Annotated in this window: 224 protein-coding genes, 3 tRNA genes, 1 other RNA gene and 1 pseudogene (1 of these 229 only partly in view); 112 read left to right on the top strand and 117 right to left on the bottom strand. The window is 63.9% G+C overall.

Going from position 1 to position 224,151, the window contains the following annotated elements:
• The 6 genes from VB672_RS11280 to VB672_RS11255 all read left to right on the top strand — a co-directional run.
• Nucleotides 1-567, top strand: partial view of an ATP-dependent DNA helicase gene (locus tag VB672_RS11280; RefSeq protein WP_329784285.1) — the 3' portion only. The gene continues 525 nt to the left of window position 1, outside the view; only the last 567 of its 1,092 coding nucleotides appear in the window; its start codon lies beyond the left edge, outside the window; its stop codon occupies nt 565-567.
• A gap of 75 nt (nt 568-642) precedes the next feature.
• Nucleotides 643-816: a DUF1328 domain-containing protein gene (locus VB672_RS11275; RefSeq protein WP_152715814.1), complete on the top strand. Its 174-nt coding sequence runs from the start codon at nt 643-645 to the stop codon at nt 814-816.
• 224 nt (nt 817-1,040) lie between these two features.
• A complete protein-coding gene (locus VB672_RS11270; protein WP_329784284.1) occupies nt 1,041-2,129 on the top strand; it encodes a TRAP transporter substrate-binding protein in 1,089 nt (362 codons plus the stop codon).
• A gap of 171 nt (nt 2,130-2,300) precedes the next feature.
• On the top strand, nt 2,301-2,924 hold the full coding sequence (locus VB672_RS11265) for a hypothetical protein (protein WP_329784283.1): 624 nt from the start codon (nt 2,301-2,303) through the stop codon (nt 2,922-2,924).
• 82 nt (nt 2,925-3,006) lie between these two features.
• Entirely contained in the window at nt 3,007-3,432 is a 426-nt protein-coding gene (gene arsC, locus VB672_RS11260) for an arsenate reductase (glutaredoxin) (protein WP_329784282.1), read from the top strand.
• Nucleotides 3,433-3,504: 72 nt separating this feature from the next.
• Nucleotides 3,505-4,284, top strand: coding sequence for an SDR family oxidoreductase (locus VB672_RS11255; protein WP_329784281.1), 780 nt, complete (start codon nt 3,505-3,507; stop codon nt 4,282-4,284).
• Between the two features lie 18 nt (nt 4,285-4,302).
• Here the strand turns inward: VB672_RS11255 and VB672_RS11250 are convergent, their stop codons facing one another.
• Nucleotides 4,303-5,538, bottom strand: a complete 1,236-nt coding sequence (locus VB672_RS11250) for an MFS transporter (RefSeq protein WP_329784280.1) — start codon at nt 5,536-5,538, stop codon at nt 4,303-4,305.
• A 272-nt stretch (nt 5,539-5,810) separates the two neighbouring features.
• The gene (gene lepA, locus VB672_RS11245; RefSeq protein ID WP_329784279.1) at nt 5,811-7,616 is read right to left on the bottom strand and encodes a translation elongation factor 4; all 1,806 of its coding nucleotides are present in this window, start codon (nt 7,614-7,616) and stop codon (nt 5,811-5,813) included.
• 174 nt (nt 7,617-7,790) lie between these two features.
• Between lepA and VB672_RS11240 the strand changes: the two genes are divergently transcribed.
• Nucleotides 7,791-9,140: an APC family permease gene (locus VB672_RS11240; RefSeq protein WP_329784278.1), complete on the top strand. Its 1,350-nt coding sequence runs from the start codon at nt 7,791-7,793 to the stop codon at nt 9,138-9,140.
• Between the two features lie 75 nt (nt 9,141-9,215).
• Here VB672_RS11240 and VB672_RS11235 read toward each other — a convergent pair whose 3' ends face one another.
• From VB672_RS11235 to hrcA, 3 genes are all read right to left on the bottom strand, one after another.
• A complete protein-coding gene (locus tag VB672_RS11235) occupies nt 9,216-9,623 on the bottom strand; it encodes a hypothetical protein (RefSeq protein ID WP_329784277.1) in 408 nt (135 codons plus the stop codon).
• Nucleotides 9,624-9,799: 176 nt separating this feature from the next.
• Entirely contained in the window at nt 9,800-11,866 is a 2,067-nt protein-coding gene (locus tag VB672_RS11230; protein WP_329784276.1) for a sensor histidine kinase, read from the bottom strand.
• 153 nt (nt 11,867-12,019) lie between these two features.
• Nucleotides 12,020-13,111: a heat-inducible transcriptional repressor HrcA gene (gene hrcA, locus VB672_RS11225; RefSeq protein WP_329784275.1), complete on the bottom strand. Its 1,092-nt coding sequence runs from the start codon at nt 13,109-13,111 to the stop codon at nt 12,020-12,022.
• A 149-nt stretch (nt 13,112-13,260) separates the two neighbouring features.
• Here hrcA and rph point away from each other — a divergent pair, with 149 nt between their 5' ends.
• Both rph and VB672_RS11215 read left to right on the top strand, forming a co-directional pair.
• Nucleotides 13,261-13,974: a ribonuclease PH gene (rph, locus tag VB672_RS11220; RefSeq protein ID WP_329784274.1), complete on the top strand. Its 714-nt coding sequence runs from the start codon at nt 13,261-13,263 to the stop codon at nt 13,972-13,974.
• The gene (locus VB672_RS11215) at nt 13,971-14,612 is read left to right on the top strand and encodes a non-canonical purine NTP pyrophosphatase (protein WP_329784273.1); all 642 of its coding nucleotides are present in this window, start codon (nt 13,971-13,973) and stop codon (nt 14,610-14,612) included. The genes rph and VB672_RS11215 overlap by 4 nt, the downstream gene beginning before the upstream one ends.
• Before the next feature lie 1,028 nt (nt 14,613-15,640).
• On the opposite strand, the gene VB672_RS11210 is transcribed toward VB672_RS11215, so the two are convergent.
• Together VB672_RS11210 and VB672_RS11205 are read right to left on the bottom strand one after the other, a co-directional pair.
• Nucleotides 15,641-16,117: a DUF2852 domain-containing protein gene (locus VB672_RS11210; RefSeq protein ID WP_329784272.1), complete on the bottom strand. Its 477-nt coding sequence runs from the start codon at nt 16,115-16,117 to the stop codon at nt 15,641-15,643.
• Nucleotides 16,118-16,192: 75 nt separating this feature from the next.
• Nucleotides 16,193-16,864, bottom strand: coding sequence for a TetR/AcrR family transcriptional regulator (locus tag VB672_RS11205; RefSeq protein ID WP_329784271.1), 672 nt, complete (start codon nt 16,862-16,864; stop codon nt 16,193-16,195).
• 345 nt (nt 16,865-17,209) lie between these two features.
• Between VB672_RS11205 and hemW the strand changes: the two genes are divergently transcribed.
• Both hemW and VB672_RS11195 read left to right on the top strand, forming a co-directional pair.
• Nucleotides 17,210-18,370 carry a radical SAM family heme chaperone HemW gene (gene hemW, locus VB672_RS11200; protein ID WP_329784270.1) on the top strand — a complete coding sequence of 387 codons (1,161 nt, stop codon included), beginning with the start codon at nt 17,210-17,212 and terminating at the stop codon, nt 18,368-18,370.
• 54 nt (nt 18,371-18,424) lie between these two features.
• Nucleotides 18,425-19,054: a LysE family translocator gene (locus VB672_RS11195; RefSeq protein WP_329784269.1), complete on the top strand. Its 630-nt coding sequence runs from the start codon at nt 18,425-18,427 to the stop codon at nt 19,052-19,054.
• A 1-nt stretch (nt 19,055) separates the two neighbouring features.
• Here VB672_RS11195 and gshB read toward each other — a convergent pair whose 3' ends face one another.
• Nucleotides 19,056-20,000: a glutathione synthase gene (gshB, locus tag VB672_RS11190; RefSeq protein ID WP_329784268.1), complete on the bottom strand. Its 945-nt coding sequence runs from the start codon at nt 19,998-20,000 to the stop codon at nt 19,056-19,058.
• A gap of 177 nt (nt 20,001-20,177) precedes the next feature.
• Here gshB and VB672_RS11185 point away from each other — a divergent pair, with 177 nt between their 5' ends.
• Nucleotides 20,178-21,062: a lipid kinase gene (locus VB672_RS11185; protein ID WP_329784267.1), complete on the top strand. Its 885-nt coding sequence runs from the start codon at nt 20,178-20,180 to the stop codon at nt 21,060-21,062.
• Here VB672_RS11185 and VB672_RS11180 read toward each other — a convergent pair.
• The gene (locus VB672_RS11180; RefSeq protein WP_329784266.1) at nt 21,059-21,268 is read right to left on the bottom strand and encodes a DUF1127 domain-containing protein; all 210 of its coding nucleotides are present in this window, start codon (nt 21,266-21,268) and stop codon (nt 21,059-21,061) included. The two genes, VB672_RS11185 and VB672_RS11180, sit on opposite strands and share 4 nt — an antisense overlap.
• A gap of 103 nt (nt 21,269-21,371) precedes the next feature.
• Here VB672_RS11180 and VB672_RS11175 point away from each other — a divergent pair, with 103 nt between their 5' ends.
• A complete protein-coding gene (locus tag VB672_RS11175; RefSeq protein ID WP_329784265.1) occupies nt 21,372-22,244 on the top strand; it encodes a LysR family transcriptional regulator in 873 nt (290 codons plus the stop codon).
• A gap of 17 nt (nt 22,245-22,261) precedes the next feature.
• Here VB672_RS11175 and VB672_RS11170 read toward each other — a convergent pair whose 3' ends face one another.
• Complete coding sequence (locus tag VB672_RS11170) at nt 22,262-22,639, bottom strand: YraN family protein (RefSeq protein WP_329784264.1); 378 nt, start codon at nt 22,637-22,639, stop codon at nt 22,262-22,264.
• Nucleotides 22,636-23,574: a 16S rRNA (cytidine(1402)-2'-O)-methyltransferase gene (gene rsmI / locus VB672_RS11165; RefSeq protein ID WP_329784263.1), complete on the bottom strand. Its 939-nt coding sequence runs from the start codon at nt 23,572-23,574 to the stop codon at nt 22,636-22,638. The genes VB672_RS11170 and rsmI overlap by 4 nt, the downstream gene beginning before the upstream one ends.
• A 136-nt stretch (nt 23,575-23,710) precedes the next feature.
• On the opposite strand from rsmI, the gene VB672_RS11160 reads away from it, so the two are divergent.
• Nucleotides 23,711-24,994 carry a penicillin-binding protein activator gene (locus VB672_RS11160; RefSeq protein ID WP_329784262.1) on the top strand — a complete coding sequence of 428 codons (1,284 nt, stop codon included), beginning with the start codon at nt 23,711-23,713 and terminating at the stop codon, nt 24,992-24,994.
• A 187-nt stretch (nt 24,995-25,181) separates the two neighbouring features.
• On the opposite strand, the gene VB672_RS11155 is transcribed toward VB672_RS11160, so the two are convergent.
• From VB672_RS11155 to VB672_RS11140, 4 genes are read right to left on the bottom strand one after another with little or no spacing between them, the layout of a single operon-like run.
• Nucleotides 25,182-25,691 (bottom strand): OsmC family protein, encoded by a 510-nt coding sequence (locus VB672_RS11155; RefSeq protein ID WP_329784261.1) that lies wholly within the window; start codon nt 25,689-25,691, stop codon nt 25,182-25,184.
• Nucleotides 25,692-25,709: 18 nt separating this feature from the next.
• On the bottom strand, nt 25,710-26,498 hold the full coding sequence (locus VB672_RS11150) for an ABC transporter ATP-binding protein (RefSeq protein ID WP_329784260.1): 789 nt from the start codon (nt 26,496-26,498) through the stop codon (nt 25,710-25,712).
• A complete protein-coding gene (locus VB672_RS11145) occupies nt 26,498-27,352 on the bottom strand; it encodes an ABC transporter permease (protein ID WP_329784259.1) in 855 nt (284 codons plus the stop codon). The genes VB672_RS11150 and VB672_RS11145 overlap by 1 nt, the downstream gene beginning before the upstream one ends.
• Before the next feature lie 23 nt (nt 27,353-27,375).
• Nucleotides 27,376-28,344 (bottom strand): aliphatic sulfonate ABC transporter substrate-binding protein, encoded by a 969-nt coding sequence (locus VB672_RS11140; RefSeq protein WP_329784258.1) that lies wholly within the window; start codon nt 28,342-28,344, stop codon nt 27,376-27,378.
• A 261-nt stretch (nt 28,345-28,605) separates the two neighbouring features.
• On the opposite strand from VB672_RS11140, the gene VB672_RS11135 reads away from it, so the two are divergent.
• The 3 genes from VB672_RS11135 (at nt 28,606) to VB672_RS11125 (ending at nt 32,681) form a co-directional block, all read left to right on the top strand.
• The gene (locus VB672_RS11135; RefSeq protein WP_329784257.1) at nt 28,606-31,356 is read left to right on the top strand and encodes a [protein-PII] uridylyltransferase; all 2,751 of its coding nucleotides are present in this window, start codon (nt 28,606-28,608) and stop codon (nt 31,354-31,356) included.
• A 65-nt stretch (nt 31,357-31,421) separates the two neighbouring features.
• Complete coding sequence (grpE, locus tag VB672_RS11130; protein ID WP_329784256.1) at nt 31,422-32,045, top strand: nucleotide exchange factor GrpE; 624 nt, start codon at nt 31,422-31,424, stop codon at nt 32,043-32,045.
• Nucleotides 32,046-32,681 carry a trimeric intracellular cation channel family protein gene (locus tag VB672_RS11125; protein WP_329784255.1) on the top strand — a complete coding sequence of 212 codons (636 nt, stop codon included), beginning with the start codon at nt 32,046-32,048 and terminating at the stop codon, nt 32,679-32,681.
• Here the strand turns inward: VB672_RS11125 and VB672_RS11120 are convergent.
• The 11 genes from VB672_RS11120 to dnaK form a co-directional block, all read right to left on the bottom strand.
• Complete coding sequence (locus VB672_RS11120; protein WP_329784254.1) at nt 32,678-33,616, bottom strand: hypothetical protein; 939 nt, start codon at nt 33,614-33,616, stop codon at nt 32,678-32,680. The two genes, VB672_RS11125 and VB672_RS11120, sit on opposite strands and share 4 nt — an antisense overlap.
• Nucleotides 33,617-33,661: 45 nt before the next feature.
• Nucleotides 33,662-34,282 (bottom strand): alpha-ketoglutarate-dependent dioxygenase AlkB family protein, encoded by a 621-nt coding sequence (locus tag VB672_RS11115; RefSeq protein ID WP_329784253.1) that lies wholly within the window; start codon nt 34,280-34,282, stop codon nt 33,662-33,664.
• 24 nt (nt 34,283-34,306) lie between these two features.
• Complete coding sequence (locus VB672_RS11110) at nt 34,307-34,825, bottom strand: GNAT family N-acetyltransferase (RefSeq protein ID WP_329784252.1); 519 nt, start codon at nt 34,823-34,825, stop codon at nt 34,307-34,309.
• Nucleotides 34,822-35,442 (bottom strand): 2,3-bisphosphoglycerate-dependent phosphoglycerate mutase, encoded by a 621-nt coding sequence (locus VB672_RS11105; RefSeq protein WP_329784251.1) that lies wholly within the window; start codon nt 35,440-35,442, stop codon nt 34,822-34,824. The genes VB672_RS11110 and VB672_RS11105 overlap by 4 nt, the downstream gene beginning before the upstream one ends.
• Nucleotides 35,443-35,483: 41 nt before the next feature.
• Nucleotides 35,484-36,290: a 4-hydroxy-tetrahydrodipicolinate reductase gene (dapB, locus tag VB672_RS11100; RefSeq protein WP_329784382.1), complete on the bottom strand. Its 807-nt coding sequence runs from the start codon at nt 36,288-36,290 to the stop codon at nt 35,484-35,486.
• A 244-nt stretch (nt 36,291-36,534) separates the two neighbouring features.
• Entirely contained in the window at nt 36,535-36,837 is a 303-nt protein-coding gene (locus VB672_RS11095) for a DUF1330 domain-containing protein (RefSeq protein WP_329784250.1), read from the bottom strand.
• 4 nt (nt 36,838-36,841) lie between these two features.
• Nucleotides 36,842-37,129 (bottom strand): DUF1330 domain-containing protein, encoded by a 288-nt coding sequence (locus tag VB672_RS11090; RefSeq protein ID WP_329784249.1) that lies wholly within the window; start codon nt 37,127-37,129, stop codon nt 36,842-36,844.
• A 165-nt stretch (nt 37,130-37,294) separates the two neighbouring features.
• A complete protein-coding gene (gene pyrF / locus VB672_RS11085) occupies nt 37,295-38,017 on the bottom strand; it encodes an orotidine-5'-phosphate decarboxylase (RefSeq protein ID WP_329784248.1) in 723 nt (240 codons plus the stop codon).
• Between the two features lie 8 nt (nt 38,018-38,025).
• Nucleotides 38,026-38,649, bottom strand: a complete 624-nt coding sequence (locus tag VB672_RS11080; protein ID WP_329784247.1) for a class I SAM-dependent methyltransferase — start codon at nt 38,647-38,649, stop codon at nt 38,026-38,028.
• A 178-nt stretch (nt 38,650-38,827) separates the two neighbouring features.
• On the bottom strand, nt 38,828-39,973 hold the full coding sequence (gene dnaJ / locus VB672_RS11075; RefSeq protein ID WP_329784246.1) for a molecular chaperone DnaJ: 1,146 nt from the start codon (nt 39,971-39,973) through the stop codon (nt 38,828-38,830).
• Between the two features lie 210 nt (nt 39,974-40,183).
• Nucleotides 40,184-42,103 (bottom strand): molecular chaperone DnaK, encoded by a 1,920-nt coding sequence (gene dnaK, locus VB672_RS11070; RefSeq protein ID WP_329784245.1) that lies wholly within the window; start codon nt 42,101-42,103, stop codon nt 40,184-40,186.
• Nucleotides 42,104-42,442: 339 nt separating this feature from the next.
• Here dnaK and VB672_RS11065 point away from each other — a divergent pair, with 339 nt between their 5' ends.
• Nucleotides 42,443-42,871, top strand: coding sequence for a GFA family protein (locus VB672_RS11065; RefSeq protein ID WP_329784244.1), 429 nt, complete (start codon nt 42,443-42,445; stop codon nt 42,869-42,871).
• 134 nt (nt 42,872-43,005) lie between these two features.
• Nucleotides 43,006-43,434: a hypothetical protein gene (locus tag VB672_RS11060; RefSeq protein ID WP_329784243.1), complete on the top strand. Its 429-nt coding sequence runs from the start codon at nt 43,006-43,008 to the stop codon at nt 43,432-43,434.
• On the opposite strand, the gene VB672_RS11055 is transcribed toward VB672_RS11060, so the two are convergent.
• Nucleotides 43,431-44,345 carry a bifunctional helix-turn-helix domain-containing protein/methylated-DNA--[protein]-cysteine S-methyltransferase gene (locus VB672_RS11055; RefSeq protein WP_329784242.1) on the bottom strand — a complete coding sequence of 305 codons (915 nt, stop codon included), beginning with the start codon at nt 44,343-44,345 and terminating at the stop codon, nt 43,431-43,433. The genes VB672_RS11060 and VB672_RS11055 overlap by 4 nt on opposite strands.
• Nucleotides 44,346-45,193: 848 nt before the next feature.
• Complete coding sequence (locus tag VB672_RS11050) at nt 45,194-45,703, bottom strand: DUF2244 domain-containing protein (RefSeq protein ID WP_329784241.1); 510 nt, start codon at nt 45,701-45,703, stop codon at nt 45,194-45,196.
• 20 nt (nt 45,704-45,723) lie between these two features.
• Between VB672_RS11050 and nth the strand changes: the two genes are divergently transcribed.
• Entirely contained in the window at nt 45,724-46,461 is a 738-nt protein-coding gene (gene nth / locus VB672_RS11045) for an endonuclease III (RefSeq protein WP_329784240.1), read from the top strand.
• 15 nt (nt 46,462-46,476) lie between these two features.
• Here the strand turns inward: nth and VB672_RS11040 are convergent, their stop codons facing one another.
• Both VB672_RS11040 and VB672_RS11035 read right to left on the bottom strand, forming a co-directional pair.
• A complete protein-coding gene (locus tag VB672_RS11040) occupies nt 46,477-46,725 on the bottom strand; it encodes a hypothetical protein (protein ID WP_329784239.1) in 249 nt (82 codons plus the stop codon).
• A gap of 3 nt (nt 46,726-46,728) precedes the next feature.
• The gene (locus VB672_RS11035; RefSeq protein ID WP_329784238.1) at nt 46,729-47,526 is read right to left on the bottom strand and encodes an undecaprenyl-diphosphate phosphatase; all 798 of its coding nucleotides are present in this window, start codon (nt 47,524-47,526) and stop codon (nt 46,729-46,731) included.
• Between the two features lie 178 nt (nt 47,527-47,704).
• Here VB672_RS11035 and VB672_RS11030 point away from each other — a divergent pair, with 178 nt between their 5' ends.
• Nucleotides 47,705-48,397 carry a glutathione S-transferase family protein gene (locus tag VB672_RS11030; RefSeq protein WP_329784237.1) on the top strand — a complete coding sequence of 231 codons (693 nt, stop codon included), beginning with the start codon at nt 47,705-47,707 and terminating at the stop codon, nt 48,395-48,397.
• Nucleotides 48,295-49,539 (top strand): tRNA epoxyqueuosine(34) reductase QueG, encoded by a 1,245-nt coding sequence (gene queG / locus VB672_RS11025; RefSeq protein ID WP_329784236.1) that lies wholly within the window; start codon nt 48,295-48,297, stop codon nt 49,537-49,539. The genes VB672_RS11030 and queG overlap by 103 nt, the downstream gene beginning before the upstream one ends.
• A gap of 4 nt (nt 49,540-49,543) precedes the next feature.
• Here the strand turns inward: queG and VB672_RS11020 are convergent, their stop codons facing one another.
• Complete coding sequence (locus VB672_RS11020; RefSeq protein WP_329784235.1) at nt 49,544-50,449, bottom strand: GNAT family N-acetyltransferase; 906 nt, start codon at nt 50,447-50,449, stop codon at nt 49,544-49,546.
• 203 nt (nt 50,450-50,652) lie between these two features.
• Complete coding sequence (locus VB672_RS11015; RefSeq protein ID WP_329784234.1) at nt 50,653-52,191, bottom strand: YifB family Mg chelatase-like AAA ATPase; 1,539 nt, start codon at nt 52,189-52,191, stop codon at nt 50,653-50,655.
• A 286-nt stretch (nt 52,192-52,477) separates the two neighbouring features.
• On the opposite strand from VB672_RS11015, the gene VB672_RS11010 reads away from it, so the two are divergent.
• Nucleotides 52,478-53,572, top strand: a complete 1,095-nt coding sequence (locus tag VB672_RS11010; protein WP_329784233.1) for a sensor histidine kinase — start codon at nt 52,478-52,480, stop codon at nt 53,570-53,572.
• On the top strand, nt 53,565-54,017 hold the full coding sequence (locus tag VB672_RS11005; RefSeq protein WP_442931987.1) for a response regulator: 453 nt from the start codon (nt 53,565-53,567) through the stop codon (nt 54,015-54,017). The genes VB672_RS11010 and VB672_RS11005 overlap by 8 nt, the downstream gene beginning before the upstream one ends.
• Before the next feature lie 10 nt (nt 54,018-54,027).
• Here the strand turns inward: VB672_RS11005 and mutS are convergent, their stop codons facing one another.
• On the bottom strand, nt 54,028-56,754 hold the full coding sequence (gene mutS, locus VB672_RS11000) for a DNA mismatch repair protein MutS (RefSeq protein ID WP_329784231.1): 2,727 nt from the start codon (nt 56,752-56,754) through the stop codon (nt 54,028-54,030).
• Between the two features lie 149 nt (nt 56,755-56,903).
• On the opposite strand from mutS, the gene VB672_RS10995 reads away from it, so the two are divergent.
• From VB672_RS10995 to hrpB, 3 genes are all read left to right on the top strand, one after another.
• Complete coding sequence (locus VB672_RS10995; protein WP_329784230.1) at nt 56,904-59,195, top strand: NADP-dependent malic enzyme; 2,292 nt, start codon at nt 56,904-56,906, stop codon at nt 59,193-59,195.
• Between the two features lie 192 nt (nt 59,196-59,387).
• The gene (locus VB672_RS10990; protein WP_329784229.1) at nt 59,388-59,999 is read left to right on the top strand and encodes an HAD family hydrolase; all 612 of its coding nucleotides are present in this window, start codon (nt 59,388-59,390) and stop codon (nt 59,997-59,999) included.
• 42 nt (nt 60,000-60,041) lie between these two features.
• Nucleotides 60,042-62,507, top strand: a complete 2,466-nt coding sequence (hrpB, locus tag VB672_RS10985; RefSeq protein ID WP_329784228.1) for an ATP-dependent helicase HrpB — start codon at nt 60,042-60,044, stop codon at nt 62,505-62,507.
• A 14-nt stretch (nt 62,508-62,521) separates the two neighbouring features.
• On the opposite strand, the gene VB672_RS10980 is transcribed toward hrpB, so the two are convergent.
• The 5 genes from VB672_RS10980 to aroA all read right to left on the bottom strand — a co-directional run bounded on the left by VB672_RS10980 (nt 62,522) and on the right by aroA (nt 66,296).
• Nucleotides 62,522-63,028: a GNAT family N-acetyltransferase gene (locus VB672_RS10980; RefSeq protein ID WP_329784227.1), complete on the bottom strand. Its 507-nt coding sequence runs from the start codon at nt 63,026-63,028 to the stop codon at nt 62,522-62,524.
• A gap of 2 nt (nt 63,029-63,030) precedes the next feature.
• Nucleotides 63,031-63,408 (bottom strand): methylglyoxal synthase, encoded by a 378-nt coding sequence (locus VB672_RS10975; RefSeq protein WP_329784226.1) that lies wholly within the window; start codon nt 63,406-63,408, stop codon nt 63,031-63,033.
• 13 nt (nt 63,409-63,421) lie between these two features.
• Nucleotides 63,422-64,225, bottom strand: a complete 804-nt coding sequence (locus tag VB672_RS10970; RefSeq protein WP_329784225.1) for a DUF1194 domain-containing protein — start codon at nt 64,223-64,225, stop codon at nt 63,422-63,424.
• 86 nt (nt 64,226-64,311) lie between these two features.
• The gene (gene cmk, locus VB672_RS10965; RefSeq protein ID WP_329784224.1) at nt 64,312-64,938 is read right to left on the bottom strand and encodes a (d)CMP kinase; all 627 of its coding nucleotides are present in this window, start codon (nt 64,936-64,938) and stop codon (nt 64,312-64,314) included.
• An 8-nt stretch (nt 64,939-64,946) separates the two neighbouring features.
• Nucleotides 64,947-66,296, bottom strand: coding sequence for a 3-phosphoshikimate 1-carboxyvinyltransferase (gene aroA, locus VB672_RS10960; protein WP_329784223.1), 1,350 nt, complete (start codon nt 66,294-66,296; stop codon nt 64,947-64,949).
• 172 nt (nt 66,297-66,468) lie between these two features.
• Between aroA and VB672_RS10955 the strand changes: the two genes are divergently transcribed.
• From VB672_RS10955 to VB672_RS10945, 3 genes are all read left to right on the top strand, one after another.
• Nucleotides 66,469-66,852 carry a TIGR02300 family protein gene (locus tag VB672_RS10955; protein WP_329784222.1) on the top strand — a complete coding sequence of 128 codons (384 nt, stop codon included), beginning with the start codon at nt 66,469-66,471 and terminating at the stop codon, nt 66,850-66,852.
• A gap of 81 nt (nt 66,853-66,933) precedes the next feature.
• Nucleotides 66,934-67,009: transfer RNA gene (locus tag VB672_RS10950), tRNA-Ala, on the top strand.
• Nucleotides 67,010-67,203: 194 nt separating this feature from the next.
• A complete protein-coding gene (locus VB672_RS10945; protein ID WP_329784221.1) occupies nt 67,204-69,411 on the top strand; it encodes a malate synthase G in 2,208 nt (735 codons plus the stop codon).
• 37 nt (nt 69,412-69,448) lie between these two features.
• On the opposite strand, the gene VB672_RS10940 is transcribed toward VB672_RS10945, so the two are convergent.
• Both VB672_RS10940 and pxpB read right to left on the bottom strand, forming a co-directional pair.
• On the bottom strand, nt 69,449-70,483 hold the full coding sequence (locus VB672_RS10940) for a biotin-dependent carboxyltransferase family protein (RefSeq protein ID WP_329784220.1): 1,035 nt from the start codon (nt 70,481-70,483) through the stop codon (nt 69,449-69,451).
• Nucleotides 70,480-71,199: a 5-oxoprolinase subunit PxpB gene (gene pxpB, locus VB672_RS10935; protein ID WP_329784219.1), complete on the bottom strand. Its 720-nt coding sequence runs from the start codon at nt 71,197-71,199 to the stop codon at nt 70,480-70,482. The genes VB672_RS10940 and pxpB overlap by 4 nt, the downstream gene beginning before the upstream one ends.
• Before the next feature lie 226 nt (nt 71,200-71,425).
• On the opposite strand from pxpB, the gene VB672_RS10930 reads away from it, so the two are divergent.
• Nucleotides 71,426-72,211, top strand: coding sequence for a 3-hydroxybutyrate dehydrogenase (locus VB672_RS10930; protein ID WP_329784218.1), 786 nt, complete (start codon nt 71,426-71,428; stop codon nt 72,209-72,211).
• Nucleotides 72,212-72,413: 202 nt separating this feature from the next.
• On the opposite strand, the gene pip is transcribed toward VB672_RS10930, so the two are convergent.
• Nucleotides 72,414-73,358 carry a prolyl aminopeptidase gene (gene pip / locus VB672_RS10925; protein WP_329784217.1) on the bottom strand — a complete coding sequence of 315 codons (945 nt, stop codon included), beginning with the start codon at nt 73,356-73,358 and terminating at the stop codon, nt 72,414-72,416.
• Between the two features lie 166 nt (nt 73,359-73,524).
• Here pip and VB672_RS10920 point away from each other — a divergent pair, with 166 nt between their 5' ends.
• From VB672_RS10920 to VB672_RS10905, 4 genes are all read left to right on the top strand, one after another.
• Nucleotides 73,525-74,598, top strand: a complete 1,074-nt coding sequence (locus tag VB672_RS10920) for an extracellular solute-binding protein (RefSeq protein WP_329784216.1) — start codon at nt 73,525-73,527, stop codon at nt 74,596-74,598.
• Between the two features lie 183 nt (nt 74,599-74,781).
• Nucleotides 74,782-75,867, top strand: a complete 1,086-nt coding sequence (locus tag VB672_RS10915) for an ABC transporter ATP-binding protein (RefSeq protein ID WP_329784215.1) — start codon at nt 74,782-74,784, stop codon at nt 75,865-75,867.
• The gene (locus VB672_RS10910) at nt 75,864-76,733 is read left to right on the top strand and encodes an ABC transporter permease (protein ID WP_329784214.1); all 870 of its coding nucleotides are present in this window, start codon (nt 75,864-75,866) and stop codon (nt 76,731-76,733) included. Before VB672_RS10915 ends, VB672_RS10910 begins: the two co-directional genes overlap by 4 nt.
• A 4-nt stretch (nt 76,734-76,737) precedes the next feature.
• Nucleotides 76,738-77,577: an ABC transporter permease gene (locus VB672_RS10905; protein WP_329784213.1), complete on the top strand. Its 840-nt coding sequence runs from the start codon at nt 76,738-76,740 to the stop codon at nt 77,575-77,577.
• 237 nt (nt 77,578-77,814) lie between these two features.
• Here VB672_RS10905 and VB672_RS10900 read toward each other — a convergent pair whose 3' ends face one another.
• Genes VB672_RS10900 through VB672_RS10875 form a run of 6 tightly spaced genes read right to left on the bottom strand, consistent with a single transcriptional unit; the run spans nt 77,815 to nt 84,146 of the window.
• Nucleotides 77,815-78,882, bottom strand: coding sequence for a dipeptidase (locus VB672_RS10900; RefSeq protein WP_329784212.1), 1,068 nt, complete (start codon nt 78,880-78,882; stop codon nt 77,815-77,817).
• Between the two features lie 36 nt (nt 78,883-78,918).
• Nucleotides 78,919-79,698, bottom strand: a complete 780-nt coding sequence (locus VB672_RS10895) for an ABC transporter ATP-binding protein (RefSeq protein ID WP_329784211.1) — start codon at nt 79,696-79,698, stop codon at nt 78,919-78,921.
• 15 nt (nt 79,699-79,713) lie between these two features.
• Nucleotides 79,714-80,550, bottom strand: a complete 837-nt coding sequence (locus VB672_RS10890) for an ABC transporter ATP-binding protein (RefSeq protein WP_329784210.1) — start codon at nt 80,548-80,550, stop codon at nt 79,714-79,716.
• Entirely contained in the window at nt 80,547-81,479 is a 933-nt protein-coding gene (locus tag VB672_RS10885) for an ABC transporter permease (protein WP_329784209.1), read from the bottom strand. Before VB672_RS10885 ends, VB672_RS10890 begins: the two co-directional genes overlap by 4 nt.
• Complete coding sequence (locus VB672_RS10880; RefSeq protein ID WP_442931986.1) at nt 81,479-82,537, bottom strand: ABC transporter permease; 1,059 nt, start codon at nt 82,535-82,537, stop codon at nt 81,479-81,481. Before VB672_RS10880 ends, VB672_RS10885 begins: the two co-directional genes overlap by 1 nt.
• A gap of 7 nt (nt 82,538-82,544) precedes the next feature.
• A complete protein-coding gene (locus tag VB672_RS10875) occupies nt 82,545-84,146 on the bottom strand; it encodes an ABC transporter substrate-binding protein (RefSeq protein WP_329784208.1) in 1,602 nt (533 codons plus the stop codon).
• 251 nt (nt 84,147-84,397) lie between these two features.
• On the opposite strand from VB672_RS10875, the gene argH reads away from it, so the two are divergent.
• From argH to VB672_RS10860, 3 genes are all read left to right on the top strand, one after another.
• Complete coding sequence (gene argH, locus VB672_RS10870) at nt 84,398-85,762, top strand: argininosuccinate lyase (protein WP_329784380.1); 1,365 nt, start codon at nt 84,398-84,400, stop codon at nt 85,760-85,762.
• Between the two features lie 170 nt (nt 85,763-85,932).
• Nucleotides 85,933-86,367, top strand: coding sequence for an Hsp20 family protein (locus tag VB672_RS10865; RefSeq protein ID WP_213563832.1), 435 nt, complete (start codon nt 85,933-85,935; stop codon nt 86,365-86,367).
• A 25-nt stretch (nt 86,368-86,392) separates the two neighbouring features.
• The gene (locus tag VB672_RS10860) at nt 86,393-86,659 is read left to right on the top strand and encodes a DUF1150 domain-containing protein (protein WP_329784207.1); all 267 of its coding nucleotides are present in this window, start codon (nt 86,393-86,395) and stop codon (nt 86,657-86,659) included.
• A 23-nt stretch (nt 86,660-86,682) separates the two neighbouring features.
• Here the strand turns inward: VB672_RS10860 and VB672_RS10855 are convergent, their stop codons facing one another.
• Nucleotides 86,683-87,438 (bottom strand): alpha/beta hydrolase, encoded by a 756-nt coding sequence (locus VB672_RS10855; protein WP_329784206.1) that lies wholly within the window; start codon nt 87,436-87,438, stop codon nt 86,683-86,685.
• A gap of 100 nt (nt 87,439-87,538) precedes the next feature.
• On the opposite strand from VB672_RS10855, the gene VB672_RS10850 reads away from it, so the two are divergent.
• The 6 genes from VB672_RS10850 to pheT all read left to right on the top strand — a co-directional run bounded on the left by VB672_RS10850 (nt 87,539) and on the right by pheT (nt 94,036).
• Entirely contained in the window at nt 87,539-88,753 is a 1,215-nt protein-coding gene (locus tag VB672_RS10850; protein ID WP_329784205.1) for a glycosyltransferase family 4 protein, read from the top strand.
• A gap of 135 nt (nt 88,754-88,888) precedes the next feature.
• Complete coding sequence (infC, locus tag VB672_RS10845) at nt 88,889-89,410, top strand: translation initiation factor IF-3 (RefSeq protein ID WP_009494552.1); 522 nt, start codon at nt 88,889-88,891, stop codon at nt 89,408-89,410.
• Between the two features lie 217 nt (nt 89,411-89,627).
• On the top strand, nt 89,628-89,828 hold the full coding sequence (rpmI, locus tag VB672_RS10840; protein WP_047187697.1) for a 50S ribosomal protein L35: 201 nt from the start codon (nt 89,628-89,630) through the stop codon (nt 89,826-89,828).
• Nucleotides 89,829-89,871: 43 nt separating this feature from the next.
• Complete coding sequence (rplT, locus tag VB672_RS10835; protein ID WP_036362947.1) at nt 89,872-90,240, top strand: 50S ribosomal protein L20; 369 nt, start codon at nt 89,872-89,874, stop codon at nt 90,238-90,240.
• 180 nt (nt 90,241-90,420) lie between these two features.
• On the top strand, nt 90,421-91,503 hold the full coding sequence (pheS, locus tag VB672_RS10830; protein WP_329784204.1) for a phenylalanine--tRNA ligase subunit alpha: 1,083 nt from the start codon (nt 90,421-90,423) through the stop codon (nt 91,501-91,503).
• Nucleotides 91,504-91,624: 121 nt separating this feature from the next.
• Nucleotides 91,625-94,036, top strand: a complete 2,412-nt coding sequence (gene pheT, locus VB672_RS10825) for a phenylalanine--tRNA ligase subunit beta (RefSeq protein WP_329784203.1) — start codon at nt 91,625-91,627, stop codon at nt 94,034-94,036.
• Nucleotides 94,037-94,159: 123 nt separating this feature from the next.
• Here pheT and VB672_RS10820 read toward each other — a convergent pair whose 3' ends face one another.
• Nucleotides 94,160-94,936 carry a HesA/MoeB/ThiF family protein gene (locus VB672_RS10820; RefSeq protein ID WP_329784202.1) on the bottom strand — a complete coding sequence of 259 codons (777 nt, stop codon included), beginning with the start codon at nt 94,934-94,936 and terminating at the stop codon, nt 94,160-94,162.
• A gap of 153 nt (nt 94,937-95,089) precedes the next feature.
• Here VB672_RS10820 and VB672_RS10815 point away from each other — a divergent pair, with 153 nt between their 5' ends.
• The 10 genes from VB672_RS10815 to VB672_RS10770 all read left to right on the top strand — a co-directional run bounded on the left by VB672_RS10815 (nt 95,090) and on the right by VB672_RS10770 (nt 104,485).
• A complete protein-coding gene (locus VB672_RS10815) occupies nt 95,090-96,094 on the top strand; it encodes a BMP family lipoprotein (protein ID WP_329784201.1) in 1,005 nt (334 codons plus the stop codon).
• Nucleotides 96,095-96,217: 123 nt separating this feature from the next.
• Entirely contained in the window at nt 96,218-97,741 is a 1,524-nt protein-coding gene (locus tag VB672_RS10810; RefSeq protein ID WP_329784200.1) for an ABC transporter ATP-binding protein, read from the top strand.
• The gene (locus VB672_RS10805; RefSeq protein WP_329784199.1) at nt 97,741-98,175 is read left to right on the top strand and encodes a VOC family protein; all 435 of its coding nucleotides are present in this window, start codon (nt 97,741-97,743) and stop codon (nt 98,173-98,175) included. Before VB672_RS10810 ends, VB672_RS10805 begins: the two co-directional genes overlap by 1 nt.
• Entirely contained in the window at nt 98,172-99,275 is a 1,104-nt protein-coding gene (locus VB672_RS10800) for an ABC transporter permease (protein WP_329784198.1), read from the top strand. Before VB672_RS10805 ends, VB672_RS10800 begins: the two co-directional genes overlap by 4 nt.
• Before the next feature lie 3 nt (nt 99,276-99,278).
• Entirely contained in the window at nt 99,279-100,184 is a 906-nt protein-coding gene (locus tag VB672_RS10795; protein ID WP_329784197.1) for an ABC transporter permease, read from the top strand.
• 2 nt (nt 100,185-100,186) lie between these two features.
• The gene (gene cdd / locus VB672_RS10790; RefSeq protein ID WP_329784196.1) at nt 100,187-100,591 is read left to right on the top strand and encodes a cytidine deaminase; all 405 of its coding nucleotides are present in this window, start codon (nt 100,187-100,189) and stop codon (nt 100,589-100,591) included.
• A 56-nt stretch (nt 100,592-100,647) separates the two neighbouring features.
• The gene (locus VB672_RS10785; RefSeq protein ID WP_329784195.1) at nt 100,648-101,469 is read left to right on the top strand and encodes a purine-nucleoside phosphorylase; all 822 of its coding nucleotides are present in this window, start codon (nt 100,648-100,650) and stop codon (nt 101,467-101,469) included.
• Nucleotides 101,462-102,223, top strand: coding sequence for a deoxyribose-phosphate aldolase (gene deoC, locus VB672_RS10780; protein ID WP_329784194.1), 762 nt, complete (start codon nt 101,462-101,464; stop codon nt 102,221-102,223). Before VB672_RS10785 ends, deoC begins: the two co-directional genes overlap by 8 nt.
• 1 nt (nt 102,224) lies before the next feature.
• Complete coding sequence (gene deoA, locus VB672_RS10775; RefSeq protein ID WP_329784193.1) at nt 102,225-103,547, top strand: thymidine phosphorylase; 1,323 nt, start codon at nt 102,225-102,227, stop codon at nt 103,545-103,547.
• Nucleotides 103,544-104,485, top strand: a complete 942-nt coding sequence (locus VB672_RS10770) for a 2-hydroxyacid dehydrogenase (protein WP_329784192.1) — start codon at nt 103,544-103,546, stop codon at nt 104,483-104,485. Before deoA ends, VB672_RS10770 begins: the two co-directional genes overlap by 4 nt.
• Before the next feature lie 61 nt (nt 104,486-104,546).
• Here VB672_RS10770 and VB672_RS10765 read toward each other — a convergent pair whose 3' ends face one another.
• From VB672_RS10765 to VB672_RS10690, 16 genes are all read right to left on the bottom strand, one after another.
• A complete protein-coding gene (locus VB672_RS10765) occupies nt 104,547-105,398 on the bottom strand; it encodes a C40 family peptidase (RefSeq protein ID WP_329784191.1) in 852 nt (283 codons plus the stop codon).
• A complete protein-coding gene (locus VB672_RS10760; protein ID WP_329784190.1) occupies nt 105,395-105,742 on the bottom strand; it encodes a MarR family transcriptional regulator in 348 nt (115 codons plus the stop codon). Before VB672_RS10760 ends, VB672_RS10765 begins: the two co-directional genes overlap by 4 nt.
• A gap of 74 nt (nt 105,743-105,816) precedes the next feature.
• The gene (locus VB672_RS10755; RefSeq protein ID WP_329784189.1) at nt 105,817-107,199 is read right to left on the bottom strand and encodes a leucyl aminopeptidase family protein; all 1,383 of its coding nucleotides are present in this window, start codon (nt 107,197-107,199) and stop codon (nt 105,817-105,819) included.
• A 65-nt stretch (nt 107,200-107,264) separates the two neighbouring features.
• The gene (locus VB672_RS10750) at nt 107,265-108,167 is read right to left on the bottom strand and encodes a 2-dehydro-3-deoxygalactonokinase (RefSeq protein WP_329784188.1); all 903 of its coding nucleotides are present in this window, start codon (nt 108,165-108,167) and stop codon (nt 107,265-107,267) included.
• Between the two features lie 16 nt (nt 108,168-108,183).
• A complete protein-coding gene (gene upp / locus VB672_RS10745; protein WP_114944741.1) occupies nt 108,184-108,813 on the bottom strand; it encodes a uracil phosphoribosyltransferase in 630 nt (209 codons plus the stop codon).
• 36 nt (nt 108,814-108,849) lie between these two features.
• On the bottom strand, nt 108,850-110,103 hold the full coding sequence (locus VB672_RS10740; protein ID WP_329784187.1) for a URC4/urg3 family protein: 1,254 nt from the start codon (nt 110,101-110,103) through the stop codon (nt 108,850-108,852).
• Between the two features lie 142 nt (nt 110,104-110,245).
• On the bottom strand, nt 110,246-111,508 hold the full coding sequence (locus VB672_RS10735; RefSeq protein ID WP_329784186.1) for a GTP cyclohydrolase II: 1,263 nt from the start codon (nt 111,506-111,508) through the stop codon (nt 110,246-110,248).
• Nucleotides 111,509-111,709: 201 nt separating this feature from the next.
• Nucleotides 111,710-112,930: a phosphopentomutase gene (locus VB672_RS10730; RefSeq protein WP_329784185.1), complete on the bottom strand. Its 1,221-nt coding sequence runs from the start codon at nt 112,928-112,930 to the stop codon at nt 111,710-111,712.
• 41 nt (nt 112,931-112,971) lie between these two features.
• On the bottom strand, nt 112,972-113,982 hold the full coding sequence (locus VB672_RS10725) for a cation diffusion facilitator family transporter (protein ID WP_329784184.1): 1,011 nt from the start codon (nt 113,980-113,982) through the stop codon (nt 112,972-112,974).
• Nucleotides 113,983-114,001: 19 nt separating this feature from the next.
• Entirely contained in the window at nt 114,002-115,630 is a 1,629-nt protein-coding gene (locus VB672_RS10720; RefSeq protein ID WP_329784183.1) for an ABC transporter ATP-binding protein, read from the bottom strand.
• Complete coding sequence (locus tag VB672_RS10715; protein ID WP_329784182.1) at nt 115,627-116,790, bottom strand: ABC transporter permease; 1,164 nt, start codon at nt 116,788-116,790, stop codon at nt 115,627-115,629. Before VB672_RS10715 ends, VB672_RS10720 begins: the two co-directional genes overlap by 4 nt.
• 1 nt (nt 116,791) lies before the next feature.
• Nucleotides 116,792-117,901 carry a microcin C ABC transporter permease YejB gene (locus VB672_RS10710; RefSeq protein WP_329784181.1) on the bottom strand — a complete coding sequence of 370 codons (1,110 nt, stop codon included), beginning with the start codon at nt 117,899-117,901 and terminating at the stop codon, nt 116,792-116,794.
• Nucleotides 117,901-118,020 (bottom strand): DUF4260 family protein, encoded by a 120-nt coding sequence (locus tag VB672_RS10705; RefSeq protein WP_329784379.1) that lies wholly within the window; start codon nt 118,018-118,020, stop codon nt 117,901-117,903. The genes VB672_RS10710 and VB672_RS10705 overlap by 1 nt, the downstream gene beginning before the upstream one ends.
• 18 nt (nt 118,021-118,038) lie before the next feature.
• Nucleotides 118,039-119,901, bottom strand: a complete 1,863-nt coding sequence (locus VB672_RS10700; RefSeq protein ID WP_329784180.1) for an extracellular solute-binding protein — start codon at nt 119,899-119,901, stop codon at nt 118,039-118,041.
• Nucleotides 119,898-121,742, bottom strand: coding sequence for an extracellular solute-binding protein (locus tag VB672_RS10695; protein ID WP_329784179.1), 1,845 nt, complete (start codon nt 121,740-121,742; stop codon nt 119,898-119,900). The genes VB672_RS10700 and VB672_RS10695 overlap by 4 nt, the downstream gene beginning before the upstream one ends.
• Nucleotides 121,743-121,896: 154 nt before the next feature.
• Nucleotides 121,897-122,502 carry a c-type cytochrome gene (locus VB672_RS10690; RefSeq protein WP_329784178.1) on the bottom strand — a complete coding sequence of 202 codons (606 nt, stop codon included), beginning with the start codon at nt 122,500-122,502 and terminating at the stop codon, nt 121,897-121,899.
• A 255-nt stretch (nt 122,503-122,757) separates the two neighbouring features.
• Between VB672_RS10690 and VB672_RS10685 the strand changes: the two genes are divergently transcribed.
• The 3 genes from VB672_RS10685 to VB672_RS10675 are packed head-to-tail and all read left to right on the top strand — an operon-like array spanning nt 122,758 to nt 124,897.
• Complete coding sequence (locus VB672_RS10685) at nt 122,758-123,516, top strand: 3-deoxy-manno-octulosonate cytidylyltransferase (protein ID WP_329784177.1); 759 nt, start codon at nt 122,758-122,760, stop codon at nt 123,514-123,516.
• Nucleotides 123,510-124,367: a prephenate dehydratase gene (locus tag VB672_RS10680; protein WP_329784378.1), complete on the top strand. Its 858-nt coding sequence runs from the start codon at nt 123,510-123,512 to the stop codon at nt 124,365-124,367. Before VB672_RS10685 ends, VB672_RS10680 begins: the two co-directional genes overlap by 7 nt.
• Nucleotides 124,364-124,897, top strand: coding sequence for a GNAT family N-acetyltransferase (locus tag VB672_RS10675; RefSeq protein WP_329784176.1), 534 nt, complete (start codon nt 124,364-124,366; stop codon nt 124,895-124,897). Before VB672_RS10680 ends, VB672_RS10675 begins: the two co-directional genes overlap by 4 nt.
• 870 nt (nt 124,898-125,767) lie before the next feature.
• On the opposite strand, the gene nudC is transcribed toward VB672_RS10675, so the two are convergent.
• Entirely contained in the window at nt 125,768-126,670 is a 903-nt protein-coding gene (gene nudC / locus VB672_RS10670; RefSeq protein WP_329784175.1) for an NAD(+) diphosphatase, read from the bottom strand.
• A 3-nt stretch (nt 126,671-126,673) separates the two neighbouring features.
• Nucleotides 126,674-127,084 (bottom strand): HIT family protein, encoded by a 411-nt coding sequence (locus VB672_RS10665; RefSeq protein ID WP_329784174.1) that lies wholly within the window; start codon nt 127,082-127,084, stop codon nt 126,674-126,676.
• Nucleotides 127,085-127,338: 254 nt separating this feature from the next.
• On the opposite strand from VB672_RS10665, the gene ffs reads away from it, so the two are divergent.
• From ffs to VB672_RS10625, 8 genes are all read left to right on the top strand, one after another.
• Nucleotides 127,339-127,435, top strand: an RNA gene (gene ffs / locus VB672_RS10660) — signal recognition particle sRNA small type.
• Nucleotides 127,436-127,464: 29 nt separating this feature from the next.
• On the top strand, nt 127,465-129,297 hold the full coding sequence (locus VB672_RS10655; RefSeq protein WP_329784173.1) for a DNA polymerase III subunit gamma/tau: 1,833 nt from the start codon (nt 127,465-127,467) through the stop codon (nt 129,295-129,297).
• A gap of 15 nt (nt 129,298-129,312) precedes the next feature.
• Nucleotides 129,313-129,633, top strand: a complete 321-nt coding sequence (locus VB672_RS10650; RefSeq protein WP_329784172.1) for a YbaB/EbfC family nucleoid-associated protein — start codon at nt 129,313-129,315, stop codon at nt 129,631-129,633.
• A gap of 7 nt (nt 129,634-129,640) precedes the next feature.
• Nucleotides 129,641-130,246, top strand: a complete 606-nt coding sequence (recR, locus tag VB672_RS10645) for a recombination mediator RecR (RefSeq protein ID WP_329784171.1) — start codon at nt 129,641-129,643, stop codon at nt 130,244-130,246.
• A 190-nt stretch (nt 130,247-130,436) separates the two neighbouring features.
• Nucleotides 130,437-131,279 (top strand): 2,3,4,5-tetrahydropyridine-2,6-dicarboxylate N-succinyltransferase, encoded by an 843-nt coding sequence (gene dapD / locus VB672_RS10640; protein ID WP_329784170.1) that lies wholly within the window; start codon nt 130,437-130,439, stop codon nt 131,277-131,279.
• A gap of 55 nt (nt 131,280-131,334) precedes the next feature.
• The gene (locus VB672_RS10635; protein WP_329784169.1) at nt 131,335-131,796 is read left to right on the top strand and encodes a DUF805 domain-containing protein; all 462 of its coding nucleotides are present in this window, start codon (nt 131,335-131,337) and stop codon (nt 131,794-131,796) included.
• 32 nt (nt 131,797-131,828) lie between these two features.
• Nucleotides 131,829-132,989, top strand: coding sequence for a succinyl-diaminopimelate desuccinylase (gene dapE / locus VB672_RS10630; RefSeq protein WP_442931983.1), 1,161 nt, complete (start codon nt 131,829-131,831; stop codon nt 132,987-132,989).
• Nucleotides 132,990-133,097: 108 nt separating this feature from the next.
• On the top strand, nt 133,098-133,688 hold the full coding sequence (locus VB672_RS10625; RefSeq protein ID WP_329784168.1) for a hypothetical protein: 591 nt from the start codon (nt 133,098-133,100) through the stop codon (nt 133,686-133,688).
• Here the strand turns inward: VB672_RS10625 and truA are convergent.
• Genes truA through def form a run of 4 tightly spaced genes read right to left on the bottom strand, consistent with a single transcriptional unit; the run spans nt 133,680 to nt 136,381 of the window.
• A complete protein-coding gene (gene truA / locus VB672_RS10620; protein WP_329784167.1) occupies nt 133,680-134,429 on the bottom strand; it encodes a tRNA pseudouridine(38-40) synthase TruA in 750 nt (249 codons plus the stop codon). The genes VB672_RS10625 and truA overlap by 9 nt on opposite strands.
• A 1-nt stretch (nt 134,430) precedes the next feature.
• Entirely contained in the window at nt 134,431-134,925 is a 495-nt protein-coding gene (locus VB672_RS10615) for a GNAT family N-acetyltransferase (RefSeq protein ID WP_329784166.1), read from the bottom strand.
• Nucleotides 134,926-134,933: 8 nt separating this feature from the next.
• Nucleotides 134,934-135,866: a methionyl-tRNA formyltransferase gene (gene fmt / locus VB672_RS10610; protein ID WP_329784165.1), complete on the bottom strand. Its 933-nt coding sequence runs from the start codon at nt 135,864-135,866 to the stop codon at nt 134,934-134,936.
• Nucleotides 135,863-136,381 carry a peptide deformylase gene (def, locus tag VB672_RS10605; RefSeq protein ID WP_329784164.1) on the bottom strand — a complete coding sequence of 173 codons (519 nt, stop codon included), beginning with the start codon at nt 136,379-136,381 and terminating at the stop codon, nt 135,863-135,865. The genes fmt and def overlap by 4 nt, the downstream gene beginning before the upstream one ends.
• Nucleotides 136,382-136,468: 87 nt before the next feature.
• Between def and VB672_RS10600 the strand changes: the two genes are divergently transcribed.
• Both VB672_RS10600 and VB672_RS10595 read left to right on the top strand, forming a co-directional pair.
• Complete coding sequence (locus VB672_RS10600) at nt 136,469-137,656, top strand: DNA recombination protein RmuC (RefSeq protein ID WP_329784163.1); 1,188 nt, start codon at nt 136,469-136,471, stop codon at nt 137,654-137,656.
• 109 nt (nt 137,657-137,765) lie between these two features.
• Nucleotides 137,766-138,269, top strand: a complete 504-nt coding sequence (locus VB672_RS10595) for a YciE/YciF ferroxidase family protein (RefSeq protein WP_329784162.1) — start codon at nt 137,766-137,768, stop codon at nt 138,267-138,269.
• A 63-nt stretch (nt 138,270-138,332) separates the two neighbouring features.
• On the opposite strand, the gene VB672_RS10590 is transcribed toward VB672_RS10595, so the two are convergent.
• The 8 genes from VB672_RS10590 to rpmH form a co-directional block, all read right to left on the bottom strand.
• On the bottom strand, nt 138,333-139,064 hold the full coding sequence (locus VB672_RS10590) for a pyrimidine 5'-nucleotidase (protein ID WP_329784161.1): 732 nt from the start codon (nt 139,062-139,064) through the stop codon (nt 138,333-138,335).
• Between the two features lie 83 nt (nt 139,065-139,147).
• A complete protein-coding gene (gene argB, locus VB672_RS10585) occupies nt 139,148-140,053 on the bottom strand; it encodes an acetylglutamate kinase (protein ID WP_329784160.1) in 906 nt (301 codons plus the stop codon).
• 76 nt (nt 140,054-140,129) lie between these two features.
• On the bottom strand, nt 140,130-140,498 hold the full coding sequence (locus VB672_RS10580) for a DUF423 domain-containing protein (protein WP_329784159.1): 369 nt from the start codon (nt 140,496-140,498) through the stop codon (nt 140,130-140,132).
• Nucleotides 140,495-141,160 carry a ribosome biogenesis GTP-binding protein YihA/YsxC gene (gene yihA / locus VB672_RS10575; protein ID WP_329784158.1) on the bottom strand — a complete coding sequence of 222 codons (666 nt, stop codon included), beginning with the start codon at nt 141,158-141,160 and terminating at the stop codon, nt 140,495-140,497. Before yihA ends, VB672_RS10580 begins: the two co-directional genes overlap by 4 nt.
• 71 nt (nt 141,161-141,231) lie before the next feature.
• Complete coding sequence (locus VB672_RS10570; RefSeq protein ID WP_329784157.1) at nt 141,232-142,773, bottom strand: CYTH and CHAD domain-containing protein; 1,542 nt, start codon at nt 142,771-142,773, stop codon at nt 141,232-141,234.
• A 185-nt stretch (nt 142,774-142,958) separates the two neighbouring features.
• The gene (gene yidC / locus VB672_RS10565; RefSeq protein WP_329784156.1) at nt 142,959-144,818 is read right to left on the bottom strand and encodes a membrane protein insertase YidC; all 1,860 of its coding nucleotides are present in this window, start codon (nt 144,816-144,818) and stop codon (nt 142,959-142,961) included.
• A complete protein-coding gene (rnpA, locus tag VB672_RS10560) occupies nt 144,811-145,245 on the bottom strand; it encodes a ribonuclease P protein component (protein ID WP_329784155.1) in 435 nt (144 codons plus the stop codon). Before rnpA ends, yidC begins: the two co-directional genes overlap by 8 nt.
• Before the next feature lie 18 nt (nt 145,246-145,263).
• Nucleotides 145,264-145,398, bottom strand: coding sequence for a 50S ribosomal protein L34 (gene rpmH / locus VB672_RS10555; RefSeq protein ID WP_027314822.1), 135 nt, complete (start codon nt 145,396-145,398; stop codon nt 145,264-145,266).
• A 267-nt stretch (nt 145,399-145,665) separates the two neighbouring features.
• On the opposite strand from rpmH, the gene VB672_RS10550 reads away from it, so the two are divergent.
• The 3 genes from VB672_RS10550 (at nt 145,666) to VB672_RS10540 (ending at nt 148,239) form a co-directional block, all read left to right on the top strand.
• Complete coding sequence (locus VB672_RS10550; protein ID WP_329784154.1) at nt 145,666-146,463, top strand: TVP38/TMEM64 family protein; 798 nt, start codon at nt 145,666-145,668, stop codon at nt 146,461-146,463.
• A 157-nt stretch (nt 146,464-146,620) separates the two neighbouring features.
• Nucleotides 146,621-148,057 (top strand): sensor histidine kinase, encoded by a 1,437-nt coding sequence (locus VB672_RS10545; protein ID WP_329784153.1) that lies wholly within the window; start codon nt 146,621-146,623, stop codon nt 148,055-148,057.
• 105 nt (nt 148,058-148,162) lie between these two features.
• Nucleotides 148,163-148,239 (top strand) — tRNA-Arg (locus VB672_RS10540).
• Nucleotides 148,240-148,330: 91 nt separating this feature from the next.
• Here the strand turns inward: VB672_RS10540 and VB672_RS10535 are convergent.
• Nucleotides 148,331-148,498, bottom strand: a complete 168-nt coding sequence (locus VB672_RS10535) for a hypothetical protein (protein WP_329784152.1) — start codon at nt 148,496-148,498, stop codon at nt 148,331-148,333.
• 145 nt (nt 148,499-148,643) lie between these two features.
• Here VB672_RS10535 and VB672_RS10530 point away from each other — a divergent pair, with 145 nt between their 5' ends.
• Nucleotides 148,644-148,910, top strand: coding sequence for a GlsB/YeaQ/YmgE family stress response membrane protein (locus VB672_RS10530; RefSeq protein WP_329784151.1), 267 nt, complete (start codon nt 148,644-148,646; stop codon nt 148,908-148,910).
• 60 nt (nt 148,911-148,970) lie between these two features.
• On the opposite strand, the gene VB672_RS10525 is transcribed toward VB672_RS10530, so the two are convergent.
• A complete protein-coding gene (locus tag VB672_RS10525) occupies nt 148,971-149,222 on the bottom strand; it encodes a YgaP-like transmembrane domain (RefSeq protein ID WP_329784376.1) in 252 nt (83 codons plus the stop codon).
• Nucleotides 149,223-149,458: 236 nt separating this feature from the next.
• Between VB672_RS10525 and VB672_RS10520 the strand changes: the two genes are divergently transcribed.
• Nucleotides 149,459-149,953, top strand: coding sequence for a YciE/YciF ferroxidase family protein (locus VB672_RS10520; RefSeq protein WP_329784150.1), 495 nt, complete (start codon nt 149,459-149,461; stop codon nt 149,951-149,953).
• 78 nt (nt 149,954-150,031) lie between these two features.
• On the opposite strand, the gene VB672_RS10515 is transcribed toward VB672_RS10520, so the two are convergent.
• The 3 genes from VB672_RS10515 to VB672_RS10505 form a co-directional block, all read right to left on the bottom strand.
• A complete protein-coding gene (locus VB672_RS10515; protein WP_329784149.1) occupies nt 150,032-150,280 on the bottom strand; it encodes a hypothetical protein in 249 nt (82 codons plus the stop codon).
• Nucleotides 150,267-150,911, bottom strand: a complete 645-nt coding sequence (locus tag VB672_RS10510) for an acyl-homoserine-lactone synthase (protein ID WP_329784148.1) — start codon at nt 150,909-150,911, stop codon at nt 150,267-150,269. The genes VB672_RS10515 and VB672_RS10510 overlap by 14 nt, the downstream gene beginning before the upstream one ends.
• Nucleotides 150,912-150,995: 84 nt before the next feature.
• A complete protein-coding gene (locus VB672_RS10505; protein ID WP_329784147.1) occupies nt 150,996-151,727 on the bottom strand; it encodes a LuxR family transcriptional regulator in 732 nt (243 codons plus the stop codon).
• 138 nt (nt 151,728-151,865) lie between these two features.
• On the opposite strand from VB672_RS10505, the gene VB672_RS10500 reads away from it, so the two are divergent.
• The 9 genes from VB672_RS10500 (at nt 151,866) to VB672_RS10460 (ending at nt 157,352) form a co-directional block, all read left to right on the top strand.
• Nucleotides 151,866-152,252 (top strand): helix-turn-helix domain-containing protein, encoded by a 387-nt coding sequence (locus VB672_RS10500; protein ID WP_329784146.1) that lies wholly within the window; start codon nt 151,866-151,868, stop codon nt 152,250-152,252.
• 120 nt (nt 152,253-152,372) lie between these two features.
• Nucleotides 152,373-152,900, top strand: a complete 528-nt coding sequence (locus VB672_RS10495) for a hypothetical protein (protein WP_329784145.1) — start codon at nt 152,373-152,375, stop codon at nt 152,898-152,900.
• Nucleotides 152,901-152,911: 11 nt separating this feature from the next.
• Nucleotides 152,912-153,304, top strand: coding sequence for a phage holin family protein (locus VB672_RS10490; RefSeq protein WP_329784144.1), 393 nt, complete (start codon nt 152,912-152,914; stop codon nt 153,302-153,304).
• Nucleotides 153,301-153,720, top strand: a complete 420-nt coding sequence (locus tag VB672_RS10485) for a DUF3618 domain-containing protein (protein WP_329784143.1) — start codon at nt 153,301-153,303, stop codon at nt 153,718-153,720. Before VB672_RS10490 ends, VB672_RS10485 begins: the two co-directional genes overlap by 4 nt.
• Nucleotides 153,721-153,741: 21 nt before the next feature.
• Nucleotides 153,742-154,461: a hypothetical protein gene (locus VB672_RS10480; RefSeq protein ID WP_329784142.1), complete on the top strand. Its 720-nt coding sequence runs from the start codon at nt 153,742-153,744 to the stop codon at nt 154,459-154,461.
• A 369-nt stretch (nt 154,462-154,830) separates the two neighbouring features.
• Nucleotides 154,831-155,229: a response regulator gene (locus tag VB672_RS10475; RefSeq protein ID WP_329784141.1), complete on the top strand. Its 399-nt coding sequence runs from the start codon at nt 154,831-154,833 to the stop codon at nt 155,227-155,229.
• A gap of 122 nt (nt 155,230-155,351) precedes the next feature.
• Nucleotides 155,352-156,317, top strand: coding sequence for a UV damage endonuclease UvsE (locus tag VB672_RS10470; RefSeq protein WP_329784140.1), 966 nt, complete (start codon nt 155,352-155,354; stop codon nt 156,315-156,317).
• Between the two features lie 76 nt (nt 156,318-156,393).
• Nucleotides 156,394-156,846 (top strand): response regulator, encoded by a 453-nt coding sequence (locus tag VB672_RS10465; protein ID WP_329784139.1) that lies wholly within the window; start codon nt 156,394-156,396, stop codon nt 156,844-156,846.
• Nucleotides 156,847-157,031: 185 nt separating this feature from the next.
• Nucleotides 157,032-157,352: an SWIB/MDM2 domain-containing protein gene (locus tag VB672_RS10460; RefSeq protein WP_329784138.1), complete on the top strand. Its 321-nt coding sequence runs from the start codon at nt 157,032-157,034 to the stop codon at nt 157,350-157,352.
• Between the two features lie 20 nt (nt 157,353-157,372).
• On the opposite strand, the gene VB672_RS10455 is transcribed toward VB672_RS10460, so the two are convergent.
• A complete protein-coding gene (locus VB672_RS10455; protein WP_329784137.1) occupies nt 157,373-157,987 on the bottom strand; it encodes a hypothetical protein in 615 nt (204 codons plus the stop codon).
• 114 nt (nt 157,988-158,101) lie between these two features.
• Between VB672_RS10455 and VB672_RS10450 the strand changes: the two genes are divergently transcribed.
• Both VB672_RS10450 and VB672_RS10445 read left to right on the top strand, forming a co-directional pair.
• Nucleotides 158,102-158,965, top strand: coding sequence for a D-amino-acid transaminase (locus tag VB672_RS10450; RefSeq protein WP_329784136.1), 864 nt, complete (start codon nt 158,102-158,104; stop codon nt 158,963-158,965).
• 53 nt (nt 158,966-159,018) lie between these two features.
• Nucleotides 159,019-159,372 carry a hypothetical protein gene (locus VB672_RS10445; protein WP_329784135.1) on the top strand — a complete coding sequence of 118 codons (354 nt, stop codon included), beginning with the start codon at nt 159,019-159,021 and terminating at the stop codon, nt 159,370-159,372.
• Between the two features lie 21 nt (nt 159,373-159,393).
• On the opposite strand, the gene VB672_RS10440 is transcribed toward VB672_RS10445, so the two are convergent.
• From VB672_RS10440 to VB672_RS10430, 3 genes are all read right to left on the bottom strand, one after another.
• Complete coding sequence (locus tag VB672_RS10440; RefSeq protein WP_329784134.1) at nt 159,394-160,401, bottom strand: hypothetical protein; 1,008 nt, start codon at nt 160,399-160,401, stop codon at nt 159,394-159,396.
• Between the two features lie 158 nt (nt 160,402-160,559).
• Nucleotides 160,560-161,162, bottom strand: a complete 603-nt coding sequence (locus VB672_RS10435; RefSeq protein ID WP_329784133.1) for a DUF1134 domain-containing protein — start codon at nt 161,160-161,162, stop codon at nt 160,560-160,562.
• A gap of 182 nt (nt 161,163-161,344) precedes the next feature.
• Nucleotides 161,345-162,175: a 3'(2'),5'-bisphosphate nucleotidase CysQ family protein gene (locus VB672_RS10430; protein ID WP_329784132.1), complete on the bottom strand. Its 831-nt coding sequence runs from the start codon at nt 162,173-162,175 to the stop codon at nt 161,345-161,347.
• A 172-nt stretch (nt 162,176-162,347) separates the two neighbouring features.
• Here VB672_RS10430 and chpT point away from each other — a divergent pair, with 172 nt between their 5' ends.
• Entirely contained in the window at nt 162,348-162,989 is a 642-nt protein-coding gene (gene chpT / locus VB672_RS10425) for a histidine phosphotransferase ChpT (RefSeq protein ID WP_329784131.1), read from the top strand.
• A 10-nt stretch (nt 162,990-162,999) separates the two neighbouring features.
• On the opposite strand, the gene VB672_RS10420 is transcribed toward chpT, so the two are convergent.
• Nucleotides 163,000-163,437, bottom strand: coding sequence for an EamA family transporter (locus VB672_RS10420; RefSeq protein ID WP_329784130.1), 438 nt, complete (start codon nt 163,435-163,437; stop codon nt 163,000-163,002).
• A 78-nt stretch (nt 163,438-163,515) separates the two neighbouring features.
• Nucleotides 163,516-164,217 carry a response regulator transcription factor CtrA gene (gene ctrA / locus VB672_RS10415; protein WP_329784129.1) on the bottom strand — a complete coding sequence of 234 codons (702 nt, stop codon included), beginning with the start codon at nt 164,215-164,217 and terminating at the stop codon, nt 163,516-163,518.
• Between the two features lie 519 nt (nt 164,218-164,736).
• Here ctrA and fliJ point away from each other — a divergent pair.
• Entirely contained in the window at nt 164,737-165,126 is a 390-nt protein-coding gene (fliJ, locus tag VB672_RS10410) for a flagellar export protein FliJ (RefSeq protein WP_329784128.1), read from the top strand.
• A gap of 54 nt (nt 165,127-165,180) precedes the next feature.
• Here the strand turns inward: fliJ and VB672_RS10405 are convergent, their stop codons facing one another.
• Nucleotides 165,181-165,804, bottom strand: coding sequence for a GNAT family N-acetyltransferase (locus VB672_RS10405; RefSeq protein ID WP_329784127.1), 624 nt, complete (start codon nt 165,802-165,804; stop codon nt 165,181-165,183).
• Between the two features lie 249 nt (nt 165,805-166,053).
• On the opposite strand from VB672_RS10405, the gene VB672_RS10400 reads away from it, so the two are divergent.
• Both VB672_RS10400 and VB672_RS10395 read left to right on the top strand, forming a co-directional pair.
• The gene (locus VB672_RS10400; protein WP_329784126.1) at nt 166,054-167,067 is read left to right on the top strand and encodes a lysylphosphatidylglycerol synthase domain-containing protein; all 1,014 of its coding nucleotides are present in this window, start codon (nt 166,054-166,056) and stop codon (nt 167,065-167,067) included.
• On the top strand, nt 167,064-167,891 hold the full coding sequence (locus VB672_RS10395; RefSeq protein WP_329784125.1) for a class I SAM-dependent methyltransferase: 828 nt from the start codon (nt 167,064-167,066) through the stop codon (nt 167,889-167,891). Before VB672_RS10400 ends, VB672_RS10395 begins: the two co-directional genes overlap by 4 nt.
• Before the next feature lie 11 nt (nt 167,892-167,902).
• On the opposite strand, the pseudogene VB672_RS10390 reads toward VB672_RS10395, so the two are convergent.
• Both VB672_RS10390 and sciP read right to left on the bottom strand, forming a co-directional pair.
• A pseudogene (locus tag VB672_RS10390) lies at nt 167,903-168,133 on the bottom strand (helix-turn-helix domain-containing protein); the annotation flags it as partial.
• A gap of 212 nt (nt 168,134-168,345) precedes the next feature.
• A complete protein-coding gene (gene sciP, locus VB672_RS10385) occupies nt 168,346-168,621 on the bottom strand; it encodes a CtrA inhibitor SciP (protein ID WP_009763782.1) in 276 nt (91 codons plus the stop codon).
• 360 nt (nt 168,622-168,981) lie between these two features.
• Here sciP and mnmA point away from each other — a divergent pair, with 360 nt between their 5' ends.
• The 4 genes from mnmA to VB672_RS10365 all read left to right on the top strand — a co-directional run bounded on the left by mnmA (nt 168,982) and on the right by VB672_RS10365 (nt 171,383).
• Nucleotides 168,982-170,136: a tRNA 2-thiouridine(34) synthase MnmA gene (gene mnmA, locus VB672_RS10380; protein ID WP_329784124.1), complete on the top strand. Its 1,155-nt coding sequence runs from the start codon at nt 168,982-168,984 to the stop codon at nt 170,134-170,136.
• A gap of 22 nt (nt 170,137-170,158) precedes the next feature.
• Nucleotides 170,159-170,800 (top strand): class I SAM-dependent methyltransferase, encoded by a 642-nt coding sequence (locus tag VB672_RS10375; protein ID WP_329784123.1) that lies wholly within the window; start codon nt 170,159-170,161, stop codon nt 170,798-170,800.
• 144 nt (nt 170,801-170,944) lie between these two features.
• Complete coding sequence (locus VB672_RS10370) at nt 170,945-171,163, top strand: hypothetical protein (protein WP_329784122.1); 219 nt, start codon at nt 170,945-170,947, stop codon at nt 171,161-171,163.
• 143 nt (nt 171,164-171,306) lie between these two features.
• Nucleotides 171,307-171,383, top strand: a tRNA-Met gene (locus tag VB672_RS10365).
• A 190-nt stretch (nt 171,384-171,573) separates the two neighbouring features.
• Here the strand turns inward: VB672_RS10365 and VB672_RS10360 are convergent.
• From VB672_RS10360 to VB672_RS10345, 4 genes are all read right to left on the bottom strand, one after another.
• Nucleotides 171,574-173,088: a sensor domain-containing diguanylate cyclase gene (locus tag VB672_RS10360; RefSeq protein ID WP_329784121.1), complete on the bottom strand. Its 1,515-nt coding sequence runs from the start codon at nt 173,086-173,088 to the stop codon at nt 171,574-171,576.
• A gap of 362 nt (nt 173,089-173,450) precedes the next feature.
• Nucleotides 173,451-174,185, bottom strand: coding sequence for a TerC family protein (locus tag VB672_RS10355; protein WP_329784120.1), 735 nt, complete (start codon nt 174,183-174,185; stop codon nt 173,451-173,453).
• A gap of 901 nt (nt 174,186-175,086) precedes the next feature.
• Nucleotides 175,087-175,770, bottom strand: a complete 684-nt coding sequence (locus VB672_RS10350; protein WP_329784119.1) for a 3'-5' exonuclease — start codon at nt 175,768-175,770, stop codon at nt 175,087-175,089.
• Between the two features lie 328 nt (nt 175,771-176,098).
• A complete protein-coding gene (locus tag VB672_RS10345; RefSeq protein ID WP_329784118.1) occupies nt 176,099-176,581 on the bottom strand; it encodes a lytic transglycosylase domain-containing protein in 483 nt (160 codons plus the stop codon).
• Nucleotides 176,582-177,280: 699 nt separating this feature from the next.
• Here VB672_RS10345 and VB672_RS10340 point away from each other — a divergent pair.
• The 11 genes from VB672_RS10340 to VB672_RS10290 all read left to right on the top strand — a co-directional run bounded on the left by VB672_RS10340 (nt 177,281) and on the right by VB672_RS10290 (nt 196,941).
• Complete coding sequence (locus tag VB672_RS10340) at nt 177,281-178,591, top strand: UDP-glucose/GDP-mannose dehydrogenase family protein (protein ID WP_329784117.1); 1,311 nt, start codon at nt 177,281-177,283, stop codon at nt 178,589-178,591.
• Nucleotides 178,563-180,107 carry a glycosyltransferase gene (locus tag VB672_RS10335; RefSeq protein WP_329784116.1) on the top strand — a complete coding sequence of 515 codons (1,545 nt, stop codon included), beginning with the start codon at nt 178,563-178,565 and terminating at the stop codon, nt 180,105-180,107. The genes VB672_RS10340 and VB672_RS10335 overlap by 29 nt, the downstream gene beginning before the upstream one ends.
• 31 nt (nt 180,108-180,138) lie before the next feature.
• On the top strand, nt 180,139-181,347 hold the full coding sequence (locus tag VB672_RS10330) for a PilZ domain-containing protein (protein ID WP_329784115.1): 1,209 nt from the start codon (nt 180,139-180,141) through the stop codon (nt 181,345-181,347).
• 54 nt (nt 181,348-181,401) lie between these two features.
• Nucleotides 181,402-182,820, top strand: coding sequence for a mannose-1-phosphate guanylyltransferase/mannose-6-phosphate isomerase (locus VB672_RS10325; protein WP_329784114.1), 1,419 nt, complete (start codon nt 181,402-181,404; stop codon nt 182,818-182,820).
• Nucleotides 182,798-185,953, top strand: coding sequence for a right-handed parallel beta-helix repeat-containing protein (locus tag VB672_RS10320; RefSeq protein ID WP_329784113.1), 3,156 nt, complete (start codon nt 182,798-182,800; stop codon nt 185,951-185,953). Before VB672_RS10325 ends, VB672_RS10320 begins: the two co-directional genes overlap by 23 nt.
• 7 nt (nt 185,954-185,960) lie before the next feature.
• Complete coding sequence (locus VB672_RS10315; RefSeq protein ID WP_329784112.1) at nt 185,961-187,058, top strand: alginate lyase family protein; 1,098 nt, start codon at nt 185,961-185,963, stop codon at nt 187,056-187,058.
• Complete coding sequence (locus VB672_RS10310) at nt 187,058-189,982, top strand: tetratricopeptide repeat protein (protein WP_329784111.1); 2,925 nt, start codon at nt 187,058-187,060, stop codon at nt 189,980-189,982. The genes VB672_RS10315 and VB672_RS10310 overlap by 1 nt, the downstream gene beginning before the upstream one ends.
• 140 nt (nt 189,983-190,122) lie before the next feature.
• Entirely contained in the window at nt 190,123-192,900 is a 2,778-nt protein-coding gene (locus VB672_RS10305) for a tetratricopeptide repeat protein (RefSeq protein WP_329784110.1), read from the top strand.
• Between the two features lie 217 nt (nt 192,901-193,117).
• Nucleotides 193,118-194,296: a tetratricopeptide repeat protein gene (locus VB672_RS10300; protein ID WP_329784109.1), complete on the top strand. Its 1,179-nt coding sequence runs from the start codon at nt 193,118-193,120 to the stop codon at nt 194,294-194,296.
• Nucleotides 194,297-194,847: 551 nt separating this feature from the next.
• The gene (locus tag VB672_RS10295) at nt 194,848-195,618 is read left to right on the top strand and encodes a LuxR C-terminal-related transcriptional regulator (RefSeq protein ID WP_329784108.1); all 771 of its coding nucleotides are present in this window, start codon (nt 194,848-194,850) and stop codon (nt 195,616-195,618) included.
• A gap of 636 nt (nt 195,619-196,254) precedes the next feature.
• Nucleotides 196,255-196,941 (top strand): response regulator transcription factor, encoded by a 687-nt coding sequence (locus tag VB672_RS10290; RefSeq protein WP_329784107.1) that lies wholly within the window; start codon nt 196,255-196,257, stop codon nt 196,939-196,941.
• Nucleotides 196,942-197,023: 82 nt separating this feature from the next.
• On the opposite strand, the gene VB672_RS10285 is transcribed toward VB672_RS10290, so the two are convergent.
• The 6 genes from VB672_RS10285 to VB672_RS10260 form a co-directional block, all read right to left on the bottom strand.
• Complete coding sequence (locus VB672_RS10285) at nt 197,024-198,664, bottom strand: GMC family oxidoreductase (RefSeq protein WP_329784106.1); 1,641 nt, start codon at nt 198,662-198,664, stop codon at nt 197,024-197,026.
• A gap of 69 nt (nt 198,665-198,733) precedes the next feature.
• Nucleotides 198,734-199,654 (bottom strand): branched-chain amino acid ABC transporter permease, encoded by a 921-nt coding sequence (locus VB672_RS10280; protein WP_442932003.1) that lies wholly within the window; start codon nt 199,652-199,654, stop codon nt 198,734-198,736.
• Nucleotides 199,655-199,712: 58 nt separating this feature from the next.
• Nucleotides 199,713-200,600 (bottom strand): branched-chain amino acid ABC transporter permease, encoded by an 888-nt coding sequence (locus VB672_RS10275; protein WP_329784104.1) that lies wholly within the window; start codon nt 200,598-200,600, stop codon nt 199,713-199,715.
• A gap of 6 nt (nt 200,601-200,606) precedes the next feature.
• Nucleotides 200,607-201,314 (bottom strand): ABC transporter ATP-binding protein, encoded by a 708-nt coding sequence (locus VB672_RS10270; RefSeq protein ID WP_329784103.1) that lies wholly within the window; start codon nt 201,312-201,314, stop codon nt 200,607-200,609.
• Entirely contained in the window at nt 201,307-202,065 is a 759-nt protein-coding gene (locus tag VB672_RS10265; protein WP_329784102.1) for an ABC transporter ATP-binding protein, read from the bottom strand. The genes VB672_RS10270 and VB672_RS10265 overlap by 8 nt, the downstream gene beginning before the upstream one ends.
• Nucleotides 202,066-202,187: 122 nt before the next feature.
• Complete coding sequence (locus VB672_RS10260; protein ID WP_329784101.1) at nt 202,188-203,396, bottom strand: ABC transporter substrate-binding protein; 1,209 nt, start codon at nt 203,394-203,396, stop codon at nt 202,188-202,190.
• 310 nt (nt 203,397-203,706) lie between these two features.
• Here VB672_RS10260 and VB672_RS10255 point away from each other — a divergent pair, with 310 nt between their 5' ends.
• Nucleotides 203,707-205,194: an NAD-dependent succinate-semialdehyde dehydrogenase gene (locus VB672_RS10255; RefSeq protein WP_329784100.1), complete on the top strand. Its 1,488-nt coding sequence runs from the start codon at nt 203,707-203,709 to the stop codon at nt 205,192-205,194.
• Between the two features lie 64 nt (nt 205,195-205,258).
• Here the strand turns inward: VB672_RS10255 and VB672_RS10250 are convergent, their stop codons facing one another.
• Nucleotides 205,259-206,059, bottom strand: coding sequence for an HAD-IIB family hydrolase (locus VB672_RS10250; protein ID WP_442932002.1), 801 nt, complete (start codon nt 206,057-206,059; stop codon nt 205,259-205,261).
• A gap of 214 nt (nt 206,060-206,273) precedes the next feature.
• Between VB672_RS10250 and VB672_RS10245 the strand changes: the two genes are divergently transcribed.
• Nucleotides 206,274-207,527, top strand: coding sequence for a glycerate kinase type-2 family protein (locus VB672_RS10245; RefSeq protein ID WP_329784098.1), 1,254 nt, complete (start codon nt 206,274-206,276; stop codon nt 207,525-207,527).
• 18 nt (nt 207,528-207,545) lie between these two features.
• Here the strand turns inward: VB672_RS10245 and VB672_RS10240 are convergent, their stop codons facing one another.
• Nucleotides 207,546-208,328 carry a sensor histidine kinase gene (locus VB672_RS10240; protein ID WP_329784097.1) on the bottom strand — a complete coding sequence of 261 codons (783 nt, stop codon included), beginning with the start codon at nt 208,326-208,328 and terminating at the stop codon, nt 207,546-207,548.
• Nucleotides 208,329-208,692: 364 nt separating this feature from the next.
• Between VB672_RS10240 and VB672_RS10235 the strand changes: the two genes are divergently transcribed.
• The gene (locus tag VB672_RS10235) at nt 208,693-208,869 is read left to right on the top strand and encodes a CsbD family protein (protein WP_329784096.1); all 177 of its coding nucleotides are present in this window, start codon (nt 208,693-208,695) and stop codon (nt 208,867-208,869) included.
• A gap of 50 nt (nt 208,870-208,919) precedes the next feature.
• Here VB672_RS10235 and VB672_RS10230 read toward each other — a convergent pair whose 3' ends face one another.
• Genes VB672_RS10230 through VB672_RS10220 form a run of 3 tightly spaced genes read right to left on the bottom strand, consistent with a single transcriptional unit; the run spans nt 208,920 to nt 210,894 of the window.
• Nucleotides 208,920-209,150 carry a sulfurtransferase TusA family protein gene (locus VB672_RS10230; protein ID WP_329784095.1) on the bottom strand — a complete coding sequence of 77 codons (231 nt, stop codon included), beginning with the start codon at nt 209,148-209,150 and terminating at the stop codon, nt 208,920-208,922.
• Nucleotides 209,147-209,773, bottom strand: a complete 627-nt coding sequence (mobA, locus tag VB672_RS10225) for a molybdenum cofactor guanylyltransferase MobA (RefSeq protein WP_329784094.1) — start codon at nt 209,771-209,773, stop codon at nt 209,147-209,149. Before mobA ends, VB672_RS10230 begins: the two co-directional genes overlap by 4 nt.
• A gap of 11 nt (nt 209,774-209,784) precedes the next feature.
• Nucleotides 209,785-210,894: an Mrp/NBP35 family ATP-binding protein gene (locus VB672_RS10220; protein WP_329784093.1), complete on the bottom strand. Its 1,110-nt coding sequence runs from the start codon at nt 210,892-210,894 to the stop codon at nt 209,785-209,787.
• Between the two features lie 216 nt (nt 210,895-211,110).
• Between VB672_RS10220 and VB672_RS10215 the strand changes: the two genes are divergently transcribed.
• The 5 genes from VB672_RS10215 (at nt 211,111) to VB672_RS10195 (ending at nt 215,592) form a co-directional block, all read left to right on the top strand.
• Nucleotides 211,111-211,614: a pyridoxamine 5'-phosphate oxidase family protein gene (locus tag VB672_RS10215; RefSeq protein WP_329784092.1), complete on the top strand. Its 504-nt coding sequence runs from the start codon at nt 211,111-211,113 to the stop codon at nt 211,612-211,614.
• A 178-nt stretch (nt 211,615-211,792) separates the two neighbouring features.
• Entirely contained in the window at nt 211,793-213,058 is a 1,266-nt protein-coding gene (locus VB672_RS10210; protein ID WP_329784091.1) for a PQQ-dependent sugar dehydrogenase, read from the top strand.
• A 95-nt stretch (nt 213,059-213,153) separates the two neighbouring features.
• Nucleotides 213,154-213,444, top strand: a complete 291-nt coding sequence (locus tag VB672_RS10205; RefSeq protein WP_329784375.1) for a c-type cytochrome — start codon at nt 213,154-213,156, stop codon at nt 213,442-213,444.
• A 91-nt stretch (nt 213,445-213,535) separates the two neighbouring features.
• Nucleotides 213,536-214,828: a nicotinate phosphoribosyltransferase gene (gene pncB / locus VB672_RS10200; protein WP_329784090.1), complete on the top strand. Its 1,293-nt coding sequence runs from the start codon at nt 213,536-213,538 to the stop codon at nt 214,826-214,828.
• 5 nt (nt 214,829-214,833) lie between these two features.
• Complete coding sequence (locus VB672_RS10195; RefSeq protein WP_329784089.1) at nt 214,834-215,592, top strand: LamB/YcsF family protein; 759 nt, start codon at nt 214,834-214,836, stop codon at nt 215,590-215,592.
• A 201-nt stretch (nt 215,593-215,793) separates the two neighbouring features.
• Here the strand turns inward: VB672_RS10195 and VB672_RS10190 are convergent, their stop codons facing one another.
• Together VB672_RS10190 and VB672_RS10185 are read right to left on the bottom strand one after the other, a co-directional pair.
• Nucleotides 215,794-216,666 (bottom strand): alpha/beta fold hydrolase, encoded by an 873-nt coding sequence (locus VB672_RS10190; protein WP_329784088.1) that lies wholly within the window; start codon nt 216,664-216,666, stop codon nt 215,794-215,796.
• 31 nt (nt 216,667-216,697) lie between these two features.
• Nucleotides 216,698-217,240, bottom strand: coding sequence for a D-Ala-D-Ala carboxypeptidase family metallohydrolase (locus VB672_RS10185; protein WP_329784087.1), 543 nt, complete (start codon nt 217,238-217,240; stop codon nt 216,698-216,700).
• A gap of 336 nt (nt 217,241-217,576) precedes the next feature.
• Between VB672_RS10185 and VB672_RS10180 the strand changes: the two genes are divergently transcribed.
• Nucleotides 217,577-218,014 (top strand): DUF4112 domain-containing protein, encoded by a 438-nt coding sequence (locus VB672_RS10180; protein ID WP_329784086.1) that lies wholly within the window; start codon nt 217,577-217,579, stop codon nt 218,012-218,014.
• Nucleotides 218,014-218,394, top strand: coding sequence for a hypothetical protein (locus VB672_RS10175; protein WP_329784085.1), 381 nt, complete (start codon nt 218,014-218,016; stop codon nt 218,392-218,394). The genes VB672_RS10180 and VB672_RS10175 overlap by 1 nt, the downstream gene beginning before the upstream one ends.
• A gap of 103 nt (nt 218,395-218,497) precedes the next feature.
• Here the strand turns inward: VB672_RS10175 and VB672_RS10170 are convergent, their stop codons facing one another.
• From VB672_RS10170 to VB672_RS10140, 7 genes are all read right to left on the bottom strand, one after another.
• Nucleotides 218,498-219,307 carry an ABC transporter ATP-binding protein gene (locus VB672_RS10170; RefSeq protein ID WP_329784084.1) on the bottom strand — a complete coding sequence of 270 codons (810 nt, stop codon included), beginning with the start codon at nt 219,305-219,307 and terminating at the stop codon, nt 218,498-218,500.
• A complete protein-coding gene (locus tag VB672_RS10165; RefSeq protein ID WP_329784083.1) occupies nt 219,300-220,025 on the bottom strand; it encodes an ABC transporter permease in 726 nt (241 codons plus the stop codon). Before VB672_RS10165 ends, VB672_RS10170 begins: the two co-directional genes overlap by 8 nt.
• A complete protein-coding gene (locus VB672_RS10160) occupies nt 220,025-220,747 on the bottom strand; it encodes an ABC transporter permease (protein ID WP_329784082.1) in 723 nt (240 codons plus the stop codon). The genes VB672_RS10165 and VB672_RS10160 overlap by 1 nt, the downstream gene beginning before the upstream one ends.
• A gap of 136 nt (nt 220,748-220,883) precedes the next feature.
• Nucleotides 220,884-221,729 carry a lysine/arginine/ornithine ABC transporter substrate-binding protein gene (locus tag VB672_RS10155; protein ID WP_329784081.1) on the bottom strand — a complete coding sequence of 282 codons (846 nt, stop codon included), beginning with the start codon at nt 221,727-221,729 and terminating at the stop codon, nt 220,884-220,886.
• A gap of 216 nt (nt 221,730-221,945) precedes the next feature.
• Nucleotides 221,946-222,794 (bottom strand): lysine/arginine/ornithine ABC transporter substrate-binding protein, encoded by an 849-nt coding sequence (locus VB672_RS10150; protein ID WP_329784080.1) that lies wholly within the window; start codon nt 222,792-222,794, stop codon nt 221,946-221,948.
• 126 nt (nt 222,795-222,920) lie between these two features.
• Nucleotides 222,921-223,619, bottom strand: a complete 699-nt coding sequence (locus tag VB672_RS10145) for a fumarylacetoacetate hydrolase family protein (protein WP_329784079.1) — start codon at nt 223,617-223,619, stop codon at nt 222,921-222,923.
• A 182-nt stretch (nt 223,620-223,801) separates the two neighbouring features.
• Nucleotides 223,802-224,151 (bottom strand): DUF4142 domain-containing protein (locus VB672_RS10140; RefSeq protein WP_329784078.1); only part of this gene is annotated, 350 nt, incomplete at its 5' end.

Raw genomic sequence — 224,151 nt, 5'->3', positions numbered from 1 at the left:
CGGGAAGGCGGGCGCCTGGAACCGGGGACGTATGGCGAGAGCCGCATCATCCGCCGTCGCGAGATCGACGCCTCCGCCGTCATGGCGGCCGATCAGGTGTTGGTTGGCCTCAACAAGACCCGGCGCCTCTACAACACGCGCCTGCGCGAGTTGAACGGCTACCGTGACCCCATGCCGGCGGCGGGCGAGAAGCTCGTCTGCCTGCGCAACGACAAGACCAAGGGCCTGCTCAACGGCGGCACCTGGACCATCCAGGCTCTGCGCGGCATCCGCAACGACTTCATCCGCATGGATGTCCTGCCGGACGACGATGCCCGCCGCCGGTCCGTGGAAGTCGCCGTGCACAAGGCTTTCTTCGAGGGCACGGAAGAGGAGGTGCCGTTCGTGCTGCGCAAGGAATCCGACGAGTTCACCTACGGCTACGCGCTGACCGTACACAAGGCGCAGGGCTCGCAATGGGACAACCTCGTGCTCTTCGACGAGTCCTATGCCTTTCGCGAGCATCGCAGCCGCTGGCTCTACACGGCCCTCACCCGGGCGGCCGAAAAGGTCATCGTGGTGATCTGAGTGCCGATGGCCGGAACCGGATCAAGCTTGGGCGCTTATGGCTATAGCTAAGCAATAAGCGACAAGGATACGGACATGCTCAAATGGGCTCTGATCTTCCTGGTGGTCTCCCTGGTGGCGGGAGCGCTGGGCTTCACGGGTGTCGCCTCCGGGGCCAAGACCATCGCCAAGGTTCTGTTCGGCCTGTTCCTCCTTGCCTTCATCCTCCTGATCCTCCTTGCCTGGGGTGCGGGCGAGCTGATTTTCTGAGGCCCTTCTTTCTCTGACGCTGCGCAGATCGGGAATTCGGCTCCGAGCTTCGTCTCGGGGCCGGGAAATGCATGCATTGGATGCATGAAGTCCCTGCTTCGGAGGCCCTCCCTTCTTCCGCCCGCCCCGATATAGGGGCGTCTCAACTATTCGTTTGAGTGCGTCGCGTTGAAACTTTCCGTCTCATGTGCGCCTTGAAACCGAAACGAATGAAAGGGACGCCCATGAAACGTCGTGCATTCCTCCAGTCCGCTGCCCTCGGTGCAGCCGCCGGAGCGGTTGCCAAGCCGGCCATTGCTCAATCCAGTCCGGAGATCCGCTGGCGTCTGACCTCGGCTTTCCCGAAATCCCTCGACACCCTTTTCGGCGGCGGCGAAACCTTCGCCAGGCTCGTCTCAGAGGCCACGGACGGGAAATTCATCATCCAGACCTTCGCACCCGGCGAGATCGTCGGCGCACCCCAGGCGCTCGACGCCATCGGCAGCGGAACGGTGGAGATGGGCCATACCTGCTCCTACTATTACGTGGGCAAGGACCCGACCTTCGCCATCGGCACGACGCTGCCCTTCGGTCTCAATTCCCGCCAGATGAATGCCTGGCTCTATCAGGGCAACGGCAACACCCTGCTCAACGAATTCTACGCCAAGCACAACGTCCATGCTCTGCCCGCGGGCAATACGGGCGTGCAGATGGGCGGCTGGTTCCGCAAGGAGATCAAGACCGTCCAGGACTTGCAGGGCCTCAAGATGCGCATCGCGGGTCTCGCCGGTCAGATCCTGGGCAAGCTCGGCGTTGTGCCGCAGCAGATCGCCGGCGGCGATCTCTACCCGTCGCTGGAGCGCGGCACCATCGATGCCGCGGAATGGGTGGCGCCCTACGACGACGAGAAGCTCGGTCTCAACAAGGTCGCGCCGTACTACTACTACCCGGGCTTCTGGGAAGGCGGTCCGGCGATTCACTTGTTCATCAACCAGGCGAAATGGAACGAGCTGCCGAAGACCTACCAGGCCGCCATCCAAGCGGCGGCGGGCTATGTGAACGTGGACACGCAGGCCAAGTACGACGCCAAAAATCCCGCGGCCCTGCGCAGCCTGATCGGAAACGGCGCCCAGCTGCGGCCCTTCTCGCAGGAGATCATGGATGCGGCCTACAAGGCCGCCAACGAGGTCTATGACGAGATCTCGGCCAAGAACGCCGACTTCAAGAAGATCTACGACAGCTACAGGGCCTTCCGGAACGAGGAATATCTCTGGTTCCAGGTGGCCGAATACGCCTACGACACCTTCATGATCCGCGCCCGCGCCCGCGGCTGATGACGAACAGAAGGCGGGCCATCCGCCCGCCTTTTCTTTTTCTGCGGGCTCGCCACGGGCTCCCTGTCGGGACAATCTTCCATGGGAGCTCAAAAGCGTAGCTGTGGACAGGCAACCGTTGCGCTTTCGATGCGTTGCCCTGGATGTGGGGGTTCGCTACGGCTGGAGGCCATGGTGCGCAGCGTAAAGGAATGGGGAGCATGGCCCCGCAGGGCGATCATCCTGGCAGGATGTGCCGTCGCTTCGGTCGCGCAGGCCGCCAATACCCCTCTCGACACGTCCTCCGCGAACGAAACCGTGCAGGTCCGGTTCGATCCGATGACACGCCAGACCTGGGTGACGGGACGAGCGGCCTCGGATCTCTGCTTTTCGCTCTCTCTGCCGGATGAATGGCGGCGGGCGGACGGCGGGATCAAGGCGGCTTCCTTCGACGGTGAGCTTTCTCTGAGCCTTCGCTCCGCCCGGGAGCTTCGGGACATGCCGCAGCCCGATCTCGTCAGCCGCGATGCCGCGGCCCTGCAGCAGGATTATGAGGGCCTTCTCGGGCGTCCGGCCCAGTCTGTTTCCCTGTCTTCCAAGGCCGGCGCTGCGCGCTGGTCCGCCACCTGGATCGATGCCAATCTGCCTATGGCCTCCCATGCCATCACTGTCGAGACCCTGATCGTGCCGCTCTCGGGCGAATGGGTGCTCGAACTGTCCCTGTCCGGCGTCGAGACCCGCGAGGCCTACAACGCGCTTACACAGCACATGCTGGCACGGTTGAAGGTGCAGGGCAGGGCGGCCTGCCAGGGCTGACCCATCGCATTCGGCGTTCGCCGCTGGCCATTCGTGATGCACATTGGCCAGCACGAGGCCCGCCCCATCGTCAGGACAAGCCATGGACGTGATCATCTACCACAACCCGCAATGCGGGACCTCCCGCAACACCCTGGGAATGATCCGCAATGCGGGGATCGAGCCACATATCATCGAATATGTGAAGACGCCGCCGACGCGCCTGCTCTTGCGCCAGCTGATCGACCGTATGGGGGTGAGCGTCCGCGACCTGATCCGTGAGAAGGGTACACCCTATGAGGAACTCGGCCTCGGTGATCCTTCTCTGGGCGACGATCAGCTGCTCGACGCGATGATGGCGCATCCGATCCTCATCAACAGACCTATCGTGGTCACGCCCATGGGCGTCAGGCTCTGCCGCCCCTCCGAGATCGTGCTCGACATCCTGCCGCCGCAACAGGGCGAATTCGTCAAGGAAGATGGCGAGCCGGTGGTCGATGCCGCCGGGCGCCGCGTCGGTTTGGCATAGATACCAAGGGAACAAGCCGCTGCTTCCTCCGGTTCAGGGACAAGACAGTCCCGTTCGAAGGAAGGCAGCATCATGGAGCTTCAAGGCAGAGTCGCGCTCGTGACAGGCGCAGGATCTGGCATCGGCAAGGCGACGGCCCTGCGATTCGCGCGCGAGGGCGCCATGGTCGGCGTGCTGAGCCACACCGAGGATGAGATCCGGAAGGTTGCCGACGAGATCGAGGCGGCCGGTGGCAAGGCTGTCCCGCTCGTAGCCGACGTGGCGGATGACAATCAGATGCGCAAGGCCGTGGCCGATCTGGTGCAGGCTTTCGGCCGCCTCGACATCGTCTTCGCCAATGCGGGCATCAACGGCGTCTGGGCTCCCATCGACGAACTGCAGCCGCAGGAATGGGACCGTACGATCAACACGAATCTGCGCGGCACATATCTCACGCTCCACTATGCCGTGCCGCACCTGAAGAAGGCCGGAGGCTCCATCGTCATCACGGCCTCCATCAACGGATCGCGGACTTTTACCAGCGCCGGCGCGACCGCCTATTCCGCCACCAAGGCCGCTCAGGTGGCGATGGCGCAGATGCTGGCGGTCGAACTCGCCAAGCACAAGATCCGCGTCAACGTGGTCTGCCCCGGCAAGATCGGCACGGAGATCTCCGACAACACCGACAAACGCAACACAGAGGAAGCGGAGGTTCCCGCCGAATATCCCGCGGGCTCGATCCCGCTCACCGGTCAGGAGCCCGGCACCAGCGAGGAGGTGGCTGAGCTCGTGCTCTTCCTTGCTTCCGATCGCGCGGGGCACATCACCGGAACGCCGGTGTGGATCGACGGCGGGCAGTCGCTGCTGGTGTAAGAGCAGGCCTGCTGGGGCTCAATGCGCCTCCAGCTGCGTGCCCACGGGAACAGATGGCTCGAGAACGAAGGTTTCCTTTTGCTCAGATGAAGGTGCGGCGCGCTGCAGGCTGCGATAGGCGCCCCAGATCGCCATCAGCACCTGGGCGATGATCACGACATAGAGCAGGCCCAGCCGTCCGAACTCCGTCATGGCCATGCCGGAAATGATCGGGCCTATCGTGGCGCCCACCCCCTGCAGGATCAGAAGGCCACCTGCTGCGGCCACGAACTCGCCCGGCTTCACCATGTCGTTCACATGGGCGGTGACGATGCTGTAGGTCGGGATCACGCTGCCGCCGAAAATGGCGACATAAACGAAGACGAGCCACACCGGCACCGTCAGCGGCACGAAATGAATGAGCGCGAGCAGGATCCCGGCCGCCATCGCCGAAGCGCCGATGATCACGTGGCGCCGGTCCATGCGGTCCGAGAGCCAGCCGAGGGGGTAGGTCGTGGCAAAGCCGCCGAGCGTGCCGCAGGCCATGAAGATCGCGATCTCCGCGGTGTCCAAACCGCGCTCCTGCGCCCAGATCGGGCCGAGCGCGAAGAACGAGCTGGTGGTGACGCCGCAGAGAACGGCCGCCACCACGCCGAAGGGCGATTGGCGGTAGAGTTGCATCAGGTTGATCTTCGTGTCGCTGACCGCATGAGCCGGTGCCGTGGCCCGCGACAGCGCAGTCGGTACCAGAGCCAGGCAGATCAGGATGGCGACGAAGCAGAACAGCCGATAGCCGTAAGGATCGCCAGCCGGCAGAAGCAGCTGCCCGCCGATGCCAGCGATCAGACCGGCCATACCGTAGACGCTGAGAACCTGTCCGCGCGTTTGCGCGGAGGCCGACGCGTTGAGCCAGCTTTCGACCACGATGAACAGCCCGGCGAAGCAGAAGCCGGTCAGCGCCCGCGCGGCGATCCAGACGGCCGGACTGATCACGAGGAGGTGGAGGAGTGCGGTCGATGCTGCCACGGCCGCCAGGGCGGCGAAGGTGCGGGTGTGCCCGACCTGCTGGATCACGCGCCCGGCATAAAGGGAGCCGATCACGATGCCGCCCCAGAACGCGGAGCCCACGGCTCCGATCTGGGTCGGTGTGAACTGCTCGATGCTTCCGCGCACGCTCAGCAGCGTTCCTTGCAGGGTATTGCCGATCTGCATGAGAGCATAGCCGAGAAGGAGGGCGAAAAGCGTCGGCAGCGTGGCCCGCAGGGACGAAGACATGGGTTCTCCTGTAAAGTGAGATCCTGTGGCTCGGATGTGCGGCGTGTGAAAAGGTCCGGCCTCGTACCCATGGACGCGCCGAAGCCCGGCGTCCGAAGACCCCGTTCTTCAGCCTGCAATCATGAGAGAGACCAAAGCCCCGCGCTGAGTTGAACTCCGGGGCAAAGGGCAGGTTCCAGGATTTGTTGCTGCAGTGCAAACGGCAAAAATAAGGCCCGGCTCATGACCGAGCTGGGCCTCTCGCATTGTGCTGCAAAGGCTTCGGTGAGACTTCAGGTGTCCATCTTCAGCGCGGCGATGAAGGCTTCCTGCGGAATGTCGACCTTGCCGTACTGACGCATCCGCTTCTTGCCTTCCTTCTGCTTGTCGAGCAGCTTGCGCTTGCGGGAGGCGTCGCCGCCGTAGCACTTGGCGGTCACGTCCTTGCGCAGCGCACGGATGGTTTCGCGCGCGATGATCTTGCCGCCGATGGCCGCCTGGACCGGGATCTGGAACATGTGCGGCGGGATCAGCTCCTTCAGCTTCTCGCACATGGCGCGGCCGCGGCCCTCGGCCCGGTCGCGATGGACCAGCATGGAAAGCGCGTCCACCGGCTCGCCGTTCACCAGCACCGACATCTTCACGAGATCGCCCTCGCGGTAATCGGAGATGTGGTAGTCGAAGGAGGCGTAGCCCTTCGAGACCGATTTCAGGCGGTCGTAGAAGTCGAACACCACCTCGTTGAGCGGCAGGTCGTAGACCACCATGGCGCGCTTGCCGACATAGTTGAGATCGATCTGCACGCCGCGCCGATCCTGGCAGAGCTTGAGGACCGAACCGAGATAATCGTCCGGCGTGAGGATCGTGGCGCGAATCCACGGCTCCTCGATGGACTCGATCTTCATCACGTCCGGCATGTCGGCGGGGTTGTGCAGCTCGATGGTCGACCCGTCGCGCAGCTTGAGGTGATAGACTACGCTCGGAGCGGTGGAGATCAGGTCGAGGTTGAACTCGCGCTCCAGGCGCTCCTGGATGATCTCGAGATGCAGAAGGCCGAGGAAGCCGCAGCGGAAGCCGAAGCCGAGCGCTGCCGAAGTTTCCATCTCGTAGGAGAAGCTGGCATCGTTGAGGCGAAGCTTGCCCATAGCGGCGCGCAGGTTCTCGAAATCGGCCGCGTCGACCGGGAAGAGGCCGCAGAACACAACCGGCTGCACGGGCTTGAAGCCGGGAAGCGCTTCTGCGGTGGGCTTGCGGTCGTCGGTGATCGTGTCGCCGACGCGGGTATCGGCCACTTCCTTGATCGAAGCGGTGAAGAAGCCGACCTCGCCGGGCCCGAGCTGGGCCAGTTCGGTCATCTTGGGATTGAACACGCCGACACGGTCGAGGCCATAGGTAGCGCCGGTGCCCATCATCTTGATGATCTGGCCCTTCTTCATGGTGCCGTCGACGATGCGCACGAGCACCACCACGCCGAGATAAGCGTCATACCAGGAATCGACGAGGAGCGCTTTGAGCGGCGCATCCGGGTCACCCTTGGGCGCCGGCAGCTTCTGGACGATGGCCTCCAGGACGCCCTCGATGTTGATGCCGGTCTTGGCCGAGATCGGCACAGCCTCCGAGGCGTCGATGCCGATCACCTCCTCGATCTGCTCCTTGATCCGGTCCGGATCGGCGGCGGGCAGGTCGATCTTGTTGAGGACCGGCACGATCTCGTGATTGGCGTCGATGGCCTGGTAGACGTTGGCGAGCGTCTGCGCCTCCACGCCCTGGGAGGCGTCAACCACCAGGAGCGAGCCCTCGCAGGCCGCGAGGGAGCGGGAGACCTCGTAGGCGAAGTCCACGTGGCCGGGAGTGTCCATGAGGTTCAGGATATAGGTCTTGCCGTCCTGAGCCTTGTATTCCAGGCGCACGGTCTGAGCCTTGATGGTGATGCCGCGCTCGCGCTCGATATCCATGTTGTCGAGCACCTGTTCCGTCATCTCACGGGCCGAGAGCGCCCCCGTGGTCTGGATCAGGCGGTCGGCGAGCGTCGACTTCCCGTGATCGATATGGGCCACGATGGAGAAGTTGCGGATGTTGTCGAAGGTGCGAGCGGTCATAATTCTGCTGATATAAGAATGTTCAGGCCGCAATAGCAGGGTGGCCCCCCAAAGCCAAGGGAGGCCGGTGTCGCGTGGCGGGGGGCTTTTCGGTCGCCAACGGTCCGGTTTGCCCTATCATCCCCTTGGACAGGACAACAATCCGGGAAAGCCGCCATGGCCGGAACCCCAGCGATGACCGACGATTCAGGCAACCTTGACGGCACGGGCCGCCCAGAACTGCACCGTTCCATTGGCTCCTTCCAGTTGGCGCTCTACGGGCTCGGCAGCATGCTGGGCTCGGGCGTCTACGGGTTGATCGGGCAGGCGGCGGGGCAGGTGGGCAATGCCGTCTGGCTCGCCTTTCTGGTGGCCCTCGTGGCAGCGCTCCTGACGGCGCTCACCTATGCCTCGCTCGGCTCGCGCTACCCTCGCGCCGGAGGCGCCGCCTATGTCGCCGAACGGGCCTACCGCTCGCCTCTCCTGGGCTTCGTTGTAGGATTAGCGGTGGCCTGCTCGTCGCTCACCTCGGTCGCAACCCAGTCCCGGGTCTTTGCCGCCAATCTCGCCTCCCTCACGGGAACGGGCGAGCAGACGGTGACCTGGCTGGCGCTGGGCTTCCTTCTCCTCCTGACCGGACTGGTGCTGCGCGGCATTCGGGAATCCATGTGGGTCAATGTGCTCTGCACCTGCATCGAGGCCGGCGGCCTGCTGCTCGTCGTGGCGGTGGGCATCAGCTATTGGGGGACGGTCGATCTGCTGGAGACGCCGCCGCCGGGAGAAGGCGCAAGCGACGTGATGATCCTGCTCGTGCTGCAGGGCTCTGTGCTCACTTTCTTCGCCTTCATCGGGTTCGAGGATTCGCTGAATGTGGCAGAGGAATGCCACGATCCTCAACGTACCATTCCCATCGGGTTGATCGCCGCCATGAGCATGGCAGCAGTGATCTATATGGGGGTCGCGATCACGGCCGTTTCCGTGCTGCCCTGGCGGGAGCTCGCTGCGGCTCCCGGGCCCCTGACGGCCGTGATGCAAAAGGCCGCTCCCTGGCTACCGCCCATCGTCTATGCATTGATCACCCTGTTCGCCGTCGCCAACACAGCCCTCGTCAACTACGTGACCGCCTCGCGGCTGGCCTACGGCATGGCCCATCAGGGTCTCCTGCCCTCCTGGCTCGGTCGCGTTCATGCAAGCCGGCGCACCCCGCATCTGGCGATCCTCGCCCTGTTCGTGGTCGTGGCGCCCCTGGCCGTGATCGGCACCATCGGCCAGTTGGCCGCCGCTACCGTGCTCCTGCTGCTCCTCGTCTTCGCGCTGCTGAACGGCGCGCTGGTGCTGCTGAAGAACAGGGAAGGGGAGCCGCGCGGGCGTTTCGAGATCCCGCTGATCCTGCCGCTTCTCGGATGCTTCGTCTGTGCGGCTCTCGTGATCGTGCGGGTGATCACCGGCGACTGGCGCGCGCCGGCTCTCGCAGGAGCGCTGCTGGCCGGGATCTTCCTGCTCTATGCGCTGTACCGGCCGAAGAGCGAGAGACGGACCGCCTAGCTCCGCGGAACCCGGTGTCGTAGCCCTGGGGCAGGCGTGGAACCGGGGTCCCGCGCCTGCTGTAGAAAGAGATGATTACCGGGCGCACTCGACGGGAACGCGCTGATCGGTGCCCTGGACCAGGACGGTCCGGCACGGCACGCCATTGATCATCCGGATCTCGTGCGGGGCGGCCGTCGGGAAGGCGGAGGCCGGCGTCCCCGAGACGGGAGCCCCGGCGGCCCGCGGGCCGACGAGAACGCTGCCGGTCGTCGTCGGATCCATGCCGATCATGCCGGCCGAGCTGGCGCATTGGACGGGAATGCGCTGGTTGCTCTCGCGGTCGAGGATGGTCCGGCACGGCACGCCGTTGATGGTCTGGATTTCGTGCGGAGCAGCATTCGGGAAGGGGGAGCCGGGTGTGCCGCTCGTCTGGGCCTGGGCCAAGCCGATGGTGCCGAGCACCATGAGACCGGTGCTGGCGATGAGTGTCAGTGCCTTCACGGTAACCTCCTCTGTCAGGGAAACATGGCCGCTCTCGACGGCCGGAGGTTCAACGCCTCAGGAGAAGATTATTTCCTATCGGGCAGATTCTGAGCACGGGCCGAGGAAAGTTCACCGTCTTGCGCGCTTCCTGACGCGCCGGTGAGACGTGGACGGGCCGCTGACCCAACCGAAGCCTAAGCAGCTTGCTGGTCGGCCGACCCGATGTGGATGCCGATGGTGCAGCAAACGCCCTCCCGCTCGAAGCGGATATCGAGCTCTCCTGCAAGCTCCCGGGTGATGGTCTGCCGCAGGAGGCGCGAGCCGAAGCCCGGAATCGGCTGGGTTTCAAGGGTCGGACCTCCCAGCTCGCGCCAATGGACGGTCAGGATCGCTCCCTCGATCGTCCAATCGACCTGGACCCTGCCTGAGGCTGTCGAGAGCGCTCCGTACTTGGCGGCGTTGGTGGTGAGCTCATGGAAGGCCATGCCCAAGACCACCGCCGACTTAGGCACGAGATGCACGTCCGGACCATCGATCGTGACCCGTGACGAAGTGGTCCGATAAGGCCCAAGCTCGGTCTCCAGCACGGTCCTGAGCGAGGCGCCTTCCCAATGCGTCTCGTTGAGGAGGTTGTGGGTGCGCGAGAGGGCCAGCAGGCGTTCCTGAAAGCGTTCCTGCGCCACCTGGGGCGATGCGCCGGAGCGGTTCGACTGCCATGCCAGCGACTGAACGGTAGCAAGGGTGTTCTTGACCCGGTGGTTCAACTCGTCGATCAGCAATTTCTGACGGCGGTCGGCGGCCCAGCGCTCCGTGATGTCTTCGACCACGCGTACGGCATACAGAAAGCAACCCTCTGCATCGCGCAGGGCCGTGCTCGTCACGCGGGCCCGTCCGCTGCTGCCGTCCTTGCGGATGAACAGGCTTTCGGTGGTGTAGGTGTCCAGCTCGCCTGCGACCTGACGGGAGAAGAGCGCCAGATCCTGATCCACGCTGCCTGGTTGCGTGACATGGCTGAAGTGCTGTCCGATCAACTCCTCGCGGCTATGGCCCGTCAGCTTGCAGCGGGCCTCGTTGACGGAAATGAACCGGCCCTCCCGATCGACTTCCGCGATTCCCACCGCGGCGTTCTCATGGGTGGCGCGCAGGCGCGCCTCGCTTGCCCGCAGGGCGGCCTCGCGTTGCCGAAGCTCCGTCGAGGCCGAAGCGAGTGCGTCGCTGACCCGGTCGATCTCCGCCAATCCGCTTGCCGAGACCCTGATCGGTTCGCCGCGCCCGAGGCGCTGTGCCAGGGTGACCAGCTTCCCGACCGGCGCCGCGATGCTGCGGCCGACCAGCCATGCCATGAAGGTTCCAAGCGTCAGGAGGAGCCCCCCGGCCGTTGTGAGATACAGGGCGGAGCGCCACGGCGCTGCCGTGATCTCCGAGCGTGGCACCGCCACGATGGTCGACCACCCCGAGCCAGGAGAGCGTGACAGGGCCAGCAGGGTCGGAATGCCGTCCAGGGAGACGCTCTCGAAGACGCCTTGCCTGACCTGCGTCCGGACCCGCACCACGTTTTCAGGGGTCGCGGGCTTGCCGACGAAACGATCGGCGTCACGGCTCCTCGCCACCACCGTTCCGTTGCGATCGACGATGGCGCCGATCCAAGATGGAGGAAGGCCCTGATCCGCCAGAACCCGGCTCACCGTTTCGGCCAGCATGTTGATGCTGACGTAAAGCTCGGACCCGTCCCTGGCGGTGACGAGCGTGTCGATGCCGACCGTCGGCTGCTTCGCCACGAAGCCGTTGAACAGGTTGCTGATCCTAATCGTTCCCGGTCTCAGGCCCTGGCGATGATCCCTGCTTTGGATGAGCGGCAGAGGGCTGCCGGGCGGAAGCAGCGTGTTGACGACCTGACCGCGATCGTCCGCAACGGTAATCCAGGTGCCCGGGATACGGATTGCAGCGCGAGACCTCGCATCGAACTCCGCATAGTCTTTCTCGATGAGCTGGGGCGATGTCGACAGCGCCCAGAGCAGGGCCTCGGCCTGGCCGAACTGGCGGTCGACCACGAGCGACAGCGCACGGGAGGTCTCCTGAAGGTGCTTCTCGATCTCCTCGCGGTCGTGGCGATACCCGGCATAGACCGTGATGGCGGCTGTCGCGAGCGCCGGAACGAGCAGGACCAGCGCAAGGAGGATGAGGCGCGACCGCACGGACGGGAGATGCTGCCGGGCGGCCTTCCGTCCGCCCAGTCCCGACACCGAAATGGATTTGCCCACTGTTTGATCGCTCCGGAGCCGAACCTCGTTCCTCAAAATATAAGGCGCGGCCGTTTATTTTTGCCATAACACGCCAAACGGCAAGAGTCCTGCCTGACGTCGCGCGGAGCCACGCCCCGAACCCGATTTGGCACAGCCGGAAACCGTTCGCGCCTATCGTCCCTGTTCCAGGATGCGCGAGATCACCTTGGCGGTGTAGTCGACCATGGGAACGATGCGGGCGTAGTTCAGCCGGGTCGGGCCGATGACGCCCAGGACCCCGACGATTTTCTGGCTGCCGTCGCGGAAGGGGGCGGCGATCATCGAGGAGCCGGAGAGTGAAAAGAGCTTGTTCTCCGAGCCGATGAAGATGCGGACCCCTTCGCCACCCTCGGCCCGGCTCAGCAGGTCGATCACGTCGGTCTGGGTCTCGAGGTCCGAGAAGAGCAGGCGGATCCGCTCCAGATCCTCGGCCGCCTTCAGGTCGTCGAGGAGGTTGGCCTGCCCGCGCACGATGAGCTGGCGGGAATCCGCCGGTCCCACCGTGGTGGCAAGCCCCGCCTCCACGAGCCTTGCCGTCAGTGCGTCGAGCTCGCGCTCCATGTCCTCGCGGCGGCTCTGGATCTCGCCCTTGACGTCGCCGAGCGTCTTGCCCTGGATGCGGGCATTCAGGAAATTCCCGGCCTCCACCAGGGCGCCGGCCGGCAACCCGGCCGGAAGATCGAGGAGGCGGTTTTCCACCGAGCCGTCCTCGGAGACGAGCACCACCAGGGCGCGGCTCGGGTCGAGGCGGACGAATTCGATGTGCTTGAGGCGTGCATTGGACTTGGAGGTCACGACCACGCCGGCGCCGCGCGAGACGCCCGACAGAAGCGCCGAGGCCTCGGCCAGGGCCGTTTCCAGGGTATGGCCGGAGGCGGCCGCCCGCATTTGCGCCTCAATGCGCGAGCGCTCCTCGGAGGTGACGTCGCCGATCTCCATCATGGCGTCGACGAAGAAACGCAGGCCCGTCTCCGTCGGCAGGCGACCGGCGCTGGTATGGGGCGCGAAGATCAGCCCCGCCGCCTCCAGATCCGCCATCACGTTGCGGATCGAGGCCGGGGAGAGCGTCATCGGCAGAATGCGCGAGAGATGGCGCGAGCCCACAGGCTCGCCTGTCATGAGATAGCTCTCGACGATCTGGCGGAAGATTTCGCGGGAACGGTCGTTCAGCTCCGCAATGGCGCGGGTTTCCGACAGATGGGAAAAGGGGCCGGTTGGATGCATCCGAAGGGTTCTACGCTCTCACAATTCCACCCTGCAAGTCAGTATTATGTGCGGATCGGACGTCCTTTAAGCAAGCCTTGCGCTTGCCTAAACCGCCCCGCGGCTCCAAACAGGCGGGGAATCGCACGATCCTTCAGGAGAAACCCGCCATGCGTCCTTCCAACCGCGCCCCCGACGAACTGCGTCCCGTCACCCTGGAGCGAAGCGTCGCGCGCTATGCGGAAGGCTCCTGCCTCGTGACCTTCGGCAACACGAAGGTGATCTGCACGGCCTCGCTCGAGGAAAAAGGACCCCCGTGGCTGCGCGGCACGGGCAAGGGCTGGGTGACGGCGGAATATTCCATGCTGCCCCGCGCCACCCACGAGCGCACCCGCCGCGAGGTCAATTCCGGCAAGCCTTCGGGACGTACCCAGGAGATCCAGCGCCTCATCGGCCGTTCGCTCCGTGCCGTCGTCAACCTGCCGGCCATCGGCGAGAAGCAGATCGTTGTCGATTGCGACGTGATCCAGGCCGACGGCGGCACCCGCACCGCCTCGATTACCGGTGCCTGGGTGGCGCTGCACGAATGCTTCACGTGGATGCAGAACCGCTCGATCATCTCGATCAATCCCCTGCGCGAGCCTGTCGCCGCCATCTCCTGCGGCATCTACCAGGGGCAGCCGGTGCTCGATCTCGACTATGCGGAGGATTCCGCCGCCGAGACCGACGCCAATTTCGTGATCACCGGCTCGGGGGGCATCGTCGAGGTGCAGGGTACGGCCGAGGGCAAGCCCTTCTCCGAGGAGGAGTTCCTGAGCCTTTTGCGGCTCGCCAAGGCCGGTGTGGCGCAACTGGTCGACCTGCAGAAGAAGGCCGTGGCATGAGCATTCATCGTTCCCTGACCGGCAAGGTCGTCGTCGCCACCCACAACGCTGGCAAGCTGCGCGAGATGCAGGAGCTTCTGGCTCCCTTCGGCGTCGAGGCCGTGTCGGCGGGCGAACTCGGCCTGCCGGTTCCCGACGAGACCGGGCACATGTTCGCCGAGAACGCCGCCATCAAGGCCCATGCGGCGGCGATCGCCACCGGCCTGCCGGCGCTCTCAGACGATTCCGGTCTCTGCGTTCACGCGCTCGACGGCGCGCCGGGCCTCTTCACGGCCGACTGGGCCGGCCCCAAGAGGGATTTTGATGCCGCCATGGAACGGGTGGAGCGCGAATTGCTGAAGCGCGAGGCGACGGACCGCAGGGCCCATTTCGTCTCGGCCCTCGTCATCGCTTGGCCCGACGGCCACGAGGAGCTGTTCGAGGGGAGGGTCTTCGGCCAGGTCGTATGGCCGCCACGGGGCGACAAGGGCTTCGGCTACGACCCCATGTTCCAGCCGGACGGCTTCACCGAGACCTTCGGGGAGATCTCCTCGGAGGAGAAGCACGGCATCGACTGGTCGAAGCCAGAGCCCTCTGGCCTCTCCCACCGGGCCCGCGCCTTCGTGAAGCTGGCGGCCGGCTGCCTGCACCGGGTTTAGCGTCTTGCGCGAAAAGGCTCCTCTGAGGCCTCGCCGTCATCGCCTCCCGCATCGAGTGCGGGAACGATCCTGACATTCTCTCCCGTCATCACCGGGCCTGTGCCGGCGATCCAGTTTGTGTGAGGCGTGGCGGCTTCCCGATTGGACGGCCGGGATGAGGGGCGACCTGACACGCACTTCGGCATCCCGGGCTTGGCCCGGGATCCACGCCTTCGCTGCGGTTCCGGAAGACGTGGATGGCTGGGATGGGCCCGGCCATGACGAGGAGGATGTCACGATGGCTGGGAGGGTAGCGCAGACGTGTTGCTCTGCGATGTCCCAGAGCCAGCACCTTGGGGCCCGCAGCTTGCGCTGCGAGCCTTGCGGATGATCGAGGGTGGCGCGAGTGGCGGCCCGGCTCGATGATGGTGGGAGATGGAAGAGCCAGGATGCCTCTTCGCACGCGGTACTTTTAGGCGTTTAGACTTGGCCGGTGACAGCCAAGGGCCTCCCGCCGGCCGGGTTGCGAAACCTGCCGCGGGACCGCTCCTGGCCTCACCCTTGCGACGCCTCGCGAGCGCGCCCCCGTCAGGCCGGGATGACAAACGATATAGCCCAGGTGCAACAGAGTGTCAAGAACAAAGTGAGAACATATCGTTGCGCTCTCACCCACACCCTCGACGTCATCACCGGCCTTGTGCCGGTAATCCCGGTGGAAGAAGCGCGGCGCACCAACAATCGGGATGGCCGGGACAAGCCCGGACATGCCGTGGGAGAGGGCGGCAGGGACAGAGCGACTCCCGGCCGGAAAAACACGGTGCCTTTCTGTATCGTCATGGCCGGGACAGGTCCGGCCATGACGTTGAAGGAATGAGCGGGGGAGTTCAATCACGGCCGGAAAAGCGCGGCGGTTCACACAAATGGGAAAGCCGGTACAAGGCCAGCCATCACGGGGATATGATCGAGGACGAGTTCCTCTCGGCGATGGCGGGGAGCGGTTCGAAAAGAAAGGAGCGCCCCGAAGGGCGCTCCGCTGATCCATGCTCGGTTTAGACGTTCGTGGCGCCGTTGCCCCGGCGCTTGGCCATGTAGGCGTCGAACTCCTCGCGGTCCTTGGCCCGCTTCAACTCCTCGACGAAGTTCCGGAACTCGCGGGCTTCCTCGTCGAGCTTGCGACGCTCCTCTTCGAGGCGCTCGAGTTCGCTGCGGCGGTAATCGTCGAAGGCCGCATTGCCCGTGCTGGCGAAGCCGCCGAAGCCGGCGGGGCCGCGCCCGGAAAAGAGATCATCCCGGGCACGCCCGAAGGTGTCGCGGAAGAAGGACTTGGCCTCGTCGTATTTCGGATATCCACACATTTTCCACACCAGATAAGCCAGCGCGAGCGGCCAGACGAAGATGAAGCCCAGAATGATGCCGACGATCTCCAGACCGCGTCCGGGCTTGCGCCCGCAGCGGCGATGGGTGCCGTCGCCCCAGGGGCCCGGATGTGGGCCCGCATTCCAAGCGGTGGAGGCAGAGTCAGACATTGGAGGTCCCTATGTTAATGCTAACAACATTAACATGCGGATCGATTTTGGCGCTTTCAAGAGAGGCTGCGCCGATTATTTTGCGGAGGCGCCGGAGCGGCCGTTCAGGGCTCCGTGGACCAGCGCGAGCACGCCGGCCCGGAGCAGTTCGTACTTGTCCGGCAGGCCGGGACCCTTCGGCAGCTGGCCTGCCGCGTCCAGGGTCGCGATGCCATGGGAAAGCGCCCAGACCTCGATGGCGATGAAGCGGACATCGACGCTCTGGAAGCCCTCCGGGAACGTCTCGGACAGGGCCTGGACCAGGAAGTCGAAGGCATTGCCGACGGGTTTGCCGCCGCTCTGGATGCTCTTGGCCCAGAACGGGCCGCAGGAAGCCTCGCCCTCGGCGGGTTTGGCGGAGAACATGGCCGTGTAGAAGCCGGGCTCCTGCTCGGCGAAGGCGAGATAGGCTTCGCCCATGCGGGTGAAGCGCTCCAGGGCCGTGCCCTCGCTCTGCAGGGCCCGTCCGAGGCGCTTCGCCAATTCGTCGTAGCCGCGGAAGGCGACCTCGGCCACCAGCGCGTCCCGGCCCCGGAAATGGCGATAGAGCGCCGCCGGCGTGACGCCGACCAGCTTGGCGGCATCCGCCAGGGTGAACCCGCCGATCCCCCGCTCGGCAATGAAGCGCTGCGCTGCCTCGATCAGCGCCTCCTTCAGGTTGCCGTGGTGATAGCCCTGCCGGTCGAACGGGCCGCGCCAATGCCGCATGCTGGATTCCTACTCTTCTGCCTGCCGATCTTAGGGCTCCGCAGGGGCGGAGGCCAGGATGGAAGCCGCTATAGGAGTGAACAACCTTGTGAGCCAAGAGGTTCGGAATGGTTCTTCGTTAATGCAGTCCAAGAGCCGTCATGACCAGCCTTGTGCCGGTGATCTCGATAAGGAAGAGCGCTGCGCTTCACAGGATCGGGATGACCGGGACAAGGCTGGTCATGACGTGGGCTGCCGTGCCACGATCCCGGATAGTGCCGCGCAGCCCTGGGATGACCGCTTGTTCGACACGAACGCGACACCGCTACCCGTGACGTTCCATGCAAGAACTGCCATATACGCCCCATGATCGATCATCCGACGCGCGATGTGGGCTTTGGCGTCTATGTCCATTGGCCCTTCTGCGCCTCCAAGTGCCCCTATTGCGACTTCAACAGCCATGTCCGCCACCAGCCGGTGGATCAGGAGCGGTTCCTGGCGGCCTTTAGGCGCGAGATCGCCCATACTGCTTCGCGCATTCCCGGAAGGACGGTCACCAGCGTCTTCTTCGGCGGCGGCACGCCCTCGCTCATGCGCCCTGAGACCGTGGGCGCGATCCTCGATGCCATCGGCGGGGCCTGGGCCGTCGACCCGCAGGCCGAGGTGACGCTCGAGGCCAATCCCACCAGCGTCGAGGCCGAGCGCTTCCGCGGCTACCGCGCCGCCGGCATCAACCGGGTCTCGCTCGGCGTCCAGGCCCTCAATGATCCCGATCTCAAGCGTCTCGGGCGCATGCATTCCGTCGAGGAGGCCTTGGGCGCGGTCAAGATCGCGGCCTCCATCTTCGAGCGCTATTCCTTCGACCTGATCTATGCCCGCCCAGGCCAGACGCCTGCGGCTTGGGGGGCGGAGCTGGAGCAGGCCATCTCCCATGCGGTCGAGCATCTCTCTCTCTACCAGCTCACCATCGAGCCCGGCACCTGGTTCCAGCGCCTCTACGATGCCGGCAAGATCACGGTGCCCGACGAGGAGACGGGCCGCGCGCTCTACGACATCACGCAGGAGGTGTGCGCGAAGCACGGGCTCCCGGCCTACGAGATCTCGAACCACGCCCGGCCCGGCGCGGAATCCCGCCACAACCTGCTCTACTGGCGCTACGGCGAGTATGCCGGCATCGGCCCCGGCGCCCATGGGCGTCTCGTCACCGGCAACGCCAGGCTGGCCACCGCGACCGAGAAGCACCCGGAGACGTGGCTGGAACGGGTGGAGCGCGAGGGCCACGGCGTCATCGACGAGGAGGTGCTGACCTCCGAGGCCGAGGGCGACGAGTTCCTGCTCATGGGCCTGCGCCTGAAGGAAGGCGTCGATCCGCGCCGCTTCGAGGCGTTCACGGGCAAGACGCTCAATCAGAGGCGCCTGAAAATCCTCGAAGAGGAAGGGTTGGTCCGCCACGACGGCTCGCGCCTCGCCGTGACGCCCAAGGGCTTTCCGGTGCTCAATGCGGTGATTGCGGAACTGGCGGCTTAAGCCGAGCGTCTTGCTCTGGACGGCTCGTCGAGGCAGCCGTTCAGGAGCGCGCCCATGCCGTCACCGGAGAGCTTCGTCGTCTTTCTTGCCGCAGCCCTGCTCATCGCGGTCATGCCGGGTCCGGGGCTGTTCTACGTGACCGCCCGGACCCTGGCTGGCGGGCGCGCGGAAGGGATTGCCTCCTGCTGTGGAACCGTTCTCGGCGGCTCCGTCCATGTGCTGGCCGGAGCATTCGGGGTCTCGGCCCTGGTGATGGCGAGCGCCGAGGCATTCACGGTGCTGAAGCTGGTCGGTGCGGCCTATCTGGTCTGGCTCGGCTTCAAGACGATCCGGGAAGCGAAGGTCGAGACGCTTGCGGGCGCCCCGGCGTCGGGACCGTGGCGGGCCTTTCGTGACGGCGTTCTGGTCGAGGCCCTGAATCCCAAGACTGCCGCCTTCTTCCTGGCCTTCATTCCGCAATTCGTCCGCCTGGATCAGGGCGGCGTCGCGCTTCAGTTCGTTGCTCTCGGGCTGGTCTCGATCGGCTTGAACACGCTGTCGGCCCTTCTTGCCACCCTCATGGCGTCCCGGGTCCGGGACGGCCTCGTGCGCAGGCCCCACGTCTTCCGACGCGTCCGCCAGGCTTCGGGGATGGTCATGTGCGGCCTCGGCGCCCTTCTCACGCTCGCGCGTCGGCCGGCCTGACCTAACCCTTCACCTTGCTTTCGATCACGTCCCAGACCCTCACGGCGAGATCCGGGCCGCCGAGGCGCTTGATGGCCCGGATGCCCGTGGGGGCCGTCACGTTGATCTCGGTGAGGTTGCCGTCGATCACGTCGATGCCCACCAGGATCAGGCCCATGCGCTTGAGATCCGGCCCGATGGTCTCGCAGATCTCGCGCTCGCGCGGCGTCAGGTCCGTGGGCTTCGCCGCGCCGCCGCGCACCATGTTGGACCGGATGTCGTTCGCCGCCGGCACCCGGTTGATGGCGCCTGCCGCCTCGCCGTCGATGAGGATGATGCGCTTGTCGCCTTCCGTGATCTTCGGCAGGAAGCGCTGGATCACCCAGGGCTCGCGGAACAGGTTGGAGAACAGGTCGTAGAGCGAGCCGAAGTTCGGATCCTCCCGGCCGACCTTGAACACGCTGGCACCGCCATGGCCGTAGAGCGGCTTCATCACCACGTCGCCGTGCTCGCGCCGGAACTCCTCGATCTCCTGCTTGTCGCGGGAGATGAGCGTCGGCGGCATCAGGTGCGGGAAATGGGTGACGAAGATCTTTTCCGGCGCGTTGCGCACATGGGTCGGATCGTTGACCACCAGGGTCTTCGGGTGGATGCGCTCGAGGAAATGGGTTGCCGTGATATAGGCCAGATCGAAGGGCGGGTCCTGGCGCATGAGCACCGCATCGACGCTCGACAGATCGACCCGCTCAGGCGTGCCGAGGGTGAAATGGTCGCCGTCCACGTCCCGCGCTTCGATGGTCTCGGCCATGGCGATCACAGCGCCGTCGCGCAGGGAGAGACGGTCGGGGGTATAGTGCAGGACCCGATGACCGCGCCGCTGGGCTTCGAGCAACAGGGCAAAGCCCGTATCGCCGGCGATCTTGATGCTGCGGATGTGATCCATCTGGAACGCAACGGTGAGGGTCATGCGTCAAGCCTCCTTGGCAAGACTCCTTGGGGAAGCAGGGTTATTGGCCTTAAAAACCCGGATGGCAACTCTTCATCCTCGGTGTCGTGAACGAAAGCCGGCGAGGTGTGTTATCCAACGGCCCCGCTTGGGGCCTGCCCCTTGCGGATCCCCTCAAGCTTTTCCATGTAGTCGAGTATGCCCCGCCGCGCCCTTCTGATCGTCAATGCCAAGAGCCGCAGCGGCGCCGCCCAGTGCGACATCGCCATCGAGCGCCTGAGGGATCATGGCATCGAGCCCGTTCATCTGGAATGCGGCCGCCGGGAGGATCTGTCGCCGCTCATCGTCAAGAATGCCAAGGACGTGGATTGCGCCATCGTCGGCGGAGGCGACGGCACCATCAATGCGGCGGCCTTCGGCGTGATCGAGGCCGGGCTGCCCCTCGGCATCCTGCCGATGGGAACGGCGAACGATCTCGCACGCACCCTCGGCATCCCGTTCGATCTCGACGGGGCCGCCGATGTCATTGCGGCCGGGATGACGCGCAGGATCGATCTCGGCCTCGTCAACGGCGAACCCTTCTTCAATGTGGCGAGCCTCGGGCTCTCGGCGGAACTGGCGCAGAAGCTGACGCGCGACATCAAGCGCCGCTGGGGTCGTCTCGGTTATGCGCTGGTCGCGTTGAACGTTCTGGCGCACGCAAAGCCCTTCCGCGCCACCATCATCAGCGAGAGCGAAACCGTGCGCGTGAGAACCCTGCAGATCGCAGTGGGCAATGGGCGTTTCTATGGCGGCGGGAACGCGGTGGAGAAGGATGCCGCCATCGACGACCAGCATCTCGATCTCTACAGCCTGGAGCTGGAGCGCGCCTGGAAGCTCGCCCTCATGGCGCGTTCGTTCCGCTATGGGCAGCATGGTGCCTGGGAGGAGGTGCGGGCGGTCAGGGCCAAGGAGTTCGACATCCGCACCCGCAAGCCGAAGCCCGTCAATGCGGATGGCGAGATCGTGACCCAGACGCCGGCCCATTTCTCGATCCGGCCCGCGGCCGTGACCGTGTTCGCGCCTGAAGAAGCCGGAGCTTAATGCCGGCCGCACCGGACGGCATCTTCCAGGTTTCCAGGGGTGAGGCCGATATCGTGCAGCATGGCCTCGTCCAGCGAGCTGACGTCGTGCAGGGCGCGGCGGATCTCGATCTCGTGCACGAGCGCGGCGAACAGGCTCCTGAGGCGCGAGGGCTTGGCGGACGGCTGCTCGGAGGTCCAATCGCAGGGGGTGGTACGGGCTGTCATGGCTGTCTCCTCAAGTTCATGAAGAGAGGATGCGCCTGCCCCTTGCATAAGTGAAACGAATGTTCATTATATTGAAGATAACGAACCGTTATTGAGGTTGGCCATGGCCCGGAATCTCGATGTCAGCCTTCTCAGGGCATTCGTCGCAGTCGTCGATGCCGGCGGCATGACGGCCGCCACCGGGGTGCTCAACCTCACCCAGGCGGCCGTGAGCCAGCAGATCAAGCGGCTGGAGGAGACGCTCGGCGAGGAGCTCATCACCCGCGACAGGCGCGGCATGAAGCTCACGACGGCCGGCGAGCGCCTGTTCGGACGGGCCAAGCGCATGCTCGCGCTCAACGATGAGATCTGGACCGAGATGACCACGCCGGAATTCGAAGGCGAGGTGCGGCTCGGCATCCCGAGCGACATCGTCACCACGTACCTTCCGACCTTCTTGAAGGATTTCGCGCGGCGCTACCCCCGCGTGCAGATCTCGCTCAACAGCGGCTCCAGCGTGTCTCTTCGCTCGAAGCTCTACGACGGCAAGGTCGATGTGGTGCTCGCCACCGAGATGGCTTGCGATCCCGACGGCGAGAACCTCGTCATGGATCGCCTCGTCTGGGTTGGTGCGCGCGGCGGCGATGCGGCGCGCCAGCGACCGCTGCCCGTTTCCATCGGCTGCTCCGACTGCGCCTTTCGGGCGCCGATCCGGGACGCACTGCAGAAGGCCGGCATCGAATGGCGCTCGGTCTCCGAGGTGACGAACACGTCCGCGCAGGTGGCGACGGTCGCGGCCGACATCGCCGTGATGGCCTGGATGGCCTCCACCGTGCCCAGCGGCTTCGACGTGCTCGGGCCTGAATCAGGTTTGCCGGCGCTGCCGCCCTTCATGGTCAATCTCTATCTGCCGCGCGACGGCGGCAACCATGTGGTGCAGGAACTGGCGCGGCACATCCGCGAGGCGGTCGCCGACCGGCACCGGATGGCGGCTTGAAGCATTCGCACGATGCGCTAGCGCATCTCCAGCTCGAACGCCGAAACGATGTGCTGCGGCCATCGTTTCGGTGCGATGAACACCGCATCGGCGCGCCATGTCTTGTCCGCAGCCCACGCGTTGCGCGTGAGCCACGTGCGCACCGCGCGGGAGAAGCGCTGGCGCTTGCAGGCCGTGATGGCGGACAACGCGTCGTCCATGAGACCCCGCGCCTTCACCTCGACGAACGCGATGGTGTCGCCACGCATCATGATCAGGTCGATCTCGCCGCCGGAAGCCGCGTAGCGGCGCGCGAGCGGGCGATAGCCTTTCATCACGAGGAACAGGAGCGCGATCCACTCGGCGCGATGGCCGCGGAGAAACGTGGCCTGGCGGCGTTCGAGGGCGCTCTTCATGCGTCCTTCTTCGCGAGCGCCAAGGCGCGGGCATAGACCTCGCGCTTGGGCAGGTCGAGCTCCGCCGCCACCAGGGCCGCGGCGTCCTTGATCGAGTGGTTCTTCAGCGCCGCTTCGAGCTTGCCGTCGAGGGCCGCGTCGGCTTCCGCCGCGTGCATGGCCTTCGTGGCTTCCCCGATCAGCACCACGATCTCGCCCTTGGGCGGCCCTTCCTGGGCGAATTGTTCGGCGAGTTCCGGCAGGGTGCCCCGCCGGATCGTCTCGAACATCTTCGTGAGCTCGCGCGCCACCACGGCCTGCCGTTCGCCCAAAACGGCTGCGGCATCGGCCAGCATCTCGGGCAGGCGGTGCGGGCCTTCGAAAAGCATGAGCGTGCCGGGGATCGCGCCGATCTCGGCGAGCCTCGTGCGGCGCGCGGCGCTCTTTGCCGGCAGGAACCCTTCGAAGAAGAAGCGGTCCGTCGGCAGGCCCGAGGCGACGAGCGCGGTGAGCACTGCGGAGGGACCGGGGATCGGGGTAACCGGCAATCCTTCCTCGATGGCGGCCTGCACGAGCTTGTAACCCGGATCCGATACCAGGGGCGTGCCGGCATCCGAGACCAGAGCCAGCGCCTGGCCTTCGCGGATCCGGTGGACCATGCGTTCGCGCACGGCATCGTTGGAATGCTCGTGGTAGGCCACCAGCGGGGTCGTGATGCCGTAATGGGCGAGCAGTGTCTTCGTCACCCGCGTGTCCTCGGCGAGGATCGCGTCTGCGGCGGCGAGCACGTTCAGCGCGCGGAAGGACACGTCCTGCAGGTTGCCGATGGGGGTTGCCACAACATAGAGGCCCGGCGTCAGGGGCTTCGCCTCGGCGGCGAGGCCGAAGGCCGTGAAGGTGGCGATCCGCTCGGTCGGCTCGCGCCGTTTGGTCCGGTTGTCGATTCTCTGGCTCATCGTCGGTCACTGTCGCATGGGGTACGCCGCCACGGAAGCGGGCTTGTCGAGACCATCATCCACCATTGGAAACAATGTTTACCTTTTGCTGTCACGGTTGTTTTTATCGCTTGAGCTGTTTCCAAAGGGGGTGGAGATGGCGCGCTTCATCGATAAAGCACGCGGCCTATCCGGCCGCGCAGCCTGGGTTTTCGTCCTGTCTACATCGCTGGTGCTGTCCGGATGCGTCGGCTCCGGCAGCCGCGCTCCGGCCCGCAAGCCGAGCCGGCCCGCAGCCAGCGCTCCGTCCGAACCGCTCTATGCGGCCGATGTCCCGGCGCCCGGCGCACCGATGCAAAGCGCTCCGCCGGCTTCGGCGATGGCCGGCACCACCATCGGCAACGGCCCTGTCAAGGTCGCCCTGATCCTGCCCATGACCGGAGCCGGGCAGGGCGCCGTGGCGGCGCAGAGCATGCGCAACGCTGCGGAGCTGGCGCTGAGCGAGTTCCAGGGCTCGGATCTCACCCTTCTCGTCAAGGACGACGCCGGCACGCCCGAGGGCGCGCAGGCGGCTGCGCAACAGGCGCTGGCGGAGGGAGCCGAGCTCATCATCGGCCCGCTCTTCGCAGGCTCCGTTCAGGCTGCCGGCCAGGTGGCGCGCCAAAGGGGCAAGACGGTCATCGGCTTCTCGACCGATGCCGGCGTCGCCACGCGGGGTGTCTATCTCCTGAGCTTCCTCGTCCAGGAGGAGGTGGACCGCATCGTCGCCTTCGCGGCCACCCAAGGGCGCCGTTCCATGGCCGCCCTGGTCCCCGAGACCCAGTACGGCCGTGTGGCCGCAGCGCGGCTGCAGCAGGCAGCGGCCCAGCAGGGCATCCGCATCGTGGCGCTCGAGTATTATCCTTCGGGACAGCCTCAAGAGGCCGTGCGGCGCATGGCCGGTGTGATCGGCGGTCCCACGCCTCAGGCCGATGCCCTGTTCATCCCCGACAACGGTGACGGCCTGCCGGCCGTCGCCCAGGCGCTCCAGATGGCGGGCTTCGATCCCTTGCGGGTCAAGCCGCTCGGCACGGGGCTGTGGGACGAACCTCGGGTCTCCGCTCTGCCCGTTCTGCAGGGAGGCTGGTTCGCGGCCCCCGACAAGCGCGGCTTCACGGCCTTCGCCGAGCGCTATCGAGCGCGTTTCAACATCGATCCGATCCGCCTGGCGACCCTGTCCTACGACGCGGTGACCTTGGCAGCCGCGCTCGCGCGGATGCAGGGTGCGCAGGCCTTTACCGACGCCATGCTCACGAACCCGGCGGGCTTCGCCGGAGCCGACGGCGTGTTCCGCTTCAATCCGGACGGCACGAACGCGCGCGCCCTGACCGTGCAGGAAATCCGCGGCGGCACCGCCGTCGCGATCAGCGGCGCTCCGCGAACTCTGGTGGCGGGCAACTGACGGCATTTCAGTATCCTCGCGCTCACCCACAATTTCCCACCATGTCATCACCGGCCTTGTGCCGGTGATCCCGATGGCTTGATACACTGCGCTTTCCCCGATCGAGATAGCCGGGACCGATCCCCGGATCATGCCCGGGGACGGCCATGACGAGCCAATCTCACACCAATCGAGCAAGCAAGCCGTCTTACTTGCGCGTCAGCGTGGCACTCAAGTCCGGCTTGTTGTTGAGGGTCTGGAACACCACGCAGTAGCGCTCCGTGAGCTTGAGCAGCTGATCGACCTTCTCCTGCGGCGCATCCGTATCGACCTCGAAGGAGAGGCGGATGTTCTTGAAGCCGACGGGCGCCGCCTTGTCGACACCAAGCGTGCCGCGGAAATCGAGGTCGCCTTCGGCCTTCACGGCGCCGTGGCGCAGGTCGATCTCGAGGGCGGTCGCGACGGCCTTCAGCGTCACGCCCGCGCAGGCCACGAGCGCTTCGAGCAGCATGTCGCCCGAGCACAGCTCCGCGCCGGAGCCGCCGGTGGCCGGGTGAAGGCCGGCCACGGCGAGCGCGCGGCCGGTCTCGACCTTGCAGGCGATGTGCTGGTCGTCGAGCGTGCCTTGAGCCTTGAGGGTGATCACAGCCTTGTCGGGATCGTTGCGGTATTGATCCTTCAGCGGCGCCTGGAGGGCGCGGAGGGCAGTCGCATCCATGATGATGTCCTTGAGATGTTACCACCACAACGCGGCGGCTTGGCGGTCGCGCTCGCGTTGAGGCTGCTGCTGTGGAGCTTTGAGGGAATGGTCCAGGGCCGTCAAGACGCGGCGCACGGAGGTTTCGAAGGGCAGCCCCGTCTTGTCGCGCGGTCGTGACAGGGTGAGCGGCAGCTCGTCGAAGATGCGGCCGGGCTTCGGCTGCATGACGATGGCCCGGTCGGCTAGCGTCACCGCTTCCTGCACGTCGTGCGTGACGAGCACCACCGTCGGGCGCGTCTCCTCCCACAGGCCGAGCAGATGCTCGTGCAGGCTGGCGCGGGTGAAGGCGTCGAGCGCCGAGAACGGCTCGTCGAGGAGCAGCACCTTCGGGTTGGTCACGAAGGCGCGCGCAATGGAGACGCGCTGCTGCTGTCCGCCCGACAGGTCGCGCGGCCAGCGTGCGGCATGCTCGGACAGGCCGATCTTGTCCAGCGCATGCGCGACGCGGGCTTTCTTCTCGGCGGTGCTGACGCCATCGAGGCCGAAGGCGATGTTGTCGGCCACCGACAGCCAGGGCAGAAGGCGCGGTTCCTGGAACACGATGCCCACGGATGGATGAGGACCCGTGAGCACCTCGTCGTCGAGGCGGATGCGGCCGGCGCTTTCCCGGTCGAGGCCTGCGATGAGGCGCAGCAACGTGGTCTTGCCGCAGCCCGAACCGCCGATCAGCGAGACGATCTCGCCCTCGTGCACGGTGAGATTGATGTCGGACAGCGCGCGCGTGCCGTCGGCATAGGTTTTGGAGAGGTGTTCGAGGTTCAGCATCACAGCCTCTCCCGCACGGTGTCCTGCCAGCGCACGAGCGGCTTGGTGCCCGCCACGAGTAGGCTGTCGGCGGTCTTGCCGAGCAGCGCGAAGGCGATGATCGCCGCGAGGATCTGGTCGGGCTTGCCCATCTGCTGGCCGTCGACGAGCAGATAGCCGAGGCCTTCCGAGGCTCCCATGAACTCCGCCGCGACCACGAACATGAAGCCGAGGCCGAGGCCCGAGCGCAGGGCGATCACCGCTTCTGGCAGCACGGCCGGCAGCAGGATGCGGCGGGCGAGCTGAGCGCGCGAAAGGCGGAACACGTGGCCGACCTCCACGAGCTTGCGGTCGACGGAGAGGATCGCGCCCGCGATGCCGAGATAAACCGGGAAGAATACGCCCACGGCAATCAGCGCCACTTTCGACGCCTCGAAGATGCCGAGCCAGAGAATGAACAGGGGCACCCAGGCAATCGAGGGAATGGCCCGCAGGGCCTGCAGGGTCGGATCGAGCAACTGGCGGATGGTCTGGCTGGAGCCGGAGAGCGCGCCGAGCACGATGCCGGCCACCGCGCCGATGACGAATCCGACGAGGACGCGCCAGAGCGTCATCCAGGTATGGGTCCACAGCTCGCCGGTCTGGGCGAGGCCCCAGAGCGTCGCGAATATCCGGCTCGGCGGCGGGACGAGGCGTCCCTGCGCGAGACCGGTGCGAACGGCGGCTTCCCAGAGAAGCGCAATGGCGATGGGCAAAAAAAAGCCGAGAAGGATACGCCAGTCGAAGGCGCGTCGCTTCTCGGTGAAGGCAGGGGCCGCGAGAGCGGCGGCACCCTCATGGGAGGACCAGGCGTTGCTTGTGGCTTGGCCTGTCACGGCGCTCTCCCGTGATGAAGACATCACCGCGAGGCGGTCGCGAAGCGCCGGTCGATGAGGGAATCGACGGCGGCGCGCACATTGGTGTCGGGGGTGATCACGCCCGCCTGCTGCAGGGCGAGGCCCGCGGCCAGGATCGTATCAGTCTGCGGCTGGCCGATGGCGGAATGGGTCAGCTCCGTGCGCTCGAGCTGGCGCTCGATCACCGCGTCGGAAAGCTTGGTGTAGGTGACGAGGGTCTTCTTCAGCTCGTCCTTGTTAGCGAGCGCGTATTTGCGGGCCTCTTCATAGGCCTTGAGCACGCGCTGCACGAGAGCCGGGTTGTCCTTGGCGAAGGCTTCCGAAACGTTGAGCACGCCCCAGGTATTGGCGCCCGCATTGCGGTAGAAGAGCTGGGCGCCGCTTTCCACTTCGGCGGCCGCCATCAGCGGGTCGAGGCCGGCCCAGGCATCGACGTCGCCGCGCTCCAGGGCGGTGCGACCGTCTGGATGCTGCAGGAGAACGAGCTTCACGTCCTTCTCGGTGAGCTTGGCTTCCTGCAGGGCGCGCACCAGGAAGATGTGCGGATCGGTGCCGCGGGTCACGGCGACGCGCTTGCCCTTCAGGTCCTCGACTTTACTGATGCCCGTGTCCTTGCGGGTGACGAGCGCGGTCCACTCGGGGCGGGAATAGACGTAGATCGACTTGATCGGGTTGCCGTTGATCTTGCCGATCAGCGCGGCGGCGCCGGCCGTGGAGCCGAAATCGATCGAGCCGGCATTGAGGAATTCGAGCGCCTTGTTGGAGCCGAGCGACTGCACCCAGCGCACACTGATGCCGTCCTTCTCCAGTTCCTTCTCAAGGAAGCCCTTGTCCTTCAGGACGAGACTCACCGGGTTGTAGGTGGCGTAGTCGATGCGGATTTCCTTCACCTGCGCGGAGGCGGCCGTGGCGAAGGAGGCAAGGCCCGTGGCGAGGGAGGCGGCGATCAGGAGGCGGCGCGTCAGGCTCATTTTATCGTCCCATGTTCTGCGCATGGGAGCTTGGACCTTTGGGTCTTCACGCGCCCGGCGCTTTAGCTGCACTTGTTTCGCGCCCGCAATCTGCATGCTCAAATCGGCGCGTGTCCGGTTTATAGAACCCGGTGTTTTTTATGTCAAACGCTATCTCTTATAAAGAACAATATACCCGTTGAGACGGATAAGGCCAGTCCACCCTTGGGCGAAGGCCCCATGAAGTGATAAGTCAAACGGTTCCTCGTGCGCGGTTGTTCCATGACCCTTCATAGCCCCAAGAGCGTTCTGAAAAGCCTCGGCAGCCAGCCGATCCGCGATGCGGCGGAGCTTCGCGCCAAGCTCGTCCCCGAGCTGAAGAAGCTGCTCGATCAAGGGCATCAGGAGGCACAGGAGAGGCTTCTGGAAGGCCAGAACGGCCTCGTCTGCGCCCGCCATCTCTGCGAGCGCATGGACGAGTTGGTGCACATCGTCCACGACGCCGTGGTCCAGCATCTTTATCCGGCGGCCAACCCCTCGGCCGGCGAGCGGCTCGCGGTGGCGGCGACGGGCGGCTACGGACGGGGAACCCTGGCGCCGGGCTCCGACGTCGATCTCCTGTTCCTGCTGCCCTACAAGCAGACGGCCTGGGGCGAGAGCGTCGTCGAGGCGATGCTCTACGTGCTGTGGGACCTGAAGCTGAAGGTCGGGCACGCGACCCGCTCGGTGGAGGAATGCCTGCGCGAGGCGCATGCGGACATGACGATCCGCACGTCGCTGCTCGAAGCCCGCTTTCTCTTCGGCGACCGGGAGCTCTTCGACAATCTGGAGAAGCGCTTCGATCAGGAGATCGTCGCGACCACGGCGGCGGAATTCGTGGACGCCAAGCTCAAGGAGCGCGATGCCCGCGTGGCCAAAGCCGGCGCGTCGCGCTACCTGGTCGAGCCGAATGTGAAGGACGGCAAGGGCGGCCTGCGCGATCTCAACACGCTCTTCTGGATCGCCAAATACGTCTATCGGGTGAAGGAGCCCAAGGAGCTGGTGAAGGCGGGGCTGTTCACGCAAGCCGAGTTCAATCTCTTCTCGCGCTGCGAGGAGTTCTTGTGGCGCGTGCGCTGCCACATGCATTTCGCCACTGGCCGCGCCGAGGAGCGTCTGACCTTCGACCTGCAGCGCACCATCGCCGAGCGCATCGGCTTCGCGCCGCGAGGCGGGTTGTCGGCGGTCGAGCGCTTCATGAAAGCCTATTTCCTGATCGCCAAGGACGTGGGCGACCTGACGGCCATCGTCTGCGCCGAGCTCGAGGCCCGCCAGACCAAGCGCCGCCCCATGCTCGACCGGATGTTCGGCCGCTTCCGGCGTCGCAGCGGCGGCGCGCAGGTGAGCGATGGCTTCATCATCGACAACAACCGCCTCAACGTGGAGAACGAGGAGACGTTCGCGCGCGATCCGGTGAACATGATCCGCCTGTTCTGGCTCGCCGACCGGCGCAACCTCGCCATTCATCCCGATGCGACGCGCCTGGCAACCCGCTCGCTCCGGCTCATCGGGCACAATCTTCGCACCGATCCGGAAGCGAACAAGCTGTTCCTGGAGATCATCACGTCCAAGAACGCCCCGGAGGTGGTGCTGCGGCGCATGAACGAGACCGGCGTGCTCGGCCGTTTCATTCCGGATTTCGGCCGCATCGTCGCGATGATGCAGTTCAACATGTACCATCACTACACGGTGGACGAGCACCTGATCCGCTCAGTCGGCGTGCTGACCGAGATCGAGGCGGGGCAGCTCGGCAACGAGCATCCGCTCGCCAACCAGATCTTTCCCACCATCCGCAACCGTCGCGCGCTCTACGTGGCGGTCTTCCTGCACGACATCGCCAAGGGACGGCCGGAGGATCATTCGCAAGCCGGTGCCGTGATCGCCCGCAAGCTCGGGCCGCGCTTCGGCCTCACGGACGCGGAGACCGAGACGGTCGCGTGGCTCGTCGAGCATCACCTTCTCATGTCGAACACGGCCCAGAGCCGCGATCTCTCCGATCCCGCCACCATCAAGAGCTTCGCCGAGGTGGTGCAGACCATGGAGCGCCTGAAGCTCCTGCTCGTGCTCACCATCGCGGACATCAAGGCCGTCGGGCCCGGCACCTGGACCGGCTGGAAAGGCCAGCTCCTGCGCAACCTTTACCAGGAGACGGAGGTGATCCTCGGCGGCGGCGCGGTGGACCTCGCCCGCTCGGAGCGGGTGCGCCTGGCCCAGGAGCAACTGCGGGCGGAGCTGCCGGACTGGTCCGATGCGGAGTTCGAGGCCTTCGCCGCGCGCCATACGCCGGGCTACTGGCTGAAGACCGACGAGACCCGGCGGGCCAAGCAGGCCAGGCTCCTGCGGGAGGCCGAGAAGGGCGGGCGCACGGTGACCACGGCCTATGAAACGGACCAGTTCCGCGGCGTGACCGAGCTCACCATCCTGTCGCCGGACCATCCGCGCTTGCTCGCCATTGTCACTGGCGCCTGCGCGGCGGCGGGGGGCAACATCGTCGATGCGCAGATCTTCACAACCACGGACGGCATGGCGCTCGACACCATCGTGCTCTCCCGCGCCTTCGACCGGGACGAGGACGAGCTGCGCCGGGCCGAGCGGGTCGCCAAGGCCATCGAACGGGCCCTGAAGGGGGAGGTGAGGATCGCCGACCTCGTGGACGGCAAGCGCCCTTCCAAGGAGCGCTCCAAGGCCTTCCACGTGCCGCCGGAGGTGAACATCGACAATTCCCTGTCGAACCGCCAGACGGTGATCGAGATCTCCGGCCTCGACCGGCCGGGCCTGCTCTACGATCTCACCACGGCCCTGGGCAAGCTCAACCTCAACATCGCCTCGGCCCACATCGTCACCTTCGGCGAAAAGGCCGTGGACGTGTTCTACGTAACGGACCTGACGGGCACGAAGATCACCCATGCGGGACGCCAGGCCACGATCACCCGGACCCTGCTCGACGTGTTCAAGACCGAGGAAACCGAGCCTGTCCACCGGCGAAGTGCTTGATTTGTGAGGCCAGGGACCTGATATGTGGCCCGAACCATTCTTTTCCCACCTTTAGTTGACCGACCATGAATCCGAACGACACGGAAAACCAGAACGCGGCCCCGCAGGCCGAGCCCGCCAACGACGTGGCCCCTGAGGCTGCCTCCGCATCCGAGGCCGATCCGATTGCCGTTCTCGAGGCCGAGAAGGCGGATCTGAAGGACAAGCTTCTGCGCCTGATGGCCGACATGGAGAACCTGCGCCGCCGCACCGAGCGCGAGATCGCCGATGCCCGCACCTATGCGGTGGCGAACTTCGCCCGCGACATGCTCAACGTGGCCGACAATGTCCGCCGCGCCATCGAGAGCGTGCCCGAGGAGGCGAGCAAGACCGCCGAGGGCGCCTTCAAGGGCCTCATCGAGGGCATCGACCTCACCGAGCGCGACCTGCTCAAGACTCTCGAGCGCCATGGCGTGAAGAAGCTCGACCCGCAGGGCCAGAAGTTCGATCCGAACGTCCATCAGGCCATGTTCGAGATCCCCAATCCGGAGGTGCCGAACGGCACCGTCCTGCAGGTGGTCCAGTCCGGCTACGTGATCGGCGAGCGCGTCCTGCGCCCGGCCCTGGTCGGCGTCTCCAAGGGCGGCCCGAAGGCCGCCGCCAACGGCAACGGCGCCGAGGCCGCGGACAATCCTTCCGCCGCCTCGTAAGTGGACGTCCTTCAAAGCATTCCTTTCGAGACCATCGGCGTCGCCGTCTTCGCGCTCTCCGGCGCCCTGATGGCGGCGCGCAAGGGCATGGATCCGTTCGGCTTCGCCCTGCTCGCCACGCTCACGGGGGTCGGCGGCGGCACCGTCCGGGACCTGCTCATCGGCACGCGGCCCGTGTTCTGGGTCGGGGACCCGACCGACGTGCTCGTGTGCCTGATCGTGGCGGAAATCGTGTTTGTCCTTGGCCCCAAGCGCGTGGCCCTGATGGAGGGCGGACGGCAGGGCCGGCTTCTCCTCTGGGCCGATGCCTTAGGCTTGGCCCTCTTCGCCGTCTCGGGCACCGGCAAGGCCCTGGCGGCCGGCGTTCCGGCACTCTCGGCCGTCGCGCTCGGCACCATCACGGCCACGTTCGGCGGCATCATCCGCGACATCTTCGCCGGAACGACACCCCTGGTGCTGCGGCAGGAGATCTATGTCACGGCCGCAGCCCTCGGCGCATCGGTCATGGTTGCCCTGCAGGGCATAGGCCTCGATCCGTTCTTGAGCGCCGCGATCGGCTTCGGCGCCGCCTTCTCCTTAAGGGCGCTCGCCCTCCTGCGCGGCTGGTCGCTTCCGGCCTTTCCAAAGCGGGATTAGGGATTCATATCCACCCCGTCGATCACCGTCCGGAAGCGGGGCAGGTTCTGGTCGCGCTGCTCGACCCGGGTGAGTCCGACCATGCGCACGTAGCGGTCGGGCTCGAAGCGAATGGTCTGCATCACCACGATGGGCTGGCCCGATTCCGCCTCCACGGCCTTCGCGACGATCTCGTGCCAGTCCTGGCCTCTGAAGCGGAAGGACTCGGACCGTTCGACCTTGATGTCCTTGAGGATCTGGTTGGAGTTCAGGGCCGCATGCGCGAACTGGCTGCGCCGCTCGGCGGGCGGAACCGGCACGTTCAAGGTCGCGGCCAGGATCACCATCGGCTGCTCCACCGCCTTGATCGTGTCCTGCGGCCCGTCGGTGAACAGGACCGAGTTGCCCGCCATCACCCGCACCGGGCGGAAGCCCGCCTTGTCGCCGAGGCGGAAGGGCAGGGCGGAGATCTGCTCCTCCATGGAGACCGGTCCGCGCAGGGCGATGCTCTTCAGGGCGTTCTGCATCTGTGCATCGCTGTAGCCGTCCTGCCCGCCGCGCACCTGCGCGATCACCAGGGCGGTGAGGTCCTCGTCCTTGACGGCCATCACCCATTTGCGGCCCTGGACCGGCCCCCCCATGGTGCCGCCGATCAGCACGCCCGTCCTGGCCCCGAGCTTCAGGGTCTCGCGCGAGGTTTCGCTCATGCCCTGGCGCTTCAGGGCGTCCTTGGTAAGGCCGTTCACGAGTTGCGCGTAAGCCGCCGGAGGCATTTCCACGAAGTTGATGACCGCGGCCTTCTCCTCGCTCTCGAAGCCGCTGAACCGCTTCGAGATCATCATGTCCTCGGGCGGAACGAGGCCGATCCGCGACGCGGGTGGGAACACGGGCTCGGCCGCGAAGGCGGCCTGAACCGACAGCACGATGCCGAGAGCGGCGGCTGCAAACGCTTTCATGGATGCCCCTTGGAAGAAAACCTGCAGTTGATCATGGCTTTGAGGCTAAATCGGCTTCTCCACCTTGCGCAAGGTGAGATTGAGCCGGCCGCCCTGCGGCAGCAGGTCCGAACTGCCTGCCGTCAGCCGGTCGATGCCATGATAGATCAGCCGCGCGGGACCGCCGAACACGATCGCGTCACCGGAGCGGAGCCTGATCGATTTCGTCGGGTCCTTCCGCTCCAGGCCTCCATAGCGAAAGAGGGCCGTGTCCCCGAGGGAGAGCGACACGACGGGAGCGGCGAAGTCTTCCTCGTCCTTGTCCTGGTGCATGCCCATGCGGGCGGTCGGCTCGTAGAAATTGATCAGGCAGGCGTCGGGCGGGTGAGGGTAGCCGCTCAATTCCTCCCAGACCCTCAGAACCTGGTCGGGCATCGAAGGCCAGGGCTCGCCGGTCTCGGGATGCGCCGGCTGGTAGCGGTAGCCATCGACGTCGGAGACCCAGCCCAGCGGCCCGCAATTGGTCATCCGCACGGAAAACGGCTTTCCCGTGCGCGGCATGCGCGGGGTGTAGAGCGGCGCCTGGCGGGTGATCTCGCGCAGGGCTTGCAGCAGCCGCTCCTGCGCCGGACGGTCGAGATAATCGGGGTAGTAGATGAGGCCGGGGCTAAGGGTGATGGAGGACATGGATCAGTTCAAATCTCGCCGTCCTCAGCTCAGCGCCTTCCAGAACATGCTGGTCGTGCAGGGCCGGCCGTCGGGCGTGAGGGCGTAGTTGGGGATCTCGCCTGCTTTCGTGTAACCGCGCCTCTCGTAGAGCCGTTCGGCATCCGAGCCGGTCGCCGTGTCGAGGGTAAGCAGGGCGAGCTTGCGCTGGGTGGCTTCATTCTCCAAGGCCGTCATCAGGTGGTTGCCCAATCCCTGCCCCCGTGCATCGCGATGCACCAGGAGCTTCCTCACGTCGCCCCGATGGCGCTGGTTGCAGGGGCCATCGAAGGCGAGCTGCACGGTGCCGCGCAGCCTGCCATCCACGTAGGCGCCGAAGAGCAACGTGCTGCCCGCCGCAACGCTCTCGATCACGCTGCCCCACCAGCTGTGAGCTTCCTCGACGGAGAGCGGCCAGCGAATGCCCAGCGAGGCCCCGCCTGCGACGCAATCGGCGAGCGTTTCGGCCAGGGCCGTCCGCTCGCGCTCGGCCGCCTGTGCGTCGAGGAGGCGGATCTCGCTCACCCCTCCAGCACCTGCTTGCTCGCGACGGTGGTGTCCTCGTTGAGGTCGTAGACCAGCGGGATGCCCGTCGCGAGTTCGAGGCTCGGAATGGTCTCGGAGGTGAGGCCGTCGAGCACCATCACGAGGGCGCGCAGGGAATTGCCGTGCGCGGCGACCAGCACGCGCTCGCCGCGCATGACGCGGGGCAGGATCTCGCGGATGTAGTAGGGCAGCACGCGGGCGACCGTGTCCTTCAGGCTCTCGCCGCCGGGAGGCGGAACGTCGTAGGAGCGGCGCCAGATATGGACCTGCTCCTCGCCCCAGCGGGCGCGGGCGTCGTCCTTGTTGAGGCCCGAGAGGTCGCCGTAATCGCGCTCGTTCAGAGCCAGGTTCGCGATCGTCCTGAGATCGGGCTGACCGATCTCCTCCAGGATCAGCTTGCAGGTGGCTTGCGCCCGCGACAGGTCGGACGTGAACGCGACGTCGAACTGAACGCCCATCTCCTTGAGCCGCCGGCCGGCATTGCGCGCCTCCTCGATGCCGAGATCGGTGAGCCCCGGATCCTTCCAGCCGGTGAACAGGTTCTTGAGGTTCCATTCGCTCTGGCCGTGGCGTGCAAGGACGAGAAGGCGGTTCATGTCGTGGCGTCTCCGTTTGGAAAGGGCGGGAAGGGCATGTTTTAGAGCTGATCGAGGCCAAGAACATTGGCCATGGTGTAATAGCCGGGCTTCTTGTCGAAGCCCCAGAGGGCAGCCCTCACGGCGCCGCGGGCGAAGATGCTTCGGTCCTCGGCCCGGTGCGACAGCTCCAGACGCTCACCCTGGCCGGCGAAGATCACGGAATGGTCGCCCACCACCGAGCCGCCGCGCAAGGTGGCAAAGCCGATGTCGCCGGGATGGCGCGCGCCGGTATGGCCGTCGCGGCTGCGCACGGAGCGCTCGTTCAGGGAGATCTGGCGTCCTTCCGCAGCGGCCTCGCCGAGGAGCAGCGCCGTGCCCGAGGGCGCGTCCACCTTCATGCGGTGGTGCATTTCGAGGATCTCGATGTCGAAATCCTCGCCGAGCGTGGCCGCCACCTTGCGCACGAGGCCCGCGAGCAGGTTGACGCCGAGCGACATGTTGCCGGACTGAACGATGCGCGCGTGCCGCGCGGCCGCCTCGAGCTTGGTGAAGTCGGCCTCCTGCAGGCCGGTGGTCCCGATCACATGGACGATGCGCGCCTGGGCGGCGAGCGCCGCGAAGGCCGTGGTGGCGGCCGGCGCCGTGAAGTCGAGGACGCCGTCGGCATGGGCGAAGACGGCGAGCGGATCGTCGGTCACGTCCACGTCGAGCAGGCCGATGCCGGCGAGCAGTCCGGCATCGTGCCCGAGGGCGGGAGAGCCCTGCCGCTCGATGGCGCCCACCAGCGTGCAGCCCTCCGTCTCGGCCACGGTCTTGATTAGCATGCGCCCCATGCGTCCGGCAGCTCCCACCACGACGAGTCGCATCTCGCTCATGCCGCTCTCCTGTTGTTGCGGGCTCAGGGTATAGCCGCTCGGGCTGCGGCTGAGAAGCGCGGAGGATAGGACTCCTCCTGTCATCCCCGGCGAGCCGACGGCGAGGGAAGGGGATCCACCCACATGCTCAGCGCTATGGATTCCCTTTCCCTTCGCTGCGCTCCGGCCGGGAATGACACCTCAGCATCGGGATTGCCATCCCCGGAACAAGTCCGGAGATGACGGGTGAGAGAATCTAACCCGGCTGCGGTCCCTCGTAGCCTTCGATGATGATGATGTCGGCGACCGCGTGGCCGTCGCGCTCGGCCTTTGCCGCCTGGTATTCGGGCGAGTCCCAGCATTCCAGCGCCGCCTCGTAGGTCGGAAATTCGATCACCACGTTGCGGGCGCGGGCCTCGCCCTCGGCAACCCGGTAGGCGCCGCCGCGCACCAGGAAGCGGGCACCGTACTTGGCGAAGGGGATGGCGTTGGCCTTCACGTAGTTCTGGTAGGCGTCTGGGTTCGAGACGTCGACGCGACCGATCCAATAACCCTTCATCGTTTCAGGCTCCTTCAACGAGAACGAATTCCGCCACGCAGGCGCCTTCGCGCTTGGCCTTGGCCGCCTGGTATTCCGGCGAGTGATAGTAGCGCCTGGCCTGCTCGACGGAGTCGAACTCGATCACCACGTTTCGAGCGCGCGCCTCGCCCTCGAGAGCCTCATAGGCGCCGCCGCGCACGAGCGGGCGTCCGCCATACTGGCGGATCGCCTCCGTGGCGCCCTTGGCGTATTCCGCATAGGCTTCGGGGTTCGTGACGGTCACGCGGGCAATGACATAGCCTTTGGGCATGAGGCGCTCCTCTTATGATTCGTGGGACGGATACCCTCCTCCCCCTTGTGGGGAGAAGTTGGAGGTGGGGGTGCCGGCGCCGCACATTCATAGGCTAGCGCTCACACCCCACCCTGGCCATCCCCTCAAGGGGGAGGGAAAAATGCTGAGGTGTCTTCGAGATCTCTATCCTTGAGAGATTTCCCGGACAATCGCTTCCGCCGCGGCGCGAGGATCCGCGGCCTTCACGATGGGGCGGGCCACCACGAGATGATTGGCGCCGAGCCGAATGCCCTCCGCCGGAGTGACGATGCGCTTCTGGTCGCCCGCATCCGCGCCGGCCGGCCGAATGCCGGGCGTAACGATCAGCCGGTCGGGGCCGACGATGGCGCGCACGCGCTCGGCCTCCGGCGCGGCACAGACGATGCCGTCGACGCCGAGTTCGCGCGCCTGTCCGGCGCGGCGGGCGACGAGCTCCGCGGCGGATATGGGCGCATAACCCGCCTCGACGAGGTCGTTGTCGTCATAGGACGTGAGCACGGTCACGGCGAGGATCTTCAGGGAGGATCCCGTCTTGCCGGCGACGGCCGCGCGCATGGTCTGCGGATAGGCGTGGACCGTCAGGAACGTCGCACCGAGACGCGCGACCGAGCGCACGCCTTCCTCCACCGTGTTGCCGATGTCGTGGAGCTTGAGGTCGAGGAAGACCTTCTTGCCCTGTCCGATCAGCTCCCGGGCGAACTCTAAGCCGCCCGCATAGGCGAGCTGATAGCCGATCTTGTAGAAGGTGCCGGCCTCGCTGATGCGCTCGACGAGGGAGCGGGCCTCCTCGACGGAAGCGACGTCGAGTCCGATGATGAGCTTGTCGCGAATGTCTCCTGCGGGAACGGGATTCGTCGGAAGAGACATCGCGGCGCTCATGCGGTGGTGACCTTGTTGTAGACCCAGACGCGGGCGGGGGGCAGGTTGCGCCAGATCCGGTTGGAGGCTTTGGACCTGTAGCTCTGCGAGCGCGCCGGGATCGGCGGCACCACCGCATAGGTGAACTGGATGAAGGGCGCGTTGGGGTGCATCAGCGCCTGCGCGGTCTCCAGAAGCTCCAGGCGCTGGTCCATGGGCTTGGTGAAGAGCGGCAGGCTCGACACGGTGGCGGCCGCCGGCTCCTTCAAGATGTTGGAGAGCGTTTCCTTGAGATCGTAGGCATCGCCCTGGATGATCGTCGCCTTCGGGAAACGGCGCTTCAGGAGCTGGCAGAATTCGGGATTGTATTCGATGAGGACGAGGCGCTCCTGGGCCACGCCGCGCCGGACCAGGGCATCGGTCACCGGGCCCGTGCCGGGGCCGAGCTCGATGACGGGGCCGGGGATGCGGGGATCCACGTAGGACGCCATGGTCCGGGCCAGGATCCTGCCGGAAGGAGTCACGGCCCCGATGACGAGGGGCCGTTCGAGCCAGGAGCGCAGGAAGCGAGCCTCGTCCTGAAAGCGATCCTTCTTGAGGGGGATTTTCCGGGCCGTTGGCCGTTGAAACGACTGAAGCACTAAGCTGTCCCCTCGATCTTGCCGATCACGTTGGCTGTTTAGAACCCAAAGCATCGGACCCAAAAGTGGACGCCACTTTTGGGGTCGATCCGATGCTTCTCATTTTACTGGCGCATCGTCTAGAGCGGAAAACCGGATCCACTTTTCCGCACGATGCGCTGAGAAAACGACCGTCAAGTTAAGTTGATCCACCCAACCCGTCGATAAACTCCCGGAAACGGGAGAAAAAGCCCGAGCTCTCCGGGTGATTTTCCTTGGAGCACTCCTGGTCGAACTCCATCAGGAGCTCGCGCTGGCGCTTGGTGAGCTTCTGCGGAGTTTCCACAACAACCTGGATGTAGAGGTCGCCCACGTCCCGCGAGCGCAGCACCGGCATCCCCTTGCCCTTCAGACGGAACTGCTTGCCGGTCTGGGTGCCCTCGGGCACCTTCACGAGCGCATCGGTGCCGCCCAGGGTCGGTACGCTGAACTCGCCGCCGAGGGCCGCCGTCACCATGGAGATCGGCACGCGGCAGAACAGGTCCGCGCCGTCGCGCTGATAGAACGGATGGGGCTTCAGGGACAGGAAGATGTAGAGATCGCCCGGCGGCCCGCCGCGCAGGCCGGCCTCGCCTTCGCCCGCGAGGCGGATGCGCGTGCCGTCCTCGACGCCCGCCGGGATGTTGACCGAGAGCGTGCGCTCGCGGGTGACGCGGCCGGCGCCGCCGCACTGGCCGCAGGGGTCGTCGATGACCTCGCCGCGCCCGTGGCAGTTGGGGCAGGTGCGCTCGATGGAGAAGAAGCCTTGAGTCGCCCGCACCCGTCCGGCGCCGCCGCAGGTGGGGCACGCCTTGGGCTTGGATCCCGGCTTCGCGCCGCTGCCTGAGCAGGCCTCGCAGGTGATGGAGGTCGGGATCTTGAGCTCGGCGGTCTTGCCGTTGAAGGCCTCGTCGAGGGAGATCTCGAGGTTGTAGCGCATGTCGGCGCCGCGCTCGCGCCCACCCGCGCTCCGGCCTCGGCCGCGTCCGCCGGCATCGCCGAAGAAATTCTCGAAGATGTCCGACATGAAATCGGAGAAATCGCCCCCGAAGCCGGGACCGGCGCCGCCCGGTCCGCCATTGGCGAAGGCCGCATGGCCGAAGCGGTCGTAGGCTGCGCGCTTCTGCCCGTCGGAGAGGGTCTGGTAGGCCTCGTTGATTTCCTTGAACTTGATCTCGGCTTCGTGGTCGCCCGGGTTGCGGTCCGGGTGGTACTGCATCGCGAGCTTGCGGAAGGCGGATTTCATCTCCGCTTCGGTGGCGGTTCGCGAGACGCCGAGAACCTCGTAGTAATCGCGCTTGGACATGTCAGGCGCCCCTGGGAGCGTTCGGCCGCTCCGTCATTCTGCCGGACCGTTTCGCCTGCGCTGCACAGGAAAAGGCTCCGGAAGCCTTTGCCAGCGCATCGTGCGCGAAAGTGGTCGGTTGATCGGTCATTGGTGCTTTCAGATCGTTTCATGAAAACGGCACCCGGTCACGAAACCGGGTGCCGAATTCTTCAGAAGGCGGTCATCGTTTTAGGCGCGCTTCTTCTTGTCGCCTTCGTCGACTTCCTGGAAGTCGGCGTCGATGACGTCGTCCTTCTGGGCGGCTTCGCCCTCAGGCTGCTGATCGCCGCCTTCGCCGGCATTGGCTTGTGCGGCATACATGGCCTCGCCGAGCTTCATGGAGGCCTGCATCAGGTCCGTGGTGCGGGCCTTGATCACCTCGGCGTCCTCGCCGGCAAGGGCCTGGCGCAGCGCGTCGATGGCGGTCGTGATGCCCTGCTTGTCCGACTCCGAGACCTTGTCGCCGTACTCCGTCAAAGACTTCTCGGTGGCGTGGATCAGGCTCTCGCCCTGGTTCTTGGCCTCGACGACCTCGCGGCGCTTCTTGTCTTCTTCGGCGTGAGCCTCGGCGTCCTTGACCATCTTCTCGATGTCGGCGTCGGACAGACCGCCGGAAGCCTGGATGCGGATCTGGTGCTCCTTGCCGGTCGCCTTGTCCTTCGCCGTGACGTTCACGATGCCGTTCGCGTCGATGTCGAAGGTCACCTCGATCTGCGGCACGCCGCGCGGTGCGGGCGGAATGCCCACGAGGTCGAACTGGCCGAGCAGCTTGTTGTCCGCCGCCATTTCGCGCTCGCCCTGGAAGACCCGGATCGTCACCGCGTTCTGGTTGTCTTCCGCGGTGGAGAACACCTGGCTCTTCTTCGTCGGGATCGTCGTGTTGCGGTCGATCAGACGGGTGAACACGCCGCCCAGCGTCTCGATGCCGAGCGACAGCGGGGTCACGTCGAGGAGCAGCACGTCCTTCACGTCGCCCTGGAGCACGCCGGCCTGGATCGCCGCGCCGATGGCCACGACCTCGTCCGGGTTCACGCCCTTGTGGGGCTCCTTGCCGAAGAAGTTCTTCACCACTTCCTGGATCTTCGGCATGCGGGTCATGCCGCCGACGAGAACCACCTCGTCGATGTCGCCCGCCGCGATGCCGGCATCCTTCAGCGCCTTGCGGCAGGGCTCGATGGTCTTCTGCACGAGATCATCCACGAGCTGCTCGAACTTGGCGCGCGAGAGCTTGAGGGCGAGGTGCTTCGGACCGGAAGCATCCGCCGTGATGTAGGGCAGGTTGATCTCGGTCTGCGACGCGGAGGAGAGCTCGATCTTGGCCTTCTCGGCGGCTTCCTTCAGGCGCTGCAGGGCGAGCTTGTCCTTGGTCAGGTCGATGCCCTGCTCCTTCTTGAACTCAGCCGCGAGGTATTCGACGAGGCGCATGTCGAAGTCTTCACCGCCCAGGAAGGTGTCGCCGTTCGTCGACTTCACCTCGAACACGCCGTCGCCGATCTCCAGCACCGACACGTCGAAGGTACCGCCGCCGAGGTCGTAGACCGCGATCATGCCGGTCTGCTTCTTGTCCAGGCCGTAGGCCAGGGCGGCCGCGGTCGGCTCGTTGATGATGCGCAGAACCTCGAGGCCGGCGATCTTGCCGGCGTCCTTGGTGGCCTGGCGCTGGGCGTCGTTGAAGTAGGCCGGAACCGTGATCACGGCCTGGGTGACCGGCTGCCCGAGATAGGACTCGGCGGTCTCCTTCATCTTCTGCAGGGTGAAGGCGGAGATCTGCGAGGGCGAATATTGCTTGCCGTCGGCCTCGACCCAGGCGTCGCCGTTCGGGCCCTTGATGATGTGGTACGGAACGAGGCCCATGTCCTTCTTGGTCATGGGATCGTCGAAGGTGCGGCCGATCAGGCGCTTGATGGCGAAGAAGGTGCGCGACGGGTTCGTGACCGCTTGGCGCTTGGCCGGCTGGCCGACGAGGCGCTCGCCTTCGTCCGTGAAGGCCACGATGGACGGGGTCGTCCGGGCGCCTTCCGCGTTTTCGATGACTTTGGGCGTCGTGCCTTCCATGACAGCGACGCAGGAATTGGTGGTGCCGAGGTCGATACCAATGACCTTACCCATGGCGGGATCCCTCACTTTCAAGCAGACCGCCGAGCCCTAAAAGCAGCCCGGCCCATGGCTTACATGTTGATGACTAAGTGCCGGAGCCGGCTCAACCCGAGCCGTGCCCCATGCTGGCGCTGATATAAGAAGGGGTTTTCCGGGCCGCAAGACAATCCTGAGGGCAAGATTGCCTCATTTCGTCGGAGGCGGGGCCTGTTGCAGGGCTGCAAGGGGAGTTTTCCTAGCTACCGTCGCCAAATCCTTAGCGGAGACATGATATGCCGTTGCGTAAGGGATCGCGACGGCGAGGGCCTCCTCCCTATCTCAGCAAGATATCAGCGCAGCAGGAGAGCGATCATGGAAGCCTCAAAGGGACCCTATTCCCTCACAGGCGGCTGCCAATGCGGCCAAGTGCGATACGAACTCACGCATCCACCGCGCGAAATCTATGTCTGCCACTGCCGGGAATGCCAGAAGCAATCGTCCTCGGCCTTTGGGATCTCGGTCCTGGCCCGTAGCGCCGATGTCCGGCTCCTGACCGGGCGGCTCGGCCATTGGACCCGCTCCACCGACAGCGGCGGGTCGTTGACCTGCTTTTTCTGCCCGGATTGCGGATCGCGCGTGTGGCATGGGGACCGGGAGCGGGAGGACGAGATCAGCATCAAGGGAGGCTCCCTCGACGAGCCGGTCGATCTCACCGATGCCATCCACATCTGGACCTCCCGCAAGCTGAACGGCGTGGTCATTCCGACGGGCAACCGGCAATATCCGAAGGAGCCCGCATAGTCGAAGCGGCTTCGCGCAACCGGCAGCGCTTTTCGAATGTTCGCGATCTTACGTTTACGGTAGAATAAGGGTTTCGCGGCGTTTTTCCGACGCTCCGGTGAGCGTCGTCAGCTAGCCTCGCGGGGATGTGGCCCATGATCCTCAAGCTCGTTCCGTCTGCGCTTCTTCTCTCAATAGGGTTCATTCCCCTGACCCAGGCTCACGACATCTACTCGCATCTCAAGGATTCCTGGGGCAACAGCTGCTGCAATGACGAGGATTGCCGGCCGGCGCCCTATCGGGTGACCCCGGCGGGCGTGCAGATGCTCATCGACGGTCAATGGGTCGAGGTTCCGGGCTACACGATTCAGTACCGGGCCCTGCTCGGCGATTCCGGCCGAACGGGCGGAGGGCATTGGTGCGGGCGCAGCTACCAGAAGGTCGACAACAGCGTCTTCCACGTTACCCAATGCGCGGTGCTGCCGCCGAACAGCGCGGCGCTCCCAAGGCCCGAATTCGACACAACGGGCGTTCCGACCGGCCCAGATCGTCCGGGCCAATCGGTGCAACCTGCTCGCTTCTAAGCGGCTGTCCCGAAGGTCTGCCCCGCTTCCCAGCCCAAGATCGCCTGCTTGCGGGTGAGCCCCCAATGATAGCCGGTGAGCGCTCCCGAACGGCCGAGCACCCGGTGGCAGGGGACCACGAAGGAGACCGGGTTCTTGCCGACCGCCGCGCCCACCGCCCGGCAGGCGGAGGGCTTGCCGATATGGCGGGCGATGTCGGAATAGGTGGTGGCCCTGTCGCGCGGGATGCGCAGCAGGGTCTGCCAGACGCGGACCTCGAAATCGGTGCCGATGAGGACCACCCGCAGGGGCTGCTCCGCCTGCCATTGCGACGGGTTGAAGATGCGCCTGGCCAGTGGCGCGGTGGCGGCCTGATCCTCCAGATAGGTGGCCCTGGGCCAGCGGCGGGTCAGGTCCGCGAGCGCCGCCTGCCGGTCGCCGTCATCCACGAAGCCGAGACCCGCCAGACCCCGGTCGGTGGCGATCAGCACCGCCTCGCCGAACGGCGAGGGGTGAAAGCCGTAGCGCATGGTCAGGCCTGCGCCGCCCGCCTTGTAATCTCCCGGGGTCATGGCCTCGTGGGTCACGAAGAGGTCGTGCAGCCTGGCCGGTCCCGACAGCCCGACCTCGTAGGTGGCGTCGAGCACGCTGGCGGAATCGGCGAGCAGCGCCTTCGCGTTGTCGAGGGTCAGGGCCTGCAGGAAGGCCTTCGGGCTCAGGCCCGCCCAACGGCGGAAGAGATGGTGCACATGGGTGGTGGAGAGCCCCACATGGTCGGCAATGGCCTCCAGGGAGGGCTGGTCGCGCCAGCGCTGCGAGATGAACGCAATGATCCGGCGCACCCGCTCGTAATCGGAATGGGGCTCGTCCGGCACGGTGATCGCGCCCGGTTCGATGGTGATGTCGCGTAAGGTATCGAGCATGGCTGTCATCCTGATTGACGCTCATCCTAGCGAGCCGGGAGGGGAGGTGACACCCGATATCTGTGATGAGGCAACTGTTGAAAGAGGATCAGGGAAACCAGCTCTCGGCAAATTTTCTTACATCGCAGCCATCGACTTCCATATCGACATAATAGTGCTTTCCTGGAGTGATGTATCCCATCTGCTTCTCGGTCGCTCCATCAGAGAGGCCGCATCTCAACGCAGCCGATGAACCAGAATCGATTCATTTGAAGAAATACTGGCTGCCGGTGCCCGGCTTGAGAGAAATTGGCGTGTTTCGTGCAAGAGCCAAGCTGCCACCGGGAAACTCGTAATGGACGAACCGGATCATAACGGTGCTTGGCCCGAACAAGAGAGTCAGGAATCCCAGGGCACATAAGAGAAAGATAAATTGCAAGGATGTGAGATGGCTCATTGGACGGCAGCCCTTCCAACTTTTGGTAATGTCTCAAGTTGTGGCTCGCAATGATATCTCAATTCGAAATTTCGCCCCACCCATCATAGAGGACGAGATTCATAGGTATGTTCCGGTTTTGTTCTTGACAAAGGTGGCAAGCTCAGATATATCATTTCCCATCCCCGCCCGCCGAGGGGCGCGCTCGCGAGGCGTCGCAAGAGTGGGGCGGAGAGCGGTCCCGCCGCAGGTCTCGCAAACCTGTGATCGCGGGTGGCCGACCCTGGCCCAGCCAGGAGGTCCGCTGAAACAAACCGCGTGCGAGGCGCCGTCCGGCTCTCCACTTTCCATCAACATCGAGCCGGGCTGCCCGTCGCACCTCCCTCGATCACCATCCGGCTCGGAGCCTCACGGCTCCGGGCCCCAAGGTGCTGGAGCTTTTTCAATGACCCCGCTTCACGTCCGCCAGCGCACGGCCGAGAGCCTCCGCCAGCGTTTCCCGCTCGGGCGGGGAGAGGTCGCGGGCGATCTCGACGTGCTCGTTGCGGGAAGTCAGCAGGAGATGCTGCATGCCGTATTCGGCGTCGATCTCGCGATCGAGGCGGGTCCAGAGCGGGTTGAACTGCCAGTCCTTCATCTCGCCGCGCGGACTCACCTTGCGAAACAGAAGTCGGATCGGCGTCAGTTCGAGCAGCTCGAACGCCTCGCCCTGGCGGTAGCTGATGCGAAACGCGATGTAGAGGCCGAGGAAATCGAGGCCGAAGAAGCCGGCGACCGGCCAGAAGCCCATGATCACGAAGGGCAGGCTCGCCACCAGGGAGACGAGGCAGACGAGCACTATGACGATCCTGAATCCCTGCGGGCTCAGGGAGCGGTGCGGGCGGATCACGGCTGAGAACACCGGCTGCTCGAACCGGTCGCTCCCGCCAATTGTCGCCTTGCCGCTTGTCATGCCTTGAGTATAACGCAGAAATGTCCGATCTGAAGCCGTCCCCCCGCCGCAGCTCCAAGGCCAAGCCTGCCGTCCCGGCGAAAAAGGCCGGGAAGGTCCTGAGGGCGCGGACCCCGAAGCCCGTCGACAATGCTACGATGATCGAGATCTTCCGGCGCCTGCACGCGGCCAATCCGGAGCCCAAGGGCGAGCTCGATTACATCAACCCCTATACCCTGCTGGTCGCCGTGGCGCTCTCGGCGCAGTCGACCGATGTGGGCGTCAACAAGGCGACCAAGAATCTGTTTCCCGTCGCCGACACGCCGCACAAGATGCTCGCCCTCGGCGAGGAAGGCCTGCGCGAGCACATCAGGACGCTGAACTTCTTCAACACCAAAGCGAAGAACGTGATCGCGGCGGCGCGGCGCCTCGTGGAGGAGTTCGGCGGCGAGGTGCCCAATTCCGTCGAGATCCTGGAGACCCTGCCGGGCGTCGGGCGCAAGACCGCGAGCGTCGTGGTCAACATCGCCTTCGGCGATCCGCGCGTGGCGGTCGACACCCACATCTTCCGCGTCACCAACCGGCTGCCGCTGGCCATCACCAAGACGCCGCTCGAAACGCAGGAGGCGCTCGAAAAGCTGATCCCGGACGAGTTCCGGCTCCACGCCCATCACTGGCTGATTCTGCACGGGCGCTACATCTGCAAGGCCCGCCGGCCCGAATGCTGGCGCTGTCCGGTCAACGACCTGTGCCGCTATCCGGACAAGACGATTGCGTGAGTGAGCCGAACGCGGTCAGCGCCGCAAGCAGCGCGCCGCCGCAGGGGTGCAGGCGATCCCCGGAGTCGAGCAGGCGAGGCCCTGCGCCGTGCGGGAGCAGACCACGCAGCTGTCGGTCCATTCCACGCAGGCAGGATCCGGAGCCCCGCCCTGGGTGACGGGAGACGGTCCGGCGCTCGCTCCCGCGATCACCGCGAGGATCACCATCAGCAGGGCGGCCGTGACGGCAAGGGTCACCGCCAGGGCTTCGTCGCGAGGCAGCATCGCTCAGCCGTAGACGATTAGGCCGGCGAGGCCCGCGGCGCCGACGAGGATGCGCCAATAGGCGAAGGGCGTGAAGCCGTGACGGGAGACGTAGTCCAGGAGCAGCTTCACCACGAGAAGCGCCGCGACGAAGGCAGAGAGGAAGCCCGCCACGATGATCGCCGCGTCGTTGGCGGAGAGGATCTTGTAATTCTTCAGCAGATCGTAGGTGAAGGCGCCCGCCATGGTCGGCATGGCGAGGAAGAAAGAGAACTCCGCCGCCGCGCGCTTCGAGGCGCCCATCAGCATTGCGCCCACGATGGTGGCGCCCGAGCGGGAGACGCCGGGGACCATGGCGGCACATTGGATGAGGCCGATCTTGAAATACATCGCCATGGGGAACCGGGTCGCGTCGGTCTTGGTCGCCTCGAGCGGCAGGCGGTCGATGGCCAGCAGCACGAAGCCCCCGACGATCAGGGTCGTGCACACGATCCAGGGATCGAAGAGCACTTCCTTGATGAAGCCGTGCAGCACCGCGCCGATCACCGCGGCCGGCAGGAAGGCCACGAGCACGCCGACGACGAAGTGGCGCGCCATCGGATCGTGCGGCAGCGCCTTGGCGATGGACCATAGCTTGTTGAAATAGACGGACAGGATCGCCAGGATCGCGCCGAGCTGGATCAGGACCTCGAAGGTCTTGCCCGTGGACTCGAAACCGAGGAAGTGGCCGACGAGGAGCAGATGACCCGTCGAGGAGACCGGAAGAAATTCCGTCAGACCTTCGATGAGGCCGAGAAAGAGCGCCTCGATGATTTGCGACATCGTTGAAAATCCTGAAAACGGCGCCAGATGCGGGAGCACGCCAAGTCTGTCAAGCAAGGTTTGCGCTGCCGGCGTGACCCTTGTGCATCACGGACATGAGATTCACCAATATTCCTTACCAACCCTTAACGAAGCACGGCCTTATTCTCGCCCCCTGTTTCGCGTCACTCATAGATTCATGGCCATCCTGCATTCTTATCCGTTCTGCCCGCAGTCGCGGTTCGCGCGTCTCGTTTTCGCGGAGCTCGGCCTTGAGCCGGAAATGGTCGAGGAGAAACCTTGGGATCGGCGCCTACCCTATCTCGAGATCAACCCGGCCGGGAATCTGCCGCTCTTCGTCGACGACAACGGGCTCGCGGTGGCGGGACCCTTGGGTCTTGCGGAATATCTCGATGAGACGCGGGGCGAGGATCTTCGGGACCGGCGCTTCCTGCCGCGGGATCTCGCGCAGCGGGTCGAGGTCCGCCGCCTGCTCGACTGGTTTCTGGTCAAGTTTCACGGCGAGGTCTCGGACTACCTTGCCACAGAAAAGATCTATAAGCGGTTCATGCCCATCGAGCTGGGAGGCGGGCCGCCGGACATGGGCGCGATTCGCGCGGCCCAGACCAATGTGCGATACCATCTCAAATATATCGGTTTTCTGATTTCCGCGCGGAATTGGCTGGCCGGCGACCAGATGACCTATGCGGATCTGGCGGCGGCGGCCCATCTGTCGGTGGTGGATTATCTCGGCGACGTGCCATGGGACGAGGACGAGACAGCGAAGCATTGGTACGCCAGGATCAAGTCCCGGCCGTCCTTCCGCGCGCTCCTCGCGGACCGGGTGCCGGGGATGGCGCCGGCGGAGCATTACGACGACCTGGATTTCTAGACGGCCACGCGCTCAAGCAAGCCTTCGTCGAGCGCGCCAAGGCGCTCGGCTTCGATGCGGTTCGCATCGCCGGACCTGACGCGATCCCGCTGGCGCCGGAGCGGCTCAAGGCCTGGCTTGAGGCCGGTCATCACGGATCCATGGAGTGGATGGCCGAGACGGCGGAACGCCGTGCCGACCCGAGGATCCTGTGGCCGGATGTGCGCAGCATCATCCTGCTCGGGCTGAACTATGGACCCACGGACGATCCGCTGCCCGAGCTGGCGCGGAAGGATCGCGGCTACATCTCGGTCTATGCCCGCAACCGCGACTATCATGACGTGATCAAGGGCAAGCTCAAGGAGGCGGCAGGCTTTCTCGCGGCGAAAGCCTCGTCCGACGTGAAGGTCTTCGTCGATACGGCGCCGGTAATGGAAAAGCCGCTCGCGGAAGCGGCAGGTCTCGGCTGGCAGGGCAAGCACACGGTCGTCGTCTCGCGCGAGTTCGGCGACTGGCTGTTCCTGGGTGCCATCTTCACGACAGTGGCGTTGCCGGCCGACGAGCCGGAGCGCGACCGTTGCGGCTCCTGCCGCCGCTGCCTCGATATCTGCCCGACGAACGCTTTCCCGGCGCCCTACCAGCTCGATGCGAGGCGCTGCATTTCGTATCTCACCATCGAGCACAAGGGGCATATCCCGGCGGAGCTGCGTGCCGGCATCGGCAATCGGATCTTCGGCTGCGACGATTGCCTTGCCGTCTGTCCGTGGAACAAATTCGCTCAGGCCGGGCGAGAGGCGCGGCTGGTGCAGCGGGAGGATCTGGCGGGGCTGCCGCTGAAGGAGCTGGCCCGCCTCGACGATCCCGCCTTCCGCACCCGGTTTTCCGGCACGCCGATCAAGCGCACCGGGCGCGACCGGTTTGTTCGCAACGTGCTCGTGGCGATCGGCAATTCGGGCGATGCAGCTCTGGCCGGCGAAGCCGTCCGTCTCCTCGACGATGCCTCGCCGCTCGTGCGCGCCATGGCCGTCTGGGCTCTCGGCCGCCTGCTTTCGCCCGAGGCGGTGGCCGGTCACGCCGCAGGACGGTTGGATCGTGAGGACGATCCGGACGTGCGCGAGGAATGGCGGCGCGCCATGGCATCGTCCATCGAAGCTGTGACTTGAACCTTCAGGCCGCGTGGCGGTTCGCGGTCGGGCCGAAATGGTCGATATAGCGCGGGTTGATCGCCGAGACGGGAAGGATGACGAGCACGTCCGTGGTGCCGAATTGCCGGTCGACCACCGCTCCCGTCCCGAAGGTCGCGCCCAGGCGCAGATAGCCCTTGATCAGGGGCGGCAGAGCATGAAGCGCCGCCTTGGGATCGATGGCCTCCTTGGGCAGGATATCCATCGCGGTGAAACGCTCCGGCAGCGCGCGGGCCTGCCATTCGGTCGGCGCCGATGCAAAATGGTGCAGGAAGCTCAGGGGCAGCGCCAGATCCTGCGGCTGCGTCCCCTCGAGGCTCGCGCAGCCCATCATCACGTCGATGCGGTGGTGCAGGACATAAGCCCAGATGCCGTGCCAGAGGAGCTCGACGGTGCGCTTGTTGCGATACTCCTCGAGAACGCAGGAGCGACCCAGCTCCAGGAAGCGCAGGCCGGGGTGAGCCTTGAGCAGGGGGGAGATGTCGTATTCGCCCCGGGTGTAGAAGCCGCCATGCCGGTCGGCCACGTCCTGACGGAGCAGGCGATAGGTGCCCACCACCTTCGGCTTGGCGGGGCGGAAGGCTTTCGGCTTCACGGCATGATCGAGCACGAGGAGGTGGTCGCAGATGGCGTCATACGCATCCACGTCCCGGCGCGAGATAAGAGCCGCGCCATTGGGAGAGGCCGACATCTCCTCGTAGAACACCTTGAAGCGCAGGCGCTGGGCGCGCCGGATCTCCTTGGCGGTGGTCGCCAGGCGCACTTCGAGCGAACCGATACGGCCGAGCACAGGATCGAGGCTGCCATAGTCGCGGACGATCTTGTCCGTGCCTGGAATGAATTTGCCAAAGCCGGGGAGGCGCGAACCCACTGCGGCAGGAATGGGCATCGCCTCATTCAACGGGGACATACTCATTGCAGCCTCTCGGGATCTTGCTCTGGTGCGGAGCTCGCCTTCGAGCCCGTCGCCCAAGCCATGACATAGGGCCCGTTTCAAACTGTTTTGTGACAGAAAACATAGTTATCCCGCGGGAAAATATCGAGAGCGTCGTGGCCTTCCGCAAGAAGCCATGAGAGCGTCATGGCTCGCTCCTACGCGGCCGCCGGGCGCCGATCCATATGGGCGCGATAGGACAGGGCCTCGGCCACATGAATCCGCCGGACGCGGTCCTCTCCGTCGAGGTCGGCGAGGGTGCGTCCCACCTTCAGCACGCGATGGAAGCCGCGGGCCGACAGGCGCATGGCGTTGGCGGCGTCGCGGATGAGGGTCAGGCCATCCGGGTCGGGTTGCGCCACCTCCTCCAGGAGCGCCGGCGGGCAGGCCGCATTGGTGGTCACGCCCTCCAGGTTCAAAGCCGCGTAGCGCTTGGCCTGACGTTCGCGGGCCCGGGCGACGCGGGCCGCCACCTCGGCCGATCCCTCCACGGGCGGCGGCAGGATGAGGTCGGCGGCCGTGACTGCCGGAACATCGATGGCGAGATCGATGCGGTCGAGAAGCGGGCCCGACAGGCGCGCCTGATACTGCGCAATGCAGCGCTCGTTCGGCTGGCGCCGGCAGACATAGCCCGGCTCGGTGGCCTGGCCGCAGCGGCAAGGATTCATGGCGGCGACGAGCTGGAACCGGGCCGGATAGGTGACGCGATGATTGGCCCTGGCGATCAGGATTTCTCCGGCCTCCAAGGGTTGGCGCAGGGAGTCGAGAACCTGAGGCTGGAATTCCGGAAGCTCGTCCAGGAAAAGCACGCCGTGATGCGCCAATGAGGCCTCACCTGGACGGGCATTGAGCCCACCGCCGACCAGTGCCGCCATGGACGCGGAGTGGTGCGGGGCTCGGAACGGGCGGCGGTTGGAGAGCGCGCCATCGGCCAGGAGGCCCGCGACCGACTGGATCATCGAGACCTCCAGCAATTCCCGCGGCGAGAGCGGCGGCAGGATCGACGGCAAGCGCTGGGCGAGCATGGATTTGCCGGCGCCGGGAGGACCGTTCATGAGGAGGTTGTGCGAGCCGGCTGCCGCGATCTCGAGGGTGCGTTTCGCGCTTTCCTGTCCCTTGATGTCGCGCAGGTCCGGCAAGGAGCCCGAGGCCGGCATGATGGCCGGTTCCGGCCGCGCCATCACCTGGGTGCCCTTGAAGTGATTGGCGAGCTGGATCAGGGAGCGCGGCGCCAGGATCTCGATGTCGCTGCCGGCCCAAGCGGCCTCCGACCCGCAGGCCTCGGGACAGATCAGCCCGTGCTCGCGCTCATAGGCCGCCATGGCGGCCGGCAAGGCGCCGGCCACCGCCGTGATGGAGCCGTCGAGGGCGAGTTCCCCGAGCACGGTGAAGCCGTTGAGGGCATCGGTCGGTATGGCCCCGATAGCGGCCATGACGCCGAGCGCGATCGGCAGGTCGTAATGGCTGCCTTCTTTCGGCAGATCGGCGGGCGCGAGGTTGACCGTGATGCGCTTCGCCGGAAGGGCGAGGCCCGAAGCGATCAGGGCGGAGCGAACCCGCTCGCGGGATTCCGCCACCGCCTTGTCGGGCAGGCCGACGATCATGAAGACGACGGCGCCGGGCGCGATCTGAACCTGCACGTCGACGGCACGCGCCTCGATTCCCTCGAACGCAACAGTGGAAACGCGCGTGACCATTCGACTGAATCTCCTCCGGAGATCCAGTTTTAACGCGACATTTCGAAACGCGATAGTGTTGCAATAACTATTCGGCGGGGAGATGCGACTTGATGAACAGATTACGGAACCCTCCTGCCACCGTCGCGTTGAGTCCCACTGCGCTGCGAGCCGCATCTTGGAAAAATCCGCGCAGGCGCAAGGGGTCTATCATCGATGGGGCAGCTCATGACCTGGGGCAGATTCACTTCTCGATCGGGACAATACGGGTGGTCCATCGGATTGTGAGCGGCGTTCAGAGATCGTGATGCTGGCCGAATCCCACTGTTCACCGTCTGAATGGACTTCGGATCTTGCGGAGGCTTCCTTCAGGGCTGCCTTCCAATCCCTGCGGTCCCCTGTCCTGATGGTCGATCCCCAGGGTCAGGCCCCGATTACTTTTGCCAATCAGGCGTTCTTCGACCTGACCGGCTATTCCCGTGACGAGGTGCTCGGCACAAGCTGGAGGCTTCTTCAGGCCCCTGGCGCGAGTTCGGGTTCCTCGACCGCGATCGAGACCGCCCTGCGTCGCGGGGAGGCTTTCGAAACCGAGTTTCTTGGCCGCCGGAAGGACGGATCCTCGTTCTGGAGCTCGTTCGCCCTGTCGCCCGTCCATGATGAGGCAGGCCGGCTTCGGTGCGTCACAGTACTCCTGAACGATGCGGCCGCCCAAGACCGCATCGGCACGAAGCAGGCTTTGGAGGAGCAGATCGAGCGCCGAACCGCGGATCTCCGGGCGGCGCTCGAGCGGAAGACGACGCTACTCCATGAGGCCGAGCATCGGGCCAAGAACTCTCTCCAGATGGCGGCCTCCCTGGTTCTCCTGAAAGCGCGGCGTCTCCAGGATCCGGAGGCGCGAAAGGCCCTGCAGGAGGTTGCCGAGCGGGTCAGTGCGCTCTCGGCCGCGCACCGGTTGCTCTATGAAGCAGGGGATGCGAGCCGGTTCAACGTGCAGGAATTTACCTGCGAACTCGCCGGGGAGCTGATCGCAACCTTGCCGAAGGGGCAGGTCGATCTCGATCTCCAGGTCCAGTCTCTCGGCATTCCGGCGCCCAAGGCGGCAGCCCTCGCTCTTCTGCTCAACGAGGTCATTGGCAATGCCGTTAAGCATGCTTTTCCGCACGGGCGGCAGGGACGATTGACGATCGAGATCGGACGGACCGACAACGGTCTGAAAATTGCCGTCGAGGACGACGGCGTGGGCCTTGATCATTCACCTGCGCCTGAAGGCAGCTTTGGGAAAACCTTGATCACCATGTTGGTCCATCAGTTGAAGGGACGGTTGACTTGGCACGATCGCGAGCCAGGTACACGCGCTGAGATCGTGATGCCCGTCGATGCGGAGGAGATTCAGTTTGAGTAGCGAGAAGCCGTTGCGCATCCTCGTCGTCGAGGATGAGATCCTGATCGCGCTCGAACTCGAAAGCCTGCTGCAGGACCTGGGCCATGATGTTGTGGGGATCGCGGCCTCCTCCGAGGACGCCCTTGCTCTCGGCCAGGAGCTCAAGCCCGACCTCGCCTTTGTCGATATTCACCTGGCCGACGGGCCGACAGGTGTCGACGTAGCGCGCCATCTCGCCGCCCAGCACCAGGTCACGGTGCTGTTCATGACAGCCAATGCCAAGCGCGTCCCGGAGGATTTCGCCGGAGCCTGGGGCGTCATCGCCAAGCCCTATACGGAACGCGGCGTCCGCGAAGCCTTGAGCTATGTCATGGCAGGACAACACCGCGAACCTAACGACACCCGGACGGTGACCTTCGTCCCTTTCGGCGCAGCCCCTCGCGAGCGTAGCTCCCAGGTTTCCTAGTCGCTCCCGGCTACCTCTGCGCCTTGAGTCGGTAGAGCGCCTCGAGCGCCTCTCGCGGCGTCATCGCGTCAGGATCCAAGGCATCGAGCGCCTCCCGCAAAGCATCCTGCTTCGGAGCCGGCGCGGGCTCGGCACGAATTGGAACAGCGAAGAGTGGCAGGTCGTCGAGAAGCGCGCGCTTCGGTGCCTCGCGATCCGACTTTTCCAGCTCGCTCAAGATCGTCTTCGCCCGCTCGACGACGGGTGTGGGCAGGCCTGCAAGGCGCGCGACTTGGAGACCATAGGAGCGGTCGGCGGCACCGGGCACGACCTCGTGCAGGAACACCACCTCGCCGTTCCATTCGGTCACCTTCAGGGTCGCGTTGGAAATGCGCGTCATCCGCTCGGCGAGCGCCGTCAGCTCGTGAAAGTGGGTGGCGAACAGTGCCCGGCAGCGGTTTGTCTCGTGCAGGTGCTCGATGGCCGCCCAGGCGATGGAGAGGCCGTCGAAGGTGGCGGTGCCGCGGCCGATCTCGTCGAGGATGACGAGCGAGTGCGAGGTCGCCTGATTGAGGATCGCGGCCGTTTCCACCATCTCGACCATAAAGGTCGAGCGGCCTCGTGCCAGATCGTCGGCGGCGCCTACGCGGGAGAAAAGCCGGTCGACGATGCCGATATGGGCCTCCTTCGCGGGAACGTAGGATCCCATCTGCGCCAGCACTACGATCAGCGCGTTCTGGCGCAGATAGGTGGACTTGCCGCCCATGTTCGGGCCGGTGATCAGGAGAATGTGGCCGGCGTCCTTCCCTGAGAGATCCGAATCGTTGGCGATGAACGGAGTGCCCTCGCGCTTGAGCGCCGCCTCGACCACCGGGTGGCGGCCGCCCTTGATCGTGAAGGCGAGGCTGGTGTCGACGACAGGCCTCGTCCAGTCGAGACGCATGGCGAGATCGGCAAGAGAAGCGGTCACGTCGATGACCGCGATGGCCTCGGCGGCAGCTGCCACATCGGCCGCGAGATCGAGCAGCGCCTGCACCATCTCGTCGAACAGGGCGAGTTCGATCTTCAGGGCCCGGTCGGCCGCAGACGCGATTTTCGATTCGAGCTCGCCCAGCTCCACCGTCGAGAAGCGCATGGCGCCCGCCATGGTCTGGCGGTGGACGAAGGTGTCCTTGAACGGCTCCTTCAGCAGGTCCTCGCCCACATTCTGCGGCACCTCCACGAAGTAGCCGATCATGTGGTTGTGCTTGACGCGCAAGGTCCGGCAGCCGGTCTCGGTGGCGTAGCGCGCCTGGAGGGCGGCGATGAAGCGGCGGGAGTCCTGCTGGAGCTCGCGCAGCTCGTCGAGGGTGGGATCGAAGCCTGCCCGGATGAAGCCGCCATCGCGCTTGAGCAGAGGCAGGTCGTCGGCAAGCGCCGCCGCAAGCCGGTCTGCCACGTCCGTGCGCAGGCCCTGGAGCACCTGCGCGGCCTCCGACAGCTCTCTCGGCAGATTGGGCGCGATCGCCAGTTCGAGACCGAGTTCGCGGGCCGCGAACAGGCCGTCACGCACGCAGGCCAGATCCCGCGGTCCGCCGCGGCCCAGGCTTAGGCGCGAGAGCGCCCGCGCCAGATCGGGCGAGCGCTTGAGAATGCGCCGCAGGCGGTCGCGCAGGTCGCTGTTCTCGACGAGAGTCGTGACGGAATCCTGCCGGTCGCGGATCTGCCCCGGATGGGTGAGGGGGCCGGCGAGCCGCTCGGCGAGCAGCCGGGCGCCGCCCGGCGTAACCGTGCAGTCGATGGTCGCAAGCAGGCTGCCCGCCCGCTCGCCGGACAGGGTGCGGGTGAGTTCCAGATTGGCCCGGGTCGCTGCATCGATGGCGAGCGCCGCTCCGGAGGTATCCCGGGCGGGCGGGTTCAGCGCCGGGCGGCTGTCGATCTGCGTCTTCTCCACATAGAAAAGCGCGCTGCCTGCCGCCGTGATCTCGGCCGGGCTGAAGGCCCCGAAGGCATCGAGGGTTGCGACACCGAAATAGTCCTTCAGCCGGCGCTCAGCCGAGGCCGGGTCGAGCCCGTCGCGGGAGAGCGGCGTAATGGAGGCGCGGGTCTCCTGCCAGAAGCCCATGAGCTCGGGGTCGTCATGAATGACGTCCGGCACCAGGATCTCGCGCGGTTCGAAGCGGGCGATCTCGGCGGAAAGGCCTGTCCCGTCGGTCTCGCTCAGGACGAAATGGCCTGTGGATATGTCGACGGCGGCAAGGCCGTAGCACCATTGGGTGTCCGAGGCGCGGCGGCGGGCGATTGCCAGCAGATAATTGGCCCGTCCGGGCTCGAGCAGGCGCTCCTCGGTGATCGTCCCCGGGGTAACGAGGCGGACCACGTCACGCCGCACGACGGATTTGGCCCCCCGCTTCTTCGCCTCCGCCGGATCCTCGGTCTGCTCGCAGACCGCAACCCGGTGGCCGAGGCCGATCAGTCGTTGCAGATAATCGTCCGCCCGTTCCACGGGCACGCCGCACATGGGAATGTCCTGCCCCTGGTGCTTGCCGCGCTTGGTCAGCACGATCCCGAGCGCCTGGCTGGCGATTTCCGCATCCTCGAAGAACAGTTCGTAGAAGTCGCCCATCCGGTAGAACAGCAGGCTGTCCGGGTTGGCCGCCTTGATCTCGATATACTGCGCCATCATGGGGGTGACGCGGCTGTCCTGCCCGGGCGCGGATGCCGGCGCGGGGTTCGACGGGGAGGTCTCGGTGGACTTATAGGCGGCTTGGGACGACATCCGCCCTGTGTAGCAAAGCCGGCTCGTCCTTTCATCCGTGTCATGGGGTCCAAAGGGCGGATGTGGACAAGTCTTGAGGAAGCTGCCTCCTATGCCTTAAGGTCGCATCCCCCTTTGGAAACGCCCCAGATCAAAAGAAACCATATCTCATGACCGACGATCAGCGCCCGATCCGCAGCAAACGCCCCACCTTCACCGACCAGGAGGCGCTGCAGTTCCACGCCCAGGGACGGCCTGGCAAGCTCGAGGTCGTTCCGACCAAGCCCATGGCGACCCAGCGCGATCTGTCGCTCGCTTATTCGCCGGGCGTCGCGGTGCCTGTGCTGGCCATCGCGGAAAATCCGTCCTGCGCCTTCGACTACACCACCCGCTCCAACATGGTGGCGGTGATTTCGAACGGAACCGCGATCCTCGGCCTCGGCAATCTCGGCGCCCTTGCGTCGAAGCCGGTGATGGAGGGCAAGTCGGTGCTCTTCAAGCGCTTCGCCGACGTGGATTCCATCGATCTCGAGGTCGACACGGAGGACGCGGACGCCTTCATCAACTGCGTACGCTATCTCGGCCCGTCCTTCGGCGGCATCAATCTCGAGGACATCAAGGCGCCGGAATGCTTCATCATCGAGGAGCGCCTGCGGGAATTGATGGACATTCCGGTTTTCCATGACGATCAGCACGGCACGGCGATCATCGCGGCGGCAGGTCTCATCAACGCTCTGCATCTGACCGGCCGCGACATGGCGAAGACCAGGCTCGTGGTGAACGGTGCTGGCGCCGCCGGCATCGCTTGCACCGAGCTTCTGAAGGCCATGGGCTTTGCGCCCAACAACGTCATTCTCTGCGACACCAAGGGCGTGATCTACAAGGGCCGCACCGAGGGCATGAACCAGTGGAAATCAGCCCATGCGGCCGAGACGAACGCCCGCACCCTGGCGGATGCGCTCAACGGTGCCGATGCGGTGTTCGGCCTCTCGGCCAAAGGCGCGTTCACGGACGAGATGATCCGCTCCATGGCGCCCAATCCGATCATCTTCGCCATGGCCAATCCCGACCCCGAAATCACCCCTGAGGAAGTAGCGCGCATCCGCGACGACGTGATCATCGCCACGGGTCGCTCCGATTACCCGAACCAGGTCAACAACGTCCTCGGGTTTCCTTACATCTTCCGCGGAGCGCTCGACGTTCAGGCGACGACGATCAACATGGAGATGAAGATTGCTGCCGCCCAGGCACTGGCGGAACTCGCCCGGGAGGATGTCCCAGACGAGGTGGCGGCCGCCTATCAGGGCTCGCGTCCGCGCTTCGGGCGCGAATACATCATCCCCGTGCCGTTCGATCCGCGCCTGATCCACACGATTCCCATGGCCGTGGCAAAGGCCGCCATGGATACGGATGTCGCGCGCCGTCCCATCGTCGACATGCGGTCCTACAAGGCACAGCTCTCCGCCCGGCGCGATCCGGTGGCCGGCACGCTCAACCGCATCTTCGAGCGTGTGCGCAAGTTCCCGAAGCGGGTGGTGTTCGCCGAGGGCGAGGAGGAACAGGTGATCCGCGCCGCCCTGTCCTTCGTCAACCAGGGGCTCGGCAAGGCCATTCTTGTCGGCCGCGAGGATCGCATCCAGGAAACGGCCATGCAGGCCGGCATCGAGCTCGAGGGCCGCGAGGGCATCGAGATCCACAACGCGCGCCTGTCGCACCGCAATGCGACCTATGCGCAGTTCCTCTACGAGCGCCTGCAGCGCAAGGGCTATCTGTTCCGCGACTGCCAGCGCATGATCAACCAGGACCGCAACCACTTTGCCGCCTCCATGGTGGCCCTGGGCGACGCGGACGCCATGGTGACGGGCGCGACGCGCAACTACTCCACGGCGCTTGCCGATGTGCGCCACGTGATCGATGCCAAGCCCGGCCATCGCGTCATCGGCGTTTCCCTGTGTCTCGCCCGTGGCCGCACGGTTCTGGTGGCGGATACGGCCATTCACGAGATGCCGAGCGCCCAGGAGCTTGCTGAGATCGCCATCGAATCCGCCGGTGTGGCGCGCCGTCTCGGCTATGAGCCGCGCGTGGCGCTGCTCTCGTTCTCCACCTTCGGTCATCCCAAGGCGGAGCGCGCGGAGAAGATCCAGGAGGCCGTGGAGATCCTCGACGGGATGCGGGTCGATTTCGAATATGACGGCGAGATGTCCGCCGACGTGGCGCTCAACCGGGACGTGATGGCGCAATACCCGTTCTGCCGTCTCACGGGACCGGCGAACGTCCTCGTCATGCCGGCGTTCCATTCGGCGTCGATCTCGACCAAGATGCTGCAGGAGCTCGGCGGTGCGATGGTGCTGGGCCCGCTCGTGGTGGGCCTCGACAAGCCGGTGCAGATCGTCTCCCTCGGCGCGACCGACAACGACATCGTCAACATGGCGGCGCTCGCGGCCTACAATATTGGCGGGTAAGGACCGCTTGCGGGCTCATTCCATGCTGTCGTGGAGAGAGCCCGCTTCTGGGCCTGCCAAGCTTCGGCTTCGGTTCAGATCTGGCCTGTCCGGTCGTCCGGATTTCGGGGGCTGACTGTCAAACTTGAGAGTGGCGAAGGTGTCGCTGGCAGGCTAAACACCCCGAGAAGACCGAAGGAAAGTGTCTGGACCATGGGGCAGCCTACAATAGTCGTGTTCGATATCGGCAATGTTCTGCTGCGCTGGGATCCGCGCAATCTCTACCGCCGGATCTTCGACGACGAGGAGGAGATGGAGTGGTTCCTCTTCCATGTCTGCACCCATGACTGGAACGTGGAGCAGGACCGGGGTCGCGATTGGGACGAGGCCGTGGCTCTTCTTGTCAAGGATCACCCGAAGCACGAGACCCAGATTCGCGCCTTCCACGAGCGCTGGGACGAGACCGTGTCCGGCGTCTTCGAGGATCGTGTCGCCCTGCTGCTGCGTTTGCGGGAAGCCGGTGTGCCGAATTACTGCATCACGAACTTCTCCGGCCCCAAGTTCATCCGATCCCAAAAACGCTTCCCGTTCCTGGCCGGGTTCGACGGGATCATCGTGTCCGGCGACGAGCGCCTCCTGAAGCCCGACCCCGCCATCTACCACCTCCTGCTCGACCGGTATGGGCTTGTCGCCGGCGATTGCGTGTTCATCGACGATTCCGGGGCCAACGTGGAGGCTGCCCGCGCCGTTGGCATGCATGCGATCCACTGCGTCGAGGGGACCGATCTCGCCGCGGAGCTGCGGGGATATGGCTTTCCGGTGTGATGACTGGCTTGCTCTCCCGGCCCGCTTGAGCCATCAGGCGGCATGCGGGTTTTCGACACCTCCCTTCCTATCGACGCCGTCCTTGAGGATCTGACGGCGAGCCTTCGCGCGCGCGCCAACGCCGTGCTCGTTGCCCCTCCCGGCGCGGGCAAGACCACCCGAGTGCCACTGGTGCTGCTCGACGAGCCCTGGGTGAATGGCGGAAAGCTCATCGTGCTGGAGCCGCGACGCCTGGCTGCGAGGGCGGCTGCAGCGCGCATGGCGCAGACGCTGGGCGAGGCGGTTGGAGAGACCGTGGGCTTGCGCGTCCGCTTGGGATCCAAGATCAGCCGCCGGACCCGGATCGAGGTGGTGACCGAGGGCGTCTTCGCCCGCATGATCCTGGACGATCCGTCTCTCGACGGAGTCGCGGCGGTTCTCTTCGATGAATTTCACGAGCGCTCCCTCGATGCGGATCTCGGCCTCGCGCTCGCTCTCGATGCTCAGGGGGGCTTGAGAGAGGATCTCCGCCTCCTGATCATGTCCGCAACGCTCGATGGCGCGCGCGTGGCGACGCTTTTGAGCGAGGCGCCCGTCGTCGAATCCGAGGGCCGCGCTTATCCGGTCGAGACGCGCTATCTCGGACGCGATCCAAGTAAACGCATCGAGGAGCAGGTGGCAGATGCGGTCACCCGCGCCCTGCGAGCCGAGAGCGGCTCCCTGCTGGTCTTCCTGCCGGGGCAGGGGGAGATCCGCCGGGTCGAGACCCTGCTGCGCGAGCGCATCGGCGATCCCGCGGTCGACATCGCGCCCCTCTATGGCGCCCTGGAGCGCGGCGAGCAGGATCTCGCGGTCAGTCCGGCCAAGCCTGGGCGTCGCAAGGTGGTGCTCGCCACCTCCATTGCCGAGACCTCGCTCACCATCGAAGGCGTGCGGGTCGTGATCGATTCAGGGCTCGCTCGGGTACCGCTCTACGAGCCGAATATCGGCCTCACGCGGCTCGAAACCGTGCGCGTCTCCCGCGCGGCCGCCGACCAGCGCCGGGGCCGAGCGGGCCGTACGGAGGCTGGCGTCTGCTACCGCCTCTGGGAGGAGGCTGCCACCGGCGCGCTGGAGCCGTTCGGGCGGCCCGAGATCCTCTCGGCCGATCTCGCGCCGCTGCTGCTCGACTGCGCCGCCTGGGGCGTCACCGATCCAACGTCGCTGGCCTTCCTCGATCCGCCGCCCGCGCCGGCCCTGAAGGAAGCGCGAACGCTCCTCCAGCAACTCGGCGCCCTCAATGGGGAGGGGCGCATTACGGATATGGGCCGACGCCTGCGCGATCTGCCTCTGCCGCCGCGTCTGGCCAGGATGATCCTGGCCGCGGGCGAAAGCGGACAGGCCCGCGAAGCCGCCGATCTTGCGGCCGTGCTCGTCGAACGCGGTCTGGGGGGCGATGTCGTCGATCTCGCGGATCGCGTCGAGCGCTTCCGGCGCGACCGCTCGGGCCGTGCTCAGGACATGAGGCGCATGGCAGACGGGTGGGCCAAGGGCGGTGAGCCTGCATCCGCCGGCGAGCCGCATTCCCTTGGTGCGCTGCTGACGCTGGCCTATCCTGACCGGGTTGCGAAGGCTCGGGGCAAGACAGGTGAATATCTCATGGCCAATGGCCGCGGTGCCGTGCTCGAAGCGCATGAACGGTTGGCGCAGGAGCCCTATCTCGCCATCGCCGAGATCGCCGGCGGTGCCGCATCGGCGCGCATTCTGGCTGCCGCGGCTTTGACGCCGGACGAAATCGACAGCCTGTTCCGCGAGGCCATCGAGCAGCGTGACGAGATCGTCTTCGACCGGCAAGCCAAGGCGCTGCGGGCGCGCGGCGTCCGTCGCCTTGGGGCCTTGGTCCTGAATGAGCGCCCCCTGAAAGTTCCGGCCACGGAGGAGGCCGCGCGGGCATTGGCCGAAGGTCTCGTGTCCCTCGGGCTCGAGGCCCTGCCGTGGTCGAAGGCGCTTGCGCAATGGCGCGAGCGCGTGATGTTCCTGCGCAGGGCCGAGGGCGAGGAATGGCCGGACCTGTCCGACGAAGCCTTGAACCGGACGGCCGGGGAATGGCTGGCGCCTCATCTCGTGGGACGAAGCGGCCTGACCGATATCGGTCCCGATCTGCTGAGCGAGGCCCTGCGCGCTCTGCTGCCCTGGAACCTGCAGCGGCGTCTCGATGCCGAGGCCCCGACCCATGTCGAGGTGCCCACCGGTTCTCAGATTCCGGTTGATTATGGTGCGGAGGAGGGGCCTGTTCTCGCCGTGCGGGTGCAGGAACTGTTCGGGCTCGACAAGCATCCCACCATCGCAGCCGGGCGCGTGCCGCTCATCCTGCACCTCCTTTCCCCAGCCCAGCGTCCGATTCAGATCACCCGCGATCTGCCGGGATTCTGGCGCGGCTCCTGGGCGGCGGTACGGGCCGACATGCGCGGGCAGTATCCCAAGCATCCCTGGCCGGAGGATCCGCTTACCGCGCCGGCGACGCGGCGCGCCAAGCCGCGCGGGACGTAAGGCTCAATTCCTGTCTAGTCCGGTCGACCCGCGTCGAAGCCGGCATGGTAGGCAGCCACGCCTTCGGGCTCGGCGCCGTTGAAACTCAGGCGCTGGAAATACTCCGGAGGCACATCGCCGTAGCGCAGCTTCGGGTCGCTGACGAAGCCGAAGCGCCGGTAATAGGCCGGGTCGCCAAGCAGCACGCAGCCTTCCGCACCGGCAGCTCGGAGGCGCTCAAGTCCGTCCCGAATGAGCGCTTGCCCGATCCCGCGTCGCTGTTCCCCAGGCTCGACCGAGACGGGCCCCAATCCGAACCAGCGGCCGGCCTCACCATTGATGGTGATCGGCGAGAACGCCACGTGGCCGATGATGCGTCCGTGGTCCTCAGCGACGAGAGAAAGTGTCAGTGCGCCCGCATCCCGGAGCGCATCGACGATGGCAGCCTCCGTGCCGCTGCTGTAGGGCGCACCTTTGAATGCAGCGACCGTGACCGCTCGTATCGAGGGGATGTCCTCGGCAATCTCCGGGCGTATGACCATGACTAATCCCGGAACGACTCGATGAGCCGTTCCGCCGTGGCGGGATTGAGCGCCATGGGGATGTTGTAGACCAGGGCCAGGCGCATCAGGGCCTTCACGTCCACGTCGTGCGGGTGCGGGGAGAGCGGATCGACGAAGAAGAAGAGCGCGTCGATCTTTCCCTCGGCGATCATCGCGCCGATCTGCTGATCGCCGCCGAGAGGGCCGCTTTTGAGCCGGGTGACGGACAGGGACGGGCAGCGCTCCATCACGCGTCCGCCGGTGGTGCCGGTGGCAAAGAGGGCGAAGGGGCGAATGTCGTCTTCATACATGGCCACGAAGTCTGCCATGTCGTCCTTCTTGGCGTCGTGGGCCACGAGCGCAAGCGTCAATTGCTTCATGGGGTGAGACAGCTCAATTGCTCCAGCGATCACGCCACTGCATCTCGCCGGCCATGCAGTTGGTGCGCGGAGGGGACTGAATGCGGTTGATCAGGGGCTGCTGAGGCATGAGATTGGCGATTTCCAGCAGGATCTTGGTCTTGATCGCCTCGATGAACTGATCGCGTTCACGGACGGGAACCGTGAAAGCGCCCTGGCCGCCGATGACGCAGTCCTTGTAATAGATGTCGAGATCCGGGATGTCGAGGTAACCCGGCTGGCGCAGCATGATCGGAAGGCCGTTGATGGTGATGCCCTTGGCCAAGGCCGCGTCACGGGCTTCGAGCACGAGCCGTCCCTGATTGTTGGGCCCGTCCCCTGAGATATCGATGACCCGCCGCGTCGCGTTCAACCCGCTTTCATCGAGAAGCTTCACGCTGAAATCGATGGCGCTGGAAATCGATGTCCGCTGCGCCCGGCGCAGGGGCGTGGACGCGATCTTGTCCGCGAAGGCCATCAGGCTCTCGGAATTGTCCAGGATCGTCCAGGGAACGATCACCTTCTGGTCCGGCGAGCCGGCCCATTCCATGTAGGTCACGGCGATCCTGCCGAGCATCCCGCCGCGGATCGCATCGTGGACGAGCTTGGAACGAAAGGCCTGGGCGAAGCCCTCCCGCTGCAGGGCCTGCTCGTCCGTGTCCATCGAGAAGGAGATGTCGACGGCGACGACGAGGGCGAGGTCGACCTCCGTCTCGGCCTGAGCCGCGTTGGGCGCAGCCAGAAGCGCCCAGAGACAAGCCAGTCCCGCGGCAAGGCGGATGAAGCCGGAACGAACCATCGGTATCTCCTTGTCGGGAGCCGGGTTGGTCTTCGAAGTGTGCCAGCTTCTGAAAGTAAGGCAAGGAGAGGCCGGGACCAGGGGGCCTATGAACGCTTGCGTTCCACAAGATCGAGCGCGGCTTGGAAGGCGCCTTCGGCATCCAGATGCGTCGTGTCGAGGGTCATGGCGTCCGCGGCGGCTTTCAGCGGGGCGGTGCTGCGGTTCATGTCGCGCTCGTCCCGGCGGCGAATGTCCACGAGAATGGTCTCGTATTCCGCCTGCTCGCCCCGGCTCAACAGCTCCCGGTGACGGCGCCGCGCCCGCTCCTCGGGTGCTGCGGTGATGAAGAGCTTCACCTGGGCATCGGGGCAGACCACCGTCCCGATGTCCCGTCCATCCAGCACGGCGCCCGGTTGCTGGGCGGCGAACTGGCGCTGGAAGGCGAGCAGGGCATCCCGCACCGGCTGATAGGCGGAGACCACGGACGCGGCCTCGCCCATGGCGGCACCGCGCAGGCGGGAATCGTCCTCCAGGTGGCGGACGTCCAAGTTCTGGGCTATCTGCGTCGCGGCGTCCCGGTCGGCGAGCGGGATGTCCTGATCCATGAGCACGCGGGCGACGGCCCGGTAGAGCAGGCCGGTGTCGAGATGGGCGAAGCCGTAATATTCGGCCAGGCGCTTGCCCAGGGTACCCTTGCCCGAGGCGGCGGGACCGTCGATGGCGATGATCATAGGCTTCCTCAATCCTGGATCGTGGCGCCAAGCTCGCGCATGAGCGGGATGAAGGAAGGGAAGCTCGTCGCGATCATGGCGCCGTCGTCGACCGTCATCGGCTGGGCCGTCGCCAGCCCCATGACCAGGAACGACATGGCGATGCGGTGGTCGAGATGGGTCGCCACCGGATTGCCGCCGCCGCGGACCTTGCCGGCCGAGCCATGGACGAGGAGGTCGTCGCCCTGGATCTCATGCTCGATGCCGGCCTCCGCGAGTCCGGCCGCAACGGCCGCGAGGCGGTCGGATTCCTTCACGCGCAGTTCGTGGAGCCCCTGCATGCGGGTCGTGCCTTCGGCGAAGGAGGCCGCGACCGCCAGGATCGGGTACTCGTCGATCATGGCCGGGGCCCGGGCATGGGGAACCGTGACCCCGGTGAGGCGGCTGTGGCGGACTCGCAGGTCCGCGACCGTCTCGCCGCCCTCGTCCCGCTCGTTCAGGCGCTCGATGGAGGCTCCCATCTCGATCAGGGTCGTGATGAGCCCGGTGCGCAGGGGGTTCATCATCACGCCCTCGATCACCACGTCCGACCCAGGGGTGATCAGGGCCGCCACCAGAGGGAAGGACGCAGAGGAGGGGTCGGTCGGCACCACGATATCCGTGCCGCGCAGCTCGGGCTGGCCCTGGAGGGTGATGGCTCGGCCGTCGGCGCCGTGAGGGGCGATTTCGACGCTGGCCCCGAAATGGCGCAGCATCCGCTCCGTGTGGTCGCGGGTCGCCTCGCGCTCGATGACGGTGGTCCGGCCGGGGGAGTTGAGGCCGGCGAGCAGGATCGCCGACTTGATCTGAGCCGAGGCCGCCGGGGTCTCGTAGGTGATCGGGATAGTCTCTTTCGGGCCGCGCAAGGTCAGCGGAACCCGTCCGCCCTCCGCCTCGCTCACCACACTCACGCCCATACGGGTCAGCGGGTCGAGGATCCGGCGCATGGGGCGCTTACGCAGGGAGGCGTCGCCATCGAAGGTCGAGGTGATCGGGTGGCTTCCGGCCACGCCCATCATGAGGCGCGAGCCGGTGCCCGCATTGCCGAAATCGAGAACGTCCTTGGGCTCCGTTAGGCCGCCGATGCCCACGCCCACGATCCGCCAGCGACCGGGGGCCTCGCGGGTAATGGTGGCTCCGAGCGCCCGGCAGGCTTCCGCGGTGCGCAGCACGTCGTCACCCTCGAGCAGCCCCTCGACCCGGGTCTCGCCGATCGAGAGCAGCCCGAAAATCATGGAACGGTGCGAGATCGATTTGTCGCCCGGGACGCGGATGCGCCCCTTCAGGGGCGTTCCAGACCTGCTGGCGACCGGGGATGGCGATCCGTGCGCGTGCGACATTTTCGGGTTCCTTGAGACTTCTTATCCGGGCGGGCTCCTAACACGGGGTTTTCCCGCCGTCACGCGCAAGCTGGCGCAGGCCCGGAGCTCTCTTGCAATTTCCTATTTGACAAGGCATCCCCTCACGACTAACGGAGCGTTCCCAACCATTCACTTCCAAAGGCAATCACCCGTGGCCAAACCGGAACTCGGCTTGAAGCGCCAGTGCATGAGCTGCGGCGCAAAATTCTACGATCTCAACAGGGACCCGGCCGTCTGCCCGAAATGCGGCACGGTGTTCCAGGCGACGGCTCTGAGCCGGGTTGCTGCTCCCGTGGTGGCCCGCGCCGCCACCCCCGACGACGACGAGACCGAAATCGAATCGACCGGGCCGGAAATGGTCTCCCTCGACGAGGTCGAGGCCGGTGAGAACGAGAAGGACATCCCGGTCGACGACGATATCGACGTGGGCGACGATGTGGCCGATGACGACACCTTCCTCGAGGACGAGGAAGAAGGCGACGACGACGTGTCGGACCTGATCGACAGCGATCTGGAAGACGACGAAGAGGCTTGAACCTCGAAGCAGAGGCGACTATAGAGACGCCTCTGCCGAAACAGCAGACCGCTGCGGTGCCCAACCACCGTGGATTCAAATGGGGCCATAGCTCAGCTGGGAGAGCGCTTGCATGGCATGCAAGAGGTCGGCGGTTCGATCCCGCCTGGCTCCACCAAATTCCAAAAAAAGCCGCCGCTCAGGCGGCTTTTTTGTTGCGAGAACTCATCCGGAATGCCGGGATCTACTTCTAAAGCATAGGATTTGGACCAATCATTCGTCCTTTTTCTCATGGAGCGGATGATGATCTTCATTTTTAGTCGCAGCGCCTTAAGCTAAGGCAGTGTCCTTTAGCCACCGAAAGCGGGAACGATGACGCGCGTCCAGACGAACGGCCTCCAGGTCGCACCGGTTCTTCACGATTTCATCGAACGGGAGGCGCTTGCCGGCACGGGGCTGTCGAGCGCCGTCTTCTGGAGCGGCCTGGCCGGGCTCGTCCGGGACTTCGCGCCGCGGGACAGGGAGCTCCTCGCCGTCCGGGACAAGATCCAGGCCCAGATCGACGAATATCACCGCAACCGGGCCGGCAAGGCCTTCGACCAAGCGGATTACGAGCGCTTCCTGCGCGACATCGGCTACGTGCTGCCCGAGCCGGAGGACTTTGCCGTCCAGACGCAGCATGTGGACGACGAGATCGCCCGGATCGCCGGCCCACAGCTCGTGGTGCCCGTCTCCAATGCCCGCTATGCGCTCAATGCCGCTAATGCCCGCTGGGGCAGCCTCTACGATGCGCTCTACGGCACCGACGCCATTCCCGATGAGGACGGCGTGACCCGGTCGGGCGGCTACAACAAGGCCCGCGGCGCCAAAGTGGTGGAGCGTGCCCGCGAGGTGCTGGACCGGGCGGCGCCGCTCGCCGGAGGAAGTCACCGGGATGCCATCGCCTACGCCGACCAGGGCGGGGCCCTCGTTGTGACGCTCCAGGACGGCACCGAGACCGGCCTGATCGATCCGACCCAGTTCATCGGCTACCAGGGCGAGGCGGCCAATCCGACCTCCGTACTCCTGCGCCACAACAACCTGCACCTGGACATCCGGATCGACCGCTCCCATCCGATCGGCGCCGAGGATCCGGCCGGCATCGCCGACGTGGTGCTGGAATCGGCCGTCTCTACCATCATGGACCTGGAGGACTCGGTTGCGGCGGTGGATGCGGAGGACAAGGTGCAGGTCTACCGCACGTGGCTCGGGCTCATGAAGGGCGATCTCGCGGAGAGCTTCGAGAAGGGTGGCAGGACGATCGAGCGCCGCCTCAACCCGGACCGCGTCTACACCATGCCGAACAGCGGCGAGCTGCGCCTGCACGGGCGCAGCCTCATGCTGGTGCGCAATGTCGGCCACCACATGTTCACCGATGCGGTCTTGGACGAGGAAGGGCAGGAGATTCCCGAGACCATCCTCGATGCCGTCGTCACCTCGCTGATCGCCATCCACGACCTCAAGGGTCAGGGGCCGATCCGCAACAGCCGCGCGGGCTCTGTCTATATCGTGAAGCCCAAGATGCACGGACCGGACGAGGTCGCCTTTGCCAACGACCTGTTTGCTGCCGTCGAGGACATGCTGGGGCTCACGCGCAACACGCTGAAAATGGGCATCATGGACGAGGAGCGGCGCACCTCGGTCAACCTCAAGGCCTGCATCAAGGCTGCAAGCGAGCGTATCGTGTTCATCAACACGGGCTTCCTGGATCGCACCGGCGACGAGATCCACACCTCCATGGAAGCCGGTCCCATGATCCGCAAGAACGACATGAAGTCGACCGCTTGGATCAAGGCCTACGAGGACAACAACGTGGATGTGGGCCTCGCCTGCGGCCTGCCCGGCAAGGCGCAGATCGGCAAGGGCATGTGGGCGGCGCCCGACAAGATGGCCGACATGCTCTCCCAGAAGATCGGCCATCCGCAGGCCGGCGCCAGCACCGCCTGGGTGCCGTCGCCCACCGCCGCGACGCTCCATGCGCTGCATTACCATGAGATCGACGTTCCCGTGCGCCAGGAGGAGTTGAAGGAGCGTCCACGCGCGAAGCTCTCCGACATCCTGACCATTCCGGTGTCGCAATCGAACTGGGCCCCGGATGCGGTGCAGCAGGAACTCGACAACAATTGCCAGGGCATTCTCGGCTACGTGGTGCGCTGGGTCGACCAGGGGGTCGGCTGCTCCAAGGTGCCTGACATCCACGATGTCGGGCTGATGGAAGACCGCGCGACCTTGCGCATTTCGAGCCAGCACCTTGCCAACTGGCTGCGCCACAGCATCGTGTCGAAGGACCAGGTGATGGAGACCCTGCGCCGCATGGCGGCGGTGGTGGACCGGCAGAACGGAGGGGATCCGCTCTATCGCCCGATGACGCCCAAATTCGAGGGGCCCGCTTGGAACGCCGCCTGCGATCTGATCTTCAAGGGTGCAGAACAGCCCAACGGCTATACCGAATGGATCCTGCACGCCCGGCGCCGCGAGGCCAAGGCCGCAGGAGCGCCGGACCGCGCTGAGGAAAGCGGCGTTAGAACGAAGAGGAAATAGAGCGAAAAGGGCGTCATGGTCGCGGCGCCCTTTTCGTTCAATCGTTCTGATCGGCCGTGGCAGGCGCGAGCGCATCGACCGTGCCGCCGATCAGGTTGCGGCTCAGAAGATGCTCGGTCGTGAGCGCAAAGCGAACGGGCGTGAGATTCGCCGGCAGGGCCGCGATCCAGTCCTTCAGCCGGCGCGCGGCCGCGAGGGCCTCATCCCGCTCCACCGCCCTGAAGCGCACGCTCGTGCCCGGGCGCAACTGCGCGAAACGCGCAAGGTCCGCGCTGATCACGGTGGCGATTTTCGGGTAGCCTCCGGCCGTCTGGCGGTCGCGCATCAGCACGATGGGCTGGCCGCTGCCCGGCACCTGAATATGGCCGTCCACGATGCCGTCCGAGACGATGTTGAAACCCTTGGCGTGCTCAAGGCGCGGTCCGCTGAGCTGGAATCCCATTCGGTCAGCCTGCGGGCTGACGGTGAATTCACTTTCCAGGAGCAAGGAAATAGTTTCCAGCGTGAAATAATCGTCCTGCGGACCCATCATCACGCGGATCGGGCCGCTCTCCTCCAGAGGATCGACCGGCAGCTGCATCGGCTCGCGATCCTGGGCTTCGGCCCGACAGGGAAGGCGATCTCCCGCCTTGAGCGGGGCTCCCTTCAGGCCGCCGAGCCGGGAGCGCAGATGAAATGACAGGCTCCCGAGCTCTGGCTCGACGGCAAAGCCTCCGGCCACGGCGAGGTAAGCGAAGGTGCCGTTTCGCGGATGCCCCACCTCCAGGCTCTGCCCTTCTTGGAGGAACACCGAGGTCTGGGGAGCGACAGGTGTTCCGTCGATGCTCAAGATGCAGCCTGCGCCGACAAGCGCCACATGAAGATCTCCGCCCTCGCAGGTGAAGCCGCCGCCGAGATTCATGAACTCGATGGCCGCAGTCTCCGGTGGATTGCCGACGAGCGCATTCGCCATGGCCAGCGCCCGACGGTCCATGGCGCCAGAAGGGGAGACACCGAAGCCCTGGTAGCCGATGCGCCCGCGGTCCTGCAGGGAGGTCATCGGACCGCAGGATGTCACCACAAGGCTCGTCATCGGCGCACCTCCTCGGCCACGGGGTCGCCCGCCCGAACGGCCTTCTCCAAAGCCTCCCAGCGCGAGGCATCGACAGGCTCGAACACGATCTCGTCGCCGGCCGCGAACAGGAAGACCGGATCGCGTCCCGGCGCATAGGGCCGAACGGGCGTCAGGCCCAGATTGTGCCAGCCGCTCGGCATGTCCATGGGGGCGATGCCCGCCTGCTCGCCGCCGATCATGATCGTGCCGGCCGGGATCTTGGCGCGCGGATGGAGGCGGCGCGACGTGGCGATTCGCTTGTCGAGACCGCCGAGATAGGTGAAGCCCGGCAGGAAGCCGATCATGTAGATGCGGTAGATTGCCGACGAATGGATCTCGATCACCTGGTTCGGGGTCAGGCCGTGCAGGCTCGCCACTTCCTCGAGATCGATGCCGTACTCGCCGCCATAGACGACCGGCACGCGCCAGCGCCGGCCGACCGCGTTGTGGGGCGCAAGATCCTTCGTCGCCTCGCTCAGGAGCCTGACCAGGGCATCGTAATCGGTTGCAACCGGATCGAATTGGACGGTGAGGGAGCGATAGGTCGGCACTGTTTCGATCAGGCCGGCCGGGGGGCTGGCTCGGATGATGTCATCCAGGGCCAGAACCAGGCCGTTGATGTCTGGATCGATCGTTGTGCCGAACTCGACAGTCACGGCGCTGTCGCCGCAGGGAAGTATTTTCGGTGTCGGCACGATGCACCTGTTGACGTTCCGGACGGCCCGGTATCCCGCATCTCATATTGCGGGCGATCCGGCAACGGGGCCGTGATCCCATGGGCCATGCATCGGGAGCAGATGAGGGCCCTGCCTGAGGATCAGCCCGCCATGCTTCTTTTTGCTAGGCTCAACCTCGCGATACCCTTCGTGCTATGCCAACTGTGAGATGACGCCTGAAGCCCAGGCCCAAGCGGAGTAGATCATGATTTTGACATCCAAGACAGCGGTCGTGACGGGCTCGACCAGCGGCATCGGCCTCGCCATTGCCCGGGCTCTCGCCAAGGAGGGGGCCAATGTGGTCATCAACGGCTTCGGCGATGCGGGCGAGATCGAGACGACGCGTGCCGGCATCGAGAGCGAGTTCGGCGTCAAGGCGGTCTATTCGCCGGCCGACATGTCGAAGCCGCACGAGATCGAGGAGATGATCCGCCTCGCTGAGCGGACCTTCGGCGGCGTCGACATCCTCGTCAACAATGCGGGCATTCAGTTCGTCTCACCGGTGGAAAACTTCCCGGTCGAGAAGTGGGACCAGATCATCGCCATCAATCTCTCATCCGCCTTCCACGCGATCCGCGCCGCGGTGCCGGGCATGAAGGCCCGCAAATGGGGCCGCATCATCAACACGGCCTCGGCCCATTCCCTCGTCGCCTCGCCGTTCAAGTCGGCCTATGTGGCGGCCAAGCACGGCATCGCCGGCCTCACCAAGACGGTGGCGCTGGAAGTGGCGACCGACGGCATCACCGTCAACTGCATCAGCCCCGGCTATGTGTGGACGCCCCTCGTCGAGAAGCAGATCCCCGACACCATGAAAGCGCGCAACATGACCAAGGAGCAGGTGATCAACGACGTGCTCCTGGAAGCCCAGCCCACCAAGCAGTTCGTGACCGTCGACCAGGTGGCGGCGCTGGCCGTGTTCCTGTGTTCCGACGCGGCGAGCCAGATGTCCGGCGCCAACCTGTCGATGGACGGCGGTTGGACGGCGAAGTAGGGCATGTCGTCATTCTGGCTTCCGCTTTGCTATGCCCGGAATGAACCCTCTCCCGTCATCACCGGCCTTGTGCCGGTGATCTCGATCAGAGAAGCGCAGCGCCTTTCCGATCGGGATGGCCGGAACAAGCCCGGCCATGACATGGAGGGGTTCGAGAGTATTCTGCAGCTCCGCTAACGCGGATCTAGGATGACAGGAAACATCACCCTCGCGCGAAAAAATCCGTCGCCTCGATGAGGTGATGGGTGATGCCCGGCTCGCTCACCGCGTGGCCCGCATCCGGTACCATGATGAACTGTGCTTCGGGCCAGGCCTTGTGCAGATCCCAGGCGGTCTTGGGCGGCGTAGCGATGTCGTAGCGGCCCTGGATGATCACGCCGGGAATGCCCTTCAGGCGACGGGCGTTGCGGATGAGTTGCCCGTCCTCGAACCAGCCTTCGTTGACGAAGTAGTGGTTCTCGATCCGCGCGAACGCAATGGCATAATGCTCGTCGCCGAACTGGTCGCTGTACTCCTGGTTGTGCAGGAGCGTGATGGTCTCGCCCTCCCACAGGCTCCAGGCCCGCGCAGCCTTCGCCTGGACGGCGGGATCGGGATCGATCAGGCGTTTGCGATAGGCGGCCATCAGGTCGCCGCGCTCCTCCTCCGGGATCGGAGCGAGGAATCCCTCCCATTTGTCCGGGAAGATCCAGGAGGCTCCCTCCTGGTAGTACCAGTGCAGCTCCGGGCGACGTAAGGTGAAGATCCCGCGCAGCACCAGCTCGCTCACGCGCTCCGGATGGGTCTCGGCATAGGCGAGAGCCAGGGTCGAGCCCCAGGACCCTCCGAAGACCATCCACTTGTCCACACCGATCATGGCGCGCAGGCGCTCGATATCGGCCACCAGATGCCAGGTGGTGTTGGCGTCAAGGCTCGCATAGGGCGTCGAGCGTCCGCAGCCGCGCTGATCGAAGAGCAGGATGCGGTACTTGTCCGGATCGAACAGGCGGCGCTGGGTCGGCGTGCAGCCGCCGCCCGGGCCGCCGTGAAGAAAGACGACGGGTTTGCCTTTCGGATTCCCGCACAATTCCCAATAGACCCGATGGCCGTCGCCCACATCGAGCATGCCGTGATCGTAGGGCTCTATTTCGGGGTAGAAGGTGCGCATCGTCGAGCTCCAGCAGAGGAAGCTATCCATAGCCGGGGGAGGCGGCCGTGTCAGCCAGCCTATGACTTCCTAAGCCGGCTTCGAACCCTCTAGCGCGTCGTTCAACTGTCATATAGTTTTGCAACTGGGGAACATGGGTAAAAGCCCAACCACATGGAGGATGAGGATGTTGACCAAACGCGCCGGCCTGAAGCTGGCTACGGCTCTTGCCGCTCTCATGGTCTTTGGCTCGGCTGAGGCCGCCGAGAAGCTGCGGCTCCTGACCTGGGCCGATTACGTTCCGAAAGACGTGATGGAGCAGTTCACGAAGGAGACCGGCATCGAGGTCGAGGTTACACTGTCGAACAACGAGGAGATGATCTCCAAGCTGCGCGCCACACAGGGCGCCGGCTTCGACCTCGTCCAGCCTAGCCAGGACCGCATCGCCGGCCCGCAGACGGAATTCGGCATCTACAAGCCGCTCGATCTCTCGAAGATCAAGTCCGACCTCTTTATCGCCTCCATGCTGGAAGCGACCAAGAAGAACACCACCGTGGACGGCAAGGTCTACGGCGTTCCCCACATCTGGGGCACGGACGGCCTCATCGTGAACACCAAGGCCGCCCCGAAGGTCGCGGATTACAACGATCTCTGCGATGCCGCGATCGCCGGCAAAGCCAGCTTCCGCGCCAAGCGCCCGTCGCTCATCGCCTTTGCCTTCGCCAACGGCATGGATCCCTTCGCATCCTACAAGGACCCGAAGGCCTACACGGCCATGATGGAGAAGGTCGGCGCCAAGCTGGCCGAGTGCAAGAAGAGCGTGAAGTTCTTCTGGGACGGCAAGGACCAGCTTCTCAACGCCATCCGGTCCGGTGAAGTTGTGGCCGCCATGGCCTGGGACACCGGTGGCTGGAAGCTCAACTCCGAGAACGCCGACATCAAGTTCATCGCGCCCAAGTCCGGCGCTCTGGGCTGGGTCGACACCTTCGCGATCCCCGCCAAGGGCCGCAACGACGAGGCCGCTTACAAGTGGATCAACTTCAACATGAAGCCTGAGATCGCCGCGAAGGTCGCTGCGACCGCTGGCAACTTCACGGCTTCAAACGGCGCTGACAAGCTCATGCAGGGCAAGCTGAAGGACCAGTTCGCCGAAAGCTTCCCCAAGGCCGCCATCGACAACATCAAGTGGTATCCGGCGGTGCCGGCCGGCATCGAGGAGATCGAGGGCAAAATCCTCGACCGCCTGAAGGCCGGCTCGTAAGCTTCCACTTCGATCAACAAACCTCCCCCGGTAAGCATCGGACCCAAAAGTGGCCTCCACTTTTGGGATCCATTCGATGCTCTTTTTGAAGAGCGCATCATTCGCGCGGAAAACCGGTATCCACTTTTCCGCACAATGCGCTTGCCCGGGGATGTCTATTTCTGTGTTTGTTTCGGCAGCGTCATGGCCCCTTCCACCGATCTCGACATCATCAACGTCACCAAGCGCTTCGGCAGCCACGCTGCCGTCGATGACGTGACGTTCAGCGTCGTTCCCGGCGAGTTCTTCTCGATCCTCGGCCCGTCCGGCTGCGGCAAGACCACCCTGATGCGCATGATCGCGGGGTTCGAGCACCCGACATCCGGCGACATCCGCATCCGCGGGCAGTCGATGATCGGCGTTCCGGCCAACAGGCGCCCCGTCAACATGGTGTTCCAGAGCCTCGCGCTCTTTCCCATGATGAGCGTGGGCGAGAACGTGGCCTACGGTCTCACCTGCCGTGGCATGCCTCGTGAGGATGCGCAGGAGCGCGCCAACCGCATGCTGGAGCGCGTCGGCCTCAAAGGTTTCGGGAACCGTCGCGTGACGGCATTGTCGGGAGGCCAGCGGCAGCGTGTGGCCATCGCCCGCTGTCTCGTGCTCGAGCCTACGCTCGTGCTCCTCGACGAGCCGCTCGGCGCGCTTGATCTCAAGCTGCGCGAGCACATGAAGATCGAGCTGAAGCAGTTGCAGAGCACCTTCAACACCACCTTCGTCTACATCACGCACGACCAGTCCGAAGCGCTCGTCATGTCCGACCGCATCGCGGTGATGAACCAGGGACGTTTCGAGCAGGTGGGAAGCCCGCGAGAACTCTATCACATACCGGCCACGCCCTTCGTGGCGAGCTTCGTCGGCGAGACGAACCGCCTGCAGGGCGAGATCGTCTCGTCGTCCGATGGAACCGTCGCCCTGCAACTGCCCTCGGGCATGGTCACTCAAGGAACGGGCCGTGTTCCGCAGAAGGCAGCCGTCGCCTTCGTGCGGCCGGAATCGATTGCCCTGGCTCCGAACCAGCCGGCGTTGCGCGACCTTCCGAACCGCTTCGAGGGCCGCGTCTCGGCCGTTCTCTTTGATGGCGCCAATTCGAGCCTGCTCATCGACACCCTGGGCTTCGAGCAGCCGGTGCGCGCCGTGCTGCCGCAGGCAGGCCCGCTCGCGGGCATCGAGATTGGCGCGCCGATCCATGTGGGCTGGACAGCGGATGCGATGAAGGTCTTCGCCGCATGACCACGAAACAGGCATCGCGCATCGCGCTCTACCTGCTGCTTGCTCCGGCGATCCTGTGGCTCGGGCTCCTCATCGTGCTGCCGCATGTGGAGATCCTCGTCCTCTCCTTCAGCGAGAGGGTGGCGCCGCGGGTCTATGCCTTCGGCGTCGGCAACTACCTCGAGTTCTTCACCGAGCCGCTCTACTGGCGCACCTTCGCCCGCACGGCGCTCATGTCGATCGCGGTGACTGCGCTGACCCTGGTGCTCGCCTTTCCGATCGCGCTCTACATCGCCCGTGTGGCACAGCGACGCCTGAAGGCGATGCTGCTGCTGCTCTGCCTCCTGCCGTTCTGGGTGTCGGAACTGGTGCGCACCCTGGGGTGGATGATGCTGCTGCGGGAGACCGGCGTGATCTCCTACATGCTGCGGACGGTCGGCCTTGCCGACCAGCCGGTGGAGCTGCTCTACAATGACGGCGCGGTGATCCTCGGCCTTGTCTATGGCGGGCTGCTGTTCATGATCGTGCCGCTCGCCAACGCGCTGGAAAGCCTGGATCCCTCCGTGGTCGAGGCGGGCTTCGATCTCGGGGGCAGCCGCTGGACGGTCCTGCGCCGGATCGTCATTCCCCATGCGATGCCGGGCATCGTGGCAGGCTGCATCATCGTGTTCATGCTCACCGTCGGCAATTTCGCCACGCCGGTGCTGCTCGGGGGCAAGAACGGCCTGTGGTTCACCGAGCAGATCTACGCGCAGTTTATCACGCGCTTCAACTGGCCTCAGGGCGCGGCCTTCGGCATGCTGCTCCTGCTGCTCTCCTCCGCCATCGTGTGGCTGGGCCTGCGCCTCACCGGCCAGAGCCTCGGCTCCACCTTGAAGCAGGCCTGACGCCATGAACAGACCGTCTATCGTCTGGAAGCTCTACATCGCGGCGTTCTACATCTTCCTGTTCGCGCCGCTCCTGATCGTGGCGATCTTCGCCTTTAATTCGAGCCCCTTTCCGTCGCCGCCCTGGCGAGGCTTCACGCTCGAATGGTTCACCGGCTCGGGCGCCGTGTTCGGCAAGCCCGGTGTCCTGCTGGACCCGATCTGGCTCGACAGCATCGGCAACAGCTTCAAGGTCGCGGTCCCTGTGGCGTTGCTCGCCGTGCTCCTCGGCACGGTGAATGCCTGGGTGCTGGAGCGGGCCGAGTTCCGCGGCAAGACCGTTCTCGCCATGATGATGCTCTGGCCGCTCGTAATCCCAGGCGTGGTGCTCGGCATTTCGATCCTCGCCTTCTTCTCGCGTGTGGCCAACGGCCTTGAGGAGTGGCTTCAGACCGATCTCGATTTCCTGCGACCGGGCCTTCCGCTCGTGATCCTGGGACAGCTCTCGTTCATCCTCACGATCGCGACGCTGATCATCGCCGCGCGCCTGCGCAAGTTCGACCGGTCCCTGGAGGAGGCAGCCTTCGACCTCGGTGCCAGCCGGGCGCGGGTGCTGCGCACGATCACGTTGCCCTTTTTAAGTCCCGCGCTCATCGGGGCCGGGCTCGTGGCCATGCTCATGTCGTTCGAGAACTTCAACACGACCCTGATGCTCGTCGGGTCCGAGCCGCCGCTGCCGATCACCATGTATGGTCAGATGCGCGAGGGCGCGACGCCGGCGATCAACGCGGTGAGCCTGCTGCTGATGCTGGGCGTCGGCGGGATCGCGAGTATCTTCGCGCTGACAGCGAAGGCGGAACGTTGAGGGACTACACTCGTCGTCACCGGCCTTGTGCCGGTGATCTCGATGCTGTGAAGCGTCGCACTTTTCCTGATCGGGATGGCCGGCACAAGGCCGGCCATGACGTAGTGGCTGTCATCCCCGGCGAGCGAAGCGAGGGAAGGGGATCCACCTACACTCTCGGCGCCATGGATTCCGTTCCCCCTTCGCTACGCTCCCGCGGGGAATGACACCAGTAGACAACCGACAATCCCGAACCGCTCACCGTCCCCAGGTGCGCTCCAGAACGTTCACCCAGTTCTCGTAGCAGAGCTTGCGCAGGGTCGTGTCGTCGTAGCCGTGGCGGCGCATGGCGTCGACGAGGCGGGGCAGGCCGCGCACGTCGCCGATCTCGGCCGGGATGGTGGCGCCGTCGAAATCGGACCCGAGGCCGACGCCGTCGACGCCCACATGCTCGATCAGGTGGTCCATGTGGCGGATCATCTCCTCCAGCGGCGTGTCGTCGTTGCGCTGGCCGTCGGGGCGGATGAAGGAGGTGGCGAAGTTCACGCCCACCATGCCGCGGCTCTCGCGGATGGCGGCGAGCTGCTTGTCGGTGAGGTTGCGCGAGTGCTGACAGATCTCCCACGCGTTGGAATGGGTGGCGACGAGCGGCGCATCGGAGAGCCGGGCCACGTCCCAGAAGCCCTTCTCGTTCAGGTGCGAGAGGTCGATCATAATCTTCAGCCGGTTGCAGGCGCGCACCAGCGCGAGGCCGCGATCGGTGAGGCCCGGACCCGTGTCCGGCGTTGAGGGATAGCTGAACGGCACCCCATGGCCGAAGATGTTGGGCCTGCTCCAGACCGGTCCGATGGAGCGCAATCCGCTCTCGTAGAGCACGTCGAGCATGTGCAGCTCAGGATCGATGCCTTCCGCGCCCTCGATGTGCAGGATGGCGGCGAGCTTCCCGGTGTCGATGCAGTGGCGGATGTCGGCGGCCGAGCGGACGATCTTCACCTCGCCCTTCGAGGCGCGCTCGATGCGGATGAGGAGCGAGGCCATGTGTACGGTGACTTGCTGGCTTGTCGCCAGGGACAGCTGCGGCGGCAGGGGCACGTCGTAGCGCGACTGGGTCATCATCGCATCCACGTCGATGCCGACGCTGTCGGACGGCACGTAGACGGCGAAGAAGCCGCCAATGAGGCCGCCTTCCTTCATTCGCGGCCAGTCGAGGTGTCCGATGTTGTCGCCCTCCAGGAAAGCCTGTTCCGGCTGGATCTTGCCGCGCATGAGGCGGAGGAGGACGTCGTTATGGCCGTCGAAGACCGGCATGAGGGGGGAGCGGGACATGGATTCGTGCCAAGCAGTTGGGATGGACATTCGGGATCAGCCGGCCAGGGAGCGGACCGGCTGTTGCGCGTCTCTCGTGAAGCCCTGGCTCGCCTGGATCAGGGACTGGGTATACTCGTTCGACGCCGCACCCGAGCGCAACGCCGTGGAGGTGGTCTCCTCCACGGCCTCGCCGTGGCGCATGACCAGAAGACGCTCGCACAGATGGGCGACCACTGCGAGATCGTGACTGACCAGGATATAGGTCAGCCCCAGCCTGCGGCGCAGGTCATCGAGCAGGTTCAGGATTTCCGCCTGCACGGAAGCGTCGAGCGCCGAGGTCGGCTCGTCGAGGAGCAGAACCTTCGGGCGCAGGATCAGTGCGCGGGCGATGGCGATGCGCTGGCGCTGGCCGCCGGAGAGCTGGTGCGGATAGCGGAACCGGAAGGAGGGACCGAGGCCCACCTCGCGCAGGGCCTGAAGAATGCGCGCCTCGGCGTCCTTCTCGCCATGAATGGCCAGAGGCTCGGACAGGGTGCGGTCGACCGTATGGCGCGGATGGAGCGAGGCGTAGGGGTCCTGGAAGACCATCTGGACCGTGCGGTAAAACGCCTTGCCGCGTGGTGTGGTGACTTCCTTGCCGTCGACGAGCACGCGTCCGGCCGTGATCGGCGCCAGGCCGCAGATGGCGCGCAGCACCGTCGATTTGCCGGAGCCGGATTCGCCCACGAGCCCGTAGGCCGCGCCGGGCTCCACGTGGAAGCTCACGTCCTTGACCGCATCGACCCTGAGGCGGCCCGTGCCGAAGACGACTTGAAGGTTCTGGATATCGAGCATCGGATCTTTCCCCTGTCACTGCGCCCAGGCGGGATCGCGGTTCAGGGTGGGGAGGGGGCGAACATCGTCCTTCAGCGTCGGCAGGCAGCGCATCAACCCTTGAGTATAGGGATGCTTCGCCTCACGCAGGTTCTTCGCCTCCAGTTCCTCGACCACGCGCCCGGCATACATCACCAGCACCCGGTCGCAGAAGGAGGAGACGAGCTTGAGGTCGTGCGAGATGAAGATGAGTCCCATGCCGCGCTCGGTGACGAGCTCGTCGAGGATGCGCAAGACCTCCATGGACACGGTGACGTCGAGGGCCGAGGTCGGCTCGTCGGCGATCAGCAGGTCGGGGTCGGTCACGAGCATCATGGCGATCATGGCGCGCTGGCCCATGCCGCCCGACACCTCGTGCGGATAGAGCGAGAAGACGCGGGCCGGATCGCGCATCTTCACGGCCTCGAGCATGGCAAGCGCCTTGTCGCGCGCCTCTCCACGGCCGGCCCTAGCATGGGCTTGATAGGCCTCGATGATCTGCTCGCCGATAGTCATGACCGGGTTCAGCGAGTATTTCGGGTCCTGCATTACCATGCTGATGCGCCCGCCGCGCAAGGTCCGCAGGGTCCGCTTCGAAGCGGTCAGCAGATCGATCCCGTCGAAGGCGAGGCGCTTGGCCGTGACCTCGCCCGGGGGAGGGGTGAGCCCGAGGATCGCGCGCCCCGTCTGCGACTTGCCGGAGCCCGACTCGCCCACGATGCCGAGGCGCTCGCGGCCGAGCTGAAAGGACACGCCGCGCACCGCTTCCACCGTGCCGGTGCGCAGATGAAAGCGGACGCGCAGATCGTCGACGTCGAGAAGCGGCTTGGTCATTTGGCGGCCTTCGGATCGAGGACGTCACGCAGGCCGTCGCCGAGCAGATTGAAGCCAAGGCTCACCACGAAGATGGCCAGACCCGGCATGGCGGCGACCCACCATTGATCGATGAGGTAGTTGCGGCCGGTGGCCACCATGGCGCCCCATTCCGGCATCGGCGGCTGTGCGCCGAGACCGAGGAAGCCCAGGCCCGCCGCGGTCAGGATGATCCCGGCCATGTCGAGCGTCACGCGCACGATGAGCGACGAAACGCACAAGGGCACCACATGGCCCAGGATAATGCGTGGCGTGGATGCGCCCTGCAGCTTCACGGCCGCGATGAAATCGCTGTTGCGGATCATCAGCGTCTCGGCGCGTGCGATGCGGGCATAGGGCGGCCAGGACGTGATCGCGATGGCGATGATGGCGTTCTCGATGCCGGGACCTAAGGCCGCCACGAAGGCGAGTGCCAGGACGAGGCGCGGGAAGGCGAGGAAGATGTCGGTGATCCGCATCAGCACCGTGTCGACCCAGCCGCCGAGATAACCCGACACCGTGCCGACGAAGAGGCCGATCGGCGTTGCGATCAGGGCCACCAGCACCACGACGAGGAGTGTGATGCGCGAGCCGTAGACCACGCGGGAGAAGATGTCGCGCGCTTGGTCGTCCGTGCCGAACCAGTAGGATTCGCTCGGCGGCAGCAGGCGCTGGGTGCGCAGGTCCCCGCCGGCGACCGGCGAATAGGGCGCGATGAAATCGGCAAAGATCGCTACGAGGATCAGCAGGATGACGATGCCCAGGCCGATGACTGCGAGCGGATTGCGGGAGAAGGCGCGCCAGCCGAGATAGAAGCGGCCGAGCCGTGCCTGCCAGCGGGAATGCGGCTCTGCGGAGAGCAGCCAGGCGCGAAGGCCTGCGGGTTGTTCAGCAAGAGGGCTGCTGGCCATCAGCGGGTCCTCGGATCAAGCAAGCGGTAGAGCAGGTCGGAGACCAGGTTGAGCAGCACGAAGACGGTTCCGATCACGAGGGTTCCGCCGAGCACCGCGTTCATGTCCGCGTTCTGCAGGGAATTGGTGATATACTGGCCGAGCCCCGGCCAGGCGAAGACCGTTTCGGTGAGCACCGAGCCTTCGAGCAGGTTGGCGTAGGAGAGGGCGATCACGGTGACGAGGGGCACGGCCGCATTGCGCAGGGCATGGCGCCAGATCACGCGTATCTCGGACAGACCCTTCACCCGCGCGGCGATCACGTATTCCTGCGCCAGTTCGTTGAGCATGAACGAGCGCGTCATGCGGCTGATATACGCGAGGGAGAAATAGCCGAGCAGGCAGGCGGGAAGGATGACGTGCGAGACCGCGTCCCAGAAGGCATCCCACTGCCCCTGCATGGCGGTGTCGAGCAGCACGATTCCCGTGACGGGCGTGTAGAGATAGGAATAAGTCACGTCGATGCGCCCGGGCCCTGCGACCCAGCCGAGCTTAGCGTAGAACAGCAGCAGGCCCATCAAGCCGAGCCAGAAGATCGGCACCGAATAGCCGACGAGGCCGAGCACGCGCACGAACTGGTCGATGAAGGTGCCGCGCTTGACCGCCGCCAGAACGCCGAGCGGGATGCCTACGAGGACGCCGATGATCGTGCCGAGGGTCGCGAGTTCGAGCGTCGCCGGGAACACGTTGACGATGTCAGTCATCACCGGGTTGGTGGTGAGGACCGAATTGCCGAAATCGCCGGTCGCGGCCTTCTTCACGTAGATGACGAACTGCTCGATCAGGGGCCGGTCGAGGCCGAGCTCCTGACGGACTCGCTCGTAGACATGGGCCGGCGCCCGGTCGCCGACGACGGCGATGACGGGATCGATGGGAACGACGCGGCCGATGAAGAAGGTGACGGCCACGAGGCCGAGGAGGGTCGTGGCCAGGACGATGACGAACTGGACGACTTTCTTAAGGAAGGAGCGGAGGGCACCGACGTGCCCTCCGCCCCCGTTCATGACTGCTGAAACCATCGAAGCGTCAGTTCTTCTTGGCCTGTGACACGTCGTTGTCGCTGAAGGACGGGCCGAGGACGAAGTCGCTCACGTTCTTGCGCACGGCAGCCACTTCGGTCTGCTGCAGGAAGATCACGAACGGACCGTCGTCGAGAACGGCCTTCTGGAGGTCCTTGTACATCTGCGCGCGCTTCTCTGCATCGCGCTCCATCACGGCCGCGCGGGTCTTGGCAGTCAGCGGGCCCGGATCCCAAGCATTGCGCCAGGCGAGCGGCTTCGCCTTCGCATTGTCCGAGTTGTCGTCGTTGGCCGCGAAAGTGTCCGCGTTGGAGTTCGGATCCTGATAGTCCGAGCCCCAGTTGCCGATGTAGATGTCGTGCTGGCGAGCGCGGTACTTGGTCAGAGCCTGCTTCGAGTCCATCGGCAGGATCTCGAGCTTGATGCCGGCCTGCGCGAAGGTCGATTGCATGGCCTGGGCGATCCCGGTGATCTCGGAGGTGGAGCGGGTGTCCATCGTGACAGAGAAGCCGTCCTTCAGGCCGGCCTTGGCGAGGAGTTCCTTCGCCTTGGCGACATCGAGCTTGTATGGGTTGTTGGTCTCGGCGCCGAGGAAGCCCTTGGGTAGGAAGTTCTGGTGAACGTCGCCCTTGCTCTTCATGATCGTGTCGGCGATCGCCTGATAGTCGACGAGATATTTCAGGGCCTGGCGAACCTCGGGCTTGGCCAGGTTCGGGTTCTTCTGGTTGAGGCCGAGATAGTAGACCGTGCCCTTGGGACCGCTCTGGATCTTGATGTCCTGGTTCTTGGACACCGCGGCGATCTCTTCCGGATTCAGGTTGCGCGCCACGTCGATGTCGCCCTTCTCGAGCAGGAGGCGCTGGCTCGCGGTTTCCTTGATGTGGCGGAAGATCACGCGGGCGAGAGGGGTCTTCTTCTCGTAGTTCGGGTTGCGCTCAAGAACGAGGACCTCATTGGCCTTCCAGTCGCGCATGATGTAGGGGCCGGAGCCGGCATACTTGGTCTTCAGCCAGTTATAGCCGAAGTCGCCGTCCTTCTCGTTCTGGACCAGCAGCTTCTTGTCGACGATCGAGGCGACCGAGTTGCCGAGGCAGTAGAGAACGAGGGTCGGCGCGTAGGCCTTGTCGACCTCGAAGGTCATCTCCAGCGGGCCGGTCTGCTTGACCTTGTCCTTCACGTTGTCCTTCGTGAGGCCGAACTGGCCCAGGATGAAGGCCGGGGACTTGTCGAGCGCCACGGCGCGGTGGAGCGAATACACCACGTCTTCGGCCGTGATCGGATTGCCCGAGGCGAACTTGCGGTTGGGCTTGATCTTGAACGTATAGGTCTTGCCGTCGGGGGAGACGGTCCACGACTCGGCGACCTGTCCGGAGATCTTGGACACATCCTTGATGTCGTACGAGATCAGGCGCTCGTATGTATTGCCGATGATTTCGGACGCGCTGAACTCGAACACCTCGGCCGGATCCAGCGAGATGATGTCGTCGCTCTGCCAGGCCTGGACCAGGGTGTCCGGCGGGGTTGCCGCCATGACGGCGGAGAAGGAGGTCGCCATGGTGGCAACCAGTGCAGCGGATAGGAGAAATTTCGGAAGTCGCTTCATGGCCATTCCCTTCGGCGCTCGGAGCGCCTGTTGTTGCGCCAATATGAATGCAAATCACACAAGCGCTGTCGAGTCTAGCAACTGGTTTTAAACTGGCAAACAATGCGCAGGCTGCCCAAAGGGAGGGCAAGCGGCAATCCGGCTTGGCCTCCAAGGGCAAAGTGTGGCAAAGGCAGCCCGACCCTCTTTCTGGATGAACGACAGTGTCTGAAGAAGCCAAAGATACCGGGACCCAAGCGAAATCCGGTGCCAACACCATGTGGGGTGGGCGGTTCTCGACCTCGCCCAGCGCGCTCATGGAAGCCATCAACGCCTCCATCGCCTTTGACAAGCGGCTCGCCTCCCAGGACATCCAGGGCTCCATCGCCCACAGCACCATGCTGGCCAAGCAGGGGATCATCGCCGAGAGCGACCGGGATGCGATCCACCAGGGCCTCCAGCGGGTCCTCGGCGAGATCGAATCCGGCTCCTTCACCTTCTCCACGGCTCTCGAAGACATTCACATGAACGTGGAAAGCCGGCTGCGCGAGATCATCGGCGATCCGGCGGCCCGCCTGCACACGGCCCGCAGCCGCAACGACCAGGTCGCCACCGACACCCGCCTTTGGGTGCGCGAGGCCCATGACCGGACGGATGAGCAGCTGACCATCCTGATCAAGGCGCTCCTCGACAAGGCCGAGGCCCATGCCGCCACCGTGATGCCGGGCTTCACCCATCTCCAGAGCGCCCAGCCGGTGACCTTCGGGCACCACCTCATGGCCTACGTGGAGATGTTCGGCCGCGACCGCAGCCGGTTCCGCGATTCCCGCCGGCGCCTGAACGAGTGCCCGCTCGGGGCCGGCGCGCTGGCCGGGACCTCCTTCCCCATCGACCGGCACATGACCGCCAAGGCGCTGGGCTTCGATGGCCCGACCCGCAATTCGCTCGACACCGTTTCCGACCGGGACAGCCTGCTCGAGTTCATGGCAGCGGCTTCCATTTGCGCCATGCATCTGTCACGTCTGGCGGAAGAAATCATCATTTGGATGTCAGCTCCCTTCGGCTTCGTGCGCCTGCCGGACCGCTGGACCACCGGGTCCAGCATGATGCCCCAGAAGCGCAATCCCGACGCTGCCGAGCTTGTGCGTGGCAAGAGCGGTCGGGTCGTCGGCTCCCTGGTCTCGCTGCTTACCGTCATGAAGGGCCTGCCGCTCGCCTACGCGAAGGATACCCAGGAAGACAAGGAGCCGCTCTTCGACGCAGCCGACACCCTGGAGATCGTGCTCGCCGCCACCACCGGCATGATCCAGGACCTGGAGCCGGTGGCTGAACGCATGGCGGCGGTTGCGGGAGCGGGCTTCTCCACGGCGACCGATCTCGCCGACTGGTTGGTGCGCAGCCTCAACATTCCCTTCCGGGACGCCCATCACGTGACCGGGCGCATCGTCTCGGAAGCCGAGAAGCGCGGCTGCACCCTGGAGGAACTGCCCCTGGACGTCATGCAGGCGATCGAGCCGAAGATCCATCAGGGCATCTACGATGTCCTGGGCGTCGAGAACTCCGTCCGGTCCCGCACGAGCTTCGGCGGAACGTCACCGGTCCGTGTGGCCGAACAGATCGCCTGGTGGCGGGAGCGGGTCTGAACCGCCCGGTTAACCTTCGATCCTTGGGGCGTGCCGGCGCGGTCCGGTAGGCCCTTGATAGGGCCGGAGGCCATCGCCATATTGCCGAAAGCGGCTCCTTCGGGGGCCACTTGAGCGCCGCATGAGCGGGCTCAAAACCAACGAAGTGCCTCCAACCTTGGGCTTCGAACATGTCGCGTCAGTCGCCCTTCGGGCATCCGTTCCTGTTAGGCTTCGATGAAATCGAGCAGGCCCTCGACCGTGTCGCCAAGGCGGCGGGAGATGGCTATCCCCCCTACAACATCGAGCGTCTGGCTCGCACGGAACATGCTCCCGAGCGCCTTCGCATCACCCTGGCCGTCGCCGGTTTCACCCGGGATCAACTCGAGGTGACCCTGGAGGAGAACCAGCTCGTCATCCGGGGCCGTCAGTCCGACGACAAGACAAGGCACTTCCTTCATCGCGGCATCGCCGCCCGTCAGTTCCAGCGCACCTTCCTCCTCGTCGACGGCATGGAGGTCATGGGCGCAGACTTGTCCAACGGATTGTTGTCGATCGATCTCGTCCGGCCCGAGCCGGAGCGGATCGTCCGCAAGATCGATATCATCGGGTCGGACAAGGTGTGACGGCATCCGCAACAAGGAGATGTCCATGGACTTCCATATCAAAAATCATGCCGAGCCGGTTGTCGATGTGGCCGAGCTGGCCCGACTGGGTGTCGGGCAGATGGCCTATGTGAAACCGCTCGAATCCGACGAGGTGGCGCGGCTGTTCCCGCAGGCGCCGAAGCTTCAGCCCGGCATGCGGCTGTTCGCGCTCCTGTCCGCCAGCGGCGAGCCGATCCTGCTGACCGACAACCACGACGCTGCCGTGGCCAATGCCTGGGCCCATGACCTGACGACGGTGAGCCTGCATTAAGGCTCACCGGCTTCCCCTCGCGATCAGGCAATCGCTTCAACGGCCGCAATCAGCCGCTCGATGTCCTCCGGCCGGGAGAGCCGGTGATCGCCGTCCTTGATCAAGGTCAGCGACACGCTGTCTCCCGGCAGGTGCTCGACGAGTTCAAGGGCGTGGCTCCAGGGCACGTCGGGATCCTCCATGCCTTGCATGATATGGACCGGGCAGCCGGTCCGGATCGGCCTGTCGAGGAGGAGGTGCCTGCGTCCGTCCTCGATCAGCTTCCAGGTGATCGGGTAGGGATCGTCGGAATAGGCCGAGGGCCGGTGATAGACCCCGGATTCCTGCACGCTCTTCTTGAGATCCTCTGGGAAGCGCTCCCACATCAGCCGCTCGGTCATGTCGACCGCCGGTGCAATGAGGACGATCCCCGCGGGAGCGATCTCTGGCCGCGTCCCCATGAGATGCCGAGCCGCGAGGAGGCTGATCCAGCCTCCCATGGACGACCCGATGAGGATCGGGCGCTCGTCCACGAACCGCTCGATCACGGCCAGGGCATCCTCGAGCCAGCGGGAAATGGTCCCATCCTCGAAGTCTCCCCCTGATTCACCGTGGCCGCTATAATCGAAGCGCAGAAATGCGCGCCCGTTGGCTGCAGCCCAGTCGTCGAGGGCGCTCGCCTTCGTCGCGCGCATGTCGGACTTGAAGCCGCCGAGCCAGACAACGGGCGGGCCCTTTCCCTCTCGGAATAAGACGGCGATGGGGCGGGCATCCTGGCCAGCCGTGACGCTTTGCGGCATGGTTAACTCATCCTCAACTGCTTTGAAGCAACCGTTTCTAGTCGATTCTTTTGAGAAGGCTCTTACATCCGTGAGTTTTTCAACGCGACCCGGCGGAGGGATGGCTTTTCCGTCGTCTCATGTGCATCCGCTGGAGGGCCGGACCGTCCTGCAGATCGTGCCCGAGCTGGAGACCGGCGGGGCCGAGCGCACCACCGTCGATATTGCCGAAGGTCTGGTCCATGCCGGGGCCCGCGCCCTCGTGGCCACGGAAGGGGGGCGGCTTGTCGGCGAGCTCCAGACCAAGGGCGGCGTGTGGATTCCGTTCCCGGCGGCGACGAAGAATCCGTTTTCCATGCTCGTGAACGTGCGCAAGCTCGCCCGGATCTGCCACAACGAACGGGTTTCCCTAGTGCATGCCCGTTCCCGGGCGCCGGCCTGGGTGGGCCTGGGCGCCGCGCGCTCGCTCAACATTCCTTTCGTGACCACGTATCACGGCAGCTATTCCGGCCGCTCGTCGATCAAGGTCCTCTACAATTCGGTCATGGCCCGGGGTGACGCGGTCATCGCCAATTCCGAGTATACGGGCGAGCTGATCCGCTCCGTCTACCCCCAGGCAGGAGACCGGATCCGGGTCATCCACCGGGGGACGGACTTTTCGGTGTTCTCACCGCAAGCCGTGGCGCCGGAGCGGATCGAGGCGCTGAGGAAGGCCTGGGAGGTGGCACCCCACGAGCGAGTCGTGCTCCTCGCCGCTCGCCTGACCGGCTGGAAGGGTCAGAAGGTCCTGATCGAGGCGGCGGCCAAGCTGCGCGACGCAGGTCTCACCGACGTGGCCTACATCCTCGCCGGCGACCCGCAGGGGCGGGATTCCTACGTGAAGGATCTCGACGGCCTGATCGAGGCCCGCAGGCTAAAGGGCGTCGTGCGTCGTGTCGGCCATTGCACCGACATGCCGGCAGCCTTCCTGGCGGCCTCCGTCGTCACCGTGCCTTCGACGGAACCCGAGGCCTTCGGCCGTTCGGCCGTGGAGGCGCAGGCCATGGGAACGCCGGTGGTCGTGTCCGATCTCGGGGCCGTGCCCGAGACCGTTTTGTCCCCGCCGGCGGTGGCGCCGCACGAGCGGACGGGCTGGCGGATCCCGGCCGGAGACCCCGATGCCCTGGCCGAGGCAGTGGGAGCGGCACTGACCCTGGGTGCCAGCGCCAGAATCGCCTTGGGCGCCAGAGCCCGGTCCCATGTGGAGCGTCATTTCTCTCTCGAACGCATGGTCTCGGGCACCCTCGATGTGTATTCGGCCCTCCTGGAGGGCCGTTTTACCCATAGAACAAGTTGACTTCCCGCGCATTTGCGCGAAATGTCGATTCATTCGTGGCAAGGCTGAGCAGTCCAGCAGGGATCCCTTGGGGTCTCCACCCCCCGGCCTAGCCCTTAACAGGAGATACGAGCCATTCGCAGACCAATGAGAGCCATGCCGGTGCCGCAAAAGGACGGACCGCGCGCCAACCGAGACATTCGCGGTGTTCGCGAAGTACAGCTGATCGACGATGCAGGGCAGAACCGGGGCGTTGTTCCCTTCTTCGATGCCCTCAAGGTTGCCGAAGAGGCAGGCCTTGATCTCGTGGAGATCTCGCCGAACGCCACTCCTCCCGTCTGCAAGATCCTCGATTACGGAAAATTCCGCTTTCTCGAGCAGAAGAAGGCCGCCGAGGCTCGCAAGAAGCAGAAGACGGTCGAGGTCAAGGAGATCAAGCTGCGTCCCGGCATCGACGACCACGATTACGAGGTCAAGATGAAGGCGATGAAGGGCTTCTTCGAGGAAGGCAACAAGGTGAAGATCACCCTGCGCTTCCGGGGCCGCGAGATGGCGCACCAATCCCTCGGCCTGAAGGTCCTGGATCGGGTCAAGGCCGATGTGGGCGATCTCGCCAAGGTCGAGATGGAGCCGAACTTCGAGGGCCGTCAGGTCGTCATGGTCCTGGCGCCGCGTTAAGGGGCTCCAGCTACAATGAAATTCATGGCCGTCGGAGTTCCGACGGCCTCGGAGTTCCGACGGCCATTGCATTTTGGGCAGGCTTCTGCCATAAGCCGCCCTTCATCGAACCGCCCGGCTGTTAGGGCTGCCGTGGCGGTTCGTTTTGCTCAAGCAGCAAGACGGGGCCTGCAGGGCGGTTCAACCTGCCCCATCGGCCTGACCAAAGGAGAGCCAAATGCCCAAGCTGAAGACGAAATCGGGCGCGAAGAAGCGCTTCAAGATCACTGGCACCGGCAAGGTCGTTTACGCCCAGGCCGGCAAGCGCCACGGGATGATCAAGCGGTCGAACAAGCAGATCCGCAACCTGCGCGGCACGACGACCCTGTTCGAGGGCGACGCGTACAACGTGAAGAAGTACTTCCTGCCGAACGGCTAAGGCGGTTCTTCCCCACATCCCGGATTTTGAAGGAGTTTTTTAAATGGCCCGCGTCAAACGGGGCGTTACCGCCCACGCCAAGCACAAGAAGGTTCTGAAGGCCGCCAAAGGCTTCTACGGCCGCCGCAAGAACACCATCCGCATCGCCAAGCAGGCGGTCGAGAAGAGCATGCAATATGCCACTCGCGACCGTCGCAACAAGAAGCGCACTTTCCGCGCGCTCTGGATCCAGCGCCTTAACGCTGCCGTCCGCACGCATGGCTTGACCTATTCCCGATTTATCGACGGTCTCGGCAAGGCTGGGATCGAGGTCGATCGCAAAGTCCTGTCCGAGCTGGCCATCCACGAGCCGGCGGCTTTCGCCGCTTACGTGGAGCGCGCCAAGGCCGCCCTGCCGCAGCAGGCCGCCTAAATAGCCGGATAGACTGCTTCGGTGCGGCTGGCTTATCAGCCGCACCGCCTTATTCCCCCTTCTCCGAGACCATTCGCGCTGACGGCCAATAGGGCTGTCGGTTGCCACCACGCGGCTCGGAAGACTTGACGGTTCCCGCGCCGCGCTTCACTCAAAGCGCTTGCATCTGGCAAGGGACCGATGACCGACCTCAATCAACTCGAACGTGACCTGCTTTCCCAGGTCGACGCCGCCGGCGACGAAGCGGCCCTGGAAACCGTGCGCGTCTCAGCGCTCGGCAAGAAGGGCTCCGTCTCCGAACTGCTGAAGACCCTCGGCGCCATGACGCCCGAAGAGCGCAAGGAACGCGGGCCGCTCATCAACGGCCTGCGCGACAAGGTGCAGGGCGCCATCGCGGCCAAAAAAGAGACCCTGGCCGAGGCCGCACTCGACGCCCGCCTGTCGGCCGAGCGCATCGACGTGACGCTGTCGGTGCCGGAGGCGCCTGAGGCCCGAGGCCGGATCCACCCGATCAGCCAGGTGATCGAGGAATTGACGGCGATCTTCGCCGATATGGGCTTCTCCGTGGCCGAGGGGCCGGATATCGAGACGGATTACCTGAACTTCACGGCACTCAACTTCCCCGAGGGCCATCCGGCCCGCGAGATGCACGACACGTTCTTCCTGGCCCCCGACGAGAAGGGTGAGCGCAAGGTGCTGCGCACGCACACCTCGCCGGTGCAGATCCGCACCATGACCTCGCAGAAGCCGCCGATCCGGGTGATCATTCCGGGCCGGACCTACCGTCATGACTCGGATCAGACCCACACGCCGATGTTCCACCAGGTGGAAGGCCTCGTCATCGACAAGCAGGCCAACATCGCGCACATGAAGTGGATCCTGGAGGAGTTCTGCAAGGCCTTCTTCGAGGTCGAGCAGGTGAAGATGCGGTTCCGCCCGTCGTTCTTCCCCTTCACGGAGCCGTCCGCGGAGGTCGATATCCAGTGCTCGCGCAAGGGCGGCGAGATCCGCTTCGGCGAAGGCACGGATTGGCTCGAGATCCTCGGGTGCGGCATGGTCCATCCGAACGTGCTGAGGAATTGCGGGCTCGATCCGGACGAATACCAGGGCTTTGCCTGGGGCATGGGCATCGACCGCATCGCCATGCTCAAATACGGCATGCCGGACCTGCGCCCCTTCTTCGAGGCCGATGTGCGCTGGCTGAACCATTACGGCTTCCGCCCGCTCGACATACCGAGCCTCGTCAGCGGCCTCACATCCTGATCGTCACCCCGGCCGAAGCAGCGTGAAGAGCCGGGATCGCGGGACAAGTGTAGCACTCTATTCGAACCACAATCCCGGATCTGGCTTTGCCAGTCCGGGATGACACTCAAGGAACGGTGTCATGAAATTCACCCTCTCCTGGCTGAAGGATCATCTCGAGACGTCAGCCTCCCTCGACGAGATCGTCGAGACGCTCACCCGCATCGGACTCGAAGTCGAAAGCGTGGAGGACAAGGCGAAGGCGCTGGCGCCCTACACGGTCGCCTATGTGATCTCCGCCGAGCAGCATCCCAACGCCGATCGCCTGCGCGTATGCATGGTCGATACGGGCAATGGCGCGCCGATCCAGGTGGTCTGCGGCGCGCCCAACGCCCGCACGGGCATGAAAAGTGTGTTCGCGCCGCCCGGCACCTATATCTCGGGCAAGAACATCACCCTCGGCGTCGGCACCATTCGAGGCGTCGAGAGCGCGGGCATGCTTTGCTCGGCCGCGGAACTCGAAATCTCCGACGATCATGACGGCATCATCGATCTGCCCGAGGATGCGCCGGTCGGACAGCCCTACGCGGCCTATGCGGGCCTCGACGACCCGGTGATCGAGATCAATCTCACGCCGAACCGCCCCGATTGCACCTCGATCCACGGCATCGCCCGGGATCTCGCGGCCGCCGGGCTCGGTACGCTCAGGGGCGACGCCGTGCCGGCCGTTGCGGCTCGAGGTGCCTGCCCGGTTTCGGTGACGATCGAGGACGAGACGCTCTGCCCGGCCTTCGCCCTTCGCCTCGTGCGCGGCGTGAGGAACGGTCCCTCGCCGGAATGGATGCAGCGCCGCCTTTTGTCCATCGGCCTTCGTCCGATCAACGCCCTGGTGGACATCACCAACTACGTCACCTTCGACCGGGGCCGTCCGCTCCACGTCTTCGACGCCAGGAAGGTCAAGGGCAACCTTACCGTCCGCCGGGCGAAGGAGGGCGAGGAGGTGCTGGCGCTCGATACCCGCACCTACAGGCTCGATCCGAACGTCGTGGTGATCGCCGACGACAGCGGCGTCGAGTCCATCGGCGGCATCATGGGCGGCGAGCATTCGGGCTGCGACGAGGAGACGACCGACGTTCTGATCGAATCCGCGCTCTGGGATCCGCTCAACATCGCGCAGACCGGTCGCAAGCTCGGGATCATCACCGATGCCCGCTACCGCTTCGAGCGCGGCGTCGATCCCGCCTTCACCGTGACGGGCCTCGATCTGGCCACCAAGCTGGTCATCGATCTCTGCGGCGGCGAAGCGAGCGAGGCCGTGGTGGCCGGAAAGGTGCCGGACGACAACCGCGTCATCGAATTCCCCTGGAGAGAGGTTCCGCGCCTGTCCGGCCTCGACGTTCAGCCCGCCGAGTCGGAGCAGATCCTGACGAAGCTCGGCTTCCAGGTTCAGGGCTCCGGCGAGCGCGTCAGCGTCACGGCGCCCTCCTGGCGTCCCGATATCGAGGGCAAAGCGGATCTGGTCGAGGAGGTCATCCGCATCGCGGGTCTCGACCGGATCGAGTCCAAGCCCCTGGCCCGCCTGGAAGACACGGTGGCAAAGCCGATCCTGACCTTGATCCAGAAGCGCACACGCTTGGTCCGTCGCTCGCTTGCCGTGCGCGGGCTGGTGGAGGCCGTCACCTGGTCCTTCATCGCCAAGAGCGAGGCGGAGCTGTTCGGCGGCGGCGATCCCCGGCTGGCGCTCGCCAACCCGATCGCGGCCGAGCTCTCGGACATGCGTCCGAGCCTGCTCCCGGGTCTCCTGAAGGCGGCTCAACGCAACGCGGATCGAGGCTTCGGTGACGTCGCGCTCTTCGAGGTCGGCCAGACCTTCGCATCGGACGAGCCGGAAGGCCAGTCGATCAAGGCGGCTGCGGTGCGCCGTGGGACGGCGCGAGCCGAGGGTGTCGGCCGTCACTGGGACGGTGGCGCCGAGAGCGTCGATGCCTTCGACGCCAAGGCGGACGTGCTGGCCCTTCTGGCGGCTTTGGGCATCCCGGCCGGCGGTCTCCAGATCGTGGCGGGCGGTCCGGCCTGGTTCCATCCGGGCCGCTCGGCCACCCTGCAGTTCGGCCCGAAGAACGTGGTCGGCGCCTTCGGCGAGGTGCACCCGAAGGTGTTGAAAGCCCTCGACCTGAAGGGCCCGCTGGTCGCCTTCGAGCTCAATCTCAACGCGCTCCCGCCGCCCAAGGCGAAGCCGACCAAGATGAAGCCGAAGCTCAACCTGCCCGACTTCCAGCCGCTCACCCGCGACTTCGCTTTCGTGGTCGGCCGCGATGTGGCCGCCGGCGACATCATGAAGGCCGCCCAGGGAGCCGAGCGCCAGCTGATCGTGGGTGTCGACGTGTTCGACATCTACGAGGGCACCGGCATTGATCCGGAAAAGAAGTCCGTCGCCATCGCCGTCACCCTGCAGCCGACGGAAAAGACCCTCACCGACGTCGAGATCGAAGCCGTTTCGGCCAAGATCGTCGGGGAGGTTTCGAAGAAGACCGGCGCGGTGCTGCGGTCGTAAAGGATGATCATCCCGGGCCGCACAGCGGAACCCGGGATCGTTCACCAGGTATCTCCGTCATGGCCGGTCTTGTGCCGGCCATCTCGTTTCCGAAGGACGCATTGAGGGCCTATTGTCTGACGATCAGGCACCGGATCCACTGAGCGGGTTCCCCTCATCCCACCCGTAGCGCACCGTCTCGAACCGCATCGCCAGCGCATCGACCATCAGCAGGCGCCCAACGAGGCTTTCGCCGAACCCGACGACCTCGCGGATCACCTCCATGGCCATCAGGCTGCCCATGACGCCGGCGAGGGCGCCCAGAACGCCGGCTTCCGCACAGGTCAGGATCGTGCCGGGAGGAGGCGCGGAGGGGAAGAGGCAGCGATAGGTCGGGTTGGGCTTGCCGTCCGGGGAGCTCTCATGGGCCCGGATCGTGGTGAGCGAGCCGTCGAACTGCCCGAGCGCCGCCGTCACCAGGGGCTTCTTCTCGAAAAAGCAGGCATCGGAGACCGCATAGCGGGTCTCGAAATTATCCGATCCGTCGGCGACGATGTCGTAGCGGCGGACCACATCCCGCGCGTTCTCAGCCGTCAACCGAACCGGGTGGGATTCGACCGCGACATGCGGATTGAGCCGCCCGACGGCCGCCGTCGCACTCTCGACTTTGGAACGGCCGAGATCCGGCGTGCCGTGGATCACCTGACGCTGCAGGTTGGACAGGCTCACCGTGTCGTCGTCCACGATGCCGATGGTGCCGATGCCTCCTGCAGCGAGATACTGGATCAGGGGCGCTCCCAGGCCGCCGGCGCCGATCACGAGCACGCGAGCGGCCTTCAGCTTCAGCTGGCCCGGCCCGCCCACATCCCGGAGGACGAGGTGGCGGGCATAGCGGTCGATTTCGTCCGATGTGAGAGGCATGTCATGACCTTACGGGAATGAGTTTAGCTATCAACCATTCCTTGGAGGAAATAACATGCCGCCTTGACAGAGGCCTTGGCGTTGTGACCCTTGCCGTGCCATCGTCAAGGGGCAACCGGCCAGCAAGCCGGCGTCAAACAGGGAACAATGCCGATGACAGTCACCAAATTCGGGCTCGCGCTCGCGGGCCTCGCCTTTTCCGCCTCGGCTGCCTTTGCGCAGCAGGCGGCCTTCAAGCCCGCCGTCGTGTACGATCTCGGCGGCAAGTTCGATAAATCCTTCAACGAGGGCGTTCACACGGGCGCCGAGAAATTCAAGAAGGATACGGGCACCGATTACCGCGATTTCGAGCCGCAGAACGACGCCCAGCGCGAGCAGGCCCTGCGCCGCTTCGCCCGCGACGGCTTCTCGCCCATCGTGGCCGTGGGCTTTTCCCAGGAGACCGCGCTGAAGAAGGTCGCCGAGGAGTTCCCGAAGACCCAGTTCGCGATCATCGACGCCGTGGTCGAGAAGCCGAACGTGCAATCCGTCGTGTTCAAGGAGCATGAGGGCTCGTTCCTGGTCGGCCTCCTGGCGGCCCAGGCGTCCAAGTCAGGCAAGGTCGGCTTCGTGGGCGGAATGGATATCCCGCTCATCCGCAAGTTCGCCTGCGGCTATGTTCAGGGCGTGAAATACGCCAAGAAGGACGCCGAGGTGTTCCAGAACATGACCGGCACCACGGGTGCGGCCTGGAACGATCCAGTGAAAGGCGGCGAGCTCGCCAAGAGCCAGATCGATCGCGGCGCCGATGTGGTCTACCATGCGGCCGGCGGCACCGGCGTCGGCGTGATGCGCGCCACGGCTGATGCGGGCAAGCTCGGCATCGGCGTCGATTCGAACCAGAACGGCATGCACCCCGGCAAGATCCTGACCTCCATGGTCAAGCGCGTGGACGTGGCGACCTACAACGCCTTCGATCAGGCCAAGAAGGGTGCCTTTAAGGCCGGCGTGTCGGTTCTGGGTCTGGCCGAGGACGGCGTGGCCTGGGCGCTCGACGACAACAACAAGTCGCTGATCACCGCCGACATGAAGGCCGCCGCCGACAAGGCCGCCGCCGACATCAAGTCCGGCGCCATCAAGGTGCACGACTACATGTCGGATTCGAAGTGCCCGATGTAAGCTGAATCATGGTTTGGCCGCAGGCCTTCGCAGGCCTGCGGCCAAATCTTTTTCGACCGAGTTTTGATTTTCCGATAAGATCCGGCTCTCGTTTCGTCACTGCCGGCAGACCATTCGAGGCCGATGTCCCCAGCCATTGAACTCATTGCGATCAACAAGAGCTTCGGCGCCGTTCACGCCAACCGGGATGTGAACCTGCGCGTGGAGCGCGGCACGATCCACGGCATCGTCGGCGAGAACGGTGCGGGCAAGTCGACCCTCATGTCGATCCTGTACGGCTTCTACGAGGCGGATTCCGGCGAGGTCCGGGTCAACGGCAAGCCTATCGCTATTCGCTCGCCCATTGACGCCATCTGTGCCGGCATCGGCATGGTCCATCAGCATTTCATGCTGGTCGAGCCCTTGAGTGTCGTCGACAACGTGATGCTCGGCGCCGAGGGCGGCGCCATGCTGCGCGCGGGCGAGGCCAAGGCCCGTGCGGAGCTCGCGCGGCTCGCCAAGGATTACGGCCTCGAGATCGACGTGGACGCCACCGTGGGCGACCTCTCCGTCGGCCTGCAGCAGCGCGTCGAAATCCTGAAGGCGCTCTATCGGGGCGCGGATATCCTCATCCTCGACGAGCCCACCGCCGTGCTCACGCCTCCGGAAGCGGATGCGCTGTTCGGCCTGCTCCGCTCTCTGAAGGAGCAGGGCAAGACCGTCATCCTCATCACGCACAAGCTGCGCGAGATCATGGCGATCACGGATCGCGTCTCCGTTATGCGCCGGGGCGAGATGGTGGCGAGCGTCGAAACGGCCGACACGTCGCCGCCGGAGCTCGCTGAACTGATGGTGGGACGGCGCGTGCTCCTGCGCGTCGAGAAGGCGGAAAAGACGCCCGGCGCACCTCTGCTCGAGATCGACAGCCTGTCGGTCATCGATTCCCGCGGTGTGGTGCGCGTTGCCAATGCGACCTTCACCGTTCGTGCAGGAGAGATCGTCGGCATCGCAGGCGTGGCCGGCAACGGCCAGAGCGAGCTGCTGGAGGCGATCGCCGGCATGCGCCATCCCGCCCTCGGCTCGATTCGGCTTGAGGGGCGTAATATCCCGGCGTCGGAGCACAATCCGCACCGTATGCGCAAACTCGGCCTGCTCCACGTCCCGGAGGACCGGCTGCGCATGGGGCTCGTGCCGGCCTTCCCGGCTTTCGAAAGCGCCATCCTGGGCTTCAGCGACGAGCCACACCTTGGCCGCGGACCGATCCTCGACCATGACCGACTGATCGCGGACCTGGCGAAGAAGATGGAGCAATACGACGTGCGCCCGCCGGCGCCGCGGCTGAAATCCTCGAAGTTTTCCGGCGGCAACCAGCAGAAGATCGTGCTGGCGCGCGAGATCGAGCGCAACCCGAAGGTGCTGCTCGTCGGCCAGCCGACGCGTGGCGTCGACATCGGCGCCATCGAGTTCATTCACCGCCGTCTCATCAGCCTGCGCGATGCGGGCGTTGCCATCCTCCTCGTCTCGGTAGAGCTCGACGAGATCATGAACCTGTCCGACCGCATTCTGACCATGTGCGGCGGCCGGATCACCGGCGAGCGCAAGGCCTCCGAGACGAACGAGCAGGAACTGGGCCTGCTCATGGCCGGCGTGACGGACGAGGCCGCCTGATGCAGCCGCGACTGACCCTTGTCACGCTCGGCGTTGCGGATCTCGCGAAATCCCGCGCCTTCTATGAGGCCTGGGGCTGGAAGGCGTCGTCTGCCAGCCAGCCCAGCGTTGCATTCTTCCAGGCGAACGGGCTGGCGCTCGGTCTGTTCGGACGTGCCGACCTTGCCAAGGACGCGGGCGTGGCGGACACGCCGACCGGCTTTGCCGCCATTACGCTCGCCTACAATGCCCGATCCAAGGAGGAGGCCGACGAGGTCTATGCTCTTGCCGTGAAGGCCGGGGCGCGCGCCTTGAAGCCGCTTCAGGATGTTTTCTGGGGCGGATATTCGGGCTATGTCGCCGATCCCGACGGGCATCTCTGGGAAATCGCCTGGAACCCGTTCTTTCCTCTCGATGAGCAGGGCCACATGTTCCTGCCGGATAGCCAGACGTGAGCGCTCCACTCGACCTGCCCAAATGGGCTGACACGATTCTCGTGCCCGCCATCTCCGTGGTGGCAGCCTTTCTCGTCGCCGGACTCGTCGTGCTCGGCATCGGCGAGAATCCGCTTTCAGCCACGCGCTACCTGATCCAGGGCAGTCTCGGCACCGGGGAGGGGCTCGGCTTCACCCTGTTCTACATGACCGATTTCATCTTCGTCGGATTGGCGGTTGCGGTCGCCTACCATGCCGGACTTTTCAACATCGGCGGCGAGGGACAGGCGACGCTCGCGGGCCTCGGCATCGCGCTCATGCTCAACAACCTGACTTTCCTGCCGGGTTTCCTGCTCATTCCCCTGGGGATCCTGGGTGCTGCCGCCTTCGGCGCGGCCTGGGCCGCGGTTCCCGGCTATCTTCAGGCAAAGCGCGGCAGCCACATCGTCATCACGACGATCATGTTCAACTGGCTCGCCAGCGTGCTCATCGTCTATCTGCTGGTAAACGTGCTGCGCGAGCCGCAATCCATGAACCCGGAAACGCGCGCCTTCCCAGAGCAATCCCATATTCCGTTCATGCATGACGTCTTCGCCGCCTTCGGCATCGAAATCCCGGCTTCGCAGCTCAATCTCACGCTGGTACTGGCGCTGGCCGCGTCCTATTTCGTCTGGCTTCTGATCTACCGTTCTCGCCTCGGCTATGCGATCCGCGTCGTCGGGTCGAACCCGACGGCGGCCGTCTATGCGGGCATCTCGCCCTCGCGCATCATCATCATCGCGATGGTCATCTCCGGCGCGCTGGCCGGTGGTCTCGCGGTCAACGAGCTCATGGGCTATCAGCACCGCCTGCTGCTGGAATTCACCTCCGGCTACGGCTTCGTCGGCATCGCGGTGGCGCTCATGGGCCGCGCGCACCCGGTCGGCATCATCCTCGCCTCGCTCCTGTTCGGCATCCTCTATCAGGGCGGCGCGGAACTCGCCTTCGAGCAGCCGGCCATCACCCGCGACATGGTCGTGGTGATCGGCGGCATCATCATTCTGTTCGCGGGCGCCCTGGACGGGCTGTTCCGGCGTCTCGTGGCGCATCTGTTCACGCGTCAGAAGCTGGCGAGGGCTTGAGCCATGGATCTCAGTTCTCTCGTCACGATCTTCGATTCGGCCCTGAGGCTCTCGATCCCGCTTCTCGCCGCCTGCCTCGCCGGGCTCTGGTCCGAGCGCTCCGGCGTGGTGGACATCGGTCTTGAAGGCAAGATGCTGGTGGCGGCCTTCGCGGCCGCCGCGGCGGCTTACGCGTTCGGCTCGGCCTGGGCGGGGCTTATCGCGGGCATCGGCACATCGGTGGTCTTCGGCCTGATCCATGGCTTCGCCTCCATCAGCCAGCGCGGCAACCAGATCGTCTCGGGCGTCGCCATCAACATGCTGGCGGCAGGGCTGACCGCCATCGTCGGCAATGCTTGGTACAGTCAGGGCGGGCGGACGCCGCCGCTGGAGGGCGTCCAGCGTTTCGGCGATGCGATCTTCGGTCATTCGGCTCTCGTCTACATCGTCCTTCTGGCCGTGCCACTCACCTGGTTCGTCCTGGGCCGGACCCGCTTCGGCCTTCGCCTGCGGGCTGTGGGTGAAAACCCGGCCGCCGTCGACACGGCAGGCATTTCAGTAACGGGCCTGCGCTACACCGCCGTCATCATCGGGGGCGTTCTCTGCGGCATCGGCGGAACCTATCTCTCCGTCGGGCAATCGGCGGGCTTTCTCCCCAACATGACGGCCGGCAAGGGCTTCATTGCGCTCGCCGCGCTGATCTTCGCCAAGTGGCGCGCCTGGCCCGCGCTCGGCGCCTGCTTCCTCTTCGGTCTGCTCGACGCCATCGCCATTCGTCTGCAGGGCATTTCGCTGCCTGGCATCGGCGAGGTGCCGGTACAAGCCATCCAGGCGCTGCCCTATCTCATGACCGTCATCCTGCTCGCAGGCGTCATCGGCAAGGCCATCCCGCCCCGGGCTGCCGGCGTGCCCTATGTGAAGGAGCGTTGAGCATGGCATCGCTGGACACCCTGTTCGAAGCCGCCAAGGCGATCCAGGCGAAGGCCTATGCCCCCTATTCGCGCTTCAAGGTCGGGGCTGCGATCGCCACATCCGACGGCAGAATCTTTGCCGGCTGCAATGTGGAGAACGCGGCCTATCCGGTCGGTTCCTGCGCGGAGGCCGGGGCCATCTCGGCTATGATCGCGGCCGGTGCGAACCGCATCGCCGAAATCGTCGTGATGGGCGAGGGCGAGCACCTCGTCACCCCCTGCGGCGGCTGCCGTCAGCGCATCCGCGAGTTCGCCGCGCCTGATACACCCATTTACATCGCGGGGCCCGAAGGTATTCGGAAACGCTTCACGCTCGACGAGCTGTTGCCCTTCTCCTTTGGGCCGGACAATTTGACGGACCGGTAGATCGGGCCGAGTTCTTGCGACAATGAAAGGACGGCCTGCGGTTCAGGCCTGAAACGATGACGATGCACCAGTTGATTCAAGAGGCGGTCGAGTTCGTACGCGCCCGCGGCTTCGATGGCCAATTCGATGCAGCTTTCGTGCTCGGCACGGGACTTGGCACTCTCGTCGACGAACTGAGCGATGCGGTGAGCCTGTCCTATGCGGAGATCCCGCATTTCCCGAGAAGCGGTGTCTCGGGCCATGCGGGCAAGCTCGTCGCCGGCCGGCTCGAAGGCAAGCGGGTGCTTCTGTTCCAGGGCCGGGCCCATTACTATGAGACGGGCGATGCGGGCGCGATGCGGTTGCCCATTGCTTTCGTGAGGGAGTTCGGCGTTCCGGTGTTCGTTGCCACCAATGCAGCCGGATCCGTGCGCGCCGACATCCGCCCGGGGAGCCTTGTTGCGATCAGCGATCACCTCAACCTCTCGGGCGGCAATCCGCTTCTGCGCGACCACAGTGAAGGCCGCTTTGTCTCTCTTACCAATGCCTACGACGCGGATCTGCGCCAGGTTCTTCAGCGCGCCGCAAGGAAGAGCGGCATCGAACTGCCGGAAGGCGTTTATGCTTGGCTCTCCGGCCCGAGCTTCGAGACGCCGGCCGAGATCAAGATGGTGCAGATCCTGGGCGGGGATCTCGTCGGCATGTCAACGGTGCCGGAGGTGATCCTCGCGCGCTATTACGGCCTGAAGGTCGCGGCCATTTCCGTCGTGACGAACCTCGCTGCCGGGATCGAGGGCGCTTCTCCCTCGCATCAGGAAACCAAGGATACGGCGGCGGAAGCCTCAGAAAAGTTCAAGCGTCTCATCCGGTCCTTCGTTGCGGAGCTGTCCCATGTCTGATGCGCACATTGCAACGCGTGCCCTGCGCAGTCTCGACCTCACGGATCTTAACGAGACCTGCACCGACCAGGCCATCGATGCGCTCTGCAAGAGAGCGCTCGATCCGCGCGGGCCGGTGGCCGCCGTATGCGTGTGGCCGCAATTCGTGAGGCGCGCGCGGGAGAACCTCAAGGGCTCGCCCGTGCGCATCGCCACGGTGGTGAACTTCCCGGCCGGCGGCGAGGACGCGAGCCGCGTCGCGGACGACACGCAAGAAGCGCTCTCCGATGGCGCTAACGAAATCGATCTTGTATTGCCGTACGAAGCGCTACGCAGGGGTGATCTCGCGGTTGCAACCGAAATGGTCGAAGCCGTGCGTGATCTCGTCGATCAGGAACGTCTGCTGAAGGTGATCCTGGAAACGGGCGAGCTGAAGGACCCGAAGTTGATCGAGACCGCAAGCCGCATTGCCATCGACGCGGGAGCGGATTTCATCAAGACCTCGACGGGCAAGACGCCGGTTTCAGCGACGCCTGAAGCCGCCGAGATCATGCTCAACGCCATCAAGACATCAGGCAGGCCCGTCGGTCTCAAGCCCTCCGGCGGGATCCGCACCGTTGCGGATGCGAAAATCTATCTCGATCTGGCTGATCGCATCATGGGTCTTACCTGGGCGACGCCGCGGACATTCCGTATCGGCGCCAGCAGCGTCTACGACGCGTTGATCGCCGCCATCGAAGGACGGGCCGGCACGGCGGCCACCGGAACATACTGACATGACGCTTCTTCCGCAGGAAATCATCCGTCACAAGCGCGACGGCGGCAGGCTCGATCCGGAGCATATCGAGCACTTCATCCGGGGTCTCACCGCCGGCCGCGTCACCGAGGGCCAGGCCGCGGCCTTCGCCATGGCGATCTTCTTCCAGGGTCTCACGGTGCCGGAGCGCGTGGCGCTAACGCGCGCGATGATGAATTCCGGCACGGTGCTCGCCTGGGACCTGCCGGGCCCAGTCCTCGACAAGCACTCGACGGGCGGCGTGGGCGATACGGTGAGCCTCGCGCTCGGTCCTGCCGTGGCGGCCTGCGGTGGCTACGTGCCGATGATCTCCGGACGTGGCCTCGGCCACACGGGCGGCACCCTCGACAAGTTCGATTCCATACCGGGCTACGTCACGCAGCCCGACATCGACACGTTCAGGCGCGTCACGCGCGAGGTCGGCTGCGCCATCATCGGCCAGACGGCCGATCTCGCGCCGGCCGACAAGCGCCTCTACGCCATCCGCGACGTGACGGCGACGGTGGAGTCGATCGACCTGATCACGGCTTCGATCCTCTCGAAGAAGCTGGCTGCAGGTCTCCAGGGCCTCGTGATGGACGTGAAGTTCGGCTCCGGCGCCTTCATGGACAATGCCGAGGATGCGCGAAAGCTCGCCGAAAGCCTCGTACTCGTCGCCAATGGTGCAGGCCTTCCCACAAGCGCGCTTCTTACCGACATGAACGAGGCGCTGGCATCCAGCGCCGGCAATGCGGTCGAGATGGCCTATGCGGTCGATTACCTCACGGGCCGCCGCCGTGAGAAGCGCTTCCATGCAGTGACGGTAGAGCTGTCCGCCGAGATGCTGCTGCTCGGCAAGCTCGCTGCCACCATCGAGGAGGCGCGTACGAAGGTCGAGCAGGCGATTTCCTCCGGCAAGGCTGCCGAGGTGTTCCAGCGCATGGTGAGCGCCCTCGGCGGTCCTGCCGATTTCCTGGAGAACCACAAGGCGCATCTGAAGACAGCTCCGGTCGTCCGCGCCGTCCATGCCGAGCGTTCCGGGATTGTGCAGAAGGTTGCCGCGCGCGCTGTCGGCGTTGCCGTCGTCGCGCTCGGCGGTGGGCGCACGCGGCCGCAGGATCCCATCGATCATGCGGTGGGGCTCACCGAGCTTGCCGCCGTCGGCGATACTGTCGATGCAGCGCGCCCGCTCGCCATCGTGCATGCGCGCAGCGAAGAAGCGGCGGAAGCGGCCGCGCGCGCGGTGCGCGCCGCTTACGTCATCGGCGGGGAGAAGGCTGCTTCAGGTCCAACCATTCTCGAGCGGATTGGAGCAACCGCATGAGCCTGCTCGTTGCCGTCACCTGGGAAACGCAGCCCTGGGTCGAGCGCTTCAGGCGGCATCTGCCTGATCGTGACATCGTCGTGCTGGGCGAAGACTTCGACCGAAGCGCGATTCGCTATGTAGCGACCTGGGGGCCCAAGCCAGGCAGTCTGTCCGATCTCCCGAACCTTGAAGCGGTCTTCTCGCTCGGGGCAGGTGTCGATCACCTGATGAACTATCCGGGTCTTCCGGATGTGCCCATCGTGCGCGTGGCGCAGGAGGATCTCACCCATCGCATGAGCGAATACATGGTGCTGCACTGCCTCATGTATCTGCGCGATCAGCGCCGTTTCGACGAGGACCAGAAGGCCAAGCGCTGGAAGCCCGATCGCGCGCCGCCGATTGCGGGCGACATCCGCGTGGGCATCATGGGTTTTGGGGTGCTGGGGCAGGATTCGGCCCGCAAGCTGAAGATGATGGGCTTCGACGTGGCCGGCTGGAGCCGCACGCCGAAAGCCGTGGAAGGCTTCGATGTCTATGCGGGCGAAGAGGGCCTGACACCGTTCCTCAACCGCACCGACATCCTCATCGCCCTCATGCCGCTTACGTCCGACACGCAGGGTATCCTGAACCGCTCCTTGTTCGAAAAGCTCGCGCGGGACGGCAAGCTCGGCGGACCGATCCTGATCAATGCCGGGCGCGGCAAGCTGCAGGTGGAGGCGGACATTCTCGCCTGTCTCGACGACGGCACCTTGCGAGCCGCAACCCTCGACGTGTTCGAGACCGAGCCTCTGCAGGAGGCTTCACCGCTCTGGACACACCCGCGCGTGACGATCACGCCGCACAACTCGGCGACGAGCGAGCCCGAAGCGACGGCGCGTTACATCGCGCAGCAGATCAGCCGCCATGAGGCAGGGGAACCGTTCGAGAACGTGGTGGACAGGAAGCGCGGTTATTGAGCCTGATAGGCGCTCCCTGTCATTCTGGGGCCGCGATGCGAAACCTGGGATGACCGCGGAATTAACTCAGCCGCTTGATCGAGCTGATCGGCCCATAGCTCGTCCGTCGGATGCGTTCCTCGGCGACAGCGAGCGGCTCGATCATGACGGTCATGCTGTGGCCCGTAGCATGGATGAAGTTGGTTTCGTCCATCATCAGGCCGACATGGCCCTTCCAGAACACGAGATCGCCGCGCTTGAGGCCGCTCAGATCCGCCTTTACCTCGACCGGCAATCCCAGTTGCTGCTCCTGCATGTCGCTGTCGCGCGGGGCCTTGATGCCCGCTGCCGTCAGCACGGTCTGTGCTAGGCCGGAGCAGTCGATGCCGAGGCTCGTCTTGCCGCCCCAGAGATAGGGCGTGTGCAGGAAGCGTTCGGCCACGCTCACGTAGTCCGCCTCGAAGGCGTCGAGCCCGCTCAGATGTGCGGCAAAAACCCAGCCGCCGGTGGCAAGCCGCGCGTAACTTCCTTCAATCTCCGTCACGACGATCTTGGAATTCAGCGTCAGATAATCCTGAAAGGGGAGTTTCAGGTTGGGGCCCGGATAGACGAAGGTGCGGATCGCCTGGATCCTGTGGGTCGGTGCCTCTCCATCTTCCCCTAGGACAGCGCTCGGCAGATAGCCTACATAACCGTCATCGTGGAGCTGCACCCAGGCCCAGCCCTCGTGCTCGTCGTAGACGGTCACGCTTTCCCCGAAGATCGCTTGCGTGTCGACCGGTGCCTCGCGGGAGGGGTGACGGTGCAGGGGCGAGAAGGTCGTGACGACGCGCTTGACCGTGCCGGTCGTGAAGCGCTCGGCCTCGACCTGCCCGCGCAGGCGCTCATCGGCCAAGTCGGCTCGGACGGGCGTGATGCGGCGGTCGAAACTCATCGGGGCAGCTCCTTGGCACGGGCGATGATCATGTCTCCTAGCCGTTCCACGGCCAAAGCGCCAGCGACCGTGCGCTGGATGATCACGTTGCGGCGGTCCGCCTCATCCCGCTTTCGGGCCACGAAATCGAGCTTGCCCAGGGTATCGAGGGCGCGGGTGACGACCGGCTTGGTGACGCCAAGCTTCCTGGCCAAGCCCCGCACGGTGTGAGGGGGCGCATCCAGGTAGATCGTCAGCAGAATGGCGATCTGCCGGGACGACAGGTCGCCGCCCTGATGCACGAGGCCGAGATGCACGTCGTGCCAGAGCTTGAGAGATTGGATCGCGCGCAACTCCACAGCCATGGCTGCCCCATCGGTTACGGACCCGTATTCTTCGGGCTCGCCGCGGATGGGGCAACCGGGATCTGATACTATGCTTAAAGTCCGTAACGTTCCTTCAGGAGTGCATACATCGCGCGTGCCGCCTGGACCTCGCCGCCCTCGGGCCGGGCAGGTCTGGTCGAGTTGTTCCAGGCAAAGATGTCGAAGTGTACATGCGCCTTTGCGGCCGACACGAAGCGGCGCAGGAACAGGGCGGCGGTGATCGAGCCGCCCATCGGTCCGCCGGTGTTGTTCATGTCGGCGAATTTGGAATCAAGCTGGCTCTGGTAAGGCGCCCAGAGCGGCATGCGCCAGACGGGATCGTTCACCGCCATGCCGTGGCGGGCGATGTCGGTGGCGAGTGCGTCGTCATCGGTGTAGAAGGGCGGCAGTTCCGGCCCGAGCGCCACGCGGGCTGCACCCGTGAGCGTGGCGAAATCGACGAGAAGGTCGGGGCTTTCCTCGTCGGCGAGCGCCAGGGCATCGGCCAGGATGAGCCGGCCCTCCGCATCCGTGTTGCCGATCTCGACCGTGATGCCCTTGCGGCTCGGCAGGATGTCGCCGGGGCGGAACGCGTTGCCGGAAATCGAATTCTCGACTGCGGGAATGAGCACGCGCAGGCGCACGGGCAGCTTGGCATCCATGATCATGGATGCGAGCGCCAGGGTGGCGGCGGCGCCTCCCATGTCCTTGCGCATGAGCAGCATGGAGGAGGCCGGCTTGATGTCGAGGCCGCCCGTATCGAAGGCGACGCCCTTGCCGACCAGCGTGATGCGCGGCGCATCGGCCTTGCCCCAGGTGAAATCGATGAGACGCGGCGGCGTGATGGAGGCGCGCCCGACCGCATGGATCATCGGAAAGTTCTGCTTCAGCAGATCGTCGCCGACGATGCTGGTGAAGGAGGCGCCATGCTTCTCCGCGAGCTGGCGTGCGGCCACCTCGATGCCGTCGGGGCCGAGATCGCTGGTGGGCGTGTTGACGAGATCGCGGCTCGTGAAGACCGCATTGGCAATGTGCGAAACCTCCTCGGCATCGACGCCGTTCGGCGTCACGAGGCGAACAGATTTCTCGCTGCGCTTGCGGTAGCGGTCGAAGCTGTAGCCGCCCAGAAGCCAGGCCAGGGTGGCGAGCGTCGGGTTGGGCGCGTCGGTCTCGAAGCGGTAGACGCCGTCCGGCAGCAGGCCCGGAAGCTTGCCGACGAGAAAGGGATCGTTGTGCTTGGCATCCACCCCGTTGAGGCCGAAGACGACGCCCATGAGGCTGCCATCGGTGTTCGGCAGCAGGCAGTGGCTTCCCGCCTTGCCTTCAAAGCCCTGCGCCTTCGCAAAGCCTTGCGCGAGTGGCGGAAGCTGACCGGCGACATCCGCCCATGTGTGCTCGGTCACGAGCCAAATGGGTTTTGACGCGTCGATCGTGGAGGCGAGGAGGGGATGGGACATGGAATTTAACCTGGACGATTGAGGACGATGGATCGGCGCGACGCCTTAACGAGTGACACGCATGGTCAACCCAGCGCGTGCTGACGCACGATCCGGGAGAGGCCCGCGATCAGGGCTCGCTGCGTGTCTTTGATGTCGGCCTTGATGCCGTGGTGCTTGAGCGCATGAACGTAGAGTTCCGCGCGCTCCGGTGCGGCCAGGATGGTGACGGAGGCCGGGCGACCGAACTGCGCCAGCGCCCCGTTGATCTCGTCGCCGGTGAGTAGACCGGACAGGTAGGGCGCCAGCAGATTGCTGTTCATCTTGCCCGAAACCACGGATGCGCGGGCGCTGAACAGGAGATGCAGCAGGCCGACTCTGTTCTCGCCGCTGTTGCGTTCCGCCGCTTCCAGACCGAGGTCGAAGCCCTTCGGGTCCTGAGGCTCGGTGGCCGGGCGGCCGATCATGGAATGCTCGCGCAGCAGCGCATACATCTCGCCGGTCATGTAGGTGGCGAAGCGCTCAATGCGCCCGTTCTTCACCTCGATCCATTTCGGATGCGTGCCAGCGGAGCAGATCAATCCGTTCTCGATGCCGGCACCGAGAACCAGCGTCTCCTCGCCGCGCATCACGTCGGCCGCGCCGGGAGCGGGTTCGCAGAACAAGCCGGGAATGATGTAGCCCTTGCGGCCGTTCTCCAGATCAACCGGGACAACCGCTTTCGCGATCTCAGCGGGGCCTGCGGGGCAGGTGGCGTAGGGCGCCTCGACCCAGCCTTCCCGGCTTCCCACCATGCCGACGAGCAGCACCGGCGCATCGGGCTCGGCCTTGAGCCAGTGTCCGCATTGGCGCAGAAACACGTCGCGGTGCTGGCCCTTTTTCAGGGCCGAGACCCCTTCGTTCGACGAGACCTGATCGAGAATGGTTTCGTTCTCGATCAGATAGCCACGGAAGCGGGTCGTTCCCCAATCGGCGACGATGAAGCGCAAGGTGGATGATCCTTGATCAGCGCGTTCCGTACATCCGGTCGCCGGCATCGCCGAGGCCCGGCACGATATAGCCGTGATCGTTGAGGCGCTCGTCGATGGAGGCGGTCCAGATATGCACATCCGGGTGGGCGCCGCGCAGCTTCTCGATGCCCTCGGGAGCCGCAAGCAGGCAGACGAAGCGCAGATCCTTGGCGCCGCGCTCCTTCAGCCGGTCGATCGCGGCCACGGCCGAGTTCGCGGTCGCCAGCATCGGGTCGAGCACCAGCACCATGCGGTCGGCGAGATCCGACGGCGCCTTGAAGTAATATTCCACGGCCTGGAGCGATTCAGGATCGCGGTAGAGGCCGATATGGGCGACGCGGGCCGCAGGCACCAGCGTGAGCATGCCATCGAGGAAGCCGACACCGGCGCGCAGGATGGGGGCGAAAACGAGCTTCTTGCCGGCGATCTGGGCGCCTTCCATGGTGGTGAGCGGCGTCTCGATCTGGATGCGCTCCATGGGCAAGTCGCGGGTGACCTCGTAGCAGAGCAGCATGCCGATCTCGTTGAGGAGCTGGCGGAAGCCCTTCGTCGAGCGCTCCTTGTCCCGCATCAGGGTCAGCTTGTGCTGAACCAGCGGATGATCGACCACCGTGACGCCCTGCATGCCTTTTCCCTCTTTGATCGTCGTATGCTGATTCATCTAAAACACTGTCCCGTCACTGATCACGCTGAGAGGGGGCGAGCCGTCGCCGCGCTTCTCCTTCGCCAATCTCCGCCCCGTCGCCCAGGTGCCGCCTTCCAGCACCTTGGCCAGGGGAAAGTCTTCTGCCGCAAATCCTAGCTTCGCCCGGATGGGTTCGGCAATGCGGTCGAGCAGGGCCACGGTCAAGGCCCGCCATTCAACCACGAGCTCGGAATCCACCGCGTGGGCACGGGCGGCGTCTGCCGGGTCCTTCAGGGCGATCACGCCCGTGTCGAGAAAAAGACCGCCGTTGCGGTACTCCGGCAGGCCCGTGAGCCCATCGATGTCGACGACGGTGAAGCCCGCCCATTCGAGCGGCTCGATCAGCGAATAGGAGAGCCACTGGGACAGCTTGTGGAACGGGATCAGGCCCTTCGTGGCATCCGGCACCTCCACCAGGGGATGGCGCCAGGTATCACCGAGATCGATGCCGCCGAGCGTGATCCGGCCGGGCCATATGGGGCCGAGATGGGTGAGCAGCGCCTCCAGGATCGAGGTCGCCTTGATGCGGCCGTTCTCTTCCGTTGCGGCAATGACGTCGAACAGGCCGCCAGGCCTCGGATCGTCCTCCTGGCCGAAGATGTCCGGATTCGTCGCGACCACCCGGCCCAGGCGGTTCAGCAGGGCGGCGCGGCCTTCGAGGCCCACGAGCGGATTGTCGGACGAGACTTGGAAGCCGGACGCGAGATCCTCGGCCGTGATGGTCATCAGCACATCCGCATCAACGCGGAAGGGGTCCTCCGGTCTGCTCGAAAAGGTGCCGCTCACGAACATGTCGAAGCTTGCGACCGCAAGTCCTTCGGAGCGGATGTAGGTTTGGCCGGTCCGGCCCTCCTCGTAGCGCCACTGTGGGCCCGCGCCGGCATCGAGCAGGACGGACATGATGGCAAGATCGAACGCGGAGCGGGCCATGTCGGCGCCACTCTCCCACGAGGCACCGTGCATCACCGCGCCCCAGCGTTCATGGTCTCCGGCAGCGAAATGGCGCCAGCGGGCATGGAAGGGAATGTCCAAAGACGGATAGGCCTCGCGGATCGTCTTCACGACCTCGTCGGCGCAGGGCTCGAGCCGGTCGAGAGTGACCGTGAAATGCTTGAGGCGGCCCTCAAGTCCTGCCTGCAGGAGCTGATGCGAGCGCTCGCGCACCGCTGCGGCGGACAACAGGCGTTTCGCGGCTTGGGTCTCGGGAGACAAAACAGGCTGGTCCGTCACGCAGGGCTCCGGTGCTCTCGGGTCGGGAGCGATAGCATAGTCTCAGGGCCGCGCAGCATCCCAACGTTCGGCCGTTTGACGAGAAGGTTAAAAACGAAGCGGATGCCGACGGCAAGCCGGCACCCGCTTCCGTGGCAGTGCTTCAAAAGCGTTCCAGGTCGCGGCCCTTCACACGGTCGAGTTCGGACGCATCCGGCGCGCCGTCGGGCGTGTAATAGCCGGCGGCCTTCTTGGCCTCCAGCTCCACCTGCGCGTCCGGCGGCACCAACTCGGCCGGGATCGGCACCCGCTCCACCACCTCGATGCCCGAGCCGGTGATGGCATCGTATTTCATGTTGGACATGGACATGAGCCGGTCGATGCGGCGGATGCCGAGCCAGTGCAGCACATCGGGCATAAGCTGCTGGAAGCGGGCATCCTGCACGCCGGCCACGCATTCCGTGCGCTCGAAATAGGTGGAGGCCTGGTCGCCGCCCTCCTGCCGCTTGCGGGCGTTGTAGACCAGGAACTTGGTGACCTCGCCAAGCGCCCGGCCCTCCTTGCGGTTATAGGCGATGACGCCGACGCCGCCCTCTTGCGCTTCCCGGACGCATTCCTCGATGCCGTGCACGAGGTAGGGGCGGCAGGTGCAGATGTCGGAGCCGAACACGTCGGAGCCGTTGCATTCGTCGTGCACGCGGCAGGCGATGCGGGTCTTGGGATCGCTCAGGCGCGAGACATCGCCGACCACATAGACCGTGGTGTTGCCGATGGGCGGCAGGAACACGCTCATGTCGGGGCGGGTAACGAGCTCGGGGAACATGCCGCCGGTCTGCTCGAACAGGGTGCGGCGGAGCTCGCCCTCGGAGCAGCCGAAGCGCTGGGCGATGCCGGGCAGATACCAGACGGGATCGACCGCGATCTTCGTGACCGAGATATCGCCCGATTCATGAAGGAAGCCGCCATCAGCCTTGAGGCGCTTCGCGCCCATGGCACCAAGGATCTCAGGCATGTTGAGACGCGCCTTGGTGACCGCGATGCTGGGCCGGATGTCGAGACCGCCGGCGATCTCGTCCTTGTAGATCTCGCCGACCAGATGACCCCAAGGATCGAGGGACACGATCCTGCCAGGGTCGAACCATTGCGGATGCGGGCCGATCTCGGCGGTCGGATGGGTGTTGTGCAGGTCGGGCCGGGTGAGCGGGTTGAGCGCCCGGGCCGAGATGGCCAGAGCCCGATAGAGGGAATAGGAGCCGCCATGGGCGCCGATCACGTTGCGGTCGGCCGGATTGGTCACGGTGCCGACGATCGGGCCCCGGACCTGCGGGTCCTCGGCTCCCCATTTGATCGGATGCTTGATGGTGCCTGCGTTCGGCTCGGGATGGGAGGTGAGCCGGATATGGGTCGAGCGGTTAGGCGAGCTCATGAACGATCTTCCACGCGAAAACGGGAAGACTCCCTCGACCGATCGCCGGAGAGCCTCCATACGATCTTTGGAAGACTGATCCAAAGTTTCGGTGCCGTCAATGGCACTAGGGGAAAGGTGCGGCAGCTTGGCTTCTTCAAGGGGCCTGAGCACAGCCCTTTCACGTCATGGCCGGCAGAAGGCCGATGATGACTTGGGGCGCTAGAGCCAGGACGCCCCCTTGCCCGAGTGCCGGACGCCCAGATGAACCAGCACGCTCGCCCCGATATCGGCAAAGCTCTCCCGCCGGCCGATAGCACCCTGCCTGACCCCCGATCCGAAGCTCAGGATCGGCACGTGCTCGCGGGTGTGATCGGAGCCGCGCCAGGAGGGATCGTTGCCGTGATCGGCCGTGATGACGACGAGGTCGCCGTCCTTGAGGGCCGCCTCGATCTCCGGGATGCGCCGGTCGAAGGCCTCGAGTGCTGCGGCATAGCCCGGAATGTCGCGGCGATGGCCGAACTCGCTGTCGAAATCGACCAGGTTGGCGAAGACGAAGCCGCCGTCGGCTAAGTCCCGCATGGCCTCGATGGCGGCCGACAGGCAGGCGTCGTTGCCGTTGGGCTTGATCTCCCGGCCTGTCGAGCGATGGGCGAAGATGTCGCCGATCTTGCCGACGGTGACCACGGAACGACCCGCCTTCGTCAACCTGTCGAGGATGGTGTCGGCCGGCGGCGGCGTGGCGAAATCCTTGCGGTTGCCGGTGCGCTTGAAGCCCGCCTCGGGCGAGCCGACGAAGGGGCGGGCGATCACGCGTCCAATCTTGTAGGCGTCGCAGAGCTCCCGCCCGATCCGGCAGAGGTCGTAGAGCCGCTCCAGCCCGAAGGTTTCCTCGTGCGCCGCGATCTGCAGCACGCTGTCGACGGAGGTGTAGAAGATCGGTTCGCCCGTGCGCATGTGCTCGGCACCGAACTCGTCGATGACGGCCGTGCCGGAGGCATGCTTGTTGCCGAGAATGCCGGGAAGATTGCCGCGCTCGACGAGCGCAGCCGTCAGCTCCTCCGGAAATGTCGGAACAGTATTGGGGAAATAGCCCCAGTCGAAGGTGACGGGAACGCCCGCGATCTCCCAATGGCCCGAAGGCGTGTCCTTGCCCTTGGAGGTCTCGACACCATAGCCCCAGGCGCCTTTCAGCGGACCCTGCGGCGCGAGGTTCGGCGGCATGCGTCCCGTGGAGGCTTTACAGGCCAAGCCGAGGCCGAGCGCCGTCAGGTGCGGCAGGCGAAGCGGGCCCTCGCGCAAGCCCGCCTGATCGCCCCGGCCGGCCGCGCAGGCTTCGGCGATATGCCCGAGTGTATCGGCTCCGGCATCGCCGTAGGCGGCCGCATCCTCCGCTCCGCCGATACCGACGGAATCGAGCACGATGAGAAGAGCACGGGGCATCAACACAAGTCCTTCAAGTCGCGGGAATCATGACTGATACGTCATCGCGGCGAAAGATGCGATGGCTCGTGATCATGGGAGTGCCCCTCATGATCGTGCATGTCATGGGCATGGTCTTGGTGATCCAGGGGGCATTCTGGGCCGTGTTCATGAGAGCCTGGCCGGTGGATCTCGATCTGCAGGGTTGAATGCCTGATGCCGAAACGGGCCTTCAGCTCCCGCTGCGCCTGCGCCAGAAACCGGTCGCCCGGGTGCCCTTCGGGCATGACGAGATGGGCCGTCAGCGCCGTCTCGGTGGTGCTCACCGCCCAGACATGCAGGTGATGAACGCGGGCGACGCCCGGCATCGCCTCGAGAGCCTTCCGGACCTCGGGGAGAGCAATGCCACGCGGCACGCCGTGCAGGGAAAGCGCCAAGGACTGCTTCAGCAAGCCCCAGGTGCCCCAGACGATGACAGCCGCGATGACGAGGCTCAGTACCGGGTCGATCCAGGTGGCCCCGGTCCAGAGAATGGCGAGACCGCCGAGAACCACCCCGAGGGACACTGCGGCATCGGCCACCATGTGCAGGAAAGCGCCCCGGATGTTGAGATCGTGCTGGCCGCTCATGAAAAGGAATGCCGTGAAACCGTTCACGAGAATGCCGATGGCCGCCACGATCATCATGGTGCCCGCCGCAACGGGTGTCGGCTCGATCAGCCGCTCGACGGATTCCCAGACGATCCCGCCCACCGCTACGAGAAGGAGCAGGGCATTGAAGAGCGCGGCCAGGATCGAGCTCGGACGCAGCCCGTAGGTGAATCGCTCCGTGGGCCCGCGCCGGGCGAGCACGGCCGCGCCCCAGGCGATGGCGAGGCCGAGCACGTCGCTTAAATTGTGTCCGGCATCCGAGAGCAGGGCCATGGAACCGGCCCAGAACCCGTATCCGGCCTCGATGGCCACGAAGGCGAGATTGAGCGTGATGCCGATGGCAAAGGCGCGTCCGTGGCCGGCCTGCGGAGCGTGGGAGTGCCCGTGATGGTGATCGCCGGCCGGGTGATGGTGCGCATGCATGATGGAAAGCGGTTGAGCCTTATTCTCGAACGGCGTTCGATGCCGCCGTTTCGAGGTTGAAGGCGGCGGCGAAAAGCGCCCTGGTGTAATCGGTCCGCGGCGCGGCGAAGATGTTCTCGGCGGATCCTTCCTCGACGATCCTGCCGTTCTGCATCACCACCACGTGGTTCGCGAGCGCCCGCACCACCTTGAGATCGTGGCTGATGAACATATAGGCAAGATTGCGCCGCTTCTGAAGATCGCGCAACAGCTCCACGATCTGCGCTTGCACGGACATGTCCAGCGCCGAGGTCGGCTCGTCGAGCATGATGAATTGCGGCTCGAGCGCCATGGCGCGGGCGATGGCGATGCGCTGGCGCTGTCCGCCGGAGAATTCGTGCGGGTAGCGGTCCATGGTGGACGGATCGAGGCCCACGTCCTGCAGGGCCTTAGCGACGATCTCGCGGCGCTGGGCGTAAGAGAGGCCCTTGTGCTGGACGAGCAGGCCCTCCTCGACGATCTCGGCGATCGACATGCGTGGCGAGAGGGAGCCGTAGGGGTCCTGGAACACCACCTGCAGATCCTTGCGCATCGGGCGGATCTCGTTCGAGCGCATGCCGTCGATGCGGTTGCCGAGGAAGACGATGGGGCCTTCCGACTGCACGAGTCGCAGGATGGCAAGGCCGAGCGTCGTCTTGCCGGAACCGGATTCGCCCACCACGCCGACGGTCTCGCCCCGGCGCACCCGCACGGAGACGCCGTCTACGGCCTTCACATGGCCGACGGTTTTCTGGAAGAAGCCGCGCTTGATCGGAAACCAGACCTTGATCGGCCCGGCATCGACGATGACCGGTGCGTCCTTCGCGACCGGATTGGCGCGGCCCTTCGGTTCTGCGGCCAGAAGCCTTTGCGTGTAGGGATGCTGCGGATTGCCGAACACCTCGGCGACCGTTCCCTGCTCGACGATCTTGCCCTTGAGCATCACGCAGACGCGATCCGCGATCTTGCGCACGATGCCGAGATCGTGGGTGATGAAGAGCATCGACATGTTGAGCCTGCTCTTCAGCTCGGCGAGGAGCTTCAGGATCTGCGCCTGCACCGTCACGTCGAGGGCGGTGGTCGGCTCGTCGGCGATGAAGAGGTCGGGCTCGTTGGCGAGCGCCATGGCGATCATCACGCGCTGACGCTGACCGCCGGAGAGCTGATGCGGATAGGCGCTCAAGCGGCTTTCGGCATCGCGGATACCGACGAGATGAAAGAGCTCGAGCGTGCGGGTGCGCGCCTGACGGTCCGAGAGACCGCGGTGGAGCTTGAGGATCTCGCCGACCTGCCGCTCGATGGTGTGGAGCGGGTTGAGCGAGGTCATCGGCTCCTGGAACACCATGGTGATGTCGTCGCCGCGGACCTTGCGCATCTCGTCCTCGTCGGCGGCGATCAGGTCCTTGCCCTTGAACAGGATGCGGCCGGAGGGATGAAACGCGGACGGGTAGGGCAGGAGTTTGAGGGCCGACAATGCGGTGACGGACTTGCCCGAGCCCGACTCGCCCACGAGTGCCACCGTCTCTCCCGCCATCACGTCGAAGGACACACGGTCCACTGCCAGCATGTCGCCTCCGCCTTGGCGGAAGGCGACGGAGAGATCCTGAACGGACAGAAGGGGCTCGGTCATCGGAACGTCTTCCGCGGGTCGAAGGCGTCGCGCACCGCTTCGCCGATGAAGATGAGGAGGCTGAGCATGATGGCGATCACGAAAAAGCCCGCGAGGCCGAGCCAGGGCGCCTGAAGGTTGGCCTTTCCTTGCGCCAGCAATTCGCCGAGCGACGGCGAGCCCGGCGGCAGGCCGAAGCCGAGGAAGTCGAGGGAGGTCAGCGTCGTGATCGAGCCGTTGATGATGAAAGGCATGAAGGTGAGCGTCGCCACCATGGCGTTCGGCAACAGGTGCTTGAACATGATGGTGCTGTTCGAGAGGCCCAGGGCCGTTGCGGCGCGCACATATTCGAAGTTTCGGGCGCGCAGGAATTCGGCGCGGACCACGCCCACCAGCGACACCCAGGAGAACAGCAGCAGGATGCCGAGCAGCACGAAGAAGCTCGGCGTGATCACCGCCGAGATGATGATGAGGAGATAGAGCGAGGGAATGGCGGTCCAGATCTCGATGAAGCGCTGGAACAGCAGGTCGGTCCAGCCGCCGTAGTAGCCCTGCACGGCTCCCGCGAGGATGCCGACGATGGATGAAATGCCGGCAAGCGTGAGGCCGAACAGCACAGAGATGCGAAAGCCGTAGATCAGGCGCGCGACCACGTCGCGGCCCTGGTCGTCGGTGCCGAGCCAGTTCCACTCGATATCCCGGCAGCCCGTGCCCCCGGTGCGCTCCGCGATCGGGCGGCACTGCTCGTCGGTGAGCATCCAGGTGGGCGGCGCTGGCGCCGGAACGGGCAGGTCGAGATTGTGCGTGGTGTAGGAGAAGCGGATCGGCGCCCAGAGCAGCCAGCCGTTGTCCTGGATCTCCTTGGTAATGACTGGGTCGCGGTAATCGGTCTGCGCCAGGAAGCCGCCGAACTTCTCCTCCGGATAGTTCACGAAGGCCGGGTAAAGCAGCTCGCCCTTGTAGGAGGCGAGGATCGGTTTGTCGTTGGCGATCAGCTCCGCGAACAGGCTTAGGACGAACAGGATCATGAAGAACCAGAACGACCAGTAGCCGCGCCGGTTGGCCTTGAAGTTCTGAAGCCGCCGCCGGTTGAGGGGCGAGAGCTTGATGAAGCCCTCTTTCGGCAGGGGAGGCGCGACGGGCGCAGCGGCCGGAGAGGCGACCGGAACGTTCTCGTTCATCTCACGCCTCCCTGGTCTCGAAATCGATCCGCGGATCGATCCAGGTATAGGTGAGGTCAGAGAGCAGGTTCACCGCCAGGCCCACCAGGGAGAAGATGTAGAGATTGGCAAAGACCACCGGATAGTCGCGGTTCACGATGGACTCGAAGGACAGAAGCCCGAGACCATCGAGAGAGAAGATCGTCTCGATGAGGAGCGCGCCGGCGAAGAATGCACCGATGAAGGCGCCCGGGAAGCCCGCGATCACGATCAGCATCGCATTGCGGAAGACGTGGCCGTAGAGCACCTGGCGCTCGGACAAGCCCTTCATGCGCGCAGTGAGCACATACTGCTTGCGGATCTCGTCGAGGAACGAGTTCTTCGTGAGCAGGGTCGAGGTGGCAAATGCCCCGAGCGCCATGGCGGTGATCGGCAGCACCAGATGCCAGAAGTAATCGGCGATCTGCATGTACCAGGGCATGAAGGCCCAGTTCTCGGAGGTGAGCCCGCGCAGGGGAAAGACCTGCCAGAATGAGCCGCCGGCAAAGAGCACAATCAGCAGGATCGCGAAGAGAAATCCCGGAATGGCATAGCCGATGATGACGATCGCCGACGTCCAGATGTCGAACGAGGAGCCGTCCTGGACCGCCTTCTTGATGCCGAGCGGAATCGAGATGGCGTAGGAGAGAAGCGTCATCCATAGGCCCAGGCTGATCGAGACCGGCAGCTTTTCCTTGATCAGCTCCAGGACCGAGATGTCGCGGAAGTAGCTCTTGCCGAAGTCGAAGCGGGCATAATCCCACAGCATCTTCAGGAAGCGCTCATGCGCCGGCTTGTCGAAGCCGAACTGCGCCTCCAACTGCTTGATGAACTGCGGATCGAGCCCCTGCGCGCCGCGATAGCGGGACGAGGAGGCATCGCCCGCGCCTGCGCCGCCGGGGCTCTGCGCCCCGAAATCGCTCCCTCCGCCGGAGATGCGCGAGGAGGCGCCTGAATCCTGGCCCTGCAGCTGCGCAATGATGCGCTCCACGGGCCCGCCGGGAGCGAACTGCACCAGGACGAAGGAGATGAGCATGATCCCGAGGATAGTGGGGATCATGAGGAGAATGCGGCGTGCGATATAGGCCAGCATCAAGCGCCTGCGGATTGAAGGCCGATGCGGCCAAGGTGAGTGTCGTTGAAGCCTGATCTATCCTTCATGCCATGGTCCAGCATGCGGTCGAAGCCGATACGCGCCTCGCAGCGTAGCATCAGAATCCTGTCCAAGCCCTATCCTCTCCCAATCCGCTTTGCCTTCTCGGCATCGTACCACCAGGTTCCCGGCGCCCCCGAGGCGAAGCGGGGCTTGGTCTGCGGGCGCGAGAACTGGTCCCAATAGGCCAGCCACTCGCTGGCCCGGTACCACATGGGCACCCAATAATGGCCCGAACGGAGAACCCGGTCCAGGGCGCGGCATGCGATGTTCAGCTCCTGACGCGACTTGGCGTTGCCGATCCGCTCGATCAAGGCGTCCACGGCCGGATCGGCGATGCCGGCGAGATTCTGCGCGCCGGGCGTCCGGGCCGCCTGGGAGCCATAGACGGTCCGGAGGCTGTCGCCCGGGGTCGACACACCGACGAGAGCGCGGCTCGTCATGTCAAAATCGTATTCGTTCAGGCGCTGCTGATACTGGGCCGCATCCACGATGCGTGATCGCGCGTCGATGCCGAGGCGCTTTAGGTTGTTCTGGAACGGCTGGGTGTGGGGCTGGAGCGAGGGTTGAAAATCCAGGGACTCGATGGCGAAAGGCTGGCCGTTCGGCAGCTTCAGCACGCCGCCGTCGCGCTTGCAGCCGGCTTGGCGCAGGAGTTCGTCCGCGCGGCGCAGCAGCTGTCGGTCCTGCCCCGAGCCGTCGGAGACCGGAGGAACCACGGGATCTGCGAACACCGAAGCGGGAAGCCTGTCGCGGAACGGCTCGAGCAGCGCAATCTCCTCCGCCGACGGCTTTCCTACAGCTTTCATGTCGCTGTTCTCAAAGAACGACGCTGTGCGCTTGTAGAGGCCGAACATGATATTTGCGTTCGTCCATTCGAAGTCGAAGGCGAGGCCGATGGCCTCACGGATGCGCGGGTCCTTGAAGGCCTCGCGGCGCGTGTTGAAGTACCAGCCCTGGATAGGGGAAGGCGCGTCGTTCGAGATTTCTTCCTTCTTCACCCTGCCTTCGCGCACGGCTGGAAAGTCGTATCCGGTCGTCCAGGTGCGGGAGGTGAACTCCTCGTGATAGTTGAGCGTGCCGTTCTTGAAGGCCTCGAAGGCCACGGTGCGGTCGCGGAAATATTCGTAGCGGATGCGGTCGAAATTGTTCTGGCCCACATTCACCGGCAGGTCCTTGGCCCAGTAATCCGGCACGCGATCGAATTCGATGAAGCGTCCGACCTCGAAACGGCCGACCTTGTAGGGGCCGGAGCCGAGCGGCGCTTCGAGCGTCGAGGCTTGGAAGTCCTTCCCCTGCCAGTAGCGCTCGGAGAAAATCGGCAGTCCGGCGACCGTAAGATGAAGGTCGCGGGGGCGCTCCGGCGTGAACTGGACGCGCAGGATCTCGTCGGATTCCGCTTCCGCCGAGGCCAACTGAGTCAGGAGCTGGGAGAAGATCGGGTGGCCCTTGGTCTTCAGGATGTTGAGCGAGAAGGCCGCATCCTTCGCGGTCAGCTTCGAGCCGTCGTGAAAGCGCGCTTCCGGGCGTAAGGCGAAGCGATAGGTGAGCTTGTCGCCGGAAATCCGCACGCTCTTCGCAACGAGCCCATACAACGCATCGGGCTCGTCGGCCGATCCCGCCATCAGGGTGTCGAAGGTGCCGAGCATTCCGGCCGCGCCGTCGCCCCGCAGCACGAAGACGTTGAGGGTGTTGAAGGTGTCGAAGTTCTGGTTGCCGAGGGTCTGTCTGATCTGGATTGCCAGCGTACCGCCTTTCGGCGCGGCGGGGTTCACATAGTCGAAATGCTTGAAGTCCGGCGCCAGCTTCAGCTCGCCGAAACTGGAGAGGCCGTGCGTTTCCGTCTCGCCTTCCTGCGCCAGGCCGATGCGGGGCAGCAAGGAAAGAGCGGCCCCAGCCGCTCCCGTCTTGAGGATGATGCGGCGGTTGATGTCGTTCATCGCGGTGCTCCCGTCTTGGCCGCCTCGGCTTCGTCGTGCCACCAGATGGTCGGAAACGCCGCGCCGCCATAACGCGGCATGGTCTCGGGATGGCTGTAGCGGTTCCAGCGCGCCGTGCGCTGCTTCAGCGAGGTCCATTGCGGGACCACGTAATCGTGAGCGAGCAGAACGCGGTCGAGGGCTTTCGTGGCGGCGACAAGCTCGTCGCGGTCCTTGGCGAAGATCACTTTGTCGATGAGCGCATCGACGCCGGGGTCCGCGATGCCGGCAAGGTTGCGGGAGCCTTCGCGCGCAGCGGACTGCGAGCCCCAGAACTCGCGCTGCTCGTTGCCGGGCGAGAGCGATTGGGGCCAGAGGCCGGTGGCGATGTCGAAGTCGAAGGAGCGGGTGCGGTTCGTGTATTGCACGTCATCGATGGTGCGCACCGACGCGACGATGCCAAGGCGATCCAGGGAGGACTTGTAGGGCAGGAACACGCGCTCTTCGTTGGGGCTGCTGCTGAGCAGCTCCACGCTCAGGAACTCGCCCTTGGCATTGACCCGGCGGCCGTTCTTGATCTCCCACCCGGCCTCCTTGAGCAGGCGGTCGGCCTCGCGCAGGTTGTTGCGGATCGCCTCGGGCGAGTCGTTGACCGGGTTCTTGTACGGCGTCGTGAAGACCGAGGCCGGGACCTTGTCGCGGACGCTCTCGAGGATCTCCCGTTCCTTGCCCTCGGGCAGTCCCGAGGACGCGAGATCGAGTCCGTAGAAGTAGCTCGAAGGGCGCTCGTAGAGGCCGTAGAAGATCGTCTTGTTCAACTCCTCAAATGGGAAGGCGAGATTGAAGGCCCGGCGCACGCGCTGGTCCTTGAACTTGTCGCGTCGCAGGTTGAGCGTGAAGGCCTGCATCACGCCCGTGGCGCGGAACGGAAACTCTTCGAGGATCACGCGGCCTTCCTGCTTCGCCGGGAAGTCGTATCCGGTCGCCCAGTTGCGGGCGCTGTTCTCTGTGCGGAAGTCGAGGCGGTCCGCCTTGAAGGCTTCGAGCAGCACCGTCGCGTCGCGGTAATACTCGTAGCGGATCTCGTCGAAGTTGTTCTGCCCGACATTCACGTTGATCGTCTCGCCCCAGTAATCCTTCACCCGCTCGTAGGACGCGTTGCGGCCCGCGTCGAAAGTCTTGAGGCGATAGGGGCCGGAGCCGAGCGGCGGCTCGAGGGTGGTCTGCGTCACGTCGCGCTTGCGCCCATCGGGAGCCGTGCCTTCCCACCAGTGCTTCGGCAGGACCATCAGCTGCCCCATGATCTGCGGCAATTCGCGGTTGCCCTTCTCGTCGAACGTGAACTTGACCTCGCGCTCGCTCACCTTCTCGGCTTTGGTGACGTTGGCATAGTAGAAGGCATAGGTCGGAGAGTTGGCCTTCAGGGTCTCGAACGAGAAGATCACGTCGTCCGCCGTCACCGGCTTGCCGTCGTGCCAGCGCGCTTCCGGTCGCAGGCGGAAGCTGACGGAGGAATAATCCTCCGGGTAGGCGAAGGATTCGGCGAGCAGCCCGTAGGAGGCGTTCGCCTCGTCGAGGGCGGAGGTGGTCAGGGTTTCGTAGATGAGGCCGAGCCCCTGCTCGGGCGAGCCTTTCACGCCAGCCACGACGACGTTGAAGCTGTCGAAGGTGCCCAGAGCGCCCAGCCGGACGAGGCCACCCTTCGGGGCATTCGGGTTGACGTAATTGAAATGCGGGAAGCCTTGCGGGTATCTGGGCTCGTCGAGCAGCGCCGAACCGTGCCGCCATGGGGCTTCCTGGGCTGCGAGGGGCGAGACGGCGAGGCAGGCGGCCAGGAAGCTCGGCAGAAAGGTACGGATCACAAAGCGTCTCCTGAAACGGCGAGGCGTCTGTCGTTAGCTACATTTTTGGGCGCAAGCCCGCGAGCGCAAGGGACAATGCGCCAAAGGCTGGAAAGACCAAAAGGAAAAGCCGGGCTTTGGGGCCCGGCTTTCCGAAATGTGAGTATGACGCTCTTTACTGGGCCGCAGGAGCGGCGGGAGCGGCAGGCGCCGCGGGAGCGGCACCATTGGCCGGAGCCGCGGCAGACGCCTCGGGAAGGGGAGGAGCGCTGGGGGAGACCGACTTCAAATAGGCGATGAGATCTGCCCGCTCCTTGGCCTGGGCGATGCCGGCGAAGGCCATGATGGTGCCGGGAACGGCCTGCTTGGGGTTCTGGATGAAGGCGTTCAGAGCCTCGTAATTCCAATCGCCACCCTTGCCCTTGAGGGCCGCCGAGTAGTTGAAGCCGGCGTGGGAGGCGAGAGGACGTCCGACGACGCCGTGGAGATTGGGGCCGACCTTGTTGGGGCCGCCATCCTCGAAGGTGTGGCAGGAGGCGCACTTCTTGGCCGCAGCCTGGCCCTTGGCCACGTCGGCGCTGGCGAGAAGAACCGGAAGCGGCTCGGCCGGGGCGGCGGCGCCTGCATCGGCGGCAGCGCCTTCCTCGGGAGCCGGGAGGTCGTAACCGGGAACGGCGGGCTTATGGGGAGCAAACAGGCCGCCGGCGATAACGTTGACGCCGACCACGAAGAGAAGCGAACCGAAAACGGCGCCCGCGATCTTATTGGTCTCGATATTCATCAGTTAGGCTCTCCTCGCCCTCGTACCCGGCGAAATCAGCGCAGCAGAACGGATCCGCAGGCGGGTGCCCGCGACAGCGCCGTTGCTTAGCCGTAGTGATGGGGTTTTGACAATGGGGTTTCCCTGAGTTTTCGCCGTTCTCGTGGTCGCAGCACGGCTCTGCAACGCAGAAGGGCGTCCGAAGGTCCGGATCCAGGCCATGACAAATGCACACCGCCTTGCTAAGGACCGGCACCTTCTAGACCAAACCGTGCCATGTCCGATCCTCTTGTCCTCATCCCCGCCCGTCTGGCAGCAACCCGGCTGCCGAACAAGCCCCTGGCCGAGATCGCCGGGGAGCCGATGATCGTCCATGTATGGCGCCGGGCCGTGGAAGCGGGAATCGGGCCGGTGGCCGTGGCGACGGACGCGTCCGAGATCGCCGAGGCGGTCGCCAGGGCAGGCGGGCAGGCGGTGATGACCCGGTCCGATCACGCCTCCGGCTCCGACCGCATCTTCGAGGCTGTGGAAAAGCTCGACCCTCAAGGCCGGCACGACCTGGTCGTGAACGTCCAGGGCGACCTGCCGACCATCGACCCGGCGGCGATCGCGGCGTCCATCATGCCGCTCGCGGATCCAGCGGTCGACATCGCCACCCTCGTGGCCGTCATCGCCCGGGAGGAGGAGAGGACCAATCCCAACGTGGTGAAGATGGTTGGGAGCCCGATTTCTTCCGGCCGGTTCCGCGCGCTCTACTTCACCCGTGCGACTGCGCCTTACGGCGATGGCCCGCTCTACCATCACATCGGCCTTTATGCCTATCGCCGCAGGGCGCTGCAGCGTTTCGTCGGCCTCGAACCGTCGCCGCTGGAGATGCGCGAGAAGCTGGAGCAGTTGCGGGCGCTGGAGGCCGGCATGCGCATCGACGCGGTCGTGGTCGACGACGTGCCGCTCGGCGTCGATACCCCTCACGATCTGGACAGGGCGCGCGAGATCCTCGCGGCCAAAATTATCGCGGCTCGGAGGACATCATGAGCAAGCTTATTTCTTTCCAAGGCGAGCTGGGGGCCAATTCCCACACGGCTTGCTCGGAGGCGCGTCCTGATTGGGAGGCACTGCCCTGTCCGACCTTCGAGGATGCTTTTGCCGCCGTGAACGAGGGACCGGCGGGCCTCGCCATGATCCCGATCGAGAATTCGATCGCGGGTCGCGTGGCCGACATCCACCACCTGCTGCCGACCTCCGGGCTGCACATCGTCGGCGAGCATTTCCTGCCGATCCACTTTCACCTGATGGCAATCCCGGAGGCTGATCTCGGCACCGTCAAGGACGTCTACAGCCACGTCCATGCGCTCGGTCAGTGCCGCAAGATCATCCGCAAGCTCGGGCTCAAGGCGCATGTGGCCGGCGACACGGCAGGCTCTGCCCGCGAAGTGTCCGAGTGGAAGGATCCGACCCGGGCCTCGCTCTCGCCCCGCATGGCGGCCGACATCTACGGCCTGAAGATCCTGGCCGAGAATGTGGAGGACGAGGCCCACAACACCACCCGCTTCGTCATCCTGTCGAAGACGCCGCACTGGGCCCCGGCCGGGCAGGGCCCGACCGTCACCTCTTTCGTGTTCCGGGTCCGCAACCTGCCGGCTGCGCTCTACAAGGCGCTGGGCGGCTTCGCGACCAACGGCATCAACATGACGAAGCTCGAGAGCTACATGCTCGAAGGCGAGTTCCTGGCGACCCAGTTCTATGCCGAGGTCGACGGCCATCCCGAGGACGCTAACCTCAAGCGGGCCCTAGAGGAGCTGGAGTTCTTCTCCCGCGAGCTGCGCATCCTCGGGGTCTATTCGGCCGATCCGTTTCGGGACAAGATCAAGGAAGCAGCCGAGTGACCATCCTCATCCGCGAGGCGGTCGAAGGCGATGTGGAAGGCATCGCAAGGGTCCACGTTCAGGGCTGGCGCGAATCCTACAAGGACTTCCTATCGCCCGAGGCGCTGGCCGGCCTGTCCGTCGATGAGCGGATGCGGATGTGGCAGGGTACTTTCGCACGCCCAAGCCCTCGGGCCAGGCTTCTCGTCGCGGAAACGGATGACGGCGAGATCGTCGGCTTCGCGTGCGGCGGTCCCGTTCGCCCGGAGAGTGCCGAAATCCTCGATGCCGAGGCCGAGATCTTTGCTATCTACCTGCTCGACAAGGTGAAGCGGCAAGGGATCGGCCGCGGGCTCATGGGTGGAATTCTTGATCACCTCGCTTATCAGGGTTTCCGCTCGGCAGGCCTATGGGTGTTGAAGGAGAACCATTCAGCGCGCCGCTTCTACGAATCGTTGGGCGGGGTGCGGGGAGCTGAGCAAACCTTCGACCTGCGCGGCCAGACCGTCGTCGAGATCGCCTATCGGTTCGAGCTGACGCCACAGTCCTAGAACGTGAGCCCTGTCGCCGCCCTCCGCCGTCATGGCCGGGCTTGTTCCGGCCATCTCGATTGTTTGTGGTTCGGCGCTTTTCTTGATCGGGATCACCGGGAGGAGCCCGGTGATGACGTGGGAGGGTATGGTCAAGGCTCGTGATGTTATGTTCTCGCTTTGTTCTTGACACAGGGTTACACCTGAGCTATACCCTTGTGCAGATCGGTTCCTGCGAGGGGCGCGCTCGCGAGGCGTCGCAGTGACGGGAGCCGGCACGGTCCTGCGGCAGGCCTCGCACGCCTGGGAGCGCAGGAGGCCGACCTTGGGTGTCGTCCCAGCTGGTCCGCCTGAAAAGAACCGTGCGCGAGGTGCCGTCCGGCTCTTCCATCTCCCACCATCATCATCGAGCCGGACTGCCACTCGCGCCACCCTCGATCATCCTTCCGGCTCAGGGCTCACCAGCCCTGGGCCTGAAGGTGCTGGCTCCAAGGGATTGCTCTTTGACATCCCCCATCAACCCACAAGCACGGTCTGCCGGCGATGCCCCCGTGTCATTCCCGGCCGGAGCGTCAGCGGAGGGGAAGGGAAGCCACCCGCACGCACACCGGCATGGATCCCCTTCCCGGTCCTGCGGACCGCCGGGGAGGACACCCACCTCGTCATGGCCGGCCCTGGGCCGGCCATCCCGATCGGAAAAGCACCGCGCTTCACGTAAGCGGGATCACCGGGACAAGCCCGGTGATGACGGCGGAGAGTGTCAGGGCTAGTCCTGTCCTTCCTCGTCGGACGAACGCCGTGCCTCACACACGCGGGATCACTGGCAGAGGATTGGTGACGACGAGCGGCTATGCCTACCCGGTTGGCCCCCGATCCGCCGGGAGATGCTTCTCATTCCTTCACCCATTCCCGGATGAGGTGGTTTGCGATCGCGATCGGGGCGGGGGCGGCGTAGTGCTCGTGGGTGCCCTCCAGCATCCGCCGTACGTCGCCCTTGGTGAACCAGCGGGCGTCCTCGAGCTCCTCTCCGTCGAAGGTGATGTCGTCGGTGAGTGCTTCGCCAATGCAGCCGATCATGATGTTGGACGGGAAGGGCCACGGCTGGGAGGTCATGTAGCGGACCGCGCCCACCCGGATGCCGGATTCCTCGAAAGTCTCCCGCCGGACTGCGTCCTCGATGGTCTCGCCGGGTTCCAGGAAGCCGGCGAGGCAGGAATACATCTTCTCGGCAAAGCGCGGCTGGCGGCCCATGAGGCATTTGTCGCCTCGCGTGATCAGCATGATCACCACCGGGTCGGTGCGGGGAAAGTGCTGGGCGCCGCAGGCCGAACAATCGCGCCGGAAGCCGGCCTGTGCGGGTTGCGTCGGCGCACCGCAATTGGCGCAGAAGCGATGGCGTCGATGCCAGTCGAGCAGGGATTTCGCCATGGCAAGCATGCCGAGCTCCTCTGCGGGAACGAGGCCGCGCACTGCGATGGACCTCAGGTCGACGGTGGTGAAGACCGTATCGTCTTGAAACAGTTCCGCCGCCTCGGAAGGCGCCAAGGTCGCGACCACCGGGCGATCATTCAAGGTGCCCAGGAATATCTGTTCCTGATGGGCCGGAAGTCGCCCCAGGATCGTGGCGGGCAGGAGACTCGTTCCCGGTTCGCCGGTCTGAAGGATCGGCAGGTCGCCGGCCAGGACCACCATGGCGGTCCAGGGATTGACCACGGCGTTGGCGATCGCCTCTGGGTCCCGTTCCGCGCTGTGGCGGACGAGCGGGTTCGTGATGTAGGCGATGGGTCGGGTCATGGGTCAGGCCGCCGCGAAAAGGGTGGCGGCACGCTCAATCAGGGCGGTCGCCGCATGGTCGGGATAGGATGTTCGGGTGCCGTGCCCCCAGACCGGGCCGGGCCAGGCCGGGTCGGAGCGGAAGCGCCCGATCACGTGCACATGAAGCTGCGCCACGATGTTGCCCAGCGCTCCCACGTTCACCTTGTCGGGCTTCGAGAGCTCCAGCATCACCTTGGTGGCGATGCGGATCTCCTGCATCAGCTGGGCGGATTGCTCCTCCGACAGATCCGTGAGCTCGCTCACTCCAGCGATGCGCGGCACCAGCACGAACCAGGGAAAGCGTGCGTCGTTCAGAAGCAGGACGGACGAGAGGGCGAGGTCGCCGACGGGAAGCGTGTCGGCTTCGAGACGGGAATCGAGCTTGAATGTCATGAAGCTATGTAACCGAGCCTGCGGCTTCGTGTCAGCCTTACCTTCGTCATCCCGGACCCCTGCTTTTGTCATTCCCGGCCGGAGCGTCAGCGGAGGGGAAGGGAATCCGCTCACACCCTCATCGCCATGGATCCCCTTCCCGGTCCTGCGGACCGCCGGGGAGGACACGCTGAGCCCGGTGGAGAGCGGGGATGACCGGGGAGGAGGCTCGTTTCCAACTTGCGTTTCCCAGCCGATACGCCCATATAGCCGGTGGGAGGTTGGCGAGGGACGTCTCACTCGCCAACCGGGTCAGGTCCGGAAGGAAGCAGCCCTAACGAGACCGAACGGGTCTTCGTCCAGCCTCCCACCTTATGAGTTTCTCCGAAGCCTTGCAGTCGATGGACGATACCACAGCCGGCACGCCCCTGAATGACGAGCCGGCCCTGCCGGGCTTCCCCGCCGCGCCAGTTTCCGCGGCTGCTGCCGCAGCGCCGGCCTCGCCCTACCGCGTTCTCGCCCGCAAATATCGCCCGAAAACCTTCGACGACCTGATCGGCCAGGAGGCGATGGTGCGCACCCTCTCGAACGCCTTCGAGACGGGCCGCATCCCTCAGGCCTGGATGCTCACCGGCGTCCGCGGCGTCGGCAAGACCACCACGGCCCGCATCCTCGCCCGCGGCCTGAACTACCAGAAGTCCGACGGGTCAGGCGCTCCCACTATCCACATGCCGGAACTAGGCGTGCACTGCCAGGCGATCATGGAATCGCGGCACGTGGACGTGCTGGAGATGGACGCCGCCTCGCATACCGGCATCGACGACGTCCGCCAGATCATCGATGGTATCCGCTACTCGCCGGTCTCGGCCCGCTACAAGGTCTACATCATCGACGAGGTTCACATGCTCTCGGAGAAGGCGTTCAACGCCTTCCTGAAGACCCTGGAGGAGCCGCCGCCGCACGCGAAGTTCATCTTCGCCACGACCGAGATCCGCAAAGTGCCGGTCACGATCCTGTCCCGCTGCCAGCGCTTCGACCTGCGCCGCATCGAGGCGGACAAGCTCGTGGCTCACCTGAGCCGCATCTGCAGCGCCGAGGGCGTGCAGGCGGACCAGGAGGCGCTCGCCGCCATCGCCCGCGCGGCGGAAGGCTCGGCCCGCGATTCCCTGTCACTGATGGACCAGGCGATCGCGCACGGTGCCGGCGTGGTGACGCCCGACACCGTGCGCGACATGCTGGGCTTGGCCGATCGCACCCAGGTCATCGACCTCTTCGAGGCGGTGATGCGCGGCGACGTGCCGGCGGCCTTCGCAGGCTTGCGTTCGCAATACGATGCCGGCGCGGATCCGGCCGTGATCCTGTCCGATCTCGCGGCCTTCTCGCACGTGGTCACCCGCCTCAAGCTCATTCCCGAAGCCGCCAGGGATCCCGCTCTCTCCGAGATCGAGCGCACCCGCGGCGCGGATTATGCCCAGAAGCTCTCGGTGCGCACCCTGTCGCGTGCCTGGCAGATCCTCTTGAAGGGCATTCCCGAGGTGCAATCCTCGAACCGCCCGATCGCGGCGGCCGAGATGGTGATCGTGCGCCTCGCCTACGCGGCCGACCTGCCGACGCCGGACGAGGCCCTGCGTGCCCTCAAGGACGGCGCATCGGCTCCCGTGGGCGGTCCGTCCGCGCCGGCCCCCCGGCCGTCCGGTCCCGCCACCTCCGGCACCATGGCGCTTGCGACCTCCCAGGCCCATCCGCAGCCGCGCCCGCAGGCCGCGCAGCCCGAGCCGACCATGCGGCTTCGCCGCTTCGAGGACGTGGTGGCGCTCGCCGGCGAGAAGCGCGAGATCGTGCTCAAATCCCAGCTCGAACGGGACGTGCGCCTCGTGCGCTTCGAGGAGGGGCGCATCGAGCTCAGCCTCACCGAGAGCGGCAGCCGCACCATCGCCAACGATCTCACCCGTGCGCTCCAGCAATGGACCGGCGAGCGCTGGATGGTAGCCCTGTCGTCGGAGGATGGTGGGCAGACCCTGCATGAGAAGGCCGCCGCCGCCGAGCGCGAGCGCCGGGAAGGCGCCGCCAACCATCCCCTCGTGCAGGCGGTGCTGTCGAAGTTTCCCGGCGCGCAGATCGTGAACGTGGTCGAGCGCGCGGAGAAGGCCGGCGAGGACGCGGAAACGGAGATCCTCGGCGAGGCCGATGCGCTGGCCGCGCATGAAACGGAAGAAGACGACGATCTGTTTTAATTCAAGGATACGGTCATGAAGGACATCATGGGATTGATGAAGCAGGCTCAGGCCATGCAGCAGAAGCTGCAGGACGCCCAGGCCGAGCTCGATACCCTGGAGGTCGACGGCACCGCCGGCGGCGGCGTCGTGACCGTGAAGGTGACCGGCAAGGGCAGCCTCAAATCCATCAACATCGACCCCTCGCTCATGAACCCGGACGAGAAGGAGATCCTCGAGGATCTCATCGTCGCGGCCATGAACGACGCCCGCGGCAAGGCCGAGCGCGCCGCTCAGGAGCGCATGGAAAGCCTCACCAAGGGCCTGCCGCTGCCTCCGGGTCTCAAGCTGTTCTGAGAACCTCATGGCTCAGCACGTCGCCGGCCCCGAGATCGAGCGCCTGATCCAGCTCCTCGCCCGCCTGCCGGGTCTGGGGCCGCGTTCGGCCAGGCGCGCGGCGCTCCATCTCATCAAGAAGCGCGAGACGCTGCTCAACCCGTTGAGCGATGCCATGCGCATCGCCAACGAGCGCATCGTCGTGTGCTCGTCCTGCGGCAATGTCGATACGTCGGATCCCTGCACAATCTGCCGGGATGCGAAGCGAGACCCCTCGATTCTCGTGATTGTGGAGGACGTGTCTGACCTCTGGGCGCTGGAGCGCTCGGGCGCCGTCAACGCCAAGTACCATGTGCTCGGCGGCGTGCTCTCCCCCCTCGACGGCGTGCGGCCCGAGCACCTGAACCTGGAGCGCCTCGTCGCCCGTGCGTCCGAACCCGGCGTCACGGAAGTGATCCTGGCGCTCAACGCCACGGTCGACGGTCAGACCACGGCCCATTACATCACCGAGCTTCTCGCGCATCTTTCCGTGAAGGTGACGAAGCTCGCTCACGGCGTGCCCGTCGGCGGCGAGCTCGACTATCTCGACGAGGGCACGCTCTCGGCGGCAATCCGGCAGCGCACGTCGTTCTGAATCGAATTCGTGTTCTCCGCTGTCGTCACCGGCCTCGTGCCGGTAATCCCGATTGAGAGCGCGGCGCCTCACCCGTATTGGGATGGCCGAGACAAGCCCGGCCATGACGTCAAAGGACAGATGAAGACGTGACAGGCCTTGGCGCCGTTGCTAATCAGGCGGCAACGAAACCCCTTGCCCCGAGTTGCCCATGTCCACCACCGATCTCGCCCGCACCATCGACGCCGCCTGGGAAGACCGGGCCAATGTGAGCCCGTCCACCACCGGCGCCGTGCGTGAGGCCGTCGAGGAGGCGATGAACCTTCTCGATTCCGGCAAGGCCCGCGTGGCCGAGAAGACCGGCGGCGAATGGCAGGTGCATCAATGGCTGAAGAAGGCAGTGCTGCTGTCCTTCCGCCTCAACGACATGGAAGTCATCGGCGGCGGGCCGGGCGAGGCGACCTGGTGGGACAAGGTCCCGTCCAAGTTCGCCGGCTGGGGCGAGAACCGCTTCCGGGCCGCGGGCTTCCGCGCCGTCCCGAATTGCACCGTGCGCCGCGGCGCCTATGTCGCGCCCGGCGTCGTGCTGATGCCATCCTTCGTCAATCTCGGCGCCTATGTAGACAAGAACACCATGGTCGACACCTGGGCCACAGTGGGCTCCTGCGCCCAGATCGGCAAGAACGTGCACCTCTCCGGCGGCGTCGGCATCGGCGGTGTGCTGGAGCCGCTCCAGGCCAATCCTACCATCATCGAGGACAATTGCTTCATCGGCGCCCGCTCCGAGGTGGTCGAAGGCGTCGTCGTGGGCGAGGGCTCGGTGCTCTCCATGGGCGTGTTCATCTCGGCCTCGACCAAGATCATCGACCGCAACACCGGCGAGGTCTTCATCGGCCGCGTGCCGCCTTACTCCGTGGTCGTCCCCGGCTCGCTCCCCGGCAAGCCGCTCCCCGACGGCACCCCCGGTCCGTCCCTCTACTGCGCGGTCATCGTGAAGCGCGTCGATGCGCAGACCCGGGCCAAGACGGGGATCAACGAGCTGTTGCGGGATTGAGAAAGGAGCCTTACCAATCTGTGCGTTATAACGAAACATAACGCACGGATCGGTCATGGATGTTCTTCAACTTTTCTTCGGATTCAAGGGGTGTATCAATCGGGCGCGCTATTGGATGGCCAACGCAGCGCTTCTCATTTTAATGCTAGTCCTTGCATTGTTGCAGTACGGCCTCACGGTCGCCGCAGGCGAGATCGTTGCTGCCGTCTTTGGCTGCATTGTGTTCGTGGTCATGATGCTCTCAGGGTTTGCTTTGGGAGCTAAGAGGCTTCATGACCGAGACAGAAGTAGCTGGTTGCTTCTGTTTCAGTATATTCCGGTTCTCATCATCGTCCCGGCAATTTTCATAAACAATGCCTTTCTGATTTTATTAGGAACTGCTTTTGGGATCACAGTAGCGATCTCGCTTTTTGTTGAACTTGGTTGCCTGCGAGGAACTATCGGCCCCAACCGCTTCGGACCTGATCCCCTCGAGCGAGAGGCACAACTCGCAATTAGGAGTGACCAAGGGTATTGATTTCCGAACCCTTCATGCATCATGAGGACATGATGCACGACATCTCTCCCCTCGCTCTCGCCCAATCCCTCCTGCGCTGCCCCTCCGTGACACCGGAGGAGGGCGGGGCGCTCGCCTTTATCGAGGGCGTGCTGATGGAGGCGGGCTTCGAGGTCCACCGCCCGGTCTTTTCCGAGCCCGGGACGCCGGATGTGGAGAACCTCTATGCCCGCTACGGCACGGGCGAGCCCTATCTGCTCTTCGCCGGGCATACGGATGTGGTGCCGCCGGGCGATGCGAGCCGGTGGCGATACGATCCGTTCGGCGGCGAGATTCATAGCGGCGAGCTCTATGGGCGCGGCGCGGTTGACATGAAGGGCGGCATCGCCTGCATGATGGCGGCGGCGCTCGCCTTCATCCGCGACAACCCGGACTTCGAAGGCTCCATCGGCTTCGTGATCACGGGAGACGAGGAGGGACCGGCCGTCAACGGCACGGTGAAGCTCCTCGAATGGGCCAAGGGCCGCGGCGAGCGCTTCAGCCATTGCATCTTGGGCGAGCCGACCAACCCGAACCAGCTCGGCGACATGATCAAGATCGGGCGGCGCGGGTCGCTCACGGGCAGGATCGTCGTCGAGGGCAAGCAGGGACACGTGGCCTATCCGCATCTGGCGGATAATCCCATCCCAGGCCTGATGCGCCTGCTTGACGGGCTCCTGAAGGAGCCGCTCGATCGGGGCACCGATCATTTCGACGCTTCGAACCTTGAGGTGACCACTGTCGATGTGGGCAATCCCGCCGCCAACGTGATCCCTGCCGAGGCGCGGGCGACCTTCAACATCCGCTTCAACGATCTCTGGACGCCGCAGAGCCTGGAGGCGGAGATCGAGCGCCGCCTGCGCGAGGCTGCCGGCAATACTGTGCGCTACACCCTGAATGTGGAGCCAACCAATGCGGTGGCCTTTCTCACGCCGCCGAACGAGTTCGTGGGCTTCATTGCCGATGCCATCAAGGCCGAGACCGGTTCGCAGCCGAAGCTGTCCACCACGGGCGGCACATCGGATGCTCGCTTCATTGTGAAGTATTGCCCGGTCGTCGAATTCGGCTTGGTCGGACAGACCATGCACCAGATCGACGAGCGGGTGGCCGTTGGCGATTTGGACCGGCTGGCAGTGATTTACCGCAAGGTGCTGGACGCCTACTTCGCCGTGTGAGCCGGAAACGGAAAACTTGACTATTTAGACTAAAGTCGAAGAATAGCCGGAACGTTTTGCAAGCTCCGTCCATTTCCGAGGGCAATCGTCTTCAGAAAAGAGGCGCTCATGATCGTCACGGCTGATGAGGTCAACCGCTCGTTCAAGGGAACCCTCGACCTTCTCAACAGCAGGTCCGAGGGGCTGAAATCCTTCGACATGAGCGAGCGCGGCTTCTGGCGCTCCTTCATGGCGATCTGGCTCACCCTTCCGGCCTTCATCGTGTCTCTGGCCTTCGAGCGCCTTCGCCTCGGGCTTCTTCAGCCGGACCGGTCGCTTCTCGACAATCTTTGGGTCGATATCGTGGTGGCCCTCGGGCATGTGGCGGGGTTCATCGCCCTGCCTGTCGCGATGATATGGATCGCCCGGTGGTTTCGGCTCGAGAAGGCGTATGTGCCCTTCGTGATCGTGACGAACTGGATCTCCGTCATCGGCATGCTGGTGCTCTCGGTGCCGGCCATGCTCATGCTTCTCGGCTGGGCGCCTCCCGGGCTCGCGAGCCTGTTCAGCCTCGCCTTCGCGATCATCATCGTGAGACTGCAATGGTTCGCTACCAAGACGACGCTGAAGCTCGCAAGCGTGCCGGCGCTGGGGATCGTCGTGCTCGGCATCGTGCTCAACGCCTTCGTCGGAACGGCGATGCGGGGCCTGTTAGGCTAGATCCTGATAATCGACGCCGATCAGGTAGAGGCCCGTCGGCGGCGCCATCGGCCCGCAGCGCTTGCGGTCCCGTGCGTCGAGGGCCGCGCGCACATCCTCCACGGACCAGCGTCCCGCGCCGGCCCGCTCCAGGGTACCCGTCATCGAGCGCACCTGATGATGCAGGAACGAGCGGGCGGAGGCATAGATGCGGATCTCGTCGCCGATCCGCTCGACGTCGAGCCGGTCGAGGGTCCGGATCGGGCTGTTGGCTTGGCATTCGGCAGCGCGGAAAGTGGTGAAATCGTGCCTGCCGATCAGCAGTTGCGCGGCTTCGTGCATTGCATCGGCATCGAGCGTCCAGGCCACGTGCCAGACCCGGCTGACCTCCAGCGTCGGCGGGGCGCGGCGGTTGAGGATGCGATAGACGTAATGGCGCTTGACGGCGGAGAGCCGGGCATTGAACGTCTCGGGCACGACCTGGGCCGAGAGGATCGCGACGGGCGCGGGCCTCAGATGGGAATTGGTGGCGTCGCGGACCGTATCCGGCCGCCATTCCTTGTCCAAGTCGACGTGGACGACCTGATGGGTGGCATGAACGCCGGAATCGGTGCGTCCGGCGCAATGAACGCGTACGGCCGAACCCGTAAAGCGCGCAATCGCATCCTCCACGGCCTGCTGCACGGAGAGGCCGTTCGTCTGATGCTGCCAGCCGGTGAAGGGCGTGCCGTCATATTCGACGACAAGCTTGTAGCGAGGCATGTTATTCCAGCTCTACGAAGGCCTGGGCATAGGATACCGAGCCATGGGCGTCTTTCCCCTTGTCGGAAAGAGCGAGGGCCTGGAGATAGGGCCCGTCATAAGGTGTTTTCAGCTTCTCCGCCAGCCGTGGACTGAAACCGAAGCGGCCGTAATAGTGCGGCTCGCCGAGGACCAAGACCAGATCGTAGCCTGTATTGGCCAGGCGCTTCAGGCTGTCCTGGATAAGGGACGCCCCAATACCCTGCTTTTGAAAGGAAGGAGCGACGGCCAACGGAGCCAGGACGGCTGCTTTGAGCGAAGGAGTTTCGTGCAGGGTCAGGCGGGAATAGGCGACATGTCCGACCGGCACGTCGTCATAGGCCATGAGGGAAAGGATCAGATCGCCATCCTCGTGCATATGCTGAACGATATCAGCTTCCGCCAATTGCCCGAACGTGGCGGAATAGATGGCGTAGAGCGCAGGCCAATTGACGGATTCGTCCAGACGGATCCCCATGCCGCACCTCATGCAAATTGTGCGCCTGGACCAAGCCTCACGCCGCGCAGGAATTCCTCAAAGGCAATGGGTCCCTTGCCGGCGCGCTGCACCTGGATCAGGCGGATCGCCCCTTCGCCACATGATATCGTACCATTATTGTCGATCAGTGTCGCGGGTGAACCTGAGCCTTCTGCCCGGGTTGCCCGCAGAACTTTCACGCGCTCACGGCCCTTGCCGAAATCGGCTGTGAAATAGGCGCCCGGAAAGGGTGAGAGCCCACGGATGTGGTCGTGAATCGCCTGCGCGGGCTTCGACCAGTCGATCAGCGCTTCCTCGTTCTTGAGCTTATGCGCATAGGTCACGCCTTCCTCAGGTTGGGGCGTGAAGCCTAAGCCCCCGCGGGACAGGGCGGCCAGGGCCCGCACCATGAGATCGGCGCCGAGCACCATGAGCCGGTCGTGCAGTTCGCCCGCATTCATGTCCGGCGTGATCGCGACCCGCTCGACCATGGCGACGGGGCCTGTGTCCAGGCCCTCTTCCATCTTCATGACGGCAACGCCGGTCTCCCTGTCGCCAGCCATGATCGCGCGCTGGATCGGGGCCGCGCCGCGCCAGCGGGGCAGGAGGGAGGCATGAAGGTTGAGGCAGCCGAGTTCCGGCGCGTCCAGAACGGCCTTCGGCAGCAGCATGCCATAGGCCACCACCACCGCCACGTCGGCATTGTGGCTGCGGACGATCTCGGCGGCCTCCTCCGTACGCAGGGTTTTCGGCGTCAGCACGGGAATGCCGAACCGGTCCGCCATCGTGTGGACGGGGGAGGGTTTCAGCTCCATGCCGCGTCCCGCCGCCGCGGGCGGGCGGGTATAGACGGCGACCACGTCATGACCCTGGCCGACGATCTCGGACAGGGTGGGCACCGCGAAATCGGGCGTGCCCATGAAGACAATGCGCAGGCTCATGCCCCAGCCTCGCGCTTGGCGGCCTTCTTGAACTTGGTAATCACCCGGTCGCGCTTGAGCTTCGACAGATAGTCGATGAACAGGACCCCGTTCAGGTGATCGATCTCGTGCTGCACGCAGGTAGCCAGGAGCCCGTCCGCATCCTGCTCGATCGTCTCGCCCTGCAGGTTCATGTAGCGGAAACGCACTCGGTCCGGCCGCTCGACCTCCTCGTAATATTCGGGGATCGACAGGCAGCCTTCCTCGTAAACGCGCTTTTCCTCGGAAGCCCAGAGGATCTCGGGATTGATGAGCACCATCGGCTGGCGTTCGTCCTCGGACTTCGACACGTCCATGGTTACCATGCGCACCGGCACGCCGATCTGGATGGCGGCAAGGCCGACGCCGGGGGCGTCATACATGGTCTCCAGCATGTCGTCGGCCAATTGGCGGATCTCGCTCGTGATTTCCTTGATGGGCTCGGAAACCAGGCGGAGCTTGGAATCGGGAATGATGACGAGGGGTCTGATGCTCATGATCGCGGGAGATAAGGGCTTCGATGAGGATGGTCAAATCGTTCGTCTTATGTTCGGATGCGCCCGTCAACCGGAACTGTGGGCTCCATGAACGACGTCGTCCTGATCCTCGGCAAGACATCCCTGACCTGGGGGCAGATCATCATGGGGATGGCCGGGTTGAGCCTTGTTCTGCTGCTGCTCGTGACGATGCTGCTCCTACGCACCCGGCGGGAGCGGGCGCTGGAGGCTGCCATCGCGGCCGAGCGGGCGCGGGAGATGGACGACAAGGTGGCGGAGCTCACCCGGGTGCAGTCGGAAATGACCGGGCGGATGCGGACCATCGCCGAGGTCTTCGGGACGCGACAGAGCGATTTCGTCCGCATGATCTCGGAACGGATCGACGGATTGCAGCACCGGGTCGGGCAGGGGCTGGAGGCTTCCACCCGTCACCAGACGGAAAATCTCTCCAAGCTGAACGAGCGTCTGGCCGTGATCGATGCGGCCCAGCAGAACCTGACGAATCTCACCGGCGAGATCGTCGGCCTGAAGGATATCCTGTCCAACAAGCAGACCCGCGGGGCCTATGGGCAGGGGCGGATGGAGGCGATCGTCCGCGACGGGCTGCCGGCCAATGCCTTCGAGTTTCAGGCGACCCTGTCCAACCGCACGAGACCCGATTGCCTCGTGCGCCTGCCCGGCGATGAACGCGGGCTCGTGATCGATGCCAAGTTCCCCCTGGAGGGCTTTACCCTTTTCCGGGAGGCCAAGGGCGATGACGCCCGCAGCCGCGCGGCGGCCAAGGTCCGCAGCGACATGCTCGTGCATGTGAAGGATATCGCGGAGAAGTACCTGATCCCGGGCGAGACCCAGGACATTGCGATGCTGTTCGTCCCGGCGGAGTCGATCTATGCCGACCTGGCCGAGCATTTCGACGACGTGGTCCAGAAGGCCCATCGCGCCCGTATCGTCATTGTCTCGCCTTCGCTTCTGACGCTCGCCATCCAGGTGATGCAGGCGCTGGTCCGCGATGCCCGCATTCGCGAGGAGGCAAGGGTGATCCAGGTCGAGGTCCAGAAACTGCTCGAGGATGTGGAGCGCCTCGATGCCCGGGTGGCGAAGCTCGATAGCCATTTCCGGCAGGCCCAGGACGACGTCTCCCAGATCCGGGTCTCGGCCGACAAGATCGTCAAGCGCGGACAGAAGATCGAAACCCTTGAATTCGATGAGGGCGAGGCCGATGCCCGGGCCGAGTGGCTGCGACTCCAGGGCAGGAATCTCCGGGCTGTCGAATAGGCCGGGAACCGGCTTTGTCTCGCAACGTTCTCCCCAGGCTGAACGATGCGCCAAGCGAACGATGGCGCTCGCACGTAGGCGTATCTCAGAACTCGGGAAGGATTGCGCTATGGGCCTTTTGTCAAAGGACATCAAGTCGTTGGATGATCTCTTCATCCATACTCTTCAGGACATCTACTATGCCGAGCAGCAGATCACGAAGGCGCTGCCGGAGATGATCGAGCAGGCGAGCGACCCGCAGCTGAAGCAGGCGTTCCAGACCCATCTTGGCGAAACCCAGCAGCAGATCCAGATGGTCGAGCAGGTGTTCCGCATGCATGGCCATGACCCCAAGGGCGTGACCTGCCCGGCCATCGACGGCATCATCGACGAAGCCCAGGAAATCGCCGGCGACATCGACGATCCGCAGGTTCTCGATGCGGCTCTTCTGGCGGCCGCTCAGGCCGTGGAGCACTATGAGATCACCCGCTACGGCACCCTCGTCGCCTGGGCCAAGCAACTGGGTCGCGACGATTGCGCCGGCGTCCTGCACCAGATCCTCGATCAGGAGAAGGCCACGGACCAGAAGCTCAATCGGATCGCCGAGAGCAAGATCAACACGAAGGCTGCGTAAGCCTTCCATGGCTCAGAACGAGAATGGCCTCCGCAAGGAGGCCATTTTTTGTGGGTGGACCTGCTACTTGGCCGGCAGTGCGTAGGCGTGCAGGAAATCCGCCAGATCGTTGGTGATATAATCGATATCCGGCGTCTGGACCGCCTCCTGCTCAAAGCTTTCCCGGAAGGGATCGAAGGTCTTGGGAACGATGAGCGTGGTCGTCATGCCCAATTCGTGCGGTACGGTCAGGTTCTTGGCAATGTCCTCGAACATGGCAGCCCGGGCGGGTTCCACGCCGTGCTTCTCGAGGAAGATCTCGTAGGCGCGCCGATCGGGCTTGGGCACGAAGTTCGAAGCGGCGATGTCGAACACGTCCTCGAAGTGATCGAGGATGCCGATCTTCCTCGCCACGTTCTCGGCGTGCTTGCGTGAGCCGTTGGTGAGGATGAGCTTGCGGCCGGGCAGCTTCTCGATGGCCTCCCCCAGACGGTCGTTCAGCTCGATATCCGTGTGGTCGATGTCATGGGCGAAATCGAGAAAGTCGTGCGGATCGATGTCGTATTCGTCGATCAGCGCCCGCAGGGTCGTGCCGTATTTATGATAGAAATACTTTTGCAGCGCCTGGGCGGATAGGCCGTCGAGCCCGAAAAGCTCCGTGATGTAGAGCGTGATGCGCTGGTCGATCTGGGGCCAGACCCGCGAGGTGTGCGGGTAGAGGGTGTTGTCCAGATCGAAGATCCACGTCTCCACATGGGAGAATTGGCGGGAATCCGGAGCGGACAGGTGATTTTCGGCGGATGGCTTAGCGTTCATGGATCCCAAAGACGACAATGGGGCCGTGCGGCCCCACTGATCAATATATAGGCGTTTTCGGCCGATCCGTGAAGGGCGAGCCCTTACCCCCTCCGGATCAGGGTGCCCGCGCCGTGGTCGGTGAACAGCTCCAGGAGCACCGCATGGGGCACCTTGCCGTCGAGGATAACCACGGCTTCCACGCCCTTTTCCAGAGCATAGATGCAGGTTTCAATCTTCGGGATCATGCCGTCCGTGATGGTGCCGTCGGCAATCAGGCGGCGGCAATCCTCGATGGTCATTTCCGGGATCAGGTTCTTGTTCTTGTCGAGAACACCCGGGACGTCGGTCAGGAGCAGGAGACGCTTGGCGGTCAGGGCACCGGCGATGGCACCGGCGAAGGTGTCGGCGTTCACGTTGTAAGTCTGGCCGTCCTGGCCGATCGCGACCGGAGCGAGAACCGGAATCAGCTCGGCCTGCAGCACCTGGTCCAGAACCGCCCGGTTCACGTGCTCGGGCTCGCCGACGAAGCCGAGATCCACCACCTTCTCGATGTTGGAATCAGGGTCGACGGCCGTCCGGGTCACCTTCCGGGCGGTGACCATGTTGCCGTCCTTGCCGGACAAACCGACGGCCTTGCCGCCCTCGGCGCCGATCCAGCCGACGATCTGCTTGTTGATGGAGCCCGCGAGCACCATCTCGACCACCTCGACGGTGGCCGCGTCCGTCACCCGAAGGCCGCCCTTGAACTCGGACTTGATGCCGAGCTTTTCGAGCATCCTGCCGATCTGCGGCCCGCCGCCGTGAACCACAATGGGCTTAATGCCCGATTGTTCGAGCAGAACCACGTCCTCGGCGAAGTCCTCGGCCGCCGCCCGGTCGCCCATGGCATGGCCGCCATACTTGATCACCACCACCTGCTGGTCGTAGCGCTGCATGTGCGGCAGGGCCTGCACGAGCACTTCAGCCTGCACATGAACGTCGGGGAGGGGGGTGGACGGATCGGACATGAACGGCTCCGGCGCGGGGATCAGGATCAAACGGCCTGCCTTCTAGCTGAATGAAGAGCCGCTGCAAACAGAGACTTCAAGCCCGCAGGCGAAGAAGGGCGGAGATGCCCACCAGCAGCCATCCCAGCATGAGGAGAATGCCCCCAGTGGGTGCGGCTCTCGGGAAGAGCGCCACGCCCGAAAAGGCCCGGCGGGAGAGGTCGCCGCAGAACAGGGCGAGGCCGAGCACCAGCACATAGCCGGCGATCTGGGCCAGCAGGGGGTTCACGGCGCCCGCTGCCATCAGGGCCACGAGGGCGAGCAGGGCAGGGGCGTGGAAGAGCAGGAACTGCGCCGCAGTCGTAAGATTGCCGCCCGTGATGTGGGCGGCGGCGGCCGAGAGGCCGACGCCGAGAAGGCCTGAGAGGGAAGCAAGAACAAGGAGAAGGCGGGCCGCGAGGGTCATCCCGCGCCTCTTTCGCTGAGAAGCTGGGCAATCTTGGCGCGCAGCTCCGGAATACCGAGGCCCGTCCGGCTCGATGTGGGCAGGATCTCGGGATAGGCGGCGGCGCGCCTTTCGATCTTCTGCAGGGTGTCGGCCATGCGCTTGTCGAGCTCGCCCTTCTTCAGCTCGTCCGCCTTCGTCAGGACGATCTGGTAGGACACGGCGGCCGTGCCGAGGGTCTCCAGAACCGCCTCGTCCACCGGCTTGATGCCGTGGCGGGCGTCGATCAGCACGTAGACGCGGGCAAGGCTCGCCCGGCCGCGCAGGTAATCGTGGATCAGCTGCGTCCAGGCCTCGACCTTCTGCTTCTCGACGGCCGCGTAGCCGTAGCCCGGCATATCGACCAAATGGAAGCGGTCGTTGATGTTGAAGAAGTTGAGCTGCTGGGTGCGTCCGGGCGTGTGCGAGGTGCGGGCGAGGGTGTTGCGCCCGGTCAGAGCGTTGACGAGGCTCGACTTGCCGACATTGGAGCGGCCCGCGAAGGCGATCTCCACCTTGCTCATGGGCGGCAGGTTCTTCAGGGAATTCGCAGCCCAGATGAAATCCGCCTCGCCGGCAAAGAGCTTGCGGCCGATCTCGAGGAAGGGGTCGGTGTCCTGGTTCGGGGAGCTTGTCTCGGTCATGAGGCCCTTATCGGCGCTTGGACGGCATTCTTCAAGGCACCCGGCGGATTTCATGCCGAGGAACTGACCGCTCACAGCCAGAACGGTTCGGCCTTGGAGAGTGACTTCATGGCGGCCTCGCTCTTGTCGAGAAGCTTCTCCCGCTGCCGTTCCAAGCGCTCGGGTGAAATCTCCTGCAAGGATGGGACGAGGGATCCGCCCACCGCGAGATCGTTCAATTCACCAAGCATTTCCTGGATATCCTCCAGGATGGCCAGAAGCGTCTTACGGCGCTTCTGCGCCTTGGCGGAGGGGAAGAGCGAAGCGAAGAACTCGACTCCATAGCGCAGCTTCTTGATGCGAATCCGCAATTCGTGGCGCTCTTCGTCGCTGAGCTCCCGCAGGAGCTTTCCGAGCTTGCGAATGCGTTTGAAGCGCCGCGTGAACTCGGACGATGCGAAGTCGCGAGCGGGATGCTCCCGGGCCTGTCTGCGGCCTTTATCATCGGCCGTCATCCAGGCGCCGGATTCGATCCAGGCGGCAGCCTGCAGGACCACATCCATGAAGCGGCGGGATTCGAGAGTTTCCAGCAGTTCCTCATAGGCCTGCGCCCGCCGCCGCTCCACCTCGTCGACCTGTGAACCATCAGGCTCGGAATCCAGGGAACGGAGCCGCTCCAGAAAGACGTCGAGGTCGCGCGCGGTGCCCATCGCCTGGCCGGCCCAGCGGAGGTCCTCCTTGATTGCGGCGCTTTCCGCGTCGCTCAGCAATTGGGTCCTGAACAGCGAAAGGGCGGCCCTCAACCGCCGGAGGCCGACCCGCATCTGATGCAAGGCTGCGGGGTCCTGAGCCTGCCGCACAAGGGGTTCGTTTTGCAGCATCTGGGCCAGGCACGATCGCGCAATGACCTGGAATGCGTCGGCACAGGACGCCTTCTTTCGAAGCTCTACCTTTTCCGCCTTGAACGGGCGAACGGGTTCCTTCTGCAGGAGGCGATAGCCACGCTCGGATTTCGCCACAGTGGAGAGGCGCAGCGGGGCCGCTTCGTTCAAGCTTCTCGCGAGAGCGAAAAGGCTTGTCGCGCTGCCCCGCCGCAGCTCGAGTTCCATCTCTGAGAACATGATCGCATCCTTCTCGCCGGACGCCTTGGCGCGGTCGAGCGCCACCTCGATGAGGGCGTCGTCGAACTCGACCTCGAAGGCCTTCCGCTCCGTCTCTACTTCAAAGACCGGCTTGATGCTGTCTCGCACTTCCCTGTCGGAGATCAGTGCCTCGAGCGGCGTGCCGGCCGCCGCTGCGAAATCGAGTTCCCCGTTCACGGAAGTTTCCCACTCGCCGCGATCCATGGCGATTCCACGGTGATTGTCCTCGGCCTTGATGGTCTGGATGGCTTTGCCGTTCCTACGGCGGATGCGCAGGCTGATGCCCTCCCGGCGCAGGGCATGATCGTCGGTGTCGAAGTAGACGGCGTGCAGATGGCCGCTTTGATCGGGAAGAGATTGAGCCCCGGCGAGGATGCGATGTTCGAGAAGCGTATCGGGCCCGCCGGAGGCGAGCTCCAGCTTGAGTTCGACCTCGCGGGGCTGTTCAGCCGGGCTCGATGTCCGTTTCCGCCGCCCTTTGGGATCGCTCATAAGATGTCGCCCTATGTCTCAATGGTAATTCATATAGATGCGAAGCCTCCGGAGAGAATGATGCCGCCGGGGGTAAGGCAGCACAATTCTGGGAGCGACTGTGAAGGCCGCCGTCTGTCACCGCATTCCTAAAGAAAAATCCCCGGGACGAAGCCCGGGGATGATCATTGTCGCTAGATGGCCGCTCAGCCTTTGGCCGGGCTGGTCTTGCGGCTGAAGGTCTTGCGCAGGTTGTCCCAGAGCTCGATCTTCACGCCGTTACGGCGCATGATGAAGGCCTGCTGGGACACCGAGAGCAGGTTGTTCCAGGCCCAGTAGATCACGAGGCCGGCGGGGAACGAGCCGAGCATGAAGGTGAAGATCACCGGCATCCAGGCGAAGACCTGCTTCTGAACCGGGTCCGGCGGCTCCGGGTTCATCTTCATCTGCAGCCACATGGTGATGCCCATGAGGATCGGCCAGACGCCGAGCAGCAGGAAGTGGCCGATCACCGGCACCGCACCCGGGTTGTAGGGCAGGAGACCGAACAGGTTGAAGATCGAGGTCGGATCGGGCGCGGCAAGATCGCGGATCCAGCCGAAGAAGGGCGCGTGGCGCATCTCGATGGTGACGAAGAGCACCTTGTAGAGCGCGAAGAACACCGGGATCTGGATCAGCACCGGCCAGCAGCCGGCGACCGGGTTGATCTTCTCCTTGCGGTAGAGCTCCATCAGCGCCTGCTGCTGCTTCATCTTGTCGTCGGCATAGCGCTCGCGGATCGAGGTCATCTCCGGCTGCACCGCCTTCATCTTCGCCATGGAGGCGTAGGACTTGTTGGCGAGCGGGAAGAACAGGATCTTCAGCAGCACCGTCACGAGCAGGATCGCGACCCCGAAGTTGCCGAACAGGTGGAAGAAGAAGTCGAGCACCTTAAAGAGCGGCTTGGTGATGAAGTAGAACCAGCCCCAATCGATCAGGAGATCGAAGTTCTTGATGTTCAGGGTGCTATGATAGGCGTCGACGGTCGCGACCTCCTTGGCGCCGGCGAAGAGGCGCTGGGTCACTTCCGTGGTGGCGCCGGGCTGAAGAGTCTGCGGCGTGCCGGCCACGGTGGCCTGATAAGTGCGATCCGCCGTCTGGCCCTGCTGCGAGGTGAAGGAGCCCTGGAACGGCTGCGTCTGATCGGGAATGACCGCCGCGGCCCAGTACTTGTCCGTGATGCCGAGGAAGCCGCCGGTAACGGAGTTCCAGAGTTCTCCGACGGTGTTCGAGCCGGAAATCGGGTCCGCCTTGTCGAGATTGGCGTAGGTGATCTCCTGCAGGCCCTCATCCCCGAGGACGCCGATCATGCCCTCGTGCAGCACATAATAGCCGAGGGTGACCGGACGGCCGTGCCGGGACACGAGACTGTAGGATTGCAGGGTCACGGGAGCCGAGCCGCGGTTCTCGACCGCGTCCTTGACCGTGAACATGTACTTGTCGTCGACCGAGACCGTGCGGCGGAAGACCAGACCCTGCTCGTTCTGCCACGTCAGGGTGACCGGGCTGCCGGGAGTCAGCGAGGTCTTGTCGGCCGTCCAGACGGTATTCTGGTTCGGCAGGCTGCCGGCCTGGGCGCCGACCCAGCCGAATTCAGCGTAATAGGGATTCTGGGTGCCGGTAGGCGACAGGAGGACGATGTTCGGGCTCCTGGGATCAACGGTCTCGCGATAGTTCTTCAGAGCCACGTCGTCGATGCGGCCGCCGCGCAGGTTGATGGAGCCGGCGAGGGCAGGCGTATCGATGCCGACGCGCGGCGAGCTGGCGAGGGCAGCCTCGCGGGTCTGAACCGTCGGAACGGCCGGGGTGTTCGGAACGGTTCCGGGCACGGTCGGCGAGGCCCCGCCGGCCTGGCTTGGGCTGGCGGGCGGGTTCGGCGCTGTGGGATTAACCTGCGTGGATTGCGCCTGCTGGGCGGCCTGCCGCTGTCTTTCGGCCTGCGGAGCTGCAAAGAAATATTGCCAGCCTAGCAAGATCGCCAGCGACAGCGCGATGGCGACGATAAGGTTTCTGTTGTCTTCACGCATGGGAATGTCCGCGACGCTCGCCGTTGGGGGGAGGTGAGGAGGGGTGGCGACGCTCTGCCGGCTGGGCGCTTTTCGGCCTGGTGACTGCCCGCAGCGCGCGCCGAAGATCGTCGATGAGCAGGTCGAAATCGGCGGTCAAGATATCGCGGCGTCCGATGACGACCACATCCGCATCGATATTCGCGTAATCCCGGCCCGCCGTGGGAATGGCAGCCCGGAGTCGGCGCTTGATCCGGTTGCGCTCGGTGGCATGGCCGACCCGTTTCGTGACCGTGAGGCCGAAACGCAGGCCAAGACCGGAACCCGCGCGCAATCGAGCCTGGACCGACATCCGCTCGGTATGAAAGCGGCGGCCAGAGGCCGCCGCGACGAAGTCAGGTCTTTTCGTCAGACGCCCGAGGCTTAGCTCTGCGCGAGGCTCGCGCATCGGGCTATCCTAAGCTGCTTACGCCGACAGGCGCTTGCGGCCATGGGCGCGGCGAGCGGCAATGACCTTGCGGCCACCCTTGGTCGCCATGCGCGCACGGAAGCCGTGGCGGCGCTTGCGAACCAGCTTGCTCGGTTGATACGTCCTCTTCACGGCACATCTCCGGTCGAATGGGGCAGCGGTGCTCGATGGCTCGCGCCCGTCTGGTTTAAGATGGGGTTGCCCCCGAAACTGTCTCGAAAAAACGATCAGCGCCCCAGAAGAGCGCTGTCAGCTTGCGGGCTTATGACGGAATGGAGGGGCAAAGTCAACGCCGCTCTGGCCTTTATGCGGCAATCGGCCCGGCGTCTTCGCGACCGTAGCGGGCCCATGCGCTTGGCCGCACAAAGCCCTACATATGGCACTGAATCAGGAGGGTCCATGGCCGACGCGCAGCCAAAGCCTCATAGCTCAAAAGGGCCTAGTCGTCTCTGGCGCACTTTGCCTCTTGTACTGCTTGTCCTGGCCGTAGGAGCCGTCTTTGCAACGGGCCTGCACCGCTCCTTGAGCTTCGAGACCTTCATCCGCTATCAGGCGTGGATTCGGGATCTCGTCGCCGCCCGTCCCTGGACGATGCTGGGGGCATTCTGCCTGATCTATGTGGTGGCTGTGACCCTGTCCCTGCCGGTTTCGGCTTTTCTGACAACCATCGGCGGCTACCTCTTCGGCTGGGCGCTCGGCGGAGTGGTGGCTTCCATGGCAGCCACCCTTGGGGCAACCAACATCTTCCTGATTGCCCGCACCTCCGTGGGGAGGCCTCTCCTGAAGAAGGCCGGGAGCCGGATCCAGGGCCTCGCAGCAGGCTTCCGAAGGCAGGCTTTTCTCTATCTTCTCTCCCTGCGCCTGATGCCCGTGGTGCCCTTCTGGCTGACGAATCTCTCCGCCGCCTTCTTCGGCATGCGCGTGAGGCCCTTCGTGCTGGCGACCCAATTGGGCATGCTTCCCGTCTCTTTCGCCTTCGCTTTCGCCGGATCAGGGCTCGACGAGGTGATCTCACGGCATGAGCAGCGTCGCGCCGATTGCCTTGCGGCGGGTCAAAGTGAATGCACCGCCGGTTTCGATGCCGGAAGCCTGTTGACGCCAGAGTTGATGATCGCTCTAGCTATCCTAGGAATTTTGGCGCTGGTGCCGGTCGTGCTGAGGCATTGGCGCCGGCAGGCCGTCGATGAGGGGCAATGATCAAGCAGGTGGAGAGGACCGGCAGGGTTAAGTCATCCCTCCCTACTTTTATCCCGGGTAAAGTCGGGCATGGCGGTGGAGTTTCTCGTGTCGGCGGCCCAGAATCCCTGATCGCGGCGACTGGTTCTCGTGGTTCGCCGCCTGGAATGAAATTGGCATGAGCCGCGAGCAGACCACTTTGGCGGGACGGTTTTTGAGCCAGTTCGGGCTCTCCGCGCGCCTGCTCCTGCTGACGGTGCTCTTCGTGATGATCGCGGAGGTGCTCATCTATGTGCCCTCCGTGGCCAATTTCCGGCTGACCTGGCTGAACGACCGCCTGGCGGCGGCGCAGATTGCCGCCATGGTCCTCGATGCCGCGCCCGAGGAAAGCCTGTCGGAAGAGCTGGAGATGCGCCTCCTGCACGGTGTCGGCGCCAAGGCCATCGCCCTGAAGGGAGGGGGGCGCCGGAGCTTGCTGGCCACGGGCGACGTGCCGCCGGAAGTGAGCAAGACGGTCGATCTGCGCGATGCGAAATGGGTGACCCTGGTTCAGGATGCCTTCGACGCCCTGTTCAATCCTGCCGACAAGCCAATTCGCGTCATCGGGGCCGGCATGGGGGTGGAATTCGTCGAGATGATCCTCGATCAGGGGCCTCTGCGGCATGCCATGATCGAGTTTTCGCGCAACATCCTGTTCCTGTCGCTCTTCATCTCCATCATCACCGCAGGCCTCGTCTATCTCACCCTGCAATGGGTCATCGTGCGGCCCGTACGCAGGCTCACCGGCAACATCGCGGAATTCTCCAGCAATCCGGAAGATGCCTCGCGGGTCATCCGGCCGACCGACCGCGTCGACGAGATCGGCCTTGCCGAGCAGGCTCTCGCCCGTATGGAGACGACCCTGGCCGACGAGCTGCGCCAGAAGAGACGCCTGGCGCAGCTGGGCCTGGCGGTGAGCAAGATCAACCACGAGCTGCGCAACATGCTGACGACGGCGCAGCTTCTCACCGATCGCCTCGATCACGTCAGCGACGAGAGCGTCCAACGCATCGCCCCCAGGCTCGTCAATACCCTCGACCGAGCCATCGCCTTCTGCGAGACCACCCTGGCCTATGGCCGGGCGACGGAGCCCCTGCCGCAGCGGCGGCTCATTCCCCTGGCACCTCTGATCGCGGAATTGTCGAATCTGACCGATCTCGCACCCGAAGTCGGCATCGCCTTCGAGGCGCAGGTGCCGGAAGACCTGATGATCGATGCCGATCCGGACCAGCTCTCCCGGGTTCTGGTGAACGTGGTCCGCAATGCCGTTCAGGCCCTGAGCCAGACCGGATCGCCCGAGGGGCAGCCCCGGATCGACGTAACGGCCTCCCGAGAGGGAGGCACGGTATGCATCCTGATCAAGGACAACGGTCCCGGAATCCCCGAGCGGGCGAAGGCCAATCTGTTCACACCCTTTCAGGGCTCAGCTCAGAAGGGAGGGACAGGCTTGGGCTTGCCGATCGCCGCGGAACTCGTTCAACTCCACGGCGGGACGATCACCCTCGACGAGAGCCACGGCAACACCTGCTTCAAGATTGCGATCCCGGACCGATCATCCGCGATAGGGGCAAACTGAGGCTTTCCGCATATCTTCTGCACGAAGAGGCTTGCCAACCGGATCAGATCCCTCTATGTCACCGGCCTCGGCGAACGTTGCTTCCCGCAACGACCTGCCGACCAAGCGCCCGTAGCTCAGCTGGATAGAGCACCAGACTACGAATCTGGGGGTCAGAGGTTCGAATCCTTTCGGGCGCGCCATTTCTTCCTTACATCGATGCAGGCGAGACAGACGCTTAAGGCCGCGGCCACGCGTGCCGCAGCCCTTTGTGCCTGCTCTCCAGGCCTGGGTTCAGACCTCGGCCGCCGGCGTGACGCCCAGGTCGTTGAGCTTGGCTCGAACCTCCGTGACCGGCCTCTTCAATTTCAGGCTGATCACCGATACCGGAATGCCCTCCCTGGCGAGGGACAGAAGCGCTTGGACGGATTCATAGTTCCAGGGCTCTCCAGCCGGATTCATGACAGGCTCTCCATGCATTTGAGGCGCAAGCGTCCGCCGCAAGTGCGGCGAGATCATGAAAATTCAGGCTTGGGAAATCTGTCCGCCGCAACCTTAGCCGAAGCTGTGCGTTCCTTGTGGAGGCAACACTCATAGGGACCGCATCATGAGCATCATCTGGACCATCATCATCGGCTTCGTGGCCGGTCTGATCGCAAAGTGGATCATGCCTGGCCGGAACGAGCCCTCGGGCTTCATCATGACCACCATTCTCGGCATCGTGGGTGCCGTCGTCGCGACCTATCTCGGTCAGGCCCTGGGCTGGTACCGGGCCGATGAGGGGGCGGGGTTCATTGGCGCCATCGTCGGTGCCGTCGTCGTGCTCTTCATCTATGGCCTGATCGCCGGACGCCGTTCGACGTCGTCATATTGATCGGTCCCGAGATCGAGAGCGAAACGCAAGGGCCACAGCAGAGCTGTGGCCCTTTTTGCATCAGCTGTGGTGGGCGATGCGGTCCCTCCCATGCGAGCCGGTGAGAGCCGCCTTGACGGGGCAATTGCCCACATAGCCGCGCCAGGCCAAATAGGAGCCACCCAGGAGCGCCAAGATGTTCAAAAGGGGGTTAGGGCGCGGTTTGGCGGCCGCGGCCGCAAGGCCGAGACCGGCCAGCATATAGGCGCCGCGCTCGGGCGTGCTGAGGTTGGGCTCTCCGTTCATCAGCGATCCGGTCCTGGCCGAGATCATGTTGGTCACATCGGTTCTCCTTGTTTCACCTTGCCCGAACGCGACGTGAAGCGGTGTTGTTCCCGGCGAACAACCGTGCGGAACTGGGGCTCCGCTGCAGCCAAAAAGCAGACCGGTGCCTTCGTCCAAACAATGCGATGGATTGAATCGGTTTCTCGGAGCAGAAGCTGAATAGCATCGAGGAACCCCAAAGCTTGACCTTCGTTGAGTCCACGCTCAACGAAGGAGTTGTTACCATGGCAACCAAGGAAAAGACCCTGAACGACCTGTTCCTTCACACCCTGAAGGACATCTACTACGCCGAGAAGCAGATCCTGAAATCCCTTCCGCGGATGGCCAAGAACGCCGAATCCGAGGAACTGCGCCAGGCCTTCGAAACGCACCGCGAAGAAACGGAAGGCCAGATCGAGCGCCTTGAGAAGGTCTTCGAAATACTCGGCAAGCCCGCTCGCGGCGTGCAGTGCGAGGCCATCAACGGCATCATCGAGGAAGGCAAGGAAGTCATGGAAGACTTCGCGGACAGCGAGGCTCTGGATGCCGGCATTCTCGCCGCCGCGCAGGCTGTCGAGCATTACGAGATCACCCGCTACGGCTCCCTGAAGACCTGGGCTCAGGAGCTGGGCATGGACGACGCTGCGAAGCTCCTTGATCAGAACCTTCAGGAAGAGAAGAAGACCGACAAGCTGCTGACCGACCTCGCGGAGGCCCGCGTGAACATGAAGGCGGCCTGACGAACAATCAATGTCCAAAGACAAGCCCCGCGCTCGTAGAGAGCGCGGGGCTTTTGCGACCGTTCCAGAAGACCAGCCTCAATGCCGATGGGCCAAGCCCGGGGCGATCTGCGTGTCCAAGATCAGGCGCATGGAGCCTGACGGGGTGATCTCGAGCGCGGCTTTCATCGTATCGGGGGCTTCCACCAGATGCATGAAGGCGAGAAGCCTCAAGCGTACGATGGGAGGAAACTGAGCAAGACAATGCGCCAGGTTCTGAGATGCGCGATCGATCATCTCCTCCTGGACGAAGGACGAGAGGGGAGGGTTCTCCTCAGGCAGCGACATGCGGCACCCGATCATTGTAGGAGGAGATATCGGAAGCTCGTGAGAGGTGGGAGCCGCGTAGGCCCGCCAGCCTGCTAACGTGCTCCAGAGTTTCCTCAGAGACGCGAATGGCCGCTGCAATGCAGGGCTGACCCTCAATCATGGTCGGCAAGCCGAGCGGCCGGACCTTAAATCCAGTCTGCTGCCAGCGTGGCAGCCACCACATCTCGACAATTGCCGTGACTTCCGTGATGTCCTGCTCAAGACAAAATTGCTGGAAAGCTGCCAAGAGGCGGCAATCCGTGCGGCCGGTACGCCGTTCCTTGACGACAAAGTAGCGCGTGCATTCGAGGATGGCGGGACCTTTTAGGATGACTTGGTTTCTGACGAGATGAGGGAAGGTCTCGCTGATCATATGTGGCAGGAGCGTCGGGTAAAGCCTCAGGCCGCCAATGACCCTGCCCTTGTCGAGCGCGATCAGATAGGTTGCATGATCGTTGTCGTAGGCATCCACCTCTCTTCCATCGTGGCGCCTGAGGGCCTGCCAGCCTCTCTCCTCGACGAAAACCTCGTGCCTCAGGCGGAAATACTCATCGAGAATCTCTGAGTAATTGGTCTTGTTGTCTCGCGTAATTACCTGGATTGTGGTCATGCCCCATACTCTCCGGTTTGTCGGAGAGCAGTGTCCACAGCTTGCGACACTTGAGTATTGTAGGAAATTACAGGTGCATTTACGTTAGATGTCGATCAGTCGGTGCTGAAGCGCTCGGGCTACTGCGTGTGTCTTGTTGGCAGCGCTCAATTTCTGGCAGGCGCTGCAGATATGGGCGGTGATGGTTCTTTCCGTCACGCCCAGTATCTCGCCGGTGTCTGCCGCGGACTTGCCCAATGCTGCCCAACGCAAGGTCTCCTTTTCGCGGGCAGTCAGCGGATTGGGTGGTGGAGACGGAGCCAAGACCAGTCTGGCTCGCTCGAAGGCGTAGATGGCCATCAAATGAAGTGCGGGCTTGGTCTGCGGAGTCATGTCGAGCTGGGGGCCGCTCATGGAAAGGCAGGCCTCGAAGCCGTTCAATCCGTGGATTGGCAGGCAATAGCCCTGTCTCATGCCGAATTCCGCCGCGCCACGCATGATCTGCGCCCCTTTCGGGTTTGTTTCCGGATCGCACGGCGCCTCGGCCCATTCAAAAGGTTGGACGGTCTGCCGGCAGAGACGGATCACAGGATCATGGCGGTCGAATCCGTTCTGGGTATACTGGCGATACCATTCCAAGGGCCATTTCTTCAAGAGAATCAAGGTCTCGATACGCTGATCCGGATGCGGCAGTCCGGTCATGATGAAATTCTCGAAACCAAAGCGGGCAAAGGACCGCTCCATGGCATCGACAATATCTTCAGGCGTGGTCAGACGATCCAATTCTTCAACAAAGTCAAAGGCTTCCGCCGAATGGTCAAGGCCACGGCCGCTCACGGGTTCCTCCGGATGATATACAACCTACAAGAACATGATATAATGTATCACAACTTATAGCTTTGTATCGAGATATTGCTACCAAAAGTTACATAAACCGCGTAAGCAGCACAAGATGGGCAGAGGCAGGAGCGATTTTTGCAGAAGAAGTCCCCCAACCAGATCGATAAGCATATCGGCAGCCGGGTCAGGGCCCGGCGGATCATGCTCGGGATGAGCCAGGAGAAGCTCGCAGATGCTCTCGGGCTCACGTTCCAGCAGGTTCAAAAATACGAGAAGGGCGTCAACCGCATCGGCGCAAGCCGTCTGCTGCACATGGCCGGCATTTTGGACGTCAATATCGAGTTCTTCTTCGAAGGAGTTCCCGGACTGCGTGCGGGTGGGTTTTCCAACGACAGCCTTATGGCCGAGTTTTTGACGAGATCGGAAAGCGACCGCCTCGTGCGCGGCTTCCTGAAGCTGAAGGATGACGAGGCCCGTCGGAAGGTTGCGGACCTTGTCGATTGGCTCGCCTCGGCCAGCTGAGGTCCTCGGCCGGCAACCCTCTTTCAGGAATGCTTGACCTCTAAAGCATTGAGCCCGGGAGACCTTCGGAACCTGCTGCGCTTCTAATGGTTACTCACTCACGATTGAGAGAGGTTGACCATGGGCGTGGGACAGCAAAACACCAACAGGCAGCAGGACAACGGCAACGAGGATTGGGACGCGCTCAAAGGCGATGTCGGCGATATCGCAGGCGTTGCGGCGGAGCGCAGCCGATATTTCATCGATTCCGCTCGAGAGCAGGCCACGGACTACGTCGACCGCCGCAAGGACGATATTGCGCAGTCCGTTGCCGACTTCGCCACGACCTTGCGCGAATCCACCCATTCCTTCGATGAGCGGCCCAATATCCGGGCCGTCGTCGACACGGCAGCCGAAGGCTTGGAGCAGCTTGCGGATTCCATCCGCGAGCGGACCTTCGCAGACTTCTTCAACGAGTTCGAGGATGTGGTCCGCCGCCGCCCGGCTACCGTGGCGGCCGTATCCGTCGCCGTCGGCTTCCTGGCTGCGCGCTTCATCAAGAGCACGGCGGAGGATCTGCGCTACGACAACGTGAATATGGGCCAAGCTCAGAGTGGGCAGGCCCGTGCGAGGCAGGCCCAGCGCTCCCGCGCTGGAACCGGCGCCTGATGGAGGCCCCCATGCAGGGCAACGGCAACCAAACCATCCAGGGCCTCGTCGGTGAGGCGCTGCGGGAATCGACCGATCTCGCGCAGAAGGAATTCACGCTCTTCAAGACCGAGGTATCCCAGAACATCCGCACCCTCTTCATAGGGTTGGCCATGCTCGTCGTGGCAGCGGTCTTCGCCATTGCTGCTGTCATGCTTCTGACCGAGTCCCTGGTCGAGTGGCTGGCAACCGTCGTCAATTCCGAAGCGCTCGCGGCGCTCATCGTCGGTGGAGTGCTGGCACTGATCGCTATCGGCCTCGGACTGTGGGGACGCAGCGCCATGACATCGTCCTCGCTTACGCCGCAGAGAACGATGCGATCGCTCAAGCGCGATGCGGAAGTCCTGTCCGAGAGAGGTGCATGATGACGACGCAGAGCCTGCAGGAGCTGGAGCAAGACATCGAGCGCAGCCGCGCTCAGCTCGACCAGACCATTGATCGTCTTCAGGACAAGATGTCCGTCTCCGGCGTCGTTGACGACATGCTCGGTACTGCCCGCAACGGCCAATACGGGCCGCTCTACGACAGAGTCCTGGACACGGTCAGGCGTAATCCGGTTCCGGTCATGTTGATCGCCATGGGCATTGGGCTTCTCGCCTACCGGCTCGGGCGGTCCGCGACCCCTCGGACAACCCGATTGATTGCAGCCGATGAGGATCTCATCACCGAGGAGCATCTCCTTATGGAGATGGAGGATCCGCGCCTTTATGGGGCGGAAGCAGCGCCTCTGCACTCGTCTGATCCGATGTTCGAGCGCCCCGGCACGAATTCCCGCTTTTGATGGATAGAACAGGAGCTTCCCATGGCGAACACCAAGAACGAAACCGGCAAGCCGGCGGATAAGCCCAGCAGCGCGCAGTCCGGAACAGCCGGCAACGTTTCTGCTGGAACGTCGGTCGGCAATATCGGCGAGGCGCCCATGCCTCATGCTCATGATCAGCGGTCGGCCCAGGGCTCCGGCACGACCGGCGGCTCTCAGGCCACGGGCCAGGCCACCGGCGCACAGAAGAATCAGTCGTCGCAGCAGAATGCTCAGGATCAGAGCGGTTCAGTGGCCGGCAAGGCTCAGGAAGCTGCGGATCAGGTGCGCCAGAAGGCGGAAGATGCCTATGAAGGAGCATCCGAATGGGCGCGCGACACCTATGAGCGCGCGTCTCATTGGGCGTCCGGGACCTATCAAGGTCAGCGCCGTCGAATGAACCAGATGGGCGGCCGCTCGGCACGCGCCTTCGGCAATGCCCGTGGCGGTGTTCAGAGTTATGTTTCGGAAAACCCCATGGTGGTCGGTCTCGTGGGTTTGGCCGCAGGCCTTCTCCTGGGCGCTCTGCTGCCGCGCACCCGTCGTGAAAACGAGATGTTCGGCGAGTGGGCCGATGAGGTTCGCAACCAGGGTCTGCGTTATGCCCGCGACGCCGCCAGTCGCGGCCGCGAATATGTCGAAGACGCCTTCAGCGGCGAGGAAGCCCGGTTCAGCCGACACGAGAGCGAGTTCGAAGGCCAGCGCGACGCCAATCGCCATTAAGCGCCTAAACCTCTGATGATAAGAGCGGCGCCGGTGAAAGCCGGCGTCTTTTTCGTGTCCGCTGGAGGACGTGCTGTAGAAGCAAAAACGGCCACGGCGAGATGATGCGCGTACATCCGGCGTCATCATCTCGGCATCGTGACCGCATCTGGTGGACGATTGCGCCACCAGGATGAACGAGAGATGGGAATGGACCGCCCGGGATTCAAGAGCCCAATGGGCGGAGGCTCCCGTCAAGTCCGCAGAGAAAAGTCCTTTCTTAACTCTGATTCTTCAAAAACGTGTCTTGGAAGTCTTGAGCTGGAACGAGGCGCAGCCGAACTTGTTGCCTCTGCACAAGGACAAAACTTCCTATTCCCGTGGAATTCGATGACAGAAGCGATCCGGTCGCAGGATCGGCGTTGGAGCTGGGGCATGCGTATTCTGATACTGGAGGACGATCCGTGGATTGCGACTGACCTGCAATCCATTCTCGAAGCCGAAGGCCACGAGATCGTCGATTCTCTCGGCTCCCTCGATGAAGCGTACCGTCGTCTCGATAGTGAGTTCGATTGTGCCTTGCTTGATGTCGATGTGATTGGCGGCAAGAGTTTCGGCGTGGCGGAAGCTCTCATCGAGCGGCAGATACCCTTCGTCTTCGTATCGGCCTCCAAGCCTTCGGATTTGCCCCAGACCCTTCAGCAGGCGGCTTTCGTCGCGAAGCCTTTCGAGGAGCGGACGCTTCTGAAGTCGGTAGAGTGTCTCACTCTCAACCGACTGCCCTGCTGATGAGGCTTCAGTCGGGAACCCGCCAGGGCTCGACGACGTCATCTGTCGTCATACAAGATTCGCGCTTTGGTTTCTGCTGCAAATACATTCCCGAAGATGGCGACGCTCAAGCCGCCCGGGCGATGAACACGAGCACGGTGACGATGGCCTATCTCGGCCGACTCGATCCGAAGGCTGCTTACGATAAACTCAGCGCTGTCGTATCCCACAACCTTGAGGCTTTCCGGCTTCAGATCGCGCATGTGGCGACACGGCCGAAGTTCGAGCGTCTGCACCGCCTGTCGAGCGATCTTCTTCCCGGCTACACCCATGCGAGCTGCAAGGACCTCTACCGTGATCCGGATCTGCGCCGTCTGATCGAAACGAAGCTCGCGGCGGCGGGGCAGCTCGCCCGTGAGAACGACGTGCGGCTCAGCATGCATCCCGGCCAGTTCTGCGTAATCGCCTCGGCCAACCCGGCAGCGGCCGCCAATGGTCTGGCAGAGTTCGAATACCATGCCGAGATCATGACCCTCATGGGATATGGAGACGGCTGGCACCCCCATGGAGCCCACATCAACATCCATGGCGGTGCCAAGGCTCTGGGCGCCGAGGGCATCCGGAGCGGGCTTGCCCACCTGTCCAACACGGCCCGCAATCTGATCACGATCGAAAACGATGAAGTCAGCTTCGGCCTCGACGATCTCCTGCCACTCGTGGATGACGTGCCGCTTGTCCTCGATCTGCATCATCACTGGATCATGAGCCAGGGCGAGTATATCGAGCCGGACGATCCCAGAATTGTCCGCATCATCGATTCCTGGCGCGGCGTTCGTCCGGTAAGCCATGTCAGCGTCTCCCGGGAGGACCTGCTGCCCGACCAAGACATCGGAGCGCTTCCGGATTTTCAGGCCTTGGTCGCGGCAGGGATCAGGCCCAAGGATCTGCGGGCCCATTCGGATCTCATGTGGAACGAGGCCGTCAATGACCTGGTGATGCGCCACCTCTCATGGTCGGATTTCGAAATCGAGGCGAAGCTCAAGAACATCGCCACGGAGGGTTTGGCCCATCATGTGGAGAGGAGACGTACCGTATATGGAATGAAATAACGTTAACTATCGCTAGGATTGGAACCAAACCGTTTTGACTGCGTTGTCGGGCATTGTGCAGTGAGTCAAGAAGTCGATGCCCGCCGACGCTTCCACCGTTCTCATCGTCGAAGACGAACCTCTCATCCGCCTGTTCATTTCAGACCTTCTTGAAGATGCCGGCTTCAAGGTGGTGGAGGCTGCCAACGCCACGGAGGCGCTGGTGCTCTTGGAGGCAGGCCTATCCGTGAACGTCCTTCTGACGGATGTGGACATGCCTGCAGGCTGCAACGGGTTCGAGCTGGCTCACCGGGTTCATCGTTCCTGGCCAGAGACCGAGATCCTCATCATGTCGGGCCGCCAGTGGCCATCCGAAGGAGACATTCCTCCGGGTGCGGCTTTCCTGGCCAAGCCATGTCCCAACGAGGCTATCGTATCTCATGTGATCTCCGCAGCGGAGCGGACTCGGCGCTTCAGCCATGTTGCCAAAAGTCCACGATCTCACGCCGAACACGCGGCCAAGATCCTCCCATTTCCGAAAACCGCCTAAATTCCTGAACTCCGGCTTGCTGCTGGCGTTGAGCGGACATAAGCTCTGCCGGAATTGACCTTCTGTCAGGGGGCCGGGCTCCGGTAAGCCATGCCGCGATGTCCGACCGAAGGCTGGTCAATGAGCTTTTCGGGCCTGGTTCAGGGCTGTCGACGAGCTTTCCCATACCATTCCCGGAGGAATACATGCCGACCAAGACTACAGACGGAAAAGCCGGTGCGAAGAAGGCTGCAGCCAAGCCTGCCGCTAAGGCTGCCGGCTCCAAGCCCAATGCTCTTCAAAAGCCTCTGCAGCCGTCGAAGGAACTGGCCGCCATCGTGGGCTCGAATCCGCTGCCGCGCGGTGAGGTCGTGAGCAAGATCTGGGATTACATCAAGAAGAACAACCTCCAGAATCCGGAGAACAAACGCGAGATCCTGGCTGACGACAAGTTGCAGCCGATCTTCGGCAAGCCCAAGGTGACGATGTTCGAGATGAACAAGCACCTCGCTCAGCACCTGAAATAAGCCTGCCGACGGTAAGCGTTTTACGAATCCTGCCGCCACTGCGTGAGCGGCAGGATATCCGGCCTCTGACCCGGCGCCTTCTCCCAGGGATCCACAGCCCAAGCTGTTCCGTTGCGCTTTTCGGCGATCACCGCTGTAAAATGCGGATAGCGGCCATCGAGGAAGAAGCCCCGCGATTCCGGGTATTCAACAACATGGTGAGTGAGAAGACCCTGTTCCTGCAGGACCAGGAGCAGGCTCGTCGTGTTCGTGGTCTCGTCCAGGCAGTCCATCTGTCCGTAAACGCCGGACATCTGAGGCGGCGAGCCCGGAACATCCGGCTTTCCGCCCAACGACGTTGCGAGATAGGCGGTATAGGACCGGATCACCTCGCCCAGAGCCCGTCGCTCCGCATCGGGCGAAACCTGACCGGACCTCAGGGCTGCTCTGGCCCGGGCGATCCAGGTTCCATCGACCGAGATCGCCATCCGGCGCACGCATCCATAGCCGTGACAGGCGATGATCCGGCTCCCCGACGGCCCGACATAGCCCTGCTGATTGAACCAGCTCTGAGCCGGTAATGGACCTGCCGCGGCGGATGATATCGTGAACAGGAGCGGGAGAGCTTTGAAAATGAAAAGTGGCGTCGATCTCATGATGGGGGTACCTATCGCCAGCATCGCTGCAGGTGCCCGAGGTCATATAGATCGAGGGGCTTGCCTGCCTATAGGTTAAGCTTGGTTGAGTCGGGTTACGACTTTGGAGTTCCCATGTCCCGCATCGTCTTCCTGAACGGTTCCTTCCTGCCGATAGAAGAGGCCAAGGTGCCTTTCATGGATCGGGGCTTCATGTTCGGGGATGGCGTCTATGAGGGGATCGGGATGCTCGATGGACGCCTGGTCGACAACGAGGCGCATCTTGAGCGTTTGGAGCGCTCGCTCGCCGAGATCCGCGTCCCCAATCCGTATACCAAGGCCGAGTGGACCTCCCTTCAGGAAGAACTCGCGCGTCGCAATGGCATGACGGAAGGCTTCATCTACTTCCAGGTCACCCGTGGCGTCGCGGAGCGGGACTTCTTTTTCCCTGAACATGCCAAGCCCACGGTGGCGATGTTCACCCAGGCGAAGGCCATCGCCAACGCTCCGGCGGCGCAGACGGGCATCGCCGTCGTCACCGTGCCGGATCTCCGCTGGCAGCGGCGAGATATCAAGTCGATCAACCTGCTCGCCCAGGTGCTCGCCAAGCAGGCGGCGAAAGAGGCGGGCGCCCAGGAAGCCTGGCTGGTGGAGGACGGCTTCGTGACGGAAGGGGGCTCGTCGAGCGCGTTCATCGTCACGAAACAGGGCAGCATCGTCGTGCGGCCGCTCTCGAACGCCATCCTGCCGGGCATCACCCGCAAATCCCTGCTGCGGCTCTCGGAGCAGGATGGGATCGCGCTCGATGAGCGTCGCTTCACGGTGGAGGAGGCCTACGATGCCGCCGAAGCCTTCCTGACCAGCGCCTCGAACTTCGTGCTTCCCATCGTGTCCATCGACGGACGACCGATTGCCGACGGCAAGCCGGGTCGGATCACGAAAAGACTGCGCGAGCTTTATCTGGCCATGGCCAGCGCACCGGCCTTAGCAGCCGAGTAGCTTTGCCGGAACCCGCTCCCGGATCGCCCGTTGCCTTTCCAAAGGAGCGACCCATGAAGCGTGTGTTGGTCTTATCCACAATCCTGGCAGCCGGCCTCGGCACGGCTGCCCTGGCACAGAACCCCGAGGTTCTGAGGCAGCAGGCCCCGAACATGCCTGCGCCGCACCAGATGCCGGCCGAGAAGGTTGAGCCGGACAGCAATCTCTCGGGGACGAACGGCCCGTCCGAGACTGGCTCGACCAATACCTTGAGCGACAAGCTGGAGCGCACCGATGGCGTGATCCGTCCCCCGGAGAACGCGTCGCCCGACATCACCGTGCCGGCCCCCGTGCCTGATCCAGGCACGACGCCTGTCATCCGACCGCCGGGCAGTGCCGGCGGCAACCAGCAGGTGGATCCCAAATGATCAGGCGGTCGCGCGGGGAGGCTATTTTCCCGCCGACCGACGCCGCTTGCCCTCGCGCGACCTGTTGTTCTCGCGCACTTTCCCGTTTCCGGACTGGCCGCTGCCGTTTTTCATGATCTGAGCGGCCACCTCGGATATCTGGCGGCGCAGCTCGTCGTTCTGGCTTCCGGAGCTGTCCAGGCCCGCAAGGCGGGTCTGGGCCTCATCCCGCTCGCCTTCGATCTCGCGGATCCTCTGCTCGAGGATCAGGCCGCGCTCCTGTTCGGCGGCAAGGCTCTTGGCCAGCTCAGCCAGACGGAGACGTTCATCCGAAAGCTCGCTATGGCGCTCGCCCAGGGCCCGCTCGAAATCGTTGCCCCGGGCCGTCTGGGTCATGAGGCGGGTTTCGAGGTCCGAGATGGTGATGCGCTTGGTGTCGAGCTCGCTCAAGGACGCCGTGAGACGCCGCTGCGTATCCGTGAATTCCGCCTCCAGGCGGGCGAGCTTTTCTTCCGTATGGATGAGTTCGGTCTTGAGCTTGGAGCGCTCCTGCTGCGCGAGATCCAATTCCATCCGGGTGTTGGACAACTCGTTCAGGGTCGCCCGGTGAGCATTCTCGAGGGCCATCAGCGTCTCGCGCGTGCCGGAGAGATAAGTCTGCGTCTGGGTTTGATCGGCTTCAAGGGCTGCCAACCGGGTCTGCGTCTCGGCCAGGGTGGTTTCAAGCTCGGACACCGTCCGGTCCCGTTCTGCGAGGGTGGCCTCCAGAGCTTCGATCCGGATGGCCCTCCTGCCGAGTTCTTCCATGCTCTCGTGCTTGGCCGCAAGGGCTTCCTCGGCCTTGCGCTCGATCCGGCGCTGCAGAACGGCGAACTCGGCCCGCAGATGGTCCTTCTCCGCCGTCAATTCCGAGATCGACATCGGAAACAGGGCCTCGGCCCTGCGACGTGCCAGACGCTCCGCGCGTGCATTGACGGCCGGGATGATGAGAAGCGCGATGAGGGATGCTGCGACGAACCCCAGCGCAAAGATCATGATGCTTTCGATCACGCGGACGCCAACTCCAAGGTGCTTGACCGGTAACGCTCAAGCACCTTGCCTTGTGCCTGCGCAGCTTTCCAGAGCCGTGATGCTCCAGACGGCCCGTTGTAGCGCATTCGGGGGCCGTTTCCACTGGCGTGATGGCAGCTTGTCCTTGTGAAGCGATCTTAGAAGGGATTCCAAGTCGGTTCCGGGGTGAACTTCAGGTAGCCGACGTTGACTCCAAGCCGGGCTCCGACGCCGGCTCGGATCGGCACCACGATCATCTCGTCCGCGGCAACCGCCGTCACACCGAAGCCGCCGATGAAATAGGCCGAGCCGTCGACGCCCACGAAGCGCTTATAGAGGGCATCCGTGAAGGGCATGTTGTAGACCAGCATCATGGTGCGGGCGCCGTCGCCGCCCACATCGAAGCCCAGGGATGGTCCCTGCCAGAAGATGCGGCGATCCCCGGCATTGCGGGTGAAGAGCTTGCCCTCGCCGTATCGCAGGCCGCCGAAGAAGGCGCCGGAGGCTTCCTGCCCCAGGATATAGCCGTTGGGCTCACCCCAACGGCGGATGGCTTCCTGCAGGGCGAGGGCGATCCCGCGGGAGGCGGAGCCGAAGAACTGGTGGCCCGACTCAACCAGTTCATTGGAGTTGAACGAGTTGGGGCCGCCGGGATTGCTCGCATAGGCGCGTTGAACGGTTTGGGCCGCGGCCGGCAGGGGCAGGGCGCCGACGAGAGCGGCAAAGGCCGCTGCCGCAAGAAAGGTTGACCGGGAGCGCATGGGCTATCTCCTCGCATGAGACAGGGGGCAATCCGGCCGCTTCGGGCCGGAATGCTGCTATCGAGGCCCAGATTTTAAGATCATCAACCCTAACAATCTCTGTACGGAACTGCTGTTTGCCGCGCAGGACCATCAATCCGAGCCGTCAGGATCCGGCTCCGGGGCAGGGAGAGGAGGGGATTTCAAGCCGCTGAGGCTGAAACGGGCAGGTCGAGACGGGGCGCCAGAGTCAGGTCGCCGATGGCCGCGAAGGGTCCGTTCCTATAGCCCTTGTCCTCATGACCATACGTCAGCGGATTGCCGCCCGGGCCGACGACGCTGCCGCCCGCGCAGGTGAGAATGTGGTCGCCCGCCGCCGTGTCCCATTCCATGGTCGGGCCGCAGCGCACATAGACGTCGGCCTCGCCGGAGGCGATGAGGCAGAATTTCAGGGCGGACGAGGTCATGCGCCTTGTGCCGATCGACAGAACGGACAGGCAAGCCTCCGTGGCGATGTCGCCATGGCGGCGGCTCACCAGGGCCACCAGATCCTTCTCGGGAGCCGGGCGAACCTTCGCCTCGCGCCAGTCGAAACCAGTCTCTCCCGCGGGGAGAGCGCTCGTCCGGGCCGTCTCCCCGGCGATCCAGATCGTGCCCATGGCCGGAGCGGCCACAACGGCCGCCATGGGCCGATCGCCGCGGATCAGGGCAATATTGACGCTGTACTCGCCGGTACCGTGGATGAAATCGCCCGTGCCGTCGAGGGGATCGACCAGGAAGAAGTACTCGTCCGTCTGCGTGGAACTCGAGGTTTCCTCGGCCACGACCGGCACCCCGGACCAAGCTTCATCGAGCCGCTGGATGATCAGCTCTTCGGCCGCAAGATCGGCTGCCGTCGTCGGAGTTCCGTCGCCCTTGATGCGCTTGTCGAGAAAAGCGCTTTCCATGCCACGTAGGACGCGCCCCGCCTCCCAGGCGATATGGGCGAGCTTGAGGGCGATCTCATCGGGATTCTGACCATCGAAGCGCATCATGGCTTTGTGCCTGCTCCCTTGAGAACTGTCGAACTCTTTTTGCCCGCTTTCCAAAGAACTCATAGCCGGGTATCCGGGTTCACGTTCTCTTTCCTGTTTGGCTGTATGCATGCAAGTCGAAATCTCGATTTCATGAACATATAGCTGACGTTACGGTGCCTCCGGAGCCCTCATGGCCACGATTTCGCTCGATTCGCTCGACCTCGCCGCTCTCCTCTGCTCGCGCGTCTGCCATGATGTGATTTCGCCGGTGGGCGCGATCGTGAACGGGCTGGAGGTTCTGGAGGACGACAACGATGCCTCCATGCGAGACTTCGCGCTCGACCTGATCCAGAAGAGCGCCAAGCAGGCCTCCGCCCGGCTCCAGTTCGCGCGACTGGCGTTCGGTGCAGCCGGATCGGCCGGGGCCTCCATCGATCTGGGAGATGCCGAGCAGGTGGCCCGTGGGCTCTTCCTCGACGACAAGATCTCCTTCTCCTGGTCTTCGCCCCGGCTCCTATTCCCGAAGAACCGCGTGAAGCTGCTCCTCAATCTGGTGATGATTGCCACCACGGCGATCCCGCGCGGCGGCTCGATTGCCGTGACGGTCACAGGCGACGCGGAGAGCTGCGCCTTCACGATCGTCTCAAAAGGCCTGAATGCCCGCATTCCGGCCCATTCCGAGGCGCTTCTTGCCGGCAATTCGGACAGCGGCACGGTCGATGCTCACGGCATCCAGATCTATTACGCCGGCATGGTGGCCCGTGCCTCGAACATGAGCGTCGCTTTCAGCATTGAAGGGGATGAGGTCACGATCAAGGCGGCTACGGCTTAATTCGTCGCATTCACGCCTTGTAGGCAACGAGAACCGCGCCCGACGCGATCAGGGCGATGCCGATCCAGTTCGGCATCGTCAGCTTCTCTCCCAGGAAGAGCACGCCGAACAAAGCGACGAGCACGACGCTGAGCTTGTCCAGCGGAGCGACGCGTGCCGCATCACCAAGCTTCAGCGCCCGGAAGTAGCAGAGCCAGGATGCTCCTGTGGCCAATCCGGAAAGAACAAGGAAAAGGTAGGTCCTGCCTGAGACAGATGACAGGGGCTGCCATTGACCGGTGCCGGCCAGGATCCCTCCGAGCACCAGCAGGATCACGACGGTTCGGACGAAGGTGGCGAAATCCGAATTGACCTGTTCGATGCCGACCTTGGCGAAGATGGCCGTCAAAGCCGCGAAGGCGGCCGAGAGCAGAGCCCAGAATGACCAGGACAACAGAACGGATTTCATCAGGGCCTCCCTACGCTCATCAACAAAAAAGCCCGGATTTGAACCGGGCCTCTTTGAGTTTTCAGGCGGTCGCGAAGCTTAGATCGCGATGCGCTCTTCCGCGTCGTTCGGCTCCCGCAGCACGTAGCCGCGGCCCCAGACGGTCTCGATATAGTTGCGGCCCTGCGAGGCATTGGCGAGCTTCTTGCGCAGCTTGCAGATGAACACGTCGATGATCTTCAGCTCCGGCTCGTCCATGCCGCCGTAAAGGTGGTTGAGGAACATCTCCTTGGTCAGGGTCGTGCCCTTGCGCAGGGAGAGGAGCTCCAGCATCTGGTACTCCTTGCCGGTCAGGTGGACACGGGCGCCACTGACCTCAACCGTCTTGGTGTCGAGGTTCACGATCAGGTCGCCGGTGGTGATCACCGACTGGGCGTGTCCCTTCGAGCGGCGGACGATCGCATGAATGCGGGCCACCATCTCGTCCTTGTGGAACGGCTTGGTCAGATAATCGTCGGCGCCGAAGCCGAGGCCCTTCACCTTGTCCTCGATGCCGGCCATGCCGGACAGGATCAGGATCGGGGTCTTCACCTTCGCGACGCGGAGTGTCCGCAGAACCTCGTAACCCGACATGTCGGGGAGGTTCAGGTCGAGAAGGATGATGTCGTAATCGTAGAGTTTGCCGAGGTCGATGCCCTCTTCTCCGAGATCCGTCGTATAAATGTTGAAGTTCTCGGACTTCAGCATCAGTTCGATGCTTTGCGCAGTCGCGCTGTCGTCTTCGATCAGAAGTACGCGCATGTTCAATCCCCAGCCCTTGCCCTTGAGCTTTCGAGCAGCGGGAGGCTGCCCATCCACCGCCGGGCCTGCGACGGATGCTCTTTTGAACTGATTCGAAACGCTAATTCAGAATGGTTAACAAACCCTGATTCTGGGATGCAAGCGCTTAACGACCTTGGCAGGCAGATCATCTGCCGAAGACGATTGTCCTGTGGATTCTGGGTAACCATAGGGAACCGCCTCACATCATCCCAAATTCTTGTAACCTAAGCATTTCAGGTGAATCCGGAGGCGGATCCGAAGAGACCGCTCCCGTGACCTAAGCAGTGTTAACGAAATCGGTAAACGAAAGGTTTACGAGGCGCGAAGGTGAGTGCCCCGGGACAGGACGGCCTCAGGGGAGTCTAGGGCGATAGGAAATTTTTTGTCGCAGGCGGTAAGAAAAGCTCAACCTCCATGGGCGATGGTGACGCATGTCTGGCGGATAACTGAGCGATCCGTGAGATGCAGTGAAACAGCGACGTGTGGAGTTCAATCAAGATGAAGTCGCGGGATACGCTCATCCGCCTCAAGCGCTTTCAGGTCGACGAGAAGCGTCGCCGGGTGGCGCAGATCGAGATGATGATCGCCGAGTTCGACCGCATGGCGGCTGACCTGGATCGGGAAATCGCGGCGGAGGAGCAGAAGGCCGGCATCACCGACCCGAACCACTTTGCCTATCCGACCTATGCGCGCGCTGCGGCCCAGCGGCGGGACAATCTTCGCCACTCGGCTCAGAACCTGCACATCCAGCTCGACGATGCGAAGGCGGAGCTTGGCGAGGCCTTCGAAGAGCTGAAAAAGGCCGAGAGCCTGGAGGACCGCGAGCGGACCCTTGATGCCGCCATCAGCCAGACCGGACAGGGCCGCGCCGTCCGCGCGACCGCCTGATCATCCGCCCCATCAAGCCTTCATGAGGACGCGCCCGGCTGGACGCGTCCTTTTTCATGGTCGGCCCGTCAAGACCGGAATGTGGGGCGCTGCGTCCTGCGGGAGAAATCCGAGAAGGCGAGGATCGTCGGCTACCTCGATGGCGCGCCGGTAGGGCTTGAAGCCCGAGCGCAAGTAGAAGGGAAGGGCACCCGGAGAATCGAGCGTGCAGGTGTGGACGAAGAAGCGCTCGATCGTCCTGGCGAAGGCGCGGGCTATGGCCTCGTTCATCAGGAAACGCCCAGCACCCTGGCCGATGAATCCCGGAACGAGCCCGAGAAAGGCCAGTTCGGCCTCCCCTTCGGATCGGAAGTCGAGTTCGAGCAGACCGACATCGGCGCTGCCGTCGTGCAGGGCATAGGCCTCGACCTTGGGATCATCGAGGAGGGCGGCCAGCTTATCATCGGCCATCACCGCCCGGCTGAACCAGAGCCAGGGCTCGCCGATAGTCTTGAACAGTGCCCGGTAGCGCCGATGATCCTGATCGATCCGCTGAAGGCTCCAGCCGTCCGGCTTGGGGGAGGGCGAGGAGGCTGGGGGCTTCCGCATCTCCAGATAGGTGACGATGGCCGCGATCTTGCCGGGCGGCAATTCGGTGTAGCCATTGAGGTTGAGAGCCGCTGCAGGTTCCGTCGTCATGGGCCGAGCCGTGTGGAAGCGGGAAGAAGTTGAAGAACGCCGCTTAATAAGCCCATCGCCTCTCTCCGTCACGCTTCTTCCTGCGTGGCGCCGAAGGAGCAGCCGCCTTCCCGCGAGAATTGCCATTCATTCGTCTTCGTGGCGGGTCCCGAATTGGACCTTATGCCATGTCGCATCAAGGCATAATCCCCTTGCGGAACAAAGGGATTGTAGGCACAGAGAAATCAGCGAGGGAGTTCTGCCGGCTCTATGAAGAATGTGCGTGAGTTCATTTGGCCCGTGATTGGGTTGCTGGCAGTCGTCGTGTCGGGCTGGCTTCTTTACCGTGAGCTGCGGGGCATGTCCCTCGACGATGTCTGGGACAGCCTGACCGCCGTGCCGCCTCATCGTTATGCCCTCGCGGCGCTCTCCACCCTCGTCGCCTATGCGGCCCTGGCCTGGTACGACCGGATCGCCCTTCTGCACTTGGGCGTGCACCACATTTCGTGGCTGTTCGTATCGATCACGTCCTTCACCACCTATGCCCTGTCCCACAATATCGGCGCTTCGGTCTTTTCCGGCGCCATCGTGCGGTATCGGGCCTATACCTCGAAGGGCCTGGGAGCCCCTCAGATCGCCGTCCTTGTGGCCCTGTGCTCGTTCACTTTCGGGCTCGGAACCATCCTGCTGGGAGGAGTCGTGCTGGTGGCCGATCCGACCCTTCTGCACCGGCTCGAGGAACTGCTGCCCTCCGTCCTCACCAATCCTGCCACGGCCCGCGCCGTCGGGTTCCTCCTCCTCGGGTTCGTCGCGCTCTATGTGGTGGGGTCCATCCTGCACCTTCCGCCGCTTGTGATCCGCAAGGCTAAGCTGGAATATCCCCGGCCCGCCGTCATGGTGCGCCAGCTGATCGCGGCGCCGCTCGAGCTTTTGGGGGCGGCCGGGATCATCTACTTCGTACTCCCGGCCCATCTCGAGCCAAGCTTCATCATTGTGCTCGCCGTGTTCCTGGCCTCCTTCTCGGCGGCCCTGGTCAGCCATGCTCCCGGAGGGCTCGGTGTGTTCGAGCTCGTCTTCCTGACGGCGATGCCGGACATTCCCAAGGCCGATGTGCTGGCGGCCCTCATCATCTTTCGCCTCTTCTACCTCCTGATCCCCTTCGGCCTCTCGCTTGTGGTCGTGCTGATGTTCGAGCGGGCGCGGTTGGCGCAAGCGTGGCGGGGCCGGGTTGTGGCTGCCGACGGCTCCGTGCCTCCGCCGCCTCTGTCCTCATCCGACCAATGACCTTCTTCTGGCGACGGCTGCGCTTCGGCCTCGCAACGCTGCTCGGCGTCAAGCGACTCGGTTTCTTCATCCCCTATCGCTATGCCGAGACTGTCGCGCCGCAGGATTACCCCGCGCTGCGCCCCTTGTTCGAGGCGGCGCGGCCTCGCTTCGCCGAGGTCCTTGAGGCAATCGAGAGCCATGCGGAGGATCTGCGCTCCATCCCGCGGGGCAGGGGACCTGCCCGCTTCGATCAAAGCTGGTTTCCCCGCCTGGACGCGGCTGCGGCTTACGCCATCGTGCGGCGGTCCATGCCTCGACGGATCGTGGAGATCGGCTCCGGTCACTCGACCCGTTTCATGGCTCAGGCTGTCCGGGACGGTGGGCTTTCCACCCGGATCGTCTGCATCGATCCAGCTCCCCGGGCCACGCTGCGGAAGCTGGAGGTCGAGCACAGGCAGGCTCTCCTTCGGGACGCCGACCCGGCTGTGTTTGAGGCCCTTGAAGCCGGAGACATCCTGTTCATCGACTCCAGCCACATCGCCATGCCCGGCACCGACGTGGACCGTCTCTTCCTCGATGTGCTGCCGCGCCTTGCCGGCGGGACCCTGATCCACGTCCATGACATCACTCTGCCCTACGCCTATCCGGAGGTTTGGGAGTGGCGCGGGTATAGCGAGCAGTTGCTGGCGGGCGCCCTCCTGCAGGGAGGTGGTTATGAACTCGTCTTCGCAAGCCACTCTGTCGTCCGCGACGACAGCTCTGCCCTGTCGCGGGGGATCCTGTCCGAACTGCCGCTGATCCCCGGGGCGCACGAGACCAGCCTCTGGCTGCGGAAGCTTTAGTCCACAAGCGATCAGGCAGCGGCCGGCTTCTGGCCCGGCTCCGGTATGGCAATGCCGGCTTCCATGTACTCGTTCAGCTTGTTGCGCAGGGTGCGGATCGAGATGCCGAGGATCCGCGCGGCGTGCGTCCTGTTGCCGAAACAGAAGGCCAGGGTATCGAGGATGAGGTGACGCTCCACATCGGCGATGGTGCGTCCCACCAGAATGCGCCTGAGCGCCTCGATGGTCTGCTCCGCTTGAGCAATGGGAATTGAACCTGCATTCGCCTGGGATGAGCCTTGCTGTTCCAACGAATCCGGGATGCCAAGCACGATACGAGCCTGCCTTAAGGGAAGTGATTCAGGAGTTTATGCTCATTGTATGGTTAGGAACATCTTAACGGCCGAGCTTCTCGGCCATGAAAAAGGCGCTGGTCATGTGGCCAGCGCCTTTTTCATGGGTTTTGATGCGATGCCTATTGGCGGTATTGCTGGATGCGCGTGGTGCGCAGGCCGGCCAGTCCATGCTGGTCGATGGACATCTGCCAGCTCAGGAATTCCTCGGTGGTCAGGGTGTAGCGCTGGCAGGCCTCTTCGAGGCTGAGCAGGCCGCCGCGGACGGCGGCGACAACCTCGGCTTTCCGGCGAATGACCCAGCGGCGGGTGCTGGACGGGGGAAGATCGGCAATCGTCAGAGGACTGCCATCGGGCCCAATGACATACTTGACCCTTGGGCGGTGGGGTTCGGTCATGATACGCTCACACAAAAATTCAACGACCTTTGACAGGCTCGAACCTACGCGACGGGACTTAATGTTTCCCTAAGCCCATCAGGTGGTTACGAGAACGCCTAAGCTTAGCCATAAACGTTAACGTTGGCTTATTGTGCCGCACTTTCCCTTTAAGAATTGTGGCGCAAGAGCATCGGACCCAAAAGTGGACTTGCACTTTTGGGATCCATTCCGATGCTCATCCTCTAAGCTGGCGCGTCGTTGGTGCGGACCCGAAGGGCCGCGTCAGCGAAAACCGGGTCCACTTTTCCGCACGATGCGCTATAGAAGGGCCTTGGCCCCTCCCGTGCGCCGCCTTGAACGGCGCCTCTGGATGGAAAGATGCTCAATTCACTCGACCTTCCCACGGATCCCTCGAAGACCCGCGTCGTGGTAGCGATGTCGGGCGGCGTGGACTCGTCCGTCGTCGCGGCCCTGCTCAAGAGCGAGGGCTACGACGTCATCGGAATCACGCTCCAGCTTTACGACCACGGTGCCGCCGCTCACCGAAAGGGGGCCTGTTGCGCTGGCCAGGACATCTACGATGCCCGCCGGGTGGCGGAGGCCATCGGCATTCCCCATTACGTGCTCGACTACGAGGCCCGTTTCCGCGAGGCCGTGATCGACCGTTTCACCCAGAGCTACCTGGCGGGCGAGACGCCGATCCCCTGCGTCGAGTGCAACCGCTCGATCAAGTTCCGCGATCTCCTGGAGACTGCCAGGGAACTCGGCGCCGACGTGCTCGCCACGGGCCATTACGTGGCAAGCCGCGCCCTGCCGGATGGTCGCCGCGCTCTCCATCGGGCTGCCGACCCGGACCGGGATCAAAGCTATTTCCTCTATGCCACCAAGCCGGAACAGCTGGATCTCCTCCGCTTCCCCCTGGGCGAGCTCCCCAAGGAGAAGACCCGGGAACTCGCGCGCGAGTTCGGGCTCATGGTGGCCGAGAAGGCCGACAGCCAGGACATCTGCTTCGTCACTCAAGGGCGCTACAGCGACGTGATCGAGCGGCTCAAGCCTGGCGCCGTGCAGGGCGGCGAGATTGTCCATATGGATGGACGCGTCCTCGGTCGTCATGACGGGATCATCCATTACACGGTGGGGCAGCGGAAGGGGCTCGGCCTCTCCGTGGGCGAGCCCCTCTACGTCGTGCGCCTCGACGCCAAGGAGGCCCGGGTCGTGGTCGGCCCCCGGGAGGCCCTGGCCACCCGCCTGATCCGCGTGACGGATGTGAACTGGCTCGGCGACGTTCCCCTCGAAAGCTTGAGCGAGAAGGGGATGGAGGTGGCCGTTCGCGTCCGCTCCACCCGCGAGCCGCGTCCGGCCATCCTGCGATCCACAGGAACCGACACTACGGTCGAGCTGTTATCGGCCGAGGATGGGGTGTCTCCCGGTCAAGCTTGTGTCATCTATGAGAGCGATGCTCCGCGGGCACGTGTGCTTGGCGGGGGCACCATTGCTCGCGCAGTCGCCGAAGCCGCACCCGCCGCGGCCTGAGGTGCTTACCTAGGGATAGTTTATGACGGATGGAGCGACCACCGTCCTGATGCGCAAGGCTTATGCGCGTTGGGCCCCGATCTACGACCTCGTCTACGACAAGCTGACCGAACCGGCCGCCCGTGCGGCCGTGAATGCCGCGGTCGCCTGTGGTCCAAAGATACTCGAGGCTGGAGTCGGGACCGGGCTGTCCCTCGGCTACTATCCCAAGCACGCCGAGGTCTACGGGGTCGATCTCTCCGAGGACATGTTGCGGCGGGCCCAGGACAAGGTCGAAAAGAGGGGGCTTGGCCACGTGAAAAGCCTGCAGGTGATGGACGTCACCCGCCTCGGCTTTGCGGATGAGACATTCGACGCTGTCACGGCCCAGTTCATCATCACCCTCGTGCCGGAACCCGAGACGGCGCTCAACGAGTTCATGCGGGTCCTAAAGCCGGGCGGCGAGATCGTTCTGGCCAACCATTTCGGGCAGCCGTCCGGCCCGATCGCGGCCTTGGAGGAGCTGGCTTCGCCCGTCGCCAAGGCCATCGGCTGGAGCTCGGCCTTCAAGGCGGCCCGGGTCGAGGACTGGGCGCGCGGCACCGGCCGCATGGAGGTCGTGGAGCTGAAGACTCTGTTCCCGGTGGGCTTCTTCAAGCTGATGAGAATCAAGAAGCGGGCCTGAAGACCCGGCCTCAAAACCGGAGGCCAGCCTGTCTGATCGGGCTGCGAAGGGTCATGAACGGGCTTTCCCAGGCCAATGTGACTTTCGACGCCCGAGCCCTATCTCTATCAGGGCCGCATTCCATTCAGCACGAAAGCCAATCCCATGCGCCTTTTCATGTTCACCTCCCAGGCCAAAGACGATCTGCATGCGTTTGCCGGCGATGAGGCAGGCAGCAAGCTTCCCGCCAAATATGCTCCCTGGGGGCTGACCGGCACGCTGGGCTCCCGCGAGACCCCGCCGCACAAGTTCTCGCGCAAGGCCATCGAACAGGCGATTTCGAATGAGGGCTTCCAGCTCTGGCGCATGAAGCCCAAGGGCTGACAGATCGCTGGCAGAAGCTTTCAGATCACCTGAGAAGGCGACTTTCACAAATCCGCAGCTTGGCCGCGTGCCTTTCTTGACACCGGGGGGCAACCTTCCCTATATCGCCCATGCCTGACGCGGGACCAAATCCCGCGTCCTGGGGCGGAGTAGCTCAGTTGGTCAGAGCAGAGGAATCATAATCCTTGTGTCGGGGGTTCAAATCCCTCCTCCGCTACCATCCCTTGCCACGTCAAAGTTATGCCAGCCTGCAGGTGAGTGTGGGCATGGGCAAGGCTTGAGCCTTGCCGAACAACTCTATGGGTCATTACATCTGCAACCGTGATCGCTTCTGGTGCAGCCATGCTGCTGGCAGGAGGAGATGGCCTGATCGTCGCGTGTCCCTTCTCCGTACCGTCCCAAGGTGACAATCAGGCTGCGGCATGCGGCAGGGCTTTGTGCTCCATAAGAGCGTCGTCTTCGGAGCTTCGGACGCAGTTTCGACCTGCCGCCTTGGCCCGATAGAGCGCTTGGTCTGCGGCCTCGAGGAGAACGGATCGTTCGCTGGCACGGGACGGTTGCGCCGAGGCAATGCCGATGCTGGCCGTCACCGTCTGGTAGGGGCTGCCCTCATGCGCGATGCCCATGGCGGCGATCGTTTGGCGGATGGTCTCGGCCAGCAACCGGGCGCCCGCCCAATCCGTCTCCGGCAGAACGACGGCGAACTCCTCACCCCCGTAACGGGTTGCAATGTCGCGCGGGCGGCGGATGTTGCCGTCGAGCGTACTGGCGATCGCGCAGAGCACCTCGTCCCCTCTCCCATGGCCGTAGCGGTCGTTGAAGCTCTTGAAATAGTCGGCGTCCACGAAGAGCAGCGACAGGGCCGAGCCTGAGCGGATCGCCTGGCGCCACTCCCGCTCGAAGGTCTCGCGGAAGGCGCGGCGGTTCGGCAGGCCCGTCAGGTCGTCGGTCCGTGCGATCCGCCTGAGCTTGGTTTCCGCCCGCGTGCGGCGCCTCAATTCCCGCTGGAACAGGATCGTCAGTCCGACGACCGCGCAGCATAGGGCCAGCGTCGCGAGGCCGAGGATGAGGGCCTTGCGCTGCCAAGCCGAGAAGATCTCATCCACGGAGAGCGCAACGGTAAGGACGAGGGGGTACTTGTCGAGCCGTTGGAACGAGATGATGCGCCGAATGCCATCAATAGGCGAGACCGAGTCGAACGTGCCGGATTTCGCCTGCAGGAGGCTCTGGACATGCGGGGAGCCGCCCAGGTCCTGATTGATCAGGCTCTCGTCATAGGGAAAGCGCGTCAGCAGGATGCCATCGTTTCGGAAGAGATTGATCGCCCCCTGCTGGCCGAGGCTCAGGTTGTCGAACAAGTGATTGATGGTCGCCAGGGGCATCGAACCCATGACCACCCCGGCAAAATTTCCCGCTGAATCCAAAAGCCTCCGGCTGATTCCGATGCCGAGATCGCCGTGCCACGCTCTGCTCGCGAAGGGGCGGCTCACGTAAAGGCCGATGTGGCTGTTCTCTTTGTGGACAGTGAAGTACTCGCGATCCGCGACGTTGAGGGACCGAGGGGCGATGACCGGGCCGGCATCGGCCAAGAGGTTGCCCGCCTGGTCCACGAGCAGCAGCGTTCCCATGAAGGAAGCTGAGGCAGACCTGTCGAACATCATCCGGTATTGAAGATCGGTTGGAAGCTGCTGAGAGCCGAGATGCCGCAGGCCTTCCATTGCTCCTTTCAGCGACAGATCCAGCAATTCGAGATTGCCGTCGAGATCGTGAGCGATCGTGGTCAGGATGTTTCTTGAGGCCTTTTCAGCCTCCTGCCACGTGTTCTGTCGATCCATCCAGAGGGTATGCGCCGAGATCCCGAAAATCCCCAGGGCGATCACGCCTGCAATCAGGTGTAGATAAACTTCCGAGAGCAGACGTTTCATTTCGCACGGCACACATATCGATGAATATATTCTATAGACTGTCCTAACAGACTGTTACAGCGGGAAATCGAGCAAGTCAGCTGACAAAACATTCAGTGGAAGGCTTGGCATTTAGACTTAGTCTTGCAGGATGTTATTGAGATGTTGTTGCGCGACAGCGTGCGCAAATACGTCTCTTGAACGCCCGGTCGCGTGATATCTGTATTCTGAAACGGTGGCTGAAGGTTCGTCGGTTGGATCGCTGTCGTGGTTGACTCAGGGCGGCACAAGCCTCTGCGACCGAGGCCTCAGGGCTCGTACGGTGATTCGATCAGGCCTCAGGCGCAGTCGAGATCAGTCGACTGCGCCTGGGCGAGGATGTTTTATCGTGTCTTGCGGGCTCGCCGCGAGAGCATGTTCAGCATCTCGACCAAGGCCGAGAATGCCATTGCGGCGTAGATATAGCCCTTCGGCACGTGAGCTCCGAACCCTTCCGCAATCAGCACCATGCCGATCATGAGCAGGAATCCGAGGGCGAGCATGACGACAGTCGGATTCGCCTGGATGAAACGGGCGAGGGGATCTGCCGCCAACAGCATGACGGTCACGGCCGCGACGACGGCCACGACCATGATCGGCACGTGGTCCGTCATGCCCACAGCCGTGATGATGCTATCGATGGAAAAGACGAGGTCCAGCAGCAGGATCTGCACGATGGCCGAGGCAAAGCTCATCTGGGCCTTTCCACCTTCGAAGAGGTCAGGTCCGGGGTTGGGATCGACATTGTGATGGATCTCCTTGGTCGCCTTCCAGACCAGGAACAGGCCACCCGCGATCAGGATCAGGTCGCGCCAGGAGAAGCCATGACCGAAGGCTGTAAAGAGGGGCTCCGTAAGCTGGACGATGATCGCAATCGTCCCAAGCAGCCCCAAGCGGAGAATGAGAGCGAGGCCGATGCCGATACGCCGGGCTGTGGCCTGCTGATGAGCAGGCAGCTTGTTGGTCAGAATCGAGATGAAGATGAGATTGTCGATCCCGAGCACGACCTCCATGACGACGAGGGTCGCCAACGCCGCCCAAGCTGCCGGGTCTTCAGCCAGTGTAACAATATAATCCATGAGGCCCTTCCTATCGCAACGTGCCTTATTTTGGTTATTGTCGAGCTTGTGCAAGGGCGAGACCGGATTGAGTTGTTTGCGTCGCTGCTTTCACGATCGGCTGATCTCGACTTCGGAACCGTTGAAGTGCGCGTGCCGGGGCCCACATGGTATTTGGACCGGCGTGAAAGCCGCATTCACGCCGGTGAGCACAGCGAACTCGTTCAGTGATTCGATTCCTAGGCCTGCTATGCGGCGTCGGCGCCATGGAACCGCCAGTAGCGGGAGAAGCGTTCCCTCATAGAATGATCTGGAGGCGTGTCATGGCAGGATGGGCAGAACGTTGGCTGGTGACTGCCTCGCTTGTGGGGCTTCTTGGCAGCCCGTCTGCGGCCCTTGCCCAGGCAGGGCGGCCATGGGTTGATCCTCCGTCCGAGTCCGAAGCTAAAACACAGCCGCCGGCTCAGGCGCCAGCGTCCCTTCCGGCGCCGCCTGCCCAAGCGGCCGTGCCCGATTCTGCAACTCCTCCTGTGCCATCCCCCCCGGAAAGCAAGGCCAGTGCCGCGTCGCCGGCCGCAGAGGCTTCGTCGCGTAAAACGGCAGCCGATGGCCCGACCAAGCAAAAAGCATCGGCAGACCGGAAGGTACGCGCTCGGTCACAGCAGGCCTCGTCGTCAGCCCGCAACCAGAGGCGGGAAGTGCAAGTCGTGCGCCGGCGCGCAACCGGAGCACAGATTTCGCAGGCCGAACCGCGCAACGCCATTGAACGACGTGCGCGAGTCACACGCTATGGGTCTATTCGGGAGGGGATGGATTCAGGTCTCCAAGTCATGAGGCTGCGAACCATTCAACTTCCGGATGGACGCCGTATCGACATCCTGACACGGCCCGATCAGGATATCGCATCCGGATTGCCGGACGGTTATTGAGCCGTCGATTTCGGCGTCGAAGATGCGTCGGAAGGAGCGCTGATTTTGTTTGCCGCGGACGACGTTGTCTCGTTGGCTGCTTGGGACTCTCCGCCCATGTCCTGATGAAATCGCGCTGCAGTCTCCTCCGCGCGTCGGAATATGTCGTGCCAAAGACGCTGCTCGCGTCGTGCGTCCGCAAGAGCACGGTGCGCAGCAGGGCCGAGTTCATCATCGGTGCGCTGCGCCTGCGCGAGAATGTCCTGCATGAGAGAACGATGGCGATCTGCCGGAACGTGGGCCTCGCGCAAAACCATGCGCATGATCCGCTTGTGAGCCATCTCGGTATCTTCGAGACGCAAGGCATGACGCGGCAATCCCGCCGTGCGCAGGAGTTTGCTCAGCCACTTTCCATCCCATGACGGTGCCGTTGCATAGAGAGCGCAGCCCGCCAAAACCGACACCATTCGCTGAGCCACATCCGCGAGCGGTGCCCCGTCCGATGTCAGTTGCTCTCTCGAAATGCCATGAATGCGTCCCGCTTTGACATCCCAGTCGGTCCAGGCTTCAGCAGGCCTGATGAGATGGCTCTCCTCCTCGCCGTTCGCGAAAACCCAGGCGACCTCGATGGGATAACCCTGCTTGCCAAGAGATGACGCTTCAAAATCAAGGAACGCGATCTTCGATAGATCAGGCATCGTGGATCAACTCGCATCGGTCTGCGTTCGCCATCGACCTTCACGGACAACGTCAGGAGTGGATCATACCTCCATCCTACCCTCAACGTGCAAGCGGCAGTACGGCTCCCTGAACGTCTGCCGAGCGACCGCCGGTGGCAGGCCTGAGTTCAGAGAGCCAGAAAGGAAACGCAGAATATCTCCCAGGCCTTGCTGGTGATCAGAGCCCAGACAGACGGGCATTGCTCCGATGAGCCGATAGGTTAAGGCCGCGTTTTGGCGCGCAGCGATGAGGAATGCACGATGGAAACGCCGGACAACTTGGCATAGGCGTAGTTACGCAGATTTCTCACTGCGCATTCGCCGATGTAAACCCCACAGAGGTGGAGATTGAGCCGGTCGTCATGGGATCGCTGGCGCCGGTTCTGAGTGCGTGCAGCAGGCCCTTGCGCTTGGCCTCGTAATAATACCCGCCGGCATAGAGCGCGACTGCACGGTCCGGATTGCCGCCTGCAACCTTATAGGCGTTTGCCAGGTACGCGACAGCGTAAGTCAGGTTGGTGTTGGCATCGAGCAGCCCGGAGACGGTTCCCCTGTAACCCATGCCGCGCGCAGTGGCATAGCGGATCTGCATCAGGCCGAAATTGCCTCTGCTGGATGCGCGTGGATTGTATCCGCTCTCGCGTCTGATGACGCGATGTACCAATGTTTCGGGAATGCCGTGTGCCTTGGCATGTTGCGCGACAAGCGCATCGATCTGAGCGCGTTCAGATGCCGCTGCAGGCAACGCGCAAGCGATCGCTGCGCACGCGAGAACAAGACGAGAAATCATGAAAGTCCCCTTGCTTGAGGAGATTTCTCGACACCAATCGTGGCAATAGCACGTCAGCTTGACCGTAAGGGATTATGCCGTGGATCGATGCGGCGCGTTCCCGTTGAGGCGTTATTCAAGGCGATAGCGCGTCGGGCGTAAGCTATTCGACCCATGCTCCGGGCACGTCACTCCTTTGGAGACGCGGCTGTCGGCTCCTCAAAAGAGGTAGGTTGGCGTTCCTCTGCCAAAACATGTGAACTCGAGACATGCAGGGTTCCCGCGGAGCTTTGGAGGGTCAACATGGCTGACATATCGTGCGCACCCGGATTTTCCGGAAGCAGGCGGTGAGATCACCGGAGGATTGTCACTCCAAGTATGTTGTCTGGAGTATTTTGTGAGGGCAGGCAGATATTATGAGATACGCACGGACGGACGACGAAATCTTGCCTACTATAGCAGAGCCGAAGATGAGTCTTGTTTCGTATGAGGAGCAAGAATAACTCAGACTACGCAGCGTGCAAAGCAAGGGGTATTCCACGCTCTTATGAGTTAAAGGCTCACGTTGAAGGTGGTAATGCCTCGTTTAGTTCCTAGGGGGTATCTCGCAAGCCGAAATAGTGGGCCGCTTTTAAAGGCGTCAGTAGTATTTATTGGCTGTATCCGGCGCTTTTCAGAAAATGCGCCTCGCTTCCACTGTCATTCAGCAGGAACAGCCCAATGCAAATCAGCGTTTTTGGGATTGGCTATGTCGGTGCCGTATCCGCGGCCTGTTTGGCCAACGACGGCCACAACGTCATCGCCGTCGATCCCAATCCCCAGAAAGTCGGCCCTCTCAACGAGGGTATCAGCCCGATCGTCGAGCCGGGCCTCGAAGAGATGATCAAAGGGGGTATCAGCAGCAAGCGCCTCGTGGCCACGAGCGATGTCCGCGAAGCCGTTCAGGGAACGGACCTGTCCTTTGTGTGCGTGGGTACGCCTTCGCGCTCAAACGGCTCTCTCGATACAGCCTATGTGAGCGCCGCCGCCGAGCAGATCGGCGCGGCCATCCGCGAGAAAAACGACTTCCATTCCGTCGTCATGCGGTCGACCATCCTGCCGGGCACGATGGAAAGCATCGTTCTGCCCGCCCTCGAGCGTGCATCGGGACGGCAGGCCGGCGTAGGTTTCGGCGTGGCCTACTACCCTGAGTTCCTGCGCGAGAGCACTGCGATCGCTGATTACTATGACCCAGGGGCGATTATCTTCGGCCGTCACGATCAGGCGACTGTCGACCGGCTGGTGGATCTGCACAAGATCTTCAAGGTCGAGCCGAAAATCGTCTCGATCCGTACCGCTGAAGCCGTGAAATACACGAATAATGCATGGCATGCCCTGAAGATCAGCTTCGCGAACGAGATTGGCAACATCTGTAAGGAAGCCGGGATCGACGGACACACCGTGATGGAGGTTCTGTGCGCCGATACGCGGCTGAACATTTCCAAGGCGTATCTGAAGCCGGGCTTCGCTTTCGGCGGCTCGTGCCTTCCCAAGGACCTGCGGGCTCTGCGCTTCGCAGCACGCAAGCTCGACGTGCCCACACCTATCCTCGACGCCACGATGGAGGCTAACGAGGAGCAGCTGCGCCGTGCCTACTCGATGGTTGCGGCGACCGGAAAGCGCCGGATCGGCATCATCGGCCTGAGCTTCAAGCCCGAAACCGATGATCTGCGGGAAAGCCCGCTCGTCGAGCTCGCAGAGCGGCTTTACGGGAGGGGCTACGATATCCGAATCTACGACCCGAACATTCAGGTCGCAAAGCTGACCGGCGCGAACCTCCAGTTCGTCAAAGCCCATCTCCCTCACCTTACCTCGCTCCTGACTGCCGATATCGATGAAGTCATCGATCACGCAGAAGCGTTCGTTCTTGGCAACCGAGATGAGGCCAAGCGGCTGATGGCAGCCCTGAGCGACGACAGGCCGCTCATCGACCTCGTTCGCATCGACCAGACAAGGTGTTCAGGTGACCTTTATCAAGGAATCTGCTGGTAACAGCAGCGGCACCCGGCTGTCGGAGTCGGTGGGGGCGCATGTGCTCTATGTGGTGGCCGTAGCAGCTTTCGCTGCTGCGCTCCCGCCGCAGGCATATGGCGCGATGAGCGCTGGCGTGGTCGGTGCCATTGGGTTTCTCGCCATGTGGCGCTATGGATGGGGCCTCCTCCACTTCGTCCGCGCCCTCGTCTTCCGCAAGCGGGTGTTCCCACGCCTGCGGAAGGCTGCCGAAGCGGCGGTGGACCACGCACCACCGAACGCTTTCCTGCTGGTGACGACCTTTCGTATCGACAGTGCCGTCACGGCGCGGGTCTACCGGGCCGTCTTCCAGGCGGCGCTGGCAGCGCCCGGACGAGCAACGGTCGTTGCGTCCGTGGTGGAGGCCGGCGATCAGAGGCTTATCAAGAGCCTGTTCCGGGCGATCTGCGGCGACGCGAGCAATGTCGATCTCGTGATGGTGAGGATCGCAGGAACAGGCAAGCGGGATGCCCTCGCTTACGGCTTCAGGGCGATCGCCCGCCGCACTCCGGCTGCCGACGACGTCGTCGCCGTGATCGACGGCGACAGCATCGTGCCTGCAGATCTGGTGCGGAAATGTGCAGGATTCTTCCAGCTCGATCCGCAAGTCGGAGCTGTGACGACCGATGAGATGAGTGAAGTCCGCGGTCGCCGCATCTTCCAGGAATGGTATGCCCTCCGCTTTGCCCAGCGCCACACCCTCATGTCTTCTGTTGGGCTGTCGGAGCGTGTCCTGACCCTAACCGGGCGCATGTCGATGTTTCGCGCAAGCATCATCTGCAACCCTGAATTCATTCGTCAGGTGGAGCTGGACTACATCGATCACTGGCGCCTCGGCCGGTTCAAGTTCCTGACCGGCGACGACAAGTCGAGCTGGTTCTGGCTGCTTCGGAACGGCTATAAGATGCTCTACGTGCCGGACGTGGTCGTGCTGACCGTCGAGGACCCTCCATCCGACAGCTTCATCTCGGCTGCCGCGATGCTGATGGTGCGATGGTTCGGGAATATGCTGCGCACGAACTCGCGGGCGCTCGCCCTTGGCCCGCATAGAATCGGGCTGTTCACTTGGTGGGCGATCCTTGATCAGCGCTTGTCCATGTGGACGTCGCTGGTGGGATTTGCGATCGCCTTGATGGCGGGGATCTTCGTCAGCGGCTACGCGCTCCTGCTCTATGCCCTCTGGATCCTGACGTCGCGGTACATATTGACCCTGTCCCTGTTGGCGTCGCGGCCGAGAGTATCCGTCTTCTATCCCTTCCTTCTCTACTTCAATCAGATCTTCGGATCGCTGGTCAAAGTCCATGTCACCTTTCGTCTGGATCGGCAGAAATGGACGCGGCAGAAAACGACCTCGGCCAAGGCGGCAAAGCGCCCCTTCATCGCAAGCAACTTCATGTCGGCATACATGCATAGTCTCGCGCTTGCTGCATTCGTGACGGTGCTGGCCTGGAGCATGGACGTGCTTCCGACGCCGAAGCCAACGCTGTTTCTTCCTTAGAACAAACGACACCGATTTGGAGCTTGAGGTCATGACGAAGATAACGCACGAGGCCGAGGTTCAAAGGCAGCACCCTCGATACCGGATTCCCGTCCGATGCATCCTTAATGGAACTCAGGTTTCCGTCGTCGACGTCTCCGTGGGAGGAATCGGTCTGAGGACAGGAGCGATCGACGTGAAGCCGGGTCGCGTCCTTGAACTCACTCTCGTCTTTCCTTTCAGCGGCTACGAGCTCTCCCTGCCCATCAATGCGGAGGTTCGTTACGTCACCGAGGAGCATAGCAGGATCGGCCTCCGCTTTGTGGATGTCTCGCCGCGGCAGCACAATCTACTGCGGTTCATCCTTGACGCCTATCTTGCCGGTGAGGTTGTGGACGCCGGCGACATCCTGGATGTGTCCTCGCGCCGGAACGAGGGGAAAACCCGTGAGGTTCCCCAGCGGCCGAGGCCGCAGGGAGTTCTCGCTCACCTGAGCCATCATGGCCGCAGCGCAGCAGGCTATATCGGCATTGGAGTCGCGACGATGCTGCTCCTCGGCTTTATCGGCATGGGATTGTTTGAGAAGATGTACATCATCCCCGCTCAATCGGCGCTGATCACTGCGGATCTCGTCACCGTGCCGGCTCCGTCGAACGGACAGGTCACGTTCATTGCGGCTGGCAGCGAAGTAAAGGCCGGCGAGCCCCTTCTGACGATTCAGGGGCCGCAGGGAAGCAGTGTGGTCATCGACAGCCCCTGCAATTGTGTGGTTCAGGCTCGCTACAGTCGGACGGCCAACTTCGTCCGGGAGGGTATGCCGATCCTGGCTCTCCGCGAGAAGACAAGCACGCCATACGTGACGGCCAGCATTCCGCACGATCAGCTTCTGCGCTTCTATCGTGGGGCCAGCGCCGTGATCGAATATGCGGACGGCACGCGCGTGCGGGAGGGACACATCGAGCACCTTCCTACCCTGGTCGGCGAGGCCGCGTCTCCTGGTCCGTTCCTCGTCAAGCTCGCACCGGGCCGCGAACTCGAGATGTCTGCCATCGGGCAGCCCGTATCGGTCGTCTTCGATACTTTTTCAGGATCCTCGGTCGTTGCTGCGGCCAATAAGCTGCACGCGGCTATGAATTGGGCAGGGGAGAAGATCGCTGCCGTCTTCGGACAAAACAGCGAGGCGGCGACGGCACCCAATAAGGCTAAAGAGCCTGACGTCGACAACGGGAGACGCCTTGCCGGATTGAAGCCGAAGGAATGACGGCATCCGGGCTGGGTTTTGAAAGGCTATCCTTGAGCAGTTTGGAGATTTGAAATGAACAATATCATCCCGGTTCTGATGTGCGGCGGCTCAGGCACCCGACTTTGGCCGGTTTCACGTTCCAGCGAGCCGAAGCAGTTCCACGCCCTTGCGGGTCAATCAAGCTTGTTCCAGCAGACAGTTAAGCGCTTCCGCGCAGAACAATATGCAGAACCGATCATCGTGGTGAATACCAATCATCGCGATCTCGCCTTGCGCGAAATCGGTGAGCTGAATGCCGGAGCGGCCCGGCTGCTGGTCGAACCGTGCGTTCGCAGCACAGGCCCGGCCATCGCAGCCGCAGCGGCCCTGATCGCCGAGGAGGATCCGGACCGGCTGATGCTCGTTGCACCAAGCGACCACATCATGGAACAGGCGGAAATCTTTTCCGAGGCGGTGGCCCAGGCCGCGAAGGCCGCGCAGCAGGGGCGGATCGTGCTCTTCGGCATCCGCCCCATGCATCCGGAGACCGGCTTCGGCTATATCGAAATCGACGAAGCCTTCGACGGTGCGAGTTTCAAGGTGGCAGGTTTCGTCGAGAAGCCGGTACGTGCCGTCGCTGAGAAATTGGTGGCAGGAGAGCGGCATCTTTGGAACAGCGGGATCTTCATGTTCACGGCCCGCACGATTCTCGACGAGCTCGAGCGGCATGCGCCTGACGTTCTGGCCTGCGCCCGCCGGGCTCTTGCGGCAGCCCAGCGCGGCAACGACACGATTCGTCTCGCGGCCGAATTCGATACGGCGCCCGTGATCTCGATCGACTATGCCGTGATGGAACGCAGTGATCGGCTCGTCTGCATACCTGTGTCGCCCGAGTGGAGAGATCTCGGCTCCTGGTCTGCGCTCTGGGATATCGGCTCCAAGGACGGAAACGGAAATGTGTCCCGTGGCGACACGCTCCTTCAGGACGTGAGCAACAGCTATGTTCACGGGAGTTCGCGTCTTGTTGCCGTTTTGGGCGTCGAGAAGGTCGTCGTCATCGACACGGCCGATGCCGTTCTTGTCAGTTCGTTGGACCAGGCTCAGAACGTCGGCCGCCTGGCGGCCGAGCTCGCAGCGTCGAAACGATCGGAGGCAGCTCTGCACCGGAAGGTGCGCCGCCCCTGGGGGTCCTATGAATCCCTGCGAGTCGGCGAAACTTTTCAGGTCAAGCATATTGTCGTGGATGTGGCCGGGCGGTTGTCGCTGCAGTACCATCACCACCGCTCGGAGCATTGGACCGTTGTGTCCGGAACCGCACGCGTCACGGTCGGCGAACGGGTCTTCACCATGACGGCAAACGAGTCCGTCTATATTCCAAAGGGCGACGTGCACCGGCTCGAGAACATCGGAGATGAGGACCTGCACCTGATCGAGGTCCAGTGCGGCACGTATCTCGGTGAGGACGACATCGTGCGTCTGGAGGATCAGTATGACCGTATCGTCGCGATCTGACGGTCATCGCCGCCTGAGGATAGCCTCGCTTCTCGTGTCCATGGTGCTGGTCTCCAGCGCCATGGCGCAGGACGGCAACGAGGTCACGCGCCTTGCCGAGGAGGCGCGGCAGGCCTTCGTTGGCGCCGAACAGAGCAATGCAGGCGCGAGGCAAAAGGCTGTTCTCTATCAGGTAGCCCGAGCAAGGCTCAAGCTTCTGGAGAAGTTTGCCGGCCAAGGCACATCGGGCCCGGGCGAATTTAGGGAAGGAGCCCGCACAGAACTCACGCGCCTGGCCGACGAGGGACTCAGCCACGACATGGTCAGCGCGATGCTTCTCCAGGCTTCGGTCGCAGACCTTGCGGGGACTCAGGCCGGAGCTGACCGAGTGGAAGTCGGCGTGACGCTCCACCAGATCGCAAGCGAGCAGAGATCGCCGGCCTACCGGGCCGCGGCCTTTGTCGAGATTGCCCACGCCTATGCGAGAGCGGGGCTTCAGGATCGCGCCCTGAGATATGCTACCTTGGCGCTGGATACGGCTGAGGCGGTCTTCGAGACCGGTACACGCACCGGCGTCCTCAATGCCGTGTCGCGGGTTGCGTCTGGACTCGGCACGCCCGGAACCGCTCTGGCCAACCGCGCCGTCGGTTTTATGCCGACGGCCCGTAGCCGAGCCTATGCCCGTCAGGCAATGGCCCGTGAGCAGCTCAAAGGCACCACCATGGAGAAAGTGCCTGAGGCCAAATTGAAGGTCGAAGCCAAGAAGCGCATGGCTACGGGAGACTTGGCAGGCGGCCTGTCTTTGGCGCTCGCCTTGCCTGACGGCAAGGAGCGGGAGGATATTCTCTCCGCCTCCTTCGAGGCTGCCATCGAGCGTCACGATCGGGAGGTTGCTCTTGCGGCGGCCGAAAGCTTCTTTGACAGCTCAAGGCAGGAAACCGCCCTCACGGCCATCGTGAAGTATGATGCAGAGCGTGGAACGCCGCTGCGCTCCGCCGAACTCGTGAACAGTATGGAGGATGGCCCTGCGAGGGCCTCGCTCCAGCTTGTTGTCGCCACCGAGCTGAAGAAAACCGGTTATGATGGAATGGCCGAGCGGCTTTCCTCGGGAGCAAGCAGGAATCCCAACATCGAGGGGATGGGGGAACTCAGCGTCGAGAACCGGCGGGTCGCAGACGGGGCCGCTCATGAACGTGCGGGCGAGCTCTCCACTCTGTCTGAAGTCAAGAATCTCATTGAGCAGAAAAAGAGGGCGCCGATTCCGGATGCATTGCTGCTGGCCAGTCTCGGCAAAGTGTCCCGCGACGATGACAAAGCGGAAGTTGCCTTCGCCCTTGCTGCACTGCCTGATGCAGGTGCGCATGCTGCCAACCTGGTCCGTTCCATCGGAGACGACCTGAGCCGAGCCAGAGCCTTCAGGCGTCTGGCCCAGATCCGAGCCGATTACCTCATGAAGCCCTTGAGCGATGAGCCCGGTGAAAGTGTCGATAGTGTCCCCGCCGCCGCATCCGCTTCCAAGGACGATGCTCAAGAGCTCCAGACTCGCAGAGGTCTCGCGTTGATCAAGGTGGACGCGGGACACTCGGCCAATGCCCGCCTGCCGATCCCGGGCAAGTTCGCAACGTCGGCCGAAATCCGATCCACTGTGCCTTGGCCCGGCGGGGCGGTTGTAGGGAGTACCTTCGCCAGTCACAATCCTTATATTGCAAAGTTCCTTGACGACACGGAAGGCGGTGTCACGCGCCTCGAACAGGCGGTCCGGTACCAGGGTTTGCCATCGCCGCGGATTATTGTCGTTCAACGCGGAACTGCGACCCTGGGCATGGTCGCGCGCCAACTGCAGGGAACGGACGCGCGCGATCTGATTGTTTATGAAGGCGATGCCGTCGTCGTACGGGCTCCTGTTTTTGTCGCTCCTGGCGCAACGCTGCTTCTGTCGCGCCTCGATGCGCCCCTCTACAGATTGAGCGCCAATGCTGGAGCGTTCATCGCCAACGCGGGCGAAGTCGACATCGTCGATGCCGAGATTGTCGGTTACGATGAGAAGGCCAAGCAGCCTTCGTGGTCCGACAACGACAGATCGGCCCTGTTCCGCCCGTTCCTTCTGACCTGGGGGGACGGCCGGATGAATGTGGCGTCCTCCCTTTTGACCGCCCTGGGCTACGACAACGCGAAGTCGTTCGGGCTGACCTACTCGTCGGGTCCGGACCGCGTTGCCGAGTTGCGGGATCAGGCTCGTCCGACGGGAACGGTTGTCGATAGCGTGTTTCGGAATCTCTATATCGGTCTCCACTCCTATGAGGCCGAACGGGTCCAGGTCGTTGGAAACGAATACCGGGACAGCATCGCCTATGCGGTCGACGCTCATGACGGATCCAGAGGCAGCATCATCGCCTTCAACACCGTCTATGGGACCATGGTCAGACACGGGATTGCCGTGTCCCGCGACGCCGATGACAATGTGATCGTCGGCAATCTCTCATTCGACAATGCCGGGTCCGGGTTTGTGCTTGATCGCAACAGCACGAACAATGTTCTCTACGCCAACAGCTCGTTCCAGAACGCTCAGGATGGGGTGGCCGTTTTCGAAAGCTCCTGCAACGTGCTGACGAACAACCATCTTGCGGGCAACAAGCGGGACGGATTGAAGGTCCGGAACAGTTTTGACGTGGGAGCCTACGGGAACAGGATTGAAGCGAACGGCAATTCCGGCGTGAGCGCCTATATCGCGAACATCCCGATTTCCAAAAGAGCGGACGGGCATAGCGACGGTTCCGGACATTACGCTCCCGTAACCGCTCTGTCGCTCAGGAACAACAGTTTCTCGGCCAATGGCGTCGGCGTCAACGCGCAGGGCGTTTCGGGCCTGTCGATGTTTTCGAACCGGTTCGTAAAGCAATCCCGACGGCTGCTTGGTGGAGACATTCGTGGGTTGGAGGGGCCGGTTCTGCGCCTCGCGTCCCAGACCGATGTGCTCATCGCGAGCACCTGCCGGCCGGCGAAGCCTGTCTTGTCCTGCCGGCTGAGGGATAGGGGCTACTTCGAGGGGGATGCCGATCGGCAGATCTTCAACTCTCAGGCTGGGTCCGACTGCACCGATATCAATGGAAGCGTCCAACACCGGGCCTTCTCCAGCTCTTCTCAAGGGACCTAGAGGCAGCATGAAACGGATCCTCGCCTTCTCGGTCTTGAGCCTTCTTGCAACGGCACCGGCCACCTCTCAGGTGAGGGGGCAGGGCTTGTTCGATGTGGAGGCCCGTCGCGCTATGCTTGCTCAGCCTGGCCTCGCGGCCGTCCGGTCCGCCTGCCTTGCAATTCCTCGCGATCCTTCCTGGACAAACCTCAAGCCCATCGAGGGCCTCAAGGCGGCCGATAATGCCAGCATGGAGGGAGGCGCGAACAATTATTCATGGGCCGTGATGGTGATGACCGGGCGCGCTCTGGCCGGCGATCCGGCGTCGGAGGCGTCTCTGCGCGATCTTCTGCTTGCCTGGGCGAAAGCGAAGGCATTCGAGAACACAGATCCTGACGGCGAGGCTCACTTTGGGCTGAAGCGGGCGCTTCTGCCGACCATAGCGGCCTATTCCATTCTGTTTCGCAGCTTGGACGAGTCCCAACGGCAGATCGTCTCCGGGTGGATCGTCTCCCTCGTTCGCAAGATCGACCGGACATTCGGCACCGATGCGGATCTCAACAACCGCCGCATTCTTGCCGACAGCATTCTCATGACCTGGGGCGCCGTCACGGGTGATGGTGCTCTCTATGACAAAGGCTATCGGGGATATCGCGCCATCTTGGCGGAGGCGCGCCCTGATGGGAGCTTGGTTCTGGAAACGCGGCGGGGTGCCCGGGCCCTGTGGAGCATGCGTCAATCGTTGGCGAGCCTGACGGTCATGGCAGAAGTCGCGGCGACGCGAAGCGTCGATCTATATGGCCTTCGCGAGGGTGAGGGGAGTTTCGACCGTCTCCTCTCATATCTTCTCAACGGCATCACGGAACCTGCAGTGGTCATGGCCTATGCGTCGGAGAACCACAACCCCGGTGCCGAAGCGGATTTTCGCCGGCAGGACATGAGCTTCATGGCGAAGCGCCATCACGGCCGCCACCTTATGGCCTGGGCCGAGCCTGTCGTGGCACGAGAGCGGGCTGGTCTTGCCACGAAAAGGCTCAAGGCGCTTCTGGCGCGCAGCGTCCGGTCCGACCGGCCCCTCATCGACGAACTCGTCGGCGGCAACGCCACTTGCTTTTGGGGGCGTTGATGAACCATTTCCATCTGCGGCTGCTCGGCCTCCTCGCAATCCTGATGTTGCTTTCGCCCCTTCCGGCATCGGCTCAAGGAGCAACGGAGATCGAGCTGCGCGATCGCTTTCGCAGCATCATGCAGAAAGTCGAGCAGCTGAAGCAGCGCAGCGATTCGGCTGCGCTCGTGGAGCGAGCCCAAATTCTTCAGGATGGCTTGCCGGTGAGCGAAACCAATCCGCTCAAAGTTCCGCGCATCGACGAGGCGGTGCGCCTCTACGATCAGGCCCTTGCGGTGCAGGGAGCACATTGGCCAGCGGCTGCGCTGCGGCGTGCCAAGCTGATGCTGGCGCGCGAGCAGGGTCCAGCCTCTGCAGAGCGGGCCGCCGAACTGTTGCGCCGTGCCGCCGCGCTCCAGAACCGCGAGGCGGCCTTTGTCCTCGCGGGCCTGATGGAGAGCGGGATCGGTGGTAAGCGGGATCCGGAAGGCGCCAAGAATCTTTATCAGATTGCCCTTCGATCCGAGCACGGTCCCGCCGGCCTTGAGCTCGCTCGCCTTGAGAGCGATCCGGCGAAGGCGGGCATCTTCGCGACGCAAGGGCTGCGGCTTCTGTTCCAGGAGGCGCAGCAGGGATCGGCCGAGGCGGCTCGGACGTTGGCGGACCACTACCGGACAACGGCGAACGGACCGGAAAGAGTCACTGCCGCTATCGAGTGGTACCAGCGGGCCACCGACTTGGGCGACGCAGAGGCTGCACTGCGCTTGGGGCGCCTGCGCGCCGATCCAAAATCCGCATTGCGCCAGCCGCAGGAGGCGAGGATCGCCCTCGAGAAGGCTGCTCAGCGGGGCTCCACCGAGGCGGCCATGATCCTTGCAGAGGATCCGTACAACGGTGCAGCCCTCAACGTCGAGGCCAGTGTCGCCGATCTCTGGCTCAACCGAGCCATCGAGACGAAGGCTCCGCGCGCTCTGGTCCTGGCGGCAGAGATCCGCAGCCAATATGGCGCCAACGGCCGGGAGGCCGCAAAGCAACTGCTGGCTGAAGCCGTGCAGCGCGTGGACAACGATGCGACGGCTCTCCTTGCCCTTGGCCGTCATCTTCGCGACGGCGTTCTGATCGACCGCAACGTGCCACTGGCACTCAAGCTGTTCGATAGGGCTGCAGCCAGCGACAACTCAGCGGCGTTCTACGAGTTTGGCCGCACGGCACTCACCTATCAGGATGCTGTAACGGAGAGCATGCGCAAGAAGGCCATCGAGCGTCTTCGGACAGCGGCCGAGCGGGGCCATGTGAAGGCTGCGGTGAGCATGGGCGACGCTCTTCTTCGCGGCAATGGAGTGCCGGAATCGCAGGCTGAGGCCATGCGCTGGTATCGCAGAGCGGCCGAGAGCGGCTCGCCGGCCGCTTACATTCGCCTTGGCGACCTTTATGCGAGCCAGTCCCCCGGCATGGAAGCGCCGCGGGCGTTGGAATGGTATCGCAAGGCTGCCGAGGCCAACAGTGCGGTCGCCATGACGCGCCTCGGCGAGATGTTCAACGAGGGAAGGGGGGTGCCGCAGGACCAGGCCCTGGCCGCGACCTGGTTCAGCCGCGCCGCGGCAGCCGGAAGCCGTGCCTCCATGGTGGAACTGAGCGCGCTTTACTCCCGCACTGGAGGTCCGGGCCACTTCAATCTGGCACGCGAATCTCTCGAAAAAGCGATAAAGGCCGGTGACGCCCGGGCGCCAATCGCCCTGGCCAAACTCTACCTGGCACGGGGCGAGCGCATGCTTGCCGAAGCGACACTCAGAAGGGCTGCCGAGAGTGGAAGCCCGGAAGCGGCTTTGGAGCTCGCTGAGGTTTATCTTTCAAATCACTCGACCGGAGAGCAGCAGAGCGCAGCCCGCCGGTGGCTTGCCATGGCCGAGAAGGCAATGGCTGACGATGATCGCCAGAATGGCAAAATCGCCTTGTTGTACCTCAGCCTTCCGGATGCCGGATCGATTGAACATGGCGCATCTGTTCTGGAAGCACTGGTTCGAAAGAACAACCCGGAGGCCATGACGATCCTGGCAACCGCTCTCCTGCAGGGAACAGGGGTGAGGACGGACCCAATGCGCGCAGAATCTCTTCTCCTGCGCGCCATTCAACTTGGTCATGATGGAGCGCGCTTTGTTCTGGCCAAGGCGTATCGGGACGGCGACGGCATCGCTCGGGATCTGGCCAAGGCCATGGCCCTTTATCGGGAGATCTACAACGAGGAGCCGGGCGACACGAAAGTGCAACTCGCGCTGGGAGAGGCCTACGACCGTGGCGTAGGTGTCCCGCAGGACCGCAAGGTGGCAGCAGAGTTCTATGCCCAGGCTGCGCGCCAAGGCGATCCTGACGGCCAGATTCGCCTCGGCCTCGCATATCTTTACGGAGGCGGCGTCGATCGCGACGGTCGGAAATCCGAACAATGGCTGTCACAGGCCGGTGAGGCCGGACAGATCGAAGCGAAAGTTCAACTCGGTAGTATCAAGCTCTCCGGCTTGAGCGCGACGGTCGACAGCGAGGGAGCGTTCGCCTCCTACCTGCGTGCGGCAGAAGGCGGATCAGCGATCGCGATGATCGAGGTAGCGCGCGCTTTGATGAACGGGGCGGGCACGCAGCTTGATCTGGGTCTTGCAAAATCCTGGCTTGAGAGGGCCGCGAGCCTCAACTCGGCAGATGCCATGTTCGAGCTCTATCGTCTGAATGACATCGGAGCGAAGCCGAACGTCCGCGAGGCAGAACGATGGCTCAAGCAAGCGGCCGAGAATGGACATGCAGGTGCGATGTACCGGCTGGCACTTCGCTATCAGCAGGCATCATCCGACAGGGATCGCACGATGGCTCGGGACTGGCTTGAGAGAGCCGCGCGCGCCGGTCACTCGCAGGCTGCCAAAACTTTGTCGAAGCTGACGAACGCGACGCCCGGGTGAAAGATCGAAAAATGACTGGAACAGGACGGCGGAATACCCGAAGCCTCGAGAACGGATGGAGAGCGACAATGGTGATCTTCCACCGATTTCCATGGAGCTCGCCAGCAGTAAAAGCCTGTCGCGCCGGCAGCGCTTCCGTCGTGGGTTTTGCCATATGGATGGCGCTCGCTGCCCCCGGCGTTGCTCAGCCCGCTTTACCACGCTCCCTCGCACCGAATGCGGATTTCAGCAAGATCTGCCAACCGGCCGCCAAGCCACAGCTCACACGCGATTGGAGCAAGTGGGACAAGGCGCAACCTGTCAGCAATCACGAGGAGATGTACGAGGCTGCAATCGCCTATCTCGAGGGCCGTGCCGAGATCAACCGGTCCCCACTGACGGCACGCAGGCTTCTCGAAGATCTCGCGGATCGGCCATGGGCCGGGAGAAGCCGGGCTCATTTCCGTCTCGGAAAGCTCTTCCTCGATCCGATTGCAGGCACTGTCGACCCCGAGCGAGCGGCTGCTCATCTCGAGACTGCCTCGTCCATGCTGAACATGGATGCTTCCGTCCTGCTTGGTCAATTGCACGCACAGGGCCGGATTGGCAAGGCTGATATCCGAGAAGCAGAGCGACTGCTCCGTGCGGCTTCAACGGCGGGCAACGTAGATGGCATGATCGGCCTGGCCCAGCTGCAGCGCAGCGGGAAAATCGGCGCTGTGCCACAAGCCGTGACAGACGATCTTATCAAGCTCGCGCTCCAGACCCTCTATGGCGACCTTGGGCGGGGGAAGTGTGGCGCTCTCTTCGAGATCGGGGCGATCCTGAGCGACGAGTCCCTCGTGCCCGGTGGATTGACCGAAGCGGTCCGGTGGTTGGAAGCCGCGGCTCGCCAAGGTGATGCCAAAGCGGATTTGGCTCTTGCGGAAATCTACATGCAGGGCCGTATCAATGCGGCTCCGGATCAGCTCCTGTCGCATCTCACCCGAGCGGCTGAGGCCGGAGAACCTCGAGCGATGACCTTGCTGGGCGAGCGTCTCATGCTTGGGGATCGCACATCCAAGGATGTGCCGAAGGCGATCGCCTGGCTGGAGCGGGCCGGGCTGAACGCCGATATCGAAGCTTATAAACTCCTCGCACGGCACTACCGTGGTGAATTGGGGACAGCGCCTGAATTGCCGAAGGCGGCAGAGGTCCTGGTGAAAGCAAGTGCCTTGCCTGGACATACCACCGGGGTTCTCGTGAGTCTTGCGCGGCTTCATGCCGTCGGCGTGAACGGTAAGCCTGACATCGGTGCAGCCTTGAGCCTCTATGGCCGAGCAGCGGCCCGTGGCGATGTCGGGTCTCTCACGGAAATGGCAAGGCTTCTGCTGAACTATCCGGAGACGGGACGCTCGGACGAGGCGCTCCGGCTTCTGAAGGAGGCTGCTGCGCGCGGCAATCCCGATGCTATGGGTGCTCTGGCCGAACTCTATGCCTGCAGCACAGCTGTCGCGCCGGATCGGGCGCGGGCCAAAGCTTGGTTGGAGCGTGCAGCGGAGGCTGGACATGTACGAAGCATTTCGGCCATTGCTTCCCAAACAATCAGCGATCCGAGCGCAGCACAACGGAATGCGAAAGCTCTTCTCCGCGCTGCCGAAAGGGGTGATCGTGAAGGCATGATTCTCCTCTCCCTCGCCTATCGCTCAGGCCTAGGTGTCAAGGCGGATGAAGCGGCCTCGGTCCGATGGCGCGAGGCCGCTCTCGCGCCGGGCGAAGGTCGGCCCCGCGCCATGCTCCTCCTGGCGCGCAGAATGCTGGCAGGTGAAAACGGAAGCCGCGACGAGGCCGGTGCTCGGGTGCTTCTCGATCGTGCTGCTCAGGAAGGCGATCCAAGCGCGCAGCTTGAGCTTGGGCGCCTGATGATTGCCCAGCGTGATCAGAGCAATGACATGCTGAACGGCTTGCAGCTCCTGAAGACAGCCGCCTCTGCCGGCAATGCTGCGGCGATGCTGACGCTCGCCGAGCTCCCCGATCCGCAGCATCAGGCAACAGGCAAGACGGCTTTGGAATGGAGACAGGCGGCGGCAGCAGCCGGCAACGTCAGGGCGGCCATTACACTGGCATCAACTGCAAAGAACGGATCTGATGCTCTCCGTTGGATCGCCAGGGTGGAATCACTGTCGGTTTGCTCGACGAGGGATATGGTGGAGCTTGCGCAGGTCTATCAGAAGGTGTCCGGTCCCGATCACAAGGATCGCGCCCGTCATTGGATCAAAAGAGCGCTCGACGATGTTCAGAGCGGCGCTCAGGATCCGGCGATCCTGTTCCTCATCGGACGGGCCCTGGTCGAGGACGTAGGTGGCCCGGCCAGCAAGGAAGACGCCGTCAAGTACATCAAGCTCTCAGCAGAGGCAGGCCGGGTCGAGGCGATGCGCTATCTTGGGCGCGGCTATGTCTCGGGCCAGATCGGTGAACGCAACACGCCGGCAGCGGTCGAATGGTTGTCCAAGGCATTGCAGAAGGGCGATGCTGCTGTAGCGGCTGATCTCTCAAGGCTCGCCGCTACGCCGTCCGGGGAGGCAGCCGGGGCGGTGGCGTCTCTCAAATCGAGCGCTGAGAGCGGTTTTGCCCCTGCTATGCGGGAATATGGTCGCAGCTTGCAGCTTGGATTTGGCGTCCCTGTGGATCCGCAGACCGGCGCGGCTTGGCTGCGGAGGGCTGCGGACGCCGGCGACATGATTGCCATGAAGGAACTGTCGCGCGCCTATGCATCGGGTTACGGCGTCGAACTCTCGGCCAATGCCAGCACGGAATGGCTGCAGCGTGCGGCACAGGCCGGAGACCCCGAGGCCATGTATGGCCTCAGCCTTGCCATGACCCTCGGCTTCGGAACGGACGTGAATGCAAGTGCAGCGCAAGATTGGCTTAAGACGGCAGAAGGAGCCGGCAGGAAGTGAGATCAGACCGGCAGTATCGCATCTCAAGGTCCAGGGCAGGCACTCATAATCGGTGTGCGGGAGTGGCAACATGATCAAGATAACTCAAATCGTTTTCCTGAGCTGCCTCTTCGCGAGCGCTTCTCCGGCTGCGATGGCCGCCTCTCCAGCAGAGGCAAAGGCTCCTGCATCTTCAATGGCGCAGCCCGCGTCTCCCACTCAGGCGCAACTTCGCGCCATGTCCACATTGCGGCTTCTCAGGCTCGGCCAGAAGGCTCTGGATGCGGAGATGGATACTCAGGACTTCGCAACAGGATTGGATGCAGCCAAGATCGCATCGTCTCGTGGAGATCGGGAAGCAACACGCCTCATGGCGAAGATCATGGCCCGTCACGAGGTGGCCTTGCAAGGGATCGACCGTGCCAGGCTCGAGCGGCGTCTGCGGTTCGAAGCTCTTCGAGGGGCATCGAGTTCGGTGCTCGCCGTGGCAGGCATGTACGATCGCGGCGAGGGGGTTCCTGTCGACACGAAAAAGGCTGCCGAATGGTATCTATGGGCTGCCCGTGTCGGGCATGAACGGGCCATGGCCTATGCAGCTTATGCCTATGGCACCGGCCGCGGCCTGGAACGTAATGAGGCAGCTGCCCTGAAATGGCTTGACGGCGTGAATGAAGGCCGAAAGCGCAGCACTCTTCTTGAGATCGGCTGGGCGCTCGCTCTGGGAACGGAGGGAACGACGGATATGGGTTCGGCCCTCAGGTTCTTCGAGCAGGCGGCTCAACTCAAGCCGAGCATCGCTTATCAGGTCGCTACCGAACTTGAGCGAGGAACCCGGGGGATTCAGAACCGTGAGGCAGCGGGGCAACTGATCAAGATCGCGGCCGAGCGTGGTGATTCCGGCGCTGCCATGCACATGGCCAACGCGCTTTCGAGCAGCAACATGATCGAAGACCAGCAACAGGCCGTGCGGTGGTACAGTCTTGCTGCTCTGGACAGGGACAATCTCGCTGCCGGGCAGATGCTCTCACGACTTCTTACCCTGCGCCCAACCGATGAGCTCGTTTCCCCCATCATCGCAGGCTTGGACAAGGCAGCGGCAGCCGGAAACGCAGAAGCGCTTATCGGCCTGGCTCATGCTTATGCAGACGGGATTGGTGTGGGTGCATCGCCGGAGAAGGCCGCAAGCCTGCTGCAGGTGGCAGCCGACTCAGGCAGTTCCGAAGCCAAGTATCGGCTCGGACTCATGTACAAGTCCGGCTTGGGCGTCAATGCGGATCTCAAGAGGGCGATTGAGCTCATGAGCAGCGCCCGAGAAAGCGGCTTTCCCCTCGCAGCGGTCGCTTTGAGCACCATGACGGGTTCTGCCGAGGATGCTGGGAAGGCTCCACCCGTGGCGCCGAATGCCGTCGCTCAATAGTGGGTTATGAATGACATACACTGCTTGGCGATGCAGGACTGATGACGCATCGCAAAGCTCTGAATGCACAATCATTACCAAGCATTGTTGCACTGAAATGGGTGTCCGCCTTTGAGGCGGATGCTCAAGTGCCTCTTTATGGATAGGCAGGGCCATCCTTCATTGCTGCTGGTAATTGCACTGTTGCGCATCGGCAAAAGCGCGTGCTGCAGAAGCATCCTGCGCGGACAGCAAGGCATGACGAACAACATGAAGATTGAACACGGCGTCCGAGCGCTAGCGTGGTATGCATTCATCTACTTGCGAAATAGCTCAGCTTGTTTCAACGCCGGTCCGGCCGCATTTGAACGAGAGTTTATGCAATAAAGTGGCGCAATGGCAGGCTCAATCGTCGAGGTGCTTTTGCTGGTAAATTATGCTCAAGTTGAGGTAGCTTGAGGAAAGCATTTGTTTCTACCTCCTAAGCATAATTCGATACCTCTTTATTAAGGATGGCTAACAAACCGTTAATTTGTACAATTCGGGGTAATCTCTGCGGAAAGGCCCTTCGCATGTCACACCTTCTCCCAGTCACCACGGTTTTAAGCTGCAAGAATTCAATGCTGCGCGAGGGCTTGAGGCATATTCTCTCAAGTACACGTTTCCGATTGCATTCGGAAAACTTGGCGCGCGGACAATTCGCTCTGGATGAGATCGCTCAAGAAGGCCAACTCCTCTTCATCCTCGACGCGAATCTTTATCCATCGGGATTGGCCGAGGGGATCGGATCCCTAAAGCTGCAATATGCCCAAGCTCGCATTGTCGTGCTGTCTGACAGCTTCAATCTTGAGGGAATGAAGTCCGCCTTCCAATCGGGAGCGGATGGATATTGTCTCGCGACAACGGGATGCGAGGCTCTGATCAAGTATCTTGACCTCGTGATGCTGGGTGAAGTCGTCTTCCCGTCCGCAGCTTTCCTTACGGCGATCTCTACACATGCGGAAGAGCTTGACCTTTCGAAGGAAATGCCTGTGATCAAGGTATCCTCCTTGCAGGCTGCCCCGACTTCGGATGGGCAAGATTCTCCTATACGGACCCTGTCGAGCAGAGAGGCGGAAATTCTGCAGTGCTTGATGCAGGGCGCTCCGAACAAGGTTATTGCTCGCAAACTCGATGTGGCTGAAGCAACTGTGAAAGTTCACATCAAGGCTATTCTGCGCAAGATCCGTGTTGCAAACCGGACGCAGGCTGCCATGTGGGCGGTCAATCATCTGTCTTCAGGCTCGGCGGATGCATCTTGGGTGCACTCCGGTGAGAGGCTGGCTGCGAACAGTCTTCGCTGACGGGATTGGTGCTGATACACGGAGAAAGCAACGTCTCGCCGATCGTGGATCGGTGTAGGTCGTGCTGCAGAGCCCGTCACCGGCAATACTGGGGTCCGATGCTCAATTCCTCGGATGGCGCATCGCTTGGGGTGGGAGCCAGGCTGTTTGGCGCTAGGCTCGTTTGAGAAGGCGGTGTTTGCACGGACCGTCGGATGTTGCTCGGGTCCGGAATCAAGCCGGTTAGAGAAATCCCAGGCCGATGGTAGTGAGTACCGCTTCCGTGTCCCGGGAACTCCACTGGGAGATGTTCAGGCAAAATGCTGAGTACTAGGCGGATCAAATTCCGATACTTATGGAGCAATCATCTGATGATATATTATATCATAAAATTACTTTCGATTAAAGATTATTAAAAGGAATTGAATGGGTAATGATTGTCTCCGATGAGATTATAAGCTAAACATCTTTAGGGGATATTTCCATTTGCCTGACCGAATCAAGACCAGAAAGGCATCTGCGATGCGGAACACCTACGATCTTGATAGTCTCCCACATCCAGGAGCCTCATCTGCCAAGGATGTCGCGTATTCAAGATACATGGAGCTGGCCCGTTCGGTTGAGCCGTCCTCGGCAGAACATGTTGCTGCCCGCTCCATGAAGACGCTTCTCATTGAGCCGAATGCTCTGTTGAGAGAAGGTCTGCGTAGAATTCTCGCCGAGACAGAATATTCGCCCTCCGCGGCAGCATCGAGCCTTGATGAAATAGGTTCGCTGACGGGCTTCGATAACAGCACGATCGTTCTGATCATCGACGCTAGCCGAGACCATGACGAAACCTGCCGTCAGGCCAGGGCACTGAAGGAAAGCAATCCCAGCGCGAAGGTCGTGATGCTGATCGAGCAGTATGACCTCCAGCAAGTGGTCGCGGCCTTCCAGGCTGGTGCGGATGCCTACCTCAAAAAGTCGATCTCGCACGAGGTACTCGTGAAGTCGCTCGACCTCGTGATGCTGGGAGAGGCGATCTTCCCCGGCGCGATCCTCGATCTGCTGCGGGAGCGGGAGGCTCAGGCCCGTCATGAGAATGAGGCCCCGGCTGCCGACGATCCTCATGAGATGTGCGCTCCAGCGAAAGGTCTCTCCGTTCGCGAGACGGTTATTCTGCGCTGCCTGATGGACGGCGACTCGAACAAGATTATCGCCCGAAAATTCGACATCACGGAAGCGACCGTGAAGGTTCACGTCAAAGCGATCCTGCGCAAGATCCAGGCAAAGAATCGGACCCAGGCCGCAATCTGGGCTGCAAGTCATCTTCCTGGGACCCGGGGCACCTCGGCGAGCTGAGCCTCCCCCTTGGCGCCTTTTCAATGGGAGCCGGTGGCTCCCATTGGCCAGTCTAGATTATCCCCGTGACATTCTGGACCGGTTAAGCCGAACGTTGGACCAGCGAAGCAGTGTGCGACTGGTCTTCCAGGATCATCGCGGCTCCCTTTTCGGCGATCATCAAGGTTGGCGAGTTCGTATTCCCGCTCGTGATGGTCGGCATGACGGAGGCGTCGACGACGCGCAGGCCCTCGATCCCGCGGACGCGCAAGCGCTCGTCCGTGACTGCCATCGGATCGCTATCGAGCCCCATCTTGGCAGTCCCGACCGGATGGAAGATCGTGGTGCCGATATCCCGCGCACCATTCAGAAGCTCTTCATCCGTCGTCAGTTCAGCTCCCGGCTTGTACTCCTCGGGGCGATATTTCTGAAGGGCAGGCATCGACACGATGCGCCGAACCAGGCGCAGCGCATCCACAGCGACCCTCTGGTCCTCCGAAGTTGAAAGATAGTTGGGACGTATAGCGGGCGCGTCGCCCGGGCTGCCGCTGCGGATCTTGACGCTTCCCCGGCTGGTCGGCCGCAGGTTACACACGCTCGCTGTGAAGGCCGGGAAGGGGTGCGGGTCGTCCCCAAACTTGTCCAGCGACAGGGGCTGGATGTGGAACTGGAGGTTCGGCGTCGCATATTCCGATGATGAGCGCGTGAAGGCTCCCAGCTGCGACGGTGCCATCGTGAGCGGCCCTTTTCGGAAGAGAGCATATTCGAGCGCCATCTGCCCCCTCTTGAAAAGGGACCGGTAGTCTTCGTTGAGCGTTCGCACCCCTTGTACCTTGTAGATCGGGCGCAGCTGCAGGTGATCCTGCAGGTTCTCGCCGACGCCGGGCAGGTGGTGGACCACGTCGATCCCGTGCTGCTGGAGGAACACGCCGTCGCCTATTCCGGACAGTTGCAGGAGTTGCGGGGAGGCAATGGCGCCTGCTGAGAGCACGACCTCCTTCCGCGCCAGAAGACGCCTCAGGGTGCCGTTCTGGAGGACCTCGACCCCGATCGCGCGCTGTCCCTCGAATAGGAGGCGCGTGGCATGAGCATTCGTTTCAACCTTCAGATTGGGACGGGACAGGGCCGGCTTGAGGAAGCCGCGCGCCGCGGACCAGCGCCTCCCGCTCTTCTGGTTGACATGGAAATAGGAGATGCCCTCGTTGCTGCCTGTGTTGAAGTCGCTAACCCGCGGAATCCCGGCTTCGACGGCCGCCTCGATGAACGTGTCGAGCAGGTCCCAGCGCATGCGGGGTGCCTCGACGCGCCACTCGCCGCCGGCGCCATGGTGCTCTCCTGCTCCGAGATAATGGTCCAGATGCTGACGGAAGATCGGCCTCACATCGTCCCATCCCCAGCCTGTCAGACCCATCTGGCGCCAGTTGTCGTAATCCTCGCGCTGCCCGCGCATGTAGATCATGGCGTTGATAGCCGAGCAGCCGCCCAGGACCTTGCCGCGGGGATAGTTCAGGACACGGCCGTTCAGACCAGGCTCCGCTTCGGTCTTGAACATCCAGTCGGCACGAGGATTGCCGATGGCGAAAAGATAGCCGACTGGGATGTGGAACCAGATCCAGTTGTCCTTGCCGCCGGCTTCGAGAATGCAGACGGAGTTCCGGGGATCCTTGGACAAGCGGTTCGCCAGAACACAGCCCGCGGAACCTGCGCCGACAATCACGTAATCGAAGGTATCACTGCCTGACATGGTACGGCTCAATGGCATGAGCCGGCGTTCAACCGCATGAACGCCGGCAGAGTTTGCGACGCTCGTGTCTCAGGAGGCGCTTTTCGACTTGCGCCTCATCAGCTCCAGGATCTCTCCCACGATGCCTCGGCGGAACAGCAGCACGCAGATCACGAAGATGATGCCGATCAGCACCGTCACGGGGAAGTCGGACGCAGCCAAGTAATTCTGCAGGGCAATCACCAGGCCGGCGCCGACGATGGGACCGACCAGTGTGCCGATGCCGCCGAGAAGGGTCATGAGGATGACCTCGCCGGACATTTGCCACTGCACGTCGGTGAGGGTTGCAAACTGGAAGACGATGGCCTTCGTGCCGCCGGCGAGTCCTGCTAGCGCGGCCGACATGACGAAGGCGCCGAGCTTGTAGCGATCGACCCGGTAGCCCAGCGAGACGGCGCGCCGCTCGTTCTCGCGGATCGCCTTGAGGATGTTGCCGAAGGGCGAATTGACGATGCGCCAGATAGCGAAGAAGCCGAACAGGAAGATTGCCAGGGTGACGTAGTACATGGTCAAGGGCTGGTTCAGGTCGATGAAGCCGAGCAGATGGCCGCGCGGCACGCCCTGGATCCCGTCTTCGCCGTGGGTGAAAGGAACCTGCAGGCAGATGAAGGCGAACATCTGCGACAGAGCCAAGGTGATCATGGCGAAATAGATGCCCTGGCGGCGGATGGCCACGAACCCGATGATGAGGCCCATGACGGCGGCTCCGACGACACCCAGCAGAATGGCTGTCAGGGGCTCCCATCCCCACACCTTGGCCGCATGGGCGGTGAAATAAGCGGCCCCGCCGAAGAAGGCCGCATGGCCGAAGGAGAGAAGGCCCACGTAGCCGATGAGCAGGTTGAAGGCGCAGGCGAAGAGCGCGAAGCAGAGCACGCTCATCAGCATGACGGGATAGAAGAAGAAGGGAGCCGCCAGCAGGGCCGCAACGGAGATCGCCCCAAGCACCATGGACGACGTGCGCAGCTTGGGCTCTTCCGCAAGATATTGGGTTCCGACAGCCATGATATCATTCCTCCCGCCCGAAGAGACCTGCCGGCCTGACGAGCAGAACGATGGCCATGATCACGAAGATAACGATACTCGAGGCCTCCGGGTAGAAAACCTTTGTGAGCCCCTCGAGAACGCCGAGAACGTAGCCGGTCACGATGGCGCCCAGGATGGAGCCCATGCCGCCGACCACAACCACGGCGAAGACGATGATGATGAGGTTCGAACCCATCAGGGGGCTCACCTGATAGATCGGCGCCGCCAGGACGCCCGCCAGCCCAGCCAGCGCTGCGCCGAGGCCGTAGGTGAGGGTCAGAAGCAGGGGCACGTTCACGCCGAAGGCTTGGACGAGCGTGGCATTTTCCGTAGCTGCCCGCAGATAGGCGCCGAGCCGCGTCTTCTCGATGAGAAGCCACGTGCCGATGCAGACGACCAGGGAGGCAATCACCACCCAGCCGCGATAAATCGGCATGAACATGAAGCCTAGATTGAGAGCCCCGGTCAGTTGCGGCGGTGCGGCATAGGGCTGGCCGGCTGCGCCGAACCAGTAGCGGAAGGCGCCCTCAAGAATGAGCGCGAGGCCGAAGGTCAGGAGTAGGCCGTAGAGCGGATCGACGCCGTAGAGACGGCTTAGCATCGTCTTCTCGATCACCACCGCAATGGCGCCGACGATCAGAGGAGCCAGGAGGAGAGCCGGCCAGTACCCGATCCCGAGCCAGTTCAGGAGCAGGTAGGCGGCGAAGGCGCCGAGCATGTATTGCGCGCCGTGGGCGAAGTTGATGACCCGCAGCAGGCCGAAGATCACGGCAAGGCCAAGGCTCAGCATGGCATAGAAGGAGCCGTTGATCAGGCCGATGAGGATCTGGCCGTAAAGGGCGGGGGCGGGAATGCCGAAAATCGTACTCATGATGCTCTACACCCCAAGAACTTCGTGAAGTTCGTCCATGCGCGCGTCGAGCTCATGCCCGGGGAACGAGTTCACCATACGCCCATCCTCCATGAGGTAGAAGCGATCGGCCACTTTCTTCGCGAAGCGGAAGTTCTGTTCCACGAGCAGGATGGTCATGCCGCGCTTCTTCAGGGCAACCAGCACATCGCCGATGCGCTGGACGATCACAGGAGCCAGGCCCTCTGTCGGCTCGTCCAGAAGGATGATCCTCGCGCCGGTGCGCAGCACGCGGGCGATGGCGAGCATCTGCTGCTCGCCGCCCGAGAGCTTGGTGCCCTGGCTGGAGCGGCGCTCCTGGAGATTGGGGAAGAGGGTGTAGATCTCCTCCACGCTCATGCCGCCTTCCGAAACGGTCGGCGGCAGCATCAGGTTCTCGGAGACGTTGAGGCTCGCGAAGATGCCGCGCTCCTCGGGCACGTAGCCGAGGCCGGACTGCGCGACCTTGTGAAGCGGTAGCCCCAGGAGGTCCTTGCCGCGCAGGCGGATGACCCCTTCGCGCCGGCGCAGGATTCCCATGATGGCGCGCAGAGTGGTTGTCTTGCCCGCGCCGTTGCGGCCGAGCAGGGTGACGGTTTCGCCCTCGCGGATGTCGAGATCGACACCATGGAGAACATGGCTCTCGCCATACCAGGCATTGAGCCCGCGAACTTCGAGAAGAGGAGCGCTACTCATGCTCGGTTCCCATATAGGCTTCACGCACGCGAGGATCCTGGCTGACTGTGTCGTAGGACCCGTCGGAGAGAATCTCGCCGCGTGCCAGGACGGTGACGCGATCGCAGAGATCGGCGACGACGTTCAGGTTGTGCTCGACCATCAGGACCGTGCGGTTCTTGGCGATGCGCCGGATCAGATCGGAAATGCGGCCGATATCCTCATGGCCCATGCCGGCCATGGGCTCGTCGAGCAGCAGCATGGCGGGATCGAGAGCCAAAGTGGTCGCAATCTCGAGCGCGCGCTTGCGACCGTAGGACAATTCGACGGCCGGCAGATGCGCATAGGCCCTGAGGCCAACAGCATCGATGAGCTCCATGGCGTGATCGTTGAGGCTCGAAAGAGCTGCAGCAGGGCGCCAGAACTGCGTAGCGAGCCCGGACGGACGCTGCAGCGCCACGCGCACATTGTCGAGCACGGTCAGATGCGGAAACACCGCCGAAATCTGGAAGGAGCGAACGAGCCCGAGGCGGGCGACCTCGGCAGGTTTCAGGCCCGTAATGTCCGAACCCCTGAAGGCGATCTGCCCGCGGGTTGGGGTGAGAAACTTCGTGAGCAGGTTGAAGACCGTTGTCTTCCCGGCGCCGTTGGGGCCGATCAGGGCATGGATGGTCCCCTCATTGACCGACAGCGTCACGTCCTTCACGGCGACGAAGCCGCGAAACTCCATGGTGAGCCCGGTGGCACTCAGGATAGGTTGCGTACTGACCATATGAACCGGCCGACACTCTCGTGGTAAGGAGGCAACGGCTGGCTCGGGCACGAAGCCCGATACCAGCCGCTGTCGGAGGACGAAGAGGTGGGGCAGCCTTGGCGCCTCACCTCAGCCAAGAATTACTGCGTGAGCTGGCAGCCGCTGTCGGCAAGCTTCATGTAGGCCTGGTCGCCCGGAACCTTGGCGAGCTGCTTGTACATGTCCCACTCGCCCTTGCTCTCTTCCGGCTTCTTCACCTGGAAGAGATACATGTCGTAGACCATGCGGCCGTTGGGCAGCACCTTGCCGTTCTTGGCGAAGACGTCCTCGACCGGCATCTCGTGCAGGAGCTTGGCGACCGGCTCGGTCGCATCCGTGCCGGCCTTCTGGATCGCCTTGAGGTACTGCGTCACGGCGGAGTAGGTGCCGACATGGATCATGTTCGGCATGCGGCCGGTCTTCTCCTGGAACTTCTTGGCGAAGGCGCGGTTCTCGTCGCTCTGATCCCAGTACCAGCCTTCCGTCAGGGTCAGGCCCTGCGCTGCTTTCAGGCCAAGGCCCTTTACCTCGGCAAGGGTGAAGAGCAGAGCGGCAAGGCGCGTGCCGCCCTGGGTGATGCCGAATTCGGCCGCCTGCTTGATGGCGTTGGCGGTATCGAGACCGGCATTGGCCATGCCGACCACGTTGGCGCCGGAGCTCTGCGCCTGCAGCAGGAAGGACGAGTAATCGGTGGCCGCCAGCGGATGGCGGACCGCGCCGGCAACCTGACCGCCCTTCGACTTCACGAACTTCGAGGTCTGATCCTCAAGAGAATAGCCGAAGGCGTAATCGGCGGTGAGGAAGAACCACTTGTTGCCGCCGTTCTCCACCAACGCGCCGCCGGTGCCGACGGCGAGAGCGTGTGTGTCATAGGCCCAGTGGAAGCCGTAGGGCGTGCACTGCTTGCCGGTGAGATCGGTCGTCGCCGCACCGGTCGTCATCGTGATCTTCTTCTTATCCTTGGACAGGCCTTGGACGGCGAGCGCCACCGACGAGGTAGTCAGCTCCATGATGGAATCGACCTTTTCCGTGTCGTACCACTGACGGGCGATGCTCGCTGCCACGTCAGGTTTGTTCTGGTGATCAGCGCTCACGATTTCGACCGGCACGCCGAGAACTTTGCCGCCGAAATCCTGCACGGCCATGCGGGCCGCCTCGACGGAGGACTTGCCGCCGAAATCCGCGTAGACGCCGGACTGATCGTTCAGGATGCCGATCTTGACCACGCCATCGGAGGCCTGCTGCGCGGAGGCCGACTGCGCCACGACGGTGCAGCTGAGGGCAAACAGAAGCTTACTGAGAACTCGCATCGATTTTCCTTCCCTTCATTCCGAGGCCGGTTGATCCGGCCATTGTTCGAGCCGCAGCGCGAGGGCGCGCTCGGCGATGGTCAGAAAGGTACAGCGACTTATGCCTTGTGCAATGCGAGAAGAGGTCATCCTTAAGTCGCAGGTCTCTTTAAGCTTCAAGTTTCTGCCTCATTTTCAGGCATGGGCGCCACCGACCTGTCGAAAAGCTTGACCGCTTCGTCGGCAACCCTGCTCCGCATCTCGGGCGGTTCACAGAGGCGGAGGCGGCGCTTATATCTCCCTCAGCTTTCCTTTCGATTGGAGACCCGAGATGACTGTTCATTCGCGTCCTGTTGCTCGTCGTGCTGTGGATCTGAAGGATCCGTCGTTGCTGGTGTCTCGGGCCTACGTGGCGGGCGAGTGGATCGAGGCGCCGGACGGGAAGACCATCCCGGTGACCGACCCGTTCGACGGGGCTCTGATCCTCGAAGTGCCGGATCTCGGCCCTGAGGCGGCCCGCCGGGCCATCGATACGGCCCATGAGGTGCAAAAGGACTGGGCGAAGCGCACCGCCAAGGAGCGCAGCGCCATCCTGAGGAAGTGGTACGACCTGATCATCGCCAATGCCGACGATCTGGCGCTCATCCTCACCACCGAGCAGGGCAAGCCCCTGGCCGAGGCCAAGGGCGAGGTGATCTCGAACGCCGCCTATATCGAGTGGTTCGCCGAGGAGGCCAAACGCATCGATGGCGACGTCATTCCCAGCGCTCACCCGAGCCAGCGAATCGTGGTGCTCAAGCAGCCGGTGGGGGTGTGCGCCGCCATCACCCCCTGGAACTTTCCCAACGGCATGATCACCCGGAAAGTGGGCCCGGCGCTCGCCGCCGGCTGCACCATGGTGCTCAAGCCCGCCGCCCAGACCCCGCTCTCGGCCCTGGCGCTGGCCGTTCTGGCCGAGCGGGCCGGCATCCCGAAGGGCGCGTTCTCGGTGATCACCGGCGAGGCCAAGCCGATCGGCGAGGAGTTCTGTCATAACCCGAAGGTGGCCAAGATCACGTTTACTGGCTCGACCGGTGTGGGCCGCTGGCTGATGAAGGAGGCCGCGGACGGCATCAAGCGGCTGTCGCTGGAGCTGGGCGGCAATGCTCCGTTCATCGTCTTTGACGATGCCGATCTGGACGCGGCCGTGGAGGGTGCGCTGGCGTCGAAGTTCCGCAATGCGGGCCAGACCTGCGTGTGCGCCAACCGGATCTATGTGCAGGAGGGCGTAGCGGGGGCCTTTGCCGAGAAGCTTGCGGCCAAGGCGAAGAGCCTCAAGCTCGGGCGGGGCACGGAGCCTGGCGTCGCCATGGGACCGCTGATCGACGAGCGAGCGGTGGCCAAGATGGAGGAGCACGTGGCCGATGTGCTGGAGAAGGGTGGGAAGCTGCTGGTAGGCGGCAAGCGCTCTGATCTGGGCAGCACCTTCTTCGAGCCCACCGTGATGACGGGCGTCACGCAGGCGATGAAGGTAACGAAGGAGGAGACGTTTGCCCCTCTGGCGCCGATCATCGCCTTCAAGGACGAGGCGGACGTGATCGCCATGGCCAACGACTCGGAGTTCGGTCTGGCATCGTACTTTTATGCCCGGGACATGGCGCGCGTCTGGCGGGTGGCGGAGGCACTCGAGAGTGGCATGGTGGGGGTGAACACGCCCGCGCTGGCCAACGAGATGGCGCCGTTCGGCGGCGTGAAGCAGTCGGGCCTGGGGCGGGAAGGCTCCAAGTACGGAATCGAGGGCTTCCTCGAAATCAAATACATCAACATCGCAGGATTGTGAGAACGAAAGGGCCTGGCATTGCCGGGCCCTTTCGTTGATGGGAATTCGTGGCTTCTGCTCCAGCCTAGGCGCTCCTCGCCTTGAGCAGCAAATCGGCCAGTTCCACGAAGCCTTCTCCCGAATGGCCCTCCGCCACATAGGCCGGCGTGCTGGCCAGGCGGTGCGCAAAGGCCTGGATATTCGCCACGCCGACGCTCAAGGGGAAGGCTGCGAACATGGGCTCGTCGTTCGGCGAGTCGCCCGCATAGATCGCGGCCGTTTTCGCCTCCTCCCACTCCATGTCGAACACATCGGCCAGGAGGGTCTTGGCCATGCTCAGCTTGTTGTACTCGCCGAACCATCCGTTCACATGAATGGAGCTGACCTTAGCCTGTGCGCCGGCACGCTCGAAGATGGAGACGATCCGGTCCACCTCCGTTTCGGGTAAGGCGGGGACGTCCTCGCAGAAGTCGATGGCGAGATCCGCCATGCGATAGGCCTGATCGCTGGCGAGCGCCGCGCCAGGGATGCTGGTGAGCACTTCCTGCTCGATGGCATCGAGCTTGGCGCGGTTTCGCTCCAGGTCATCGGGGCTCGCCCAGAAGCGCTGCTGCATCTTCTTGCGGTCGCGATCGTAACGGAAATAAAAGGCGCCGTTTTCTCCCACCACCGCATCCACGGGCCACATGCGGGCGATGTGATCGCACCATCCTGCCGGTCGACCGGTCACGGGAATGACGAGAAAGCCTGCACGATGGAGCCGTTCAAGCGCGCCGTAGGCCGCAGCCGTGAGCATCCCTTCCGTGGTGAGGGTGTCGTCGATGTCGGTCAGCACCATCCGGACAGAGCGCGCCGTCTCCAAGGGCATCTGGGACAGGGGCTTCATGCCGCGATTCTCGAAAGGAGGCGTGGAAGCGGGGCGCTGTGACATCGGCAAGGGCATCCTCGGGTGGGTCGAACAATCATGAGACGGCTAACGGCCGGTCTTTAAGCATGATCCTGTAGCGTGTTCCAAGGCCTTTGATAGGAGACAACGTCGCCCTGTGCGCAAACTGCAGCCGCAGGCTTCACGCGGGGGATTTCTGACGTAAAGTGACGCCATGCCGAACGATGCCGAAATTCTCTATGCCCTCTTCGATGCCGCCCTCAAGGCGGCGCTTCCTGATGGCCAGTTCGACGGCCGCCTGCCGCACAAGCCGAGAGGACGAACGATCGTCCTCGGCGCCGGCAAGGCCTCGGCCCGCATGGCGGCGGCCTTCGAGGAGGCCTGGGACCGCGTGGGAGGAACATGCGAAGGGCTCGTGGTCACGCGCTATGAACACGCCGTTCCGACGCGGGCCATCGAGATCGTCGAGGCGGCTCATCCGGTTCCCGACGAGGCCGGGTTTCAGGCCGCCGGACGGATCCTGGCTCTCGCACGGGAAGCGGGGCCGGACGATCTCGTCGTCTGCCTCATGTCCGGGGGCGCCTCGTCGCTCCTGTCGCTCCCGGCCGAAGGGGTGACGCTGGCCGATAAGCAGGACCTCAACCGGGCGCTTTTGAAGTCGGGCGCGCCTATCGGGGAGATGAACCTGGTGCGCAAGTCGCTCTCCGCCATCAAGGGCGGGCGGCTGGCGGCGGCTGTCGGCGAGGCGCCCCTTGTCACCTACCTGATCTCCGATGTTCCTGGTGACGATCCAGGCAGCATCGGATCGGGCCCGACGATTCCTGAGCGGGTCGATCCGGACGTCGCGCTCGCCATCCTGCGCAAGTACGGCATCGCCGTGCCCGCCCATGTCCTGCAGACCATCCGATCCAATGCCGTCACGCAGCCTGTCGCCGGTGGCACGGTCCATATGTTGTCGACGCCCAAGATGGCGCTCGATGCCGCTGCGGCCAAAGCCCGTGAATTGGGGTTGACGCCACTCGTGCTCGGCGACGCGCTCGAAGGAGAGGCGCGGGAGGTCGGGCGCGTCATGGCCGGAATCGCCCGCTCTGCCCTGATGCATGGCGAGCCGGCTAGGGCGCCCTGCGTTCTGCTCTCCGGCGGCGAGACGACCGTGACGGTCCGCGGCCGGGGACGGGGCGGCCGCAATGCGGAATTCCTGCTGTCGCTGGCCTTGGCCTTGAAGGATGAAGACAGGATCTCGGCGATCTCCTGCGATACCGACGGGATCGACGGATCCGAGGACAATGCAGGCGCTTGGTTCGACGGCAGCCTATTCGAGAGTGCCCGCGCGCGAGGAATCGATCTGGCCTCTCACCTGGACGGGAACGATGCCTATACGGCCTTCGCGGAGCTCGGCAGGCTTGTCGTGACAGGTCCGACCTTGACGAACGTCAACGACTTCCGATGCATCCTCATCCGTCCTTGAGCGAAGCGGAAGGCCGTCTCAGATGGAATAGCTAATCCCAGTCGCGTTCGTTTGCGGCACTATTATTGTCACCTTGGTTCCGCGGCCCTCCTGACTTTCGATCTCCAAGTCTCCGCCGTGAAGCTTGAGGATGTACCAGGCGAGGCTCAGGCCTAAGCCGGTGCCGAGATATTTCTTCGCATTCTGGCCGCGGAAAAAGGGCTGCATGATGAAGGGCAGATCCCGCTCCGTGATGCCGATCCCTTGATCCTTGACGACAATGCGGATCATGCCGCCCCTCTTGCCGGTCGTGATTTTGATCGGCTTGTCAGGCTGCGAATATTTCATGGCGTTCGACAGGACGATGACGAGGGCTTGCTCCAGCAGGATGGGGTCGCCGATTACGATCTCCGGCAATCCGCGGATTTGGATCTGAAACGGACGGGTCGGCTGCTGCCCGCCTTGCTCCCGACAGACCCGGCGAATAAGCTCCTCCGGGTTGAACTCGCTTGGATTAAGCACGATCCCGCCAGCGGTAGCCCGGGTATAGGACAGGATCGTGTCGATCAGTTCGTCAAGGCGCAGGCTGGCGCGCCAGATCTTCTCGGCCTTCGATTGGATGTCCGTGGTTCCCAGCCGATCGGCCCGCCGGATGAGGCCCTGAGCCAAGGCGTTGATGGCCGAGAGGGGCGTTCTCAATTGATGGGCCAGAAGAGCGACCCGGTCCAGGGATTGAGCCGGGCTTCTCAACGCGGTGCGACTGTCTGCACGGCGCGAGGCTCTGGAGGTTTGACGGGGAGGACGTCGGGTGGCTGCGGACACGGACACGACACCTATTAACTTTATAACATAATATCATGGACCGTTCCCGAATTAGTGCGCTTGACGCCGTTGTCCATACCCTCCTTTTCAACGAAAGAGTTAGGGCCTTCTTTCAATATATTTCAAATATATCTTGTTTAGCTGACATTAATTATCATAATTAATTCTCATTACATATGTAATGCCATAATACTTGTGTCAGAAATTCAAGAAGTAGTCTGGTGTTTAATAAGACGAATAATATCTCGCAATGGCCAAGTTCATGACTGCCGACTGCCAGTTTTGCCGAAATGTCCTGTCTATTTGAAACGAAATGTCGGGAGAAGCGTTTCCATATCGGAAGATCTATTTCAGGAGAGATGCTATGAATAACGATCGCGCTGAAGGCAGCATGAAGAACATGAAGGGCCGCCTCAAGGAAGGTCTCGGCAAGGCTCTCGGCGATTCGAAGCTGGAAGCCGAAGGCAAGATGGATAAGACCGAGGGCAAGATCCAGAACACGGTCGGCGGAATGAAGGATTCGCTCCGCAAGAGCACCTGATCTCGCTGCAAGCTCTTTCAAAATAAAGCCCGGCTTCCTGGCCGGGCTTCTTATGCGGATTTGCCTGCCTTCCGGATCAGGAACGTGGTCCGGGAGGCTTCCTGCCTTTGCTCCTCCAGAACATCGCCGGTTTCGCGGATCATATTGGGGACGTCGATGCCCGCCAGCGGATCCGTGCAGATGACGTGCAGTCTTTCGCCTGGTGCCATGGAAAGCAGGGCTTTTCGCGTGCGCAGGACCGGCAGCGGGCACTTCAAGCCGGAGAGGTCAAGCTCGTTCATCGCACCGTCTCCCGCTTGGCCAGAATCGTTGCCTGCGCCCAATCGTCCGGTGTGTTGATGTTGAAGAACGGATCGACCGGCTCGATGGGCCAGGTGGCTTTGGCAAATCCATGACGTTCCGCGCAGTCTCCGACGCTGCGCATGGTCTCGTCGAGGAGCATGCGACGCAGGTCGTACCGCAACGATACGGGCCAGAGCCCGACAGCGAAGTGAACCTGTGAGCCCGACGATGCGCAGGCGAGCGCTCGTCCGGACGCTTGGCGCGCTTCGTGCAGGTGCCGCACCAGATCCAGCGGGATGAACGGTGTATCGCCCGGGACGCTGACCACCCACTCGATGTGAGGGTGATGGGCGGCGCTCCATTCCAGAGCCGTGAGGATGCCCGCCAGCGGTCCCAGATGCCCGGCAATCGCATCCGGCACGACAGGAAAGTGCATCGTCTCGGAGCGAGGAAGCTCGCCATTCGCGTTGAGGATCACGCCTTCGCATTGCGGGACAAGGCGCTGCGCCACATGCGCGAGGAGCGTGAGCCCCTCGACGGTGAGGAGCACCTTGTTGCCGCCGCCCATGCGCCGCGAAAGGCCGCCCGCGAGAATGACGCCGAGGGTGAGAGGCTCTGTCATTCCGGTCGAGCTCACTCGATCACGATCCGCGGAGCGGGCTTGGCTGCCCCGCCGCCCGTGAGGGACGTCCAAACTTGCTGCGCCATGTCCTTATAGATTCTGGCGTGCGATCCGTCCGGATCGGCGACCACGACAGGCCGTCCAGCATCCGACAATTCGCGGATCGTCATGTTGAGAGGGACCTCGCCGAGGAAGGCAACGTCCAGGCGCTTGGCCTCTTCACGCGCTCCGCCGTGGCCGAAGATGTGGGAGCTCTGGCCGCAATGCGGGCAGATGAAGGTGGCCATGTTCTCGACGATGCCGAGGATCGGGATCTCGACCCGCTTGAACATGGAGACGCCGCGCCGCGCGTCGATCAGCGCGAGGTCCTGCGGCGTCGACACGATCACGGCGCCGGCGAGCGGCGTGGCCTGTGCCATGGTGAGCTGCGCATCCCCGGTGCCGGGCGGCATGTCGACCACGAGCACGTCGAGATCGCCCCAGGCGACCTCCCGCAGCATCTGGGTGATGGCCGACATCACCATCGGCCCCCTCCAGATCATGGCCGCTTCCTCCTCGACCAGGAAGCCGATGGACATGACCTTGAGACCGTAGGCTTCCATCGGCTCGAGAACACGGTTCTCGAGCAGGCGTGGCTTGCCGTGAATGCCGAGGAGTTTCGGCATGGACGGACCATAGATATCCGCGTCGAGCAGGCCGACCTTCAGCCCGAGCGCCTTCAGCCCGAGCGCCAGGTTGCAGGCAGTCGTGGACTTGCCGACGCCGCCCTTTCCGGAGGCCACGGCGATCACATGCTGGACACCGGGAATCCGCTGGTTCTTGGGCTGGGCTGCGGCCCGCGGGCGCTGGGGTGCGGCTCCCGGACCGGCGGGCCGGTCGGCGGTCAGGCTGGCAAACACCCCCTTCACGGCCGGCAGGCCCTGCACCGCCGTGACGGCGGCCTGGCGTACCTGCTCCATGCTGGTGGCCTCGGACGGTTCGATGGTGATGGAGAACATGACCCGACCCGCATCGTCCACCACCACATCCGACAGCCGTCCTGAGGCAACGAGATTGGTTCCACCGGCATCGACCGTCACGGTCGACAGAGCCTGCAGCACATGCTCACGGGTAATGGCCACGATGTCGTCTCCTGATGGCTCCGGGGTTTCTGCCCCTCATGTATAGGGCCAGGGCCTGCACGTTAAGACCGTCTGTGGGGATAGGAGCTGTATCCCGAACCAAACTTCACCTTATCCGTTGTTCACCCGATCCCTCGGGAGCCGGTTTGACCGGCCGCGTCACCGCCTTCGCTGATCATTCCCGAGCGCCTGCTACACAACATCAAGGAGACGACGATGCACCAACACGGCCATAACGATCCGAATGCCGGGAAGCTCTACGAGCTGATCAAGGACGTGAAGATCGCCATGATGACCACCGTCGACACGGACGGGACCCTGCACAGCAGGCCCATGCACAGCCAGGAGGCGGACGAGCATGGGGATCTCTGGTTCTTCACCCAGATCCAATCGCCCAAGACGACGGAAATCTCCCGCGACAACGAGGTCAACCTCGCATATGCGGATCCGAGCAGCCAGACCTATGTCTCGGTGACCGGAAGGGCCGAGATCGTGCGCGACAAGGCGAAGATCGAGGAGAAATGGTCGGAGCCCCTGCGGGCGTGGTTCCCGAAAGGTGTGGACGATCCGCAGATCGCTCTGATCCGCGTTCATCCGGCGAAAGGCGAGTACTGGGACAGCCCATCCTCGACCCTGGTGCATCTCTATGGCTATGCGAAGGCCGCCATCACCGGCCAGCCGCCCCATCCCGGCGATCAGGCGAAGGTCAATCTATCCTGAACATTTTCTACTGCACTGCGAAATATTTGGGGCCGCATGCGGCCCCTTTTCTTTGGTTTGATTGTGCCTACCTTTACGGAACAAGCTTGGGTATGTTTCAGCAATAACAACAGTTCGGAGAACATCCGTTCGCAATCCATAAGAACAATCCATCGGGGGCAGTCTTAGGGAGGAAACAATGAAGTTCGTCCTGCTTGCCGCAGTTTCGATTGTTGCTTTCGCGTCCTCAAGTTTCGCCCAGCCGGCAACCCAGACTCCGACCGGCAATCTGGAAAAGCTCTCGTCGTTCCAAAGCACCGGAACCGCCGAGCCGCGTCCGATCCCGCAGGAGGGGCGCCGTGCCGACGCGATCCGGAAGAACCTTGAGAAGATTCAGCTCCCGGCGGGGTTCAAGATCGATCTCTACGCAATCGTCCCCGATGCACGCCATATGGCCGTCGGTCCCAATGCAGGCGTGGTCTTTGTCGGAACCCGCAAGAGCAATGTCTATGCCGTTACGGACCGCGACAAGGATCGGATTGCCGACGAGGTGAAGCAGTTCGCGCCATCGGTGTCGTTCAAGATCCCGAACGGTGTCTGCTTCTCGCGCGACGGCGTTCTCTACGTGGTGGAGCAGAACCGGGTGTTGCAGTTTCCGGCCGCCGAGTTCTTCTACGAGGGGCCTGATGTCGCGGCGTTCGTCGTGGCCAAACAGGGCGACCTCATTCCGCCGACGGAGGAGAGCTACAACCACACGGCTCGCGTCTGCCGGATCGGACCGGACAACAAGCTCTATATCGCCCTCGGCCAGCCCTTCAACGTGCCGCCGAAGGACAAGCTCGACCTCTATAAGCGGACCGGCATCGCCGGAATCATCCGCATGGATCAGGACGGCAAGAACCGGGAGGTTTACGCAACCGGCATCCGCAATTCCGTCGGCATCGATTTCAATCCGGCCGACAAGGCGCTCTGGTTCACGGACAATCAGGTGGACGGCATGGGAGACGACCAGCCTCCCGGAGAGATCAACCGCATCGCCAATATGGGACAGAATTTCGGCTTCCCCTATTACGGCGGCGGCACCGTCCGGACGGTGGAGTACAAGGACGATCCGGTTCCGACCGGCGTCGTCGCTCCGCAGGCTGAAATGGATCCCCACGCGGCCGATCTCGGCCTGATGTTCTATACCGGCAAGATGTTCCCCCAGACCTATCAGGGCGGCATCTTCTCGGCCCAGCACGGCTCCTGGAACCGCACGAAGCCCATCGGTGCCCGCATCATGTTCACGCCGATCAAGCAGGACGGCACGGCGGACAAGCCGCAAGTCTTTGCCGAGGGCTGGCTGACGGAGAACGGCGAATATCTCGGACGTCCGGTGGACGTCGCCATGCTGCCCGACGGCTCCTTGCTGGTCTCGGACGATACGGCCGGTGCGATCTACCGCATCTCCTACGAGGGCCGGTAGGCATCTCCTGACGGGCGCGCCGCGCGGCGCGCCCATTCCCATCTGGAAAGTCGGTTATGAAGATACTTCAGTTCGTCGCCTTGGCGGGATTGGTCATGGGCGGTCTTGCCTCCGACCCAGCGGATGCCGGAGATGCCAGGGCAGGGCGACAGAAGCTCACCACATGTCAGGGCTGCCACGGTCTCGACGGCCTCTCGAAGAATCCCGAGGCGCCCAATCTGGCGGGCCAGGTCGAATCGTACCTTGTCAAAAGCCTGACGGAATATCGCTCAGGCGAGCGCAAGAACGAGTCCATGAATATAGTTGCGAAGGATCTGTCGGACGAAGATATCGCCGATGTGGCAGCCTATTACGCATCGATCCAGGTCGATGTCCTGCCGCCCTGACAGATCGCTGAAAGTCGTGTAGCCGGCACTCTTTCATCCCGGGCGCCCCTTCGCTATTGTCTCGCCTCCCTTGAGTGGCATGGAGCAGGCGATGGTGGACATCGCGACCCGGGTCTACAACCATACCTGGAAGATCGACCCGATCGTCCGGTCCGTCCTGGATACGGACTTCTACAAGCTTCTGATGGCGCAGACGATCTTTCGCCGCCATCGGGACGTGCAGGTCACGTTCGGCATCCATAATCGTACCACCCGCATCCGGCTGGCCGACATCATCGATCCCGGTGAGTTGCGCGAGCAGCTTGACCACGTGCGCAGCTTGCGCCTGACGCGGGGCGAATCCACGTGGCTGCGCGGCAATACCTTCTACGGCAAGCGGCAGATGTTCTCGCCCGAGTTCATGGACTGGCTCGAGACCTTCCGCTTTCCGGAATACCTGCTGGAGAAGGAAGACGGCCAATACGTGCTGACTTTCCACGGTCCCTGGATCGAGACCACCATGTGGGAGATCCCGGCGCTCGCCATCCTCAACGAGCTGCGCTCGCGCGGGGTGCTCAAGGGCATGGCGAAGTTCGAACTCCAGGTGCTCTATGCCCGCGCCATGACGCGCGTCTGGGAGAAGATCCAGCGGCTCAAGCAGCTTCCCGATCTGTCCATTTCCGATTTCGGGACGCGGCGTCGTCACGGTTTCCTGTGGCAGGATTGGTGCGTGCAGGCGATGATCGAAGGCTTGGGGCCGTCCTTCCTCGGCACGTCCAACTGCCTCATCGCCATGCGCCGTGAGGTGGAGGCCGTAGGCACGAACGCCCATGAACTGCCCATGGTCTATGCGGCCTTGACCGACGGCGACGACGAGCTGGGGAAATCGCCATACCGGGTGCTCGCCGATTGGCAGCAGGATTACGAGGGCAACCTGCGCGTCATCCTGCCCGATACCTACGGCACCACGAACTTCCTGCAGAACGCGCCCGACTGGGTGGCGTCATGGACGGGCATTCGCGTGGATTCCAAAGATCCGATCGAGGGCGGCGAGGAAGCCATCGCGTGGTGGAACCAGCGGGGGCAGAACCCGAAGGAGAAGCTCGCGATCTTTTCCGACGGGCTCGATGTGGACGTGATCGAGCGCATCCACCGGCATTTCCGCGGCCGCATGCGCATCGGCTACGGTTGGGGCACGCTGCTCACCAACGATTTCCGCGGCCTTGCTCCCGAGGCGGCGCTCGATCCCATCTCCATCGTGTGCAAGGTCATCTCGGCCAATAGCCGGCCGACGGTGAAGCTCTCCGACAATCCGACCAAAGCCATGGGGCCGAAGGCGGAAGTCGAGCGCTACAAGCGAATCTTTCGCGTAGGGCAGCAAACGGCCCAGCCTGTTCTGGTGTGACGGACATGATGATCGATCTCAATTGTGACATGGGCGAAGGATACGGTCCCTGGCCGATGGGAGACGACGAGGCGATGCTCGATATCGTCTCCTCCGCCAACATCGCCTGCGGCTATCATGCGGGCGATCCATCGATCATGTTCCGCACGGCGGAGATCGCCAAGCGCAAGGGCGTCGCGATTGGGGCGCATCCGGGCTTCAACGACCTGCACGGCTTCGGTCGCCGCATGATCCGCGGTGACAGCCCGGCTGAGATCGAGCGCATGGTGGCCTATCAGATCGGCGCCATGCAGGCGGTAGCGGCCCTTGCCGGGCACAAGGTCACCTACGTGAAGGCGCACGGCGCGCTCAACAACATGGCGAACGAGGACATGGATCTCGCCCTCGCCATCGCCCGTGCCGTTAAGGGCGTCGACGGGAGCCTCATCAATGTCTGCATGCCCGGATTGCTGATGGAAAAAGCGTCCGAGCAGATCGGCGTGAAGGTGGCCCGCGAGATTTTTGCCGACCGCACCTACGAGGACGACGGCACGCTGACGAGCCGCAAGAAGCCGGGCTCCGTCCTGCACGACGCGGAATTCGCAGCCGAGCGCATTCTCCGCGCTGTCCAGGACAGGGCGATAACAACGGTGTCCGGCAAGCGGATCCCGGTCGAGATCGACACGATCTGCGTTCATGGCGACGAGCCGAGCGCCGTCGTGATGGCCCGGACGGTGCGGGCGAAGTTGGAGGCGAACGGCATCACGATTGCGCCGTTCTCATAGGCTGGCTTGAACCTCAGGCTCCTATTCTTCGCAGGACATGGATGTCCTTCGTCATCACCGGTCTTGTGCCGGTGATCCCGATGGGAAAGGTGCGGCGTTTCAGGCAATCGCCATGGCCGTCCCCGGATCAAGTCCGGGGACGGCCATGGCGCCTCTGGGAGAGAGCGCACGAGCTGTGCCGGAACGACAGCTAGAGACGTTTCAGTCCTTGAAAGCCTTGGCCAGGAAAGGCTGCAGAGCCGCCAGCGTTTCCTCCGGCGCTTCCTCGGCGAGGTAATGGCCGCAATCGACACCATGGCCTTCCACGTGGCCGGCCCAGTCACGCCATACGCCGAGAACGTCGTACCACCGCTCGAGCCCGTTCTTCAGGCCCCAGAGGGCCTGCACCGGACAGGCAATGCGCCGGCCCGCCTTCTGGTCTTCCTCGTCAAGGCGCATGTCGATGGTGGCACCGGCCCGGTAATCCTCGCACATGGCGTGGATCGTGGCCGGATCGGTGTAGCAGCGGCGGTATTCGGCAAGCGCTGCCTCATCGAAGAGGGAGCGCCCGCGCCGCAGGTAGAATACGTCCGGATCGGATGCGATCAGACGCTCAGGGATGGGATGCGGCTGGGCGAGGAAGAACCAGTGCCAGTAGCCCATGGCGAACGCCATGTCCGTACGCTGGAAGTGCTCGGCGGTGGGGATGATGTCGAGGACCGAGAGCGAGACGATGCGCTCGGGATGATCGAGCGCCATGCGATAGGCGCAGCGCCCGCCGCGGTCGTGTCCGACGACGGCGAAGCGCTCGAAGCCGAGGGCCTGCATCACCTCGACCTGGTCGCGCGCCATCGCCCGCTTGGAATAGGGCTCGTGGTCCGCTGTCGTGGCGGGTTTCGAACTGTCCCCGTAGCCGCGCAGATCGGCGCAGACGACCGTATATTTCTCGGCAAGCTTCGGAGCCACCTTGTGCCACATGACGTGAGTCTGCGGATGTCCGTGCAGGAGGAGGACAGGCGGTCCGCTTCCGCCGTGGCGGAGATTGATGACGGCGCCTGAAGTCTCGATCGTGGTGTGCGTGAAGGTCTCGAACATCCTGCCGTTGTATCGGAGATGCTCCGCATCGTCACCAGGAGCGGCGCTCCCCGTTGTCGATGTGGATGATGCCGTTCCGATAGACCTTGAGGCCTCCGACCTGGGGATGGGCACGCAGAAAGGCCATGACGCCCCGTGCGCGGGCTCGCACGCGGAAATCCACGGCGCGGCAGGACAGGTGCAGGGACTGACGGGCGCCGCCGGCGCGCCAGTTGCGCCCCCTGGTGCGATGGGTGGACTCGATGCTGACGGGCCCGAACTTCTCGGCTACGGACGCGACCACCTCACGCAGATCGCCCGGGATGCACTTGGTCGGGGCGCTCTCGCGCAGGGTGATCGTCCCGTGAGAGACCAGTGAGGCGAATCCGGAAAGCGCTCTCGCGTTCGGCAGGCTTCCGGTCACGTCGGGTTCGTCGATCTGATCGCTGGTCGGCAGGCTGGCATATTGTGCGGGAGGAATGATCCCGCTGTCGCCATCACCGGCTCTGAGCGCCGCCGGCGAAAGTGCCAACAGAAACGCACCGCCTATGAGGGTCATTCTGGACGCGTGGCGAGCGCGGCAAACGATGCTCATCGGGTTCTCCCGTTCTGAGCCCCCACACAGTTGCTGCCGCCGAACTCGTCGTCCCGACGGCCTTCGCTGCTTGTGCGCCAGTCACTGACGGTTGAGGTCGCAGCGTTAGGCACGACTACCTAAGGTTAAGCTTACCTGCGGCAAGAACATCCAGGCCCGTGTGATGATTCGGATGCTGTCCGTGGCCGGCAAAGCTTTGTCCTGCAAGGATTCCTAGGGAGAAGAAATTTTGGGTGAGTTATGAGATAACAGGTCTGCGATCTTGCAGAAATCCGCCGGAATGCACACATCTCTTGGCGTTGTGCCAATCACGGGATTGGCCGCTCGGAGATGGGAATGAACACTGCTCGTAGCGCCGTTTTCGACGCTATCAAGACCGCCGGTCCGACCAGGGCCGATGCGATCGCGCGCGTCACGCTCGTCGCAAAGCTTTTGGACAGCGCCGTGCTGATTCCCGGCCTGAACCGGCGCGTCGGCTTCGATGCCGTGCTCGGTCTCGTGCCTGGCGTCGGCGATGTGATCTCGGCGGCTCTCGCCAGCTACATCGTCTGGGAGGCGCGCCAGCTCGGACTGCCGCGCTGGAAGATCGCGCGCATGATCGGCAACGTCGCGGTCGATACGGCCATCGGCGCGATCCCCCTGGCGGGCGATGTGTTCGACGTCTTCTTCAAGGCAAACCAGCGCAATCTGCGGATCATTCACGAACATCTGGGCACGCCCAGGCGCGGACCCCTCGAGATCGACGGCACGGCCGTGCGGGTGGAGGAGCGTTGATGAAACGCTTCTTGTGGATCCTGGCCTGGATCGCCGTTGCGGTGTGGTCGCTCTTCGCCTGGGGCGCCTACGGACTTCTCGACTTCTTCGGCGGCGTGGCGGCACGCAATGCTGACATCGTCACCGGTCATCCCGAGACGGTCGAGTGGCTGTCCTGGGCGCTGACGACCCTGCGCGGCCTGGGGCTTGGCGCCATCGTGGCGGTCTGGGGTCTGGTCTCGCTGCTGATCCTGGCTGTCCCGGCGGTGCTCGGTCTCTTCCTCGGCGGATCACGCCGTGAGCCGTATGTCGAAGATTGGCGCGGGCCGCGGATCGATCCCGGTACGCCATACCCACCCGCGCCAGGACAGCCTCCGATCCGGCGGATCGACAAGCGATAATGACAAAAGGGCGAAGCGGATACCGCTTCGCCCTTCGTGTTGGTAGGGTCTCTCCACGTCACGGCTGGCCATGACGACGGAAGGGTTTATCTCGAGCCGACGCTCAGCGATGACTCGAGATGAACTGCTTGAAGCGCTCGGACTTCGGAGCGCCGAACACCTCGGCCGGCGCGCCTTCCTCTTCCACCACGCCCTTGTGCAGGAACACGACCCGGTTCGACACGTCGCGGGCAAATCCCATCTCGTGCGTCACCACCAGCATGGTGCGGCCTTCCTCGGCGAGCGAGCGCATGACGCGCAGGACCTCGCCGACGAGTTCCGGATCGAGCGCGGAGGTCGGCTCGTCGAAGAGCATCACCTTGGGATGCATGGCGAGCGCCCGGGCGATCGCTGCGCGCTGCTGCTGGCCGCCGGAGAGGTGAGAGGGGTACTGATTGCGCTTGTCGACGATGCCGACCTTCTTCAGCAGTTCTTCGGCCTCGGCGATGCACTCGGCCTTCGGGCGCTTCAGCACGTGCACGGGCGCTTCGATGACATTCTCCAGGATCGTCATGTGGGACCAGAGATTGAAGCTCTGGAACACCATGGCAACGCGCGAGCGGATGCGGTCCACCTGACGCTGGTCGGCCGGCTCCATGCCCTTGCGGCCCTTCCTCAAGCCGATCGTCTCGCCGCCGATGCGGATCTCCCCGGAATCCGGCACCTCCAGCATGTTGATGCAGCGGAGCATGGTCGACTTGCCGGAGCCCGACGCGCCCAGGATCGAGATGACGTCGCCTTCCTTCGCGCTGAGCGACACGCCTTTGAGAACCTCGAGCGACCCGAAGCTCTTGCGGAGGTTGTCGACGGAGACGGCGGCAGCAGCCTCGGAGAACGCAGGTTGGGTCGACAAGGATGCAACTCCGTTAGACATGGGCGGCCTCCAGGCGCGGCTCGATGGCCGGGGGGCGGCGCAGATGGGGCGAGAGCCACCATTCGATGGCCATGATGATGCGCGTGATGATGAAGTTGAGGATCAGGTAGATCAGGCCTGCCACGATGAACACCTCCACCGCGCGGAAGGTCTGCGAGATGAGCTTCGCGGCAAGGCCGGTCACCTCCATCATGGTGATGATGGAGGCGAGCGAGGTGGCCTTCACCATGAGGATGACCTCGCTGCCGTAGGCCGGCAGAGCCTGGCGGACCGCGATAGGGAAGACGATGCGGCGGAAGAGCAGGAAGCCCGACATGCCGCAGGCCCGCGCCGCCTCGACCTGGTTGTGAGGCACCGATTGCAGGCCGCCGCGCATGATCTCGCTGGCATAGGCCGCGGTGTTGAGGGTCAACGCCAGCACCGCGCACCAATAGGGTTCGCGGAAGAACGTCCAAAGGCCCCATTCCTGCAGGGTCGGACGGAACTGTCCGAGGCCGTAATAGATCAGGAAGATCTGCACGAGCAGCGGCGTCCCGCGGAACACGAAGACATAGGCTTGAGCCGGCCAGTCGAGCAGCTTGATCCTGGACATCCGCATGAGCGCCAAGAGCATGGCCAGGACGGCACCGAGCGCAACGGACATGAAGGCCAGGTTCAGCGTGAGCGGTACGCCTCCCATCAGGGTCAGGAAGGCATCCCGCATGAAAGCGAAGTCCATCAGGAAGCCCTCCGCATGCCACGCATCGAGTGGGACTCCGCGCGTTGGAACAGATAGGTCGAAACCCAGGTGATGAGCAGGTAGAGAACCGCCGCCGTGAGGTAGAAGTCGAACGGGCGGCGCGTGGAGCCGGCAGCGATGTGCGACTGGCGCAGCAGCTCCACGAGGCCCGTGACGGAAATCAGGGCAGATTCCTTCAGCACCAGCTGCCACGTGTTGCCGAGGCCCGGAATGGCGTAGCGCAGGACCTGCGGGGCGATGATGCGGCGGAACATCAGCCAGCGGTGCATGCCTACCGAGCGGGCAGCCTCGATCTCGCCGCGGCTCACCACCTGATAGGCTCCGCGGAACACCTCCGCCTGATAGGCTCCGGACACGATGCCGATCGCCATGGCGCCGGTGGCGAAGGCAGGCACGCCGATGAAGCCCTCGGCCCCGAACAGGCTGCCGATGGCGCCGAGCGCTGCGCTGCCGCCGAAATAGAAGAGATAGATCACAAGAAGATCGGGGATGCCGCGCAGGACGGTGGTGTAGCCGTCCGCCAGGCTGCGGATGACGAGATTGCCTCCGATCTTCCCCCAGGCCACCAGGGTTCCGACGACGGAGCCGGCGAGGAAGCCGCAGATGGCGACGGCGATGGTCATCCCCGTCGCGGTGAGAAGAGCCCATCCCCATCCGTTGGGGCCGAACCCGACGAGCTCGAAATAGCTCAGCTGCTGCACGCGTCTCAACTTTCCTGAATACGTCTCCCCACACCGAAGCAGAGGGTGAGACAGGATCTGTCACGTCCGGTCTTGGACCGGATCAGGTCCCGGGCCGTGTAGCAGGACCCGGGACCTTGTTTCCAGCATGCTGTTGTCAGACCTGCGGGGTCGCGTCGATCTTGAACCACTTCTCGGACAGCTTCTTGATCGTGCCGTCCTGGATCGCGGCCTGGATCGCCTGGTCGAACGCCTTCTTCAGGTCCGTGTCGTCCTTGCGCATGCCCACGGCGACGCCGCGGCCCAGCAGGCCGCCGCGCATGCCGGTGCCGGCAATGACCATATCCTTGAACTCGGGCTTGTCCTGCGTGGCTTTCAGAGCCCCGTGGCCGGCGAAGATCGCGTCGACGCGGCCGGCGGTCAGATCGAGGTCATGCTGCTCCGTGGTCTTGTACTCGCGGATCTGGACCGTGTCCTTGAGGTAGGTCTCCACGAACTGCGAGTTCACGGTCGAGGTCTGGACTCCGATGGTCTTGCCCTTCAGGAGCGGCTTCCATGCTTCGATGGCCTTCTTCGCGCCTTCGGGATCCTTTTCGAAGCTCACCGTGGTGCCGGTCCCCGCCAGCTTGGCCAGCGGCGAATCCTTCATGACCCCGAAGCCGTGCGGGGTGGCGGCATAGGGGAGCGAGAAGTTGATCGTCTCCAGGCGCTTGTCGGTGATGTTCATGCCGGCCATGATGGCGTCGTACTTCTTGGCCTGGAGCGCCGGGATGATGCCGTCCCAGTCCTGGGCCACGATCTCGCACTTCACCTTCATGCGCGCGCACAGCTCGTTGGCGAGGTCGATCTCGAAGCCCTCGAGCTTGCCGCCGGCGCCCGTGAAGTTCCACGGCGCATAGGCGCCCTCCGTGGCGATCTTGACCGTCTTCTCCTGCGCCGCGGCGCCGCCAATGGCGAGGGCGGAGGCCAGCAGGCCGAGGCCCAATGTCTTAATGAGTTTCATCGTCATCCCTCTGGTCAGCTTCGACTGATCCTGTTGTCAGTTGAAGGCTTTGGCGCCTCCACCTGCGTCCAGAAGCTAACATTCAAAAGCCAAGCCGGCGCAAGTCCTAAACATGCTGAATAAAGCGCCCAAGCTGGCGATTTCGGTCGCAGTCGAGCCGGATCAATACAAAAAAGGCGCGGCCGAAGCCGCGCCTTGGAATCCCAGGCGAAAAGATCAGGAGCGCGGGGTGGTGTCGATCTTGAACCACTTCATGGACAGCTTCTGGACCGTGCCGTCCTTGATGGCGCCCTGAATGGCTTCGTCGAAGGCCTTCTTCAGCTCGGTCTCACCCTTGCGCAGGCCAACGCCGACGCCAGCACCCAGCAGGCCGCCGGTGATCGACGGGCCGGCCAGGGTGTAATCCTTGCTGAACTCGGGCTTCTCAAGGGTGCCGATGATGGCAGTCGCATCCGCCAACACCGCGTCGATACGGCCGGCAGCGAGATCGAGGTCGTGCTGCTCCGTGGTCTTGTACTCGCGGATCTCGGCCGTGCCTTTCAGGTACTTGTCGGCGAAGGCGGAGTGGATGGTCGAGGTCTGCACGCCGACGGTCTTGCCCTTCAGGAGCGGCTTGTAGGCTTCGATCGCCTTCTCGGCGGCAGCCTGCTGGCTGGTGAGGTTAAAGGCCTCGTTCTTGCCGGGCATGCTGGCGAGCGGCGAATTCTTTGCCACCAGGAAGCCGTTCGGGGAGTTGGCGTAAGGGCCGGCGAAGTCGATGGTTTTCTTGCGCTCGTCCGTGATGCTCATGCCGGCCATGACGGCGTCGTACTTCTTGGCCGTGAGCGCCGGGATGATGCCGTCCCAGTCCTGGGCTACGATCTCGCACTTCACCTTCATGCGGTTGCACAGGTCATTGGCCAGATCGATCTCGAAGCCCTCGAGCTTGCCGCCCGCACCCGTGAAGTTCCACGGCGCGTAGGCGCCTTCCGTGGCGATCTTTACCGTCTTCTGCTGCGCGGCCGCCCCGCCGACCGCAAGAGCGGAACCGAGAAGAGCCAAGCCGACGGTCTTAACGAATTTCATAGTCGTTCCCTTGTTTGTGGGCCCCGGCTTTCCGCCGGAGCCTGACTTACCCGCGCCCCTTCCAGGCCGCGCCGTGACGCAGTAACGGCCAAACTTGACAAAAAGGCAAGGGGAGGCCCGGCTGCCTTACACAACCCGCAATTTGATCTCGCCGAGCCCCTCGACAGCGCCCACCATGGTCTGACCTTGCGTAACGGCACCCACGCCGTCCGGGGTTCCGGAGAAGATCACGTCGCCTGGGGCGAGCTCGAAATAGGAGGAGAGATAGGCGATCTGCTCGGCGACGGACCAGATCATGTCGGACAGATCGGCCTTCTGCTTGACTGCTCCGTCGACCGACAGGGAGATAGATCCGCCCGCCGGATGCCCAACCTGCGAGACGGGGTGGATCGGACCGACCGGACCCGAATGGTCGGCGGCCTTGCCGAGCTCCCAGGGCCGGCGAAGCTGCTTGGCCTCGTCCTGGAGGTCGCGGCGGGTCATGTCGAGGCCGACCGCATAGCCGAAGACGTGGTCGAGGGCCTGCTCGACCGGGATGTCGCGACCGCCCTTGGCCAGGGCGACCACCATCTCGATTTCGAAATGGTAATTCCCGGTTTTCGGCGGATAGGCATGATCGGCCGTTTCACCCTCCATCACGGGCTGGAGAGCGTCCGCCGGTTTCATGAAGAAGAACGGCGGCTCGCGGGTCGGATCGCCGCCCATCTCCCGCGCATGGGCTGCATAATTTCTGCCGACGCAATAGACCCGGCGGACCGGGAACAGGTCGGCGCTGCCGGCAACGGGAAGGGCGGGAAGCGAAGGCGCGGGAATGACGTAGGCCATGAAAGCTCGCGAAAAGATCGGAGGTGGACGCTCAGGCCCGGGACAGGACCTGCTGGGCTCTTCCTACACCTTCGAATGGGCATCACAAGACGCCCGGCGCGGGATTCCCGTAGCCCTTTGGGCGAACATGAAAACGGCGGGTCCGGTGGACCCGCCGTGAAGGCTGTTCGACCTGACGCCGCTTAGCGGCGGCGGGCCGTGCCGCCCGGAAGGCGCTGGGCATCGGTAAGGTGATGCTCGATATGCGGCACCACGGAGGCTGCGAACTGGCGCAAGCCCGGATCGTTGCCGGCCTGAGCATAGCCGGAATGCAGGGCGAGGGCTTCCTGGTGGCCCATGCGCTGGGCCTGTCCATAAAGGCGGTCGAACTGCGGGCCCGAGGTCGAGGCGAGCTGGTTCAGCATGGCGGTCTTCTCAGGTGAGAGCGGCACGCCGAGACGGATCGGTGTGACGGAGCCCGTCGCCTGGACGTCGGCCGCGCCGCCGGCCGCTGCGCCCGTGGTCGCGCCGACGCCGGCACCCACTGCCGCGC

This window comes from Microvirga sp. CF3016 (genome assembly GCF_036314085.1).
In the GTDB taxonomy this organism is placed as follows: domain Bacteria; phylum Pseudomonadota; class Alphaproteobacteria; order Rhizobiales; family Beijerinckiaceae; genus Microvirga.
This window is presented reverse-complemented; position numbering and strand designations above follow the sequence as displayed.

Bases quoted from the DNA above. Each gene is read 5' to 3' on its own strand.
- VB672_RS10360 (WP_329784121.1), bottom strand. From the start codon at position 173,088: ATGAAACGTCTGCTCTCGGAAGTTTATCTACACCTGATTGCAGGCGTG.
- VB672_RS10185 (WP_329784087.1), bottom strand. From the start codon at position 217,240: ATGAGCATCGTTTGCCGCGCTCGCCACGCGTCCAGAATGACCCTCATA.
- VB672_RS10350 (WP_329784119.1), bottom strand. From the start codon at position 175,770: ATGCCTGATCTATCGAAGATCGCGTTCCTTGATTTTGAAGCGTCATCT.
- VB672_RS10255 (WP_329784100.1), top strand. From the start codon at position 203,707: ATGACTGTTCATTCGCGTCCTGTTGCTCGTCGTGCTGTGGATCTGAAG.
- VB672_RS11015 (WP_329784234.1), bottom strand. From the start codon at position 52,191: ATGGTCACGCGCGTTTCCACTGTTGCGTTCGAGGGAATCGAGGCGCGT.
- VB672_RS10475 (WP_329784141.1), top strand. From the start codon at position 154,831: ATGACAGAAGCGATCCGGTCGCAGGATCGGCGTTGGAGCTGGGGCATG.
- VB672_RS10495 (WP_329784145.1), top strand. From the start codon at position 152,373: ATGGGCGTGGGACAGCAAAACACCAACAGGCAGCAGGACAACGGCAAC.
- VB672_RS11195 (WP_329784269.1), top strand. From the start codon at position 18,425: ATGCCGTCACCGGAGAGCTTCGTCGTCTTTCTTGCCGCAGCCCTGCTC.
- VB672_RS10730 (WP_329784185.1), bottom strand. From the start codon at position 112,930: ATGCCCCGTGCTCTTCTCATCGTGCTCGATTCCGTCGGTATCGGCGGA.
- VB672_RS10930 (WP_329784218.1), top strand. From the start codon at position 71,426: ATGATTTTGACATCCAAGACAGCGGTCGTGACGGGCTCGACCAGCGGC.
- VB672_RS10995 (WP_329784230.1), top strand. From the start codon at position 56,904: ATGACCGACGATCAGCGCCCGATCCGCAGCAAACGCCCCACCTTCACC.
- VB672_RS10450 (WP_329784136.1), top strand. From the start codon at position 158,102: ATGTCCCGCATCGTCTTCCTGAACGGTTCCTTCCTGCCGATAGAAGAG.
- VB672_RS10855 (WP_329784206.1), bottom strand. From the start codon at position 87,438: ATGCCGCAAAGCGTCACGGCTGGCCAGGATGCCCGCCCCATCGCCGTC.
- VB672_RS10905 (WP_329784213.1), top strand. From the start codon at position 76,738: ATGAACAGACCGTCTATCGTCTGGAAGCTCTACATCGCGGCGTTCTAC.
- mnmA (WP_329784124.1), top strand. From the start codon at position 168,982: ATGCTCAATTCACTCGACCTTCCCACGGATCCCTCGAAGACCCGCGTC.
- VB672_RS10520 (WP_329784150.1), top strand. From the start codon at position 149,459: ATGGCAACCAAGGAAAAGACCCTGAACGACCTGTTCCTTCACACCCTG.
- VB672_RS10510 (WP_329784148.1), bottom strand. From the start codon at position 150,911: ATGACCACAATCCAGGTAATTACGCGAGACAACAAGACCAATTACTCA.
- VB672_RS10690 (WP_329784178.1), bottom strand. From the start codon at position 122,502: ATGAATATCGAGACCAATAAGATCGCGGGCGCCGTTTTCGGTTCGCTT.
- VB672_RS10975 (WP_329784226.1), bottom strand. From the start codon at position 63,408: ATGAAGCAATTGACGCTTGCGCTCGTGGCCCACGACGCCAAGAAGGAC.
- VB672_RS10250 (WP_442932002.1), bottom strand. From the start codon at position 206,059: ATGAAGCCCCTGTCCCAGATGCCCTTGGAGACGGCGCGCTCTGTCCGG.
- VB672_RS10320 (WP_329784113.1), top strand. From the start codon at position 182,798: ATGACCGTATCGTCGCGATCTGACGGTCATCGCCGCCTGAGGATAGCC.
- fmt (WP_329784165.1), bottom strand. From the start codon at position 135,866: ATGAGCCTGCGCATTGTCTTCATGGGCACGCCCGATTTCGCGGTGCCC.
- VB672_RS11050 (WP_329784241.1), bottom strand. From the start codon at position 45,703: ATGACAAGCGGCAAGGCGACAATTGGCGGGAGCGACCGGTTCGAGCAG.
- deoC (WP_329784194.1), top strand. From the start codon at position 101,462: ATGTCTGATGCGCACATTGCAACGCGTGCCCTGCGCAGTCTCGACCTC.
- VB672_RS11135 (WP_329784257.1), top strand. From the start codon at position 28,606: ATGACCCTTCATAGCCCCAAGAGCGTTCTGAAAAGCCTCGGCAGCCAG.
- VB672_RS10715 (WP_329784182.1), bottom strand. From the start codon at position 116,790: ATGAACGAGAACGTTCCGGTCGCCTCTCCGGCCGCTGCGCCCGTCGCG.
- VB672_RS10635 (WP_329784169.1), top strand. From the start codon at position 131,335: ATGGATGTTCTTCAACTTTTCTTCGGATTCAAGGGGTGTATCAATCGG.
- VB672_RS11055 (WP_329784242.1), bottom strand. From the start codon at position 44,345: ATGACAGCCATGCTCGATACCTTACGCGACATCACCATCGAACCGGGC.
- VB672_RS11095 (WP_329784250.1), bottom strand. From the start codon at position 36,837: ATGAAGGGTTATTGGATCGGTCGCGTCGACGTCTCGAACCCAGACGCC.
- arsC (WP_329784282.1), top strand. From the start codon at position 3,007: ATGGACGTGATCATCTACCACAACCCGCAATGCGGGACCTCCCGCAAC.
- VB672_RS10355 (WP_329784120.1), bottom strand. From the start codon at position 174,185: ATGGATTATATTGTTACACTGGCTGAAGACCCGGCAGCTTGGGCGGCG.
- VB672_RS10545 (WP_329784153.1), top strand. From the start codon at position 146,621: ATGAGCCGCGAGCAGACCACTTTGGCGGGACGGTTTTTGAGCCAGTTC.
- VB672_RS10980 (WP_329784227.1), bottom strand. From the start codon at position 63,028: ATGGTCATACGCCCGGAGATTGCCGAGGACATCCCCTCGATACGAGCG.
- VB672_RS10175 (WP_329784085.1), top strand. From the start codon at position 218,014: ATGAAACGCTTCTTGTGGATCCTGGCCTGGATCGCCGTTGCGGTGTGG.
- VB672_RS10435 (WP_329784133.1), bottom strand. From the start codon at position 161,162: ATGCGCTCCCGGTCAACCTTTCTTGCGGCAGCGGCCTTTGCCGCTCTC.
- VB672_RS10195 (WP_329784089.1), top strand. From the start codon at position 214,834: ATGATGATCGATCTCAATTGTGACATGGGCGAAGGATACGGTCCCTGG.
- dapB (WP_329784382.1), bottom strand. From the start codon at position 36,290: ATGCGACTCGTCGTGGTGGGAGCTGCCGGACGCATGGGGCGCATGCTA.
- sciP (WP_009763782.1), bottom strand. From the start codon at position 168,621: ATGACCGAACCCCACCGCCCAAGGGTCAAGTATGTCATTGGGCCCGAT.
- VB672_RS10275 (WP_329784104.1), bottom strand. From the start codon at position 200,600: ATGAGTACGATTTTCGGCATTCCCGCCCCCGCCCTTTACGGCCAGATC.
- VB672_RS10875 (WP_329784208.1), bottom strand. From the start codon at position 84,146: ATGGCCATGAAGCGACTTCCGAAATTTCTCCTATCCGCTGCACTGGTT.
- VB672_RS10235 (WP_329784096.1), top strand. From the start codon at position 208,693: ATGAATAACGATCGCGCTGAAGGCAGCATGAAGAACATGAAGGGCCGC.
- rsmI (WP_329784263.1), bottom strand. From the start codon at position 23,574: ATGAGCCAGAGAATCGACAACCGGACCAAACGGCGCGAGCCGACCGAG.
- VB672_RS10405 (WP_329784127.1), bottom strand. From the start codon at position 165,804: ATGACGACGGAACCTGCAGCGGCTCTCAACCTCAATGGCTACACCGAA.
- VB672_RS11170 (WP_329784264.1), bottom strand. From the start codon at position 22,639: ATGAAGAGCGCCCTCGAACGCCGCCAGGCCACGTTTCTCCGCGGCCAT.
- VB672_RS10970 (WP_329784225.1), bottom strand. From the start codon at position 64,225: ATGGTTCGTTCCGGCTTCATCCGCCTTGCCGCGGGACTGGCTTGTCTC.
- VB672_RS10880 (WP_442931986.1), bottom strand. From the start codon at position 82,537: ATGGTTTCAGCAGTCATGAACGGGGGCGGAGGGCACGTCGGTGCCCTC.
- VB672_RS10600 (WP_329784163.1), top strand. From the start codon at position 136,469: ATGAACGACGTCGTCCTGATCCTCGGCAAGACATCCCTGACCTGGGGG.
- argH (WP_329784380.1), top strand. From the start codon at position 84,398: ATGTGGGGTGGGCGGTTCTCGACCTCGCCCAGCGCGCTCATGGAAGCC.
- infC (WP_009494552.1), top strand. From the start codon at position 88,889: ATGCCGGTGCCGCAAAAGGACGGACCGCGCGCCAACCGAGACATTCGC.
- yihA (WP_329784158.1), bottom strand. From the start codon at position 141,160: ATGACCGAGACAAGCTCCCCGAACCAGGACACCGACCCCTTCCTCGAG.
- VB672_RS10940 (WP_329784220.1), bottom strand. From the start codon at position 70,483: ATGACGAGCCTTGTGGTGACATCCTGCGGTCCGATGACCTCCCTGCAG.
- VB672_RS10765 (WP_329784191.1), bottom strand. From the start codon at position 105,398: ATGAGTTTCGACCGCCGCATCACGCCCGTCCGAGCCGACTTGGCCGAT.
- VB672_RS10370 (WP_329784122.1), top strand. From the start codon at position 170,945: ATGCGCCTTTTCATGTTCACCTCCCAGGCCAAAGACGATCTGCATGCG.
- VB672_RS10720 (WP_329784183.1), bottom strand. From the start codon at position 115,630: ATGACCGAGCCCCTTCTGTCCGTTCAGGATCTCTCCGTCGCCTTCCGC.
- VB672_RS10860 (WP_329784207.1), top strand. From the start codon at position 86,393: ATGGACTTCCATATCAAAAATCATGCCGAGCCGGTTGTCGATGTGGCC.
- pyrF (WP_329784248.1), bottom strand. From the start codon at position 38,017: ATGTCTCTTCCGACGAATCCCGTTCCCGCAGGAGACATTCGCGACAAG.
- VB672_RS11205 (WP_329784271.1), bottom strand. From the start codon at position 16,864: ATGCGGCATTGGCGCGGCCCGTTCGACCGGCAGGGCTATCACCACGGC.
- VB672_RS10170 (WP_329784084.1), bottom strand. From the start codon at position 219,307: ATGTCTAACGGAGTTGCATCCTTGTCGACCCAACCTGCGTTCTCCGAG.
- VB672_RS10485 (WP_329784143.1), top strand. From the start codon at position 153,301: ATGATGACGACGCAGAGCCTGCAGGAGCTGGAGCAAGACATCGAGCGC.
- VB672_RS10810 (WP_329784200.1), top strand. From the start codon at position 96,218: ATGTCCCCAGCCATTGAACTCATTGCGATCAACAAGAGCTTCGGCGCC.
- VB672_RS10190 (WP_329784088.1), bottom strand. From the start codon at position 216,666: ATGTTCGAGACCTTCACGCACACCACGATCGAGACTTCAGGCGCCGTC.
- VB672_RS10820 (WP_329784202.1), bottom strand. From the start codon at position 94,936: ATGCCTCTCACATCGGACGAAATCGACCGCTATGCCCGCCACCTCGTC.
- VB672_RS10295 (WP_329784108.1), top strand. From the start codon at position 194,848: ATGTCACACCTTCTCCCAGTCACCACGGTTTTAAGCTGCAAGAATTCA.
- VB672_RS10145 (WP_329784079.1), bottom strand. From the start codon at position 223,619: ATGGCCTACGTCATTCCCGCGCCTTCGCTTCCCGCCCTTCCCGTTGCC.
- cmk (WP_329784224.1), bottom strand. From the start codon at position 64,938: ATGATCATCGCCATCGACGGTCCCGCCGCCTCGGGCAAGGGTACCCTG.
- VB672_RS10515 (WP_329784149.1), bottom strand. From the start codon at position 150,280: ATGTCGCTGCCTGAGGAGAACCCTCCCCTCTCGTCCTTCGTCCAGGAG.
- VB672_RS11270 (WP_329784284.1), top strand. From the start codon at position 1,041: ATGAAACGTCGTGCATTCCTCCAGTCCGCTGCCCTCGGTGCAGCCGCC.
- hrcA (WP_329784275.1), bottom strand. From the start codon at position 13,111: ATGCATCCAACCGGCCCCTTTTCCCATCTGTCGGAAACCCGCGCCATT.
- VB672_RS10945 (WP_329784221.1), top strand. From the start codon at position 67,204: ATGACGCGCGTCCAGACGAACGGCCTCCAGGTCGCACCGGTTCTTCAC.
- recR (WP_329784171.1), top strand. From the start codon at position 129,641: ATGGCTCAGCACGTCGCCGGCCCCGAGATCGAGCGCCTGATCCAGCTC.
- VB672_RS10865 (WP_213563832.1), top strand. From the start codon at position 85,933: ATGTCGCGTCAGTCGCCCTTCGGGCATCCGTTCCTGTTAGGCTTCGAT.
- gshB (WP_329784268.1), bottom strand. From the start codon at position 20,000: ATGACCCTCACCGTTGCGTTCCAGATGGATCACATCCGCAGCATCAAG.
- VB672_RS10770 (WP_329784192.1), top strand. From the start codon at position 103,544: ATGAGCCTGCTCGTTGCCGTCACCTGGGAAACGCAGCCCTGGGTCGAG.
- VB672_RS10595 (WP_329784162.1), top strand. From the start codon at position 137,766: ATGGGCCTTTTGTCAAAGGACATCAAGTCGTTGGATGATCTCTTCATC.
- VB672_RS10760 (WP_329784190.1), bottom strand. From the start codon at position 105,742: ATGGCTGTGGAGTTGCGCGCGATCCAATCTCTCAAGCTCTGGCACGAC.
- VB672_RS10815 (WP_329784201.1), top strand. From the start codon at position 95,090: ATGACAGTCACCAAATTCGGGCTCGCGCTCGCGGGCCTCGCCTTTTCC.
- VB672_RS10430 (WP_329784132.1), bottom strand. From the start codon at position 162,175: ATGATGCGCTTCGATGGTCAGAATCCCGATGAGATCGCCCTCAAGCTC.
- VB672_RS10470 (WP_329784140.1), top strand. From the start codon at position 155,352: ATGAACACGAGCACGGTGACGATGGCCTATCTCGGCCGACTCGATCCG.
- VB672_RS11120 (WP_329784254.1), bottom strand. From the start codon at position 33,616: ATGAAAGCGTTTGCAGCCGCCGCTCTCGGCATCGTGCTGTCGGTTCAG.
- dapD (WP_329784170.1), top strand. From the start codon at position 130,437: ATGTCCACCACCGATCTCGCCCGCACCATCGACGCCGCCTGGGAAGAC.
- VB672_RS11250 (WP_329784280.1), bottom strand. From the start codon at position 5,538: ATGTCTTCGTCCCTGCGGGCCACGCTGCCGACGCTTTTCGCCCTCCTT.
- VB672_RS10805 (WP_329784199.1), top strand. From the start codon at position 97,741: ATGCAGCCGCGACTGACCCTTGTCACGCTCGGCGTTGCGGATCTCGCG.
- nth (WP_329784240.1), top strand. From the start codon at position 45,724: ATGTCCGATCTGAAGCCGTCCCCCCGCCGCAGCTCCAAGGCCAAGCCT.
- pheT (WP_329784203.1), top strand. From the start codon at position 91,625: ATGAAATTCACCCTCTCCTGGCTGAAGGATCATCTCGAGACGTCAGCC.
- hemW (WP_329784270.1), top strand. From the start codon at position 17,210: ATGATCGATCATCCGACGCGCGATGTGGGCTTTGGCGTCTATGTCCAT.
- VB672_RS10705 (WP_329784379.1), bottom strand. From the start codon at position 118,020: ATGCTACGCTGCGAGGCGCGTATCGGCTTCGACCGCATGCTGGACCAT.
- lepA (WP_329784279.1), bottom strand. From the start codon at position 7,616: ATGACCGCTCGCACCTTCGACAACATCCGCAACTTCTCCATCGTGGCC.
- VB672_RS10785 (WP_329784195.1), top strand. From the start codon at position 100,648: ATGACGATGCACCAGTTGATTCAAGAGGCGGTCGAGTTCGTACGCGCC.
- VB672_RS11065 (WP_329784244.1), top strand. From the start codon at position 42,443: ATGGAAGCCTCAAAGGGACCCTATTCCCTCACAGGCGGCTGCCAATGC.
- VB672_RS10685 (WP_329784177.1), top strand. From the start codon at position 122,758: ATGTCCGATCCTCTTGTCCTCATCCCCGCCCGTCTGGCAGCAACCCGG.
- VB672_RS10215 (WP_329784092.1), top strand. From the start codon at position 211,111: ATGCACCAACACGGCCATAACGATCCGAATGCCGGGAAGCTCTACGAG.
- VB672_RS10345 (WP_329784118.1), bottom strand. From the start codon at position 176,581: ATGATTTCTCGTCTTGTTCTCGCGTGCGCAGCGATCGCTTGCGCGTTG.
- VB672_RS10300 (WP_329784109.1), top strand. From the start codon at position 193,118: ATGTCCACATTGCGGCTTCTCAGGCTCGGCCAGAAGGCTCTGGATGCG.
- VB672_RS11160 (WP_329784262.1), top strand. From the start codon at position 23,711: ATGGCGCGCTTCATCGATAAAGCACGCGGCCTATCCGGCCGCGCAGCC.
- VB672_RS10525 (WP_329784376.1), bottom strand. From the start codon at position 149,222: ATGATCTCGGCCAGGACCGGATCGCTGATGAACGGAGAGCCCAACCTC.
- VB672_RS10400 (WP_329784126.1), top strand. From the start codon at position 166,054: ATGAAGAATGTGCGTGAGTTCATTTGGCCCGTGATTGGGTTGCTGGCA.
- VB672_RS10325 (WP_329784114.1), top strand. From the start codon at position 181,402: ATGAACAATATCATCCCGGTTCTGATGTGCGGCGGCTCAGGCACCCGA.
- VB672_RS10850 (WP_329784205.1), top strand. From the start codon at position 87,539: ATGGCTTTTCCGTCGTCTCATGTGCATCCGCTGGAGGGCCGGACCGTC.
- yidC (WP_329784156.1), bottom strand. From the start codon at position 144,818: ATGCGTGAAGACAACAGAAACCTTATCGTCGCCATCGCGCTGTCGCTG.
- VB672_RS10990 (WP_329784229.1), top strand. From the start codon at position 59,388: ATGGGGCAGCCTACAATAGTCGTGTTCGATATCGGCAATGTTCTGCTG.
- VB672_RS11275 (WP_152715814.1), top strand. From the start codon at position 643: ATGCTCAAATGGGCTCTGATCTTCCTGGTGGTCTCCCTGGTGGCGGGA.
- VB672_RS10230 (WP_329784095.1), bottom strand. From the start codon at position 209,150: ATGAACGAGCTTGACCTCTCCGGCTTGAAGTGCCCGCTGCCGGTCCTG.
- VB672_RS10460 (WP_329784138.1), top strand. From the start codon at position 157,032: ATGCCGACCAAGACTACAGACGGAAAAGCCGGTGCGAAGAAGGCTGCA.
- VB672_RS11105 (WP_329784251.1), bottom strand. From the start codon at position 35,442: ATGAACCGCCTTCTCGTCCTTGCACGCCACGGCCAGAGCGAATGGAAC.
- upp (WP_114944741.1), bottom strand. From the start codon at position 108,813: ATGCAGGGCGTCACGGTGGTCGATCATCCGCTGGTTCAGCACAAGCTG.
- VB672_RS10245 (WP_329784098.1), top strand. From the start codon at position 206,274: ATGCCGAACGATGCCGAAATTCTCTATGCCCTCTTCGATGCCGCCCTC.
- truA (WP_329784167.1), bottom strand. From the start codon at position 134,429: ATGCCTCGCTACAAGCTTGTCGTCGAATATGACGGCACGCCCTTCACC.
- VB672_RS10665 (WP_329784174.1), bottom strand. From the start codon at position 127,084: ATGACATTCAAGCTCGATTCCCGTCTCGAAGCCGACACGCTTCCCGTC.
- VB672_RS10735 (WP_329784186.1), bottom strand. From the start codon at position 111,508: ATGAGCTCGCCTAACCGCTCGACCCATATCCGGCTCACCTCCCATCCC.
- rnpA (WP_329784155.1), bottom strand. From the start codon at position 145,245: ATGCGCGAGCCTCGCGCAGAGCTAAGCCTCGGGCGTCTGACGAAAAGA.
- VB672_RS10465 (WP_329784139.1), top strand. From the start codon at position 156,394: ATGCCCGCCGACGCTTCCACCGTTCTCATCGTCGAAGACGAACCTCTC.
- VB672_RS11115 (WP_329784253.1), bottom strand. From the start codon at position 34,282: ATGTCCTCCATCACCCTTAGCCCCGGCCTCATCTACTACCCCGATTAT.
- VB672_RS10260 (WP_329784101.1), bottom strand. From the start codon at position 203,396: ATGCGAGTTCTCAGTAAGCTTCTGTTTGCCCTCAGCTGCACCGTCGTG.
- rph (WP_329784274.1), top strand. From the start codon at position 13,261: ATGCGTCCTTCCAACCGCGCCCCCGACGAACTGCGTCCCGTCACCCTG.
- VB672_RS10180 (WP_329784086.1), top strand. From the start codon at position 217,577: ATGAACACTGCTCGTAGCGCCGTTTTCGACGCTATCAAGACCGCCGGT.
- deoA (WP_329784193.1), top strand. From the start codon at position 102,225: ATGACGCTTCTTCCGCAGGAAATCATCCGTCACAAGCGCGACGGCGGC.
- pncB (WP_329784090.1), top strand. From the start codon at position 213,536: ATGGTGGACATCGCGACCCGGGTCTACAACCATACCTGGAAGATCGAC.
- VB672_RS10570 (WP_329784157.1), bottom strand. From the start codon at position 142,773: ATGAGCGATCCCAAAGGGCGGCGGAAACGGACATCGAGCCCGGCTGAA.
- VB672_RS10330 (WP_329784115.1), top strand. From the start codon at position 180,139: ATGACGAAGATAACGCACGAGGCCGAGGTTCAAAGGCAGCACCCTCGA.
- VB672_RS10590 (WP_329784161.1), bottom strand. From the start codon at position 139,064: ATGAACGCTAAGCCATCCGCCGAAAATCACCTGTCCGCTCCGGATTCC.
- VB672_RS10310 (WP_329784111.1), top strand. From the start codon at position 187,058: ATGAACCATTTCCATCTGCGGCTGCTCGGCCTCCTCGCAATCCTGATG.
- argB (WP_329784160.1), bottom strand. From the start codon at position 140,053: ATGTCCGATCCGTCCACCCCCCTCCCCGACGTTCATGTGCAGGCTGAA.
- VB672_RS11155 (WP_329784261.1), bottom strand. From the start codon at position 25,691: ATGGATGCGACTGCCCTCCGCGCCCTCCAGGCGCCGCTGAAGGATCAA.
- VB672_RS10445 (WP_329784135.1), top strand. From the start codon at position 159,019: ATGAAGCGTGTGTTGGTCTTATCCACAATCCTGGCAGCCGGCCTCGGC.
- VB672_RS10615 (WP_329784166.1), bottom strand. From the start codon at position 134,925: ATGGGGATCCGTCTGGACGAATCCGTCAATTGGCCTGCGCTCTACGCC.
- VB672_RS10280 (WP_442932003.1), bottom strand. From the start codon at position 199,654: ATGGTGCTTGGGGCGATCTCCGTTGCGGCCCTGCTGGCGGCTCCCTTC.
- VB672_RS11255 (WP_329784281.1), top strand. From the start codon at position 3,505: ATGGAGCTTCAAGGCAGAGTCGCGCTCGTGACAGGCGCAGGATCTGGC.
- VB672_RS11040 (WP_329784239.1), bottom strand. From the start codon at position 46,725: ATGCTGCCTCGCGACGAAGCCCTGGCGGTGACCCTTGCCGTCACGGCC.
- VB672_RS10315 (WP_329784112.1), top strand. From the start codon at position 185,961: ATGAAACGGATCCTCGCCTTCTCGGTCTTGAGCCTTCTTGCAACGGCA.
- VB672_RS11215 (WP_329784273.1), top strand. From the start codon at position 13,971: ATGAGCATTCATCGTTCCCTGACCGGCAAGGTCGTCGTCGCCACCCAC.
- dapE (WP_442931983.1), top strand. From the start codon at position 131,829: ATGCACGACATCTCTCCCCTCGCTCTCGCCCAATCCCTCCTGCGCTGC.
- VB672_RS10285 (WP_329784106.1), bottom strand. From the start codon at position 198,664: ATGTCAGGCAGTGATACCTTCGATTACGTGATTGTCGGCGCAGGTTCC.
- VB672_RS10890 (WP_329784210.1), bottom strand. From the start codon at position 80,550: ATGACCAAGCCGCTTCTCGACGTCGACGATCTGCGCGTCCGCTTTCAT.
- VB672_RS10650 (WP_329784172.1), top strand. From the start codon at position 129,313: ATGAAGGACATCATGGGATTGATGAAGCAGGCTCAGGCCATGCAGCAG.
- VB672_RS10710 (WP_329784181.1), bottom strand. From the start codon at position 117,901: ATGCTGGCCTATATCGCACGCCGCATTCTCCTCATGATCCCCACTATC.
- VB672_RS10920 (WP_329784216.1), top strand. From the start codon at position 73,525: ATGTTGACCAAACGCGCCGGCCTGAAGCTGGCTACGGCTCTTGCCGCT.
- VB672_RS11090 (WP_329784249.1), bottom strand. From the start codon at position 37,129: ATGCCCAAAGGCTATGTCATTGCCCGCGTGACCGTCACGAACCCCGAA.
- VB672_RS11150 (WP_329784260.1), bottom strand. From the start codon at position 26,498: ATGCTGAACCTCGAACACCTCTCCAAAACCTATGCCGACGGCACGCGC.
- VB672_RS10655 (WP_329784173.1), top strand. From the start codon at position 127,465: ATGGACGATACCACAGCCGGCACGCCCCTGAATGACGAGCCGGCCCTG.
- chpT (WP_329784131.1), top strand. From the start codon at position 162,348: ATGGCCACGATTTCGCTCGATTCGCTCGACCTCGCCGCTCTCCTCTGC.
- VB672_RS10165 (WP_329784083.1), bottom strand. From the start codon at position 220,025: ATGGACTTCGCTTTCATGCGGGATGCCTTCCTGACCCTGATGGGAGGC.
- def (WP_329784164.1), bottom strand. From the start codon at position 136,381: ATGAGCATCAGACCCCTCGTCATCATTCCCGATTCCAAGCTCCGCCTG.
- VB672_RS10395 (WP_329784125.1), top strand. From the start codon at position 167,064: ATGACCTTCTTCTGGCGACGGCTGCGCTTCGGCCTCGCAACGCTGCTC.
- mobA (WP_329784094.1), bottom strand. From the start codon at position 209,773: ATGACAGAGCCTCTCACCCTCGGCGTCATTCTCGCGGGCGGCCTTTCG.
- VB672_RS10375 (WP_329784123.1), top strand. From the start codon at position 170,159: ATGACGGATGGAGCGACCACCGTCCTGATGCGCAAGGCTTATGCGCGT.
- hrpB (WP_329784228.1), top strand. From the start codon at position 60,042: ATGCGGGTTTTCGACACCTCCCTTCCTATCGACGCCGTCCTTGAGGAT.
- VB672_RS11175 (WP_329784265.1), top strand. From the start codon at position 21,372: ATGGCCCGGAATCTCGATGTCAGCCTTCTCAGGGCATTCGTCGCAGTC.
- VB672_RS10580 (WP_329784159.1), bottom strand. From the start codon at position 140,498: ATGACCCTCGCGGCCCGCCTTCTCCTTGTTCTTGCTTCCCTCTCAGGC.
- aroA (WP_329784223.1), bottom strand. From the start codon at position 66,296: ATGTCGCACGCGCACGGATCGCCATCCCCGGTCGCCAGCAGGTCTGGA.
- VB672_RS11185 (WP_329784267.1), top strand. From the start codon at position 20,178: ATGCCCCGCCGCGCCCTTCTGATCGTCAATGCCAAGAGCCGCAGCGGC.
- VB672_RS11180 (WP_329784266.1), bottom strand. From the start codon at position 21,268: ATGACAGCCCGTACCACCCCCTGCGATTGGACCTCCGAGCAGCCGTCC.
- VB672_RS10530 (WP_329784151.1), top strand. From the start codon at position 148,644: ATGAGCATCATCTGGACCATCATCATCGGCTTCGTGGCCGGTCTGATC.
- VB672_RS10150 (WP_329784080.1), bottom strand. From the start codon at position 222,794: ATGAAATTCGTTAAGACCGTCGGCTTGGCTCTTCTCGGTTCCGCTCTT.
- VB672_RS10480 (WP_329784142.1), top strand. From the start codon at position 153,742: ATGGCGAACACCAAGAACGAAACCGGCAAGCCGGCGGATAAGCCCAGC.
- grpE (WP_329784256.1), top strand. From the start codon at position 31,422: ATGAATCCGAACGACACGGAAAACCAGAACGCGGCCCCGCAGGCCGAG.
- dnaJ (WP_329784246.1), bottom strand. From the start codon at position 39,973: ATGTCCAAGCGCGATTACTACGAGGTTCTCGGCGTCTCGCGAACCGCC.
- VB672_RS10755 (WP_329784189.1), bottom strand. From the start codon at position 107,199: ATGTCCCATCCCCTCCTCGCCTCCACGATCGACGCGTCAAAACCCATT.
- fliJ (WP_329784128.1), top strand. From the start codon at position 164,737: ATGAAGTCGCGGGATACGCTCATCCGCCTCAAGCGCTTTCAGGTCGAC.
- mutS (WP_329784231.1), bottom strand. From the start codon at position 56,754: ATGTCGTCCCAAGCCGCCTATAAGTCCACCGAGACCTCCCCGTCGAAC.
- VB672_RS10420 (WP_329784130.1), bottom strand. From the start codon at position 163,437: ATGAAATCCGTTCTGTTGTCCTGGTCATTCTGGGCTCTGCTCTCGGCC.
- cdd (WP_329784196.1), top strand. From the start codon at position 100,187: ATGGCATCGCTGGACACCCTGTTCGAAGCCGCCAAGGCGATCCAGGCG.
- VB672_RS10885 (WP_329784209.1), bottom strand. From the start codon at position 81,479: ATGGCCAGCAGCCCTCTTGCTGAACAACCCGCAGGCCTTCGCGCCTGG.
- VB672_RS11035 (WP_329784238.1), bottom strand. From the start codon at position 47,526: ATGTCGCAAATCATCGAGGCGCTCTTTCTCGGCCTCATCGAAGGTCTG.
- VB672_RS11140 (WP_329784258.1), bottom strand. From the start codon at position 28,344: ATGAGCCTGACGCGCCGCCTCCTGATCGCCGCCTCCCTCGCCACGGGC.
- VB672_RS10340 (WP_329784117.1), top strand. From the start codon at position 177,281: ATGCAAATCAGCGTTTTTGGGATTGGCTATGTCGGTGCCGTATCCGCG.
- pip (WP_329784217.1), bottom strand. From the start codon at position 73,358: ATGCGCACCTTCTACCCCGAAATAGAGCCCTACGATCACGGCATGCTC.
- VB672_RS11060 (WP_329784243.1), top strand. From the start codon at position 43,006: ATGATCCTCAAGCTCGTTCCGTCTGCGCTTCTTCTCTCAATAGGGTTC.
- VB672_RS10535 (WP_329784152.1), bottom strand. From the start codon at position 148,498: ATGAATCCGGCTGGAGAGCCCTGGAACTATGAATCCGTCCAAGCGCTT.
- ctrA (WP_329784129.1), bottom strand. From the start codon at position 164,217: ATGCGCGTACTTCTGATCGAAGACGACAGCGCGACTGCGCAAAGCATC.
- VB672_RS11265 (WP_329784283.1), top strand. From the start codon at position 2,301: ATGGTGCGCAGCGTAAAGGAATGGGGAGCATGGCCCCGCAGGGCGATC.
- pheS (WP_329784204.1), top strand. From the start codon at position 90,421: ATGACCGACCTCAATCAACTCGAACGTGACCTGCTTTCCCAGGTCGAC.
- VB672_RS10455 (WP_329784137.1), bottom strand. From the start codon at position 157,987: ATGAGATCGACGCCACTTTTCATTTTCAAAGCTCTCCCGCTCCTGTTC.
- VB672_RS11030 (WP_329784237.1), top strand. From the start codon at position 47,705: ATGGCCATCCTGCATTCTTATCCGTTCTGCCCGCAGTCGCGGTTCGCG.
- VB672_RS10265 (WP_329784102.1), bottom strand. From the start codon at position 202,065: ATGGTCAGTACGCAACCTATCCTGAGTGCCACCGGGCTCACCATGGAG.
- VB672_RS10205 (WP_329784375.1), top strand. From the start codon at position 213,154: ATGGGCGGTCTTGCCTCCGACCCAGCGGATGCCGGAGATGCCAGGGCA.
- VB672_RS11020 (WP_329784235.1), bottom strand. From the start codon at position 50,449: ATGCCCATTCCTGCCGCAGTGGGTTCGCGCCTCCCCGGCTTTGGCAAA.
- dnaK (WP_329784245.1), bottom strand. From the start codon at position 42,103: ATGGGTAAGGTCATTGGTATCGACCTCGGCACCACCAATTCCTGCGTC.
- VB672_RS10910 (WP_329784214.1), top strand. From the start codon at position 75,864: ATGACCACGAAACAGGCATCGCGCATCGCGCTCTACCTGCTGCTTGCT.
- VB672_RS10725 (WP_329784184.1), bottom strand. From the start codon at position 113,982: ATGCATGCGCACCATCACCCGGCCGGCGATCACCATCACGGGCACTCC.
- VB672_RS11210 (WP_329784272.1), bottom strand. From the start codon at position 16,117: ATGTCTGACTCTGCCTCCACCGCTTGGAATGCGGGCCCACATCCGGGC.
- VB672_RS10625 (WP_329784168.1), top strand. From the start codon at position 133,098: ATGATCGTCACGGCTGATGAGGTCAACCGCTCGTTCAAGGGAACCCTC.
- nudC (WP_329784175.1), bottom strand. From the start codon at position 126,670: ATGACCCGACCCATCGCCTACATCACGAACCCGCTCGTCCGCCACAGC.
- VB672_RS10895 (WP_329784211.1), bottom strand. From the start codon at position 79,698: ATGCTCGATATCCAGAACCTTCAAGTCGTCTTCGGCACGGGCCGCCTC.
- VB672_RS10700 (WP_329784180.1), bottom strand. From the start codon at position 119,901: ATGAACGACATCAACCGCCGCATCATCCTCAAGACGGGAGCGGCTGGG.
- VB672_RS10155 (WP_329784081.1), bottom strand. From the start codon at position 221,729: ATGAAACTCATTAAGACATTGGGCCTCGGCCTGCTGGCCTCCGCCCTC.
- VB672_RS10270 (WP_329784103.1), bottom strand. From the start codon at position 201,314: ATGAGTAGCGCTCCTCTTCTCGAAGTTCGCGGGCTCAATGCCTGGTAT.
- VB672_RS11010 (WP_329784233.1), top strand. From the start codon at position 52,478: ATGCTGGCCGAATCCCACTGTTCACCGTCTGAATGGACTTCGGATCTT.
- VB672_RS10900 (WP_329784212.1), bottom strand. From the start codon at position 78,882: ATGTCCCGCTCCCCCCTCATGCCGGTCTTCGACGGCCATAACGACGTC.
- rpmI (WP_047187697.1), top strand. From the start codon at position 89,628: ATGCCCAAGCTGAAGACGAAATCGGGCGCGAAGAAGCGCTTCAAGATC.
- VB672_RS10490 (WP_329784144.1), top strand. From the start codon at position 152,912: ATGCAGGGCAACGGCAACCAAACCATCCAGGGCCTCGTCGGTGAGGCG.
- VB672_RS10210 (WP_329784091.1), top strand. From the start codon at position 211,793: ATGAAGTTCGTCCTGCTTGCCGCAGTTTCGATTGTTGCTTTCGCGTCC.
- VB672_RS11240 (WP_329784278.1), top strand. From the start codon at position 7,791: ATGACCGACGATTCAGGCAACCTTGACGGCACGGGCCGCCCAGAACTG.
- rplT (WP_036362947.1), top strand. From the start codon at position 89,872: ATGGCCCGCGTCAAACGGGGCGTTACCGCCCACGCCAAGCACAAGAAG.
- VB672_RS10795 (WP_329784197.1), top strand. From the start codon at position 99,279: ATGGATCTCAGTTCTCTCGTCACGATCTTCGATTCGGCCCTGAGGCTC.
- VB672_RS10915 (WP_329784215.1), top strand. From the start codon at position 74,782: ATGGCCCCTTCCACCGATCTCGACATCATCAACGTCACCAAGCGCTTC.
- VB672_RS10550 (WP_329784154.1), top strand. From the start codon at position 145,666: ATGGCCGACGCGCAGCCAAAGCCTCATAGCTCAAAAGGGCCTAGTCGT.
- VB672_RS10290 (WP_329784107.1), top strand. From the start codon at position 196,255: ATGAAGACGCTTCTCATTGAGCCGAATGCTCTGTTGAGAGAAGGTCTG.